General features: G+C 63.8%; 201 protein-coding genes, 1 tRNA gene, 16 pseudogenes and 1 riboswitch (2 of these 219 running past the window's edge). Of the genes and pseudogenes, 97 read left to right on the top strand and 121 right to left on the bottom strand.

Annotated elements, in window-relative coordinates; genetic code table 11:
* The 8 genes from HAP54_RS17540 to HAP54_RS17505 form a co-directional block, all read right to left on the bottom strand.
* Positions 1-130, bottom strand: partial view of a hypothetical protein gene (locus HAP54_RS17540; RefSeq protein WP_166302120.1) — the 5' portion only. Its footprint begins 68 nt before the window's first position; the window shows 130 of its 198 coding nt (coding positions 1-130); its start codon is at positions 128-130; the stop codon falls past the left edge of the window.
* An 80-nt stretch (positions 131-210) separates the two neighbouring features.
* Positions 211-1,137, bottom strand: a complete 927-nt coding sequence (locus tag HAP54_RS17535; RefSeq protein ID WP_166302117.1) for a DMT family transporter — start codon at positions 1,135-1,137, stop codon at positions 211-213.
* A 79-nt stretch (positions 1,138-1,216) separates the two neighbouring features.
* Positions 1,217-1,897 carry a transglutaminase-like domain-containing protein gene (locus tag HAP54_RS17530; RefSeq protein ID WP_166302115.1) on the bottom strand — a complete coding sequence of 227 codons (681 nt, stop codon included), beginning with the start codon at positions 1,895-1,897 and terminating at the stop codon, positions 1,217-1,219.
* A 30-nt stretch (positions 1,898-1,927) separates the two neighbouring features.
* On the bottom strand, positions 1,928-2,188 hold the full coding sequence (locus HAP54_RS17525; RefSeq protein WP_224741888.1) for a hypothetical protein: 261 nt from the start codon (positions 2,186-2,188) through the stop codon (positions 1,928-1,930).
* A 143-nt stretch (positions 2,189-2,331) separates the two neighbouring features.
* Entirely contained in the window at positions 2,332-2,718 is a 387-nt protein-coding gene (gene crcB / locus HAP54_RS17520; RefSeq protein ID WP_166302112.1) for a fluoride efflux transporter CrcB, read from the bottom strand.
* On the bottom strand, positions 2,715-2,888 hold the full coding sequence (locus HAP54_RS17515) for a hypothetical protein (protein WP_166293485.1): 174 nt from the start codon (positions 2,886-2,888) through the stop codon (positions 2,715-2,717). The genes crcB and HAP54_RS17515 overlap by 4 nt, the downstream gene beginning before the upstream one ends.
* Positions 2,889-2,960: 72 nt before the next feature.
* A riboswitch (Fluoride riboswitch) is annotated at positions 2,961-3,021 on the bottom strand.
* A gap of 60 nt (positions 3,022-3,081) precedes the next feature.
* Positions 3,082-3,273 carry a hypothetical protein gene (locus HAP54_RS17510; protein WP_166293483.1) on the bottom strand — a complete coding sequence of 64 codons (192 nt, stop codon included), beginning with the start codon at positions 3,271-3,273 and terminating at the stop codon, positions 3,082-3,084.
* A complete protein-coding gene (locus HAP54_RS17505) occupies positions 3,242-3,415 on the bottom strand; it encodes a hypothetical protein (protein ID WP_166302109.1) in 174 nt (57 codons plus the stop codon). The genes HAP54_RS17510 and HAP54_RS17505 overlap by 32 nt, the downstream gene beginning before the upstream one ends.
* A 178-nt stretch (positions 3,416-3,593) precedes the next feature.
* Between HAP54_RS17505 and HAP54_RS17500 the strand changes: the two genes are divergently transcribed.
* Positions 3,594-3,836, top strand: a complete 243-nt coding sequence (locus tag HAP54_RS17500) for a hypothetical protein (protein ID WP_166302106.1) — start codon at positions 3,594-3,596, stop codon at positions 3,834-3,836.
* Positions 3,837-3,866: 30 nt separating this feature from the next.
* Here the strand turns inward: HAP54_RS17500 and HAP54_RS17495 are convergent, their stop codons facing one another.
* The 3 genes and pseudogenes from HAP54_RS17495 to HAP54_RS17485 all read right to left on the bottom strand — a co-directional run bounded on the left by HAP54_RS17495 (position 3,867) and on the right by HAP54_RS17485 (position 5,796).
* Complete coding sequence (locus HAP54_RS17495; protein ID WP_156928304.1) at positions 3,867-4,007, bottom strand: hypothetical protein; 141 nt, start codon at positions 4,005-4,007, stop codon at positions 3,867-3,869.
* A gap of 60 nt (positions 4,008-4,067) precedes the next feature.
* Positions 4,068-4,948, bottom strand: a pseudogene (locus HAP54_RS17490) (DMT family transporter).
* A gap of 125 nt (positions 4,949-5,073) precedes the next feature.
* Positions 5,074-5,796, bottom strand: coding sequence for a TetR/AcrR family transcriptional regulator (locus tag HAP54_RS17485; protein WP_166302103.1), 723 nt, complete (start codon positions 5,794-5,796; stop codon positions 5,074-5,076).
* A gap of 112 nt (positions 5,797-5,908) precedes the next feature.
* On the opposite strand from HAP54_RS17485, the gene HAP54_RS17480 reads away from it, so the two are divergent.
* Entirely contained in the window at positions 5,909-7,123 is a 1,215-nt protein-coding gene (locus tag HAP54_RS17480; protein ID WP_166302100.1) for a cytochrome P450, read from the top strand.
* A gap of 71 nt (positions 7,124-7,194) precedes the next feature.
* Here the strand turns inward: HAP54_RS17480 and HAP54_RS17475 are convergent, their stop codons facing one another.
* Positions 7,195-8,007, bottom strand: coding sequence for a response regulator (locus HAP54_RS17475; RefSeq protein WP_016847263.1), 813 nt, complete (start codon positions 8,005-8,007; stop codon positions 7,195-7,197).
* A gap of 268 nt (positions 8,008-8,275) precedes the next feature.
* Between HAP54_RS17475 and HAP54_RS17470 the strand changes: the two genes are divergently transcribed.
* Both HAP54_RS17470 and HAP54_RS17465 read left to right on the top strand, forming a co-directional pair.
* Entirely contained in the window at positions 8,276-8,482 is a 207-nt protein-coding gene (locus HAP54_RS17470) for a NepR family anti-sigma factor (protein WP_166302097.1), read from the top strand.
* Positions 8,482-9,030 (top strand): sigma-70 family RNA polymerase sigma factor, encoded by a 549-nt coding sequence (locus HAP54_RS17465; RefSeq protein ID WP_029077729.1) that lies wholly within the window; start codon positions 8,482-8,484, stop codon positions 9,028-9,030. Before HAP54_RS17470 ends, HAP54_RS17465 begins: the two co-directional genes overlap by 1 nt.
* A gap of 109 nt (positions 9,031-9,139) precedes the next feature.
* Here the strand turns inward: HAP54_RS17465 and HAP54_RS17460 are convergent, their stop codons facing one another.
* Entirely contained in the window at positions 9,140-12,052 is a 2,913-nt protein-coding gene (locus tag HAP54_RS17460; RefSeq protein ID WP_166302094.1) for an EAL domain-containing protein, read from the bottom strand.
* Positions 12,053-12,271: 219 nt separating this feature from the next.
* On the opposite strand from HAP54_RS17460, the gene HAP54_RS17455 reads away from it, so the two are divergent.
* Positions 12,272-12,637, top strand: coding sequence for a methylamine utilization protein (locus tag HAP54_RS17455; protein ID WP_166302091.1), 366 nt, complete (start codon positions 12,272-12,274; stop codon positions 12,635-12,637).
* A 125-nt stretch (positions 12,638-12,762) separates the two neighbouring features.
* On the opposite strand, the gene HAP54_RS17450 is transcribed toward HAP54_RS17455, so the two are convergent.
* The gene (locus HAP54_RS17450; protein ID WP_166302088.1) at positions 12,763-13,746 is read right to left on the bottom strand and encodes a hypothetical protein; all 984 of its coding nucleotides are present in this window, start codon (positions 13,744-13,746) and stop codon (positions 12,763-12,765) included.
* A 312-nt stretch (positions 13,747-14,058) separates the two neighbouring features.
* On the opposite strand from HAP54_RS17450, the gene HAP54_RS17445 reads away from it, so the two are divergent.
* Positions 14,059-14,220 carry a hypothetical protein gene (locus HAP54_RS17445; RefSeq protein WP_166302085.1) on the top strand — a complete coding sequence of 54 codons (162 nt, stop codon included), beginning with the start codon at positions 14,059-14,061 and terminating at the stop codon, positions 14,218-14,220.
* 47 nt (positions 14,221-14,267) lie between these two features.
* On the opposite strand, the gene HAP54_RS17440 is transcribed toward HAP54_RS17445, so the two are convergent.
* From HAP54_RS17440 to urtA, 17 genes are all read right to left on the bottom strand, one after another.
* Complete coding sequence (locus HAP54_RS17440; RefSeq protein ID WP_166302082.1) at positions 14,268-15,296, bottom strand: cytochrome-c peroxidase; 1,029 nt, start codon at positions 15,294-15,296, stop codon at positions 14,268-14,270.
* 185 nt (positions 15,297-15,481) lie between these two features.
* The gene (locus tag HAP54_RS17435; protein ID WP_029077734.1) at positions 15,482-17,143 is read right to left on the bottom strand and encodes a CHASE domain-containing protein; all 1,662 of its coding nucleotides are present in this window, start codon (positions 17,141-17,143) and stop codon (positions 15,482-15,484) included.
* A 413-nt stretch (positions 17,144-17,556) separates the two neighbouring features.
* Complete coding sequence (ureG, locus tag HAP54_RS17430) at positions 17,557-18,216, bottom strand: urease accessory protein UreG (protein ID WP_166211009.1); 660 nt, start codon at positions 18,214-18,216, stop codon at positions 17,557-17,559.
* 183 nt (positions 18,217-18,399) lie between these two features.
* Positions 18,400-19,137: an urease accessory protein UreF gene (locus tag HAP54_RS17425; RefSeq protein ID WP_166302079.1), complete on the bottom strand. Its 738-nt coding sequence runs from the start codon at positions 19,135-19,137 to the stop codon at positions 18,400-18,402.
* Positions 19,118-19,762, bottom strand: a complete 645-nt coding sequence (locus tag HAP54_RS17420) for an urease accessory protein UreE (RefSeq protein ID WP_166302076.1) — start codon at positions 19,760-19,762, stop codon at positions 19,118-19,120. The genes HAP54_RS17425 and HAP54_RS17420 overlap by 20 nt, the downstream gene beginning before the upstream one ends.
* A 7-nt stretch (positions 19,763-19,769) precedes the next feature.
* A complete protein-coding gene (locus HAP54_RS17415) occupies positions 19,770-20,069 on the bottom strand; it encodes a putative quinol monooxygenase (protein ID WP_029077737.1) in 300 nt (99 codons plus the stop codon).
* Between the two features lie 27 nt (positions 20,070-20,096).
* Positions 20,097-20,396 (bottom strand): putative quinol monooxygenase, encoded by a 300-nt coding sequence (locus HAP54_RS17410; protein ID WP_166302073.1) that lies wholly within the window; start codon positions 20,394-20,396, stop codon positions 20,097-20,099.
* 50 nt (positions 20,397-20,446) lie between these two features.
* Positions 20,447-22,162, bottom strand: a complete 1,716-nt coding sequence (gene ureC / locus HAP54_RS17405) for an urease subunit alpha (protein ID WP_166302070.1) — start codon at positions 22,160-22,162, stop codon at positions 20,447-20,449.
* Position 22,163: 1 nt separating this feature from the next.
* Positions 22,164-22,718 carry an HD domain-containing protein gene (locus HAP54_RS17400; RefSeq protein WP_166302067.1) on the bottom strand — a complete coding sequence of 185 codons (555 nt, stop codon included), beginning with the start codon at positions 22,716-22,718 and terminating at the stop codon, positions 22,164-22,166.
* 5 nt (positions 22,719-22,723) lie between these two features.
* Positions 22,724-23,029 carry an urease subunit beta gene (locus HAP54_RS17395; RefSeq protein ID WP_028334688.1) on the bottom strand — a complete coding sequence of 102 codons (306 nt, stop codon included), beginning with the start codon at positions 23,027-23,029 and terminating at the stop codon, positions 22,724-22,726.
* 110 nt (positions 23,030-23,139) lie between these two features.
* A complete protein-coding gene (locus tag HAP54_RS17390; RefSeq protein ID WP_166302064.1) occupies positions 23,140-23,442 on the bottom strand; it encodes an urease subunit gamma in 303 nt (100 codons plus the stop codon).
* Positions 23,443-23,470: 28 nt separating this feature from the next.
* Positions 23,471-24,307, bottom strand: a complete 837-nt coding sequence (locus HAP54_RS17385; protein WP_166302061.1) for an urease accessory protein UreD — start codon at positions 24,305-24,307, stop codon at positions 23,471-23,473.
* A 50-nt stretch (positions 24,308-24,357) separates the two neighbouring features.
* Positions 24,358-25,053 carry an urea ABC transporter ATP-binding subunit UrtE gene (gene urtE, locus HAP54_RS17380; protein ID WP_029077744.1) on the bottom strand — a complete coding sequence of 232 codons (696 nt, stop codon included), beginning with the start codon at positions 25,051-25,053 and terminating at the stop codon, positions 24,358-24,360.
* Between the two features lie 4 nt (positions 25,054-25,057).
* Positions 25,058-25,819 carry an urea ABC transporter ATP-binding protein UrtD gene (urtD, locus tag HAP54_RS17375; RefSeq protein ID WP_166302058.1) on the bottom strand — a complete coding sequence of 254 codons (762 nt, stop codon included), beginning with the start codon at positions 25,817-25,819 and terminating at the stop codon, positions 25,058-25,060.
* Between the two features lie 4 nt (positions 25,820-25,823).
* Complete coding sequence (urtC, locus tag HAP54_RS17370) at positions 25,824-26,993, bottom strand: urea ABC transporter permease subunit UrtC (RefSeq protein ID WP_166302055.1); 1,170 nt, start codon at positions 26,991-26,993, stop codon at positions 25,824-25,826.
* Positions 26,990-28,585: an urea ABC transporter permease subunit UrtB gene (gene urtB, locus HAP54_RS17365; protein ID WP_166307974.1), complete on the bottom strand. Its 1,596-nt coding sequence runs from the start codon at positions 28,583-28,585 to the stop codon at positions 26,990-26,992. The genes urtC and urtB overlap by 4 nt, the downstream gene beginning before the upstream one ends.
* Before the next feature lie 195 nt (positions 28,586-28,780).
* Positions 28,781-30,076: an urea ABC transporter substrate-binding protein gene (gene urtA, locus HAP54_RS17360; RefSeq protein ID WP_414646201.1), complete on the bottom strand. Its 1,296-nt coding sequence runs from the start codon at positions 30,074-30,076 to the stop codon at positions 28,781-28,783.
* A 522-nt stretch (positions 30,077-30,598) separates the two neighbouring features.
* On the opposite strand from urtA, the gene HAP54_RS17355 reads away from it, so the two are divergent.
* The 3 genes from HAP54_RS17355 (at position 30,599) to HAP54_RS17345 (ending at position 32,859) form a co-directional block, all read left to right on the top strand.
* The gene (locus HAP54_RS17355) at positions 30,599-32,062 is read left to right on the top strand and encodes a DEAD/DEAH box helicase (protein ID WP_166302049.1); all 1,464 of its coding nucleotides are present in this window, start codon (positions 30,599-30,601) and stop codon (positions 32,060-32,062) included.
* Positions 32,063-32,086: 24 nt separating this feature from the next.
* Positions 32,087-32,380 carry a translation initiation factor IF-1 gene (gene infA / locus HAP54_RS17350; protein ID WP_016842649.1) on the top strand — a complete coding sequence of 98 codons (294 nt, stop codon included), beginning with the start codon at positions 32,087-32,089 and terminating at the stop codon, positions 32,378-32,380.
* 266 nt (positions 32,381-32,646) lie between these two features.
* On the top strand, positions 32,647-32,859 hold the full coding sequence (locus HAP54_RS17345; RefSeq protein ID WP_016842648.1) for a cold-shock protein: 213 nt from the start codon (positions 32,647-32,649) through the stop codon (positions 32,857-32,859).
* A 180-nt stretch (positions 32,860-33,039) separates the two neighbouring features.
* On the opposite strand, the pseudogene HAP54_RS17340 reads toward HAP54_RS17345, so the two are convergent.
* The 5 genes and pseudogenes from HAP54_RS17340 to HAP54_RS17320 all read right to left on the bottom strand — a co-directional run bounded on the left by HAP54_RS17340 (position 33,040) and on the right by HAP54_RS17320 (position 37,402).
* A pseudogene (locus HAP54_RS17340) lies at positions 33,040-33,674 on the bottom strand (TadE/TadG family type IV pilus assembly protein).
* Positions 33,665-34,225, bottom strand: coding sequence for a TadE/TadG family type IV pilus assembly protein (locus tag HAP54_RS17335; protein ID WP_166302046.1), 561 nt, complete (start codon positions 34,223-34,225; stop codon positions 33,665-33,667). Before HAP54_RS17335 ends, HAP54_RS17340 begins: the two are co-directional and overlap by 10 nt.
* Positions 34,226-34,397: 172 nt before the next feature.
* Positions 34,398-34,904, bottom strand: a complete 507-nt coding sequence (locus tag HAP54_RS17330) for a pilus assembly protein N-terminal domain-containing protein (RefSeq protein ID WP_166302043.1) — start codon at positions 34,902-34,904, stop codon at positions 34,398-34,400.
* 170 nt (positions 34,905-35,074) lie between these two features.
* Positions 35,075-36,547, bottom strand: a complete 1,473-nt coding sequence (locus tag HAP54_RS17325; RefSeq protein WP_166302040.1) for a hypothetical protein — start codon at positions 36,545-36,547, stop codon at positions 35,075-35,077.
* A 24-nt stretch (positions 36,548-36,571) separates the two neighbouring features.
* Entirely contained in the window at positions 36,572-37,402 is an 831-nt protein-coding gene (locus tag HAP54_RS17320; RefSeq protein WP_166302037.1) for a sterol desaturase family protein, read from the bottom strand.
* Between the two features lie 283 nt (positions 37,403-37,685).
* Here HAP54_RS17320 and HAP54_RS17315 point away from each other — a divergent pair, with 283 nt between their 5' ends.
* From HAP54_RS17315 to HAP54_RS17275, 9 genes are all read left to right on the top strand, one after another.
* Positions 37,686-37,850, top strand: a complete 165-nt coding sequence (locus tag HAP54_RS17315) for a Flp family type IVb pilin (protein ID WP_016842642.1) — start codon at positions 37,686-37,688, stop codon at positions 37,848-37,850.
* Between the two features lie 172 nt (positions 37,851-38,022).
* Positions 38,023-38,547 carry an A24 family peptidase gene (locus HAP54_RS17310; RefSeq protein WP_166302034.1) on the top strand — a complete coding sequence of 175 codons (525 nt, stop codon included), beginning with the start codon at positions 38,023-38,025 and terminating at the stop codon, positions 38,545-38,547.
* Positions 38,548-38,674: 127 nt separating this feature from the next.
* Positions 38,675-39,469: a Flp pilus assembly protein CpaB gene (gene cpaB, locus HAP54_RS17305; RefSeq protein ID WP_166302031.1), complete on the top strand. Its 795-nt coding sequence runs from the start codon at positions 38,675-38,677 to the stop codon at positions 39,467-39,469.
* Between the two features lie 2 nt (positions 39,470-39,471).
* On the top strand, positions 39,472-40,956 hold the full coding sequence (locus HAP54_RS17300) for a type II and III secretion system protein family protein (RefSeq protein WP_175619798.1): 1,485 nt from the start codon (positions 39,472-39,474) through the stop codon (positions 40,954-40,956).
* 8 nt (positions 40,957-40,964) lie between these two features.
* The gene (locus tag HAP54_RS17295) at positions 40,965-41,714 is read left to right on the top strand and encodes a CpaD family pilus assembly protein (protein ID WP_166302028.1); all 750 of its coding nucleotides are present in this window, start codon (positions 40,965-40,967) and stop codon (positions 41,712-41,714) included.
* Complete coding sequence (locus tag HAP54_RS17290; RefSeq protein WP_166302025.1) at positions 41,711-42,979, top strand: AAA family ATPase; 1,269 nt, start codon at positions 41,711-41,713, stop codon at positions 42,977-42,979. Before HAP54_RS17295 ends, HAP54_RS17290 begins: the two co-directional genes overlap by 4 nt.
* Positions 42,980-43,003: 24 nt before the next feature.
* Positions 43,004-44,467, top strand: coding sequence for a CpaF family protein (locus HAP54_RS17285; protein ID WP_029077760.1), 1,464 nt, complete (start codon positions 43,004-43,006; stop codon positions 44,465-44,467).
* A gap of 11 nt (positions 44,468-44,478) precedes the next feature.
* On the top strand, positions 44,479-45,456 hold the full coding sequence (locus HAP54_RS17280; RefSeq protein ID WP_166302022.1) for a type II secretion system F family protein: 978 nt from the start codon (positions 44,479-44,481) through the stop codon (positions 45,454-45,456).
* A gap of 9 nt (positions 45,457-45,465) precedes the next feature.
* Positions 45,466-46,440, top strand: coding sequence for a type II secretion system F family protein (locus HAP54_RS17275; RefSeq protein ID WP_166302019.1), 975 nt, complete (start codon positions 45,466-45,468; stop codon positions 46,438-46,440).
* A gap of 335 nt (positions 46,441-46,775) precedes the next feature.
* Here HAP54_RS17275 and HAP54_RS17270 read toward each other — a convergent pair whose 3' ends face one another.
* Positions 46,776-47,573, bottom strand: coding sequence for a tetratricopeptide repeat protein (locus tag HAP54_RS17270; RefSeq protein ID WP_166302016.1), 798 nt, complete (start codon positions 47,571-47,573; stop codon positions 46,776-46,778).
* A gap of 203 nt (positions 47,574-47,776) precedes the next feature.
* On the opposite strand from HAP54_RS17270, the gene HAP54_RS17265 reads away from it, so the two are divergent.
* On the top strand, positions 47,777-49,156 hold the full coding sequence (locus tag HAP54_RS17265; RefSeq protein WP_166302013.1) for a leucyl aminopeptidase family protein: 1,380 nt from the start codon (positions 47,777-47,779) through the stop codon (positions 49,154-49,156).
* On the top strand, positions 49,149-49,991 hold the full coding sequence (locus tag HAP54_RS17260; RefSeq protein ID WP_166302010.1) for an NlpC/P60 family protein: 843 nt from the start codon (positions 49,149-49,151) through the stop codon (positions 49,989-49,991). The genes HAP54_RS17265 and HAP54_RS17260 overlap by 8 nt, the downstream gene beginning before the upstream one ends.
* A 206-nt stretch (positions 49,992-50,197) precedes the next feature.
* On the opposite strand, the gene HAP54_RS17255 is transcribed toward HAP54_RS17260, so the two are convergent.
* The 6 genes from HAP54_RS17255 to HAP54_RS17230 form a co-directional block, all read right to left on the bottom strand.
* The gene (locus HAP54_RS17255) at positions 50,198-51,823 is read right to left on the bottom strand and encodes an ABC transporter ATP-binding protein (RefSeq protein WP_166302007.1); all 1,626 of its coding nucleotides are present in this window, start codon (positions 51,821-51,823) and stop codon (positions 50,198-50,200) included.
* A 3-nt stretch (positions 51,824-51,826) separates the two neighbouring features.
* Complete coding sequence (locus HAP54_RS17250) at positions 51,827-53,011, bottom strand: ABC transporter permease (RefSeq protein ID WP_166302004.1); 1,185 nt, start codon at positions 53,009-53,011, stop codon at positions 51,827-51,829.
* Positions 53,011-54,120: a microcin C ABC transporter permease YejB gene (locus HAP54_RS17245; RefSeq protein ID WP_166302001.1), complete on the bottom strand. Its 1,110-nt coding sequence runs from the start codon at positions 54,118-54,120 to the stop codon at positions 53,011-53,013. Before HAP54_RS17245 ends, HAP54_RS17250 begins: the two co-directional genes overlap by 1 nt.
* A 3-nt stretch (positions 54,121-54,123) precedes the next feature.
* Positions 54,124-55,998 carry an extracellular solute-binding protein gene (locus tag HAP54_RS17240; protein WP_166301998.1) on the bottom strand — a complete coding sequence of 625 codons (1,875 nt, stop codon included), beginning with the start codon at positions 55,996-55,998 and terminating at the stop codon, positions 54,124-54,126.
* A gap of 16 nt (positions 55,999-56,014) precedes the next feature.
* Positions 56,015-57,916: an extracellular solute-binding protein gene (locus tag HAP54_RS17235; protein ID WP_166301995.1), complete on the bottom strand. Its 1,902-nt coding sequence runs from the start codon at positions 57,914-57,916 to the stop codon at positions 56,015-56,017.
* 215 nt (positions 57,917-58,131) lie between these two features.
* Positions 58,132-58,680 (bottom strand): c-type cytochrome, encoded by a 549-nt coding sequence (locus tag HAP54_RS17230; RefSeq protein WP_166301992.1) that lies wholly within the window; start codon positions 58,678-58,680, stop codon positions 58,132-58,134.
* Positions 58,681-58,880: 200 nt separating this feature from the next.
* Here HAP54_RS17230 and HAP54_RS17225 point away from each other — a divergent pair, with 200 nt between their 5' ends.
* Positions 58,881-59,621 (top strand): 3-deoxy-manno-octulosonate cytidylyltransferase, encoded by a 741-nt coding sequence (locus HAP54_RS17225; RefSeq protein WP_166301989.1) that lies wholly within the window; start codon positions 58,881-58,883, stop codon positions 59,619-59,621.
* A gap of 33 nt (positions 59,622-59,654) precedes the next feature.
* Positions 59,655-60,515 carry a prephenate dehydratase gene (locus HAP54_RS17220; RefSeq protein WP_166301986.1) on the top strand — a complete coding sequence of 287 codons (861 nt, stop codon included), beginning with the start codon at positions 59,655-59,657 and terminating at the stop codon, positions 60,513-60,515.
* A gap of 143 nt (positions 60,516-60,658) precedes the next feature.
* Here the strand turns inward: HAP54_RS17220 and HAP54_RS17215 are convergent, their stop codons facing one another.
* A complete protein-coding gene (locus tag HAP54_RS17215; protein ID WP_166301983.1) occupies positions 60,659-61,681 on the bottom strand; it encodes an LLM class flavin-dependent oxidoreductase in 1,023 nt (340 codons plus the stop codon).
* Between the two features lie 390 nt (positions 61,682-62,071).
* Here HAP54_RS17215 and metF point away from each other — a divergent pair, with 390 nt between their 5' ends.
* The 4 genes from metF to HAP54_RS17195 all read left to right on the top strand — a co-directional run bounded on the left by metF (position 62,072) and on the right by HAP54_RS17195 (position 69,759).
* Positions 62,072-62,986, top strand: a complete 915-nt coding sequence (gene metF / locus HAP54_RS17210) for a methylenetetrahydrofolate reductase [NAD(P)H] (protein WP_166301980.1) — start codon at positions 62,072-62,074, stop codon at positions 62,984-62,986.
* A gap of 3 nt (positions 62,987-62,989) precedes the next feature.
* Positions 62,990-66,841, top strand: a complete 3,852-nt coding sequence (gene metH, locus HAP54_RS17205; protein WP_166301977.1) for a methionine synthase — start codon at positions 62,990-62,992, stop codon at positions 66,839-66,841.
* Between the two features lie 146 nt (positions 66,842-66,987).
* Positions 66,988-67,647 (top strand): maleylacetoacetate isomerase, encoded by a 660-nt coding sequence (maiA, locus tag HAP54_RS17200; RefSeq protein WP_166301973.1) that lies wholly within the window; start codon positions 66,988-66,990, stop codon positions 67,645-67,647.
* Positions 67,648-68,595: 948 nt separating this feature from the next.
* A complete protein-coding gene (locus HAP54_RS17195; RefSeq protein WP_166298459.1) occupies positions 68,596-69,759 on the top strand; it encodes an IS4 family transposase in 1,164 nt (387 codons plus the stop codon).
* 256 nt (positions 69,760-70,015) lie between these two features.
* Here the strand turns inward: HAP54_RS17195 and HAP54_RS17190 are convergent, their stop codons facing one another.
* A complete protein-coding gene (locus HAP54_RS17190) occupies positions 70,016-71,101 on the bottom strand; it encodes a Cj0069 family protein (RefSeq protein WP_166307968.1) in 1,086 nt (361 codons plus the stop codon).
* A 342-nt stretch (positions 71,102-71,443) separates the two neighbouring features.
* On the opposite strand from HAP54_RS17190, the gene HAP54_RS17185 reads away from it, so the two are divergent.
* The 5 genes and pseudogenes from HAP54_RS17185 (at position 71,444) to HAP54_RS17165 (ending at position 76,438) form a co-directional block, all read left to right on the top strand.
* Positions 71,444-72,262: a chromate resistance protein ChrB domain-containing protein gene (locus tag HAP54_RS17185; RefSeq protein WP_166301970.1), complete on the top strand. Its 819-nt coding sequence runs from the start codon at positions 71,444-71,446 to the stop codon at positions 72,260-72,262.
* Positions 72,259-73,649: pseudogene (gene chrA / locus HAP54_RS17180) on the top strand (chromate efflux transporter). The gene HAP54_RS17185 and the pseudogene chrA overlap by 4 nt, the downstream one beginning before the upstream one ends.
* 200 nt (positions 73,650-73,849) lie before the next feature.
* Positions 73,850-74,446, top strand: a complete 597-nt coding sequence (locus HAP54_RS17175; RefSeq protein WP_166307965.1) for a superoxide dismutase — start codon at positions 73,850-73,852, stop codon at positions 74,444-74,446.
* Between the two features lie 139 nt (positions 74,447-74,585).
* Positions 74,586-75,650 carry an IS630 family transposase gene (locus HAP54_RS17170; RefSeq protein ID WP_166204319.1) on the top strand — a complete coding sequence of 355 codons (1,065 nt, stop codon included), beginning with the start codon at positions 74,586-74,588 and terminating at the stop codon, positions 75,648-75,650.
* A 71-nt stretch (positions 75,651-75,721) separates the two neighbouring features.
* Entirely contained in the window at positions 75,722-76,438 is a 717-nt protein-coding gene (locus HAP54_RS17165) for a dihydrofolate reductase family protein (protein WP_166301967.1), read from the top strand.
* Between the two features lie 34 nt (positions 76,439-76,472).
* Here HAP54_RS17165 and HAP54_RS17160 read toward each other — a convergent pair whose 3' ends face one another.
* Complete coding sequence (locus tag HAP54_RS17160) at positions 76,473-76,970, bottom strand: LysR substrate-binding domain-containing protein (RefSeq protein ID WP_224741890.1); 498 nt, start codon at positions 76,968-76,970, stop codon at positions 76,473-76,475.
* A gap of 262 nt (positions 76,971-77,232) precedes the next feature.
* Positions 77,233-77,322, bottom strand: a pseudogene (locus HAP54_RS17155) (LysR family transcriptional regulator); the annotation flags it as partial.
* A gap of 131 nt (positions 77,323-77,453) precedes the next feature.
* On the opposite strand from HAP54_RS17155, the gene HAP54_RS17150 reads away from it, so the two are divergent.
* The 3 genes and pseudogenes from HAP54_RS17150 to HAP54_RS17140 all read left to right on the top strand — a co-directional run bounded on the left by HAP54_RS17150 (position 77,454) and on the right by HAP54_RS17140 (position 82,419).
* Positions 77,454-78,050 carry a hypothetical protein gene (locus HAP54_RS17150; RefSeq protein ID WP_224741891.1) on the top strand — a complete coding sequence of 199 codons (597 nt, stop codon included), beginning with the start codon at positions 77,454-77,456 and terminating at the stop codon, positions 78,048-78,050.
* Positions 78,047-79,246, top strand: a complete 1,200-nt coding sequence (locus HAP54_RS17145) for an efflux RND transporter periplasmic adaptor subunit (protein WP_224741892.1) — start codon at positions 78,047-78,049, stop codon at positions 79,244-79,246. Before HAP54_RS17150 ends, HAP54_RS17145 begins: the two co-directional genes overlap by 4 nt.
* Positions 79,243-82,419 (top strand): annotated as a pseudogene (locus HAP54_RS17140) (efflux RND transporter permease subunit). Before HAP54_RS17145 ends, HAP54_RS17140 begins: the two are co-directional and overlap by 4 nt.
* 68 nt (positions 82,420-82,487) lie before the next feature.
* On the opposite strand, the gene HAP54_RS17135 reads toward HAP54_RS17140, so the two are convergent.
* The 3 genes from HAP54_RS17135 to HAP54_RS17125 all read right to left on the bottom strand — a co-directional run bounded on the left by HAP54_RS17135 (position 82,488) and on the right by HAP54_RS17125 (position 84,465).
* Positions 82,488-82,931 carry an outer membrane protein gene (locus HAP54_RS17135; protein WP_166301964.1) on the bottom strand — a complete coding sequence of 148 codons (444 nt, stop codon included), beginning with the start codon at positions 82,929-82,931 and terminating at the stop codon, positions 82,488-82,490.
* Positions 82,882-83,307, bottom strand: coding sequence for an outer membrane protein (locus tag HAP54_RS17130; protein WP_166301961.1), 426 nt, complete (start codon positions 83,305-83,307; stop codon positions 82,882-82,884). The genes HAP54_RS17135 and HAP54_RS17130 overlap by 50 nt, the downstream gene beginning before the upstream one ends.
* 213 nt (positions 83,308-83,520) lie before the next feature.
* Positions 83,521-84,465 carry a TetR/AcrR family transcriptional regulator gene (locus tag HAP54_RS17125; protein ID WP_166301958.1) on the bottom strand — a complete coding sequence of 315 codons (945 nt, stop codon included), beginning with the start codon at positions 84,463-84,465 and terminating at the stop codon, positions 83,521-83,523.
* Here HAP54_RS17125 and HAP54_RS17120 point away from each other — a divergent pair.
* Together HAP54_RS17120 and HAP54_RS17115 are read left to right on the top strand one after the other, a co-directional pair.
* A complete protein-coding gene (locus HAP54_RS17120; protein WP_414646200.1) occupies positions 84,424-85,707 on the top strand; it encodes an HlyD family secretion protein in 1,284 nt (427 codons plus the stop codon). The two genes, HAP54_RS17125 and HAP54_RS17120, sit on opposite strands and share 42 nt — an antisense overlap.
* Complete coding sequence (locus tag HAP54_RS17115) at positions 85,707-87,299, top strand: DHA2 family efflux MFS transporter permease subunit (protein ID WP_166301955.1); 1,593 nt, start codon at positions 85,707-85,709, stop codon at positions 87,297-87,299. The genes HAP54_RS17120 and HAP54_RS17115 overlap by 1 nt, the downstream gene beginning before the upstream one ends.
* A gap of 72 nt (positions 87,300-87,371) precedes the next feature.
* Here the strand turns inward: HAP54_RS17115 and HAP54_RS17110 are convergent, their stop codons facing one another.
* The 8 genes from HAP54_RS17110 to coxB form a co-directional block, all read right to left on the bottom strand.
* On the bottom strand, positions 87,372-88,079 hold the full coding sequence (locus HAP54_RS17110; protein ID WP_175619439.1) for an SURF1 family protein: 708 nt from the start codon (positions 88,077-88,079) through the stop codon (positions 87,372-87,374).
* A 152-nt stretch (positions 88,080-88,231) separates the two neighbouring features.
* Entirely contained in the window at positions 88,232-88,618 is a 387-nt protein-coding gene (locus HAP54_RS17105) for a DUF983 domain-containing protein (protein ID WP_166301952.1), read from the bottom strand.
* 64 nt (positions 88,619-88,682) lie between these two features.
* A complete protein-coding gene (locus HAP54_RS17100) occupies positions 88,683-89,579 on the bottom strand; it encodes a cytochrome c oxidase subunit 3 (RefSeq protein WP_166211150.1) in 897 nt (298 codons plus the stop codon).
* Positions 89,580-89,635: 56 nt separating this feature from the next.
* A complete protein-coding gene (locus tag HAP54_RS17095; protein WP_166307950.1) occupies positions 89,636-90,274 on the bottom strand; it encodes a cytochrome c oxidase assembly protein in 639 nt (212 codons plus the stop codon).
* 5 nt (positions 90,275-90,279) lie between these two features.
* Positions 90,280-90,444, bottom strand: a complete 165-nt coding sequence (locus HAP54_RS17090) for a hypothetical protein (RefSeq protein ID WP_029077795.1) — start codon at positions 90,442-90,444, stop codon at positions 90,280-90,282.
* Positions 90,445-90,483: 39 nt separating this feature from the next.
* Positions 90,484-91,422 (bottom strand): heme o synthase, encoded by a 939-nt coding sequence (locus tag HAP54_RS17085; protein WP_029077796.1) that lies wholly within the window; start codon positions 91,420-91,422, stop codon positions 90,484-90,486.
* Positions 91,423-91,485: 63 nt separating this feature from the next.
* Positions 91,486-93,087, bottom strand: a complete 1,602-nt coding sequence (gene ctaD, locus HAP54_RS17080; RefSeq protein WP_166301949.1) for a cytochrome c oxidase subunit I — start codon at positions 93,085-93,087, stop codon at positions 91,486-91,488.
* Between the two features lie 82 nt (positions 93,088-93,169).
* Positions 93,170-94,009: a cytochrome c oxidase subunit II gene (coxB, locus tag HAP54_RS17075; RefSeq protein WP_166301946.1), complete on the bottom strand. Its 840-nt coding sequence runs from the start codon at positions 94,007-94,009 to the stop codon at positions 93,170-93,172.
* A gap of 484 nt (positions 94,010-94,493) precedes the next feature.
* Here coxB and HAP54_RS17070 point away from each other — a divergent pair, with 484 nt between their 5' ends.
* Positions 94,494-95,021 carry an invasion associated locus B family protein gene (locus tag HAP54_RS17070; protein WP_029077799.1) on the top strand — a complete coding sequence of 176 codons (528 nt, stop codon included), beginning with the start codon at positions 94,494-94,496 and terminating at the stop codon, positions 95,019-95,021.
* A 6-nt stretch (positions 95,022-95,027) separates the two neighbouring features.
* Here the strand turns inward: HAP54_RS17070 and HAP54_RS17065 are convergent, their stop codons facing one another.
* The 3 genes from HAP54_RS17065 to HAP54_RS17055 are packed head-to-tail and all read right to left on the bottom strand — an operon-like array spanning position 95,028 to position 96,581.
* Positions 95,028-95,633 carry a TlpA family protein disulfide reductase gene (locus tag HAP54_RS17065; protein WP_166301943.1) on the bottom strand — a complete coding sequence of 202 codons (606 nt, stop codon included), beginning with the start codon at positions 95,631-95,633 and terminating at the stop codon, positions 95,028-95,030.
* 35 nt (positions 95,634-95,668) lie between these two features.
* Positions 95,669-96,178: a DsrE family protein gene (locus tag HAP54_RS17060; RefSeq protein ID WP_166301940.1), complete on the bottom strand. Its 510-nt coding sequence runs from the start codon at positions 96,176-96,178 to the stop codon at positions 95,669-95,671.
* 10 nt (positions 96,179-96,188) lie between these two features.
* Complete coding sequence (locus tag HAP54_RS17055) at positions 96,189-96,581, bottom strand: DoxX family protein (RefSeq protein WP_166301937.1); 393 nt, start codon at positions 96,579-96,581, stop codon at positions 96,189-96,191.
* 137 nt (positions 96,582-96,718) lie between these two features.
* On the opposite strand from HAP54_RS17055, the gene HAP54_RS17050 reads away from it, so the two are divergent.
* The 5 genes and pseudogenes from HAP54_RS17050 to HAP54_RS17030 all read left to right on the top strand — a co-directional run bounded on the left by HAP54_RS17050 (position 96,719) and on the right by HAP54_RS17030 (position 100,957).
* Positions 96,719-97,189 (top strand): winged helix-turn-helix transcriptional regulator, encoded by a 471-nt coding sequence (locus tag HAP54_RS17050; RefSeq protein ID WP_166301934.1) that lies wholly within the window; start codon positions 96,719-96,721, stop codon positions 97,187-97,189.
* A gap of 362 nt (positions 97,190-97,551) precedes the next feature.
* Positions 97,552-98,976, top strand: coding sequence for a metalloprotease TldD (gene tldD / locus HAP54_RS17045; protein WP_166301931.1), 1,425 nt, complete (start codon positions 97,552-97,554; stop codon positions 98,974-98,976).
* A complete protein-coding gene (gene lepB, locus HAP54_RS17040; protein ID WP_166301928.1) occupies positions 98,976-99,746 on the top strand; it encodes a signal peptidase I in 771 nt (256 codons plus the stop codon). Before tldD ends, lepB begins: the two co-directional genes overlap by 1 nt.
* A gap of 150 nt (positions 99,747-99,896) precedes the next feature.
* Positions 99,897-100,242 (top strand): annotated as a pseudogene (locus HAP54_RS17035) (MmcQ/YjbR family DNA-binding protein).
* 145 nt (positions 100,243-100,387) lie between these two features.
* Positions 100,388-100,957 (top strand): nucleotidyltransferase family protein, encoded by a 570-nt coding sequence (locus tag HAP54_RS17030; protein ID WP_166301925.1) that lies wholly within the window; start codon positions 100,388-100,390, stop codon positions 100,955-100,957.
* 143 nt (positions 100,958-101,100) lie between these two features.
* Here HAP54_RS17030 and HAP54_RS17025 read toward each other — a convergent pair whose 3' ends face one another.
* From HAP54_RS17025 to HAP54_RS17015, 3 genes are all read right to left on the bottom strand, one after another.
* Positions 101,101-101,655, bottom strand: a complete 555-nt coding sequence (locus tag HAP54_RS17025) for a PAN domain-containing protein (RefSeq protein ID WP_166301922.1) — start codon at positions 101,653-101,655, stop codon at positions 101,101-101,103.
* A 143-nt stretch (positions 101,656-101,798) separates the two neighbouring features.
* Positions 101,799-103,169 (bottom strand): glutamate--cysteine ligase, encoded by a 1,371-nt coding sequence (locus HAP54_RS17020; RefSeq protein WP_166301919.1) that lies wholly within the window; start codon positions 103,167-103,169, stop codon positions 101,799-101,801.
* Positions 103,170-103,262: 93 nt separating this feature from the next.
* Positions 103,263-103,787 carry a MarR family winged helix-turn-helix transcriptional regulator gene (locus tag HAP54_RS17015; protein ID WP_029077809.1) on the bottom strand — a complete coding sequence of 175 codons (525 nt, stop codon included), beginning with the start codon at positions 103,785-103,787 and terminating at the stop codon, positions 103,263-103,265.
* Between the two features lie 129 nt (positions 103,788-103,916).
* On the opposite strand from HAP54_RS17015, the pseudogene gstA reads away from it, so the two are divergent.
* Together gstA and HAP54_RS17005 are read left to right on the top strand one after the other, a co-directional pair.
* Positions 103,917-104,533, top strand: a pseudogene (gstA, locus tag HAP54_RS17010) (glutathione transferase GstA).
* Between the two features lie 232 nt (positions 104,534-104,765).
* Complete coding sequence (locus tag HAP54_RS17005; RefSeq protein ID WP_224741895.1) at positions 104,766-105,074, top strand: hypothetical protein; 309 nt, start codon at positions 104,766-104,768, stop codon at positions 105,072-105,074.
* Positions 105,075-105,632: 558 nt separating this feature from the next.
* On the opposite strand, the gene HAP54_RS17000 is transcribed toward HAP54_RS17005, so the two are convergent.
* The 6 genes from HAP54_RS17000 to HAP54_RS16975 all read right to left on the bottom strand — a co-directional run bounded on the left by HAP54_RS17000 (position 105,633) and on the right by HAP54_RS16975 (position 113,948).
* Positions 105,633-106,697, bottom strand: coding sequence for an IS630 family transposase (locus tag HAP54_RS17000; protein WP_166204319.1), 1,065 nt, complete (start codon positions 106,695-106,697; stop codon positions 105,633-105,635).
* Between the two features lie 26 nt (positions 106,698-106,723).
* Entirely contained in the window at positions 106,724-107,851 is a 1,128-nt protein-coding gene (locus HAP54_RS16995) for an IS4 family transposase (protein ID WP_166301916.1), read from the bottom strand.
* 146 nt (positions 107,852-107,997) lie between these two features.
* Complete coding sequence (locus HAP54_RS16990) at positions 107,998-110,211, bottom strand: FAD-dependent oxidoreductase (protein WP_166301913.1); 2,214 nt, start codon at positions 110,209-110,211, stop codon at positions 107,998-108,000.
* 140 nt (positions 110,212-110,351) lie between these two features.
* Positions 110,352-111,560, bottom strand: a complete 1,209-nt coding sequence (locus HAP54_RS16985) for an acetyl-CoA C-acetyltransferase (protein WP_166301910.1) — start codon at positions 111,558-111,560, stop codon at positions 110,352-110,354.
* 75 nt (positions 111,561-111,635) lie between these two features.
* Positions 111,636-113,423 carry an acyl-CoA dehydrogenase C-terminal domain-containing protein gene (locus HAP54_RS16980; RefSeq protein ID WP_166301907.1) on the bottom strand — a complete coding sequence of 596 codons (1,788 nt, stop codon included), beginning with the start codon at positions 113,421-113,423 and terminating at the stop codon, positions 111,636-111,638.
* 108 nt (positions 113,424-113,531) lie between these two features.
* On the bottom strand, positions 113,532-113,948 hold the full coding sequence (locus HAP54_RS16975; protein WP_166301904.1) for a nuclear transport factor 2 family protein: 417 nt from the start codon (positions 113,946-113,948) through the stop codon (positions 113,532-113,534).
* A 162-nt stretch (positions 113,949-114,110) separates the two neighbouring features.
* Here HAP54_RS16975 and HAP54_RS16970 point away from each other — a divergent pair, with 162 nt between their 5' ends.
* Positions 114,111-114,698 (top strand): PadR family transcriptional regulator, encoded by a 588-nt coding sequence (locus tag HAP54_RS16970; protein ID WP_166301901.1) that lies wholly within the window; start codon positions 114,111-114,113, stop codon positions 114,696-114,698.
* Positions 114,699-115,067: 369 nt separating this feature from the next.
* Positions 115,068-118,667: a tetratricopeptide repeat protein gene (locus HAP54_RS16965; RefSeq protein ID WP_166301898.1), complete on the top strand. Its 3,600-nt coding sequence runs from the start codon at positions 115,068-115,070 to the stop codon at positions 118,665-118,667.
* A gap of 91 nt (positions 118,668-118,758) precedes the next feature.
* Here the strand turns inward: HAP54_RS16965 and HAP54_RS16960 are convergent, their stop codons facing one another.
* From HAP54_RS16960 to HAP54_RS16955, 3 genes are all read right to left on the bottom strand, one after another.
* The gene (locus HAP54_RS16960) at positions 118,759-120,090 is read right to left on the bottom strand and encodes an IS1182 family transposase (RefSeq protein ID WP_166297236.1); all 1,332 of its coding nucleotides are present in this window, start codon (positions 120,088-120,090) and stop codon (positions 118,759-118,761) included.
* Positions 119,987-120,517 carry an Arm DNA-binding domain-containing protein gene (locus HAP54_RS52505; RefSeq protein WP_166301895.1) on the bottom strand — a complete coding sequence of 177 codons (531 nt, stop codon included), beginning with the start codon at positions 120,515-120,517 and terminating at the stop codon, positions 119,987-119,989. The genes HAP54_RS16960 and HAP54_RS52505 overlap by 104 nt, the downstream gene beginning before the upstream one ends.
* 359 nt (positions 120,518-120,876) lie before the next feature.
* Positions 120,877-122,220: an IS1380-like element ISBdi2 family transposase gene (locus tag HAP54_RS16955; RefSeq protein WP_166204320.1), complete on the bottom strand. Its 1,344-nt coding sequence runs from the start codon at positions 122,218-122,220 to the stop codon at positions 120,877-120,879.
* A gap of 359 nt (positions 122,221-122,579) precedes the next feature.
* Between HAP54_RS16955 and HAP54_RS16950 the strand changes: the two genes are divergently transcribed.
* Genes HAP54_RS16950 through HAP54_RS16940 form a run of 3 tightly spaced genes read left to right on the top strand, consistent with a single transcriptional unit; the run spans position 122,580 to position 125,434 of the window.
* On the top strand, positions 122,580-122,897 hold the full coding sequence (locus HAP54_RS16950) for a DUF485 domain-containing protein (RefSeq protein WP_166301892.1): 318 nt from the start codon (positions 122,580-122,582) through the stop codon (positions 122,895-122,897).
* Positions 122,894-124,591: a cation/acetate symporter ActP gene (gene actP / locus HAP54_RS16945; RefSeq protein WP_166301889.1), complete on the top strand. Its 1,698-nt coding sequence runs from the start codon at positions 122,894-122,896 to the stop codon at positions 124,589-124,591. Before HAP54_RS16950 ends, actP begins: the two co-directional genes overlap by 4 nt.
* A 39-nt stretch (positions 124,592-124,630) precedes the next feature.
* Positions 124,631-125,434, top strand: coding sequence for a fumarylacetoacetate hydrolase family protein (locus HAP54_RS16940; RefSeq protein WP_166301886.1), 804 nt, complete (start codon positions 124,631-124,633; stop codon positions 125,432-125,434).
* On the opposite strand, the gene HAP54_RS16935 is transcribed toward HAP54_RS16940, so the two are convergent.
* The gene (locus HAP54_RS16935; RefSeq protein ID WP_166204319.1) at positions 125,421-126,485 is read right to left on the bottom strand and encodes an IS630 family transposase; all 1,065 of its coding nucleotides are present in this window, start codon (positions 126,483-126,485) and stop codon (positions 125,421-125,423) included. The genes HAP54_RS16940 and HAP54_RS16935 overlap by 14 nt on opposite strands.
* A 54-nt stretch (positions 126,486-126,539) precedes the next feature.
* Between HAP54_RS16935 and HAP54_RS16930 the strand changes: the two genes are divergently transcribed.
* Positions 126,540-127,100 carry a fumarylacetoacetate hydrolase family protein gene (locus HAP54_RS16930; RefSeq protein ID WP_166307947.1) on the top strand — a complete coding sequence of 187 codons (561 nt, stop codon included), beginning with the start codon at positions 126,540-126,542 and terminating at the stop codon, positions 127,098-127,100.
* A gap of 12 nt (positions 127,101-127,112) precedes the next feature.
* Positions 127,113-127,265, top strand: a complete 153-nt coding sequence (locus HAP54_RS16925) for a hypothetical protein (protein ID WP_166301883.1) — start codon at positions 127,113-127,115, stop codon at positions 127,263-127,265.
* A 90-nt stretch (positions 127,266-127,355) separates the two neighbouring features.
* Here HAP54_RS16925 and HAP54_RS16920 read toward each other — a convergent pair whose 3' ends face one another.
* Complete coding sequence (locus tag HAP54_RS16920; protein ID WP_166301880.1) at positions 127,356-128,441, bottom strand: AraC family transcriptional regulator; 1,086 nt, start codon at positions 128,439-128,441, stop codon at positions 127,356-127,358.
* 242 nt (positions 128,442-128,683) lie between these two features.
* On the opposite strand from HAP54_RS16920, the gene HAP54_RS16915 reads away from it, so the two are divergent.
* From HAP54_RS16915 to HAP54_RS16895, 5 genes are all read left to right on the top strand, one after another.
* Entirely contained in the window at positions 128,684-129,451 is a 768-nt protein-coding gene (locus HAP54_RS16915) for an enoyl-CoA hydratase/isomerase family protein (protein ID WP_166301877.1), read from the top strand.
* 2 nt (positions 129,452-129,453) lie between these two features.
* The gene (locus tag HAP54_RS16910) at positions 129,454-130,665 is read left to right on the top strand and encodes a CaiB/BaiF CoA transferase family protein (RefSeq protein WP_166301874.1); all 1,212 of its coding nucleotides are present in this window, start codon (positions 129,454-129,456) and stop codon (positions 130,663-130,665) included.
* A 159-nt stretch (positions 130,666-130,824) separates the two neighbouring features.
* The gene (locus HAP54_RS16905; protein WP_339156844.1) at positions 130,825-132,273 is read left to right on the top strand and encodes a UbiA family prenyltransferase; all 1,449 of its coding nucleotides are present in this window, start codon (positions 130,825-130,827) and stop codon (positions 132,271-132,273) included.
* A gap of 2 nt (positions 132,274-132,275) precedes the next feature.
* A complete protein-coding gene (locus HAP54_RS16900; protein ID WP_166301868.1) occupies positions 132,276-133,661 on the top strand; it encodes an FAD-binding oxidoreductase in 1,386 nt (461 codons plus the stop codon).
* On the top strand, positions 133,661-134,407 hold the full coding sequence (locus tag HAP54_RS16895) for an SDR family oxidoreductase (protein ID WP_166301865.1): 747 nt from the start codon (positions 133,661-133,663) through the stop codon (positions 134,405-134,407). The genes HAP54_RS16900 and HAP54_RS16895 overlap by 1 nt, the downstream gene beginning before the upstream one ends.
* Here HAP54_RS16895 and HAP54_RS16890 read toward each other — a convergent pair.
* A complete protein-coding gene (locus tag HAP54_RS16890; RefSeq protein ID WP_166301862.1) occupies positions 134,388-135,641 on the bottom strand; it encodes a glycosyltransferase family 87 protein in 1,254 nt (417 codons plus the stop codon). The two genes, HAP54_RS16895 and HAP54_RS16890, sit on opposite strands and share 20 nt — an antisense overlap.
* A 186-nt stretch (positions 135,642-135,827) precedes the next feature.
* On the opposite strand from HAP54_RS16890, the gene HAP54_RS16885 reads away from it, so the two are divergent.
* Both HAP54_RS16885 and HAP54_RS16880 read left to right on the top strand, forming a co-directional pair.
* Positions 135,828-136,667, top strand: coding sequence for a tetratricopeptide repeat protein (locus HAP54_RS16885; RefSeq protein ID WP_166301859.1), 840 nt, complete (start codon positions 135,828-135,830; stop codon positions 136,665-136,667).
* Between the two features lie 315 nt (positions 136,668-136,982).
* Positions 136,983-137,936, top strand: coding sequence for an IS110 family transposase (locus HAP54_RS16880; protein WP_166299224.1), 954 nt, complete (start codon positions 136,983-136,985; stop codon positions 137,934-137,936).
* A gap of 374 nt (positions 137,937-138,310) precedes the next feature.
* Here HAP54_RS16880 and HAP54_RS16875 read toward each other — a convergent pair whose 3' ends face one another.
* Positions 138,311-139,003 carry a hypothetical protein gene (locus HAP54_RS16875; protein ID WP_166216271.1) on the bottom strand — a complete coding sequence of 231 codons (693 nt, stop codon included), beginning with the start codon at positions 139,001-139,003 and terminating at the stop codon, positions 138,311-138,313.
* 340 nt (positions 139,004-139,343) lie between these two features.
* On the opposite strand from HAP54_RS16875, the gene HAP54_RS16870 reads away from it, so the two are divergent.
* Complete coding sequence (locus HAP54_RS16870) at positions 139,344-140,879, top strand: aspartate ammonia-lyase (protein WP_166301856.1); 1,536 nt, start codon at positions 139,344-139,346, stop codon at positions 140,877-140,879.
* Between the two features lie 190 nt (positions 140,880-141,069).
* Here HAP54_RS16870 and HAP54_RS16865 read toward each other — a convergent pair whose 3' ends face one another.
* Positions 141,070-142,905, bottom strand: coding sequence for a di-heme-cytochrome C peroxidase (locus HAP54_RS16865; protein WP_166301853.1), 1,836 nt, complete (start codon positions 142,903-142,905; stop codon positions 141,070-141,072).
* Positions 142,906-143,177: 272 nt separating this feature from the next.
* On the opposite strand from HAP54_RS16865, the gene HAP54_RS16860 reads away from it, so the two are divergent.
* Both HAP54_RS16860 and HAP54_RS16855 read left to right on the top strand, forming a co-directional pair.
* Positions 143,178-143,858 carry an alpha/beta family hydrolase gene (locus HAP54_RS16860; protein WP_166301851.1) on the top strand — a complete coding sequence of 227 codons (681 nt, stop codon included), beginning with the start codon at positions 143,178-143,180 and terminating at the stop codon, positions 143,856-143,858.
* A gap of 10 nt (positions 143,859-143,868) precedes the next feature.
* Positions 143,869-144,600 carry an aspartate/glutamate racemase family protein gene (locus HAP54_RS16855; RefSeq protein WP_166301848.1) on the top strand — a complete coding sequence of 244 codons (732 nt, stop codon included), beginning with the start codon at positions 143,869-143,871 and terminating at the stop codon, positions 144,598-144,600.
* On the opposite strand, the gene HAP54_RS16850 is transcribed toward HAP54_RS16855, so the two are convergent.
* Together HAP54_RS16850 and HAP54_RS16845 are read right to left on the bottom strand one after the other, a co-directional pair.
* Positions 144,592-145,374: an SDR family oxidoreductase gene (locus HAP54_RS16850; protein ID WP_166301845.1), complete on the bottom strand. Its 783-nt coding sequence runs from the start codon at positions 145,372-145,374 to the stop codon at positions 144,592-144,594. The genes HAP54_RS16855 and HAP54_RS16850 overlap by 9 nt on opposite strands.
* Positions 145,375-145,414: 40 nt before the next feature.
* A complete protein-coding gene (locus HAP54_RS16845) occupies positions 145,415-146,389 on the bottom strand; it encodes a 2-dehydropantoate 2-reductase (RefSeq protein WP_166301842.1) in 975 nt (324 codons plus the stop codon).
* 180 nt (positions 146,390-146,569) lie between these two features.
* Here HAP54_RS16845 and HAP54_RS16840 point away from each other — a divergent pair, with 180 nt between their 5' ends.
* Positions 146,570-147,367 carry an enoyl-CoA hydratase-related protein gene (locus HAP54_RS16840; RefSeq protein WP_166301839.1) on the top strand — a complete coding sequence of 266 codons (798 nt, stop codon included), beginning with the start codon at positions 146,570-146,572 and terminating at the stop codon, positions 147,365-147,367.
* Positions 147,368-147,382: 15 nt separating this feature from the next.
* Here HAP54_RS16840 and HAP54_RS16835 read toward each other — a convergent pair whose 3' ends face one another.
* Positions 147,383-147,646: a hypothetical protein gene (locus HAP54_RS16835; protein ID WP_166301836.1), complete on the bottom strand. Its 264-nt coding sequence runs from the start codon at positions 147,644-147,646 to the stop codon at positions 147,383-147,385.
* A 62-nt stretch (positions 147,647-147,708) separates the two neighbouring features.
* A complete protein-coding gene (locus HAP54_RS16830; protein WP_166301833.1) occupies positions 147,709-148,593 on the bottom strand; it encodes a LysR family transcriptional regulator in 885 nt (294 codons plus the stop codon).
* 126 nt (positions 148,594-148,719) lie between these two features.
* Between HAP54_RS16830 and HAP54_RS16825 the strand changes: the two genes are divergently transcribed.
* On the top strand, positions 148,720-148,911 hold the full coding sequence (locus HAP54_RS16825; protein ID WP_312022851.1) for an FAD-dependent oxidoreductase: 192 nt from the start codon (positions 148,720-148,722) through the stop codon (positions 148,909-148,911).
* A 67-nt stretch (positions 148,912-148,978) separates the two neighbouring features.
* A pseudogene (locus HAP54_RS16820) lies at positions 148,979-149,221 on the top strand (transposase); the annotation flags it as partial.
* Positions 149,222-149,223: 2 nt separating this feature from the next.
* Here the strand turns inward: HAP54_RS16820 and HAP54_RS16815 are convergent.
* Positions 149,224-150,606: an IS110 family transposase gene (locus tag HAP54_RS16815; protein WP_166298319.1), complete on the bottom strand. Its 1,383-nt coding sequence runs from the start codon at positions 150,604-150,606 to the stop codon at positions 149,224-149,226.
* 228 nt (positions 150,607-150,834) lie between these two features.
* Between HAP54_RS16815 and HAP54_RS16810 the strand changes: the two are divergent.
* Positions 150,835-151,710: pseudogene (locus HAP54_RS16810) on the top strand (IS3 family transposase); the annotation flags it as partial.
* A gap of 39 nt (positions 151,711-151,749) precedes the next feature.
* Here HAP54_RS16810 and HAP54_RS16805 read toward each other — a convergent pair.
* The 6 genes and pseudogenes from HAP54_RS16805 to HAP54_RS16780 form a co-directional block, all read right to left on the bottom strand.
* Positions 151,750-152,871 carry a hypothetical protein gene (locus HAP54_RS16805; protein WP_166301830.1) on the bottom strand — a complete coding sequence of 374 codons (1,122 nt, stop codon included), beginning with the start codon at positions 152,869-152,871 and terminating at the stop codon, positions 151,750-151,752.
* 1,529 nt (positions 152,872-154,400) lie between these two features.
* Entirely contained in the window at positions 154,401-155,690 is a 1,290-nt protein-coding gene (locus tag HAP54_RS16800; RefSeq protein WP_166301827.1) for a cytochrome P450, read from the bottom strand.
* A 91-nt stretch (positions 155,691-155,781) separates the two neighbouring features.
* The gene (locus tag HAP54_RS16795) at positions 155,782-156,135 is read right to left on the bottom strand and encodes a helix-turn-helix transcriptional regulator (protein WP_166301824.1); all 354 of its coding nucleotides are present in this window, start codon (positions 156,133-156,135) and stop codon (positions 155,782-155,784) included.
* A gap of 1,381 nt (positions 156,136-157,516) precedes the next feature.
* Positions 157,517-157,735 carry a transposase gene (locus tag HAP54_RS52500; protein WP_166301821.1) on the bottom strand — a complete coding sequence of 73 codons (219 nt, stop codon included), beginning with the start codon at positions 157,733-157,735 and terminating at the stop codon, positions 157,517-157,519.
* 223 nt (positions 157,736-157,958) lie between these two features.
* A pseudogene (locus tag HAP54_RS16785) lies at positions 157,959-158,213 on the bottom strand (transposase); the annotation flags it as partial.
* A 348-nt stretch (positions 158,214-158,561) separates the two neighbouring features.
* Complete coding sequence (locus HAP54_RS16780; RefSeq protein WP_166301818.1) at positions 158,562-159,656, bottom strand: hypothetical protein; 1,095 nt, start codon at positions 159,654-159,656, stop codon at positions 158,562-158,564.
* Between HAP54_RS16780 and HAP54_RS16775 the strand changes: the two are divergent.
* Positions 159,637-159,858: pseudogene (locus HAP54_RS16775) on the top strand (IS3 family transposase); the annotation flags it as partial. The gene HAP54_RS16780 and the pseudogene HAP54_RS16775 overlap by 20 nt on opposite strands.
* A 543-nt stretch (positions 159,859-160,401) precedes the next feature.
* Positions 160,402-160,968 (top strand): hypothetical protein, encoded by a 567-nt coding sequence (locus HAP54_RS16770; protein WP_166301812.1) that lies wholly within the window; start codon positions 160,402-160,404, stop codon positions 160,966-160,968.
* A gap of 337 nt (positions 160,969-161,305) precedes the next feature.
* Here HAP54_RS16770 and tnpC (HAP54_RS16765) read toward each other — a convergent pair whose 3' ends face one another.
* The 3 genes from tnpC (HAP54_RS16765) to tnpA (HAP54_RS16755) are packed head-to-tail and all read right to left on the bottom strand — an operon-like array spanning position 161,306 to position 163,758.
* A complete protein-coding gene (gene tnpC, locus HAP54_RS16765) occupies positions 161,306-162,970 on the bottom strand; it encodes an IS66 family transposase (protein WP_166294112.1) in 1,665 nt (554 codons plus the stop codon).
* 45 nt (positions 162,971-163,015) lie between these two features.
* A complete protein-coding gene (gene tnpB, locus HAP54_RS16760; protein WP_028182053.1) occupies positions 163,016-163,363 on the bottom strand; it encodes an IS66 family insertion sequence element accessory protein TnpB in 348 nt (115 codons plus the stop codon).
* Complete coding sequence (gene tnpA / locus HAP54_RS16755; RefSeq protein WP_166294114.1) at positions 163,360-163,758, bottom strand: IS66-like element accessory protein TnpA; 399 nt, start codon at positions 163,756-163,758, stop codon at positions 163,360-163,362. Before tnpA (HAP54_RS16755) ends, tnpB (HAP54_RS16760) begins: the two co-directional genes overlap by 4 nt.
* A gap of 184 nt (positions 163,759-163,942) precedes the next feature.
* On the opposite strand from tnpA (HAP54_RS16755), the pseudogene HAP54_RS16750 reads away from it, so the two are divergent.
* Positions 163,943-165,300 (top strand): annotated as a pseudogene (locus HAP54_RS16750) (IS3 family transposase).
* A 510-nt stretch (positions 165,301-165,810) separates the two neighbouring features.
* Here the strand turns inward: HAP54_RS16750 and HAP54_RS16745 are convergent.
* The 5 genes from HAP54_RS16745 to HAP54_RS16725 all read right to left on the bottom strand — a co-directional run bounded on the left by HAP54_RS16745 (position 165,811) and on the right by HAP54_RS16725 (position 169,176).
* Positions 165,811-166,281 carry a hypothetical protein gene (locus tag HAP54_RS16745; protein WP_166301809.1) on the bottom strand — a complete coding sequence of 157 codons (471 nt, stop codon included), beginning with the start codon at positions 166,279-166,281 and terminating at the stop codon, positions 165,811-165,813.
* Between the two features lie 51 nt (positions 166,282-166,332).
* Positions 166,333-166,695 (bottom strand): hypothetical protein, encoded by a 363-nt coding sequence (locus HAP54_RS16740; RefSeq protein WP_166301806.1) that lies wholly within the window; start codon positions 166,693-166,695, stop codon positions 166,333-166,335.
* Between the two features lie 158 nt (positions 166,696-166,853).
* Positions 166,854-167,618 carry a HesA/MoeB/ThiF family protein gene (locus tag HAP54_RS16735; protein WP_166301803.1) on the bottom strand — a complete coding sequence of 255 codons (765 nt, stop codon included), beginning with the start codon at positions 167,616-167,618 and terminating at the stop codon, positions 166,854-166,856.
* Positions 167,619-167,807: 189 nt separating this feature from the next.
* Positions 167,808-168,401: a hypothetical protein gene (locus HAP54_RS16730; protein ID WP_166301800.1), complete on the bottom strand. Its 594-nt coding sequence runs from the start codon at positions 168,399-168,401 to the stop codon at positions 167,808-167,810.
* 337 nt (positions 168,402-168,738) lie between these two features.
* Positions 168,739-169,176: a hypothetical protein gene (locus HAP54_RS16725; protein ID WP_166301797.1), complete on the bottom strand. Its 438-nt coding sequence runs from the start codon at positions 169,174-169,176 to the stop codon at positions 168,739-168,741.
* Between the two features lie 99 nt (positions 169,177-169,275).
* On the opposite strand from HAP54_RS16725, the gene istA (HAP54_RS16720) reads away from it, so the two are divergent.
* The gene (istA, locus tag HAP54_RS16720; RefSeq protein ID WP_166217180.1) at positions 169,276-170,817 is read left to right on the top strand and encodes an IS21 family transposase; all 1,542 of its coding nucleotides are present in this window, start codon (positions 169,276-169,278) and stop codon (positions 170,815-170,817) included.
* 16 nt (positions 170,818-170,833) lie between these two features.
* On the top strand, positions 170,834-171,595 hold the full coding sequence (gene istB, locus HAP54_RS16715) for an IS21-like element helper ATPase IstB (protein ID WP_029085260.1): 762 nt from the start codon (positions 170,834-170,836) through the stop codon (positions 171,593-171,595).
* An 83-nt stretch (positions 171,596-171,678) separates the two neighbouring features.
* On the opposite strand, the gene HAP54_RS16710 is transcribed toward istB (HAP54_RS16715), so the two are convergent.
* Both HAP54_RS16710 and HAP54_RS16705 read right to left on the bottom strand, forming a co-directional pair.
* Positions 171,679-172,620, bottom strand: a complete 942-nt coding sequence (locus tag HAP54_RS16710; RefSeq protein ID WP_166301794.1) for a hypothetical protein — start codon at positions 172,618-172,620, stop codon at positions 171,679-171,681.
* Positions 172,621-172,650: 30 nt separating this feature from the next.
* A complete protein-coding gene (locus HAP54_RS16705) occupies positions 172,651-174,432 on the bottom strand; it encodes a recombinase family protein (protein ID WP_166301791.1) in 1,782 nt (593 codons plus the stop codon).
* A 108-nt stretch (positions 174,433-174,540) separates the two neighbouring features.
* On the opposite strand from HAP54_RS16705, the gene tnpA (HAP54_RS16700) reads away from it, so the two are divergent.
* From tnpA (HAP54_RS16700) to HAP54_RS16685, 4 genes and pseudogenes are all read left to right on the top strand, one after another.
* Complete coding sequence (gene tnpA / locus HAP54_RS16700) at positions 174,541-174,936, top strand: IS66-like element accessory protein TnpA (RefSeq protein ID WP_166202956.1); 396 nt, start codon at positions 174,541-174,543, stop codon at positions 174,934-174,936.
* A complete protein-coding gene (gene tnpB / locus HAP54_RS16695; RefSeq protein ID WP_166301788.1) occupies positions 174,933-175,280 on the top strand; it encodes an IS66 family insertion sequence element accessory protein TnpB in 348 nt (115 codons plus the stop codon). The genes tnpA (HAP54_RS16700) and tnpB (HAP54_RS16695) overlap by 4 nt, the downstream gene beginning before the upstream one ends.
* 46 nt (positions 175,281-175,326) lie before the next feature.
* Positions 175,327-177,000, top strand: a complete 1,674-nt coding sequence (tnpC, locus tag HAP54_RS16690) for an IS66 family transposase (RefSeq protein ID WP_166205228.1) — start codon at positions 175,327-175,329, stop codon at positions 176,998-177,000.
* 1,308 nt (positions 177,001-178,308) lie between these two features.
* Positions 178,309-179,172, top strand: a pseudogene (locus HAP54_RS16685) (IS1380-like element ISBdi2 family transposase); the annotation flags it as partial.
* A gap of 260 nt (positions 179,173-179,432) precedes the next feature.
* Here HAP54_RS16685 and HAP54_RS16680 read toward each other — a convergent pair.
* A pseudogene (locus tag HAP54_RS16680) lies at positions 179,433-179,549 on the bottom strand (ATP-binding protein); the annotation flags it as partial.
* Between the two features lie 511 nt (positions 179,550-180,060).
* Here HAP54_RS16680 and HAP54_RS16675 point away from each other — a divergent pair.
* A complete protein-coding gene (locus tag HAP54_RS16675) occupies positions 180,061-182,163 on the top strand; it encodes a recombinase family protein (RefSeq protein WP_166298292.1) in 2,103 nt (700 codons plus the stop codon).
* Positions 182,164-182,169: 6 nt separating this feature from the next.
* Here the strand turns inward: HAP54_RS16675 and istB (HAP54_RS16670) are convergent.
* A pseudogene (istB, locus tag HAP54_RS16670) lies at positions 182,170-182,808 on the bottom strand (IS21-like element helper ATPase IstB); the annotation flags it as partial.
* Positions 182,809-182,819: 11 nt separating this feature from the next.
* The gene (gene istA / locus HAP54_RS16665) at positions 182,820-184,358 is read right to left on the bottom strand and encodes an IS21 family transposase (RefSeq protein WP_166307914.1); all 1,539 of its coding nucleotides are present in this window, start codon (positions 184,356-184,358) and stop codon (positions 182,820-182,822) included.
* A gap of 190 nt (positions 184,359-184,548) precedes the next feature.
* Here istA (HAP54_RS16665) and HAP54_RS16660 point away from each other — a divergent pair.
* A pseudogene (locus tag HAP54_RS16660) lies at positions 184,549-185,037 on the top strand (transposase); the annotation flags it as partial.
* 797 nt (positions 185,038-185,834) lie between these two features.
* Here the strand turns inward: HAP54_RS16660 and HAP54_RS16655 are convergent.
* Positions 185,835-186,641 (bottom strand): hypothetical protein, encoded by an 807-nt coding sequence (locus tag HAP54_RS16655; protein ID WP_166301785.1) that lies wholly within the window; start codon positions 186,639-186,641, stop codon positions 185,835-185,837.
* A 176-nt stretch (positions 186,642-186,817) separates the two neighbouring features.
* Here HAP54_RS16655 and HAP54_RS16650 point away from each other — a divergent pair.
* Positions 186,818-187,995, top strand: a protein-coding gene (locus HAP54_RS16650) for an IS3 family transposase (protein WP_414645828.1) whose coding sequence is annotated in 2 segments (ribosomal slippage) — positions 186,818-187,109 and positions 187,109-187,995 — 1,179 coding nt in all. Because the reading frame shifts where the segments join, the coding sequence is not laid out codon by codon here.
* A 933-nt stretch (positions 187,996-188,928) separates the two neighbouring features.
* Here HAP54_RS16650 and HAP54_RS16645 read toward each other — a convergent pair.
* From HAP54_RS16645 to HAP54_RS16635, 3 genes are all read right to left on the bottom strand, one after another.
* Positions 188,929-189,005 (bottom strand) — tRNA-Arg (locus tag HAP54_RS16645).
* Between the two features lie 96 nt (positions 189,006-189,101).
* Complete coding sequence (locus HAP54_RS16640; protein ID WP_166301782.1) at positions 189,102-190,100, bottom strand: alpha/beta hydrolase; 999 nt, start codon at positions 190,098-190,100, stop codon at positions 189,102-189,104.
* 33 nt (positions 190,101-190,133) lie between these two features.
* Complete coding sequence (locus HAP54_RS16635) at positions 190,134-191,003, bottom strand: MBL fold metallo-hydrolase (RefSeq protein WP_166301779.1); 870 nt, start codon at positions 191,001-191,003, stop codon at positions 190,134-190,136.
* A gap of 125 nt (positions 191,004-191,128) precedes the next feature.
* Between HAP54_RS16635 and HAP54_RS16630 the strand changes: the two genes are divergently transcribed.
* Positions 191,129-192,037 carry a LysR family transcriptional regulator gene (locus HAP54_RS16630; RefSeq protein WP_166301776.1) on the top strand — a complete coding sequence of 303 codons (909 nt, stop codon included), beginning with the start codon at positions 191,129-191,131 and terminating at the stop codon, positions 192,035-192,037.
* 24 nt (positions 192,038-192,061) lie between these two features.
* Here HAP54_RS16630 and HAP54_RS16625 read toward each other — a convergent pair whose 3' ends face one another.
* On the bottom strand, positions 192,062-193,567 hold the full coding sequence (locus tag HAP54_RS16625) for a flavin-containing monooxygenase (RefSeq protein ID WP_166301773.1): 1,506 nt from the start codon (positions 193,565-193,567) through the stop codon (positions 192,062-192,064).
* An 84-nt stretch (positions 193,568-193,651) separates the two neighbouring features.
* Here HAP54_RS16625 and HAP54_RS16620 point away from each other — a divergent pair, with 84 nt between their 5' ends.
* From HAP54_RS16620 to HAP54_RS16600, 5 genes are all read left to right on the top strand, one after another.
* Complete coding sequence (locus tag HAP54_RS16620) at positions 193,652-194,296, top strand: TetR/AcrR family transcriptional regulator (protein ID WP_166301770.1); 645 nt, start codon at positions 193,652-193,654, stop codon at positions 194,294-194,296.
* 10 nt (positions 194,297-194,306) lie between these two features.
* Complete coding sequence (locus tag HAP54_RS16615; RefSeq protein ID WP_224741899.1) at positions 194,307-194,801, top strand: alcohol dehydrogenase catalytic domain-containing protein; 495 nt, start codon at positions 194,307-194,309, stop codon at positions 194,799-194,801.
* A complete protein-coding gene (locus HAP54_RS16610; RefSeq protein WP_224741900.1) occupies positions 194,773-195,390 on the top strand; it encodes a zinc-binding dehydrogenase in 618 nt (205 codons plus the stop codon). Before HAP54_RS16615 ends, HAP54_RS16610 begins: the two co-directional genes overlap by 29 nt.
* A gap of 220 nt (positions 195,391-195,610) precedes the next feature.
* Positions 195,611-196,708 (top strand): helix-turn-helix transcriptional regulator, encoded by a 1,098-nt coding sequence (locus HAP54_RS16605; protein WP_166301767.1) that lies wholly within the window; start codon positions 195,611-195,613, stop codon positions 196,706-196,708.
* A 217-nt stretch (positions 196,709-196,925) separates the two neighbouring features.
* Positions 196,926-197,567 carry a hypothetical protein gene (locus HAP54_RS16600; RefSeq protein ID WP_414646199.1) on the top strand — a complete coding sequence of 214 codons (642 nt, stop codon included), beginning with the start codon at positions 196,926-196,928 and terminating at the stop codon, positions 197,565-197,567.
* 10 nt (positions 197,568-197,577) lie between these two features.
* On the opposite strand, the gene HAP54_RS16595 is transcribed toward HAP54_RS16600, so the two are convergent.
* Genes HAP54_RS16595 through HAP54_RS16585 form a run of 3 tightly spaced genes read right to left on the bottom strand, consistent with a single transcriptional unit; the run spans position 197,578 to position 199,278 of the window.
* Complete coding sequence (locus HAP54_RS16595) at positions 197,578-198,000, bottom strand: CAP domain-containing protein (RefSeq protein ID WP_166301761.1); 423 nt, start codon at positions 197,998-198,000, stop codon at positions 197,578-197,580.
* Between the two features lie 22 nt (positions 198,001-198,022).
* On the bottom strand, positions 198,023-198,217 hold the full coding sequence (locus tag HAP54_RS16590; RefSeq protein ID WP_166301758.1) for a hypothetical protein: 195 nt from the start codon (positions 198,215-198,217) through the stop codon (positions 198,023-198,025).
* Positions 198,218-198,267: 50 nt separating this feature from the next.
* Positions 198,268-199,278: a 2-dehydropantoate 2-reductase gene (locus tag HAP54_RS16585; protein WP_166301755.1), complete on the bottom strand. Its 1,011-nt coding sequence runs from the start codon at positions 199,276-199,278 to the stop codon at positions 198,268-198,270.
* Positions 199,279-199,428: 150 nt separating this feature from the next.
* Between HAP54_RS16585 and HAP54_RS16580 the strand changes: the two genes are divergently transcribed.
* Both HAP54_RS16580 and HAP54_RS16575 read left to right on the top strand, forming a co-directional pair.
* The gene (locus HAP54_RS16580; RefSeq protein WP_166301752.1) at positions 199,429-200,031 is read left to right on the top strand and encodes a YidB family protein; all 603 of its coding nucleotides are present in this window, start codon (positions 199,429-199,431) and stop codon (positions 200,029-200,031) included.
* A gap of 36 nt (positions 200,032-200,067) precedes the next feature.
* Positions 200,068-200,346: a GlsB/YeaQ/YmgE family stress response membrane protein gene (locus HAP54_RS16575; protein ID WP_166301749.1), complete on the top strand. Its 279-nt coding sequence runs from the start codon at positions 200,068-200,070 to the stop codon at positions 200,344-200,346.
* A gap of 194 nt (positions 200,347-200,540) precedes the next feature.
* Here the strand turns inward: HAP54_RS16575 and HAP54_RS16570 are convergent, their stop codons facing one another.
* Complete coding sequence (locus HAP54_RS16570; protein ID WP_166301746.1) at positions 200,541-201,323, bottom strand: SDR family NAD(P)-dependent oxidoreductase; 783 nt, start codon at positions 201,321-201,323, stop codon at positions 200,541-200,543.
* 119 nt (positions 201,324-201,442) lie between these two features.
* Complete coding sequence (locus tag HAP54_RS16565; protein ID WP_166301743.1) at positions 201,443-202,204, bottom strand: N-acyl homoserine lactonase family protein; 762 nt, start codon at positions 202,202-202,204, stop codon at positions 201,443-201,445.
* 194 nt (positions 202,205-202,398) lie between these two features.
* Between HAP54_RS16565 and HAP54_RS16560 the strand changes: the two genes are divergently transcribed.
* The 7 genes from HAP54_RS16560 to HAP54_RS16530 all read left to right on the top strand — a co-directional run bounded on the left by HAP54_RS16560 (position 202,399) and on the right by HAP54_RS16530 (position 210,582).
* The gene (locus HAP54_RS16560) at positions 202,399-204,027 is read left to right on the top strand and encodes an AMP-binding protein (RefSeq protein ID WP_224741901.1); all 1,629 of its coding nucleotides are present in this window, start codon (positions 202,399-202,401) and stop codon (positions 204,025-204,027) included.
* Between the two features lie 15 nt (positions 204,028-204,042).
* Positions 204,043-205,260 (top strand): ABC transporter substrate-binding protein, encoded by a 1,218-nt coding sequence (locus HAP54_RS16555; protein ID WP_166301740.1) that lies wholly within the window; start codon positions 204,043-204,045, stop codon positions 205,258-205,260.
* 44 nt (positions 205,261-205,304) lie between these two features.
* The gene (locus HAP54_RS16550) at positions 205,305-206,438 is read left to right on the top strand and encodes an NADH:flavin oxidoreductase/NADH oxidase (protein ID WP_166301737.1); all 1,134 of its coding nucleotides are present in this window, start codon (positions 205,305-205,307) and stop codon (positions 206,436-206,438) included.
* Between the two features lie 3 nt (positions 206,439-206,441).
* Positions 206,442-207,284: an IclR family transcriptional regulator gene (locus HAP54_RS16545; protein ID WP_166301734.1), complete on the top strand. Its 843-nt coding sequence runs from the start codon at positions 206,442-206,444 to the stop codon at positions 207,282-207,284.
* A gap of 231 nt (positions 207,285-207,515) precedes the next feature.
* The gene (locus HAP54_RS16540; protein ID WP_166307944.1) at positions 207,516-208,583 is read left to right on the top strand and encodes an acyl-CoA dehydrogenase family protein; all 1,068 of its coding nucleotides are present in this window, start codon (positions 207,516-207,518) and stop codon (positions 208,581-208,583) included.
* A gap of 18 nt (positions 208,584-208,601) precedes the next feature.
* Positions 208,602-209,762, top strand: a complete 1,161-nt coding sequence (locus tag HAP54_RS16535) for an acyl-CoA dehydrogenase family protein (RefSeq protein WP_018269158.1) — start codon at positions 208,602-208,604, stop codon at positions 209,760-209,762.
* Between the two features lie 19 nt (positions 209,763-209,781).
* The gene (locus HAP54_RS16530) at positions 209,782-210,582 is read left to right on the top strand and encodes an enoyl-CoA hydratase/isomerase family protein (RefSeq protein ID WP_166301731.1); all 801 of its coding nucleotides are present in this window, start codon (positions 209,782-209,784) and stop codon (positions 210,580-210,582) included.
* Positions 210,583-210,743: 161 nt separating this feature from the next.
* On the opposite strand, the gene HAP54_RS16525 is transcribed toward HAP54_RS16530, so the two are convergent.
* The 6 genes from HAP54_RS16525 to HAP54_RS16500 form a co-directional block, all read right to left on the bottom strand.
* On the bottom strand, positions 210,744-212,858 hold the full coding sequence (locus HAP54_RS16525) for an acetate--CoA ligase family protein (RefSeq protein ID WP_166301728.1): 2,115 nt from the start codon (positions 212,856-212,858) through the stop codon (positions 210,744-210,746).
* Between the two features lie 247 nt (positions 212,859-213,105).
* Complete coding sequence (locus HAP54_RS16520; protein WP_166307941.1) at positions 213,106-213,861, bottom strand: VOC family protein; 756 nt, start codon at positions 213,859-213,861, stop codon at positions 213,106-213,108.
* Between the two features lie 15 nt (positions 213,862-213,876).
* Positions 213,877-214,671, bottom strand: coding sequence for an enoyl-CoA hydratase (locus tag HAP54_RS16515; RefSeq protein WP_166301725.1), 795 nt, complete (start codon positions 214,669-214,671; stop codon positions 213,877-213,879).
* Between the two features lie 167 nt (positions 214,672-214,838).
* Positions 214,839-216,044, bottom strand: a complete 1,206-nt coding sequence (locus tag HAP54_RS16510) for an ABC transporter substrate-binding protein (RefSeq protein ID WP_029079637.1) — start codon at positions 216,042-216,044, stop codon at positions 214,839-214,841.
* Between the two features lie 181 nt (positions 216,045-216,225).
* Positions 216,226-221,757, bottom strand: coding sequence for a beta strand repeat-containing protein (locus HAP54_RS16505; RefSeq protein WP_166301722.1), 5,532 nt, complete (start codon positions 221,755-221,757; stop codon positions 216,226-216,228).
* Positions 221,754-223,493, bottom strand: a complete 1,740-nt coding sequence (locus HAP54_RS16500; RefSeq protein ID WP_210297538.1) for a hypothetical protein — start codon at positions 223,491-223,493, stop codon at positions 221,754-221,756. Before HAP54_RS16500 ends, HAP54_RS16505 begins: the two co-directional genes overlap by 4 nt.
* Positions 223,494-223,935: 442 nt before the next feature.
* On the opposite strand from HAP54_RS16500, the gene HAP54_RS16495 reads away from it, so the two are divergent.
* Both HAP54_RS16495 and HAP54_RS16490 read left to right on the top strand, forming a co-directional pair.
* Positions 223,936-224,727 carry a thermonuclease family protein gene (locus tag HAP54_RS16495; protein ID WP_175619795.1) on the top strand — a complete coding sequence of 264 codons (792 nt, stop codon included), beginning with the start codon at positions 223,936-223,938 and terminating at the stop codon, positions 224,725-224,727.
* A 54-nt stretch (positions 224,728-224,781) separates the two neighbouring features.
* A complete protein-coding gene (locus tag HAP54_RS16490) occupies positions 224,782-226,284 on the top strand; it encodes a M48 family metalloprotease (RefSeq protein WP_414646198.1) in 1,503 nt (500 codons plus the stop codon).
* Between the two features lie 166 nt (positions 226,285-226,450).
* Here the strand turns inward: HAP54_RS16490 and HAP54_RS16485 are convergent, their stop codons facing one another.
* Both HAP54_RS16485 and HAP54_RS16480 read right to left on the bottom strand, forming a co-directional pair.
* Positions 226,451-226,852, bottom strand: coding sequence for a c-type cytochrome (locus tag HAP54_RS16485; protein WP_166211919.1), 402 nt, complete (start codon positions 226,850-226,852; stop codon positions 226,451-226,453).
* Between the two features lie 86 nt (positions 226,853-226,938).
* Positions 226,939-227,502: a hypothetical protein gene (locus HAP54_RS16480; protein ID WP_166301713.1), complete on the bottom strand. Its 564-nt coding sequence runs from the start codon at positions 227,500-227,502 to the stop codon at positions 226,939-226,941.
* Positions 227,503-227,631: 129 nt separating this feature from the next.
* Here HAP54_RS16480 and HAP54_RS16475 point away from each other — a divergent pair, with 129 nt between their 5' ends.
* Positions 227,632-227,988 (top strand): hypothetical protein, encoded by a 357-nt coding sequence (locus HAP54_RS16475; RefSeq protein ID WP_224741906.1) that lies wholly within the window; start codon positions 227,632-227,634, stop codon positions 227,986-227,988.
* Positions 227,955-228,242, top strand: coding sequence for a transporter (locus HAP54_RS16470; protein ID WP_224741907.1), 288 nt, complete (start codon positions 227,955-227,957; stop codon positions 228,240-228,242). The genes HAP54_RS16475 and HAP54_RS16470 overlap by 34 nt, the downstream gene beginning before the upstream one ends.
* Positions 228,243-228,426: 184 nt before the next feature.
* On the opposite strand, the gene HAP54_RS16465 is transcribed toward HAP54_RS16470, so the two are convergent.
* Positions 228,427-229,719 carry an MFS transporter gene (locus tag HAP54_RS16465; protein ID WP_166301710.1) on the bottom strand — a complete coding sequence of 431 codons (1,293 nt, stop codon included), beginning with the start codon at positions 229,717-229,719 and terminating at the stop codon, positions 228,427-228,429.
* A gap of 199 nt (positions 229,720-229,918) precedes the next feature.
* Here HAP54_RS16465 and cyoA point away from each other — a divergent pair, with 199 nt between their 5' ends.
* Positions 229,919-230,686, top strand: partial view of a ubiquinol oxidase subunit II gene (gene cyoA, locus HAP54_RS16460; RefSeq protein WP_166301707.1) — the 5' portion only. It continues 399 nt past the right edge of the window; 768 of the gene's 1,167 nt are visible here — the first part of the coding sequence; the start codon lies at positions 229,919-229,921; its stop codon lies off the right edge, out of view.

Raw genomic sequence — 230,686 nt, 5'->3', positions numbered from 1 at the left:
GCTCGGCCTTGAGCCGCTTGAAATTCTCGTAGAAGGCCTTCTCGCTGGCGCGATGCTCCTTGATCGCCTCCGACGCCTCTTGCTGACGCAACTCGTTGCGGGCCTTCCGCTGCTGGGGAGTCAAATTCATATGGCCTCCAACTAAGCTCTTGAATCAACGCTGGATTCAACGCACGAGGCCGGAAAAGGTTGCACTGGAGGGAACTGGCTCTACTTGCGCAGGCTGGCCCAGACGCCGCCGAGGATCAAAAGGCCGCCGATCAGATGGATCAGCTTCGGCGGCTCGCCGAGGATGATCCAGGACAACAGCGCGCTGGCGATCGGCGCGACGTAGAGCACGAGCGACGTCCGCACCGAGCCGAACCTTGCGCCGAGCCAGGCAAAGCCGGCATAGGCGATCAGGCCGGGCACGAGGCCGGCGAAGACATAGGCCTCGAACGCCTTGGCGTTGAAAACCTCCGCCGGCATGGCCCACATCTCCCGGATCGCCGGCGGCAGCGAGCACAGCGCGCCGGCCGCCGAGAACAGGCTGACCCGCGCCAGCAGCGAGGCGCGCGGCGCGACGCGCGACTGCATCAGCGTGTAGCCGGACCAGCCCAGCATCGCGACCACCACCAGGAGGTCACCCCAGGCCGCACTCGACTGCGTCAGCGTTTCCAGATGACCCCCGGAAACGATCAACAGCGCGCCGGCCAGCGCGAGCGCGGTGCCGAGCCATTGCAGCGGCCCGATATGCTCGATGCCGAGCGCCGCCGAAATCAGGAGCACCATGATCGGCGACAGCGCGAAGATCAGCGCGATATGGATTGCGGTGGTCGTGATGCCCGCGATGTAGACCGGGCCGCCGCACAGGAACATGCCGAGGAAGCCCGCGGCGAGGATCGGCCAGAGGTTCTGTGCCAGCGGGATCTTGCCGTCCCTGACAGCCGCGATCGCAAACGGCGCCAGCCCAATCGCGATGATGCTCCAGCGGAAGAAGGCCAGCGAAAACGGCGGCACCGAGCCGGCAAGGCCGCGCGCCAGCACCTGGTTGGAGGCCTGCCCGACCGCGACCAGGATGAAGCCGGTCAGCGCGACCGCGTCCTCCCAGCCCGTCGCCGGACGGCCGACCGGAGCTTTCGGCAACTCCGCATCCATGACACCGCCCCCTCAGCCGGCACAATCGACGAAGACAAATCCCGTCAGCGCAGCCGCCCGCCGCGGCGCGCGCACAGCCTCACTGCTCGGCGGCTTCCCGCTCCATGTCGCGGCCGGACATGTCCTCGCCCTGCATGTTGGCGTAGTCGCGCGCCATCTCGCGCATCAGGAATTTGGCGGGGACGTCGTGATAGGTGCCGTGGTCGTTGACATACTGCATGTAGGCACGCCCGGCGCCGTCGAAGGGATGCAGCAGCGCATCGGAATGGCCGTCGAAATCGAGCGGCTTGACGCCGAGCTTGGCGCACAGCGTGTCGTTGAAGGTCGGGGTCGCCTTGCGCCAGGCGCCGTCGACGAACACTTCGGTGAAGCCGTGCCAGGTGAACAGGTCCGAGCCCATGCTCTGGCGCTGCTTCTCGGTGGTCAGATGGTTGCGGACGTCGGCGAAGCCGACCCGGGCCGGGATGCCGTGGACCCGGCAGGCCGCCGCATAGAGCGCCGCCTTGCCGACGCAATAGCCGTTGCCGGCGGCGAGCACGCTGGAGGCGCGGAAGCTCTCCGGCGAGCGCATGCTGACATAGGGATTGTAGCGGATGCCGTCGCGCACCGCGGTGTAGAGCCGGCTCGCTCGTTCGCGCGCGCTGGCGTCGGCCGGCACGGCGGCGCGGGCGAACGCCGCGACGGCGGGATGATCGCTGTCGACATATTCGCCTGCAACAGTGTAGAGGCGGCTGATCGTATCGGGAAGATGCTCGGTCATGGCGCGAGCTTAGCAAGCCATTTGCGCAGTTCAATGCGGCTCGTGCGGCCCTTCTTGCAGCCCTGCCCCGCTCAGGTCCTGAAGCGTCTGTCCCTGCGGCGGCGGGTAGTTGCGCCGCTTGGCCTTGAAATATTCGCGCGCGAAATGGATGCCGATCCCGATCAGGAACGGCGGGGCAAGCGCGGCAGCGATCATCAAGGCGGTGATCGACTTCGGCGTCAGGATGTCCAGCACCATCGACGCCAGCAGCCAAAGCGTGGCAGCAATCACCGCGACGTCGACATGCTTCATCCCCCGCTCTTTCCCTTGTCCGCTGACCATCATCCGGGTTCCATACTACCGGCTGGTCCCGGGCGCGCCAAGGATTCCGGGCGGCAGACGATACCTCCAGCCCTTCACTTTTCTGGAACGGCACGGATCGGCAGGACGGCTGGTTAGGCCGCGAGCGCCCTGACCAGCAGCAGGCCGCCGAACAGCGCGAGGATCGAGAGCGCGACGGAGGCCGCGATGTAGGCCCCGGCCGACCATAACTCGCCGCGCTGCATCAGCACGATGGCATCGAGCGAGAAGGTCGAGAAGGTGGTGAAGCCGCCGCAGATGCCGACGGTGAGAAACACCCGCGTCGCCTGGCTGATATTCCAGCTCAACGCGAAGGATTCCGCGAAGACGCCGATCAGGAACGAGCCCACGATGTTGATCGCCAGCATACCCCAGGGAAATTCCGTGCCGATCAGGCGTCCCGCGCCGATCGCCACCAGATAGCGCGCGACCGACCCCAGCGAACCGCCGATCGCGACCGCCGCCAACAATTGAACGTTCAATGCCTCACCTTTCCGCCCCGCCACTCGACGATGCCTGCCACAAGCCCAACAACGAAGGTCGCGGCGACCAGCTTGCCCGGCGCGCCGACCCACAGGGCGACGACGCCGACGAGCCAGATCGACCCGACCAGCGACAATGCGATTGAGAGTGACCCAGGAAGACCCGTCATGCTCTGCCCCTTCTCGTTCGCGGGGCGCGCGTAGCGGATCGGCGGTGGCGCATGCTCCTACCGACGCTCTCGCGCCCGGTAGGAGTCATCAGCCTTGCGGCGGTTATCGGGGGACTCCATCCCCATCAACACGGGAATGGTAGGCGAGCGGCGCGGCGGGAGCAAGTAGCCCTCCCGCCGCTTCGCTGTTGGTTCACTCGCCCATCGACAGCATCGCGTTCAGCTCGACGGCGGTCCGCAGCTGCTCGATGCGCGCAGCAACCTGCTCGCGTTCGGCGCCGCGCGGCAGCTGTGCGAGCCGGCTTTCCAGCCGCGCACGGTGCTCCTCGAGGCGCTGCTCAAATGTGTGGGGTTCAGATCGCTTCCGCTTCTGAATCGTCTTCATCACTCATCCTTGGCGGTTGCAGACCGGGACTGTTGGCCCAGCGGTCCAGTTGATCGATGACCTGTGCGTGGCTCGGACGCCGCGGTTCCGGGGCTTCCGGCTCCTCGGAAAGTTTGCGGGGCAACTTGACGTGGTTGGTCATGGCATCACTCCCGCGAGACAACGGAGAGGCATCCGGATCGTTCCTCAATCTTTTGTCTAAGTCATTGATATTACTTGATAAAAATGCTAAATTGATGTTTTTTTAGGAGCTTGAGGAACCCGCCGCAACTTGGTTCGTTTAGCAAATTACTCAACTAACTAATTCTGGGCGATTTGCGATGAATGAGCTTCGCGCTGAACGTCTTCAAGTCATGTTGTCACCCGAGGAATTGGCTGCCCTCGACGATTTCCGCTTCAAGCACCGCATGCCGACTCGTGCTGCGGCGGTTCGCGAGCTGCTCAAGCTCGGCCTGGCCGGCAACGGCATCGATGGGGGAGCCGGGGTGAAATCGAGCGAGTATGGGGTGTTTAATCGGGGGCCGGACGGGCACGTCCAAGGGGACGCGCCGCAAGAGGAATAGCGGCGCGTTGGCGCGCAGGACTGTCGCGGCTCAAGCCGCGACGAAGAGGTCCACGATCCCCTTCAGGATCGAGACCACGAGCGCCGACGAGAACATCGCCGTGCCGAGATCCGCGAGATAAAGCAGCTGCGCCTTCTGCTCCGCATCAAGCCGCGCGATTGCCTTTCGCATGGCCAAGCTCCCTTTTGAGGAGAACGCGCCTCGCGAACGTCGGTTCCGTCCGCCGTGCGCTCAGGCCCGCTGCAGCGCCAGCGTTACGCCGCCAAGCGTCAGCGCCATCGCGCCGATCTCGCGCAGGCCAAGCGGCTCGCCGAGGATGATCGCGGCCGAGACCACGCCGATGACAGGTACCAGCAGCATGCCGGTTGACGCCGATGTCGGCGGCAGGCGGCGCAGCGTTTCGAACCAGGTGAGGTAGCAGATGCCCATCGGCATCAGGGTCATGTAGGCGAAGCAGCCGAGGCCGAACGGCGTGATCGCGGCATAGTTCGGGTGCTCGAAGAGAATGCCGAGCAGCAGCATCACGAGACAGCCGATGCCGACCTGCCAGGCGACCACCGCGAGCGGCGGCATCGGCAGCGGCTTGCGGTTCAGCACATTGCCGAGCGCGAACAGGATGGCGCAGGCGAGCGCCAGCACAATTCCGGTGAGCTTGCCGGCGCTGAAGGCAAAGCCATTGCCGCCGAGCAGGAGCGCGACGCCGGCGACGCCGAGCACCAGCGCGGCAAGGTCCCGCAAGGTCGGGCGGCTGTGCAGCACCGGCCAGGCGAACAGCATCGCCCAGATCGGCATCGTGTAGGCCAACAGCGCGCCCTCGCCGACGGTAACGAATTCATCGCGATGGTGCCAAAGCCCATCCAGGCAAAGACATTGGTGAAGGAGGCGAACAACAGCCGCGGGATCGCCTCGCGCGGCACGGCCAGCGACTGGCCGCGGGCCAGCGCCAGCGTGCCCAGGATCACCGCCGCGCAGATGCCGGCAAGCCCGCGGGCGAACAGCGGCGGCCATTGCTGCAGCAACAGCTTCATCAGCGGCCAGTTCAGGGCCCAGCCGAACGCCGTGATGACCAGGCAGAGAAAACCGACTGTTCGATCGCGTTGAGTCGTATCCATCGGCCGCGCTTAGCAGGCGGACGGGCGTGATTCCACAGCGCATCGCGCATGCCGCATCGCATCGCGTATGCGGGCGGGCGTTGAACGCGCGAATAATCCGGCGTGTCCCTTCCGATCCCACTTGGTCAGGCGAAGGTGCCGATCATGATCCGCGGCCAGCCCTCGCTTTTCCGTGCGGCGGCAAGCTTGCTCGCCCAGGCGTCGATCAGGCTCGCGATCAGCAGGCGGCCGGTGCCGCGCATGTCGGGCAGTTTCATGGTGGGCGTACCGAGCGTGAGCGCGACCACGCCATGCACAGCCGCAAGCAGCGCAGTCGCCAGCCGCTGCGGCAGGCCGGACGCCGGTTCGGCGCCATGCGCCGCCAGGAATTCCCGCACCGACGTGACGAACAGCTCGTAGCTGCGGCGCGCGATCTCGGTCTCGCCGAAATAGACGCCGTCGGGAAAGCGGCGGTCCTCGACCGTGCCCGACATCGAGAACAGCGAACGGAAGTGATCGGGATTGTCGGCCCAATAGTCGAGATAGGCTTCCATCACGCGCCGCAGCCGCAAATCGCTGTCGGCGGTCTGCGCGCGGACCCGTTCGAGCTGTTCGGCCACCGCCTCGAGGTTCTGCTGCTTCACCGCGAGCAGCAACAGCAGCTTGGTCGGATAATATTTGAGGACGGTGCCCTTGGAGTAGCCGATCACGTCGGCGATCTTCTGGATCGAGACGGTCTCCAGCGTGCCGGCGGCGAACTCCTTGCGCGCGGTCTCCAGGATCAGCGCCTTCAACGCCTCCTTGTCGGCCTCCTGCCGTGCCCGGCGCTGAAAGCGCCGCCCGCCTTTGGATCGCTCCTCGATCGACATTGCCGTCTCCTAGAGCCTTTTCCGTGCCGATGGAATCGAAACGAGGCTCCCCTTGCCATACCCGAGTTAATTGACTATGGTCAATTAACTGATCATAAGACGGGAGGATGCAATGAGCGCCCTTGCGAGCCCCCTCGCCGGCGAAATTGTCCGCAGCGATTTCGATCCGTTCAGCCCTGCAACGCGGGCCGATCCCTACGGCACTTACGCGGAGCTGCGTGCCGCGGCGCCGGTCATTCGCCTGACCAAATACGACATCTGGGCGGTGCCGCGCTTTGGCGAGGTCAAGACGATCTTCGGAGACCACGCCAACTTCAGCAACGCCGGCGGCGCCGGGCTTGCCAACCACTTCAAGGAAGAGCCGTGGCGGCCGCCGAGCATCGTGCTGGAAGCCGATCCGCCGCTGCACACCCGGACCCGCGCGGTGCTCGCGCGCATCCTCTCGCCCGGCGCGATGCGACGGCTCGCGGACGACTTCAAGGCAAAGGCGGCACGGCTGGTCGACGAACTGGTCGCGCGCGGATCGTTCGACGCGATCACGGACATCGCCGAGGTGTTTCCGGTCAGCGTGTTTCCCGACGCGCTCGGCATCGACCAGGAGGGACGCGAGAATTTCCTGACCTATGGCGCGATGGTGTTCGCCGGCTTCGGACCCGAGAACGACTATTTTCGCAACCTGATGAAAGAGGCGCCGCGCGTGCTGCCCTGGGTCGCGGCGCGCTGTCAGCGCGAGGCGCTGCGGCCGGGCAGCTTTGGCGCGCAGGTCTACGAGGCGGCCGACACCGGCGAGATCAGCGCGGAGGAAGCGCCGTTGCTGGTGCGTTCGCTGCTCTCGGCCGGGCTCGACACCACGATCAGCGCGATCGGCATGGCACTGTGCACGCTCGCGCGCCATCCTGACCAATGGGCGCTGCTCGCGGCCGATCCGTCGTCGCTGTCGCGCGCGGCGTTCGACGAGACGCTGCGCTTCGATTCACCGGCGCCGTTCGTGTTCCGCACCACGCCGCATGACACCGAGATCGCGGGCGTTGGGATCGGCAAGCACGAGAAGGTGCTGCTGCTGGTCGCCTCCGCCAACCGCGACGAGACGCGCTGGGAGCATGCCGACCAGTTCGACATCAGACGGCGGCTGTCCGGGCACATGGGGTTCGGCATCGGCATCCACGGCTGCGTCGGGCAGATGGTGGCGCGGCTGGAGGCGGAGGCCGTGATCGCAGCGCTCGCGGCCCGCGTGAAGCAGTTCGACGTTGCGGGCCCCACAGCCTTCCGCGACAGCTCGGGCCTGCGGGCGCTCAGCACGATGCCGGTCCGCGTCACACCGAAATAGCAGGCCACCCTAGAAAAATCCGGCGCACCTTGCGATGCGCCGGATCAGTCGACCAGCTTACCTTCAGAACTTCATGCCGACGCCGCGCGCGGCGTGCGGTTGCGCGAGTTGCGCTGGAAGAACAGCGCCTGGCTCGCCACCGCCGACACCATGGCCGGCTGGAACGGCTTCGAGATCAGGAATGCCGGCTCCGGCCGCTCGCCGGTCAGGAAGCGTTCGGGATAGGCGGTGATGAACACCACCGGCACCTCGAAGGTCCGCAGCAGCTCGTTCACCGCATCGAGGCCCGACGAGCCGTCGGCGAGCTGGATGTCGGCGAGGATCAGGCCCGGCTTCTTGTTCTTGGCGAGCGCCACCGCATCGGAGTGCGTGCGCGCAACGCCGATCACGTTGTGACCGAGATTCTTCACCAGGCTCTCGAGGTCCATGGCGATGAAGGTCTCGTCCTCGATGATCAGAACGTCGGTGGCGATCTCGGCGGCCATCTCGCGGCCGGCGGCATCGGTCAGCTTGCGCGTCTCGGCGATGTCGGTGCCGAGAATGTAGCCGACCTCCTCCTCCGAAAAGCCCTCAAGCGACAGCAGCAGGAAGGCCTGGCGGGGCAGCGGCGTAATGTTGGAAAGCCGGCGCTCCGGCGGCAGCGACAGCGTCGCCACGTCGGCATTGTCATTGTTATTCACCGACACCGAATTCCAAATCTGGGTGAACAGCCGAAACAGCCCGGCGCGCGGGCCGTGCGTCTGGTCCAGCAACGATCCGTCCTGCAACAGGGCCTCGAGCATGGCCCCGACATAGGCGTCCCCCGACGCCTGGTTTCCGGTCAGTGCGCGGGCATAGCGGCGCAGCAGCGGAAGGTGTTCGGCAACGATCTGCGATCGGGACATTCCCACTCCATCCTTGTTCGTGAGGCCTGCCGGCCTGAAACCCGTTGTCCGGGGGCGGCGCATCCATTTCGAGGCCCCCCCGGTTCCCCTGCATCCCCGATTACGCGTGAACGACGAAAAAGTTCCACGAAATAGTTCCAGCCTTCCGGAACTTTCTGCGCAACTTTGCATTAGCTCGTGACCGACGAGGCAACGCGGCCAGCCTCTAATTTCGAGGAAACATCTTGGAAATCAGAGACTTAACTCCCGGGGAAGCGTGGATCACATCATGAAGGAAGTAAAGAAGCAGGGCGGTCTCAACGCCGAGATTCAATCGAGAATCGGCCACCAGCTTCGCGCCATGTACGACGACGTGGTGCGACAGGGGGTGCCCGACCGCTTTGCGGAGCTGATCCGCAAACTCGACGGACCCGAGGCTGCCGCGGCGGCCGCCGCCGGGGGTGGTGATACCGACAAGAACAATGGAGGGGACTAATGCCTCTCACGAATGAACTTCGCGACGACATTCTTGCGTCGGTCCCGAGCCTGCGCGCGTTCGCGATCTCGCTGTCCGGTAATGGTGACCGCGCCGACGATCTGGTGCAGGAGACCCTGCTGCGCGCGATCGCCAATATCGACTCGTTCCAGCCTGGCTCGAACCTGCCCGCGTGGCTGTTCACCATCCTTCGCAACCTGTTTCGCTCCGACTACCGGAAGCGGCGGCGCGAGGTGGAGGACGCCGAGGGCAACTATGCCAAGACGCTGAAGAGCCAGCCGTCGCAGACCGCTCATCTGGAGTTCGAGGAATTCCGCACCGCACTCGAAAAGCTGCCGCAGGACCAGCGCGAGGCACTGATCCTGGTCGGCGCCTCCGGCTTCTCCTACGAGGATGCCGCGGCGATCTGCGGCTGCGCGGTCGGCACCATCAAGAGCCGCGTCAACCGCGCGCGATCGAAGCTGAGTGCGCTGCTCTATGTCGATAGCGCCGAGGATTTCGGCCCCGACAACACCGTGCGCGCCGTGATCGGCGGCAATGGCGGCTGAGCGCGACCGATGTTGAATGCGAAAAGGCGGCCCCGATCGGGCCGCCTTTTTGATTGGGAAACAACGAGATCGCGTTCGCGCGACCGGCAGACGCCTCGTCTTCGCAGCGTTAGCTGGCCATCGCCTTCTCGACAGCGGCCGGCTTGAAGCCGTTTCTCAATTCGAGGATCTTGGCCGCGATTTCGGTCACCGGGACCGGATGGCTGAACAGGAAGCCCTGGGCCTCGTTGCAACCTTCCGCCCGCATGTGATTCAGCTGCTCGACGGTCTCGATGCCCTCGGCGATCGTGGTCATGCCGAGGCTTTTGCCGAGACTGATGACGGCGCGGACGATCGACTTCGATCCATGCGTCGCCGTCGCGTCGCGCACGAAGGATTTGTCGATCTTGAGCTTGTCAAAGGGAAAACTTCGCAGATAGCTCAGCGATGAATAGCCGGTGCCGAAATCGTCCAGCGCAATGCGCAGCCCCTGCGCCTTCAGCTTGTGCAGCGTGGCAAGGGTCTCGTTGCTGTTGGCGAGGAAGACTGATTCGGTGATTTCGAGCTCCAGCCGGCGCGGCGACAATTTTGACGCGGCGAGCGCGTTGACGACAACGTCGATAAAGTCGGGGTCGCGAAACTGGACCGCCGAGACGTTGACCGCGAGCTTCATCTCGCTGGGCCAGGTGACGGCCTGCTCGCAGGCACGATTGAGCACCCATTCTCCCAGCGGGCAGATCAGCCCGATCTCTTCCGCGATCGGGATGAACTGGTCCGGCGGCACCAGTCCGCGCTTCGGGTGATGCCAGCGCAGCAGCGCCTCGAAGCCGCAGATGCGGTCGAGATTGAGATCGTAAAGCGGCTGGTAGAACAGCGAGAACTCGTCCTTGACCATCGCCTCGCGAAGGTCGAGCTCGAGCGCCCGGCGCCGCTGCAGGCTGGCGTCCATCGCGGGTTCGAAAAATCGCCAAGTGCCCCGGCCTTCCATCTTGGCGCGGTACAGCGCGACGTCGGCGTTCTTCTGAAGCTTCTCGCCGGTGGTGCCGTCGCCCGGCGACATCGAGATGCCGACGCTACATCCGACGATGACGCGATGCCCGTTCAGTTCGTACGGGGCGCCGACGCATTCGACGATGCGGCGAGCGAGGCGCTCGGCCTCGTCTCCGCCCTGGACGCCGCATTGAATGACCGCGAACTCGTCGCCGCCCAAACGCGCGACGGTGTCGACCTCACGGACGCAGGCGTTGAGCCGGTCCGCGACCGCACAGAGCAGTTCGTCGCCTACCGGATGCCCGAGCGTGTCGTTGACCTGCTTGAAATTGTCGAGGTCGAGGCAGAACACCGCGAAGCCAAGTCCACGGCCGACCTGAGCAACCGCCAGCTCGATCCGTTCGGCGAGCAAAGTGCGGTTCGGCAGCTTGGTCAGGGCATCGTGCCGGGCCATGAACGCGATCTGCGACTCGGCGCGTTGTTGTTCGGTGACGTCCTCACAGGTGACGAGCCAGCCGCCGTCGGAGGTCGGCCGTTGCGCGATGGCGATGATCCGTCCATCGCTGAGATGCTGCAGATAGTTGCCGCCCTCCTGCTGGCCCATCGATCGCTCGCGCTCGGCCAGCAGGTCGGCGACGGTGCGATCGCCATGATTGCCCGCGGCGATGCTGAGGTCGAGCACGTCCTCCATGGTCATGCCGGGAACGACGAGCTCCGGCGAAATATCGAAGATCTCGCAGAACCGGCGATTAGCGACCTGCAGCCGCGCCTCGCTGTTGTAGAGGCACAAGCCTTGCGACATATGCGTGAGCGCCGCATCGAGCCGCAGATTGGTTTCATGCAGCTCTGCCTTCTGCTGCTTCAGCGCGGAGATGTCGCTGTAGACGAGGACGACGCCGCCCTCCTGCGTCTCGCTCCGGCTGACGCGCAGCCAGCGTCCGTCGGACAGCTGCGCTTCGCTCGCGAAACCGTCGATGTCACCTTCGGTCGGAGCGAGCTCGGGAGCCTCCAGTCGATCCGATTGCAGCAGCTGCGGCGAGAGACGAATGAATTCACTGGCGCGCGAGTTGGCCAGGGCAATCTGGCCGTCCGCATCGAGCAGCACGACGCCTTCACGCGACGTTTCGAGCGCATCCGAAAGCCGCGCCTGCGCGGAGCGGCGTTGCGACACCTCCTGATCGACCATCCGCCTGATATTGTCGCGCATCGTTTCCATGGCGGTCAGCAGGATGCCCAGTTCGTCGGTGCCGCCCTTGGGGACGGTCGCATCAAGGTCGCCGCCGGCGATGCTGCGCGCGGCGCGGGATGCAATGGCGACCGGTCCGATGATGCGGCGCGCCAGCAACCATGAAAACAGTGCCGACAGGAACAGCGCGACGGTCAGCCCGGCCACGTTGAGCTGCAGGTCACGCTTGATGGTCGAGAGCGCCTTCTGCCGGAACAGGAAGCCGTCGCCAGCCGTATAGTTGACCAGCAGCTCGACCTGCTGGCCGACGATCTTGGAGTAACGATCGACGTCGCCGACCGTCGTACTCGATGCGGGCGGATCCGACGCCGGGCTTCCCTCCAGGGGCGATCCGATCGCACGGCGATGCAGCGCCATCCAGGCGTCGGCGGCTTCCTGAACCTTGGCGGCGGCTTGCGCAGCCCGCGAGGACTGCGACCGGTCGGCAGCGATCGTCAGGTCTTCCGAGAGCGTCCTGGCGAGCTTTTCGATCTGGCTGTCGAGGCTGGCACGGATCTCGGGATCCGTGGTCAGCAGGCGCTGCGACGAAGCCACCCGCATCGTGGCGAAATCTGCGCCCGCCGCGCGGGCGTAGTTGATCGACATCAGGGATTCGTCGAACGTCTTGGCCACCAGATCGCCGGCGTGACGGATGCCGAGGATGGAGTATCCGCCGAGCGCGACGGCAATGGCGCTCATCGCAAGGCAGAAGATCAGAATCTGGGCGCGGATCGAGCCAGTCGTCAGCGCAAAGCGCGACAGGCGGCCGGTTGCGTACCGAAGCGCCGCACTGCTCTTCACCGTGAGATTGCCCAAGAGGCTATCCATGCCCGCGTTTCGCCGTAGTGCTCGGTACTCAAGCTACGCAGAAACGCGCAGCGCATGCGGAAAATGACTGTCTGCTCAAAATTGCCTTAGTAGTGACTGGAACTCATGCTGAAATCGTTAAGATCAGCTTGCGATAATCACCCTCACAGGTAATCCCTGAGGCGACTTTTGCAGCCTTGTGTAGCGGTATCCGGTGGTCGAGGTTCAGGCGGGGGTCTCATGCAGTCAGGCTTGTTGCGCGGCTTGCGCCTCGGCAAGTTCAGCCGTGTGCCATTTGCGGCCGCGATTGTCACGGGAGTGCTCACCGGAGCCGCTTTGGGTGCAGCCCCGTACGTCATTTCGCAGAAGGATCGTGAATTCAAACCCGCGGAAATCTCGATCAAGCGGGGCGAGGCTTTACGGTTCGTTAACGATGACGGCGAGCTGTTGCATCACGCTTATTTGAGCACCGAGACGTTCAGCTTCGACTCCGGCGACCAGCAGCCGGGCAGCAAATTCGACGTCACCTTTTCGGTACCCGGCGACTACACCGTGTTGTGCGGCATTCATCCGAAGATGAAGCTCGCCGTCCACGTCGCCAAATAGCCAGGCTCAACTAGAGCGTTTTCGAGCGAAGTGGACGCCGGTTCGCGTGAAGAAAACGCGCCAAAACAAGAATCTAGAGCTTCGGTTCTGATTCAATCAGAACCGAAAATGCTCTGGCGACGATCTTACAGGACCGAGGTCTTGAAGATCGCGGCATGGCCGAAATAGTAGACGAATAGCGTCAGAGACAGCGCGGCACAGAGCGCGACCGGGGCGAGCCACGCCGGGCGACGATCGCGTTGCAGGACCTTGTTGTCGGCCACGATCGCAAACAGGACGGCGATGATCGCCGAATGTCCGATCGTGTCGATCTTGCCAAATTCGAAGCACGCGCTGATGAACATCCCGGCGAGCACGGCGGCGGCGCAGCGCCGGATCAACGGCGTCCAGATCAAGGCAAAGGCGAGCGTGAATTCCACCATGCCCGCGGCGCGCATGTAGAACTCATTGTCAAAGCCGAGGGTCATCGAGGCATGCTCGATCAGGAGCGGGAAGCTCCTCTCCGGATAGGCCCATTTTTCGATCGAGGCCCACATCAACGTCACCGCCGCGGCGTACCGCATCACGTCGATCGGCCGGATTCCGAACAGATCCTTGTTCAGCCCGACCAGCGCGAAATAGGCGGCAACGCCGAGAAAGATCGGGTAATCGGCGAGATGGAAGACGCCGTAGCCTTGGACGCCGATTCCGAACAGGATCGCCATCCCGGCGGCCGACAGCGGCATCGTGCGTCGCGACAGCATGCCGGCGGCGATGCCGAGTTGCAGCGCGCCGACCAGCGGTGACGACGTCTTCAACTCGGGGGTCAGCAGGATGCCGCCGACGGCCCAGATCGAAATGAAGAAGAACGCGCAGACCGCGCGCATCATCAACTCGGTGTGCAGCCGCAATCCCGCGGTGACGCGGTCGAGCACCCGGATCGTCGCGTCCCCCAGCGACGTCGGCTCGATCACGCAGCCCGCAAACAGCCAGAAGACGGCGATGCCGAGCAGCAGTTCAAAGTCGAGGCAAAGGACATTCTCGAGTCCGCGCGGCTGGCCGGCGACGTCGTAGGCACAGAACCATTTGACATGCGCCTCGGCACTGCGCGCGGCTACGACACAAAACAAAACCGCTGCAAGGCACGTGGCAGAAAAGGAGCGCACAGCCGAGCCGGCATCTCGCGCCCATCCACTAAACATTTGAACCAACCGCCCACACACACGCTTAAGGACTTGTTTAACTTATATCAAATTTTAAGCTTTGCGCCTGCCCCAGACAGCCGCTGGTTGCATTGTGGTTAATTGCGACGGACCAGCCCAGCCCGTCCCTTTGTGCAGTCTTTACAGCCGGTTCCCTCAAATTTTAGCTAATTCCGGCACGGGAGCTCAATTCAACTGTCGTAGTGAAATCCGGACAAATCGGTTCGGGAGGCCGGTACAATGTTCGGAGCGTTGAGTGTCGTGAGTATCGGGGTGGGCTCGGCCCTCGCCTACGTGACCAAATCGCATCCTTCGCGCGTGGAGACGCTGGAGACCTGCGCGGGTGCCTTCCTGATCGTCGGACTTGGCCTGCTCGGGGCTGCGCTGCCGCACCTGGCCTGAGCGAGTCCTGTTCTCGACAGCCTTGTTCTCGACAGCCTGGGCCGCGGTCATCGCGGCAGCTTGGGCACCCCGGGCACCGGTGGATTGGTGGCGGTCAGCGTTTCAAGAAAGGCGATGAGATCCTTCTTCTCGGCTGCCGTCAGCGACAGCGGCTTGATGTCGGGCGACCGGCTCGGCCGTTCGATCCCGCCCTTGTTGTACAGCTCGATGACATCTTCCAGCGTCGCGACCGATCCGTCGTGCATGTAGGGCGCGCGGCGCGCGACGTCGCGCAAGGTCGGGGTCTTGAACGCATATTTCAGCTTCGCCGACGTCGGAAAGAAACGGCCGCGCCCGATGTCATGCCCCTTGGCGGTGCCGATATCCTGAAACGATCCGTCGGAGAAGGACGGGCCACTGTGGCAGGCCGAGCAACGCGCCTTGCCGTTGAACAGCTCAAAGCCGTGCTGGGCCGATGCGCCGATCGCGCTATTGTCGCCCTTGATCCAGCGGTCGAACGGCGCCTCGCCTGCAATGATCGAGCGCTCGAAGGTCGCCAGCGACTGCTCGATCCTCGGCCGCGTGATCGCGCCGTCGCCGAACGCGCGGCCGAACGCATCGACATAACCGGGGATCGCCGCAAGGCGCGCGATCAATTCCGGCTCCGTCATATTCAGGTTCATGGGAGACAGGATCGGGCCGAACGCCACGGATTCGAGATCCTTGAACTTGCCGTCCCATCCGAGGGGCTCGAAGAAGGCCACGTCGATCAGCGTCGGCGAGCGGATCGGCAGGCCTTTCGGGTCCTCACCGATCGCGCGCGGCAGGCCATCGCCCCAGGACAGGCTTGGCCTGTGGCAGCTCGCGCAAGAGTGCGTCTTCGACCGCGACAGCAGCGGATCGAAGAACAGCATCTGCCCAAGCGCGGATTTGGCCTCCGAGTAGGGATTGCTGCTCGGGAAGGGAACAACCTCCGGCCGGCGATAGCTGGCACGAATTGTCGCAGGGTCGCCGGGCGCCGTCGCCGGGGTTAGCGCAAGCGACAGCCCTACCGGCAAAACTGCCACGAGCAAGGTCAGGCTGACCCAAAGCCTCATCGGGGTCCTCAGACGGTATCCTGCCCGGTATATGCCGAAGCATGTTCAACGAAGTTTTAACAATCGGTTGCGGGTTAGTACGGATGGCCGGCGCCGGTCACGAATGATGCCGGCGCTTCGCGCGCGCTTGACTTCGATCAATCCGGGCAGCGGCAGAGTATCACAACCTGAGGCAGCTGCAGCTGCTACTTCTTCACGGGGCGCACCGGCGCGGAGATCTGCTCGGTGCGGTCGCGCTCGGTCATGTCGACCACGGTGTCCATCGGCGCGGTCAGCTCGTAGACATAGGAGACGTCGGTGAAGTAGCGCTTCGCGGTGCCGCCGAGCGCCTCCGGCGCGACACGGTCGAGCAGGATCAGGCCGAAATCGCTGTCGGCCCGCCGCGTCGCCTGGCTGGTGTTGAACTCCTCCCAGCGGAAATTGAAGACCGCGTCCTCGCCGTCGCCGACCACCTCCCAATTGGCGACGATGTGCGGATGCTTGCCGACCAGCGACAGCCCCTCGTCGGAGTGCGAGGCGAGCTCGAAGAACAACAGCGACAGCGATTGCGCGGCGCGCGCGCTCACCGTGATGTCGGGTCCGTTCACCGCGATCCGGTCGGCATGCGGGATCGAGCGCGATTCGAACAGGCCCTTCAGCTTGACGCCCTGCCACTGGCTCTCGCTGAGCAGCGTGACGACGTTCGACATCGCATGGATGCGCCCGATCAACAGCTCGCGCGCGACGTCGATATCGGCGCCGTGCCGCAGCGTGCGGGTCACGATCGACTGGATCACCGCAAGGATGTTCTTGACCCGATGGTTGAGCTCGTCGATGACCGCGGTCAGCCGGCGCTCGAAACCGATCCGGACCTCGATCTCGCGGCTGAGGCGCAGGTTGTTGTAGGCGACATAGCCGAACAGGCCGCAGACGATGCCGGTGAGCGCCAGGCCGATCGCCGCGACGATGGTCGCGGTCTGCTGCGCACGCACCGTGGCATTGCTCTTGGCGTAATAGTCGAGCGACCAGTCGCGGCCGCCGAATGTGACCGTGCGGACCATCGACGGCATCGGGCCGTCCTGGCGCACCGCGCGCGAGGTGACGATGCCCTGCTCGTTGGCGGTGAACTCGTCGTTGGAATCGCGCGGATCCTTCAGCGCCACCGCGAACAGCGAGGAATCGTCGTTGGTCAGCATCAGCGACGACAGCTCGTAGGAAAAGGTGATGAAGCCGGCCGGCTCGGATGCGCCCTCCTGGAACACCGGCGCGGCGAGCACGACGCCGACCGGGCCGTTCTGCCGCAGCAGCGGCACCGGGTCCGAGGCCACCGGCTTGGCGTCTGTCATCGCCCGCGCCAGCATCGGACCGACCACCGAATGACGGTCGAAAGCGCGGCCCGGGATGCTCAGGGTTTCGGGATTGCGCGGCTCGACGTCCATCAGCACATTGATCGGCTTGTCGAGCGCCTTGAGGTCGAGCGCCTGGTCGTCGAAGTCCCGGATGGTCGGGTTGGTGAAGCCGTTGGCCTTGAGCTCGGCCTCCGCCGCGGCCAGTTCGTCCGGCTTGAGCCGCGCGATCCAGGCGGCGAACACGAAATCGGTCTTGAAGGCGTAGATCGCCGAGCGCAGCGGCTGCAGCATATTGGCCTTCACCATCGACGGCGTCCGGAACAGCCCCGAGGCCACCCGCGCCAGCAGCTCGCGCTCGGTCAGCCGGTCCTGCACCAGGCTGGCATGGACGTCGATCGCCCGCGCCAGCGCGATACCGTCGATCGCGAGCTCCTGATCGTGCACTCGATAGGCGGCAAGACCGGAGAGCAGAACTCCGATCAGTGCAATCAAGGCAACGATGAAGCCCAGTCGAACCACACGCTTACTCGGCAATCAGGGGGTGGCGAAAGGGGACGGAAAGCATCTGGCTTCTGCGGGAGCGGCGATAACTCAGGGTGCGAAGACGGCCGGCCGCAAAGGAATATGGAATAGCGATCATCGGTACGCAACAGGAGCCGGTCGGCAACATTAACGACGACGCCACCCGGCGGTCTTTGGCGGCGCCAAAGGTTGCTAATCGTCAAAGTTGGAAATTGTTCCGGCGATTGCGCAGCTTTTTCGCGGCGGACGTGCGCCGGACTACTGCCTCACCGTCATCCTGAGGCGCGAGCGTAGCGAGCCTCGAAGGATGAACGGCCCGGCTGGTGGCCGTCGACCCTTCGAGGCTCGCTACGCGAGCGCCTCAGGGTGACGGTCAAAGGACACTGGTGATCTGCCACAATGATTAACGGCTAGCCCGCCTTCGTACGTGCCTTGGCCGCCTTGCCCGTGGCCTGCGACCGAAGGCCGCCCTTGGTCTCGATGAAGCTGATGATGCGGTCGAGGCCGTCGCTCTTCTTCAGATTGGTCATCACGAAGGGCCGCTCGCCGCGCATCCGCCGGGCGTCGGTGTCCATCTTCTCCAGCGACGCACCGACATGGGGCGCGAGGTCGATCTTGTTGATCACGAGGAGGTCGGATCGCGTGATGCCGGGGCCGCCCTTGGAGGGGATCTTGTCGCCGGCGGCAACGTCGATGACGTAGATCGTGAGATCGGCCAATTCCGGCGAGAAGGTCGCCGCCAGATTGTCGCCGCCGGATTCGATCAGCACCAGGTCGAGGTCGGGGAATTTGGCCCGCATGTCGGCGACCGCGGCGAGGTTCATCGAGGCGTCCTCGCGGATCGCGGTGTGCGGGCAGCCGCCGGTCTCGACGCCGGCGATGCGGTCCGGTGTCAGCGAGCCGGAGCGCACCAGGAACTCGGCGTCCCATTTGGTGTAGATGTCATTGGTGATCGCGGCGATGTCGTAGCGCTCGCGCATCGACTTGCAGAGCAGGTCCATCAGCGCGGTCTTGCCGGAGCCGACCGGACCACCGACGCCGACCCGCAACGGGCCATGAGAAGTGGGCATGTGAGAAGCTCTCTCTGTTATCGTCGTCCCGGCGCAGGCCGGGACCCATTACCACGAATTGAATTGTTGCGAGAAGCTGGAGCCCCAGCGTTGCACAAGCACAGAAGCCTGTGGTTATGGGTCCCGGCCTGCGCCGGGACGACGGTTGAGGACGCGGCGCTGGCATTGTCGCTCGATTGCGCATCATGACCGGAACAGCCTCGTATATTGCGTCTCGTGACGCAGGCTGGCGAGATCGGCCCGGAAGGTCGCGCTGCCGAGATCGTCGAGCGAGGCGGCGCCGGCTCGCGTCGCAGTCGCGGCAACGACCGGCTCGAGATCGGCCAGCACGCGCTGGCTGTCGGTCTGCCCCAGCGGGATCAGCCGGCTGCCTGCGGAAATCCAGTTGGAGACGACGGCGTGCAGGAAGGCGCGCAGCAACGGCGCAAGCGGAATGCCATGCACGGCGCTGACGATGCCGAGCGCGACGGGATAGACGATCGCGCCGTCGCAGGCCGCAATCATCGCGTCGAGGCCGGGTGAATTCCAAGCCGCGCGGGCGATCTCGATGAAGGCGCGTCCCTGCGTCGTGGTCTCGAGCTGCCGTTCGCGCGACGGCACGAAGGCCGCGGCGAGCTCGGCGATCTCCTTCAACCCGCTGTGGTCGTGCTCCGACGCCGCGCGATGGCTTTGCGCCAGGAACAGGGCGTCGCAAAATCCGCTGCCGTCAGCGAGCATCGCCGCGAGCCAGCCGCGCAGCGAGGCGGCGTCGGTGATGTCGCCGGCCTCGACCGCCCATTCGATGCCGCTGGAATAGGCGAACGCCCCGACCGGAAAGGACGGCGACAGCCACGTCATCAGCCGGTACAGCGCGGCTGCCTCATCCTCCGTGATTCCGCCGCGCACCGCGGCGGGATCAGGCTCATTTGCGGTCATGAGCATGGGAGTGGTCGTGGTGATGATGAGCATGATCGCAATGCTCATCATGATGGTGGTGGTCGTGGTCCTGCGCCTGATCATGGTGATGACCATCATCGTGATGGTGACCATCCCCGTGGTGGTGACCATGATCGTGCGCATGGCTATGAGCGTGATCGTGCCCGGTATGACCATGCGCGTGCTCATCGGCATGCGCATGCTCGGCATAGGCGCCGCCCTCGGGATCGAACGGCGCCTCGATCTCGATGACACGGGCGCCGAGCCCCTTGACCATCGCCTCGATCACGTGATCGCGGCGGATGCGCAGGCCTTTCGGCATGATCTGCGTCGGCAGATGGCGGTTGCCGAGATGCCAGGCGACCCGGATCAGATGATGCGGATCGCTGCCGCGGATTTCCGCGAGCGGCTCCGGAGCCGCGACCACCTCGACAAGGCGGCCGTCCTCCAGCACCAGCGCATCGCCGCCGCGCAATGCGACGGCGTTTTCGAGATCGAGCAGGAATTCGAGCCCGCGCGTGCCGGTCATCGCCATCCGCCGCCGGTGCCGGTCGTCGAAATCGAGCACGACGGTATCGGCCGCCGCTTCAGTCCAGCGATGCTGTCCCAGAACCTTGGTTGCGCGGATCATCGATGCCTCAGAGCTTCTCGACCTTGGCGTCGCTGATGATCTCGATCACCGTCGGGCCGGTCTTCATCTGCGCGGAATATTCGCGCCATACCTTCATGTGCGGCGCCCTGGCATGCGCGTTGAGATCCTCGCGGCTCTCCCAGCGCTCGACCACCACATAGAGGTTGGGATCGTTGACGCTGACATTGCCGTCATAGGAGATGCAACCTTTCTCCTTGCGGGTCTCGACCGTGCAGGCCTTGTGGCCCTTGATGAAGTCGTCGCGATTCTCCGGCTTCATCGGCGTGGTGGCGATCACATAGATCATGCTGCTTGTCCCGTTCTTGTTGTTATCTTAGCGGACGTCGACCTTCTCGGGCGTGATCACCTCGATCTTGGGCGGCGCGGCCATGCACTTCACGGCGACCCGGCCGAACGTCTTCATGTGCTCGGCGGTGCGATGCGGCACCAGCGCCTCGGCGTTCTCCCACTGCTCGACGAACACCATCTTGCTGTGGTCGGTGACGCTCTCGTGCAAATCATAGGCGATGTTGCCGGGCTCCTTGCGGGTTTCCTTGATGCAGGCGGTCGCCGCAGCGATGAATTCGGCGCGGGACTCGGGCTTGATGGTCAGCGTGGCTACGACGTAAATCACGGAAATTCCTCCCGATTTTTCTCTTTTGGCTTCGGATACCGGGAGCGGTTTTAGAACATAAAGTAACGCTGTGCCATGGGCAGCACCTCGGCCGGTGCGCAGGTCAGAAGCTCGCCGTCTGCGCGTACCTCATAGGTCTCCGGATCGACCTCGATCTTCGGGGTCGCATCGTTGTGGATCATGCTCTTCTTGGAGATCTTGCCGCGGGTGTTCTGCACCGCGTAGAGCTTCTTGCTGATCCCGAGCTTGCGGGCGAGGCCGCCGGTAACCGCGGCCTTCGAGGTGAACACCACCGAGGATGCGGTCAACGCCTTGCCGAAGGCGGCGAACATCGGCTGGTAGTGCACCGGCTGGGGCGTCGGGATCGAGGCGTTGGGATCGCCCATCGGCGCCGCCACGATCGAGCCGCCCTTGATGATGCAGTCCGGCTTGACGCCGAAGAACGCCGGCGACCACAGCACGAGGTCGGCCAGCTTGCCTTTCTCCACCGAACCGATCAGCTTCGACACGCCATGCGCGATTGCGGGGTTGATGGTGTATTTGGCGATGTAGCGCTTGACGCGGAAATTGTCGTTGTCGTTGCCCTTGTCCTGCGGCAGCGCTCCGCGCTGCTTCTTCATTTTGTCGGCGGTCTGCCAGGTGCGGATGATGACCTCGCCGAGCCGGCCCATCGCCTGGGAGTCCGACGACATCATCGAGAGCGCGCCGAGATCGTGCAGGATATCCTCGGCGGCGATGGTCTCCTTGCGGATCCGGCTTTCGGCGAAGGCGAGGTCCTCGGCGATCGACGGATCGAGGTGATGGCACACCATCAGCATGTCGAGATGCTCGTCGATTGTGTTGCGGGTGAACGGCCTTGTCGGATTGGTCGAGGACGGCAGCACGTTCTTCAGGCCTGCGATCTTGATGATGTCGGGCGCGTGGCCACCGCCGGCGCCCTCGGTGTGGAAGGCATGGATGGTGCGGCCCTTGAATGCCTTCACCGTGTCCTCGACGAAGCCGGATTCGTTCAGCGTGTCCGAGTGCAGCATCACCTGGACGTCGTAATCGTCGGCGACCGACAGGCAGGTGTCGATGGCCGATGGCGTGGTGCCCCAGTCCTCGTGCAGCTTCAGCGCGCAGGCGCCGCCCTTGATCATCTCGACCAGCGCCGCCGGGCGCGAGGCGTTGCCCTTGCCCGAGATGCCGAGATTGACCGGAAAGGCGTCGAACGACTGGATCATCCGCCCCATGTGCCACGGGCCGGGCGTGCAGGTGGTGGCGAAGGTGCCGTGCGAGGGGCCAGTGCCGCCGCCCAGCATCGAGGTGACGCCAGCCATCAGCGCGTGCTCGATCTGCTGCGGGCAGATGAAGTGGATGTGGCTGTCGAATCCACCGGCGGTGAGGATCTTGCCCTCACCCGCGATCACATCGGTGCCGGGCCCGATGATGATGGTCACATTGGGCTGGATGTCCGGATTGCCGGCCTTGCCGATCGCGGCGATCATGCCCTCCTTGATCGCGACGTCGGCCTTCACGATGCCCCAGTGATCGACGATCAGCGCGTTGGTGATGACGGTATCGGCCGCACCCTGCGCATTGGTCACCTGCGACTGCCCCATGCCGTCGCGGATCACCTTGCCGCCGCCGAACTTCACCTCCTCGCCATAGGTGGTGAGATCCTTCTCGACCTCGATGATCAAATCGGTGTCGGCGAGCCGCACCTTGTCGCCGGTGGTCGGCCCGAACATGTCGGCATAGACGGAACGTTTGATCTTCACGGACATATCAGCCCCCAGTTTCAGCCAGCGCAGCCTTGGCGCGCGCAATGGTGTCGTCGAAAATACGGTCGAGCCGCGAATTGATCCCCCGGCAACCGGCAACAACCTTGCCGGCCCAGGCCGCATAATCGGCCAGATCGTCGCGCTCGTCCTTGCTTGGATGCGGCACGATCCGGGCGTCGATATTGCTGACCTTGTCGGCAATCTTGATCAGCTTTGCATCGGGCGATTTATGCGGCGCGTCGTCGATCTGCCTTTGTCGGCGCACGGCCTTTGGAAGACTCATGTCGTCGGTGCATTCGACCACCAGCGAGGCAACACGCTCGCTGAGTTTTTGCGCGAGCTCCTCGCGCGTGGTCTCGGTATCCTCGATGGTGTCGTGCAGCCAGCCGGCCGCCACCAGCTCGGCATCGGCGCCATCGGTCACTTGCGCCAGCAGGTTCGCGACCTCGGCGAGATGATTGATGTAAGGCTCGCTCCCCCGCCCCTTGCGCGCCATCCCGTTATGACGGCGCGCGGCAAGCTCGGCAGCCTCGGAGACCATGCGGAGCGCGGGAAGCATTGGACCTAAAGCTTCCCCTTCACCTCGGCGCGGAAGCCGTAGATCACGCGCTTGCCGGCGAGTGCGACAAGCTGGACGTCGCGGGTCTGGCCGGGCTCGAAGCGGACGGCGGTGCCGGCGGCGATGTCGAGGCGCATGCCGCGGGCTTTCTTGCGGTCGAATTTCAGCGCCGGGTTGGTCTCGAAGAAATGGTAGTGCGAGCCGACCTGGATCGGACGGTCGCCGGTGTTGGCGACCGACAGCGTCACGGTCTTGCGGCCGGCATTGAGCTCGATCTCGCCGTCCTTGATGAAGAGTTCGCCGGGGATCATGTCCTTCTCCTCGTCATTCCGGGGCATGCGAAGCATGAACCCGGAATCTCCTTAAACAATCTCTGGATTCCGGGTTCGGCCTTCCGGCCGCCCCGGAATGACGCTCGTGACTATCGGATCGGCTCGTGCACGGTGACGAGCTTGGTGCCGTCGGGGAATGTCGCCTCGACCTGGATGTCGTGGATCATCTCGGGGATGCCGGCCATCACCTGATCGCGGGTCAGGACCTTGGCGCCGGCCTGCATCAAATCGGCGACGGTGCGGCCGTCGCGTGCGCCCTCCACGATGAAATCGGTGATCAGCGCGATCGCCTCGGGGTGGTTCAGCTTGACGCCGCGCTCCAGCCTGCGGCGCGCCACCATGGCCGCCATCGAAACCAAGAGCTTGTCCTTTTCGCGGGGAGACAAATTCATGCGAGCACTCTGATCGTTCTGATGAGGTCTAGTTGAGCCACAGCCGCGGCAGCGGGACCATGGAGGCGCGGCCGAGCACCGTCATCATATCGGCGCGCAGCCGGGCCGCATCTTGGGCACAGAAGCGCGCCATTGCAAAGCCATTCCAGGCGGAGATGCCGACTTCGCCGCCGAAGCTGTCCGACGCCTCGCGGATGCGCTCGATCAAGGTCTCGTCGCCCGGCACGATCAGCGCCGTGCCGATTGCGCAGCCGCCAGCCGCGATCGCGGGCCGTGCGAGCTTCTCGCCGATCTCGCCGTCGAGCCTGATGGTCTCGGCGAACACCAGCCGGCCGCCACGCCGCATCCGCCATCGGTCGACGAATTCGCCATGGCGCATGGTCTCGCCCATCGCAGCACGGCCGAACACGACGATCTCGGAGAGCAGGAGCGAAGCGCCTTCCGCGAGGTCGATGTCGAAGCTCCGGACGATACGGGCGCGGTCGAACAGGATGGTCTCCTGCGGCAGCCAGGAAAGATGCGCGCCGTTCGCGACCTTCAGCGCGATGGCGAGCCGAGCCGGCGCTGCCGGCGCGCGATAGACCTTTTCGGCTGCCGCCGTGGTCAACGTCAGGCGGGCGCCCTCGCCGGCTCCAATCGCAATGTCGAAGCGGTCGCCGCCGGCAATGCCGCCAGCGGTGTTGACGAGCATGGCCGAGAGGCCGTCGTCCTCCGGCGATGGAAAGCGGACGCGCAGCGAGCCTGACTCATGCAGGTCGCCGCGGCGGGTGGCGCCATCCTTGCGGTGCACGCCGAACCTGACAGCACCCTGGGCGCGGTTGGCCGCAAACGTCGCCGCTGCCGCGCCTGCGATCCCGGTCCGCATTCCCCCGACGCTCCCTCACGCACGCCGCGCGAGGCGGCGTCATAGCTGGTTCACAGCGCCATCTGGCGGCTGATCTCGGCGGGATCGAGGTTCGCGCGGTCGCAGGCATATTTCACCGCACCCCGGTCCATCACGGCAAAACTGTCGCCGAGTTCGCAGGCAAAGTCGAGATATTGTTCGACCAGCACGATTGCGATGTTGCCGAGGTTGCGCAGATAGGAAATGGCGCGGCCGATGTCCTTGATGATCGAGGGCTGGATGCCTTCGGTCGGCTCGTCGAGCAGCAGCAGCTTTGGCCGCATCACCAGCGCGCGGCCGATCGCGAGCTGCTGCTGCTGGCCGCCGGAGAGGTCGCCACCGCGGCGGCCCAGCATGGTCTGCAGCACCGGAAACAGCGAGAACACGTCATCGGGGATGTTGCGGTCTTCGCGCTTCAGCGGGCCGAAGCCGGTCTTGAGGTTTTCTTCCACCGTCAGCAACGGAAAGATCTCGCGGCCCTGCGGCACGAAGCCGATGCCGCGCCGCGCTCGCTCGTAGGGCTTCAGCGCGGTGATGTCCTTGCCGTCGAAATTGATCGCGCCGGAGGCGATCGGGTATTGCCCGACCATGGCGCGCAGCAGCGAGGTCTTGCCGACGCCGTTGCGGCCGAGCACACAGGTGACCTTGCCGGGCTCTGCGGTCAGCGACACGCCGCGCAAGGCCTGCGCCGCGCCGTAATAGAGGTTGATGTTGTCGATCTTCAGCATCGCGCTAGCGCCCCAGATACACTTCGACCACCCGCTCATTCGACGACACCTGGTCGATCGAACCTTCGGCGAGCACCGTGCCTTCGTGCAGGCAGGTCACCTTGACGCCGAGCTCGCGCACGAAGGTCATGTCGTGCTCGACCACCATGATGGTGTGGTTCTTGTTGATCTCCTTCAGAAGCTCCGCAGTCAGATGGGTCTCGACATCGGTCATGCCGGCGACCGGCTCGTCGACCAGCAGCACCTTGGGGTCCTGCGCCAAGAGCATGCCGATCTCGAGCCACTGCTTCTGGCCGTGCGACAGGCTGCCGGCGAGGCGGTTGCGCGCATCGGTCAGGCGAATGGTCTCGAGCACCTTGTCGATGCGCTCGGACTCGGCCTTGCTGCCGCGCCAGAACAGCGTGCCGCGCACGGAATGATCGACATTGAGCGCGAGCAGCAGATTGTCCTGCACGGTCTGGCTCTCGAACACCGTCGGTTTCTGGAACTTGCGGCCGATGCCGAGCTCGGCGATCCGGGTCTCGTCGAGCCGGGTCAGGTCGACGGTGCCGTCGAACAGCACCGCGCCCTCGTCCGGCTTGGTCTTGCCGGTGATGATGTCCATCATCGTGGTCTTGCCGGCGCCGTTCGGGCCGATGATGGCGCGCATCTCACCGGGCGCGAGCGTCAGCGACAGATTGTTGATGGCGTGAAAACCGTCGAACGAGACGTGCACGCCGTCGAGATAGAGCATGGCCGAAGTGGCGCGGGTATCCATGACGTTCATCTGCCTACTCCGCCGGGTTCGGTGCGCCGACGCCGTCTTCGCGCGCGGCGCTTTCCCGGTCGGCCGCAAGGGCCGCGCTACGCCGCGTCTCCCACCAGCTGTTGAAGGTGCCGACGATGCCCTTGGGCAATAGCAGCGTGACCAGGATGAACAGCGCGCCCAGCATGAACAGCCAGTACGGCGCGAGCGGCCCCGATGTGAAGACCGTCTTGGCGTAATTGACGACGACGGCGCCGAGCGCCGCTCCGATCAGCGTGCCGCGGCCGCCGACCGCGACCCAGATCACCGCCTCGATCGAATTGCCGGGGGCGAATTCGCTCGGATTGATGATGCCGACCTGCGGCACGTAGAGCGCGCCGGCGACGCCGGCCATGCAGGCCGACAGCGTGAACACGAACAGCTTGTAGGATTCGACGCGATAGCCGAGGAATCGGGTCCGGCTTTCGGCGTCGCGCACCGCGATCAGGACCTTGCCGAGCTTCGAGGTGACGATCGCGCGGCAGATCAGGAAAGCGATGATCAGCGCAAGGCAGCTCAGCAGGAACAGCGTGGCACGGGTCCCTTCGGCCTGCACGTTGAAGCCGAGGATGTCCTTGAAGTCGGTCAGGCCGTTGTTGCCGCCGAAGCCGAAATCATTGCGGAAGAATGCCAGAAGCAGCGCATAGGTCATCGCCTGCGTGATGATCGAGAGATAGACGCCGGTGACGCGCGAGCGGAAGGCGAGCCAGCCGAAGCAGAAGGCGAGCAGGCCCGGCACCAAAAGCACCATCAGCGCGGCAAATGCGAATTTGTCGAAGCCGTACCAGTACCAGGGCAGCTTGTCCCAGTTCAGGAACACCATGAAGTCGGGCAGAACAGGATTGCCGTAAACGCCGCGGCTGCCGATCTGGCGCATCAGATACATTCCCATGGCGTAGCCGCCGAGCGCGAAGAACGCACCGTGACCGAGCGAGAGGATGCCGCAATAGCCCCAGATCAGGTCGATCGAGAGCGCTAGGATGGCGTAGCAGACATATTTGCCCCACAGCGCCACCAGATAGGTCGGCACCTGGAACATCGAGCCCTGCGGCAAAAGCAGGTTCGACAGCGGGATCAGCACCCCGACCGCGGCAACGAGCAGGACGAACGCGGTCGCGGCGCGGTCGAGCGAACGGGTGAGGATGTGCGGCGTCATGCTTCCACCGCCCGACCCTTGAGCGCGAACAGGCCGCGCGGCCGCTTCTGGATGAACAGGATGATCAGCACCAGGATCGCGATCTTGCCGAGCACCGCACCCGCCACCGGCTCCAGGAACTTGTTGGCGATGCCGAGCGTGAAGGCGCCGACCAGCGTGCCCCAGAGATTGCCGACGCCGCCGAACACCACGACCATGAAACTGTCGATGATGTAGCTCTGGCCGAGATTCGGGCTGACATTGTCGATCTGCGAAAGCGCCACGCCGGCAATGCCGGCGATCCCCGAGCCAAGGCCGAAGGTCAATGCGTCGACGCGCGAGGTGGCGATTCCCATCGAGGCCGCCATGCGGCGGTTCTGCGTCACCGCGCGCATCTCGAGCCCGAGCGCGGTGTAGCGCAGCATCGCGAGCAGGATGGCGAACACCGCGAGCGTGAAGCAGAGGATCCAGAGCCGATTATAGGTGATGGTGATCTGACCGAGCTCGAAGGCGCCGCTCATCCAGGAGGGATTGCCGACCTCGCGGTTGGTCGGGCCGAACGCGGTGCGCACCGCCTGCTGCAGCACCAGCGACAGGCCCCAGGTCGCGAGCAACGTTTCCAGCGGACGGCCGTAGAGGAAGCGGATGATCGTGCGCTCGATCAAAACACCGATCATACCGGCGACCAGGAAGGCGAGCGGCACCGCGATCAGCAGCGAATAGTCGAACAGCGCGGGATAACGGGTCCGGATCACCTCCTGCACCACGAAGGTGGTGTAGGCCCCGAGCATCACCATCTCGCCATGCGCCATGTTGATGACGCCCATCACGCCGAAGGTGATGGCAAGCCCGATCGCGGCGAGCAGCAGCACCGAGCCGAGCGACAGGCCGTACCAGGCATTCTGCACCATCGACCACATCGCGAGATTGCTCTGGATCGAGGTGACCGCGGTTGCCGCCGCCTGGGCGACCAGCGGCGGCTGGTCGCCGAGTCCGGTGAGCAGCGCCAGCGCCTCCTGGTCGCCGCGCGCCTTGACCACGGCGACGGCGTCGAGCTTGTCGCTGTCGGACGCATCCGACTTGAACAGGATGATGGCGGCGCGCGCCTCGGCGAAAGCCTGCTTGATCGACTTGACGCTCTCCTTGGCGAGCGCGCCCTCCACCGTCGGCAGCAGGTTCTCCTCGTGGCTCTTGAACACCGACTGCGCAGCCGCGAGCCGCTTGGCCGGATCCGGCGACAACAGCGTCAGGCCGCCGAGCGCGGCCTCCACGGTGCGGCGCAGGCGGTTGTTGAGGCGAACGGCGGCGGCGTTGTCGGGCAGCTTGTCGACGGCAGCGCCGGTGGTGGCGTCGATGATCTTGCCGTCGGCCTGCGTGATGAAGACCTTCTTGCTGTCCGGATCGGCCGACAGCCGGCCGTCCTGCAGCGCGCTGATGATGGGCGAGGCCAGCGCATTGCCCGATGCGGCAACCCCGCCGATCGCCTCCTCGGTGTCGGAGAACTCGTCATTGGCGAATTTGGCGACGGAATCCTCGAACGGGCCGGCCAGCGCCGGAACGGCGAAACAGCTCAGCAGCAGGATCGAGAGAAGCAGCGCACGAAAGCGATCAATACAATTGGCGAACACGTCAGTACCCCGGCAGGAGTGTGAGGAGAAGGCGGCGAGCTGTGCCGCCTTCTCCAGGTTCTTGGATGGTTGTGTTGTGTCGTTGTTGAGGTCAGGACTTTTGTTTGAGCGTGATCTTTTCGGAAAACCGCTTCGCACTTTGCGCTAACGCGGCCCTCCGGGTCCGGATCAAGCTCTCCATCAGGAGCCCTGGCCGCCGCACTTGTTGGTCTTGGTGTTGTAGTTGCCGCACTTCTTGCCGACCCAATCGCCGATCAGGTCCTTGGAGCCCTCGAGCTCCTTCGACCAGGCATCGCCGGCCACCAGGCCCGGGGTCTTCCACACCACGTCGAACTGGCCGTTGGCCTTGATCTCGCCGATGAACACCGGCTTGGTGATGTGATGGTTCGGCAGCATCTTCGAGGTGCCGCCGGTCAGGTTCTTGGCTTCGATGCCGGGCAGCGCGTCGATCACCTTGTCGGGATCGGTCGACTTCACCTTCTCGACCGCCTTGACCCACATGTCGAAGCCGATCACGTGCGCTTCCATCGGATCGTTGGTCACGCGCTTCGGATTCTTGGTGTAGGCCTGCCACGCCTTGATGAACTTCTCGTTCTCGGGCGTCTTGATCGACTCGAAGTAGTTCCAGGCGGCGAGATGGCCGAGCAGCGGCTTGGTGTCGATGCCGGCGAGTTCTTCCTCGCCGACCGAGAACGCGACCACCGGAATGTCGGTCGCCTTGATGCCCTGGTTACCGAGCTCCTTGTAGAAGGGGACGTTGGCGTCGCCGTTGATGGTGGAGACCACGGCGGTCTTCTTGCCGGCCGAGCCGAACTTCTTGATGTCGGCCACGATCGTCTGCCAGTCGGAATGACCGAACGGCGTGTAGTTGATCATGATGTCTTCCGGGGCGACGCCCTTCGACTTCAGATACGCCTCCAGGATCTTGTTGGTGGTGCGCGGATAGACGTAGTCGGTGCCGGCCAGCACCCAGCGCTTCACCTTCTCGTCCTTCATCAGATAGTCGACGGCGGGGATCGCCTGCTGGTTCGGCGCGGCACCCGTGTAGAACACGTTGCGCTCGGATTCCTCGCCCTCATACTGCACCGGGTAGAACAGGATATTGTTCAGCTCCTTGAACACCGGGAGCACGGACTTGCGCGACACCGAGGTCCAGCAGCCGAACACGACCGCAACCTTGTCCTTGGTGATCAGCTCGCGCGCCTTCTCCGCAAACAGCGGCCAGTTCGATGCGGGATCGACCACGACGGCCTCGAGCTTCTTGCCAAGCACGCCGCCCTTCTTGTTCTGCTCGTCGATCAGGAAAAGGATGGTGTCCTTCAGCGTGGTTTCGCTGATGGCCATGGTGCCGGAAAGCGAATGGAGGACGCCAACCTTGATGGTGTCGTCGGCCGCTTGCGCGGGCGCGAACGGCGAGGACGCAGCCAGGCCCAAAACCAGGCCGGCCGTCGCCGCGAGCGCGCGGCGGCGGGTCATCGTCGTTATTTTGTGAGTACGCTGAGTAAGCATGAAATGTCGTCTCCCTGACGCAGGCGTGAACGCTTGCGAAACGGCCGCTTGGCCGCCTGCGGTGAAGGGAATCGCAAGAACTGTGCCACGGTGCGCGGGCACCTTAAGCCAATGAACCGGCTGGATAATTTTGCGAGTTCCGGGCAAATACGGAAATCGATTGCTCAATCATTGGGCCGTCATCTTGACTGCCGAAAGTGCAATCAGATTATTTTGTAGGCAAATTTGCCGTTTTGGCTAAAATTCCGGCACCGATTTGTGACAGTTTGCGCGAGCGATCGGCGAACTTCGGGCACCGATCCGGCAATCTCACCTTGAAACCGCCCTGTTCCTGGTCCATATCCTCGCCATGCCCGCGAAATCGCGGTGCCTTCGCGAGCTGCGTGTACAAGCCGCCCCAAGCGGCTTCTGGCTCGCCTTTCAGCTAACCCAGCTTGACGCCCCAGACACGCGGGTGTCCCGAACGCCTTCAAGCGATTCCGGCCGAAATTGGACCGGGACGACGACGGCTTTTATGGAAAGAACCACCTTTTGACCTCCTTTCAGGATTTCGGCCTCGCCGAACCCATCGCCCGCGCGCTTCGTGAAGAGAACTATCTCACACCGACCCCCATCCAGGCCCAGACCATCCCACTCGCACTTGCCGGCCGCGACGTCGTCGGCATCGCCCAGACCGGCACCGGCAAGACCGCATCCTTCGCGCTGCCGATCCTGCACCGGCTGCTCGAGAACCGCATCCGTCCGCAGCCCAAGAGCTGCCGCGTGCTGGTGCTCTCGCCCACCCGCGAGCTGTCCGGGCAGATCCTCGACAGCTTCAATGCCTATGGCCGCCACCTCCGGCTGTCCTCGGCGCTCGCCATCGGCGGCGTCCCGATGGGCCGCCAGGTCCGCAGCGTGATGCAGGGCGTCGAGGTGATGGTCGCCACCCCCGGCCGCCTGCTCGATCTCGTGCAGAGCAACGGACTGAAGCTCAACCAGGTCGAGTTCCTGGTGCTCGATGAAGCCGACCGCATGCTCGACATGGGCTTCATCAACGACATCCGGAAGATCGTCGCCAAGCTGCCGATCCGGCGGCAGACGCTGTTCTTCTCGGCCACCATGCCCAAGGACATCGCCGAACTCGCCGAAGCGATGCTGCGCGACCCCGCCCGCGTGGCGGTGACGCCGGTGGCCTCGACGGTCGACCGGATCGCCCAGCGCGTGATCCAGGTCGATTTCGCGGCCAAGCCGGCGATTCTCGCCCAGTTGCTGAAGCAGGAACCGGTCAATCGCGCCCTGATCTTCACCCGCACCAAGCATGGCGCGGACAAGGTGGTGAAAGGCCTGGAGCGAGCCGGCATCAGCGCCAATGCCATCCACGGTAACAAGTCGCAGAACCACCGCGAGCGTACGCTGGCGGCGTTCCGCACCGGCGAAATCCGTACACTGGTGGCGACCGATATCGCCGCCCGCGGCATCGACGTCGACGGCATCAGCCATGTCGTGAATTTCGACCTGCCCAACATCCCGGAGACCTATGTCCACCGCATCGGCCGCACCGCGCGCGCCGGGGCCGACGGGGTCGCGATCTCGCTGATCGCGGGTGCCGAAGAGATGGGCTATTTGCGTGACATCGAACGGCTGATCCGCGTCACGCTGCCGCGGGAAGACCGTCGCACGCCGGGCAGCAACCACGAAACCGCACCGGCTCAGGCGCCCCACCCGCACCGGGGTGGCCGTTCTGCGCCACGCGCGCATAATGTCCGTGGGAAGAATGAGACGGCTCCAAGTGGAAAAGGGCCTCGCCGCCGCCGCCGTCCAGGTGGTAATAATGGCGCGCCGCAGACGAGCCGGGGCGAGTCGCCGCGTCCGTCGCAGGCCGGCAACAGCGAAGGCATCCAGGGCGTCGCCTTCTTGCATCGCGAGAGCCGGCCGAATCCGCAACCCAACCGCAACAACCGACCGAAGCACTAGCCGTCGCTCGATCTGGAGAACCATATGGCTAAGGAAGAGCTGATCCAGTTCGAAGGACTGGTGACCGAAATCCTCCCCGACGCTCGTTACCGGGTACAACTCGATGCCGGACACGAGATCGTCGCCTACACCGCCGGCAAGATGAAGAAAAACCGCATCAAGACGCTGGCCGGCGACCGCGTTACGATCGAAATGTCGCCCTACGATCTCGAAAAGGGCCGCCTGATTTTCCGCCACAAGGACGAGCGTCCGAGCGGCGCGCCCGGCGGCCCGCCGCGGGGCGGAGCGCAGCGCGGCGGCCAGTTCCGCCGCCGATAAACAAGGTTTGCAACTGCTGCGCGCATGACATCCTGATGTCCTGCGCAGCAATGGCCGGCGCCTGCGCCGGCCAAAAAATCGCGCACGTCAGGATTGTTTTGAAGCCTTCTATCGAATAATATCCTACCCATCGATTTTCGGCCGGACGACATTAGCCAATACCGGTACAGCCGGTTCAGACGCTGACGACCCTTCCAAAAATTCGATCTCACCACCCCGCCGATCAGCGGGTCTTGAACTTGTATATCTGAGAAGGGACTACCCACGTGAGCATGGGAACCGTGAAGTGGTTTAACGCGACCAAGGGCTACGGCTTCATCCAGCCGGATGAAGGCGGGAACGACGTGTTCGTGCACATCAGTGCAGTCGAGCGCGCCGGCCTTGGCACTCTGCGTGAAGGCCAGAAGATCTCCTACGAGATCGTGGCTGACCGCCGTTCCGGCAAATCCTCGGCCGACAATCTGCGCGCCGCCGGATAAGCCGATTTCCCGGAAGCGCGAAGCTCCAGGAAATTGTCGTCAAAGCATCAAGGGCCGCACCTCCGGGTACGGCCCTTTTTGTATGGATCGCGGGCCCGCAGCCCACTTCGCTCGAAAACGCTTCTAGATTTTGACGCGTTTTCTTCACGCGAACCGGTGCCCACTTCGCTCGAAAACGCTCTAGTAAGTCGTGCAGGCGTTCGACGCGGTGGCCGACGTCGAGGAATAGTTCACGCACAGCGACTGCCGCGGCCTGGTATACGCGACGTCGCTGAGATTGATGCCGCTCTTGGCCATCACATAGCCGATCGTCGGAACGTATTTGTAGCTGACTTCACTGAAGATCAGATAGGTGCCCGCAATGAGCAGCGACGCCGGGACCAGGCTCGTCACCACATCACCCTGACTGCGCGCGGAGGCCGTCACCGTGGCTTGCGTGGCACCGCTGGCGATCGTTCCCGCATCCGCGCGATATTGGAGTTGTCGACGTAGATTTCCGACAATGTGATTTTGGTCGGCGACGGATCGTACGGCGTCATGATGCCGACGGCGGCGCTGAAGAAGTTCTGCAGGTCGGTGTCGACCACCGCCGTTGCCTGTGAGGTCAGATCCGACGCGGCGCGCGCCATCAGCGTGACCTTGCGGTCGACCGCGACGCCGGATGAGAACTCGACGGTGCCGAAGAACATCACCAGCATCAGCGGCACGATGAAGGCGAACTCGACGGCGGCGAGGCCACGGCGGTCATGGCCGAGGGCGGCGACGGAACGCAGCAATGCCGCAGCTAAGGTTTTCACGACTTTGCTCATGAGCATGTGGCTCCGGAGGTGCCGGAGGGCTCGTTCTTGAACGTCGCGGTCGCGGTCAACAGCCGCTTGCCGTTGGAGAGGTTGGCGACGTTGAAGCCGAGCTTGGTGACGAACAGCGGCCACTGATAGTACAGCCGGACAACCACGACGTCGCCGTCCTTGCCGGGACACCATTTCGTGGCCGGAATGAACGCATTGCTGGAGTCGATCGGCGGCGTGATGTTGACGCTGCTGAACGAGGAATAACTGCGCACGTCGACAAATATGCCGTTGGTGCAATCGAACAGCGCGCTGACCCGGCCGCAGACGTAGTCCTTGAACTGCTGCTGGGTGTAGCTCAGGCCCTGGGCCTGACCGGTCATGACGAAGCGGGCCGAATCCTGCGTCACCGTCTCGAGCACCTGGCTGGCAAGGAAGATCATTGCCACTTCGATGATCGCGAACAGCAATCCGAAAAACAGCGGTGCGACCATCGCGAATTCGACCGCGGTCACGCCACGGCGATTTCGGCGAAAGCGGCGGAGCAGGCCTGCGAAGGAACGAGCGGGCAGCGGCATCAACGACCCCGGATCAACATGGCAGCAACAACTACCCCAAGACTCATTGTCGAAGTGTTTCGCCGGATCGAGACAGAGTGCCCCGATCCGTTAGGTCTTGCTTAACCATGTCGAACGAACGGCACCCGATCGGCCACGGCCCCGGCGTGAGTGGCGCCGGAGCGGACACGTGCTAGTTCTGCGGTTTCGCTCCCGCGCCCGGGCCGGAGGCCTGGGTGTTGAGCGTACCGGCCTGGTCCATGGTCGACTTGAAATAGACGTCGCCGTCGCCGAGCGTGATGCGGCGCTGACAGACCGGCATGCAGCTGTAGGTCTCGCGATCGACGCCGCGATAGACGGTGACGAGCTGATCGGTCGGGCCTTCGACCTGGATCTGGCGATCCACCAGCACCTGACCGGTGCGGTCGAGCGCGATGAAATTGGTTGCGCCGTAGCCCTTGCCGGTCACGACGACAACACCGCCATTCTGCAGGGTGACATCGGCAATCAGGGGATTGCCGACCACGATCGTGGCAATGCCTCCGGGCAGCTTGACGAGCTTGGCCTGATCGACATTGACCGCGATCCGGTCGGGATCGGGCGCAGCCGTTGCGAACGCGGGCGACAGCAGCACGGCTGCGGCCAGCGAGATGAATCCAATGCGCGTGACGGCGCGAATACGATGGGACTGAAACGACATATTGTACCCCGGGACGTTAACAGGCCGGCAAAAGCGATACGCAGCGGACCGGCGCCCGACGCAGGCGAATCTGACGGCAATTCATTTAAGAAGCGCAAATATCGAGCGCCGAATTGCGCGGATGTCACGACTTCCGGAGCGGATCGGCCAGCGGCCTTGGAATCTCGCGCCTATCCCGCAGGGCGCGCGGCCGCCGCCTCGCCGCCCGTACGCACATGGATCACCACGCAATCGTCGGCGTAGAGGCGCTGCCATCCATCGATATGATCGAGAAATCTGGAGGCAGGCGTCGCCGGGTCGAGCATCACCGCATCGATGTCGTAGGTCTTGAGCAGATCGAAGAAGCCGTCGACGTCCTTGAGCTGGAGCGCGCGGTAATAGGCCATCTCGAACGTCTCGCCGTAAAGCTCGGCACGCCCGTCGACGAACACCGGCACCTGACGCCAGATCAGATATCCGCCGAACTGCAGATCGTTGAGCACGCGCCGGGCATTGTGCGCCTTCAGCGCGTCAACGGCAGCAGCGGGCGAATGGATCGGCGGCGGCGCGATGTTGCCCCGTGCCGCAACGAACCAGGTCGAGGCGCACAGCGCGACGATGAATATCGTAGTCGGCGCAGCCTTCAGCCGGACAATGCTCGCGGCACGCAGATCGAACTGGGTCGCCACCGGCATCAACGCAGCCAGCGGCAGCAGCAGGGCGAACAGCTCGAGATTCCTGACATGGGACAGCGCCATGTGCAGCAGGCCCAGCACCAGGGCGATCCGCGGCAGCGGCAGCCTCACTCCGCAATAGAGCGCCCCGCCGATCAGGCCGAGAATGGATAGCTCGAATGCATCGATGTGGCTGAAGTTCGCCGGCATCCACTCCGCAATCAGATGCAGCAATTCGCCGAGGCTGAGAATCTTCAAGGAGGCAAGGAGCGAACCCCATCCGTAGGGGGTCGCGCAGCACGCGGCCAGCGCGCCGATACCGAATGCCGTCCAGCACAGTGCCAGCGGCAATCTTTGCGCGGGCGCGGCATTCCACATCGCGTCGAGCGCAAAGGCGCCGAGAAGCACCAGGCCGAACAGAAAGCCGCCATGCAAATTGGCCCAGAGCGCGATCAGCGGCAGCAGCCAGAACGAGGGGGCCTCGCGGCGTTCACTGGCGACCATCAGGCCGTTCGCCCAGACCATCATGATCGGCAGCACCAGCACATGCGGACGGGCCAGCAGATGCCCGCATGTCAGCACCAGCGCCGTCAGCGCGACCAGGCTCGCATAGATCGCCGGCACCGCGCGGCTGAGAATGGCGGTAAGCAGCGCGAAGGTGGCGGCACCACAGGCCGCGGTCAGCGCCGCGGGACCGGTCCACCCGGCAAGATCATAGGCCTTCGCGAACAGGACCTGCGCCAGCCAGGACGACGACATCCATGGCTGACCTGCCTTGGTGAACGAATAGATATCGACCGACGGCAGCGCGCGATGGTCGAGGATCCAGCGGCCGACCGCGATCTGCCAGTAGGTGTCGGAATCGGCGAGCAGCCTGTCGCCGACGATCAGCAGCAGCGCATAGACGCCGCACGCCATCCAGAACCAGGCCGGGACCTCGGCGAATGCAGAGGTCCTCGCATGCGGGATGGTTGCGGTCTCAGCACTCATGCGGGCACGGGCCGGACAACGACGTCAATGCCGGAACGGATAGGCCAGCTGTCCGCCGATCTCGGCCGGCACGCCCTGCTCGGCGTCGACGCCGTAATCCTCCGGAAGCTTGCCTTCGGGCATGCGGAACGTCCCGAACAGGATGTCCCAGAGCGGAAACGTGCCCGCGAAATTGGTGTCGCCGCCTTCCTCGAGCGCGGTGTGATGCCAGCGATGAAACACCGGCGTCGCGATCACATATTTGAACGGGCCGAGTGTCCAGTTCAGGTTGGCGTGGACGAAGGCCGAATGGAATGTGGTGAACGGGCCGACCCACAGCATGATGTTCGGTGAGATGCCGGCCATCAGCAGAATCACGTCGACCGTGATCGTGCCGATCAGGAGATTGACGGGATGGAAGCGCGCCGCCGAAATCCATTCGAGGTCTTCGGAGGAGTGATGAATGGCGTGGTACTTCCAGAAGCCGCCGCCGTGAAACATCCGGTGCAGCCAATACAGCATGAAGTCCGAGGCGACCAGGAAGCCGATCGACTGCAGCCAGAGCGGAAGCTGCGACAGCGGGCCGTGCCCGTTCTCGTAGAACGCGATGAGATCGTCGGCGCTGTGCACGTTGAAGACCGCGGCCGCGCCGACCACCAGGAGTCCGATGCGCAGCACGCGGGCGAACACCGGCACGAAGAACCAGTAGCAGATGTCCATGACCAGCTCACGCTTCTGCCACCATGGCTTGCCGGGATTGCAGGCCCAGAAATGGGTCAGCACGCTGAAGAACAATGCGAGGCCGATCGTGATCGGCACCACCCTCATCATCGTCTGGCCGAGCATCTCGATGACTTCAAGCGGAAGGGTGGACATGACAGCCTCATTCTACGGAAGCCTCATGGGTATAGATGTGCGCTTAAGGAGCCGTGAATAGACCCCGGCCGCGGCCGGCCTCGGCAACAATCTGCAATTTTGGCGAGCCGCTTAATTCCAAATTTACTTTGCGCAACAACAGCGGGTTCCCCCGGAGTTTATGCGATCAAATTAACTGCACCGAAATCGTCGAACCGTAGGGTGCCGCCATGGTCACGGTGCTGAGAACGCCGGCCAGACCAAACCTAGTTCGACCAGCCACGTGTACACAGGAGTGAATTCTATGAAGAACCTCGTTTCGCGCTTCGTGAAGGATGAGTCGGGCGCGACCGCCATCGAATACGGCCTGATTGCGACCGGCATCGCCATCGCGATCATCGCTGCGGTCAACGGCGTCGGCACGAAACTCTCGGGTACCTTCAACTCGATCTCGGGCTCGCTGAAGTAAGCCGGTTCCGACGAGTTCGCATCAAAGGTCCCGGCAACCCCGGGACCTTTGCTATTTGTCGAGCTCCAATAGCCGGCCGCCTTCGAAGCAGCCGGCAGTCCTTTCCCGATTGTTCACCAATGGCCGCTAGCGTCGGGTCTCGACCGCAGCTCCAGCTTGACGGCATGAATCCATGATCCTCGACATCGCACGCTTGATGCTGTTTCCGGCCCTGATGGCTTTCGCGGCGGCGAGCGATCTCCTGACCATGACGATCCCGAACCGGATCTCGCTGGCACTGGCGGCCAGCTTCTTCGTGATGGCGCCGCTGACCGGGATGGGCGTCCACGACATCCTCACCCATGCCGGCGCAGGCGCGCTGGTGCTGGTGGTGGCGTTCGGCATGTTCGCGATGGGCTGGGTCGGCGGCGGCGACGCCAAGGTCGCGGCCGCGGCCAGCCTGTGGTTCGGGTTCGAGCATCTGCTGCCTTATCTGGTGTTCGCGTCGCTGTTCGGCGGTGCACTGACCGTGCTGCTGTTGCAGCTCCGGCAATGGCCCCTGCCCTACCCGCTGGCGTCCCAGGCCTGGCTCAGCCGGCTGCACGACAAGCAGACCGGAATTCCCTACGGCATCGCACTCGCCCTCGGCGCCCTGCTGATCTATCCCGAGACGGACTGGATCAAGACGATTGATCTCGCGCACTTAGCGATGCGCTGAGAAAGCAGCGGTAACCGCCCGTTAAGGCGATTTAGATACGCCTCATTAACCATGCTTTGACGAATAGCTGGTCAACTCCCATCACGGCGGCGGCAGCGTCGCGGCGTCATGTGGAAAGTGAAGCGTAATGGATAAGGCCCGCATTCTGGTCCTGGCAATTGCAGGCTGCGCCGGCCTTGCGGCGCTCTATTTGGCAAGCGGAGGCGACGACAAGCCGGCGGCGCCTCCCCCGGTCGCGCAGCTGCCCACCGTCGACATCCTGGTCGCGAAAGCCGACATCGGCCTCGGCCAGGCGGTGAAGCCCGAGGATCTGCAGTGGCAGACCTGGCCGGCGGCGACCGCCAGCGCCAGCTTCATGCGCAGGGACAGCAACGCTGAAGCCATCAAGGACGTCACCGGCTCGATCGCGCGTGCCCCCTTCATCCAGGGCGAGCCGATTCGCGAGCAGAAGCTCGTCAAGGCGGAGGGCAGCGGCTTCATGGCTGCGATCCTGCCAACCGGCATGCGGGCAGTATCGACCGAGATCTCGCCGGAGACGGGCGCCGGCGGCTTCATCCTGCCGAATGACCGGGTCGACGTCCTGCTGTCCAAGCGGGACAAGAATCCCGACCGCAACGGCGCCGACATCGTCAATTCCGAGGTCATCCTGACCAATATCCGGGTGCTCGCGATCGATCAGGCACCGAAGGAGAAGGACGGCACCAACGCGCTGATCGGCAAAACGGTGACGCTGGAGCTGAAGCCCGAGCAGACCGAGACGCTGGCGCGCGCGCGCCAGAGCGGCATCCTGTCGCTGGCGCTGCGCAGCATCGTCGACGTCAACGCGACCGACGTCAGGACCGACGACAACCCCCAAAAGCGCGGTGAGACGATCAACGTCATCCGCTTTGGCGTTGCCAACCAGGCAACGATGCAGAAGTGATCATGAGGACAGACGTGATGAAGGGCGGGGCAACTCAACGGACGATGCGGGCCTACATGGTCCGCGCATTGTCGTTCTCGGCGGTCGCAGCGCTCACGCTCAACCCGGCGCTGACGCCGGTGGTGGCGAGCGACTACCGCGCCGCCGCGCCCCCTGCCGCGGCCGATGGTCAAATGAACGCCCGTTTCCTTGCGCTCGGCGTCGGCAAATCGGTGGTGATCGATCTGCCCAGGGACATCAAGGACGTTCTGGTCGCCGATCCGAAGATCGCCAACGCCGTGGTCCGCTCGGCGCAACGCGCCTACATCATCGGCGCGACGGTCGGCCAGACCAACATCGTGTTCTTCGATGCCGCCGGCCAGCAGATCGCGGCCTATGACATCGCGGTCAAGCGCGACCTCAACGGTGTCCGTGCGGCGCTTCGTCAGGCGATGCCGAATTCCGACATCCAGATCGAGGGCGTCGGCGAGGGCGTCGTGCTGACCGGCAGTGCGGCGAGCCCGGTCGAGGCGCAGCAGGCCGGCGAGATGGCCGCCCGGCTGGTCGGCAGCACCGACAAGGTCGTGAATTCCATCACGGTTCGCGGCCGTGACCAGGTGATGTTGAAAGTCACGGTTGCCGAAGTCTCGCGCAGCCTGATCAAGCAGCTCGGCATCGACCTCACCGCAAATCTCAACTACGGCACAGCGGTGGTGAAATTCGCCAACGCCAACCCGTTTACGGCGAACAACGCAGCGCTGGTGCCCAACAACGCCATCACCACCTCGTTCGGGTCGGCGCCCTCGGTCTCCGCAACGATCCGCGCCATGGAAAGCGCCGGCGTCGTCCGCACGCTCGCCGAGCCGAACCTGACCGCGATCTCAGGCGAATCAGCCACCTTCATCTCCGGCGGCGAATTTCCAATTCCAACCGGCGTGACCTGTCAGACCACGACGAGCGGCGCGATCGGACAGTGCGTTCAGACCGTCAGCTTCAAGAAATTCGGCATTTCGCTCAACTTCACGCCGGTGGTGCTGACCGAAGGTCGGATCAGCCTGCGCGTGATGACGGAAGTGTCGGAAGTCTCGACCGAGAACTCGCTGACCGGCGGTGCGAACGGAACGACGATCCCTTCGATCAAGACCCGCCGCGCAGAGACCACGCTGGAAATTCCCTCGGGCGGCTCGATGGCGATGGCCGGCCTGATCCAGGACCAGACCAAGCAGGCGATCAACGGCCTTCCCGGGCTGTCGACGCTGCCGGTGCTCGGCACGCTGTTCCGCAGCCGCGACTTCGTCAACAACCAGACCGAAATGATGGTGCTGGTGACGCCCTATATCGTTCGCGCGGTGGCGCAGAAGGACCTGTCGCGTCCGGATGACGGTTTCGCCAATGCGTCGGATCCGCAGGCCGACCTGCTGGGCAGCATCAATCGCGTCTACGGCGTGCCGGGCCGCACCGAGCCGGCGCGGAATTACCGCGGCACCTACGGCTTTATCACGGACTGAGGCGGACGATGACACAGACCACATCCAGGACACCCGCCGGTACCAAGCGCCCGATCGCTATCGCAGCGGCGCTCGTCGGCCTTGCCGTGACGCTCGGCGCCTGCCAGCACGCCGCCGACAACAGTTTCGCGATGGACGCCCCCGCCGACTATCGCCAGCGTCATCCGATCTCGGTGACCGAGGCTGATCGCTCGATCGTGGTGTTCGTCGGCCGCAGCCGCGGCGGCCTGACCGCGGATCAGCGCGCCTCGGTGATGGAGATGGCAGGGGACTGGATGCGCGAGGGAACCGGCGCCGTGACGATCGACGTGCCGGTCGACACGCCGAACGCCCGGCCCGCCCAGGAATCCCTGCGCGAGATCCAGGCCACCTTCGCCGCCGCCGGCGTGCCGCCCCGCGGGATGCTGGTTCGCAAATATCACCCCGACGATCCGCGGATGATGCCGGCGATCCGGGTGAACTATCCAAAGATGAAGGCCACCGCGGGGCCGTGCGGCCTCTGGCCGGACGACCTCGGCCCGTCGATCCACAACAGGGCCTACATCGAGAACCAGCAGTACTACAATTTCGGCTGCGCCAATCAGCGCAACCTCGCCGCCATGGTCGAAAACCCGTCTGACCTCGTGCAGCCGCGCGCGGAGACCCCTGCCTACACGTCGCGTCGCAATATCGCCTTCGACAAGTATCGCAAGGGCACCACCACCGCCACGACGTATCCCGAGTCCGACAGGGCCAAGCTAAGCGATACAGGAAAATGATCACCTACGCGCAGCAAAACTCCGAAGAGCAGCCGGACGCCACGTCGCAGGCCGTGGACGACCATATTGCTCCGGCGCCACGGGTTTCGGTTCAGGCGTTCTGCGAAACGGTCGAGACCGCCGCCGCCGTACAGTCGGCCGGCGAGGATCGCCGGCTGGCCAAGGCTCACCTCAAAATCCAGATGGGCGGCATGGCCGCCGCCGTCGAGGCCTATCGCTCGGCGCCAACGCCCAACGTCATCATCCTCGAGACCGAGGGCCGCGGCGACATCCTGACCGGCCTCGATCAGCTCGCCACGGTCTGCGATGCCGGCACCCGCGTGGTCGTGATCGGGCGCGTCAACGACGTCACGCTGTATCGCGAGCTGGTGCGCCGCGGCGTCAGCGACTATGTGATCGCGCCGGCCCATGCAATCGACGTGGTGCGCGCGGTCTGCAACCTGTTCTCGGCGCCGGAAGCCAAGGCGGTCGGCCGCATCGTCGCCGTCGTCGGCGCCAAGGGCGGCGTCGGCGCCTCGACGATCGCCCACAATGTGGCCTGGGCGATCGCCCGCGATCTGGCGCTGGATTCCGTGGTCGCCGACCTCGACCTCGCGTTCGGCACCGCCGGCCTCAACTACAACCAGGATCCGGCGCAAGGCATCGCGGACGCCGTGTTCTCGCCGGACCGCGTCGATACCGCCTTCGTCGACCGCCTGCTGTCGAAATGCACCGACCATCTGAGCCTGCTGGCGGCGCCGGCCACGCTCGACAAGGTCTACGATTTCGGCGCCGAAGCGTTCGATGCGATCTTCGATACGCTGCGCACCACGATGCCCTGCATCGTGCTCGACGTGCCGCACCAATGGTCCGGCTGGACCAAGCGCGCATTGATCGCGGCCGACGACATCCTGATCGTGGCGGCGCCGGATCTCGCCAATCTGCGCAACGCCAAGAACATGTTCGACCTCCTGAAGGCGTCCCGGCCCAACGACCGCGCGCCGCTGTACTGCCTCAACCAGGTCGGCGTGCCGAAACGACCGGAGATCGCCGCGGGCGAATTCGCCAAGGCGATCGAGAGCCAGCCGATCGCCATAATCCCGTTCGATCCGCAGATCTTCGGTTCGGCCGCCAACAACGGCCAGATGATCGCGGAAATTTCCGCCAATCACCGCGCGGTCGAGATGTTCCTGCAGATGGCGCAGCGGCTGACAGGCCGCGGCGAGACCAAGAAGCCGAGGGGGTCCTTCCTGTCGCCCCTGCTCGAAAAGCTGCGGTCCAAATAGTGGCCCGCGTGGAGTCAAGACGTCGTGTTTGGTAAGCGTAGCGGAAACGATGGGGACGTGCGGGCACCCAAGCCCGCCTTTCAGGCGCCGGAGCCCGCCGGCGCGCCGCCGATGGCGCGCGAGTCCGTCGCGCCCACGATCTCGTCGCCGCCGCTGGCCCCGGCCAAGCCACCGCCGGCCCCAATCGTCGAAGCCCGCCGCTCGGACAACTATTATCAGGTCAAGGCGACGATCTTCGGCGCCCTGATCGAGGCGATCGACCTTGCCCAGCTCGCCAAGCTGGACAGCGAGTCGGCGCGCGAGGAAATCCGCGACATCGTCAACGAGATCATCGCGATCAAGAACATCGTGATGTCGATCGCCGAACAGGAAGAGCTACTCGACGACATCTGCAACGATGTGCTCGGCTACGGACCGCTGGAGCCCTTGCTGTCGCGCGACGACATCGCCGACATCATGGTCAACGGCGCCGGCACCGTGTTCATCGAAGTAGCCGGCAAGATCCAGCGCACCGGCATCCGCTTTCGCGACAACCAGCAGCTGCTCAACATCTGTCAGCGCATCGTCAGCCAGGTCGGCCGGCGCGTCGACGAATCCTCGCCGATCTGCGATGCCCGCCTCGCCGACGGCTCGCGCGTCAATGCCATCGTACCGCCGCTGGCGATCGACGGGCCTGCGCTGACCATCCGCAAATTCAAGAAGGACAAGCTGACGCTGGACCAGCTCGTCAAGTTCGGCGCGATCACGCCGGAAGGGGCGACCATCCTGCAGATCATCGGCCGGGTCCGCTGCAACGTGATCATCTCAGGCGGTACCGGCTCCGGTAAGACCACGCTGCTGAACTGCCTGACCAACTATATCGAGCACGACGAGCGCATCATCACCTGCGAAGACGCCGCCGAACTCCAGCTGCAGCAGCCGCATGTGGTGCGGCTGGAAACCCGGCCGCCGAACATCGAGGGCGAGGGCCAGGTGACGATGCGCGAACTGGTGCGCAACTGCCTGCGTATGCGCCCGGAGCGGATCATCGTCGGCGAAGTCCGCGGACCCGAGGCGTTCGACCTGTTGCAGGCGATGAACACCGGCCACGACGGCTCGATGGGCACGCTGCACGCCAACAATCCGCGCGAAGCGCTGTCGCGCTGCGAATCCATGATCACGATGGGCGGCTTCTCGCTTCCGTCGCGCACCATCCGCGAGATGATCTGCGCCTCGGTCGACATCATCGTGCAGGCTGCGCGCCTGCGCGACGGCTCGCGCCGCATCACGCACATCACCGAGGTGATGGGCATGGAAGGTGACACCATCATCACCCAGGATGTCTTCCTCTACGACGTGGTCGGGGAAGACGCCAACGGCAAGATCATCGGCAAGCACCGCTCGACCGGCATCGGCCGGCCGCGCTTCTGGGAGCGTGCGCGCTACTACAATGAAGAGAAGCGGCTCGCGGCGGCGCTCGACGCCTCCGACGCGCCGGCGCCGGTCTAGGAGAACGCAGGATGCAGACGCAAACCCTTGCCCTGGCCTTCCTCGCCGCCACGACCGTGGGCGGCATCGCCTGGGTCTTCCTTTATCCCTACCTGTCGGGAGAGAAGAAGGCCGAGTCGCGCCGCGCATCGGTGGCGCGCAGCGAGCCTGCAGCAGCACGAAATGTCGACCGCACGCAACGCTCGCGCCGCGAGCAGGTCGAGGGATCGTTGAAGGAGCTCGAGGCGCGGCGGCAGAAGGACAGGAAAGTCCCGCTTGGCATGCGCATCTCGCAGGCCGGACTGGAATGGTCCGAGCAGAAATTCTGGATCATCTCCGGTGCCCTCGGTCTGTTCGGATTCGGCGCGGCATTTCTGGCCGGCGGAGGCATGCTCGGCGCGGCCGGCATCGGGTTTGCCATGGGTCTCGGCGTACCGCGCTGGCTGCTCGGCTGGCTGAAGAAGCGGCGGGAGAAGGCCTTCCTGAAGGCGCTGCCCGACGCCGTCGACGTCATCGTGCGCGGCATCAAGGCCGGCCTGCCGCTGTTCGAGTCGCTCAAGGCGGTCGTCAACGACGCGTCGGAGCCGTTGCGCAGCGAGTTCCTCGCGATCATCGAGACCCAAGCGATCGGCATGCCCCTCGGCGAGGCCTGTTCCCGGCTCTATGAGCGCATGCCGCTGCCGGAAGCAAACTTCTTCGGCATCGTGATCGCGATCCAGCAGAAGTCCGGCGGCAACCTGTCGGAAGCGCTCGGCAATTTGTCCAAGGTACTGCGCGACCGCAAGAAGATGGCCGAGAAGATCCAGGCGATGTCGATGGAAGCCAAGGCCTCCGCCGCCATCATCGGCTCGCTGCCGCCGATCGTGATGATCCTCGTGTTCCTCACGACGCCGGACTACATCGCGCTGCTGTGGACCAACTCGATGGGCCAGCTGATGCTGGTCGCCTGCGCCGTCTGGATGTCGATGGGCGTGCTGGTGATGAAGAAGATGATCAACTTCGATTTCTGACGGTGCAGCATGATTGATTTCCTTATCGCCAAGCTCCACGACGTCAGGTTCATGACCATGCTGCTTGCCTTCTTCGCGGCAAGCGCGACGGTCTACACACTGGTGATGCCGCTGCTCGCCGGCGGCGATCTCGACAAGCGCATGAAGGCGGTCGCCAGCGAGCGCGAACGTCTCCGGCAGCGCGAACGCGATAGGCTCTCCAAGTCGGAGAAGGTGACGCTGCGGCAGACGCCGAAGCAGGCCGTCTCCAGGATGGTCGATGACCTCAACCTCACCAAATGGCTAGCCCAGGAAGCGGCGCTCGACAAGCTGGTAATGGCCGGCTATCGCGGCCACGCCCCGTACGTCTATTTCCTGGCAGCCCGCGCGGCGACGCCGGTCGTGATGCTGCTCGCCGCGATCATCTATACGTTCTTCATCGCCGGCGCGACCTGGTCGCTCACGCTGAAGATCGGCATTTGCGTCGGCGCGGCCTATGCCGGCCTCCAGGCCCCGATGCTGTTCCTGAAGAACGCGATCTCCAAGCGCCAGCTCCAGATCAAGCGCGCTTTCCCTGATTCGCTCGACCTGCTGCTGATCTGCACCGAGTCGGGCATGTCGGTCGAGGTCGCGTTCCGCAAGGTCGCCAACGAGATCGTCGGACAGTCGGTCGCGCTGTCGGAGGAATTCGCGCTGACGACCGCGGAATTGTCCTACCTGCAGGACCGCAGGACTGCCTACGAGAATTTGGCGCGCCGCACCGGGCTCGAGGGCGTGAAGTCGGTGTGCATGGCCCTGCAGCAATCCGAACGCTACGGCACGCCGCTCGGCCAGAGCCTGCGCGTGATGGCGCAGGAAAACCGCGACATGCGCATGAACGAGGCCGAGAAGAAGGCCGCCTCACTGCCGCCCAAGCTGACCGTGCCGATGATCCTGTTCTTCCTGCCTTGCCTGTTCATCGTGATTCTCGGGCCGTCCTACATCAAGATCGCCACGATGCATTGAGCGGCTCCGCCGCGCCGACCGCCTTCTCCTTCCCCCTGAAAAGGGGGAAGGCCGGGATGGGGGTCTGCCGCAGACGACGCTGCATGCGGAGAGAGCAGATTCCCACCCGCTTTGCTCTGGCGAGCAAAGCGACCTCCCCTTTTCAAGGGGAGGTTTGCAGTACGCATAGCCCGAATAAAGGTCTGCCTTCCCCTTCCCCCTGAAAGGTGGAAGGCCGGGATGGGGGTCAGCCACAGGCGACGCTGCCCGTGGAGAGAGATGATCCTCACCCGCTTTGCTCTGCGAGCAAAGCGACCTCCCCTTTTCAAGGGGAGGTATGGAAGTTGCCGTGTTGGTTAGTCATCCTTGGCGACGACAGGGGCGGCGCGCGATGCGGTTCGCGGCCCGTCCTTGCGGTTCAGCATGTCGCGGAGATAGGCGACGTTGGCCGCCGCCTCGTCTGCCGGCAGGTCGGCCTTGACGATGGTTTCGGCCTCCGCGAAGCGGCCCTGAAGGCCGACTACGAGCGCAAGGTTCTGCCTGATACGGGTGTCGGCGCGGGCGCTGGCATAGGCCTGGCGCAACGTCTCTTCCGCTTTCGGCAATTCCTTTGTCAGCATGTAGGACAGGCCGAGATTGGACAGCACCGACGGCTCGTCCGGAGCCAGCCGCAGCGCGCTTGCGTAATAGCGCCGCGCCTCCTCGTGCCGGTTCATCTTGTCGAGCGTGGTTCCCTGCACCGACAGTATCCGCCAGTCCGGATTATCCGGGCTGTGGGCGCGGCTCAGCACGTCGAACGCGGCCTGCGAATTGCCGTTGTCGGCCAGCGCGCGGCCATAGGCGGCGAGCAGCGTCTTGTTGCCGGGATTGGCGATCGTGGCCTGCTCCAGCATGGCGCAGGCCTGCGAGCGCTGCCCGCTCATGCGCAACGCCTGTCCGTAGGCGATCGCGGCGTCGACATCCTTGGGATTCTTGCGATAACGCTCGCCGTAGACTTCGGCGGAACGGCGCGGATCATCGGGCATCGGATCCGACTTGGACGCAATCGATCCCGTCACATCGGACATGGTCTGGCAGCCGCCAAGGCCAGCGGCGAAGACCGCCACGAGGGCTGCGGAAGCAAGATGCCGGGTCAAGTTGGACTGTCGACGCATGGCACTGTGACTCACGAAATCAGGCGAATGGATCCAGCCGAGCGTGCCAGCAATAGACTGTTAACCCTAACGTCTGGTTAACTGGGCACTCAACCAGCGGGCCCGGTTCCGTTTCCGCACGTCGCGTGAACCGCTCGTGCGCTACCATCCACCGCGAAAGGCGTGTAGTAGCCACCCACGACGCCAGAACAGCCGAGAGCCGCATGCCATCCGTGTTCGAGACCGCAACCGCCACCGCCGTCACACCGATCACCTTCGTCACCAAGTCGACATGGGATGCGGTCCGGAGCGAACTGCCGGCGGCGGCGCGCCAGTTCGCGGAGGCGAATGGCTTTGAGGCCAAGCCCGGCAAGTCCCTCGCCTTGCCGGCCGCCGACGGCAGCATCGCGCAGGTGCTGTTCGGCCTCGAGGACGCCAGTGGCCGATCGCCCGATCCATTCAGGGCCGGCGCCCTGCCCGGCCTGCTGCCGCCGGGCGTCTACCGCTTCGCCAACGCGCCGCATGACACGCGGCTCGCCGCGCTCGCCTTCGCGCTCGGCTGCTATCGCTTCGCTCGCTATGGCACCAACAAGACGCCGGAGGTTCGCCTGGTGCCGCCCGACGGCATCGATGCCGCCGAGATCACGCGGATGGCGGATGCGGCGGCGCTGGCGCGCGACCTCATCAACACGCCGTCCAACGACATGGGGCCGGCCGAACTCGCCGAGGTGGCGCGCGATCTGGCAACACGGTTCGACGCCGACTTCACTTGCATCAGCGGCGACGAGCTGGCGCAGAATTTTCCGCTGATCCACGTCGTCGGCATGGCATCGACCCGCGCGCCGCGGCTGATCGACCTGAGCTGGGGGGATCCGGCCCATCCGAAGGTGACGCTGGTCGGCAAGGGCGTCTGCTTCGACACCGGCGGGCTCGATCTCAAGCCGTCCAGCGGCATGCTGTTGATGAAGAAGGACATGGGCGGCGCCGCCAATGTGCTGGCGCTGGCGCAGATGGTGATGGACGCAAAGCTGAAGGTGCGGCTGCGCGTGCTGATCCCGGCGGTCGAGAACGCGGTTGCCGGCAATGCGTTCCGCCCGCTCGACATCTTCAGGTCGCGCAAGGGCATCACCGTCGAGATCGGCAACACCGACGCCGAAGGACGGCTGGTGCTCGCTGACGCGCTGGCGCTTGCCGACGAGGAGCAGCCCGATCTGCTGGTCGATCTGGGCACTCTGACCGGTGCGGCGCGCGTGGCGCTGGGCCCGGATTTGCCGCCGTTCTACACCAATGACGAGACGCTGGCCGGCGACGTCGCAGCCCATGCGAAGCGCGAGAACGATCCGCTGTGGCGCATGCCGCTGTGGCCGGCCTACGATGCATGGCTCGACTCCAAAACCGCCGACATCACCAATGCACCGTCAGGCGGTTTCGCCGGCTCGATCACCTGCGCGCTGTTCCTGCAGCGCTTTGTCGAGCAGGCGAGAAGCTGGCTGCATGTCGACATCTACGGCTGGACGCCGTCCGCAAAGCCCGGCCGCCCCGAAGGCGGCGAGTGCCAGGCCGCGCGCGCAATCTATAAACTGTTGAGCCAGCGCTATGCATGATGTCAGACTGACGCCGGCCCGCGACGAGGTCGCCGCAAAATATCTGGAGGGCAAGGTCAAGGCGGCGCGCTTCGTCGACGGCGAGATATTCGAGGTCAGCGACGCCATTGCCCCGTTGCGTCATGCGCCAGCGGCCGATGCCGAACAGATGACGCAGGCGCTCAAGGGCGAGCGCGTCACGGTGTACGATCGCAATGGCGAAGGTTGGGCCTGGGGTCAGCTCGCCGATGACGGCTATGTCGGATGGATCCCCGAGGCCGCGCTGACCAAGCCGGGCGCCGCGCCGACACACAAGGTGGCGGCGCTGCGCACGCTGGCGTTTCCGGGGCCGTCGATCAAGCTGCCGCCGGTCGAGGCGCTGGCGATGGGCACGAAGCTTGCGATCGTCCGCGAGGACGGTCCGTTCGCGGTGAGCCGCGAAGGCTGGCACCTGCCACGCCGGCATGTTGCGCCGCTCGATGCAATGGCAGGTGACTTCGTCGCAATCGCCGAGCAATTCGTCGGCACGCCCTATCTCTGGGGCGGCAAATCGAGCCTTGGCATCGACTGCTCCGGCCTGGTGCAGATCGCACTGACCGCCGCCGGCACCGGCTGCCCGCGCGACAGCGACATGCAGCAGGAAGGGCTCGGCCGCGAATTGACCGCGGCGGAATCAAAGCATCTGCAACGCGGCGACCTGATCTTCTGGAAGGGCCATGTCGCGATCGTGCGCGACGCGACCACGATCGTGCACGCCAACGCGCATCACATGGCAACGGCAGTGGAGAACACGCACGCCGCCATCGCGCGGATCAAGGCCGCCGGCAGCGAGGTGGCGGCGATCAAGCGGCTATAAGCAAATCCATCCCCGTCATCCTGAGGAGCGCGAAGCGCGTCTCGAAGGATCGACGGCCCCACTCGGGCCACGCATCCTTCGAGGCTCGCTCCGCTCGCACCTCAGGACGACGTGGAGCTACGTCGCCACCGCCCCTTACCGTCGGCTTCCAGCCGTAGGATGGGTAGAGCGCAGCGAAACCCATCCTACAATGGCTACAGGGTTCGCTACGTCGCCACCGTCCCCTCGTCGGCCGCTTCGATGCGGAAGGCGGCGGCGAACAGCGCGCGGGTGTAGTCGCTCTTCGGGTTCTTGAAGAGCTCGGAGGCCGGCCCCTCCTCCTCGACCTTGCCGGATTTCATCACGATCAGATGGCTCGCGAGCGAGGCCACCACGCGCAGATCGTGCGAGATGAACATGTAGGTGAGGTCACGCTTGCGCTGCAGGTCGCGCAGCAGGTCGACCATCTGGGCCTGGAGCAGCATGTCGAGCGCACTGGTCGGCTCGTCCAGCACGACGAAGTTCGGCTCCAGCACCACCGCGCGCGCGATCGAGATGCGCTGGCGCTGCCCGCCGGAGAATTCGTGCGGATAGCGGAAGCGCCACTCGGGATCGAGGCCGACATCCTTGAGCGCCTTGATCACCCGCACCGCGCGCTCCTCGCGCGACAGCTGCTTCTGGTGCACTTCAAGTCCCTCGGCGATGATGTCGGCCACCGACATGCGCGGGCTGAGCGAGCCGAACGGATCCTGGAACACGATCTGCATGTCGAGGCGGAACGGCAGCATCTGCTTGAAGCGCAGGCCCTGGATATCCTTGCCGAGGAACACGATCGGACCATCAGAGGAGATCAGCCTGAGCAGCGCGAGCCCAAGTGTGGTCTTGCCGGAGCCGGATTCGCCGACCACGCCGAGCGTCTCGCCCTTGCGCACAGCGAGACTGACGCCATCGACCGCCTTGATGTGGCCGACGGTCGAGCGCAACAGCCCGCGCTTGATCGGAAACCAGACCTTGAGATTGTCCGTCGATATCACGACCGGCGCATCGGGCTGCGGCGGCGCCGGGTCGGGCTTCGGCTCGGCCGCCAGCAGCGCCTTGGTATAGGCGTGCTTCGGCGCGGTGAAGACCTGCTCGACCGGGCCCTGCTCGACGATCTTGCCGCTGTTCATGACGCAGACCGTGTCGGCGATACGGCGGACGATGCCGAGGTCGTGGGTGATGAACAACAGGCTCATGCCGAGCCGCGCGCGTATCTCCGCCAGCAAGGCCAGGATCTGCGCCTGCACGGTGACGTCGAGCGCGGTGGTCGGTTCGTCCGCGATCAACAGATCGGGTTCGTTGGCGAGCGCCATCGCGATCATCACGCGCTGGCGCTGGCCGCCGGACAATTGGTGCGGATAGCTCTTGAGCCGTGTCTCCGGCTCGGGGATGCCGACCTGGCCCAACAGCTCCAGCGTCCGCTCCCGTGCCGCCGCACCGCTAATGCCGCTGTGCAGCGACAGGATCTCGCCGATCTGCGATTCGATGGTGTGGAGCGGATTGAGCGAGGTCATCGGTTCCTGGAAGATGATCGAGATGTCGTTGCCACGAATCCCGCGCATCTCGCGTTCCGACGATCCCAGGAGATCGCGGCCCTTGAAACGGATCGCCCCGGAGGGATGTGACGCCGCCGGATAGGGCAGCAGCCTCAATACCGACAGCGCGCTGACCGATTTTCCCGAGCCGGACTCGCCGACCAGCGCCGTGCATTCGCCGCGCTTGATCGAGAAGGAGACGCGATCGACCGCTAGCGAGCGGCCGAAGGCGACGGAGAGGTCGCTGACATCGAGCAGAGGCTGGTTGGTCGCGTCCATGCGTCAGCCCTTCGAGAATGTCTTGCGCGGATCGAAGGCGTCGCGCGCAGCTTCGCCGATGAAGATCAGGAGCGACAGCATGATCGCAACCGAGAAGAAGCCGGTGAGGCCGAGCCACGGCGCCTGCACATTGGCCTTGCCCTGCGACAGCAATTCACCGAGCGAGGGCGAGCCGGGCGGCAGGCCGAAGCCGAGGAAATCCAGCGCCGTCAGCGTCATCACCGAGGACGAGACGATGAAGGGCAGGAACGTCATGGTCGCGACCATGGCGTTCGGCAGCAAATGGCGGAACATGATCACGCGGTTGGAGACGCCGAGGGCGCGCGCCGCCTGGATGTATTCGAAGTTGCGGCCGCGCAGGAACTCGGCGCGCACCAGGCCGACCAGCGAGACCCATGAGAACAGCAGCAGGATGCCGAGCAGGATGAAGAAGCCCGGCGGCAGCACCGCCGAGATGATCAGCAGCAGATAAAGCGAGGGGATCGCGGTCCAGATTTCGATGAATCGCTGGAAGCCGAGATCGATCCAGCCGCCGAAATAGCCCTGCACGCCGCCCGCGGCGATGCCGATGATCGAGGACAGGATGGTCAGCGTCAGGCCGAACAGCACCGAGATGCGGAAGCCGTAGATCAGCCGCGCGACGACGTCGCGGCCCTGGTCGTCGGTGCCGAGCCAGTTATACTCGAGGTCGCGGCAGCCGGTCAGGCCCTTGCGCTTCACCACGTCCTTGCACTGCGCTTCGGTCAGGAGCCAGGTCGGCTTCGACGGCACCGCGGTCGGCGGGTCGAGGTTGCGGCTGTCGTAGGAGTAGCGGATCGGCGGCCAGATCATGCTGCCGCCCTTGGCGGCGATCTGCTTCTGCAAGTACGGATCGCGATAGTCGGCCGCGGTCTCGAAGTCGCCGCCGAAGGTGGTCTCGGCGTAGGTGAACACCACCGGCCAGTAGAGACGGCCGTCATATTTGACGACGAGCGGCTTGTCGTTGGCAATGAAATTGGCGAACAACGACAGCACGAACAGCACGAGGAAGATCCAGAACGACCAGTAGCCGCGGCGGTTGGCCTTGAAGTTCTGCCAGCGGCGCTTGTTCAGCGGCGACGGCGCAAAGCCGTGACGCGTCGCGGGCACCGCCTCGCCGAGCGGCGATTCCGTCGTGGTTTCGACGGGCTGGGGCGCGAGCATCGTCATCAGACCTCCCGCGCCTCAAAGTCGATCCGTGGATCGATCCACATATAGGCGAGGTCGGACAGCAGATTGACCACCAGTCCGACCAGCGAGAAGATGAACAGCGTTCCGAACACCACCGGATAGTCGCGGTTCAAGACGCTCTCGAAGCCGAGCAGGCCGAGCCCGTCGAGCGAGAAGATGGTCTCGATCAGGAGCGAGCCGGAGAAGAACGCGTGGATGAACGCGCTCGGGAAGCCCGCGATCACGATCAGCATGGCGTTGCGGAAGATATGGCCGTACAGCACCTGACCCTCGCTGCAGCCCTTGGCGCGCGCGGTCATCACATATTGCTTGCGGATCTCGTCGAGGAACGAGTTCTTGGTGAGCAAGGTCATGGTGGCGAAGGCGCCAAGCGCCATCGACACCAGCGGCAGCGTCAGATGCCAGAAATAATCGATGATCTTCCAGTACCAGGGGAACTGCGCCCAGCCGTCCGAAGTCAGACCGCGCAGCGGGAAGATATTGAGGAACGAGCCGCCGGCGAACAGCACGATCAGCAGGATCGCGAACAGGAAGCCCGGTATTGCAAAGCCGACGATGATCACGGCCGAGGTCCAGGTGTCGAACCGCGAGCCATCCTTCACCGCCTTGCGGATGCCGAGCGGGATCGAGATCAGATAGGTCAGCAGCGTCATCCAGATGCCGAGCGACATCGAGACCGGCAGCTTTTCCTTGATCAGCTGCAGCACGCTCACGCTGCGGAAATAGCTGCTGCCGAAGTCGAAGCGCGCAAAATTCCACACCATCAGCGCGAACCGCTCCGGCGCCGGCTTGTCGAAGCCGAACTGCACCTCGAGCTTCTTGATGAAATCCGGATCGAGTCCCTGCGCGCCGCGATATTTCGAGTTGGTGGCACCGGCTGCGCCCGCGCCCTGGCCGCGCTGCGCGCCGAAATCGCCGCCGCCACCCGACACGCGCGAAGTGCCGCCGGTGTCGGCGCCGTTGATCTGCGCGATGACGCGCTCGACCGGCCCGCCTGGCGCGAATTGCACGACCACGAAGGAGACGAACAGGATGCCGAGCAGCGTCGGCAGCATCAGGAAGATACGTCGGGCGATATAGGCGCTCATCGGCTATTTCTTCGCCTGTTCGAGCTTTGCGGCCTTGGCCGCATCATACCACCAGTTCTCTGGCGCCCCGACGCCCTGGGTATATTTCGCCAGCTTCTCGGTATGACCGAACTGGTCCCAATAGGCGACCGGATGCGTGTTGCGGTACCATTGCGGCACCCAGTAACGGCCGGCGCGGAACACGCGGTCGAACGCACGGCAGGCAATCGTCAGCTCCTGGCGATTATTGGCGCCGATGATCTTCTCGATCAGGGCATCGATTGCGGGATTGGCGATACCTGCGAGATTGTAGGAGCCCTTGGTCTTCGCCGCCTGCGAGGAGAAGAACGGCCGCATGCTGTCGCCAGGCGTCGCCGAAAAGTTGAAGCGCTCCATGGTCATGTCGAAGTCAAAATCTTCCACCCGCGCGCGGCGCTGCACGGCGTCGACGAGGCGGAATGTAGCCTCGATGCCGAGCGTGCCGAGGTTCTTGATATAGGGCCCATGGTGCGGCTGCAGCGAGGGCTCATCGTTGAGGAATTCGATGGTGAGGGGCTCGCCGTTCGGCAGCACGCGCTTGCCGTCCTTGATGACGCAGCCGGCCTCGTTGAGCAGTTGTACCGCCTTGCGCAGCAGCGCGCGGTCCTGGCCGGAGCCGTCGGACATCGGCGGCACGAAGGGCAGGCCGAACACCTCGTCGGGCACCTGGCCGCGGAACGGCTCGAGCAGCGCAAGCTCTTCGGGCGGCGGCGGTCCCTCGGCTACCATGTCCGAATTCTGGAACGGCGAGACGGTGCGCGCGTAGGCATCGTACATGATGGTCTTGTTGGTCCACTCGAAGTCGAAGGCGTAGATCAGAGCCTCACGCACGCGTGGATCCTTGAACTTGTCACGGCGGGTGTTGATGAACCAGCCTTGCGCGCCGGACGGCGTGTCGTCGGGCAACGTCTCGCGCTTGACGCGGCCATCCTTCACGGCGGGGAAATCGTAGCGCGTCGCCCAGACGCGTGCGGTGAACTCCTCGCGGAACAAATAGCTCTTCGAGGTGAAGCCCTCGAACGCCACATCGCGGTCGCGGTAGAATTCATAGCGCACGGTGTCGAAATTGTAGCTACCGCGATTGACCGGAAGGTCGGCGCCCCACCAGTCCTTGAGGCGGTCGAATTCGACGTAGCGGTTGACCTCGAACCTGCCGACCTTGTACGGCCCCGAACCGAGCGGCGTATCGAGCGTCGATTCCTCGAACGATCGTGCCGCGTAATAGGCCTTGGAGAAGATCGGCAGGCCCGCGACATAGAGCGGCACGTCGCGGGCGCGGCCCGCCGCGAAGGTCACCACCACGGTCGCGTCATCGGGCGCCTCGGCCTTGACGAAGTCGCGCAGCTGCACCTGGATCAGCGGGTGACCTTTTTCCTTCAGCGTGTTGAGCGAGAAGGCGGCGTCCTGCGCCGTCAGCTTGGTGCCGTCATGGAAGCGCGCCTCGGGACGCATGGTGAAGCGATAGGTCAGCTTGTCCGGCGAGATCTGCACCGACTTCGCGGCATAGCCGTACATCGCGTCGGGCTCGTCATTGGCGCGCGACATCAATGTCGCGAACGTCATGTCCATGCCCTGCGCGCCTTCGCCCTTCAGGACATAGGCGTTCAGCGAATTGAAGGTGTAGTAGGACTGGTTGTAACCGCGCACCCACGGAATCACCGAGAACGCGCCGCCCTTCGGCGCCTTCACATTGATGTAGTCGAACTGCTGAAAATCTGCCGGATATTTCAGGTCGCCGAACACCGACATGCCGTGCATCTCGGTTCCGTTATCGGCTGCCGTCGGCGCAGCACGAAATCCTGCAGCACTCAACGCACCGATGCCGAGACCGAGTGCGTGCCGACGGGAGAATAGCGCCATGCGCGAATCCTTAATCTTATGAACGCTTGAGCTTGGCCGCCCTGTCGGAGTCGTACCACCAGATCGCCGGGAATCCCGATTGGCCATACTTAGGCAATTCTGCCGGACGGCCGAAGCGATCCCAGCGCGCTGTACGCACCTTCGGATAATTCCACTGCGGAACGACGTAATGGTTCCACAATAACACGCGATCGAGCGCCTTCGTCGCGGCAACGAGATCTTCGCGATCCGTCGCAAAAATCACCCGCTCGATCAGCTTGTCGGTCACCGGGCTCTTGATGCCGGCAATGTTGCGCGATCCGGCGTTGTCTGCGGCCTTCGATCCCCAGTATTCCCGCTGCTCGTTCCCGGGTGACAGGGATTCTCCCCAAGACGCGACGACGACGTCGAAATCCCAACTGCGAAGCCGATTCTCGTATTGGATCGGGTCGATCGTGCGCACGGTGATCGAAAACCCGAGCCGCTCGAGTGCCGGCTTATATGCCAGCATGATCCTTTCGAAATTCGGATCCTCACTCAGAAGTTCGATGGAGAACGGCTCTCCGCTCTTGGAATCCACGAGCTTCCGGTCTCGTACTTCATAGCCGGCCTCCTTGAGCAAGCGTGATGCTTCGCGGAGATTTTCGCGGACGGCCTCGGGATTGCCACCGACCGGGTTCGTATAGATCGTTGTGAATACTTCGGCTGGCAGCTGATCACGCATGGATTCAAGGATGGCAAGTTCCTTGCCTTGCGGCAGCCCGGTCGCCATCAACTCCTCGGCGCCATCAAAGTAGCTGGTGATGCGCTTGTATTGGCCGAAGAACAGCAGCTTGTTGACCTCCTCGAAGTCGAACGCGAAATTCAGAGCGCGGCGAACACGCGGATCGCTGAATTTGGCGCGACGCTGATTCGGGACAAAGGCCTGCATGATGCCCGAACTGCGGTTCGGAAACTCTTCTAGCACCACACGCTTGTCGGTGACTGCCGGAAAATTATAGGCGGTCGCCCATGCCTTCGCGCTGTTCTCCAAACGCCAATCGATCTGATCGCCCTTGAATGCCTCGATCGCAACCGTCGGATCCCTGAAGTATTCGTAGCGCAGTTCGTCGAAGTTGTTGCGCCCCACATTGATTGGGAGGTCGAGCGCCCAATGATCCTTGACGCGTTCGAGAACCACTGTCCGACCTGCGACGAACTCCTTGATGCGATAGGCTCCCGATCCGAGCGGCTTCTCCAGCGTCGTCGCGGAAACATCGCGCTTGCGACCCTCGCTGTCGGTGCCTTCCCACCAGTGCTTGGGTAGAACCGTCAGTTCGCCCACGATCTGCGGCAGCTCTCGATTGCCCGGCATGTCGAACGTGAACTTCACGTCGCGATCACCGATCTTCTCGGCCCGAACCACATGGCTGTAATAGGCCGAGTACATCGGATGATGCTTCTTGAACGCATCGAGCGAGAAGATGACGTCATCCGCGGTGACAGGCGTGCCGTCATGCCATTTGGCTTGTGGACGAAGACGGTAGATGACGTACGAAAAATCGTCGGGATAAGTTGCAGACTCCGCGAGCGCGCCATACTGGGTCGAAACTTCGTCGAGCGACTGCATCATCAGGGGTTCGTAGACCAGCGCGACCGCACCTGCGATCGCGCCCTTCACGCCCGAAACCACCACGTTGAAATTATCGAAAGTGCCGATCGCAATCTGGCGAACGGCGCCGCCCTTGGGCGCAACCGGATTGACATAGTCAAACCGCTTGAAGTCGGCCGGGTATTTGACATTACCGAACAGCGACAGGGCGTGCCGCCATTTTAGTCCATTCGAGGCATCGTCAGCGAGCGCCGGTGTGACCGCGCCAGTGCCGGAACCGAAACCGAGCGCCGGAGCCATTGCCGCCAGTGCGCTGCCTTGAAGGAGGTGTCGTCGGGTGATCGCCAAATTCGCTCTTCCTGCTTGCGGCCCCGCTTACATGGGACCCAATATAAGGCAACGGTTCGACAAATTACGTTGCTTTTTCCTCATGATAGTCGCCCGGGAACAATATCGGTGCGGCGAAACGTCCCGATAACAACCCCGCGACAACGGATTCCCCATGCGAAAACGGCCAGGCATTGCCTGGCCGTTTCATCCACATGCTTGCGCGAAGCAAATCGTTACTTCGAAGCGGTCGGGATCGGAGCCGGATGCTCCGAGTTCGAATTGAGATAGGCGATGATGTCGGCGCGCTCGCTGTCCTTCGGAACGCCGGCGAAGCCCATCGCGGTGCCCGGAACGAAGCCCTTCGGGTTGGTCAGGAACTTGTTGAGGTCGTCGAAGCTCCAGGTACCGCCCTTGCCCTTCATCGCCGCCGAGAAGTTGAAGCCGCGGCCCTCGCCCTTGGCCTCGTTGACGACGCCGAACAGGTTCGGACCGACACGGTTGGGACCGCCCTTCTCGAAGGTATGGCAGGCCTGGCACTTCTTGGCGGCCGCCGCGCCCTTCTCGACCGAGGCGGTCTGCAGCAGCTTCTCGATCGGCTCGGATGCGGCCGCAGCCGCCTCGCCGCCACCGCCATGGGACTCTTCCTTCACCGCGATCTCAAAGCCCGGCTTTTCCGGCAGCTTCGCGGAAAACACCGATCCGGCGGCAAAGCTCATCACCAGGACGACGATGCAGGTGCCGAGAAGCGCACCGAGAATTTTGTTGAGTTCGAAGGAGTCCATTTCGGGTCAGGCTCCGGGCCTTGAATGTCGACTTCAGGCCGGGAATACGGCCGCGGGGAAAGACCTGGGAATCGGCCTTATCGCACCGCCCCAAGCAGGGTTGAGATATCGGTTTGCCCGCGCTCTGGCAACCCGTATAAACGCGCCGAATTCAACCTCCTCCCCGCCAATTTCCGCAGGCCGGACGGGCCCCGACACGAATGACCCAACCCCGCACCCTGGTGCTGATTCCGGCCCGCATGGCCGCCACCCGACTGCCCGGCAAGCCGCTGCTCGATATCGCGGGCGCGCCGATGATCGTCCACGTGCTGCGGCGGGCCGAGGAGGCCGGGATCGGCCGGGTCGCGGTCGCCACCGACACGGCCGAGATCGCTGAAGCGGTGAAGGCAGCCGGCGGCGAGGTCGTGATGACCCGCACTGAGCATCCCTCCGGCTCGGACCGGATTCATGAAGCGATGACAATCCTCGACCCGGACGGCCGTGCCGAGATCGTGGTCAATCTGCAGGGCGATTTCCCGACCATCACCCCTGAGACCATCCGCAGCGTGATGCCGGCGCTCGACGATCCCGCGGTCGACATCTCGACCCTGGCCTCGCGCATCCATACCGAGGAGGAGGATCGGGCCCCCAGCGTCGTCAAGGCGGTGGGCTCGCCGATCGGGGCAAATCGTTTGCGCGCGCTGTATTTTACCCGCGCCACCGCGCCCCATGGCGACGGACCGCGCTACCATCATATCGGCCTCTACGCCTACCGCCGGGCCGCGCTGGCGCGCTTCGTGGCGCTGCCGCCCTCGCCGCTGGAGCAGCAGGAGAAGCTCGAGCAGTTGCGCGCGCTGGAGGCCGGGATGCGGATCGACATCACCATCGTCGACACCGTCCCGCGCGGCGTCGACACCCCGGCGGATCTCGAAACCGCCCGCAGAATACTTTCCAAAGCCTGACCGGGTGCTAAAAGGCGCCGCAGGAAAGAACCCATGACCAAGAAGCTGAAAATCGCGTTCCAGGGCGAACCTGGCGCCAATTCCCATATCGCGATCGTCGAGGCCTATCCCGACGCCGAACCGATGCCTTGCGCGACCTTCGAGGACGCGCTGGCTGCGATCACCTCGGGCGAGGCCGATCTCGGCATGATCCCGATCGAGAATTCGGTCGCCGGCCGCGTCGCCGACATCCACCATCTGCTGCCGGATTCCGGCCTGTTCATCGTCGGCGAATGGTTTTTGCCGGTCCGCCACCAGCTGATGGCGGTCAAGGGCACCAAGCTCGCCGACATCAAGAGCGTGGAGAGCCACGTCCACGCGCTCGGCCAGTGCCGGCGCATCATCCGCAAGCTCGGCATCAGGCCGATCGTCGCCGGCGACACCGCCGGAAGCGCCCGCGATATCTCCGAGCGCGGCGACAAGAGCGTGGCGGCGATCGCCTCCCGCCTGGCCGCCGATATCTATGGCCTCGACATTCTCGCCGAGGACATCGAGGACGAGGCCCACAACACCACCCGCTTCGTGGTGCTGGCACGCGAGGCCAAGTGGGCGGCTCAGGGCTCGGGGCCGCTGGTCACCACTTTTGTGTTCCGGGTGCGCAATTTGCCCGCCGCGCTCTACAAGGCGATGGGCGGCTTTGCCACCAACGGCGTCAACATGACCAAGCTCGAAAGCTACATGGTCGACGGCAATTTCTTCGCCACACAATTCTATGCCGACGTCGACGGCCATCCTGACGACCGCGGGCTCGCCTTTGCGCTGGAGGAATTGAAATTCTTCTCGCGCGAATTCCGCATCGTCGGCGTCTATCCCGGCCATCCGTTCCGCGCGACGTTTAGCGAGAAGGCGGATTGAATCGCACGCGCTGTCCTCCATACGTCGTCCCGGCGAAGGCCGGGACCCATAACCACCGGCCTTCGTAAGCGGCACGGCGACAACCAGTTTGCTCAATAACTAAAGCCGCGGCGTATGGGTCCCGGCCTGCGCCGGGACGACGATCATGATGCGGCTGCCTTCTTCTGCAGCCCGAACGCCTCGGCCAGCAGGTCATACGACTTCTTCCGCGCGTCGTGATCGTAGACCGCTGATATCACCATCAGCTCGTCCGCCTGGCTTGCCGCGATCAGCGGCTGCAGCTTGGTCATCACGGTCGCGGGACTGCCGACGAATAATCGGGCGCGGTTGCGCGCGATCGAGGCACGCTCGGCGTCGGTGTAGGGATAGGCTTGCGCCTCCTCGACGCTCGGCAACGGCAGATATTGACCGCGGTCGCGGCGCAGCCGGTTGAGGTCCATCGACATCGCGAGCTGCTCGGCCTCCGCATCGGTCTCCGCCGTGACGGCGGCGACTGCGAGAATCGCCTGCGGCGTCGCGCGCCAGCCCGACGGCTTGAAATGTGCGCGATAATTCGTCATCGCCGCGACAGCGTCATGGGTCGCGAAATGGTGCGCGAACGCAAAGCCCATCCCGACCTGCGCGGCGAGCTCGGCAGAATAATCGCTCGAGCCGAGCAGCCAGATCGGCGGCAACGGCGAATCATCCGGCATTGCCACCACATTGTTGTAGGGATGGCCGGCCGGAAAATCGCGCGTCTCCCACAAGGTCAGCTCATGCAGCCGCTCGAGGAAATCGTCGCCCTCGCGGCGATCGAGCCGGCTGCGCAGCGCGTAAGCCGTGGCGCCGTCGGTGCCGGGCGCGCGGCCAAGCCCAAGATCGATGCGGCCGGGAAACAGCGCCTCCAGCATCTTAAAGCGCTCGGCGATCACGAGCGGAGCATGGTTGGGCAGCATCACCCCGCCGGAGCCGACGCGGATATGCTGCGTCACCGCCGCGATCTGCCCGATCATCAGATCGGGCGCCGGGCTCGCGACGGAAGCGAGGTTGTGGTGCTCGGCCAGCCAATAGCGTGTGTAACCGAGAGCATCGACATGGCGCGCCAGATCGATGCTGTTGCGGAGCGCAGCGGCCGGCTTGGTACCGGTGGTGACGACGGACAGATCGAGGACGGAGAGCGGAATCATGGCAGTCAACCTAGTGTGACGCCACGAGGCGACAAAGGCCCCGGCCGCGCAGGGCAGTCCCGCACCGGAAGGTCGGCGCCAGCCGCCACGGTTTTTGGGACGAAATGCAACGATTCATTGACACAGCCAGCTGCCCATAGCTGTTTTTGACCTCCAACCAATCGCAGAACATAGTTTTATCTATATATTTCAATTAATTAATTGCATCATCATCAAAGAGAACACATTGCCCACTATTGGCTATTGATGGTCAATTTTTGCCACCCCAACGCATCCAATGGGCAATTTCCCATATCCGATGGGCTGTTTGATCCAACCCGTTTGGCCTATCTTACGCAGATCATATCCAGGCCAGACGTCTGCCCTCCAGTTGCGGAGCCCTTGCGTATCATGACCGAGACGATTTCCTCCGTGCCGAACGGGTATCGTGCGCCAAAGACGCCGAAAATCTCCTTCGAGTTCTTCCCGCCGAAGACCGAGGAGATGGAGCGCAATCTCTGGGAGACCATCAACCGGCTGGCGCCGCTGACGCCGAACTTCGTCTCGGTCACCTATGGCGCCGGCGGCTCGACCCGCGAGCGCACCCATTCCACCATCACGCGCATCCTGCGCGAGACCGATCTGCTGCCGGCCGCGCATCTGACCTGCGTCAGCGCCTCGCGCGGCGAGATCGACGACATCGTCGACCGCTACCATGAGGTCGGCGTCCGCCACATCGTGGCGCTGCGCGGCGATCCGCCCGGCGGCATCGGCACGCCCTACTTCACCCATCCCGACGGCTACCAGAGCTCGGCCGAGCTCGTCGCCGCCATCAAGCGGCGCCACGCCGACATCGAGATCTCGGTGTCCGCCTATCCCGAGAAGCATCCGGAAGCCGCTGACTTCGACGCCGACATCGACACGTTGAAGGCCAAGGTCGACGCCGGAGCTGCGCGCGCGATTACCCAGGTGTTCTTCGACAACGACCTCTACCACCGCTATGTCGACAGGGTGCGGGCGCGCGGCATCGAGATTCCGATCGTGCCGGGCATCATGCCGATGCACAATTTCAAGCAGGCCCGCAATTTCGTGACCCGCGCCGGCACCAGCGTGCCGGACTGGCTCGCCGAGAAGTTCGAGGGCCTCGACAACGACGCCGAGACCCGCAAGCTGGTCGCGGCCACCGTCGCCGCCGGTCAGGTGCAGAAGCTGTTCAAGCACGGCGTCGACACCTTCCACTTCTACACCATGAACCGCGCGGACCTCGTGTTCGCGATCAGCCATTTGCTCGGCATCCGGCCGAACGGTGCCCAGAAAGCTGCCTGACACATGTCCGTTCCCGTTTCTCTCAAACGTAACGCTTTGCTCGCGGCTGCCCGCGAGCGCATCCTGGTGCTCGACGGCGCCATGGGCACGATGATCCAGGGCCTGCAATTCGACGAAGCCGCCTTCCGCGGCGCGCGCTTTGCCGACTTCCACCGCGACATCAAGGGCAACAACGATCTCCTGATCCTGACCCAGCCTGACGCGATCACGGACATCCACGCCGCCTATCTGCGCGCCGGTGCCGACATCGTCGCGACCAATACCTTCTCCTCGACCTCGATCGCGCAAGCCGACTACGACATGTCGGACCTCGCCTATGAGCTGAACCTGCAGGGCGCGCGGCTCGCCCGCACCGCGGCAGAACGGGTGAGCGCCGAGGACGGCAAGCCGCGCTTCGTCGCCGGCGCACTCGGCCCGACCAACCGCACCGCCTCGATCTCGCCCGACGTCTCCAATCCAGGCTATCGCGCAGTGACCTTCGACGACCTGCGCAAGGCCTACGGCGAACAGGCCAAGGGCCTGCTCGACGGCGGCGCCGACCTGCTGCTGGTCGAGACCATCTTCGATACGCTGAACGCCAAGGCGGCGCTGTATGCGATCTCCGAGATCATCGAGGAGCGCGGCATCGACGTGCCCGTGATGATTTCCGGCACCATCACCGACAAGTCCGGCCGCCTGCTCTCCGGCCAATTGCCGGAGGCGTTCTGGCATTCGGTACGGCACGCCAGGCCCATCACGATCGGCTTCAACTGCGCGCTCGGCGCCGAAGATCTGCGCGCGCACATCGCCGACATCGGCCGCGTCGCCGACACGCTGGTCTGCGCCTATCCGAACGCCGGCCTGCCCAACGAGTTCGGCCAGTATGACGAGACGCCGGACTACATGGCGCGGCTGATCGGCGAGTTCGCCGCCGCCGGCCTCGTCAACATCGTCGGCGGCTGCTGCGGCACCACGCCCGACCATATCGCCGCGATCGCCAGGGCCGTCGCCCCGCACAAGCCGCGCGTGGTGCCTGACATCGAGCCGCTGCTCAAGCTCTCCGGCCTCGAGCCGTTCACGCTGACCGACGCGATCCCGTTCGTGAACGTCGGCGAGCGCACCAACGTCACCGGCTCGGCGCGCTTCCGCAAGCTGATCACCGCGGGCGACTACACCGCGGCGCTGCAGGTGGCGCGCGACCAGGTCGAGAACGGCGCCCAGGTCATCGACGTCAACATGGACGAGGGCCTGCTCGATTCCGAAGCGGCGATGGTGACGTTCCTCAACCTCGTCGCCGCCGAGCCCGACATCGCCCGCGTGCCGGTGATGGTCGACTCCTCGAAATTCCATGTCATCGAGGCCGGCCTGAAGTGCATCCAGGGCAAGCCGATCGTGAACTCGATCTCGATGAAGGAGGGCGAGGAGAAGTTCCTGCACGAGGCGACGATTGCAAAACGCCACGGCGCCGCCGTGGTGGTGATGGCGTTCGACGAGACCGGCCAGGCCGACACGTTCGCGCGCAAGACCGAGATCTGCAAGCGCGCCTACGACATCCTGGTCAACCGGCTCGACTTCCCGCCCGAGGACATCATCTTCGATCCGAACATCTTCGCGATCGCGACCGGCCTTGAGGAACACAACAATTACGGCGTCGATTTCATCGAGGCGACGCGCTGGATCCGCCAGAACCTGCCCGGCGCCCACATTTCCGGCGGCGTCTCCAATTTGTCGTTCTCGTTCCGCGGCAATGAGCCGGTGCGCGAGGCGATGCACTCGGTGTTCCTGTATCACGCGATCCATGCCGGTATGGACATGGGCATCGTCAATGCCGGGCAGATGATCGTCTATGACGACATCGACCCCGAATTGCGTCAGACCTGCGAGGACGTCATCCTCAACCGCGATCCGGGTGCTTCCGAACGGCTGCTGGCGCTCGCCGAGAAATTCCGCGGCAAGGAGAAGCAGACCAAGGAGCAAGATCTCGCCTGGCGCGAATGGCCGGTCGAGAAGCGGCTGTCGCACGCCCTGGTGCATGGCATCACCGAGTTCATCGAGGCGGATACCGAGGCCGCCCGCCAGAACACCACCCGCCCGCTCGACGTGATCGAAGGTCCGCTGATGGCCGGCATGAACGTGGTCGGCGACCTGTTCGGCGACGGCAAGATGTTTTTGCCCCAGGTCGTGAAATCGGCGCGCGTGATGAAGCAGGCGGTCGCCTATCTGATGCCGTTCATGGAGGAGGAGAAGGCGCGCAACCTCGCCAACGGCATCACCGGCGGCCGCAACGCCGCGGGCAAGATCGTGCTCGCGACCGTGAAGGGCGACGTCCACGACATCGGCAAGAACATTGTCGGCATCGTACTCCAGTGCAACAATTTCGAGGTCATCGACCTCGGCGTCATGGTGCCGGCCAACAAGATCATCGAGACCGCGAAGGCCGAGGGCGCCGACATCATCGGCCTGTCCGGGCTGATCACGCCCTCGCTCGACGAGATGAGCTTCCTCGCCGGCGAGCTGGAACGGCAGGGCATGAACCTGCCGCTCCTGATCGGCGGCGCCACCACGAGCCGGGTGCATACCGCTGTCAAGATCGACCCGAACTATCCGGGCGGCCCGGTGGTGCATGTCAACGACGCGAGCCGCGCCGTCGGCGTTGCCTCCTCGCTGCTGTCGGCCGAGAAGAAGCAGGCCTATGCCGCCGAGGTGCGCGCCGAATACGCCAAGATCTCGACGGCGCATTTCCGCGCCCAGGCCGACAAGAAGCGGCTGAAGCTTCCTGCTGCCCGCGCCAACAAGGTCGCGATCGATTTCGCCGCGGCGCCGCCGAGGAAGCCGACGTTCTTCGGGCTGAGGAGTTTTGACGCCTACGACCTCGCGGAGCTCGCCCAGTACATCGACTGGACGCCGTTCTTCCAGACCTGGGAATTGACCGGCCGCTTCCCGGCGATCCTCGACGATCCCAAGGTCGGTGAGGTCGCCCGCTCGCTCTATGATGATGCGCGCACGATGCTCGATCGCATCATTGCGGAGAAGTGGTTCACCGCGCGCGCCACCATCGGCTTCTGGCCCGCGAATGCCGTCGGCGACGATATCGAGGTCTATGCCGACGAGAGCCGAGCCCAGAAGATCGCGACCTTCCATACGCTGCGCCAGCAGCTCGAGAAGCGCGAGGGCCGCTTCAACGCCGCGCTGTCGGACTTCGTTGCGCCTATCGACAGCGGCGTCCCCGACTATATCGGTGGCTTCGTCGTCACCGCCGGCATCGGCGAGGACGCGGTCGCCGACCGCTTCAAGAACGCCAATGACGACTACTCCTCGATCCTGTGCAAGGCGCTGGCCGATCGGCTCGCCGAAGCCTTCGCCGAGCGCATGCACCAGCGCGTGCGCAAAGAGTTCTGGGGCTATGCGCCGGACGAGAGCTCGTCGCCGGACGAACTGATCCTCGAGAAGTACGACGGCATCCGCCCCGCGCCGGGCTATCCGGCGCAGCCCGACCATACAGAGAAGCGGACGTTGTTCGCGCTGCTCGATGCCGAGACCACCGCCGGCGTGAAGCTGACCGAGAGCTTTGCGATGTGGCCGGGCTCGTCGGTCTCGGGCCTGTATTTCTCGCATCCCGACAGCTTCTATTTCGGCGTCGGCAAGATCGAGCGCGACCAGGTCGAGGATTATGCCGCGCGCAAGAGCATGACGGTTGCCGAGGTCGAGCGCTGGCTCGCGCCGGTGCTCAACTACATCCCGTCGCAGGACGCGAAGGGACAGGCGATCGCGCCCGCCGCCACGCCCGCCAACGACGAGGAACTGGCCTCGCATCCGCAGGGCTGCACCTGCGCAGTGCACCTCGCCTGGCGGAAGAAGAAGGTCGGCGCGGGGTAGGCCTCGCCAAGACGTGTCATCGCCGGGCTTGACCCGGCGATCCATCTTCCAACAATCTTCTTGCGAAGATCGATGGATACCCGGGTCATCTGCGCGAAGACGCGCTTCGCGCTTTTGCCCGCGCATGACGAGCGGAGTGAATTCCCATGCAATTCTTCTCCTTCTGGCGGTCGCTGGCGAGCTTTCGGGTCCGGATCGCGCTCAATCTGAAGGGCGTGCCGGCCGAGGTCGTGTTCGTCGACATCGATGCGGACGCGCATCGCGCCGATGCCTATCGCAAGATCAATCCGCAGATGGCGCTGCCGGCACTGGTGACGGACGATGGCGCGGTGCTGTTCCAGTCGCTCGCGATCATCGATTATCTCGACGAGACCTACCCAACCCCGCCGCTGCTGCCACCCGATCCGCTTGGCCGCGCCCGGGTGCGCGGTCTGGCGCTGATCGTCGCCTGCGAGGGCCATCCGCTGCTGACGCCGCGGGTGCGCCGCTATCTCGATCGCGAGCTCGATTTGCGCGACAGCCAGCAGAATGCCTGGCGGCGGCACTGGACGGTCGAGACGCTGGCGGCGCTCGAGGGGCACCTCGCCGGCCACAAGGCCACCGGCCAGTTCTGCCACGGCGACACGCCGGGCCTCGCCGACATCTGCCTGGTCGGCCACGTCACCGCGGCGATCAACCAGCAAATCAGCCTGTCGCCCTGGCCGACCGTGAAGCGCATCCACGAGACCGCAATGGCGCTGCCGGCGTTCGCCAGGGCGCATCCGTCCGCGCAGCCGGACACGCCCGAGGCGATGCGGGCGAAGTAGTGGGCGTGCTCTCAATACCGTCATCCTGAGGAGCGCGCTCTTGCGCGCGTCTCGAAGGATCGACGGCCCCGCTGGTGGCCGATTCATCCTTCGAGGCTCGCTCCGCTCGCACCTCCAGCGACAAAGGCGAAGCCTTTGCGCGGGGATGACGGCGTTGGGTTCGGATTCGAATGTCAAACAGCTTGTTCGGTGTCATCGCCCGGCTTGACCGGGCGATCCAGTATTCCAGAGACGCTGCTGCTTGAGCCGAGAGGCCGCGGCGTACTGGATCGCCCGGTCGAGCCGGGCGATGACAGATGAGGATGAGGATACAGCTTCGCATTCTCGCGACATGAATTGTCCGAGCTTTGCTCTTCGTCTCGCCCTCTCTTGAAGAGGGCGCAGGGAAAGCCGGGTGCCGATCGCACCCATGGGCCCCGAGCAAAAGGTAGAAAGCTCGGGGGTAGGACCACAGGTGTAACCGGAGACTCCGGCTTTCCCTGCGCGATGGTTGTGCGGCTTACTTCGCGCTCTCCCCGGCGAGACTGGGCTTGCTTGTCACCGCCTTCGTAAGAACGCTTGCGCGTTCTACAAGGGGACACCGGCCACTAGGGCGTCAGGACCACACGACTTCGCCGTCCGCCTCATGCGCACTCGTCGATTGCGCAATCGTCGTCCACTCGCATCCCACACCGCGTTCGTGACGACCGCGAAGCGCCCCTCGATCGGGTGAGACGGGCGAACCATACATCAAATTATGATTCCGATAAACCGAAATATTTTTGCCGCGGGGTCTTGCGCCGTCGGGCAACTCAGTGGCACGCGCGCGTGAGGGAGCCATCGGCGGCAGGGTTCCCTCCCCCCTTGCGGCAGGGCTGTCCGGGGAATGATTCACTGTGTCGCGGTGCATGCTCGGCAAAACCGAGGCAAATCGGTCTTTTCTGGTTGTCGAGACACAGAAGGCCGAGCATGCGATTTCGCGATAGCATTTTTAGTAGGCTGCTTGAACCGATCAATCGGCGGCAGTTTCAGACGGCTGTGGATCGTCTGGACGGGGATGCCTACGACAAGTCGTTCAAGAGCTGGGATCACCTGGTAGCGCTGATCTATGCGCAGTTGAGCGGGAACAACAGCCTGCGCGCCGTGGTGACCGGCTTCAACGCCAATCCTCAGCATCACTATCATCTGGGCACCGGCAGGTTGTCCCGCTCGACGCTGTCGGATGCCAATACCCGCCGCCCGTCCAGCATTTTTGCGCAAACCTTTGCACGATTGTCGGCGATGGCAAGCCGGCAGTTGCGGGGCGAAGGCAAGGAGATGGTGCGCCTGATCGACGCCAGTCCGATCCCGCTTGGCAAAGTTTGCACCTGGGCGGTGTGGAACGGCCGCATCCGCGGCATGAAGCTGCACGTGGTCTACGATCCCAAGGGCGATATCCCGAAGTGCGTCGAGGTGACGGCTGCCAACGTCAACGATATCGAGATCGGTCGCCAGACTCCGATCCAGGCCGGCACAACCTACGTGTTCGACAAGGGATATTGCCGTTTCGACTGGTGGCAGAAGATCAATGATAGCAAGGCTTTCTTCGTGACCCGGCCGAAGACGAGCATCCGGCTACGCGCGGTCAGGCATCGCACCATCCGCAACAGCAAGGGGGACGGCTTCAGGATCATCGTCGACGACGAGGTGAAGCTCACCAGTAAGGGCGACTCGCGTTTGCCGATACCGCTGCGGCGCATCAAGGTCAGGCGGGAGAACGGCGGCGTGATCACGCTTCTCACCAACGATACGACCCGAACGGCCGTCGAGATCGCCGCCCTCTACAAGAGCCGGTGGCAGATCGAACTGCTGTTCCGCTGGATCAAGCAGCACCTCGACATCCGCAAGTTCCTCGGCACCAACGACAATGCAATCCGCCTGCAAGTGCTTGCTGCGATGATTGCCTACCTACTGTTGCGCATTGCCGCGCGGACCAACTGCATCAAAATGCTGCCGCTCAGGCTCGCCGAACTCGTCAGCCAGTTCCTGTTCACCCGGCGAGCCTTCGCCAGCATCGACAAGCCTCCGCCAATCAACCCTAGCCGCCGCAAATGCAGAACGCCCCTCAACCAGATGGAACTCTGCTATGGTTGAATTTCCCCGGACAGCCCTGCCCTTGCGGGGGAGGGTTGGGGAGAGGGGTGCCAAACGGCAAGCTCTCTCCGAATTCTTCACGGCAATAGGCTAGCGCAATTGCGCGGTTAGTGCCCTCATCGATCATCTCGCCCGGAGCCACCCCTCTCCCCAACCCTCCCCCATCGCAAGCCGGGCCTGCCCGACTTGCGCAAATCATTGATGCGCAACCGGGGTAGACCCCGGTTGCGCGGGGGAGGGAGCCTGAAGGGCGTGCTCACTTCACGCTCTCCACGCTCCGATCAATGCGCTCGTTGACCGTCTGCGCGATCGCGGCCGGTGCCTCATCGGGGATCGCGAAGCACGAGCTCGCGTTGATCTCGCAGAGCACGTAGGTGTCGGCGCCGTCGGCATCGCGCGGACCGTAGAGGAAGTCCGCATCCCAGATCACGGGCAGCGACGCCTCATCGATCACAAGCGTCGCCATCAACTGCGGGATCCATTCGTTCTCCATCAGCCGTCGCAACGTCCTAAATTGCGGCGCATCGGGACCGTGCATGATGCGCGGTCCGGGTTGGGCCTCGGGTGCGTCGGGGCCTTCCGGAGGCGGCGGGATCAAGGCCTTGATCAGCTGGTGCCCGAAGCCCGCGACCTTCGATCCGCTGACATAGCAACGGATCATGCCCTCGGGCAGCCGCGGCTGGAAAGCCTGATCGATGATGCAGCCGCCCCATCCGAAATAAGGCTCGCAACGCGCCATCAACGCGTCCAGCGGCGTCTCCTCGGGCTGGCTGCCGCGCAGCGCGTGGAGCACGCGAACGGTCGCGTCCGCGTTCGGCAACGCTTCCACCTTCCAGACGCCCTGCCCGCCATTGCCGCGGTTCTGCTTGAGCACGCGTGGACCAGCGGTGCGCAGGCGCGACGGGAATTCGGCGCGGAAAGCGTCGGCGGTGGCGTAGCGATGCGTGTCGGCGCCCCAGCCGAGATGACGGGTGCGGTAGAGCACCTCCTTGACACCCATCTTGAGGATGACGTCCGGATGGGCGCTGACCCATAGACCTCTCATCGGATGTTTCGCCGCGACCTCGCACAGCAGGGGATCGAGCGCCGCGCGCGTCTTGCCTTGATGGATCGGATCGACCCAGACGAGAACGCCGTCCATCGTCAGCAACTGGTCGCGGACGGCATCGGCGAAACTCTCGTCGTAGACGACGGGACACGCCTCGATGCCGGAGGCTTCGAGCGCTTCGAAGACGCGGACGAAACGGTTGTTGTGTGGGGTCGCCTCCTGCCGCGCCGCGGCATCGCCACGCCACAGGATCGCTATTCTGGAACGACGGGGTGTGTGCTGTTCGGTGTCCATATCAAAGCTCCACGACGGGTTGGGTGTCGCGCAGAGCTTGGACCGAGGTCTCACGGGGAGTCTGCCTTTTCCCCGTAGCGAGGAATCTAGACGACCGCGCGCAGGTTTCAAGATGGAAGTGGAACCAATCCCGCCGAGCGGTTGAGAGCGAGGTTCAGCACCGACACCGTCCCTGTCATAGACAGTGAACTTTTGGTGATCCGCTTCAATCGCTGATGAATCCGCTTCGGCAAGACCGTTGACAGCAACGGACATTCGTCTTTTATTGCAGCCACGGGGATGTGCGATCTCCCCGCGAGGCGACATGCCCAAGAATCGCGTCCTGTTCACCAAGGGCGCACCATGTCGTCATACACATCGATCTCATCCGAAAAATTGTCTCGTCTGATCGGCACCGCCAAGGCGCCGACGCTGGTCGACGTTCGCCTCGATGAGGATTTCGCCGCAGATCCGCAGCTGATCCCGGGCGCGATCAGACACTCCCATCGCGACGTCCAGGACTGGGCTTCCCGCTTCTCCGGCCAGTCCGTGGTCGTCATCTGCCAAAAGGGGCAGAAGCTCGCCGAAGGCACCGCAGCCTGGCTGCGATGCGGCAACATTGCTGCCGAGGTTCTCGAGGGCGGCCATCTCGGCTGGAAAACGGCGGAGCTTCCCACCGTTCCCGCCGACAGGATTCCGAAACGCGACGGGCGCGGCCGTACCGTCTGGGTCACGCGATCACGGCCGAAGATCGACCGCATCGCCTGTCCGTGGCTGATCCGCCGCTTTGTCGATCCCGCGGCCGTGTTCCTGTTCGTCGCGTCAGCGGAGGTCGAGGCCGTCGCCGAGCGGTTCGGGGCGACGCCGTTCGACATCGAGAACGTGTTCTGGAGCCATCGCGGCGAACTCTGCACCTTCGACATCATGGTCAAGGAGTTCGGTCTGGCGACGCCGGCGCTGGAGCGGCTCGCGACCATGGTGCGGGCCGCGGATACCGCACGGCTCGATCTATCCCCTGAGGCACCCGGATTGCTTGCCGCCTCGCTCGGCCTGTCGCGCATGTTCGACGACGACCTCGAACAATTGAACGCCGGCCTGCTACTCTACGACGCCTTCTATCGCTGGTGCCGCGACGCGACCCGGGAGACGCACAATTGGCCGACCAGCAAGGTGAAGCCATGACCGACGTCGCGGCGAACCCAAGGACGCGCGGACAGGAACACTCCCACGGCATCTCGTTCAACGAGGCACTGCTGGTGTGGATGCGCGTCGCCATCCTGAGCTTTGGCGGACCGGCCGGCCAGATCGCGGTGATGCATCGCATCCTGGTCGAGGAGAAGAACTGGATATCGGAGGGGCGTTTCCTGCACGCCCTCAACTACTGCATGCTGCTGCCGGGGCCGGAGGCGCAGCAGCTCGCGACCTATATCGGCTGGCTGCTGCACCGGACGCTCGGCGGCATCGTGGCAGGCGGATTGTTCATCCTACCCGGTATCTTCGCCGTCATGGGACTCAGCTACATCTATCCGCCTACGGCAATGTCGGATTTGTCGAGGTGCTGTTCTTCGGCCTGAAGGCAGCGGTGCTTGCCATCGTCATCCAGGCCGTGGTGCGGGTCGGCAAGCGCGCGCTGCGCAACCGGGTGATGATCGCGCTCGCGGCGACAGCCTTTGTCGCAATCTTCTTCTTCGCGGTGCCGTTTCCGCTGATCATCCTGGCCGCTGCCGGCGTCGGGCTGATCGGGGCATACCTGGGCCGCAGCGAATTTGCGGCCATCGAACATGGCGGCAAGAATTCCGCCGTGATCGACAGCATGCTTGGCGAGGCGGTGCCGGATCACGTCCGTCCCAACGCGTCGCGCGCGCTGCGGGTCGGCGCGGTCTGGCTCGCGCTCTGGCTGGTGCCGGTGTTCGCCCTGCTCATCGCGCTCGGGCCCGGTGACGTGTTCAGCCAGATCGCGATCTTCTTCAGCAAGATGGCGATGGTGACATTCGGCGGGGCCTATGCCGTGCTCGCCTATGTCGCGCAGCAAGCCGCGGAATATTACCACTGGGTCAGCCCGCGCGAGATGCTGGACGGGCTCGGCATGGCCGAGACCACGCCCGGACCGCTGATCATGGTGGTGCAGTTCGTGGGGTTCATGGCGGCGTTCCGCGAGGCCAGCGGCCTGCCGCCGATGCTTGCCGCCACGCTCGGCGGCCTGCTCGCGACATGGGTGACCTTCACGCCGTGCTTCCTGTGGATCTTCGTCGGCGCGCCCTACATCGAAGCACTGCGCGGCAACAAGGCGCTCGCCGGCGCGCTGTCGGCGATCACCGCCGCCGTGGTCGGCGTGATCCTCAACCTCTCGATCTGGTTCGCGCTGCACACGCTGTTCCGGCAGACCTTCCCGGTGCACCGGCTTGGCCTGTCGTTCGACGCGCCGGTGCCAGGCAGTATCGACTGGCCGGCGCTGGCGCTGTCGGTGGCCGCAGCGATTGCGATCTTCCGCTTCAATGTGGGGATGCTCGCCGTCCTCGCCGCGTCCTGCATCGTGGGCGTGCTGCTGCGCCTCGTGGGCATGATCTGAGCGGAGCGGCTGACGCATCGAACTTTCGCACCCTTTGATCCAAGCGTACCGGCATTGCTCAACATCAGGAGGAGCCGATGACCATCGACACAGAGCGCCGCAACTTCATCACCGCGGCCGGCGTAGCCACCGCATCGGCAGTCGTGCTGGGTAGCAACCGCGCCGCTGCCGAAACCAACCAGCAGACAGGAGCCAGGGCCATGTCCTATCAGGCAAAACCGATGTCGTTCGATCCAAAGTCGATCAGCGGCATCTCCGAGAAGATCCTCGTCAGCCACTACGAGAACAATTACGTCGGCGCGGTGAAGCGGCTCAACGCCATCGGCACGCAGCTTGCCGAACTCGACTTCGCCAAGGCGCCGAACTTTATGATCAACGGCCTGAAGCGCGAGGAGTTGATCGCGGCGAACTCGATGATCCTGCATGAAGTCTATTTCGATGGGCTCGGCGGCGCGGGCAAACCGGGCGGAGCGCTCGCCGAGGCGATCACGCGCGACTTCGGCAGCATGGAGCGCTGGCGCACCGAATTCGCCGCGATGGGCAAGGCGGAAGGTGGCGGTTCGGGTTGGGTGATCCTCGCCTACTCGCCCCGCGACAAGCGGCTGGTCAATCAATGGGCCGCGGATCATACGACGACGCTTGCCGGCGGTCGTCCGGTCCTGGTGCTCGATATGTATGAGCACGCCTATCACATGGACTTCGGTGCCGCCGCGGCGCGTTATGTGGACATCTACATGGAGGCCATTCGCTGGGACAATGCAGCCAGGCTTTACGAGCAATACGCGAAGGAGACGTGAGGAGAGACGCGGAGCGGCGCGGCCGGTTCCATTCGGCGGGCATGTTACCAAACACTGCCGCGTTATCGGCATTGAGAATGTGCTTCGGCCACTCTAGTACCTACTGTTCTTAAAGCGTGAGTCGTGATTCAAGGTCGGGATGATACCCGAAGCAAGAGAAGTCCACCTTTCGAGGAAAGATCGCAAGGTGCTTGAGGCGTGTTGCCGCTCCCCGGTGACGTTGCAGCGCGATTTGAAGCGGGCGCGGATAGTTCTGTTGGCGGCGGATGGACGCAGCACTCGGTCGATCGCCAAGGAAGTTGGGGTCCAGCCGCGGATTGTCAGCCTTTGGCGGCATCGCTATGCCGACCAAGGCCTTGAAGGGCTGCAAGACAAGCCGCGACCGGGCAAGCAGCCAATCTATACGAAGGCCACCGACAAGCGGATTCTGAAGCTGCTGGACAAGCCGCCGCCGGACGGGTTCGCACGCTGGACCGGGCCCCTGCTGGCCGGGGCGCTGGGCGATGTTGACGTCCAATATGTCTGGCGGTTCCTGCGCAGCCACAAGATTGACCTCGCGGCTCGTAAGTCCTGGTGTGAGAGCAACGACCCGAACTTTACGGCCAAAGCCGCCGATGTTGTCGGCCTCTATGTCGCCCCGCCCGCGAAGGCCATTGTGCTGTGCGTGGACGAGAAGCCCTCGATCCAGGCTTTGGAGCGAGCGCAGGGTTATCTGAAGTTGCCCAATGGCCGCGCCTTGACCGGCCAGAGCCACGATTACAAGCGGCATGGCACCACAACATTGTTTGCGGCGCTCGAAGTCGCCACCGGAAAGATCATCGCGGCGCATTCAAAACGCCGACGCCGCGTCGAGTTTCTCGACTTCATGAACAGCGTCACCGCGGCTTTTCCGAACCGGAAGCTTCACGTCATCCTCGACAACCTCAACACCCACAAGAAGAACGAGCATTGGCTCAAGGCCCACCCCAACGTGCAATTTCATTTCACGCCGACAAGTGCGTCTTGGCTCAATCAGGTCGAGGTATGGTTTTCGATCTTGCAGGGGCAGTCGCTCAGCGGCACCTCCTTCACAAGCCTCACGCAGCTTCAGGAGCACATCGATGCCTACGTCAACGCATACAACGACAGAGCCGAGCCCTTCGTCTGGACCAAGAAAAAGGTCCGTCAACGCCGTTTCAAAGGCCGCCGTATCACTCAGCTCTGATTCTGGGTACTAGATCAGAGGTTGCCCCTCCCCGGCGCAGTCACCGCGCCGCTCCACCGAAGAGTTAGCCTATGCGACCCCACATCATCTGCCACATGGGCACATCGATCGACGGCCGGCTACATCCCAGCCGCTTCACCAAACCCGCCGCCGGCATCCCGGCCGACGTGCTGCGCTCCCATTACGAACGGATCCATGACGAGTTCAACGCCGACGGATGGATCATCGGCCGCGTCACCATGAACGAGATGGCCAAGGGATCGGAGCGGCACATCGCCAATGCACCGAAACTGCCGCGCGAGCCGCATCTCGGCAACCGCAACGGCCGCAAGCTCGCGATCGGCATCGATCCCTCGGGCCGCGTGCATTTCGGCAAGGACAATGTCGGCGGCGATCACGCCGTCGCGGTGCTCGGCGAACAGGTCTCCGATGCCCACCTCGCCGAATTGCGCGGGGACGGCGCGTCCTACCTGTTTGCCGGCGCAAAGGGCGATGATCTGGCGAGCGCGATGGCGCAGCTTGCGTCGCTGTTCGGCGCCAAAACGCTGCTGCTCGAAGGCGGCGGCGGGATCAACGGCGCCTTCCTCAAGCACGGGCTGATCGACGAGTTCAGCACGCTGATCCATCCGGCGGTCGACGGCGTCGCCGGATCGCAAGGCATCGTCGACTATCACGGCGAGGCGGGCGACCGCCCCGGCGCCGGGCAATCGCTGCGGCTCACCCACTGCGAGACGCTGGAGGGCGGCATGGTCTGGCTGCGGCATGCCGTGGAGCGCGCGCCGGGCTGAACACAGCCGCAAGCGCGACGATCCCGTGCGGATGTCAGATGCCGGCCGTGGCAGCAACGATCGTGTCTCGCAGCCAGCGGTGCGCCGGCAGATCGTCGAAGCGGCGGTGCCAGCTCATGACACTCTGCAGCTTCGGTGCGTCGAACGGCAATTCGCGCATCTCGATCGGATAGGCGCGGCGGAATTCGAGCGCGAGCTTCCGCCCCAAGATCGCAACCATGTTGGATTGCACCAGGACCGCGCCTGCGGACAGATAGGGGACGTCGGCGGCAATGGTCCGCTCGGCCTTGCGGGCCTGCAGCCAGGCGTCGACGAAGTCCAGATTCTCGCCGCTAGAGGTGATCGCAAGATGAGGCAGTCCGGCCAGCAGCTCGGCGGTCAGCTTCTTGCGCAGGGACGGGTGCCCCGCCCTCAGCACCGCGACGAAGCGGTCCTCGATCAAGAGCTGCGAGGCAAAGCGCTCGCCCTCGAGGGCGCGCGCGGAGATCGCGAGATCGAGCTCGCCGCGGTCGAGCCGGTCGGCAAGATTCAAGGTGCCGCTCGGCAGCAGCGTTCAGCCGCACCATCGGCGCCTGCGCCCGCGCCGCCGCGAGGATCAGGCCAACCGCGACCACCGCGGCATAATTGTTCACCGCAATGTTGAAGCGCCGGTTGGCCTGCGCCGGATCGAACTGATCGCCCTCGACCGCGAGCTGCAGCTCGTTGAGCGCCTTGCGGATCGGCAGCGCCAGCGCCTCCGCCCGCGGCGTCGGCAACATGCCGGATGGCGTGCGGACGAACAGTCCGTCCTTGAGCGCGTGGCGCAGCCGGTTCAGCGCGTGGCTGACCGCCGGCTGGCTGATGGCAAGCGCGTTGGCTGCGCGTATCACGCTGCGTTCGCGCATCACCGCGTCGAACACCAGCAGCAGATTGAGGTCGAGATTGCGCAGCCGCATGCGCTCATTATGCATGATGTGAATTGGTGGATAAAGACAATTCATTTGTATAATATCGCGGCGAGGCCCAGCTTCCGGGCATGTCCGCGAGCCTGCACAGCACAGTTCCAGCAAGACCGGTTCGCACCGCCGCGAACGTGCTGGTCGGTGTGCTGGTCACACCGGATGCACCGGCCATCGCCATGCCATCGACCTTCGCGCGCTGGCGGGCGCTGACGCCGCTTGCGACATGGCTGCCGATCGCGCTGGGCGAACCGGGCTACGCCGACATCCTGAGCGGCGTCGCGGCCGCGCTCGAGCGCGCCGGCATGACGCCGCGGCAGCTGATCCTGCTCGGCGAAGGGCCGGTCGCGCGCAGCATGCTGGAACTGGCGCTGCGGGGCGAATTGCCGTGCGGCGGCATCGTCGCGATCGACGTCCCCTGCGGCGCGCTGCCGTTTCCCATCGTGCCCACGGTCACGGCGATGCGGCTTGTCATCCGCCGCGACGGCGATGAGGCGCTGCGCGGCGATCTCATCGGCGCGCTGCGCTCCGCCGATCTCGACGCACGCATCATCACGCTCGACCTGACGGCCGGCCGCGCTGCCGGCGCGGCAGCGAGCGTCACTGAAACCTTCGTCCTCGAGCTGGTCGCAACGATCGGCCGCCGGACAATTGATGGAGTTGGCGACCCATGACACCGAAGGCCCTCATGATCACCAGCGCTTGTCTGGCGATCACCGCCGCAATCGGCGCCGGCGCGTATCTCGTGCACCTGCGCGACGGCCGCACAGATCACGTGCCCGCGGCGGCCCTGGCCAAGGCCGCCACGCCAGCCGTTCCGGTGACCGCAGCCAAGGCCCAGCAGCACGACGTGCCGATCGTGCTCGAAGGGCTCGGCACGGTGACGCCGATCAACACCGCGACCATCCGCACCCAGGTGCAGGGCACGCTCGACAGCGTCGACTTCGTCGAGGGCAAGCAGGTGAAGCGCGGCAACGTGCTCGCCAAGATCGACCCGCGGGTCTATGAGGCCCAGGTCGATCAGGCCGAGGCCGCGCTGGCCCGCGACGAGGCCAGCCTGAAGAACGCCAGGACCAACCTTTCGCGGACCCAGCCGCTCGCCAACCGCGGCTTTGCCACCCAGCAGCTGCTCGATACCCAGAATTCGCTGGTCTCGCAGGGTGAGGGCACGGTCGCGCTCGACAAGGCGGCGCTGGAAGCCGCGCAAACACAGCTGAGCTTCACCACCATCACCGCGCCGTTCGACGGCGTCACCGGAATCCGCCGCATCGATCCCGGCAACATCGTGCAGCCGTCCGATCTCAACGGACTCGTGGTCCTGACCCAGCTGCAGCCGATCGCGGTGATCTTCACGCTGCCGTCCGCCGACATCCCGCGCGTGCAGCAGGCGCTCGTATCCGGGATCGTGTCGGTCGATGTCTATGATGCCAAGGACCAGCAGAAGCTCGACCACGGCAGCCTGATGCTGATTGACAACCAGGTCGACAGTTCGACCGGTACGGTGCGGCTGAAGGCGTCCTTCCCCAACGCCGGCCGCATGCTGTGGCCCGGCAACTTCGTCAACGTCCATCTGACCATTGCCGTCAGCCACAACGCGCTCACTGTGCCGCTGACGGCGGTGCTGCAGGGGCCAAGCGGGGCCTTCGCCTATGTGGTCGGCCCCAACAACGTCGTCAGCGTACGCAATGTCACAGCCGGCCAATCGCGTGAGGGACAGGTCCTGATCGAGCAAGGCCTCGCGGCGGACGAGACCGTCGTCACCGCCGGCCAGTACCGGCTCAATCCGGGGACCACGGTCGACATCGTGCCCGATAACGAGAAGGACCTGGTCCAGAACGCGACCACTGCAAGCGCAGGCATGCTGCCATGAACATCTCCGCAGGCTTTATCCGCAGGCCGGTCGCGACCGCTTTCCTGGCCATCGCCATCACGCTGGTCGGTATGGTCGCCTTTGTGCGGCTGCCGGTCTCGGCGCTGCCGACGGTGGACACCCCGACCATCCAGGTGACGGCGCAGCTGCCCGGCGCCGACCCGCAGACCATGGCCTCCTCGGTCGCAACGCCGCTGGAGCGGCAGTTCGGACAGATCGCGGGCCTGACCGGCATGAGCTCGAGCAGCGGGCTCGGCAACACCCAGATCACGCTGCAATTCGCGCTGAACCGCAGCGTCGATTCGGCCGCGCAGGACGTGCAGACCGCGATCAATGCCGCAGCGGGACAACTGCCCAAGACCATGCCGTCGCCGCCGACCTTCCACAAGGTCAACCCGGCCGACGTGCCGGTGCTGCTGATCGCGCTGACGTCGGACACCGAGCCGCTGACCAAGGTCGACGATTACGCCGACAGCATTTTGGCGCAGAAATTGTCGCAGGTGCCGGGCGTCGCGCTGGTCACGATCGGCGGCATGCAGAAGCCGTCGATCCGGGTGCAGGTCAATCCGGCCAAGCTCGCCGCCGCAGGCCTCGACCTCGAGCAATTGCGCACGACGCTCGGCAACATCACCGTGAACCAGCCCAAGGGCGTGCTCTACGGCAATCAGCAGGCCTACACGCTTGCCACCAACGACCAGGTGCTGGTCGCGAGCAGGTATGACGATCTGATCATCGCCTATCGCAACGGCGCGCCGGTGCGCCTGCGCGACGTCGGCCAGGCCATCGTCGCCGCGGAAGACGTCACGCTGCACGGCTGGTACAACGACAAGCCGGCCGTCATCCTCGCAATCCAGCGCCAGCCCGGCGCCAACGTGATCAGCACGGTGGACGGCATCAAGAAGCTGCTGCCGCAGCTGGTCTCGGGCCTGCCGTCCGACATCAAGGTCCAGATCGCGTCCGACCGCACGCAGACGATCCGCGCCAGCGTCGCCGACGTGCAGTTCACCCTGCTGTTGACCATCGCGCTGGTGGTCGGCGTGATCTTCCTGTTTCTGCGCAATCTGTGGGCGACCATCATTCCCGCCGTCTCGGTGCCGATCTCGCTGGTCGGCACGTTCGGCGTGATGTATCTGCTCAACTACAGCCTCGACAATCTCTCGCTGATGGGCCTGTCGATCGCGGTCGGCTTCGTGGTCGACGACGCCATCGTGATGATCGAGAACATCTCGCGGCACATCGAGGAGGGTCTCTCGCCGATGCAGGCGACGCTGAAGGGCGCAAAAGAGATCGCCTTCACTATCATCTCGATCTCGGTCTCGCTGGTCGCGGTGTTCATTCCGCTCCTGCTGATGGGCGGCGTGATCGGCCGCATGTTCCAAGAATTCGCGGTGACGGTGTGCGTCGCCATCCTGGTGTCGGTCGTCGTCTCGGTGACCCTGACGCCGATGATGTGCGCCTGTCTGCTGTCGCCGAACCAAGGCGCCGACGCCGGGCGGATGTCGCGCGCGCTCGAGCGCGGCTTCGTCGCGATCGAGGCCGGCTATGAGCGGCTGCTCGCGGTGGCGTTGCGCTTCAAGGCCACGACATTGTCGATCATGCTGGCCAGCATCGTTGTGACCGGCCTGCTCTTTGTTGCGATCCCCAAGGGCTTCTTTCCCCAGCAGGACACCGGCATGATCACCGGCATCACGGAGGCATCGGCGGACGTCTCGCCGGCGCAGATGGCGGCCCTGCAGCGCAGCGCCATCGACATCATTGCCAAAAACCCTGCGGTGGCCAATGCGACCGGTTATATCGGCCCGGGCGGCCCGACCGTCACCGCGAACAATGGCCGCCTGTTCGTGCTGCTGAAGCCCAAAGCGGAGCGCTCTGCTTCCGCGGATCAGGTGATCAGGTGATCAGGTGATCAGGTGATCAGGTGATCAGGTGATCAGGTGATCAGGCAGCTCGACAGCGCGCTGCAGAAGATCAAGGGAATGTCGGTGTTCCTGCAGGCGACGCAGGACATCAATCTCGCCAGCCGCCTGTCCAAGACGCAATATCAGTACACGCTCACCGATGTGAACCAGGACGAGCTCAATCTGTGGGCCGGCAAGCTGTATCAGACGCTGAAGACGCTGCCGGAGCTCGCCGACGTCGCCACCGACCAGGCCAACGCGGCGCGCCAGCTCAAGCTCGAAATCGACCGCGACGCCGCCGCGCGCCTCGGCATCGATCCGGCCGCAGTCGACAACACGCTCTATGATTCATTTGGCCAGCGCCATGTCGCGCAGCTGTTCACGGCGCTCAACACCTATTACGTGATCCTCGAGGTCGATCCGTCGTTCCAGCTCGGCCCCTATGCGCTGAACCGCATCTATATCCGCTCGTCCACCGGATCTATGGTGCCGCTCAGCCAGATCGCGAGCATCGATTACGGCACCGCGCCGCTTGCGGTGAACCATCAAAGCCAGTTCCCGTCGGTGACGCTGAGCTTCAACCTCGCGCCAGGCGCGGCGGTGGGGACGGCAGTCGCCGCCATCCAGAAGGCGACCGCCGATATGCAGATGCCCTCGACGGTTGCCACCAGCTTCCAGGGCAATGCGCAGGCGTTCCAGGCGGCGCTTGCCAGCACGCCGATGCTGATCGTCGCGGCGATCGTTGCGGTCTATCTGATCCTCGGCATGCTCTATGAAAGCACCATCCATCCGGTCACGATCCTCTCGACCCTGCCCTCCGCCGGCCTCGGCGCGCTGCTTGCGCTATGGGCGTTCGGCTTCGGCCTCGACGTGATCGGGCTGATCGGCATCATCCTGCTGATCGGCATCGTCAAGAAGAACGGCATCATGCTGATCGACTTCGCGCTGGAAGCCGAACGCCACCAGCACCTCTCCGCCGAGCGGTCGGTCTATCTGGCCTGCAAGGCCCGCTTCCGCCCGATCCTGATGACGACGATGTGCGCGATGCTCGGCGGCGTGCCGCTGATGATCGGCACCGGAACCGGCTCCGAGCTGCGCCAACCGCTCGGCTTTGCGATCGTCGGCGGGTTGATCGTCTCGCAGCTGATGACGTTGTTCACGACGCCGGTCGTCTACATCTATCTCGACGACATCAGGCGATGGCTGGGCGGCGTGCGCAAAGGCGCGCAACAAGCTGCCTCGCGCCCATCGGAGGCTGTCCCGCCGTTGGCATGAATGGATCGATCCGGCGGTACCTCTCCCGCTTGCGGGAGAGAGAACGCAACGCCTTGCTCAAGCCGGTGTCAGAACTTGTAGCTCAACGCGGCGCGAGCAATGCTGAACCTGTTCTCGCGGCTGGCATTGTAACGGATCTGGCTCTGCACCGGATCCGTGCCCTGGAAGGTCGCTGTCGTGCCGCTTCCGCCGAGATCGACATAGAGATATTCGCCGCGCAGCGTCCAGTTGCCGGGAAAGGCATATTCGAGGCCGCCGCCGGCGGTCCAACCGACGCGGATGTCGGAATTGTTGCCAAGCCAGAGCCGCGAGAGACCCGTGGAAAAGACTTCCGAGTTGGTGATGTTGGTCTTCACCTCGCCATAGGCCAGACCGCCTGTCGCGTAGATCAGCAGGCGCTCGGCCGGCACAAAGCCGATGCGGCTCCGCACAGTGCCGAACCAATCGATCTTGCTGGTGTATTCAATATCGTAGCTTCCCGTCCCGAAGGAAAGCGACGGTGGTGCTTCCACCCCGGGAAGACTTCAGGTCGACATAGTTGAAATCGGCTTCCACACCGAGGACGACCCTGTCGATCTGATAGTTGTATCCGAGCAATCCGCCAGCGGTGATGCCCGCCTGGTTGCTGTCCGAAACGGGGACACGAACAACGTTGCCGGCGCCGACGATCGAAACGACATTGCTGCTGGTCGTGATATTCCCACCATCATACCAGCCGCCGCCCACATTCACGCCGGCATAGAATCCGGACCAGTTGAACGCGGGAGCCACCAATGGCGGAGCCTTGGTCCAGCTGCGCTCCGGCAGGTCAGCGGCTGACGCCGCGCTCGCAAATCCCGTGATGAAAAGCAGGCCAGCCCCAACGATTCCAAAACGACGCACTTCCATTCCCCTTTGCCCTTGCCGCTAGCAAGTCACCCCAAAAAGCGAGCGACCAAATCTCTGCCATGGAAGGAAGGAAGGAGTGCGACAGCATGCCTCACTCGAATTGCATTCTTTCCCGCAAGCTGTGTCAAAGTTGCAACGACTAGCGCTCACAACCGCGTGAGCGAACCTGTCTCGGATAATCTCTTGATCAACCGGAGACCAGTCTGTTTCGAGTCAGAAACCATTTCTGCACGCAGCAACGAAAAACGCGACGCCGCCTGCAACATGATCATTGATCTCGGGGTCGAGCACTTTCAGGTCCACCTCGAACAGCGCACGCAGCAGCATCGGCACCGCGATGATGTCGAGAAACAAGCGCGCCGTTGTCGGCAGATGCTCCGGGGCGAAGGCCGGCAGCTTGCCGAGTTCGTCGGATTGCGTCAGGTCACGCAGCAGGTGAACGCCGAGCTCGGTGGCGAGCGCGCGCGCCCTGCGGTTGACGGTGGCGGCGAGATCCGGAAAGCGATGCGCTTCCGCGATCGCGAGCCGCATCAGTCCGATCCGGTCGGCGTCAAGGCCCCAATGCAGCAGGGTCGAGGCAACGCTGGTGAGACGCTCCTCGACCGTCGCGCCGACCGGCGCATCCGCCTTGAACTCGGCGATGCGTGACAGGATGTCCCGCGTCACCACCTCGGTGAACAGCGCCCGCTTGTCGCGGAAGCGCGCATAGATCGTACGCTTGCCGGAGCGCGCGGCCTCGGCGATCTCGTCGATGCTCGCGCCCTCGAACCCGCGCTGCAGAAAAACCTTGCGCGCCGCATCCAGGATGCGCCCGTCGACCTCGCCGGCGAGCTCCTTCGGCGGCCGACCGGCACGCACCTCGACCGGCCTCGCCTTGGCGGCCCGCGGCTTCCTCAAGGTGCTGGTGGTCATCGCCTTTACCCGGGTGCCATTGGCCGGTCGCGCCGGCAATGCCCCGCAATATACCCCTATCACATCTGGTTGTAAATAGAACGGTACAGTTTCGTTTCTATTGACGCTGCGCTGCCGCGGGACTATTTGCGGCGTAGAAACGAAACTGTTTCGTTCCTTTATGCGAGCCCGCACGGACCTCGCCGGACAGCAGGAGCCGCCATCATGTTCGAAGACACTGTTTTGGAGCGCGACCAGGAGGGGCATCCGAGCATCGAGGGCGCGCCCCCGGTGCCGGCCCCGCACGAAGCCGATGCCAAACCCGACCGGCCGGAGATCACTGCGAAGGTCCCTGCGCCGGAGCGCCCCGTGGGCAAGCAGCCCGCGCCGCCGGAAACTGTCCCACCGGAGGTTACCGGCAAGGCGCCGCGGCGCGGTTTCCTGCGCCGCCGTCCGGTCGTCTCCGCGATCGGCGCCGTGCTGCTCACTGCCGCGATCGGCGGTGGCACCCTCTACATGGACTACGCCGGGCATTTCGAATCCACCGACGACGCCTTCATCGCGGCGCGGCAGTCCGCGCTCGCACCAAAAGTCTCCGGCTACATCACCGCCGTTCCGGTCACCGACAACCAGCATGTCACAGCCGGCGATGTGATCGCCCGCCTCGACGACCGCGACTATCGCGTCGCGCTGGCGCAGGCCGAGGCCCAGGTCGCGGCGGCGCGCGCCAGCATCGAGAATGTCGATGCGCAGCTCGATGTGCAGCAGGCGCAGATCGCCGCCAACCAGGCCCAGGTGGACCAGGCGCAGGCGGCGCTGGTGTTCGCCCAGCAGCAGGCAACGCGCTTCCAGCATCTGGAGCAGACCGGCTACGGCACGGTGCAGAACTCCGAGCAATACACCTCGCAGCTGCATCAGCAGCAGGCCGCACTGCTGAGCGCGCAGGCGACGCTCAACCTTGCACAGCGCCAGGTCGAATCGCTGAAGGCACAGCGCAAGAGCGCGGTCGCCAATCTCGCCCAGGCCGAGGCGCAGCGCGACCAGGCGCAACTCAATCTGTCCTACACGACGGTGACCGCCGCGCAGCCGGGCCGCGTCGTCAACCTCTCGGCTGCCGTCGGCCAGTTCGCGCAGGCCGGCACCAACCTGACCATGTTCGTGCCCGACCAGACCTGGGTCACCGCGAACTTCAAGGAGATCCAGCTCGACAAGATGCGGCCGGGCGAGCAAGTGACGCTGAAGATCGACGCCTATCCCGGACGCACGATCAAGGGCCATGTCGAGAGCGTGCAGCCCGGCTCCGGCACCGCGTTCTCGTTGCTGCCGGCGCAGAACGCCACCGGCAACTACGTCAAGATCGTGCAGCGCGTGCCGGTGAAGATCGTGATGGACAATCCGCCGACCGACGTCGCGCTCGGGCCGGGCATGTCGGTGGTACCGACGGTGCGGATCGACGCCGCGCCGTCGCTGCTCGAGCGTCTTGAGAAGCTGAATCTTGGGAGGCTGTGATGAGTGCCGCAGCGATCGACGCCAAAGCCATGCCGGCTCCAGCCGCCAACGTCAATCCCTGGCTGATCGCCATCGTGGTTGCGCTCGCGAGCTTCATGGAGGTGCTCGACACCACGATCGCCAACGTCGCGCTGCCCTATATCGCCGGCGGCATGGGGGTGAGCGAGGACGAAGCCTCCTGGGTGGTCACCTCCTATCTGGTTTCCAACGCCATCATCCTGACCGCGTCCAGCTTTCTCGCCCGAATGCTGGGGCGCAAGCGGTTCTTCCTGATCTGCCTCGGCATCTTCACGGTCAGCTCGATCCTGTGCGGCTTCGCCTCGAGCCTCAACGCGCTGCTGCTGTTCCGCATCCTGCAAGGCCTCGGCGGTGGCGGCATGGTGCCGGTGGCGCAGTCGATCCTCGCGGATGCGTTTCCGCCGGCCAAGCGCGGACAAGCGTTTGCGGTGTTCGGCATCGCCGTGGTGGTGGCGCCGGTCGTCGGGCCGACGCTCGGGGGCTGGCTGTCCGACAATCTGTCCTGGCACTGGTGTTTTCTGATCAACGCCCCGGTCGGCGCGTTTGCGACCATCCTGATCGCGGCAGTGCTGCAGGAGCCTGCAAAGAAGGCCAAGCCGCAACGGCAGGAGGCCGGTTTCGATGTCATCGGCTTCGCGCTGGTCGCGACCTTCCTCGGCGCGCTCGAGGTGATGCTCGACCGCGGCCTCGAGGACGACTGGTTCGCCTCGTCCTTCATCGTCACATCAGCGGTGATCTGCGGCACGGCATTCGTGCTGATGATCCCGTGGGAGATGACCCGGCGCAATCCGATGATTGACCTGCGCATGGTGGCGACCCGACAGTTCGGCGCCTGCTTCCTGGTGATGCTGGCGACCGGCGCCATCCTGCTTGCGACCACGCAATTTTTGCCGCAGCTGGTGCAGCAGGATTTCGGCTACACCGCAACCTGGGCCGGCCTGGTGCTCTCGCCCGGCGGCCTCGTCACCATGGCGATGATGTTCGCGGTCGGCCGGCTCGCCGCCAAGGTGCAGCCGAAATATCTGATCGTGCTCGGCGCGCTGGTGATTGCGGCCTCGATGTACAGCATGACCAACGTCTATGGCGATCTCGGCTTCTGGTTCATGGCGCGCTCGCGCATGCTGATCGGCGTCGGCCTGCCGCTGATCTTCGTGCCGATCATGGCGGCGTCCTATGACGGCATCCCGCCCGACAAGACCGACCAGGCCTCCGCGCTGATCAATGCGGCGCGCAACACCGGCGGCTCGATCGGCGTCTCGATCGTGTCCAACGTGCTGACGCATCGCCAGCAGTTCCACCAGAGCCGGCTGGTCGAGCAGGTGACGCCGTCGAGCCCGCAATATCAGGACACGCTGCACCAGGTCACCGACTTCTTCGTCGCCCAGGGCAATTCGCTGGCGCAGGCGCACCAACAGGCGATCCAGTGGATCGGCCAGCAGGTGCAGACCCAGGCCTCGTTCCTGTCCTACATGGATGCGTTCTGGATGCTGATGCTGATCTCGCTCTCGGCGATCCCGCTGGCGCTGACCTTGCGCAAGGTCAAGCTCGGCGGCCCCGCCCCTGTCGGCCATTGAGCATCGCCGCGAAAGGTAATTTTCGAAAGCACGTCGCCCGTCCGGCGGCGCGCTCTCAGTTGGCGCCTTCCCTCAACCCGCCCGGCGCCGCTGGCCGCGCCACCACAGGCCGAAGGCGATCGTGACCGCGGCGGCAAGCGAGAACCAGGTGATGGCGTACTGCATGTGGTCGTCCTTGAGACGCACCTTGAGCGGCCCGGGCTTCGGCGTGCCGCTCTCCGGCACCGGCGCTTCGAGGTCGATGTAGAACGGCGCGACCTCGCCCCAGCCAAGCGTCTGCGCCATCGCGCGATGATCGCGCACGAACCATAGCCGCTTCGACGGATCTTCCTTGGGCGTCAGCCGGCCCGGCGGCTCCGGAAAGCGGATGTAGCCGGTGAGTTCGACCGGCGCGCCGGTGACGAGGCGACCGGTGACGCGATCCTCGAAGGCGCGGTCCTGCATCGTGTTCTGGACGAAGCCGGTGTTGACCACGACGGTCTCGCCGCTGGCGAGTTTTGCGGGCAGGAACGCCCAGATGCCGGGCCCGCTGATGTCGTCGCGCACCGCGGAGCCGGAGCTGAACACCATCGCGTCCGGCTGTTTCGCGTAGGTCGCGGTCAGGGTGACGCGGCGGAATTCATCCCTGCCCGAAGTCAGCGTGGACCAAGCCGACGGCGGCGGCATCGCCTCGGTCGGGGCGGCGAGCCGCGTGTCGAGCGCTGCGATCAGCGCGTGCTTCTCGACCCTGCGCTGCAATTGCCAGACGCCAAGCGCGATGCACACCGCGATCAGGATCAATGTGAAAATGCCGAAGCCGGCCGCGCTCGGCCGATCAGAGCCCTTTCCGTTCCGATCGAATCGGAACGGGGCTCTCGTTTCTTGTTTTGACGCGTTTTCTTGGCGCGAATCGGTGTCCAGTTCGCTGGAAAACGCTTTGTTCGTCGTGTCATTCATTGCGGGTCGCGCTCGATCAATTGGCCTTCGGCGGCCTTGTGGTGGAATTGCAGCGCTATCAGCAGCGCCTTCATGGAACGCAGCGGCAGGATCGTGGTCACCACGATCAACGGCAGCCACAGCGCGGCATGGACCCAGAACGGCGGCTGGTACTTCACCTCGACGATCAGCGCCGCCGCGACCACGATGGCGCCGGCCAGCATGATGACGAAGATCGCCGGCCCGTCACCGGCATCGATGAAGGCGAAGTCGAGGCCGCAGGCCTGGCAGCGCGGCGCCAGCGTCAGGAAGCCGGAATAGAGCTTGCCCTTGCCGCAGCGCGGACAGCGGCATGCGATGCCGCGTAGCGCGCTCTCGGTCAGAGTGGGCGGGGTATCCATCATCGGGTCTCTTCAAAAGCAAAGGGGCGGCCATCCGGCCGCCCCCTCTTAGCACGTCAGCCCGTGATTAGTGCGCGCCGTGGGCCATCGCCTCGGCGCCGCGGCCCCAGACGTAGATGCAGATGAACAGGAACAGCCAGACCACGTCGACGAAGTGCCAGTACCAGGCGGCGAACTCGAAGCCGAGGTGCTGCTTCGGCGTGAAGTGACCGGCATAGGCGCGGATCAGGCAGACCAGCAGGAAGATGGTGCCGACCAGCACGTGGAAGCCGTGGAACCCGGTCGCCATGAAGAAGGTCGAGCCATAGACGTTGCCGCCGAACGAGAACGTCGCGTGGGCGTATTCATAGGCCTGCACGCAGGTGAAAAGGGCGCCGAGGATCACGGTGAGGATCAGGCCCTGCTTGAGGCCCTGGCGGTCGTTCTCCAGCAGCGCATGGTGCGCCCAGGTGACCGTGGTGCCCGAGGTCAGCAGCAGCAGCGTGTTGAGCAGCGGCAGATGCCAGGGATCGAAGGTCTCGATGCCGTGCGGCGGCCAGGTGCCGGGAACGGAGCAGGCGCCCATCGCCGTGCCGGCGCCGCAGCCGAACACCGCGTCGCGGGTGGCGTGCACCGCATCGGCCGGGAACAGCGCCGAATTGAAGAAGGCCCAGAACCAGGCGACGAAGAACATCACCTCGGAGGCGATGAACAGGATCATGCCGTAGCGGTGGCTGATCTGCACCACGCGGGTGTGGTCGCCCTTGTACTGGGCTTCCTTTATCACATCGCCCCACCAGCTCGCCATGGTGTAGAGCACGCCGATGGTGCCGACGCCGAACACGATCGGGGCGGCCGAATACATGTGGTGCATCCAGCCAATCGCGCCGACCGCCATGATGAAGGCCGAGATCGAGCCGACCACCGGCCACGGGCTCGGGTCGACGAGATGATAGTCGTGATGCTTGACTTGCGCCTCAGCCATTGCCGTCTCTCCATTCGCGTGCCGCGAGGCACGTCTTAAGTCTTTCAATTCCAAAACTAGCCGCCCTTGCGCTGCTCCGCCTCGCCCGCCGCCACGGGCTTCGGCGCGGCGTCGCGCACGGGGAAGAAGGTGTAGGACAGGGTGATCGTCTTCAGCGTGTCGTTCTCGCTGTCCTTGGCCAGCGCCGGATCGACATAGAATACGACGGCCATCTCGCGCTTTTCGCCGGGCGCCATGGTCTGTTCGGTGAAGCAGAAGCAGTTGATCTTCTGGAAATAGGCGCCAACCGTCAGCGGCGCGACGTTGTAGGACGCCTGAGCCGTGGTGGTGCGGGCCGACTGGTTGGTCACGGTGTAATAGACGGTGACGACCTGGCCGATCTTGACGTCGATATTGTTCTGCTCCGGCTCGAACTTCCAGGGCAGGCCCGGCGCGACGTTGGAATCGAAGCTGACGGTGATGGTGCGCTCGAGCGGCGCATCCGAAGGCAGCGTGGTCGCAACCTGGGTGGTGCCGTTGAAGCCGGTGGTGCGGCAGAACCAGTTGTAGAACGGCACCGCCGCGTAGGACGCGCCGAGCATCAGCACCACGACGAAACCGCAGATCGACGCCACCATCGCGTCGCGCGACAGCGTGCGGCGCGTGACCTTGGCGCGCTCGCCCTGCGGGTCATCCGGTGCCGGCTGGTTTGCCATCTCACTCACAGCGGCCGCACCAGCACGGCCGGCCCCTTGACGATGGTGACCGCGAAGAACAGCAGGACCATGACGCCGAGCGCGAGCGCAATGGCGATCGAGCGCTGGCGCCGGCTCCTGAGCTGCGCCTCGGTGAGGACGATTCCGTCTGGTTCGCGTTTCTCGTCCATTGATGTCCCATGCGTCCCCATCTCGCCCCCCGGCGTTCCCTATCCGATCAAGACAGGCGCAATCGCGCGGACCACGACCTCGGCGAGGAGGACGGCAAACAGCGCGAACAGATAAAGGATCGAGAACGCGAACAGCCGGCGGGTGGCGCGGTTGGCCGCAACACCCTCGCGGCGGCGATAGACCTCGATGGCAAGCCACAGCATGCCGGCACCGAGCACCAGCGAGGTGACGCCGTAGATCGCGTCGAAATAGCCGAGCGGCCACGGCGCCAGCGCCACCGCGACCAGCACGATGGTGTAGAGCAGGATCTGCAGGCGGGTCGCGTCGGGACCGGCGACCACCGGCAGCATCGGAATGCCGGCGCGCGCGTAATCGTCGCTGCGGAACAGCGCCAGCGCCCAGAAGTGCGGCGGCGTCCAGAAGAAGATGATCAGGAACAGCAGGATCGGCTCGACCGAGAGCGAGCCGGTCGCGGCCGCCCAGGCCACCACCGGCGGCAGCGCACCGGCGGCGCCGCCGATCACGATGTTCTGCGCGGTCCAGCGCTTCAGCCACATCGTGTAGACCACGGCATAGAAGAAGATGGTGAAGGCAAGCAGCGCGCCCGCCACCCAGTTGACCAGGATGCCGAGTGTCATCACCGAGAAGAAGGCGAGCGTGATGCCGAACGCAGCCGCCTCGGTCGGGGTGATGCGGCCGCGCGGGATCGGCCGGTTGGCGGTGCGCGTCATCAACGCGTCGACGTCGTTCTCATAGGCCATGTTGAGCGCGCCGGAAGCGCCGGCGCCGACCGCGATGCACAGGATCGAGGTGAAGGCCAGCACCGGATGCACATGCACCGGCGCGATCATCAGCCCGACCAGCGCGGTGAAGATCACCAGCGACATCACGCGCGGCTTCAACAGCGCGATGTAATCGCCCACTTCGGCCTCGGAGATCCGGGGCAACTCGATGGCATTGTGATCGACAACCGACAAGATCAGGTCCCGCTTCTATAAAGAGCACGGCGCACTCTTAAGTGCGCCGCGCCGTCTTTGGACTTACTGCACGCGCGGCAGCACTTCGAATTGGTGGAACGGCGGCGGCGAGGTCAACGTCCACTCCAGCGTGGTCGCACCCGCGCCCCACGGATTGTTCGCGGCCTGCTCCTTGCGGACGAAGGCATCGATCACGCCGTAGATGAAGATCAGCACGCCGATGCCGGAGATGTAGGAGCCCCAGGAGGAGATCAGGTTCCAGCCGGCGAACGCATCCGGATAGTCGACATAGCGGCGCGGCATGCCCGACAGGCCGAGGAAGTGCTGCGGGAAGAACACCAGGTTGACGCCGATGAAGGTGAACCAGAAGTGCGCCTTGGCGATGGTCTCCGAGTACATGTAGCCGAACATCTTCGGGAACCAGTAGTACCAGCCGGCGAAGATGCCGAACACGGCGCCGAGCGACAGCACGTAGTGGAAGTGCGCCACCACGTAGTAGGTGTCCTGCAGCACACGGTCGACGCCGGCGTTGGCCAGCACGACGCCGGTGACGCCGCCGACGGTGAACAGGAAGATGAAGCCGATCGCCCAGATCATCGGCGCCTTGAACTCGATCGAGCCGCCCCACATCGTGGCGATCCAGGAGAAGATCTTCACGCCGGTCGGCACCGCGATCACCATCGTGGCGGCGACGAAATAGGCCTGCGTCGCCGACGACATGCCGACGGTGTACATGTGGTGCGCCCACACCACGAAGCCGATGCCGCCGATCGCGACCATGGCGTAGGCCATGCCGAGATAACCGAACACCGGCTTGCGCGAGAAGGTGGAGACGATCTGGCTGACCATGCCGAAAGCCGGCAGGATCAGGATGTACACTTCGGGGTGGCCGAAGAACCAGAACAGATGCTGGAACAGCACCGGGTCGCCGCCGCCGTCGGCGGCAAAGAAGGCGGTGCCGAAATTGCGGTCGGTCAGCAGCATGGTGATCGCACCGGCGAGCACCGGCAGCGACAGCAGCAGCAGGAACACCGTCACCAGGATCGACCACACGAACAGCGGCATCTTGTGCAGGGTCATGCCCGGCGCGCGCATGTTGAAGATCGTGGTGATGAAGTTGATGGCACCGAGGATCGACGACGCACCGGCGAGATGCAGCGACAGGATCGCGAAATCGACCGCCGGGCCCGGATGGCCCGAGGTCGACAGCGGCGCGTAGATGGTCCAGCCGGCGCCGACGCCGTTGGCGCCCGGCTCACCCTCGACGAAGGTCGACATCAGCAGCAGCGCGAACGACGCCGGCAGCAGCCAGAACGAGATGTTGTTCATGCGCGGGAACGCCATGTCAGGCGCGCCGATCATCAGCGGCACCATCCAGTTGCCGAACCCGCCGATCATCGCCGGCATGACCATGAAGAAGATCATGATCAGACCGTGCGAGGTCACGAACACGTTATAGGTGTGCGTCTCGTGGAATATCTGGACGCCCGGATACATCAACTCGGCACGGATCGCGATCGACATCGCGGCGCCGATGATGCCCGCGATCACCGCAAAGACCAGGTACATCGTACCGATGTCCTTGTGGTTCGTGGAGTAGAGATAGCGCCGCCATCCGGTCGGATGGTGGGCGTGATCGTCGTGTGTCGCTGCGCCTGTCGCCATGTTCAAAATCCTGCCTTGCAGTCCCTCTTGGACCTTGCGGTCCCATCGCCCTTATTCCATCCCGCGCCGCAAGCCCTCAGGCTTACTGCGCCGCCTGACCAGCCGAGGCGTAGGAATTCGCCGGGTTGGTCGCAAACTTCTTCTTCGCCCCCTCCACCCAGGTCGCGAATTCCTGGTCGCTGACGACCCGCACCGCGATCGGCATGAAGGCATGGTCCTTGCCGCACAGTTCCGAGCACTGGCCGTAGAACACGCCGGTCTTGGTGGCCTTGAACCAGCTCTCGTTGAGGCGGCCGGGGACCGAGTCGATCTTCACGCCGAAGGCCGGCACCGCGAAGGAGTGGATGACGTCGGCACCGGTGGTCTGGATCCGCACCACCTTGTTGACCGGGACCACCATCTCGTTGTCGACACCGAGCAGACGGGGCTGCTTGTCCTTGTCGAGCAGCGAGTCGAACTCGAACTTGCCGTTATCCGGGTAGGCGTAGGACCAGTACCACTGCTTGCCGGTGACCTTCACCGTGAGGTCCGGCTTCGGCACGTCGAGCTCCAGGAACAGCAGACGGAACGACGGCACCGCGATGCCGACCAGGATCAGGACCGGGATCAGCGTCCAGGCCACTTCGATCAGGGTGTTGTGGGTGGTCCGGGAGGGGACCGGGTTGGCCTTGGCGTTGAACTTGACCACCACGATGACGAGCAGCGCCAGCACGAACAGGGTGATGACGGTGATCAGCACCAGCAGGAAATTGTGGAACCAGATGATGTTCTCCATCACCGGGGTCGCGGCTTCCTGCAGCGTGTGCTCCCACGGCGCCGGCTGTCCCAGCTCGGCGAAGGCCGACCCCGCGGCGACTGACGCCACACCCGCCACCGCCAACCCCAGCAATTGCCTGCCCAACCGGCCAATCGACATCTTCATGCCGTTCGCGCTCCCTTGATAATTCCCCAAAACACCTCCGGCAGTTGACCGGAAGTGCAGCACGATCCGCCCTGACAAATGGCCTTCCGGACATACCCGTCTCTGAGTCAAGGTGGGTACGGGAGCCAGATCGCTAGAACGCGTCGAAATCCAACCTCTCAAACCATAATTCGCAGGCGCTCGCAATGCAGTAGTGGGGCCGAAAGCCATGCGCCTGCGATGAAGCTGCCGCTTGCGATTTTTCCCGCAGAATCAAGCGAAAGTCGCCGAAACACGGCCGCGCACAGTTGACAGGGGGATTACCGGATGTACGCACAGGCGGGGCAGCCCACAGGAACCTGATTCGCTGCGGGCCGCTCCAATCCGGCGCGGGAATGGTTTCAAGATCGCCTTCAAGGCGCCCTATTGCGGTATCAGTCGACTGATGCGTGCTACCGGCGGCCTCGACGGCTGGACCGACCGAACAATCAAAGGATCGACCCGGATGGGCGCTTCGAACATTCAGGTAAGACCAAAGGCCGGTTGGCTCAGCGGGCTGCTGTTTCTGGCCCTCAGTTTCGGCCTGACCCAGGCGGCGAACGCGCAAGGCGCGGTGCGCTCGGTCCATGGCGACTGGCAAATCCGCTGCGACACCCCGCCCGGCGCCCAGGCCGAACAATGTGCGCTGATCCAGAGCGTGGTAGCGGAAGACCGCTCCAACGCCGGCCTGACCGTGATCGTGCTCAAGACCGCCGACCAGAAGAGCCGCCTGATGCGCGTGGTCGCCCCGCTCGGCGTGCTGCTACCCTCCGGCCTCGGCCTCAAGCTCGACAACCAGGACGTCGGCCGCGCCGGTTTTGTCCGCTGCCTGCCCAATGGCTGCGTCGCCGAGGTCGTGATGGACGACAAGCTGCTCGGCCAACTCAAGAACGCGAAGACCGCGACGTTCATTATCTTCGAGACGCCGGAAGAGGGGATCGGGTTTCCGCTCAGCCTGAATGGGCTGGGCGAAGGGTATGACAAGCTGCCGTAGCCGAGCCTACCGCGCACCACCCGCATAATAATCAAACAACCGCCCCGCCTCCGCTGACAGCCAGTCAGCCTCTCCCGTCATATAGCCCTCGACCTGTCCGGTCACGCCGATCAGGAACGAGATCGGCATGCCGTAGAGCGCGAACGGCGTGTCGAGCTCGGCGGCGTCGACGCGCGAAACGAGGCCGCCGGGATCGAAGCCGATCGCGAGGCGGCGCAGCTTGAACTGCTTGACGTAGGGCGGCACCAGCGCGCGGTTGCGATCGGTGCTGATCGCGACGACTGCAAGATCATTGCGGCCGCTCGCGGCGAGCCGGTCCAGCATCGGCAGCTCGGTCCGGCACGCCGCGCACCAGGTGGCCCAGAAGTTCACCAGCACCATCTTGCCCTTGAACGAGGTGAGATCGAGCGCGCCGCCGGCGAGCGCCGGTATAGCAACCTGCGGCACCGGGCGGGCGCCTTGCACTAGCGTGAATTGATGGCGGATGGTGCCGAATAGCGGCGGCCCGCCGGACGCTGCGCGCACCGGTGGTGCCGGCATTGCGAGCGAGGCGCCCGCGCCAATCATGCCGGCGACGATGGCACGGCGGGTTGGCGCGCGAACTGACGTCATGATGAATTCTCCGCTTGGCTTGATGGCCGCATCGCTCACGACCGGATGTAGGACCAGCCGGCATCCTGCAATTCGATGATGCGTCCGGGGCCGTTCGGCACCACATCGACATTGTCGAGCAGGACGACCGGATGGCCCTCGGCCCGCTCCATGCCCAGCTTGGTGGCTTCGCAGACCACGAAGCGGATGCCGGGCGTGAGTCCCCGCACCACCCGCAGCAGATCCTTCACCGGCGAGGTATCGGCGCGCAGCATATGGACGCCGGCATTGTAGGCGACGACTTCGATCTCGAACGGCTCGTTGCGCTCCTGATAATATTTCGGGAGGTTGAGCGCGGTCGAGATCAGCGCCCGCATCGTGGTCGGATCGTCGGAGTTGATCGGCAGCACCAGGCGATGCATCCGCGGCTGCGCGGCCTGCTTGGCGGGCTCGGGCTTCGACACTGCCGCGACCGATCCGGTGAGCAGCAATGTCGCAGCGAACGGCACCACGAGTGCCAGCACCAGCCCGGCCGCGACCGTCAGTGTGCTGCGAGAGAGGCGCATCGCGTCCACCTCACGGCGCGATCGCGAACAGGGCGAACTGGCTGCGCTTGGTGTAGGCGACGATCGCGCTCAACGTCAGCAGCACCAGCGCAGGCACCGGCGAGCCGCCGATCACGAACAGATGGGTGACGGTCGCGCCGACCATGATGCAGCTCAGCAGCAGGCCGCCGAAGGCTGCGAGCGACGGCACCAGGATCAGGAGGGCGCCGAACAGCTCCAGCGATCCGGTGAGATAGCGGAACCACTGGCCGAGCCCGATATGCTGGAATTCCTCGACCAGCATCGGCACGCCGTAGAGCTTTGCGCCGCCGGCGGCGGCAAAGGCCAGGGCGAGCAATCCCCTGACCACCCACAGCGTGGCGGATTTCCAGCGCGACGGCGCCGAGGCAACAGCAACTGACATTGATCTCTCCCCGAGATGTTCGAACCGATCCCACCGCGCGGCCACCTGTCCGATTGGCGGCAGGCCCCGTCGCTTCCGGTGCACTAAATTCGGGAGTAAGATGAAAAGAACAAGTAGGATGCTTTTTGTGAGGTAGTATGAAAAAACTGACTATTGAGCCCGCCGAGCCTCCGGCGGCATCCGAGCCGTGCAACGGCGACCTGTCGGCGCAATTTCATCGGGCGCTTTCGGTGCTGGCCGGGAAATGGAAGGGCGACATCCTCTGGCAATTGGTCGACCGCAAGCGGCGGTTCGGCGAATTGCGACAGTCGATCCCCGGCGTGACCCAGCACATGCTGACCACCCAGCTCCGCGACCTCGAGGCCAATGGCCTCGTCAAGCGCACCGTCTATCCCGAAGTGCCGCCGCGGGTTGAGTACGAGATGACGCCGTCCGCCAGGGCGCTCAAACCGGTGTTCGATGAGCTGTACCGCTGGGCCCAGGAGCATGGTTTTCCGACCTCGGTGCAGGGCGCGGCCGGCAAAGGCGGGCAGCCGAAGCCGCAATCCAGCGAAGGCGAGCCGGAAGACCAGCCGCTCAAGGCGGATCGGCGCTCTCAAGCGCGATGAGTTCAGGTTGAACCGTCATCGCGCTTTAGCTCTTTGTTTAAGCATGATCTTTTCGGAAAACCGCTTCGCACTTTTCCGGAGCATGCTCTGATGACGACAAGGTGAGGATCGCGGGAGGCTGCCGTGATCGGCCGCATGGCTGCAGGCTCTCCCGGTTTACGCCCCGAAACACTATCTCTGACAGTCGTCATCCGGGTCTGAACCGGGACCGGCGCAGGTTTCCGGGTTGTGAGATGAGTTTTGCGCTCGTTTCTGCTTCATTTGCCCGAAATCCCTGCTGCTTGTTCCGCACTGGCAATCAGCCGCGCTTCAGGCAAGGATGACGAGGAATCGCCAAGGAATCGCACTGCGTCGGAGTGACCATGACCAATCCTGCCACGACCTCCCTGATCGATCGCGCCAATCTGGACCGCGATGCCGTCCGCCGCGAGGTGGCGCGCGGGCTTGAAGGCGCCGACGACGGCGAGTTGTTCCTGGAGTACGGGCAGACCGAGGCGCTGGTGTTCGACAACGGCCGGCTGAAGCAGGCGACCTACGACACCTCGCAGGGCTTTGGCCTGCGCGCGGTCAAGGACGACGCGGTCGGCTATGCGCATTCCTCCGACGTCTCGATCCCGGCGCTGATCCGCGCCGCGGATGCGGTGGCGGCGGTGCGCGGCGGCTATGCCGGCACGTTCGCCGCGGCGCCGGCGCATACGAACATAAAACTCTATGGCGACGAGAACCCGCTGGACGGCCCGGCCTTCGAGGCAAAAGTAAAACTGCTCGGCGAGATCGACGCCTATGTCAGGGACAAGGACCCGCGGGTGCGGCAGGTCTCGGCCAGCCTCACTGCGACCTGGCAGGTGGTCGAAATCCTGCGGCCCGATGGCGAGAGCTATCGCGACATCCGCCCGCTGGTGCGCGTCAATATTTCCGTCGTCGCCGGCCAGGGCGACCGCCAGGAGAGCGGCAGCAAGGGCTATGGCGGCCGCGAGGGCTATGCGCGCTTCATCGAGACCAAGGCCTGGCGCGACGCCGCCGACGGCGCGCTGCGCGAGGCGCTGGTCAATCTAGAATCGGTGCCGGCACCCGCCGGCGAAATGGACGTGGTGCTCGGGGCCGGCTGGCCCGGCGTGATGCTGCATGAGGCCGTCGGCCATGGGCTCGAGGGCGATTTCAACCGCAAGCAGACCTCGGCCTTCGCCGGCCTGATGGGCAAGCAGGTTGCGGCCAAGGGGGTCACCGTGGTCGACGACGGCACCATGGCGTCACGCCGCGGTTCTCTGTCCATCGACGACGAGGGCACGCCGACCAACCGCACCGTGCTGATCGAGGACGGCGTCCTGGTCGGCTACATGCAGGACCGCCAGAATGCCCGGCTGATGGGCATGAAGCCGACCGGCAACGGCCGGCGGCAGAGCTATGCCCATGTGCCGATGCCGCGCATGACCAACACCTACATGCTGTCGGGCGACCGCGACCCGGCCGAGATCCTCGCCTCGGTGAAGAACGGCATGTATGCCGCCAATTTCGGCGGCGGCCAGGTCGACATCACCTCGGGCAAATACGTGTTCCAGTGCACCGAGGCCTACAAGATCGAGAACGGCAAGCTCGGCGCGCCGCTCAAGGGCGCCATGCTGATCGGCAATGGACCGACCGATCTCCACAGGATCACCATGATCGGCAACGATCTTGCGCTCGATACGGGAATCGGCACCTGCGGCAAGAACGGCCAGAGCGTGCCGGTCGGCGTCGGCCAGCCGACGTTGCGGATGGAACGGATTACGGTCGGAGGAACGGGCTAGTGAGCAGCGGAAACGAAGTCGTGACGGCCAAGCCGACCAGCTGGCGCGGGCAGGCCGTGCAGCTGGCCGCGATCGTGGCCGTCGTGTTCCTCGCCAAGGGCGCGATCGCCGAGCCGTTTTACGTGCCGTCGGGATCGATGGAACCGACGCTGTTGATCGGCGACGCGCTGGTCGCCTCGAAATTTCCCTATGGCTACGGCGCGGCGTCGCTGCCGATCCAGATCACGCTGCCGGAAACCGGCCGGGTGTTCGGCGAGACGCCGAAGCGCGGCGACGTCGTCGTGTTCCGCTGGCCCGGCGACCGCTCGCAGGCCTGGGTCAAGCGCGTGGTCGGACTGCCCGGCGATCGGATCCAGATGCGGCAGGGCCAGCTCTTCATCAACGATCATCCGGCGGCGCTGAAACCCGACGGCACCGGCTTTGCCGAAGACGATCGCGGCGGCGGCGAGGAGGCCTATCGCTATGTCGAGACGCTGCCGAACGGCGTCAGCCACGCGATCTTCAAGATCCGCGATAACGGCCGGCTCGACAACACGCAAGAGGTCACGGTGCCGCCCGGCAATCTGTTCGTGCTCGGCGACAACAGGGACAATTCCGCCGACAGCCGCGTGCCGGTGCGCGACGGCGGCGTCGGCCTGTTGCCGATCGACAATCTGATCGGCCGCGCCGACGCGGTGGTCGGCTCCTGGGACATGGGCATCCGCAGCCAGCCGGTCTGGACCTGGCTGTCCGGCTTCCGCCTCGCCCGCTTCTTCACCTCGGTGCAGTGAGTTCTCTCACCTTCCGTCATGGCCGGGCTTGTCCCGGCCATGCACGACTTTCCTGGCCCATCTCAAGACGTGGATGCCCGGGACAAGCCCGGGCATGACGAGCGGATAAGATACGTCCGACTCTATGTAGTCCGTCTTGCTGAGGGTACGATGACCTTCGACGACATCAGGCACACTGCACTGGCTTGGCCGGAGGTCGAGGACGGCTCTTCCTACGGCACGCCGGCGCTGAAGGTGCGCAAGAAGATGCTGGCGCGACTCAAGGAGGACGGCGACAGCCTCGTGATGCCGGGCGTGCCGCCGGGATGAGCGCGGCATGCTGGTCGAGAGCCAGCCCAAGATCTTCTATTTCACCGACCATTACCGCGACTACCCGATGGTGCTGATCCGGCTGTCGAACGCGAAGCGCGCCACAGTTGAGCCGCTGTTGCGCCGGCACTGGCGGACGCTGGCGTCGAAGAAGGCGGTGAAGGAGTATGACGCCACGCTGGCATGACTTTCATTCGTCATTGCGAGCGCAGCGAAGCAATCCATGTCACAGCATAACCGACCGATGGATTGCTTCGTCGCGGAGCCTGTCATCGGGCGCGCGTTCGCGCGACCCGTTGGCTCCTCGCAATGACGGGGAGAGACATAGAAGCATGACCCGGGATGAATTCCTGACCGCTGCGCTTCGCAACCCGGCCAATCAAGCCATCGCCGACGAGCTGCACCGCCGCGGTTTGCCTGACGCCTGGCTGGTGGCCGGCTGCCTGATGCAGACCGTGTGGAACGTGCTGACCAACCGGCCGCTCGATCACGGCATCAACGACTACGACATCTTTTATTTCGATCCGGATACGTCGTGGGAGGCCGAGGACGCAGTGATCCGCGAGCTCAAGGCGCGGCTCGGCCATCTCGGTGTCGCGATCGAGGCGCGCAACCAGGCCCGCGTCCATCTCTGGTATCCCGGCAAGCACGGCCTGCCCTACCCCGCGCTGGCGCGTTCAAGCGACGGCATCGATCGCTTCCTCACCGAGAGCACGCGGATCGGTATCCGTCGCAACACGCGCGGCTACGACGTCTATGCGCCGAGCGGTTTCGACGATGTCGCAGGCATGATCGTACGGCCGAACCGGACCTCGAATTTTTCCGCGGCGAACTATGCGGCGAAGACAGCGCGGTGGAAGGCACTGTGGCCGGAGATCACCGTGCTGGCGGCTCAGTGTTAGCCTGTCGTCCCTGCGAAAGCAGGGACCCATAACGACCGCAGGAAATTTCGGGCGGGATCGAGGCCCCAGCGTCGCGAAACACCGGCATTTGTGGTTATGGGTCCCGGCTCAAGGCCGGGACGACGTGTGGAGAGAACCGGGCGTCACCGCACCACGCCCGAGGTGAACCCCGCCTTGCGGCGCGGCGGCTTGATCTCTTTCTTCAGGAAGCAATGCGCGTCGCGACCGGCATAGCCGGGCCGGGCGTAGGTCCAGGCGCGGCACTTGTTGTCGGCGGTGCAGGCGGCCTGGCAGGCCTCGTCGCCGTCGCTGCTCTTCAATTCGAAATTCTTGTAGTCGCCGCCGAGGCGGTCGATCGAGGTTTCGATGGCACCGTTGCGCGGTTCGACCACGCCCGCGCCGCGCACTCCGGACACGCAGCAATTGTCCTGCACCCGTGGCGGCACGCTGTTCTTCAGCCAGCACACCGCGCCGTTGTTGACGTCGTTCGGATAGCTGAAGCTCCAGGCACGGCAGCGGCGATCGCGCTCGCAGGTGAGCGCGCAATCGGCGGGATCGCCCGACGTCACTGGCGCGTTCAGATAGTCGCCTCCGGGACGGTCGAAATTGGTCTGCGCCAATGCCGGGCGCGCGACGAAAGCGGCCATAAAGACCGCGAACATCACCACAGACGCCCTAAAGAGGCGGCCTATCCCCATGAGATTGCTTTCAAATTCGCGCAGCCCCGCGCATCCCGCGGGCCGTCATTTGAACGCCATGAACCTGTACGGCTGATGAACGGCGGGTGCGACACCACCGCCGTCCGCGCGCGTTTCGAGCCCGGATTGGGGTTAGCCAGGGATTAGAAGGCGTATTCCCGATAGGCCGGCTCCACCGAGCCCTTCCAGGGACCGTTGAACTTCTCCAGCATCTCCTCGGCCGGCGAGCGGCCGGTCTCGATGATGCGCTCGAGCGGTTCGAGGAAGCGGCTCTCGTCGCGCCCGAGATGATCGATCCGGCCGCGGCGCCGCAATCCGGCATGCGACAGGATCAGGCACTCCTTGGCGATCTCGAACAGATAGCGGTCCTTGATCCGCGCCTTGAAGCCGAAACGCGGCACGTCGTCGCGCAGCGCCTGGCGCTCCGGCGCGGTCCAGTGCCGGACGATGTCCCAGGCGGCATCGAGGCTGTCATTGTCGTAGAGCAGCCCGACCCAGAACGCCGGCAGCGCCGGCAGCCGGCCCCACGGCACGCCGTCGGCGCCGCGCATTTCGAGATAACGCTTCAGCCGCACCTCGGGGAAGATCGTCGAGAGATGATTGGCCCAGTCCGACAAGGTCGGACGCTCGCCGGGGAAGGCGGCATTCTTGCCGGCGAAGAAATCCCGGAACGAGGAACCGGCGACGTCGATATATTCCTCGCCGCGCTTGACGAAATACATCGGAACGTCGAGCGCGTAATCGACATAGCGCTCGAAGCCCATGCCGTCCTCGAACGCGAACGGCACCATGCCGGAGCGCGCATTGTCGGTGTCGCGCCAGATCTCGGAGCGGAACGACAGGAAGCCGTTGGGCTTGCCCTCGGTGAACGGCGAGTTCGCGAACAGCGCGGTCGCGATCGGCTGCAGCGCCAGCGACACGCGCAGCTTCTTCACCATGTCGGCTTCGGAGGAGAAGTCGAGATTGGTCTGAACCGTGCAGGTCCGGAACATCATGTCGAGGCCGTATTTGCCGACCTTCGGCATGTAGTTTCTCATGATCTTGTAGCGCCCCTTCGGCATCACGGGGATCTGCGCCCGCGACCAGGACGGCGTCATGCCGAGACCGAGGAAGCCGATGCCGAGCGGGGTCGCGATCTCCCGCACCTGTGCCAGATGCGCCATCAGCTCCGACTGCGTCTGATGCACGGTCTCGACCGGCGCGCCCGACAATTCGAACTGGCCGCCCGGCTCGAGCGAAATCGCGCCGCCGCCGGTGACGTCATAGAGCCCGATGATGTTGCCGCGCTCCATGATCGGCTCCCAGCCGAGCAGGAGCTTCATGCCTTCGAGCAGCGCGCCGATGCCCTTCGCGCCTTCATAGGGCACGGGCTGGCGGCCCTCGAGCGTGAACGGTGTCTTCTCATGCTCGGTGCCGATCCGGAACTCGGATTCGGGTTTCACGCCGGCTTCAAGCCACGCCACGAGTTCGTCGCGCGACTGCAGCGGCGTCATGTCGATCTGGTCACGCGCCATACGAAATCCAACTCAAGGGCGCTTCGATCGAACGCGCGCGGTGGCAGGGACATCCGCGAGCCACAACGGCTGCGGATGATGGGGTCAGGACTATCATCGGGCAGGCGCGCCGTCTCGGGCAGGCGCAGCCTTGCTATCGTTCTTGGTCTCATTCTTGGCGTCGCTTTTGGCGTCGCCGCAGGAGCAGCCGAGCCGGTCGAGCAGACCGCACAGCCTGGCCGCGTCGGCATCGGATAATTTCGAGCCGACATGCTTGTCGATCGCGGCCGAATAGGCGCTCCACATCTTCTTCTGGAGCTCGCGTCCAGCCTCGGTGATCTCGACGAACTGGCCACGCTTGTCGATCTTGCATTCACGCCGCGCCGCAAGCCCCTCGTCGACCAGCTTGTCGATCAGCCGCGACGTCGAATATTGCGGAATCAGCATCTGCCGCTCGAGCTCGACCGGGCGCAGCTCGCCGGACGGCGCGCGCGACAGCTCGAGCAAGGCGTCATACCAGGCGAGCGGCGGAAAGCCGGCCTTCTTCAGATCCTGCTCGACGCAGTCCAGCACCCGGCTCGGCACCCTCATCAGGCGGATCCAGGCGGCCGTCGCCTCGCTCGATAGCTTGCGTTTCATGGTCTAGCTCATAAGGTCCCGGAACCAGTGTACCGCACTGAATGCATCTGCATCAATCTTGACTATTTCATGCAGGTGCATGTAGGCAATCCCTCTCCGGACGCCAAGAACAAGGGAAGGAATACCCCCATGAAGCTTTATTACTCCCCCGGTGCCTGCTCCCTCTCCCCCACATCGCCCTGCTCGAGGCCGGCCTGCCCTACGACCTGGTCAAGGTCGATCTGCGCGCCAAAAAGCTCGAAAACGGCGACGATTTCCTGCAAGTGAACCCCAAGGGCCAGGTGCCCGCGCTGGCGCTGGATAGCGGCGAGATGGTCACCGAGGGGCCGATCATCATCCAGATGATCGCCGACAGGGTCGCCGACCGGAAGCTGGCGCCCGCCCGCGACTCCAACGAACGCTACAAGCTGCTCGAATGGCTGAACTACATCACGACCGAGCTGCACAAGAATCTCGGCCCGATGTTCGCGCCGGCGCTCGCCGACGACGCCAAGGCCTTCTTCAAGGACCGCGCCATGGGCAAGTTCAAATATGTCGAGAGCCAGCTCGCCGGACGCGAATACCTGATGGGCAACCAGTTCACGGTCGCCGACGGCTACCTCTTCACGATGATGATGTGGGCGAACGACCGGCTCGGCTTGGACTTCTCCGGCCTGCCGAACGTGACGGCCTACAAGGCCCGCATCGCGGCGCGCCCGAAGGTGCAGGAAGCGCTGAAGAAGGAAGGCCTGCTGAAGGCGGCCTGAGCCTGGCACACCACAGTCGACAAAGAGCCGGATCGCCGATCCGGCTCTTTTTTGTGTGGCCACCAGGCTACTTTCGGCAACCGAAGATAGAACGTCTCAATTTGACCCGCATTGTACCGATTAATACTAAGTCGGTGTACTTGCGGCTGAGGGCGTTGCTGTCCTTGTTCGCGCGATCCAACTGACCGACTATGAGCTGCGGCGCGCCTTCCGCTCCAACTGGTCTAAAAATGTGACGATCGCCTTTACCCTTTTGTTGACCAGCACCCTCGTTGGGTTGGCGACCAGTTTGTATTTTCGGGTTTGGACGTTGATGCTGGTGTCACCGCTGATCGCGGTGCTAGCGGCGGTCATGCTCCAATCCGACGGCTTTTCGTTTGCCACCGGCGCTCCGCTCGTCGTCGCCTGCCTCGCGTTCAGCCAACTCGCCTATCTCGCCGGCGCCTTGCTGTCGCCGGAGGCTGACGGCTCAGTTGCGGAAGAAATCGACGGCGTGCCAGGCGGCCACCGCGAGCATCAGATCCGCCGCCAGAAAAAGTAGCATCAGGCCGGTCCACAGCGGGCCTTTGCCACGCAGCCGAAGGGAGATCCGGCGCGGCCGCGGCAGCAACGCGTGTCTATCCGCGGTCCCGGCGGCACCTTCCTTGAACGCAGAACTCATTGCACGCCCACCCTTGATGCTGATCGTCGTCCCGGCGATCGGCTTGACGATCGACCCCGGCGATCGACTTGACGATCGCCCAGCAAGAGTGATGCCAGCAGCGTGGTGTCAGTGCGGAGCAAGCGTGGCGGGAGTTTGACCGGCGTGACCGTCACGCAACAGGATCAAGTCGGATCGATGACCCGGCCTGATCCTACTTTGAATCGAGCACTCCGCTTCACCTCGCCCCGCGTGCGGGGAGAGGTCGGAACGCATCGTTAGATGCGTTCCGGGTGAGGGGGAGTCTCCGCAAATCTAACTATTTCCGAGTACGCGGAGAGGGCCCCTCACCCCAACCCTCTCCCCGTAAGAACGCAGGGCTGTCCGGGGAAATTCAACCATAGCAGAGTTCCATCTGGTTGAGGGGCGTTCTGCATTTGCGGCGGCTAGTACCCAGAATCAGAGCTGAGTGATACGGCGGCCTTTGAAACGGCGTTGACGGACCTTTTTCTTGGTCCAGACGAAGGGCTCGGCTCTGTCGTTGTATGCGTTGACGTAGGCATCGATGTGCTCCTGAAGCTGCGTGAGGCTTGTGAAGGAGGTGCCGCTGAGCGACTGCCCCTGCAAGATCGAAAACCATACCTCGACCTGATTGAGCCAAGACGCACTTGTCGGCGTGAAATGAAATTGCACGTTGGGGTGGGCCTTGAGCCAATGCTCGTTCTTCTTGTGGGTGTTGAGGTTGTCGAGGATGACGTGAAGCTTCCGGTTCGGAAAAGCCGCGGTGACGCTGTTCATGAAGTCGAGAAACTCGACGCGGCGTCGGCGTTTTGAATGCGCCGCGATGATCTTTCCGGTGGCGACTTCGAGCGCCGCAAACAATGTTGTGGTGCCATGCCGCTTGTAATCGTGGCTCTGGCCGGTCAAGGCGCGGCCATTGGGCAACTTCAGATAACCCTGCGCTCGCTCCAAAGCCTGGATCGAGGGCTTCTCGTCCACGCACAGCACAATGGCCTTCGCGGGCGGGGCGACATAGAGGCCGACAACATCGGCGGCTTTGGCCGTAAAGTTCGGGTCGTTGCTCTCACACCAGGACTTACGAGCCGCGAGGTCAATCTTGTGGCTGCGCAGGAACCGCCAGACATATTGGACGTCAACATCGCCCAGCGCCCCGGCCAGCAGGGGCCCGGTCCAGCGTGCGAACCCGTCCGGCGGCGGCTTGTCCAGCAGCTTCAGAATCCGCTTGTCGGTGGCCTTCGTATAGATTGGCTGCTTGCCCGGTCGCGGCTTGTCTTGCAGCCCTTCAAGGCCTTGGTCGGCATAGCGATGCCGCCAAAGGCTGACAATCCGCGGCTGGACCCCAACTTCCTTGGCGATCGACCGAGTGCTGCGTCCATCCGCCGCCAACAGAACTATCCGCGCCCGCTTCAAATCGCGCTGCAACGTCACCGGGGAGCGGCAACACGCCTCAAGCACCTTGCGATCTTTCCTCGAAAGGTGGACTTCTCTTGCTTCGGGTATCATCCCGACCTTGAATCACGACTCACGCTTTAAGAACAGTAGGTACTAGGGTTGATTGGCGGAGGCTTGTCGATGCTGGCGAAGGCTCGCCGGGTGAACAGGAACTGGCTGACGAGTTCGGCGAGCCTGAGCGGCAGCATTTTGATGCAGTTGGTCCGCGCGGCAATGCGCAACAGTAGGTAGGCAATCATCGCAGCAAGCACTTGCAGGCGGATTGCATTGTCGTTGGTGCCGAGGAACTTGCGGATGTCGAGGTGCTGCTTGATCCAGCGGAACAGCAGTTCGATCTGCCACCGGCTCTTGTAGAGGGCGGCGATCTCGACGGCCGTTCGGGTCGTATCGTTGGTGAGAAGCGTGATCACGCCGCCGTTCTCCCGCCTGACCTTGATGCGCCGCAGCGGTATCGGCAAACGCGAGTCGCCCTTACTGGTGAGCTTCACCTCGTCGTCGACGATGATCCTGAAGCCGTCCCCCTTGCTGTTGCGGATGGTGCGATGCCTGACCGCGCGTAGCCGGATGCTCGTCTTCGGCCGGGTCACGAAGAAAGCCTTGCTATCATTGATCTTCTGCCACCAGTCGAAACGGCAATATCCCTTGTCGAACACGTAGGTTGTGCCGGCCTGGATCGGAGTCTGGCGACCGATCTCGATATCGTTGACGTTGGCAGCCGTCACCTCGACGCACTTCGGGATATCGCCCTTGGGATCGTAGACCACGTGCAGCTTCATGCCGCGGATGCGGCCGTTCCACACCGCCCAGGTGCAAACTTTGCCAAGCGGGATCGGACTGGCGTCGATCAGGCGCACCATCTCCTTGCCTTCGCCCCGCAACTGCCGGCTTGCCATCGCCGACAATCGTGCAAAGGTTTGCGCAAAAATGCTGGACGGGCGGCGGGTATTGGCATCCGACAGCGTCGAGCGGGACAACCTGCCGGTGCCCAGATGATAGTGATGCTGAGGATTGGCGTTGAAGCCGGTCACCACGGCGCGCAGGCTGTTGTTCCCGCTCAACTGCGCATAGATCAGCGCTACCAGGTGATCCCAGCTCTTGAACGACTTGTCGTAGGCATCCCCGTCCAGACGATCCACAGCCGTCTGAAACTGCCGCCGATTGATCGGTTCAAGCAGCCTACTAAAAATGCTATCGCGAAATCGCATGCTCGGCCTTCTGTGTCTCGACAACCAGAAAAGACCGATTTGCCTCGGTTTTGCCGAGCATGCACCGCGACACAGTGAATCATTCCCCGGACAGCCCTGCGTAAGAACGGGGAGAGGGAGCGCAATCGCTATTCGACCTAATTTCGTTACGCCGCCTGCTTCTTCGGCGGGAAACGGCCGTAGAAGGTTTCGCCCTTGGCCGCCATCTCCTCGAGCAGTTTCGGCGGCGTGAAGCGCGAACCGTACTTCTTCTCGAAGGCGTGGCAGAGCGCGACGAAGTTCTTGGTGCCCATGAAGTCGATATAGGACAGCGCACCACCGGTGAACGGCGCGAAGCCGAAGCCCAGGATCGAGCCGACATCGGCCTCGCGCACGTCGGTGATGACGTGATCCTCGACGGTGCGCGCGGCTTCCACCGCCTGCACCACCAGGAAGCGCTGCTTCAATTCCTCGACGCTGAGCGTGTCGGGATCGAGCTGCTTTGGCTGCAGGCTGGCGAGCCCCGGCCACAGGCTCTTCTGGCCCTTGCCCTTCTCGGGATAGTCGTAGAAGCCCTTGCCGTTCTTGCGGCCGAAGCGGCCCTGCTTCTCGACCATCTCGACCATCAGCTTCTTCTGCGCCTGGTCGATCGCGTTGGGGCCGAGATCGGCCTCCGTCGCCTTGGTGATCTTCAGCCCGAGATCGAGCGCGACCTCGTCCTGCAGCGACAGCGGACCGACCGGCATGCCGGCCATCTTGGCCGTGTTCTCGATCATCGCCGGCGGCACGCCTTCGAGCAGCATCTCGTTGCCTTCGGAGATGTAGCGCATCACGCAGCGGTTGGCGAAGAAGCCCCTGCTATCGTTGACAACAATGGGCGTCTTGCCGATCGCACGCACGTAGTCGAGCGCGGTCGCCAGCGCGACGTCGCCGGTGTTCTTGCCGAGGATGATCTCGACCAGCATCATCTTCTCGACCGGCGAGAAGAAGTGGATGCCGATGAACTTGCCCTGGTCCTTGAATTCCTCGGCCAGCGAATTGATCGGCAGGGTCGAGGTGTTGGAGGCGAAGATCGCGTCCGCCTTCAAGAGCGGCTGCGCCTTGGCATAGGTGTCGGCCTTGACCTTGCGGTCCTCGAACACCGCCTCGATGACGAGGTCGCAGTCCGAGATCGCGTTGTAATCCGAAGTTGCCGAGATGCGCGCCAGGATGGCGTCGCCGGCCTCCTGCTTCATGCGGCCCTTGGCAATCTGCCCGTCGACCACACTCTTGGCGTGGCCCTTGCCCTTGTCGGCGCTGTCCTGGTCGCGATCGACCAGCACGACGTCGATGCCGGCCTGCGCCGACACATAACCGACGCTGGCGCCCATGAAGCCGGCGCCGATCACCGCGAGCTTCTTGACCTTGGTCGGCGGCACATTGGCCGGACGGCGCGCGCCCTTGTTCAATTCCTGCATCGACAGGAACAGCGAGCGGATCATCGCCGCCGCCTCCTTCGAGCGCAGCACCTTGGTGAAGTAGCGCGACTCGACGCGCAGCGCGGCGTCGATCGGCAGCTGCAGGCCCTCATAGACGCAGCTCATGATGGCGCGCGCGGCCGGATAATTGTCGTAGGTCTCGCGGCGATAGATCGCGTTGCCGGCCGGGAACATCTGCATGCCGGCCTTGGAGAACACCAGACCGCCGGGCAGCTTGAAGCCCTTCTCGTCCCACGGCGCGACGGCCTTGCCACCGCCCTTGATCCAGTCCTTGGCAGCCTTGATCAGGTCGGCCGCGGGCACGACGGCGTGAATCAGATTGAGCGCCTTGGCCCGATCGACCTTGATCGCCTCGCCCTTGAGCAGCAGCGTCATCGCATCCTGCGGCTGCACCAGGCGCGGCACGCGCTGGGTGCCGCCGGCGCCGGGGAACAGGCCGACCTTGATCTCGGGCAGGCCGAGCCGGGTCTTCGGATTCTCCGCCGCGACGCGGTAGTGGCAGGCCAGCGTGATCTCGAAGCCGCCGCCGAGCGCGAGGCCGTTGATCGCGGCGACCCACGGCTTGCCCGAGGTCTCGATCGCGCGGAACGCCTGCGACATCTGGCGGCTCTGCTCGAACAGCATCTGGTTGGCGGCTTCCTCGCCCTTCTCCTTGAGAAGCTGCGCATAGCTGCGGTTCATGCCCTCGAGCATCGAGAGATCGGCACCGGCGCAGAACGCCTCCTTGGCCGAGGTGATCACGACGCCCTTGATCGCTGCGTCGCTGGTCGTCTGCTTGATGATCTCGCCGATCTCCTGGGTCGAGAGATCGTCGAACACGTTCATCGAGCGGCCCGGGATGTCCCAGGTGACCAGCGCAATGCCGTCGGCGTCGACTTCGAACTTGAAATTCTTGTAGGTCATGTAAGTCGCTCCCAGTCTCTCCGTCATCCTGAGGTGGCCTCGCTCTTGCGAGGCCCTCGAAGGATGACTCGGTGAATTTTATCCATCCTTCGAGGCTCGGGCTGTCGCCCTCGCACCTCAGGATGACGCTGCCTGCTCGGCTACATCCGCTCGATGATGGTGGCGGTGCCCATGCCGCCGCCGATGCACAGCGTCACCAGCGCCGTTTCCTTGTTGGTGCGTTCGAGCTCGTCGAGCACAGTGCCGAGGATCATCGCGCCGGTCGCGCCGAGCGGATGGCCGAGCGCAATCGCGCCGCCATTGACGTTGATCTTGGCGTTGTCGATGTCGAAGGCCTGGATGTAGCGCAGCACCACCGAGGCGAAGGCCTCGTTAAGCTCGAACAGGTCGATGTCCGACTTCTTCATGCCGGAGCGCTCGAACAGCTTTTCGGTGACGTCGACCGGACCGGTCAGCATCAACGCGGGCTCCGAGCCGATATTGGCGAAGGCGCGGATTCTTGCCCGCGGCTTCAGGCAGTGCTTCGCGCCCGCCTCCTTGCTGCCGAGCAGCACCGCGCCGGCGCCGTCGACGATGCCGGAGGAGTTGCCGGCGTGATGCACGTAATTGACCTTCTCGACCTCGGGGTGCGACTGGATCGCCACCGCGTCGAAGCCGGCCATCGCCGCCAGCGCCGCGAAGGACGGCTGCAGCTGCGCCAGCGACTGCATCGTCGTGGTCGGGCGCATGTGCTCGTCCCTGGCGAGGATGGTCAGGCCGTTGACGTCCTTGACCGGGACGACAGAGTTCTTGAAGCGGCCCTCGTCCCAGGCCTTGGCCGCGCGCTGCTGGCTCTGCACCGCATAGGCGTCGACGTCATCGCGCGAAAAGCCGTATTTGGTCGCGATCAGGTCGGCCGAGATGCCCTGCGGCATGAAATAGGCCGGCACCGCCATCGAGGGATCCATCGGCCAGGCGCCGCCGGAGGCGCCGATGCCGACGCGGCTCATCGATTCCGCGCCGCCGCCGATCACGAGTTCATGCTGGCCGCTCATGATCTGGGCCGCGGCGAAGTTCACGGCGTCGAGGCCGGAGGCGCAGAACCGGCTGATCTGCACGCCCGGCACCTTCTCGCCGAGGCCGGCCTTCAGCGCCGCGAAGCGCGCGATGTCGGAACCGGCCTCGCCGACCGGATCGACCACGCCGAGCACGACGTCGTCGACGGAGTTTTCGGGAAGATTGTTGCGCTCTTTGAGCGCCGTCAGCGGCGCCGTGGCGAGCGCCAGCGCGGTGACCTCGTGGAGCGCGCCATCGGCCTTGCCGCGGCCGCGTGGGGTACGAACGTGATCGTAGATGTATGCCTCAGGCATGACGCCCTCCTTGATATGAGGATCATAATATATAACGGAAGGAAGCGCCGCCGCACCGGGTGCGGCGGCAATTTTTCAGAACGCTTCCGCGGCCAGTTCCATCGTGGTGGCGCTGCCGCTCTGGATCCGGGCCAGATGCACGGCGGTCTCCGGCAGCAGCCGCTCCATGAAGAAGCGGCCGGTGACGAGCTTGGTGTTGAGGTAGGGCGTCGTGCCGGCGGCGATCTTGTCCTGCGCCACCTTGGCCATCTTCGCCCACATATAGCCGAGCGCGACCAGGCCGAACAATTTCATGTAGTCGGTCGCGGCGGCGCCGGCATTGTCGGGCTTGGCAAGCGCGTTCTGCATCAGCCAGCCGGTGGCCTGCTGCAGATGGCCGAGTGCCGACGATAGCGGGGCGACGAACGGCTTCATCGCCTCATCGGCGCCGTGCTCCTTGGCGAAGGCCGTGACCTCGCCGAAGAACGCCATCACGGCGCGGCCGCCGTCGCGCGGCAGCTTGCGGCCGACCAGGTCGAGCGCCTGGATGCCGTTGGCGCCCTCATAGATCATCGCGATCCGCGCATCACGCACGAACTGCTCCATGCCATGCTCGGCGATATAGCCGTGGCCGCCGAACATCTGCTGCGCCGAGACCGTGTTGGCGAACCCGGCGTCGGTCAGCACGCCCTTCAGCACCGGCGTCATCAGGCCCATGTGATCGTCCGCGGCCTGGCGATCCTTGGGGTCCTGGGAACGATGCGCGACGTCGCTCTTCAGCGCGGTCCACACCACCATGGCACGCGCCGCCTCGTTGAAGGCGCGGATGGTGAGCAGGGTGCGGCGGACGTCGGGATGCACGATGATCGGGTCGGCCGGCTTGTCGGCCGCCTTGACGCCGGTCAGCGAGCGGCCCTGCAGGCGCTCGCGTGCATAGGCAACCGCGTTCTGATAGGCGACTTCGGACTGCGCGAGGCCCTGCACCGCGACGCCGAGGCGGGCCTCGTTCATCATCACGAACATGCCCTGCATGCCCTTGTTCTCTTCGCCGATCAGCCATCCGGTGGCGTTGTCGTAGTTCATCACACAGGTGGAATTGCCGTGGATGCCCATCTTGTGCTCGATCGAGCCGCAGCTGACGCCGTTGCGCTGTCCCAGCGAGCCGTCGGCATTGACCAGCACCTTCGGCACCACGAACAGCGACACACCCTTGATGCCGGCCGGCGCGCCCTCGACGCGAGCAAGCACCAGATGGATGATGTTCTCGGTGAGGTCGTGCTCGCCGGCGGAGATGAAGATCTTGGTGCCCGTGATCTTGAAGCTGCCATCGGCCTGGCGCACCGCCTTGGTGCGGAGCAGGCCGAGATCGGTGCCGCACTGCGGCTCGGTCAGGTTCATGGTGCCGGTCCATTCGCCGGCGACCATCTTCGGCACATAGGTCTTCTTCTGCTCGGGGGTGCCGTGCATCAGCAGCGCCGCGGTCGCGCCCATGGTGAGGCCGCCATACATCGAGAACGCCATGTTGGCGGAGATCTGGAATTCGCCGACCACCTGCGAGAGCGTCACCGGCAGGCCCTGGCCACCATACTCAGTCGGCGCCGCCAGGCCGAGCCAGCCGCCTTCGGCGACCTGCTTGAAGGCGTCCTTGAACCCCTTCGGCGTGGTGACGCTGCCGTCATCACTGCGCTTGCAGCCTTCGAGATCGCCGACCCGGTTGAGCGGCTGCAGCACTTCCTCGCTGAGCTTGGCGGCCTCGCCGAGGATCGCCTCGCGCACATCGGCCGACGCGTCGGTGAAGCCGGGAAGATTGCCGTAGCGATCGATCTGGAAAACGTCGTTCAGCAGAAAGCTGACGTCTTCAACAGGGGCTTTGTAGGTTGGCATGCTGGTCTCCCGGCTGGCCGTGGTCGCATCTGCGACTGACGCTTGCGCAGCTTTGTCGTTGGTTTGTTGGAGCGGACCTTATCCGGTTCCGGAGGTCCGCGGCAGGTCCTATCGAGACTGTGATTGCGACGTTGCGCCGCTTTCCTGCATCAACTGCTCGCCCATCAGCCGATGCAGCAGGTTGATCGCCTTGAGCGGACGCACCATCACCTTGAAATGCGTGATCCGGCCGTCAGCATCGAACGTGATGATGTCGACGCCGTTGAGCTTGATGCCATCGATCTCGTTCTCGAATTCGAGCACCGCGCCGGTGTCGTTGCGCCATTCGCCGAGATATCTGAAGGTCGGGCCGCCGAGCACCTTGGCGGCGCTGGTGAGATATTTGAAGGTGATGTCGCGACCGCGCTGCGGCGTGTGCACGACCGGGCTTTCGAACACCGCCTCGGGATGCAGCAGATCCCACAGAGCGGCGGTGTCGTGGGACTTCATGTAGGCGTACCACTTGTCGAGGCCCGGCTTGCTCATTCGGACGTCTCCTGCGGCGGGTTTGAAAGAAGCCTGAACACCGGCGCGCGCGACAAGGCGGCACGCCGATCACCATATGCATATTGACGCATATGCACAGTAACGCATAAAGTCAAGCGAACTTCAGAATGGTCTTGTCGGGAACTCAGATGGAGGTGGGCGTTGGCACTCGGTGACGCAATCCTCGCATGCCTCACGGAACGTCCGATGACGGGCTATGAGCTCGCCAAGACGTTCGATGCCTCGATCGGCTTTTTCTGGAAGGCCGACCATCAGCAGATCTACCGGGAGCTCTCGCGGCTGCGCGACAAGGGCCACGTCCAGGGCCGCGAGGTGGTGCAATCGGGCAAGCCCAACAAGCTGGTCTACACCCTGACGGCCGAGGGCCGCGCGGCGCTGAAGCACTGGGCGGCGCGGCCGAGCGTTCCGCCCTCGATCAAGGACGACCTTTTGGTCCGGCTCTATGCGCTCGACTGCGTCGACATCGAGCCGCTGCGCACCGACCTGATGGCGCGGCTGGAGCATCACCGCGACCGCTATGAGCGCTACGAGCGCCTGCTCAACAAGCGGTTTCCCGACGGCACCGCGCCACCGGCCGATGTCGGCAAGATGCTGGGCTTGCGCATCGGGATGCGCCACGAACGCGTCGTGATCGAGTGGTGCGAGGAGGCGCTCGACGCGCTGTCGGCGATCTCCGGTCGCGGCAATGTGCTGCCGCTCGATGACGGCAAACGCGAGAGCAACGGCTAGAAACAAGTCTCCGACCTCCCCTTGAAAAGGGGAGGTCGCTTTGCTCGAAGAGCAAAGCGGGTGGGGATCATCTCTCTCCACACGCCGCAGTGTGTGTGGCTGCCCCCCTTCCCGACCTTCCCCCTTTCAGGGGGAAGGAGAGGTTGGAGCGGCACCGCAGATCACTGTCCTGATCCGGCGCAACAGGTTCCCGGATTCCCTAACTTTAAGGCCCGCCGGCCGCATTCCTTAACCCGTTATTTACCGTGACGGGAAAAAGTCAGCAGCTGAAGCAGACGACCAGCGCAGAATTCGATTGTCTCTTAACGGGAATGCGCGGGGAGGCTGCGGGCGCAGGGTGTAGCGCCGGAGTCGGGACCGGACGGAATCATGAATTCGCGCGTATCGTGGAGTGTTGACGGCATCGATCCCTCCGTCCGCGAAAGGGCCGAGGCGGCGGCGCGCCGCGCCGGCATGTCGCTGAACGATTGGCTCAATTCCACCGTCGGCGAACCGAGCCCGCCGGATTGGCGCATGGAGCAACGGCAGGAGCCGATGCCGAGCCGGGAAAGCCGCGAGGTCGCCGATATCCATCAGCGGCTCGACGCCATCACCCACCAGATCGAACAGATCGCAAAACCATTGTCGCGCGGCGAAGCCGTGCGCGCCGAAATACCGCGCGGCCAGCCTGCCGTCGCGCGGCAGCTGAACGACGCGATCTCGCGCCTCGATGCGCGGCTGTCGCAGATCTCGCGGCCGCAGCCGGCGCGCGAGCCGCAGCCCCAGCCGGTGCGTGAACCGCAGATGCAGCGCGAGCCGCAGATGCCGGACCGCCAGGTCCAGGACCGCCAGTTGCAGGACCGCCAGTTGCAGGAGCGGCAATTGCAGGAGCGGCTGCGCCAGACCGAGGCGGTCGAGCGCGCCGCAGCCCAGGTCTACCGCCCCTCGCCGCCGCTGAGCCCGGCGTCGTTCGATTCCGCGATCGCGGAAATCGCCGCACGCCAGAACGAGCTCGACGGATCAGCATCACGGCAGATGCCGCCGCGCAGCGCGCCGCCGGTGCCGCCATCGGCCCCGCCGATGGCCGCCTACGCGCCGCCGCCGGCTGCGCCCGCCGGCCCCGACTTTTCCTCGCTCGAGCGTCATCTGCTCAAGATCACGAGCCAGATCGAGGCACTGCAGCGGCCCGACCACATCGAGCAGTCGATCGCGGCCTTCCGCGGCGAGCTGGCGGAGATCCGCCAGGCCATTACCGAGGCGATGCCGCGCCGGGCAATCGAATCGATCGAGAACGAAATCCGCTCGCTGCATCACCGGATCGACGAGATCCGCCAGGACAACAGCAACGGCCAGGCCCCGGCGATCGCCGGCATCGAACGCGCGCTGTCTGAGATCCGCGAGGCGCTGCGCACGCTAACCCCGGCCGAGCAGCTCACCGGCTACGACGAGGCGATCCGCAATCTCGGCGCCAAGCTCGACATGATCCTGCGCGCCAACGACGATCCGTCGACGGTGCATCAGCTCGAGAGCGCGATCGCGGCGCTGCGCGCCATCGTCTCCAATGTCGCCTCCAACGACGCGCTGCTGCAGCTTTCCTCCGACGTGCATGCGCTGTCGGCGAAGGTCGACCAGCTGTCGCAGATGTCCCGCAGCGAATCCCACGGCGATGCTTTCGCCGGGATCGAGCAGCGCATTGCCGCGCTGGCCTCGACGCTGGAAAGCCGCGAGCGGCCGGCCGGCTATGACAATGGCGATGCCATCGAAGGCGCGGTCCGCGCTTTGTCGGAGCGGATCGACCGCCTGCAGGTCGGCAATGACAGCTCATCGGCATTCACGCATCTCGAGCAGCGCGTCTCGTATCTGCTCGAGCGGCTCGAATCCGCCGACCAGCGCTCCGGCAATCTCGGCCGGGTCGAGGAAGGGCTGCATGACATCATGCGGCACCTCGAGGCGCAGCACGCCCACATCGCCTCGCTCGCCGACGCCACCCGCAACTTCAATGGCGCCGCGCCGCAGCCGATGATGGACACCGGCATCGTCGACCTGGTGAAGCGCGAACTGTCCGACATCCGCTTCAGCCAGTCGGAGACCGATCGCCGCACCCAGGATTCGCTGGAGACCGTTCACAACACGCTCGGCCATGTCGTCGATCGCCTGGCGATGATCGAGAACGACCTGCGCACGGTCCGCACCGCGCCGCCGCCGGCTCCGCCCGCCCCCGAAGCGCGGATGGAAGCACCGCGGATGGAGATGCCGCGCGCGGCGATGCCGCAGCCCAGATCGGAAACGTACAAGCCTGAAACCTACCAGCCTGAAGCATACAGGCCCGAATTGCCGAATCCTGCGCAGGCGCAGGAGCACTTCATGTCCGCGCCGCGCGAATTCCATGCCGCGCAGCCGGTCGAGACTGCGCCGCCGCCGCTGCCGCCGCGCGCGATCAGCGAAATCCTCGAACCGCATGCGGCGTCCGCGCGCGCCGCGATCGCACCGGAACTGCCGCCTGATCATCCGCTCGAGCCCGGCACGCGCCCCTCGGGCCGCATGTCGTCGCCGTCGGAGCGTATCGCGGATTCCGAGCGCGCGATCTCTGATCTTCCCGCCGGCAAGAAGGAGCCGGTCTCGACATCGAGCTTCATCGCCGCCGCGCGCCGCGCCGCGCAGGCCGCCGCCGTGCAACCCGTCAACGAGAAGGCGGCGCGCGCCGCGAGCAAGGCCGCAGCCAAGGCCAAGGAAAAGGCCGACAAGGCCGCGAAGGCCGCTGCCGGAAAGGCCGGTGCACCGGCGACCGGCGCGCCGGAGGCCCAGCCGTCGACCATCACCTCGAAGATCCGCTCGCTGCTGGTTGGCGCGAGCGTGGTCGTGATCCTGCTCTCTACCGCCAAGATGGCGATGAACCTGCTCGACACCAGCTCCGCGCCGCAGATGCCGGCGATCGAGCACAGCGAGCCGGCCGCGCCCCCCGTGCCGCTGCAGCCGCCGGCCGAGAATTCCACGGCTCCTGCACCGGCCGCGCCGTCCGGCGTGCCCGGGCCGTCGATGACCTCGCCGACCCCGCTCGGCCGCCAGTCCAACAACACGCCGGCGCCGAGTACGCTCGACAGCGCGCAGGTCACGATCCCGCAGGCCGCAGCGCCCGCCGCTGCTCCAGTGCCGTCAGCGGCTCCGGCCGCAGCGGCACCGGCTGGCACCAACGACATCACCGGCACAATTCCGACCGCGCCGCCGCTCGGCGGCAAGCTCGGCACGATCCAGATTCCCGCAGGCGAGAAGCTGCCCGACGCGATCGGCGGGCCGGCGCTGCGCACGGCCGCGATCAAGGGCGATGCGGCCGCGGCCTACGAGGTCGGCATCCGCTTCGCCGAGGGCAAGGGCGTGACCGCCAATCTCGACGAGGCCGCCAAATGGTATGGCCGCGCGGCACAGGCCGGCGTGGTGCCCGCGATGTTCCGGCTCGGCACCTTCTACGAGAAGGGCCTCAGCGTGAAGCGCGACTTCGATATGGCGCGGCGCTACTACGTGCAGGCCGCCGAGCGCGGCAGCGCCAAGGCGATGCATAACCTCGCCGTGCTCGACGCCGATGGCGGCGGCAAGGGCGCCGACTACAAGAGCGCGGCGCAGTGGTTCCGCAAGGCGGCCGATCGCGGCGTCGCCGACAGCCAGGTCAATCTCGGCATCCTCTATGCCCGCGGCATCGGCGTCGAACAGAACCTCGCCGAGTCCTTCAAGTGGTTCAGCCTCGCGGCCGCGCAGGGCGACGCCGACGCCGGTCACAAGCGCGACGACATCGCCAAGCGGCTCGACCCGCAATCGCTCGCCGCAGCGAAGCTTGCGATCCAGACCTTCACCGCCGAGCCGCAACCGAGCGACGCGGTCAACGTGCCGGCCCCGGCCGGTGGCTGGGACACGGCCCCGGTGCAGCCCGCGGCGGCGAAGCCCGCCGCCAAGCAACCATCGAAGCGGACCGCGGCGCTGGCCGCTCCAGCTCACTAGAGCATTTTGGTTCTGATTGAATCAGAACCGAAGCTCTAGGAGCCCGTCCAGATATGTTTTCGTGACGGGCATTTGTTGTAGAGTAGCAGGCTCAGGCTGCGTTTGCGAGGTTGAACAGCTTGAGGAGGTTATGGACGGTGCAGATCATTGTCCACTCGGCGCGCACTTTCTCGATGCCCCGCAACAGGAACTGGCGGAAGCCTCTTGCCTGTTTGATCTGCCCGAACACCGGCTCCACCACTTGCTTTCGCAATCGGTAGGGTGTTTCGAAGCCGCCATCGTCGATCTTCTTTCGCATGGCCTGTGTCAGCGGGCCGCCGACTTTTCCGTTCGCTACTGTCGGGTGCTTGGCGCGTCCGGGCGCGACATAGCCATCGATGCTGCGTGTGTCGAGCGCTTCGAGATTGGCTTCGCTGCAGTAGCCGGAATCCGCTGAGGCCTGCCGCGGCTTGCGGCCAAGATTGCTCTCGATGGCCTCGATCAGGGGCACCAACTGGCCCTGATCGCTGCCGTGCTGGGTCAGTTCTTGCGCGACAATGATCTGGGCATGTGCATCGACGGCCGCCTGGGCATTATAGGCCTGAACGAAGCCATCCTTCGACTTCATGATGCGGCTTTCCGGATCGGTGAAGTTGCGTTGCGCCTTGGGATTGGGTTCCTCCGATGGCAGCGCCGCCGGTTTGCCCGGCTTCTTGCGGCCTTCGGCCTGGCGCTGCTGTTCCTTTTCGGCCTCGATGCGGCGCTCTTCCTCCGCCGCCAGTTTGGCGTCCGCTTCCAGCGCCGCCATCGCTTGCTGGATCTTCGCCAGCCGTTTCTGCTTGTCGACGGTCCAGTCCGGCAGTTCGTCGCTGTTGCCGAAAGTCTCATCCTCCGAGGCATCCGCCGCCTCGGCGGCCGCCAGCATGCGAGCGACCTCGGCCTTCAATTCCGCCTCGCGCTTCTTCATGCGCTCATAACTCATCGCCTTGTGTTTCGACGCGTTCGCCTTGATCTTCGTACCATCCAGCGCGACATGACCGAGCTTGACCAGCCCGGCCGTCTCGCACAACTTCAGAACCTGCACGAATAGCGCGCCGAGCGCCTTCAAATGTCGCTTGCGAAAGTCGCTGATCGTCCGAAAATCCGGCGCATCCAGCGCCACGATCATCACAAAATCGTTCCGCTCCCGGCAGGCCTTGGCAATCCGACGCGACGAATACAGCCCACTCGCATAGCTATGCAGCAGCGCCACCATCATCCGCGGATCAAACGGCGGCTGCCCAAGCCCGCTCACATAGCTGCCCATGATCTCCCTGAGATCGAGGCTCTCCCGCACCAGATCAACCATAAACCGCGAGACATGGCCTTTCGGCACGAAGTCCTGCACATTCGGCGGCAGAAGCAGCGTCTGATCGATGTTCCAAGGCCGAAAATACTTGCTCATCGCCCAATGTTGAATCAGACCCGACCAGATTTGAACAGCGACTATCCAGACAAGCTCCTAGAATATCGAAGTGACGTTCGAGGCGATCCTTAAGGTCCTGAACGGTGCGTGCACGTCGCGCCTTCTCTTTCTCTTTCAAGAAGAGCTCACGCGCCTTTTCGACGGTTATGGACTGGGGTTGAATTCTGCCAAGCGTCTTCTCCGCGAGTAGCCGTTTTGCCTCGCGGCGAGCCTCTGCAAGGCTAATGAGAGGCCATCTGCCGATTGCCCTGCGGGAGTTATGGGTTTTGAGGATGAAGGTTTTCGCGCCTCCTCGAGACACACGGCAGGCGAATGAGGGAAGTGTCAGATCCCAATAGTCGACCGCGCCTTGCGCAGGGGCTGGCAAAGACCGTAGGCCGACATCAGAGAGCTTAATCCGTGGCACTTGCTTGGCACCAGAACAGGCGGATTGGAGCGATCATCAGTGTTGTACCTAGGAGGAAAAAACGCAAGAAGAACGGATAGCTTACGGTAGCTATGACGAACGGCGGTGAACCTGGGAAAAGAGCTGTTTTCGTTTTCCTAAACCGTAGGTCGGAAGTTCGAGTCTTCCCGGGATCGCCAAACAACGCGCTAGCCCGTCCTATTCGTGAGAGTGCTTTTTTTAGTCCGATTGATGTGGCCGCACATCTGCTCTGACGAGGCGCGCGGGATTGCCTTCGGCTTTTCACCGCCTGACCGACCCGTACTTTGCAACGCGCTTGAGGTGTAGGTTGGGCGAACGGGGGGCGGACGCCCCGCCGGTCAAGGACCGAGAGGCAGCAGCGCGCCTGGCAAGCCGCGGATCAGGTCGGCTTCGGGACATGCCGCGGCAAACGCAAGGCGAATGCGGCTCGTGGTCTCGACGACACGGGCAGCGAGTTTCAAGAGACGAAGACGCAGCGTCGCGAACTCGGCTGTGGCCAATTCCCGGGCTTTGGGAATCGCGTCGCGCACGGTCAGCATCAGCCAATAAGCGGCGGTGTGGAGAACGAGGCGGACTTGATTGGCGAGCGCCGAACGGCAGCTGGTGCGATCGGAGGCGAGCTGTGTCTTATGCAGCTTGATCAGATTCTCGGCTTGGCCGCGCGCGCAATACAGGCTGTCGTAGATCCACTCGGCCGAGCCGACATCGAGGCTGGTGACGACGAAACGGATGTCGAGGCCGAGCATCGTCGCCTCAATACGGGCGACGGTACGCCGTTCGCGATCCCAGGACTTGGCCTTGTGGCGCGTCTCGGTATAGCCACGCAGAACCGGCAGGTTCTCGATGGCGCGTCGCGTGCGGATGTCGTCGGCGGCCTCGTCGAGTTTTCTGGCGAGCGGCTTGGTGCCGGACAGACCGAAGATGTAGTCGATGCCGTTGGTCTCGCACCACGCCATTGCCTCCGGCCGGGCATAGTGCCCGTCGCCACGGAACGTAATTCGCGTGTTGTGCCACCGCGTCCGGATATGCCGTATCAGGCGGCGCAGATGGGCACGCACCTCGACGCCGCCCGGCGTCTTGCCGGGCCGCAACACGACCGCCACGGGCCGGCTCTTCTCCGTGTCGTAGACGTGGATCGGCAGGAAGCAGCGTTCGTCATAATGAGCGTTGAACAGCGAGAGCTGCTGATGGCCGTGGACGACATCGCAGGTATCATCGATGTCGAGCGTGACGGATGCCGGCTCGCGCGGGTAGCTATCCATCCATGCGTCGACCAAAGTGTAGGTCAGTCGGATCACGTCGCGCAGGCGCGGAGCATTCTCCAGCCGCGACAGCGTCGGTTGGGAACACAGATCGCGACCCGTGTCCGGCAGCCGTCCGCAGGCCAGCTTGAATGCGGGATCGGACCGCAGATGATCGAGGTCGTCGGCGTCCTCGTAGCCGCAGCAGATCGCGAACATGCGCGCGCGGAACATATCGACAAGGCTGTGCACGACCCGCGTCGGATCGCGCCGATCCGGGAACACCCGGGCCAAATTGTCGGCCAAGCCGAGACGCCGCTCGGCCATCGCCAGAAGCATCACGCCCCCGTTCGAGGTCAGCCGACCGCCATCGAAGGCAGCTGTGACTTTCTTGGCGTGAACGGCTGGAAACGAGAAGGGCAGAATCGTATCATCGGTCATGGCGGGCCTGGCGTTCGCGGTTGAGGTGATAGGGTTGGCTTTGCAACCGAATCCTACGCCGCATCAGCGCTTTACACCACGCTCGCAGCCTCTCAGGCGCACTCTGACGAATAAGACGGGCTAGCGCCGAGAGCTGGCGCGTCGGCAAGCCGTTCCATCGAATCATCCTGGCAACGCCCAAGATAGCGGCGTGGCATGAAATCACGCGGAGTTTGGCAGGATATCACCTTGCCCGATGCGGCCCGGATTCCGATGCTCGGAACATAACGAGGGAGACGCCTCCGGAGCCTTGATCTTCTGCTGCGCACCGCGCGCAGGCGGGGAGCGGCAGTCCGCAATGTCTCCGAGGGAGGAGCCGGATGTCGCAACTGACCCGTGAGCGGACGCAGCAGATTCTTGCCGATGCGGCGTTCAAGGAGCTTGTCTCGGGACGCGCCAGGCTGCGATGGAGCCTGTCCATCCTGACGCTGGTGATGTTCTTCGGCTTCATCGCGCTGATTTCGACGGTGAGAGCCGCGCTTGGCGCGAGCATCGCGGGAAGTGCCATGCCGCTGGGCTTCGCGCTCGCGCTCGCTATGGTCGCGGCGGTCGTGATTTTCACGGGCATCTATGTGCAGCGGTCGAATGCGCGGTTCGACGAGTTCACTCGCATTGTCAACCGGGAGCTTGGCCGATGATCTTCAGATGTTTGCTGGCCGCAGCGTTGATCGCGGCCGTTCCGTTCGCGGCGATGGCACAAAGCGCCTCTGTGACGGGCGGGCGTGGAACCGACTGGATCGCGATCGGGATGTTCGCCCTGATCGTCGCTATCACGCTCGTCATCACCTACCGTTCGGCAGGCAGCACGCGCTCGAAGGCCGGCTTCTATACCGCCGGACATTCGATCACGCCGCTGCAGAACGGGCTGGCGACCGCCGGCGATTTTCTGTCGGCGGCCGCATTTCTCGGCATCTCGGCGCTGGTCTACGCCAACGGATTCGATGGCTTCATCTATGCGCTCGGATTTCTCACGGGTTGGCCGATCGTGCTGTTCCTGATGTCGGAGCGCATGCGCAACCTGGGAAGCTACACGTTCGCGGATGCGGCGGCGTTTCGTCTCGACCGCACGTCCGTCCGGCTCGTCGCCGCGACCGGAAGCCTCGTCGTCGTCCTGTTCTATCTGATCGCGCAACTGATCGGAGCGGGCAAGGTGATCCAGCTCCTGTTCGGCATCAACTACATCCTGGCGGTCGTCGGCGTCGGTGTTCTGATGATGCTCTACGTCATCGTCGGCGGCATGCAGGCGACCACGTGGGTTCAGATCACGAAGGCGGTGCTCTTGATCTGCGGCGGAACGCTGCTCGCGCTTGCCGCGTTGTGGCATTTCGATTTCAGCCTCGGGCGGCTGCTCGAGGCTGCAAGCCGGATCCATCCCAAGGGGGCTGCGATCCTTGCGCCTGGCGGATTGTTTGCCGAACCGGTCTCGGCGATCTCTCTCGGACTGGCGCTGGTGTTCGGCACGGCCGGCCTGCCGCACATCCTGATGCGGTTCTTTACCGTGAAGGATGCTGCGGCTGCCCGCAAATCCGTGTTCTATGCGACGACCTGTGTGGCGTATTTCTGCTGGGTGATTCCTGTGCTGGGATTTGCCGCCGCGGCGATCCTGATGGCGGATCCCAGTTATTTCAACGTCGCGGCATCCGGCCAGTTCAACAAGATCGTCGATCTGATTGGCGGACCGAACATGGCGTCGATCCACCTCGCCCATGCGATGGGTGGCCCGGTCCTGCTCGGCTTCATTTCCGCGGTCGCCTTTGCAACCATTCTTGCGGTCGTCGCCGGACTGACGCTCGCCGGTGCCTCGGCCGTCAGTCACGACATCTATGGCCAGGTGATGTGCGGTGGAAAAGCGCCGGAGGCGCGCGAGGTTCTGATCTCGAAGATCGCCGCGATGGCAATCGGCGTCGCTGCGGTTCTTCTGGCCTATGTCTTCGAGAACCAGAACGTTGCGCTCATGGCGGGACTCGCGCTGTCGGTTGCCGCAAGCTGCAATTTCCCGGTGCTTGTCATGGCAATGTTCTGGCGCGGCACGACGACGCGCGGCGCCGTCGCCGGCGGTCTCGCCGGGCTGGCCGCATCGGTCGTCCTCGTCGTGCTGAGCAAGACGGTCTGGGTTGCCGTGCTGGGCTTTCCATCGGCGCTGTTCCCTTACGATAATCCCGCGCTGTTCTCGATGCCGCTCGCCTTCCTGTTCGTGTGGCTGTTCTCGGTGACGGATCGCAGCGCACGTGCGTCGCGCGAACACGAGGCGTTCGCAGCGCAATTCATCCAGTCCGAGATCGGAACGGCTCTGGCCGTTGAACGCCCCGGCCTTGCGGCGGCAGCCTCATGAAATCCGGCGCAGACTGCACTGATCGCGGAGCCTGACAGCATGACCAATCTGCTCGACGAGACGCACGATCCGGCACGGCGAAGCTTTGTCGAGATTGCAAACGGCAACGAGACCGATTTCCCGATTCAGAATCTGCCGCTCGGCATTTTCTCTACCGCGGCCGAGCCGCAGCCGAGGGTAGGGACGGCGATCGGGGATAGCGTGTTCGACCTGAAGCGGGCGCTCGGTTCGGACGAGCATCTTGGGCAGCCGATCCGGCAGGCTTTGCAGGACAGCACGCTCAATGCATTGTTCTCGCTCGGACCGGCCGCGACGCGGGCGGTGCGCCGCCGCGCGGCGGAACTGCTCGGCCAGGGCAGCGCGGCCAACGAGATCAGGCGTCGTGCCTCGGATGTGCTGACGCCGAAGGCGGACGTGATCCTCCATCTACCGACGCGGGTGTCGAACTACACGGATTTCTATGCCGGCATCTATCACGCGCAAGCGGCCGGTGCGCTGCTGACGCCGGAAAATCCGCTTCCCGCGAACTACAAATGGGTCCCGATCGCCTATCACGGCCGGGCATCGTCCGTGCAGGTCGGGCGGGGCGCGGTACGACGGCCGCTCGGACAGCGTCCGCCCGCCACGGCCGGCGGAGCGCCGACGTTCGGGCCCTGCGAGCGACTGGATTTCGAGCTCGAGATGGGCTTCTACCTCGCCGCCGGAAACCAGCTCGGCCGGCCGGTCCCGATCTCCGAGGCATCGCAGCAGATCATCGGTTATTCGCTCCTCAATGACTGGTCCGCACGCGATATCCAGCGCTGGGAGATGTTTCCGCTAGTACCCAGAATCAGAGCTGAGTGATACGGCGGCCTTTGAAACGGCGTTGACGGACCTTTTTCTTGGTCCAGACGAAGGGCTCGGCTCTGTCGTTGTATGCGTTGACGTAGGCATCGATGTGCTCCTGAAGCTGCGTGAGGCTTGTGAAGGAGGTGCCGCTGAGCGACTGCCCCTGCAAGATCGAAAACCATACCTCGACCTGATTGAGCCAAGACGCACTTGTCGGCGTGAAATGAAATTGCACGTTGGGGTGGGCCTTGAGCCAATGCTCGTTCTTCTTGTGGGTGTTGAGGTTGTCGAGGATGACGTGAAGCTTCCGGTTCGGAAAAGCCGCGGTGACGCTGTTCATGAAGTCGAGAAACTCGACGCGGCGTCGGCGTTTTGAATGCGCCGCGATGATCTTTCCGGTGGCGACTTCGAGCGCCGCAAACAATGTTGTGGTGCCATGCCGCTTGTAATCGTGGCTCTGGCCGGTCAAGGCGCGGCCATTGGGCAACTTCAGATAACCCTGCGCTCGCTCCAAAGCCTGGATCGAGGGCTTCTCGTCCACGCACAGCACAATGGCCTTCGCGGGCGGGGCGACATAGAGGCCGACAACATCGGCGGCTTTGGCCGTAAAGTTCGGGTCGTTGCTCTCACACCAGGACTTACGAGCCGCGAGGTCAATCTTGTGGCTGCGCAGGAACCGCCAGACATATTGGACGTCAACATCGCCCAGCGCCCCGGCCAGCAGGGGCCCGGTCCAGCGTGCGAACCCGTCCGGCGGCGGCTTGTCCAGCAGCTTCAGAATCCGCTTGTCGGTGGCCTTCGTATAGATTGGCTGCTTGCCCGGTCGCGGCTTGTCTTGCAGCCCTTCAAGGCCTTGGTCGGCATAGCGATGCCGCCAAAGGCTGACAATCCGCGGCTGGACCCCAACTTCCTTGGCGATCGACCGAGTGCTGCGTCCATCCGCCGCCAACAGAACTATCCGCGCCCGCTTCAAATCGCGCTGCAACGTCACCGGGGAGCGGCAACACGCCTCAAGCACCTTGCGATCTTTCCTCGAAAGGTGGACTTCTCTTGCTTCGGGTATCATCCCGACCTTGAATCACGACTCACGCTTTAAGAACAGTCGGTACTAGGACCGTTCCTGAGCAAGAGCTTTGCCACGTCGGTCTCACCCTGGGTCGTCACCGCAGATGCGCTGGCTCCGTTCCGCCTCCCGGCGCTGGCGCGCCCGCAGACCGATCCGCGTCCGCTCGATTACCTGTTCGATATGCCCGACCAGTCCCATGGCGGGCTCGATGTTCATCTTGAGGTGCTGCTCTCGACCGCGCAGATGCGCGCCGCGAACCAGCCCGCCGCAGCGATCCTCACGTCGAATGCCAAATACCTGTACTGGACGCCGGCGCAGATGGTGGCGCACCACTCGATCAACGGCTGCAACCTGCAGTCGGGCGATTTGATCGGCACCGGCACCATCTCGGGACCAAGTCCGGCGCAGCTTTCCAGCATGCTCGAACTGACTGCCGCAGGGGCAAGGCCGGCGATGCTTCGGAATGGCGAGAGCCGCGGCTTCCTGCAGGATGGCGACGAGATAATCCTGCGCGGCAAATGCATGAGGGACGGCTATGCCAGCATCGGGTTCGGATCGTGCGCCGGCAGGATCGAGCCGGCTGAGGCCGTCATCGCCGCAAGCGAGCAAGCTTGATGGAGGGCTGTCATGGAATGTCAATCTTTGCTCTTTGGCGCCTACCTGTCGGCTTCTCTACTCGATCCGGACGAGGTCCGCTTCGGACAGCTTCTGGCGCTGGTGGTCGGACTGTCCCTGTTGCTGATCGTGCGCTTGGCATTAATGCTGGTCGGGGCGTTCTAAAGTGCGATGAGATAAGGTTGAATCGTCATCGCACTTTAGCTCTTTGTTTGAGCATGATCTTTTCGGAAAACCGCTTCGCACTTTTTCGGATCATGCTCTAGCGCGACCACCAGCATTAGGTTTGCTCCCGCGGCTCCGGATGGCGAAATCCGAGGGCGAGCGGTTGGTCCATTTCTTGAAGGCCTTTCGAAAACTGGTCGCGTCGGCAAAGCCCACGCGCTCGGCGACCTGATCGATTGCCAGATGGGTGTTCTCGAGCAGCTCGGTCGCCACCGACCGCCGCATCCCATCGACGATCGCTTGGTAGGACTGGCCGTCCTCCGCCAACCTGCGGTGAAAGGTCCGCAACGAGAGCCCGAGCTGGGCAGCAATCTCCGGTGCGGCCGGAAACCGGTTGGGACTGTTAAGGCACGCGGCACGAATCCGCCTGGCAAGCTCGGATTCGCCGGGACGCTCGGTCATCACGACGTCGCAGAGCTGCTGGCAGATCTTGGCCGTGATCGGATTTGCGTTCGGGCACGGCAGATCGAGGACCTTTGCGTCGAAGTGCCACTCCATGCGATCGGCAGCAAAGTCGATCGGGCAGTTGAACATCCGTTCGTAGTTGCGCCAATGCACGGGCGGCGCGAACGGAAAGATCATCCGCTTGCTCGGGAAGGGTGCTTCAAGCACGCGGCTGAACACGGCCGTCATCGAGCTGCGCCAGAATTCCGCGGCAAATGGCAAGAGCTCGCCGAGCGGATCGAGCCCATGGCTGCGCAGGATGGCGGTGGTGCCGTGCTCGATCCGGAAGCTGATCTGTCGCACGGCAGGCCCGGCCATGGTGATGTGATCGAGCGAGAACAACAGCGCCTCGCCAAATGTCCGGCTCGACACCAGCGCATAGCCGTAGATGCCGTAATCGCTGATGCGCTGCCGCGCGCCGGCGAGCAGTCCGATGTCGGATCGTTTCGCCAGCCTGATGGCGTTGCGATAGATCGCCAGCCGTTGGCGATGCGAGATGCGCGCGTGCGGATCTTCCAACTGCGTGGCATCGAGACCGGTGCGCGCGAACAGTTCGCGAACCGAGACACCCTGCGCCGCGAGCTCAGCGGCCAACGCACCGAGGCCGAGCAGGCTCTGCGTCGGTGCATCGGGATCGCTCGAGATCGGCATCACGATCTTGATCGGCTTCATGGCTTCCTCCGGGTCCACCTGGCACAGTTTGACAGGCGGATGAATCGGCTCTTCCGGCCGCTTGGCAATTTTCGACATCATAATTGGCAGAGCTTGACGTTGTCACGCTTGTTATGACGAGCGACATTCAAACCGTTGAGAACGGCGGGAACTGTGCAAAGCAGCCCGCGATGAGGAAACGCCAGTCGGCCGCGTTCTGCGGCGGAAGCCGGCTGTTGGCCCAGGATCGAGCGAGGAACGGCATGACGATTGTAACTCACGAGATCGACGGCAAGGTCGGCGTGGTGACGCTGGCCAAACCGCCGCATAATCTGCTCGACGATCAACTCATCAATGCAGTGGTCGGCGCCTACCACGCGGTGGTCGCGGCCGGCTGCCGCGCCATCCTGCTGCGCAGCGCGATGCGGCATTTCTGCGCCGGTGCGGAGATGGCGTCCTGGGGAACGGGCACCAAGCTGCATACCGATCAGGCCGGGCTCGAAAAGGTCTGGCGCAGCCTCGAGGATGTGCCGGTGCCCACGGTCGCCGCCGTCAACGGCGGCGCGCTCGGCGGTGGCCTCGAACTCGCGTTGACGTGCGACATGATCGTCGCTGCCGACACCGCCTTCTTCGGCCAGGTCGAGGTGGCGGTCGGCTTGCTGCCGCTGCTCGGCGGTACCCAGCGGATTGCGCAGCGCGCCGGGATCGCGCGCGCCAAGGAGATCTCGATGCTCGGCCGGCGGCACACGCCCCAGACATTCGAGCGCTGGAACATCATCAATCTCGTCGTCCCGGAAGCGGAGCTTGCCGCGTCGTCGATGATCCTGGCCCGGCAACTCGCCGCGGGCCCGACCAAGGTCATCAACGGCATCAAGATGCAGGCGAACCTCGAGGCGCGCGGCGGCATCGCCGCCGCCGATGCGCGGCAGGTCGAGATCAACGACATGATCTGGCAGGCCAGGGATCGGCAGCGCGGTGCCGATGCCTTCTTTGCATCCGGTCCCGCAACTGCCGTCTTCGAGGGAGACTGACGATGTCCGCTGCACCGCTGCAGGACCTGCGGGTGGTTGATTTCACCCGCGTGCTGGCCGGCCCGCATTGCACCAAGGCGCTGCGCGACCTCGGCGCCGAGGTCACCAAGATCGAGCCGCCATCCGGCGATATCGGCCGCGCCGGGCTGCCTTTTGTGAACGGCATGGGTCTGTATTTCGTGCAACAGAATGCCGGGAAGCGAAATCTCAGCATCGACTTGAACTACGCCGAGGCGCGCGAGATCGTCGCCAGTCTGTGCCGCGACGCCGACGTCATCGTCGAGAATTTTCGGCCCGGCACCCTGGCGCGGTTCGGCTTCGGCTATGACGACGTCCGCGCGTTCAACCCCGGCATCATCTACGTGTCGCTCAGCGGCTACGGGCAGTCCACCTCCTGGCGAAACAGGCCGGCCTTCGCGCCGACGGTGCAGGCCGAGACCGGTCTCACCTCGATCGTGCAGGATCATTTCGGTGCGGCATTGTCCGAACCGCGCGGCGATTCCTGCAGTCATGCCGATGTCTATACCGGACTGCAGGGTGTGATTGCCGTGCTCGCCGCGCTCCAGCATCGCAACCGGACCGGCGAAGGCCAGCATGTCGACGTGTCGATGGCCGCGACCATGCTGTCGGTCAACGAGCGCGCCGGCGCGATGCTGTCGGAGGTCGACACCGACGGTGAGCCGATCGCGCTCTCGGCCAACGAATCCCACATCTTTGAAATGTCCGACGGCACGCGGTTGACGATAGCCGCCAGCCCGATCTATTCGCCGATGTTCACGCGCTACTGCGCGATGATGCGGCGAAGCGATCTGCTGGCCGATCCGCGCTACGCCACCGCCAGGTTGCGCAGGGAAAACCTCGCAAGTCTGCTCGCCGAAATTCGTGCCTGGCTCACGACATTCGAAAACCTCGAGCAATTGCAGGCGCAGGTGAGCGAGGCGGGGCTTGCGGTCGGGCAGGTGAGAACCGTCAACGAATTCGCAAGCTCCGACTGGGTCAAGGAGTGGAATGCGGTGGTCGAGGTCGACGACCGCGCCGGCGGTCTGGTGCGCATGCCGGGCAACCCCTGGATCTTCAGCGGCTCGGAGCTGCCGTCCCCCGGCGTGCCCGCCTATCAGGGCGAGCATAATGAAGCCATCCTCGATGAGCTCGACGTCCCGTCCGAAACCGTCCGGGATCTGCAGCAGCGTGGCATCCTGCTCAGCCGCCGATAAGCGTTTCGGGCTGTCGTCCCGAAGCCGTCCGCGGGCCGCCGGCCGGCCGCCGTTTCGTCGCGGCCGGGAATTGGCCGCGAAGCCGCCCTGGCCGCGCCTGCCATTCCGCGCCCAAGTTCACCCGACAAGTTCACCCGGCGTTAGGGAAAGCCCGGGACAATGGGGAGGGGGCACCGGAACACCGCGCGCATGCGAGCTAGTTTTCCAGAACGGGTTGAGCAGGGCGATCGCGACGCCCTCCGCGATTCGTTGCCGTCAAGGAGCCGGCCGCTCGTCGTCGATGTCGACGAGGTCATGATCGGGGAAAGCTCTTTCCCGGCGGATTTCCCGTCCGGGATCGCCGGCCGCTTTCGCGCCATCGCTGCGGCGATTGCCACCGCCTTCGAACCGGAAGCGCGATCGGCGCATGCCGCTGGCGTCTCTCGCTTCGATCCATCCCGCGCGCAATTCGACCGCGACACCGTGACGTTCCTGTTGCAGGTCTTGGGCGAAGGCCGCCCGGTCTATCTTTGCTCGGAAACCTATCCCGAGCCGTTCGTCAGCGCGGTTGCCGAGCATCTCGGCGTCTTCACCGCCTGGGCTGCCGGACCGGGAAGCCAGTCGCCGGCCGCACAGAGCAACGACTTTCCTTCCGCGCTCCGTCAAGGTTTCGACTACATCGGCAGCGCGACGGCCGCACTGCCCGATTTCGCGTCGCCCGTGGCGCGCCCCGCCGCATCCGAGCCGGCCGCGCCTCCGCGCGCCGATGTGCGCAGCTGGCTGAAGCTGTTCAGGGTGCATCAATACGCCAAGAACGCCCTGGTGCTGGTGCCGCTGTTGACCGCACACAAATTCGCGCTGGGGTCGGCCGCGACGTCGCTGCTCGCCGTGATCGCATTCTCGCTCTGTGCATCGAGCGCCTACATCCTGAACGACCTTCTCGACATCACGGCCGATCGTGCGCATCCGAGCAAGCGCAACCGTCCGATCGCAAGCGGCGCCATCACGGCGTCGCAGGCCGTCCGCGCGATGGCCCTGGCGCTAACAGCCGCATTCGCGATCGCCATGCCGATATCGATCGAGTTCGGTGGCGTCCTGCTGGGCTATTTCGCGCTGACCACGTCCTATTCGCTCTGGCTCAAGCGCATCGCGACCGTCGATGTCGTCGTGCTTGCCACGCTTTACACCGTGCGAGTAATCGGCGGCGCGGTCGCGATCGACGTGCCGATGTCGGAATGGCTGCTGGCGTTCTCGCTGTTCATCTTCATGTCGCTGGCGCTGGTGAAACGCTATACCGAGCTCGCCAGCCAGCCGGACGGCGCCGTGCTGGCGGCGCGCAGCTACCAGATCGAAGACAAGGCGATGGTCGCGATCCTTGCGGCTGCGTCGGGCTTCAACGCCGTCGTGATCTTCACGCTCTACATCTCGTCCGATACGGTTCGCGCGATGTACAGCCATCCGCAACTGCTTTGGGTCGGCTGCCCGATCCTGATGTACTGGATCGGCCGCGTGATGTTGTTCGCGCAGCGCGGCCTGATCGACGACGATCCGGTGATGTTCGCGCTGAGGGATCGCGCCAGCTGGGTCGCCCTCGGCGCGATCGGCGTCATCATGCTCGCCGCCATCTAGCAATGTCGGCGCTTGCCTTGCCAGGACGTGTGAGTGCGGCCTCTGATCCCAGCGGGATCCGTCTCTCAGGTTGGGGCAACTATCCCAAAGTATCGACCGAGCTGCTCGCGCCGCAGACGCGAGCCGGCGCGCGCGACTATCTGCTGGCGCGCTCCGGCGTCGTCGCGCGCGGGGCAGGGCGGGCCTATGGCGACGCTGCGATCGGCGCGCAATCAACGATCTCGTCACGCGGCCTGAACCGGATGCGCAGCTTCGACGCGGCCACCGCCCGATTGACGGTCGAAGCCGGCGTGACCATCGCCGACATCCTCGCCGCCTTCGAGCCGCGCGGCTTCTTCTTAAAGGTCGTGCCCGGCACGAAATTCGTGACGGTGGGAGGCGCGATCGCCGCCGACGTGCACGGCAAGAACCACCATCGCGACGGCGGCTTCGGTTCTATCGTCGATTCCTTCCGCCTCGCGTTGCCGGGCGGCGAGATCGTCAGCTGCTCACGGTCGGAGAACGCTGCGCTGTTCGCGGCGACGCTGGGCGGCATGGGCCTGACCGGCGTGATCCTCGATGCGACGCTGCGGCTGCTCCCGATCGAGACGGCCTGGCTGCGGCAGGACACCCGCGTCGCCGGCCATCTCGATGCGGCGATCGATCAGTTGGAAAGCAGCGCATCGGCCACCTATTCGGTGGCCTGGATCGACTGCCTTGCGCGCGGCGCGGCGCTCGGACGCTCGCTGGTCTATCTTGCCGAGCACGCCACGCGCCGCGACAAGGACATGCTCCGGCCCGATCTCGCGCCGTTCCCCAGCCCGCGCACTCAGCGGCTGTCGGTGCCGGAGCTGTTTCCCGGATGGCTGCTCAATCGCGCATCGATGCGGGCGTTCAACGAGCTGTACTTCCGCCGCGGCGCGGCGCGGCAGGGCGAGCCGCGGCTGGTCCATTGGGATCCCTATTTCTTTCCGCTCGATGCGATCGCCGACTGGAACAGGATCTACGGCCGGCGCGGCTTCGTGCAGTATCAATGCGTGATCCCGCTCGACCGCGCGCGCCGTGTCCTTGCCGAAATCCTGGACCGCGTATCGCGGCGCGGCGATGCGTCGTTCCTGGCCGTGCTCAAGCCGTTGGGCGATGGCGGCGGGCCGATGTCGTTTCCGCTTCGCGGCTATACGCTAACGATGGACTTTCCTGTCACCGACACGCTGTTCGCGTTTCTTGACCAGCTCGACGCACTGGTGGTCGATGCCGGCGGCCGGCTGTACCTCGCCAAGGACGCGCGGCAATCGCGCGCGACATTCGAATCCGGATATCCCGGCCTCGCGGCCCTGCGGGACATCCGCCGGCAGACTGGGGCAAATACGCGCCTCGTGTCGCATCTCTCAGCACGGCTTGGAATTTGATGACCGACACAAGATCAGTTCTGGTGATTGGCGGCAGCTCGGACATCGGGCACGCGACCGCGCTGCGCTATGCCAAGGAGGGATGGCGCGTGATGCTGGCGGCTCGCGATGTCGAGGCTGCCGAGCGCAACGCGGACGACATCAGGACGCGAAGCGGCGTCGAAACGTTGGTTCAGGCGCTGGACGTCTTGCAGACCGGGCAGCTTGCCGGCTTTGTCGCCGGCCTTCCTGTGCTGCCGGATACGGTGGTGTGTGTCGTTGGCGAGCTCGGCGACCAGCTGCGCGCCCAGGCCGATCCGGAGCTTGCGACGACGATCATGCGCACGAATTTCGAGGCGCCCAGCCTGCTGCTCGAACGGTTCGCGCAAGCGTTCGAGACGCGCGGCTCGGGCACCATCGTCGGGGTCAGCTCGGTCGCGGGCGATCGCGGGCGGGCGTCGAACTACTATTACGGCGCGGCCAAGGCCGGCTTCTCGCAATTCCTGTCCGGCCTGCGCAATCGTGTGACGCTCGCCGGCAAGGTCCGCGTCGTCACCGTCAAGCCCGGATTCGTGCGCACCAGGATGACGGCGCATATGAAATTGCCCGCTCCCCTGACCGTGCAATCGGATCGGGTTGCCGAGGATATCTTCCGGGCGGACGTGACGAAGCCGCGTGACGTGATCTATGTGGCGAGGCGGTTCTGGCTGGTGATGACGATCATCTGCGCGCTGCCGGAGTCGACTTTCAAACGGATGCGCATCTGACACCGGCCTCGGTGATCGCTTCCGTTCTTGAACTGCGCAGCAGCACAATTCCGACAATCAGCACAATCAGCGGAACGATCGCGAAGCCGCCGATCGAGAGCACGTCGAGCCAGTCTGCGCCTTGGTGGGACGACGCCATCTGCGTCGCCTGCAGGTAGCCGGCCGCCCCGATCGGAATTGGCAGCGCGTAAATGATCCCCCGTTCCCACTCCCGCGCGTTCGCCAGCAGCGCCGGCAGCAACAGCGCCAGGCCGACGCTGAAGACCAGGAAATCGTAGTCGTAGGCATAAGGGCTGATGCAGACCGAGACGATCGCGGTGAGGCCAAGGCTCTCGCGTGCGGGCATCGTGCGGTAGACCGCAATGAGGACGACGGCGAGCGCCAGCACGGCGACGATGCCCTGGGCGACAAACGATCCCGACGCGGACACCCCCGCCGTTCGCAACGCCGCATAGATCGAGATCATGCGATGCATCGGATAGTTGCCTTGCTCCAGGAACACCGACGAATCGCGTACGCTCTGCAGGAACGCGCTCCAGATCTCGACGCCGAACACCGCCGTAGAGATCGCTGAACTGATCAGCACGACGGCGGCGGCCGTCATCACAACCATCCAGGAGCGCCGCAGGATCGCGTAGACCGCGAACGCGATGGCGAGATGCGGCTTGATGATCATGAGACCAAGCGCCGCTCCGGCGACGACTGGTCGCTCTTCGAAGAACAGGCAAACCATTCCGATCAGCGCGGCCGTCAGCAAGCCGTTCTGTCCGCATGCCAGCGTGATCCCGATGGTCGGGAAGAAGACGATCAGCACGAGCACGAACTGGCTTCCGGCAAGGCGGCGCAGCACGGCGAGGTAAAGCGCCAATGTCGAGCCCGCGAACAGCAAATAGGCGATCCCGATCGGGATCAGCGCAAACGGCGCCAGCAGCAGGCCAAATTGCGGCGGATAGGTCCACGACATGAAGCCGTTGTGCCCGCCCGAGGCCTCTCGCTGGATGACGATGAGCTTCGCGAACCGATAGGCCTGGTCCATGTCGCCGAGCCACACCAGCTTTGCGGTGATGTAGAAGGCGGCAAAGTCGACAAGTTCGCGGCCATGCCCCAGCCCCACCTGCCACAACCACACCGCTTTCAGAACGATGGCGATGGCCAGCAGCGCGAGGATTCCACGTGTGTAGGCGGTGCGCTTCGAGGCGGTCGACTGAATTGTTTCGAGGGTTGTTGCGAGCATCAAGCCGGGCCCTGTTACGGCAATTCAGGCTAGATCGAATAGGTTAAGCAGTCGAAAAACCGGGCGGAACCGGGTAGTGCCAAGGTGCCCGGTTCGACCGGCGCCGGTACCCTTCATGCGACTTTCGCTGGACGCTCCGTCGGCGCCAATGGTAACGGCTGAGATGACCATTTGATCGAGAGCCGCATGCCGAAACCTCCGCCTCCTTCCGCCAATCGCGGGCCCGGCCCATCCCCGGTCCTGCAACGTGCCGTGGTCGCGTTGCAGATGGGGCAGGTCGTCGAAGCCGAGCGGCTGGCGGCGGAGGTGTTGAAGGCAAACCGGACCGATGTCGGCGCGGCTTCGATCCTGGCGCGGGCGCTGATGGCGCAGAACCGCAACGAGGAGGCGATTGCGCCGCTCGAGCGAGCCGCCCGCCGCGTCGAGGATGCCGGTATCGAGACGCTGCTCGGCGCGGCGCTCGGCGCCGTCGGCCGCCGCAGCGAGGCGATCGATGTGTTGCGGCGAACCACCGCGCGGCGGCCACCTTTCCTTCCCGCATTTCAGGAGCTGGCAGGGCAATTGGCCGCGGCCGGTCGCGTCGACCAGGCGGTTGCCGTCATCGAGAGCGCGATCGCTCTCGCGCCTGGGACCCTCGAGTTGCAGATCTTGCTCGCGCAGCTGCTGCCCGATTGCAATCAGCGCAACCGAGCGCGCGAGATTCTGGAGAAGCTGCGCACCGTGGCGCCGGGACATCCCGCAATTCTGCCCGCGCTCGCGCGCGTGCTGCTGCTCGATGGGGAATACGCTGGTGCGGCGGAGCTCTATCGTCAGGTGCTGGCGCAGCGCCCTGACGACCCCCTGACGCGTCTTAGCTACTCCGCCTGTCTTCTGGAAATGGGCGACCGCGCCGCCGGCGAAGCCAATCTACGTTTGGCGTTGCGCGGCCGGCCGCAAATGATCGGCCGCACGACGGCCGCGCTGACCATGTCATCGCATGGCCGCTTCTTCTTCCGTCCCAGCGGGTTTGCAAAATTCCTGAGCTAGGCGGTTCAGCCGCTGGTGCACGGAATTGTAGGATGGGTAGAGCGAAGCGAAACCCATCGATTTATGCCCGCGGCGCAGATGATGGGTATCGCTTCGCTCCACCCATCCTTGTAATAACGCGATCGGTTATCGTCGGCATATTCCGAGAGGAATGGCCTGTCGCGGTTAGCGACCGCGACAGGCCGCTGCCGATCGGATCGCACCCATCCTGAGCAGTTCGTGGCTGCCCCGTAGCAGGATCGCGCCAGCACCTTCATCGGACCCGGATGGTTGCCGGAACGGTTAGGTTCGCTTCACAAGGCGGGGTCGACGAGGATGACACAGACTAGCACAAGGACGGCTGGAATCGATACGTCCAAGAGCAAGCTCGATGTTGCGGTTCACGGCCGGACCGAACATTGGCAGGTCGCCAACTCACTGGCGGGATGGCGTATTCTGACGACCAAACTGGCCGAGGCTGACGTGAGCCGAATCGGTATCGAAGCGACCGGGGGCTATGAGCGCGGCGCGGTCGAACACCTGCGTGCGGCAGGCTTCACGGTGCTGGTGCTGCAGCCGATCCAGGTCAAGGCGTTCGGCCGGGTGCATCTGCGACGCGCCAAGAACGATGTGCTGGATGCGGTGTTGATCGCCGCCTGCGCGGCAGCGATCGAGCAGGTCAGAGATGCGCCCGATCCGCGCCTGGCGGAGCTGGCCGAACATCTGACCTTCCTCGAGCAGATCGAGGACGACATCAAGCGCTGCAAGACCCGGCTGGAGCATATCGATCAGCCCGCGCTGAGACGCCTGGTGCTGGGTGACATTGCCCGGCTGAAGGCACGGCGGCTCGCCCAGATCCGTTACCTTGCCAGGCAACTACGCGCTCACCGCGATCTCGCTGCCCGCCTTGACCTCGTGCTCAGCATTCCCGGGATCGGCGAACGCACCGCACTCGCGCTCTTGATCCGCATGCCCGAACTCGGCCGTGTCAGCCGCGAGGAGGCTGCGGCCCTCGCGGGGCTCGCGCCCTTCGACAACGACAGTGGGCAACATAAAGGCCAACGGCGCATCACCGGCGGTCGGGCTCGGCTGCGACGTTCGCTGTTTGCTGCGGCGCTTCCGGCGGCATTCCGCTGGAACAAGGCCCTCATTGTGCTCTACACACGCCTAACCGCAGCCGGAAAGGCCCACAACGCAGCTCTCATCGCTTGCGCGCGAAAGCTGCTGATCTATGCCAACACTGTCATCCAGCGCGGAACGCCTTGGCGCGAACAGGCGTCCGCGACTTAATGGTTGCTACGAGACTGGCGGTCTGTCATCGACTGGTTTGCGTTGATGGGAGCGGAGTTGGTCGCGCCCTGCGCCCTCTGCGAGAGGAGAGCGCGGAAAGAAGAGCAAAGCTCGGAAAGATCATGTCGCGAGAATACAAAGCTGCGTCCCCATTAAAGCTGTCATCGCCCGGCTCGACCGGGCGATCCAGTACGCCGCAGCCTCTCGGTTCAAGCACCGGCGTCTCTGGAATACTGGATCACCCGCATGCGCGGGTGATGACACCGAGTACTTGGCTGTTTGACATTGAATCAGCTGTGAATCCCCCCACCCCCGAGCAAAGCCTTCGCCTTTGTCGCTGGAGGAGGCAGCGACAAAGGCCGTGCACGCCCGGTCTACGTCCGAAACTGCCGACGATACAGCCCAGACTCGCGGGCGATCCTCTTGGACAGTTCCTGTGCGCGCGATGTTTCATCCGGCGTCATCGCCGCGGTCTGCGGGACCCAGTTTTCGCGTTTCACCGGGAAGCATTGCGCAATCGGCGTGCCCTTGGGCAACACGCCGTTGAAATTGGTGTCGTGCCAGCGTGCCGGGAAATGAATCCAGCTGTCGTGAAACAGATCGCAATCGACCAGGCCGGTCAGTGTGGTGAAGGGCAGGTCGAACCGATTGACCGGATGCGTGAAGAACAGCGAGTAGCCCGCCGGCGCCTCGATGGTCCACAGATTGACAAACTTGATGACGAAGCGGTCGGCCTCGAACAGCGGCGAGCCGACCACCTGGCTTTCGTCGTGGAATCCGACCGGCGAGCGCGGGAATTCGAGCTCGCCCCCGGCCGGAAGATCGTTGTCCCATGTGATCGCGCCATTCTCGACCTTGAGATCGCACACCAGCGGCAACAGGAAACCTGATGTCATCGCATCGACGAATGGCGGGCAGCGCTTGACGGTATCCTCCTCGCGATTGCTCATCGCGTTGAAGGACTGCGTCGGCATCGCCTTGAGCCATCCTGGAAGACCCAATGACGCGGGCACCGGCGGCGGAATCTTGCCCTCGAGCTCCGCCGGACAGCGGAATTTGATGGTCATCGCTTCGTTGTTGTTGGACACGGCTTTGGCCTTGGTTCGTTCAATGTCGGCAGCGCCCTTGCGCCAGTCGCTGCTGATCTAGCACGCGATGACGCCGCGGAGAAAGCAGCCGCATCTGCCGCGGCGCGAACCGCGGTATGGAGCTATAAGCTGTTGTTATCGTGACGGATAAGGCAAGTCCTCTGTTCCCGGTTCGACGCACGCCAATGCTGCTTTGTCGCGTCGTTCCGTTCGCCGGTGTGCAAGACTCAACCGACAGGCATTGGCTTTCGATGCCTGTCGGGCGCATCATGGCGGGTGTCGCTGACGACGGGATTTGCAAGAGGTAACGGAGGGACCGATGGCCGAATCGAAGGTTGAGACCGCCAACACCGCGGGCGCCGCGCCACCCTCCGGCGAGAGCGGCGGCGTGAGCGAGCTTGCGATCGCAACCGTCCGCACCGTGCCGATCGAGCAGGCGCAGTCTCGCACCGAGCACGATCTGCTCGGCGAGGACGATGTGCCGGCCAACGCGCTGTGGGGCATCCATACCAAGCGCGCGGTGGTGAACTTTCCGATCACCGGCGTGCCGGTCGGCCATTTCCCGGAATTCGTCCGCGCACTGGCGCTGGTGAAGCAGGCGGCCGCCCGCGCCAACAAGCGGCTCGGCTATCTCTCGCCCGAAAAGGCCGATGCGATCGACAAGGCCTGCACCCTGATCGCGACCGACAAGGTCTATGCCGAGTCTTTTGTCGTCGATGCGATCCAGGGCGGCGCCGGCACCTCGACCAACATGAATGCCAACGAGGTGATCGCCAACGTCGCGCTGCGATTGATGGGCAAGAAGCCTGGCGACTATCACACGCTGCATCCGAACGACGACGTCAACATGGCGCAATCGACCAATGACGCCTATCCGACCGCGCTGCGGCTCGCGGTGATTTTTGCCACCCAGCCGCTGGTGCGCGCGCTGGATGACCTCGCATATGCCTTCAAGGGCAAGGCGGTAGAATTTGCCGACGTTTTGAAGATGGGTCGCACCCAGCTCCAGGACGCGGTGCCGATGACGCTCGGTCAGGAGTTCGACGCCTTCCATGCCACCGTGAAGGAAGACGTCGCACGGCTGAACGAGATCTCCTCGCTGTTCCGCGAGGTCAATCTCGGTGCCACCGCGATCGGCACCGGGATCAATGCCGACCCGCGCTACGCCGCACTTGCGGTCGAGGAATTGTCGCGGCTGTCCGGCCAGCCGATGGTGCTGGCCTCGAACCTGATCGAGGCGACGTCCGACCTCGGCGCCTTCGTGCTGTTCTCGGGCGTGCTGAAACGCGTTGCGGTGAAAGTGTCGAAGATCTGCAACGACCTTCGCCTGCTGTCGTCGGGGCCGCGCACCGGCATCGGCGAGATTCGGCTGCCCGCCGTGCAGGCCGGCTCATCGATCATGCCCGGCAAGGTCAACCCGGTGATCCCCGAGGTGGTCAACCAGGTCGCTTTCCTCGTGATCGGGCACGATCTCACGGTGACGATGTGCGCCGAAGGTGGCCAGCTCCAGCTCAATGCGTTCGAGCCGACCATCGGCTACTGCGTGCTGAGCTCGCTGCGCATGCTGACCGCGGCGACCGACACGCTGACCAAGCGCTGCGTCGACGGCATCGAGGCCGATCGCGAGCGCTGCCGTAGCCTGGTGCAGGGCTCGATCGGCCTGATCACGGCGCTGGCGCCGGCGCTCGGTTATGAGGCCTCATCGCGCGTGGCGCGCCGCGCGCTGAAGGAGAACCGCTCGGTCGCCGATATCGTGCTGGAGGAAAAGCTCCTGACCGAGGCGCAGCTCAACGAGTTGCTCGAGCTCGAAGCCATGACCCGCCCGGCGCGCCGGCAGCCGGTGCCGAAGGGGTGAGGAATTCACGAAAAGGGCAAGCCAGACTGCCAAGCATCAACTCGTCATGCCCGGGCTTGTCCCGGGCATCCACCTCTTTGGCGTGCGCCAGCAGGAAAGACGTGGATGGCCGGGACATAGGCGAGCGGAAGCGACGCCGTCCTTCAGACGGCTATGCCCGGCCATGACGGAGAACGTTGATTCGCGAGCGCTACAGCGTCTTGATGAACTCGATCAAAGCGCGGCGCTCGTTTTCCGTCAGCTCCGGCCCGATCACGCCGGTGCGCTTCTCGTTCGAGAATTCGTGTCCGGAGTTGCTGTTGCCGCGCTTGGTGGTGTCGAGCACGAAGCCGTTCTTGACCTTGTCCTTCCAGGCATAGCCGAGATCCTTGGGATCATACTCGCGGCTGCCGAGATAGAAGGTCGAGGGACGCTCCTTCACCGGCGACAGCAGTGCGTAGATGGTCGGGACCGATCCGTTGTGCAAATAGGGCGGCGTCGCCCAGATGCCGTTGAGCGGCCGGACCTTGTAGGCGAGCGGCGCCTGGATCTCGTTCGGCCTGTAGCCGTTGATGCGCTTGCGATCCTCCGGCGGGGTCTTGTTCTGGTCGTACCAATAGTCGACGGCCTTCTCGACGAGGTCGCCGAGCGCCGGTCCGAAACTGCCGTCCTTGATCTTCAGATTGGCCGGCGTTTCGACCGTACGGTGTGCAAGGCTCTCGGCCTGCGCGCCGTCGGTGCCGATAAGGCTGATCGGAATCATCTCGACGTCGAGCAGCGGCTGGCCGGCGTCGTTCTTGATCCAGCGCTTCTTGTCCTTGAACAGCGCAAAGGCCTCGCTCGCGGGCAGCGCCTTGCTGTCGATCGCCGGGCCATGGCAGCCCTGGCAGCGCGTCTTGTAGAGCCCGCCGCCTGTCTTCGCGAGATCCATGTTGATCGGCGGCAGGATGTTCTCCGGCCATTTCGGCGACGCCAGGCCGCCAAAGCCCTTGTCCTCGCTAGGCGGCTCGCCGGCGATCATCCGCTCCATCTCGTGCAGCACGTCGACCCGCGCGCTCGACTTGAACAGGCCCCTGGATTCGTCGAGCAGATTGAGCTCCGCGCTGACGCCGAGCGCCTCGCCGGCATTGCGCACCATCGGCTGCATGATCGAGCCGTCATATTGCACCCAGCTGAACCATGGCGCGTTCCAGATCCGCGGGAAATGCACCGGCGCCGAATGCGAGGCGTAGTTGTCCGGATTGTTCAAGTCGATCGAAAACACCTGGTTGCCGATCCGGTTCAGCGCGTCGAGCCGCGCATAGCCTTCCTCGACGCTGTTGGCGGCGACCTTGGTCTCCAACGAGTTGATGTTGGCGTATTGCTTCAACACCAGGTCGAGTTGGCCGCGCAGCGCCATGCGCTCGTCGAGGCTCGCATCCTTGCCGAGGATCTCGTCGGCAAAGCGCGAGAAGCGGCCCGGCCAGAACCGGGTCAAGAGCAGCGAGACGCCGACGCTCTTCTGGAATTCGAACAGATTGGTGTTGGCCGACCCGCCGTCGATCACGATCTCGGTGCCGCGATAGGTGAAGCTTCCGGTGTGACAGGCCGCGCAGGTCAGCCCGACCCCGGTCATGTCGGCCTTGCTGTGCGGGTTGCGCCAGGGCGTGCCATTGGCATCCGCCATCGGACTGCCCTGCGCGAAGCCGATCGGCAGCGCATCGGGCTTGCCCGGGATCACAGTGTCGGGAATAAAGCCGAAGCGGCCGAGATAACTAGTCTCGCTGAGCCGCGGCGCCGCCGTGAACAGCGGCCAGACCGTCGGCTGCTCCAGCGCCATGAACCATTCATGGGGAATGCCGAAGGTCCGGGTGCCCTGGTCGGCGTGGTAGAACCAGCGCAGCCGCTCGGCGCTGACATTCTGATCCAGCCACACGCTCTTTGCCGGCGGCTGGTAGTCGACGACCTTGACGCGGAAGCCGCTTACCACCGTCTCGATATCGTCCTTGAAGTAGAGGACGCCGGCGACAATCAGCAGTCCGATGAAGAAGATCGTCTTGCGAGGCATGCCCCGTCCCCCGATTCGTGGTACCCGCGCGTCATATGGACGAGATGTTAAAAATCGCCGAAAACAAGTTCGCGTTCTGCGTGTGTCATGCTGCACACCATCCTACAGTGGCGGCTCTTGGTCTAACAGCGGAAATGTTGCAAAGGCAATGTTGCAAAGGAAACATTGATCGGCTGTGAGCCATCTCACTGGCGGCGTCGTCGCGGCGGCATTTGCGCGCATCGAGGCGTGCGGCTAGAACTATCGGCACAACAATTCTTCGAGATGTCATCTTGAACGCGTCAGGCGCGCAACCGCTCACGATCACGATCTCGGACGACAGCACGGTGTCCGCGCTGCTGCTGCGCCCGGCGCAGGCGCGTGCGGCCTATGTGTTTGCGCATGGCGCCGGCGCTGGCATGGCCCATGCCTCGATGGAGTCGATTGCGGCGGGCCTCGCCGAGCGCGGCATCGCGACGCTGCGCTATCAGTTTCCCTACATGGAGAAGGGCAGCAAGCGGCCCGATCCGCCCGCCGTCGCGCAGGCAACGGTGCGCGCCGCGGTGGCGGAGACCGCGCGGCGTTGCGGCGAACTGCCGCTGTTCGCCGGCGGCAAGTCGTTCGGTGGACGCATAACCTCGCAGGCGCAGGCGAAAGCGCCGCTCGCCGGCGTGCGCGGGCTGGTGTTCCTCGGCTTCCCCCTGCATCCCGCCGGCAAGCCGTCGAACGAGCGGGCCAAACATCTCGCCGAGGTCAAGGTCCCGATGCTGTTCCTGCAGGGCACCCGCGATGCGCTGGCCGAGCTCGACCTGCTCGAGCCTGTGGTGAAGGCGTTGGGTAGCCGTGCGACGCTGCATCTGGTGCAGGAGGCCGACCACTCCTTCCATGTCCTCAAGCGCTCCGGCCGCAACGACCGCGAGGTGATGGCCGAGCTGCTCGATGCGTTCGCGGCGTGGGTCGCCAAGCATTCGTGAGTCGTAACCCATGACCAAGATCCTGATCGTCAATCCCAACACCACCGCGTCGATGACCGCGACCATCTCCACCGCCGCGCAGGCGGTTGCCGCATCCGGCACCGAGATCGTGGCGGTCACCTCGTCGATGGGGCCGGCCTCGATCGAGGGCTTCTACGACGAGGCGTTTGCCGTTCCCGGCCTGATCGAGGCGCTGTTGAAGACGCCCGATGCGGACGTCGGCATCATCGCCTGCTTCGACGACACCGGGTTGGATGCCGCGCGGTCGGCAGCGCGCTACCCCGTGGTCGGCATCTGCGAAGCGGCGCTGGTCACGGCCGGACAGATCGCCAAGCGCATCGGCATCGTCACCACGCTGCCGCGCTCGATCGTGCCGCTGGAGGAACTGGTCCGCCGCTACGGCTTTGCCGATCGCGCCGTGGTCACCGCCTGCGATGTCGCAGTGCTCGATCTGGAGAAGCCGGGCTCGGGCGCCAAGCCAAAGCTGCAGGCGGAGATCGCCCGCGCGCTGGAGAAGGGCGCCGACGCCATCGTGCTCGGCTGTGCCGGCATGGCCGATCTTGCACATGAGCTGTCGGTGCAATTCGGTGTGCCGGTGGTCGACGGCGTCGCCGCCGCGGTGAAGCAGGCGGAGGCGCTCGCCGGTCTCAAGCTCACGACGTCACGCCGCGGCGCCTACGCCTCGCCCGCGGCGAAGGTCTATTCCGGGCCGTTGGGGAAGTTCGCGCCGCCGTCAGCCTGACGTCGCACCGCCATAGATCCGGTCGCGCAGCCGGCGCATGCCGGAGAGCCAGCGCTCGCGGTTGGTGACTTTGCGCTGCATGTATTCCTGCACCTGCGGATGCGAGAGAATCAGGAAGCGCTCCTCGGCCATCGCCTCGATCACCATGCGCGCGACCTCGCCCGGCTGCAGCACGCCGTCGACGCGCGCTGCGCTCGGGCCCGGCGTCGTCATGCCGGTCTGCACCGATTGCGGACAGAGCACGGAGATGCGGATGCCGCGATCGCCATACTGGATGGCGAGATGCTCGGCGAGCGCGACCGCGGCGCTCTTGGTCACGCCGTAAGGCATCGAGTTCAGCGAGGCCAATAGCCCCGCGGCCGATGCGGTGTTGATGAGATAGCCGGAGCCGCGCGCCAGCATGCCGGGCACCAGCACACGCGCCGCGAACACGTGACTCATCACATGCACCCGCCAGCTCACGTCCCAATCGGCATCGGTCGCGGCTTCCTGTCCCTTGCGCGACAATCCGGCATTGGAGAAGAACACGTCGACCGGACCATATTTGTCCTCGGCCGCGGCGATCAGCGCCTTGATGTCCTCTTCGAGCCCGACATCAGCGGTGACCGCAAGCCCGTCGATATCGCCGGCGACATTGGCGAGCCGGTCGCGCGAGGTCTTGAGATCGGCGACCACGACGCCGCGGGCGCCCGCCTCCGCATAGGCCCGCGCCACCGCTTCGCCGATCCCGCTCGCGCCGCCGGTGACGACGCAGACCTTGTCCTTGACGTGCATGGTTCGATGTCCCTGCTTGTTATCGTGGTGGGGCGGATTGTCAGCCCTGATACAGGTCCTTGTCACGCGCCTTCTGGATCGCGAGCGCGGCCATCAGGTCGAGCATCGGGGTCGAGAGGTCAGCGGCGCGGGCAAACGCCGCCGGTGCGCGCACCAGCACGTCGATCTCCATGGCGCGGCCGAGCTCGTAATCCTGCAGGATCGACGGCTTGTGGTCGGGCGCTGGCCCGCTGCGGGTGACGCGCTTGACCGCAGGGATATAGCGCGTCGCGACCGCATTGGCCTCGTCGAGCAGGCGCGGGATCACGTCCTGCATGACAGGATCGTCGCGGACGGCACGCGCGGTCAGTCCGGTCAACAGGCAGAGCACCGACATCGACATGTTGGTGAGCAGTTTCGACCAGATCGTCTCGCGGATTTCCGTGACCTCGGGCGATTCGATCGAGGCTTCATTGAGCGCCGCACGCAGAGTGGCGATGCGCTCGCTCTGCCGGTCGTCACACTCGCCGATCAAGAGGCGATTGCGGTCCGGCGACAGGTTCGCCACCACTCCGGGCGCGATCACCTCGTTAGAGGAGAAGATCACGCCACCGATGATCCGCTCCTTCGGGATAGCGCCGCGCAGCCGCCCGCCGGGATCGAGGAAGCCGAGATCGGGGATGGCGGGATGCTGCGGCGGCAGGCCGAGATCGTACCACCAGGGAATGCCGTTCTGCGCGAACACGATGGCGGTGTCGCGCTGAAGCAGCGGCAACAGCCCGGTCGCGAGCGCGCCGATGCCGGTGGCCTTCAACGTGCTGATGACGACGTCCTGCGGCCCCAGCTCTGCGGGATCGGCCGACGCCTTTACCTTTGCAGTAATCCTGGTGCCGCCGACCTCGAGCGTCAATCCGTTGGCCCTGACCGCGTCGAGATGCGGCCCGCGCAACACGCAGGACACGTCGTGACCGGCGCGTGCCAGCTGGACCGCGAAATGGCTGCCGACGGCGCCCGCGCCGAAAATGCAAATACGCATGAGTGGAACAATTCCTTGCAAACGTGCCGCGTCAGTTTCCACAAGCGCGGGGCATCGCGCAACCCGTCATGCGCGTGGCGCGGTCGCGCGCGCTTGAAAGTGATGGATCAAGGCATCTCCGCTCGCCATAGTGCAAGGCTAGTACAAGGCAAGAGCAATGCCGAACGAGGGAGAAAAATCATGTCGGCCAGCCCAGTCCTGTGGAGCCTCGATGCGCGCGGGGGCGCGACCGTCACGCTGAATCGCCCCGAGGTCAACAATGCGTATGACGGCGCGCTGATTGCGGGCGTGCTGGCTGCGATCGACGACCTCTCGACCAAGCCGGTGCGCGTCGTGGTGCTCAAAGGCAATGGCAAGCATTTCCAGGCCGGCGCCGACCTGAAATGGATCAACGGCGTGCGGCCGAAATCATCAGAGGAGAACGAGGTGGCGTCGCGCGCCACCTTCGAGGCGGTGCAGCGCCTCAACACGCTGCCGGTCCCGACGGTCGCACTGGTGCAGGGCGGCTGCTTCGGCGGTGGCACCGGCGTGATCTCGGCCTGCGATGTGGTGATCGCGGCGGATAACGCGCTGTTCTCGATCACCGAGGTGCGCTGGGGTCTGACCGCGGCGATCATCATCCCGCAGCTCTGCGACGCCATCGGCGTCCGCCAGGTGCGGCGTTACGCGCTGACCGGCGAACGCTTCGGCGCCGAGGATGCCCGCCGCATCGGCCTCGTGCATGAGGTGGTGCCGCTCGCCGATCTCGAAAGCGCCGGCGCCAAGGTCGTCGAGCAGCTGCTCGGCAACGCACCGGATGCGATGGCCGAGACCAAGAAGCTCGCGATGGAGAGCTCGTTCGGCGGCATGGGCGTGGACGACGACGCCTACAAGCGCCTTGTCCATCTGCATTCGGCCAAGCGGCAGACCGCCGAGGCGGCCGAAGGGCTCGCGTCCTTTGCCGAGAAGCGTGCGGGCCGGTGGGGTGGCAAGGCGTAAGTCTCTCTGTTTCGCTCAGCAGCCGTTGCAGATGCCGCGGATGCTGCGGTAGACCTCCGCGTCGTCGCGGCGCATCTGTTGCAGCTGATCGAACGTCTTCGATTCGCTCGACGGCGTCGCAGGCGCGTCGGGCTTGCGGCGCGCCGCCAGCTCCTGCTCCTGGCGGTGGTAGCAGGCCTCGCGTTCCGCCTTGGCCTCAATGAAGCGGCAGGTCTCGATCGCCGCCGCTGGCCCAGCGAGGATGATGAGGCCGAGCGAAACTGAGATCAGGAGCTTCAAGCGGGCGATCCTTTCGTGGTCTTGTCTCAGGTCGGCGTGCGAGGGGCAAGACCGCCACTGTATCACAACGATTGCGACAGCGATTTCTTCAATGTCTTCAGCAGCGCCTGCACCGCGGCGGCATTGATGCGGCGTTCCGGAACGGCGGCCTTCACCCACAGTTCCGGGATCGGAAACTCAGTGAGCACCGGCTGCAAGGTGCCGTCGCGCAGCGCGTCCGCGACCAGATAATGCGAGAGCAGGGCGATGCCGTTGCCGGCGATCGCGCTTTGCGTCATCACGCGGCCCTCGTTCGAAGAGAGAATCGGGCGCACCTGGATATTGATGCGGCCGCGCGGCCCCTCGAACGGCCATTCCGGTCCGGTCGGCAGGAAGCTGAGGCAGCGATGATCGACCAGGTCGCGCGGATGCTTCGGTGCGACGTGCTTCTTCAGATACGCTGGCGAGGCGCACAACAGCCGCGGCAGCCGGCACAGCGGCTCGTCGACGACGCCGCCGAAGGAATGCGGGAAGGCGCCGATCGCGATGTCAAAACCCTCGGTCACCGGATCGACCGGGCGGTCGATCATCACGATCTCGAGCTTCACGCTTCGGTTTTGCTTCTGGAAGATCGTGAAGGCATCGGCGAGCCGCGCCACCGTCAGCGAGGTCGGTGCCTTGACGCGGAGGTGATCGGTGAGGTCGCGCTGCTTCTCGCCCATCCGCGACAGCAAATCGCCGACATCGGCAACCACGCCGCGGGCGCGATGGACATATTGCTGCCCGGCCTCGGTCAGCCGCAACTGGCGGGTCGAGCGGTGGAACAGCGCGGTGCCAATCCGTTCCTCGAGCTGGGTGACGCGCTTGGCGACGACTGACGTTGCGACGTTGAGCTTGCGCGCAGCGGCGGAGAAGCCGCCAGCGTCGGCGGTGGCGAGGAAGGCCTCGAGGTTAACAAGCGTATCCATCTGCTCTTCCCGTTCTCTTCCTTGCCTTTCTCGATTCGCGAAAGCTGATTACATAATTTGGTGGCTTGTACCGCACTCCGCATCAATTCATAGTTGGCCCAATCAACTTTGTTCAGGGCGGAAATGATGCGAGCGAGCACGATCGAAGAACCTGCGCGGCAGGTCCCCCTCTATGGCGAATATGACGTGGTGGTGCTCGGCGGCGGACCGGCCGGCATCGCGGCCGCCGTCGGCGCGGCACGTGCCGGACGGCGGACGCTGCTGATCAGAGCCGGCCCCGGAATTCTGCACAGGGCGATAAGTGGAGTTTCTGGCTGACAGCGGGCACGCTGTGCCTGCGAATCAGGAGCGACAATGAGCAGAAGAACACGCCGGAACCACACACCGGAACCACACACCGGCCTTCAAGGCGAAGGTGGCGCTCGCCGCCGTGAAGGGCGATCGAACGCTGGCTCAGCTTGCCGAGCAGTTCGACGTCCACCCCAATCAGATCACGGCGTGGAAGGCTCAGCTTGAAAGCAAGGCCGCCGATGCGTTCGGTCCCGGCGGCGGCTCCGGAGCGGAGCAAGCAGCCATCGACGTGAAGTCGCTGCACGCCAAGATCGGCGAACTGACGCTGGAGAACGATTCCTAAGAAACGGCAGCATCTACTTTCGGCTCCAAGGGATGGAGAACAAAGCCGAATGCCTTGGCACGCCGATGCAAATTGTTGACCACTCGCGTCCGGTAACGCGTCTCGTAGGACGAGGCCCCGGGATCGACATAGTCCATTCCGTATCGCACAGCATTGTAGAACAGAACTGCGATCTTCCGGGCCGTGGCGGTCACGGCCTTGGCCTTGCCGATGCGCGCTGAGAGCCGTCTATAAAAGGCGCCGAGCGCAGTGTCTGTACGACCCACGGTCACGGCAGCAAGGCGCAGAAGTGCCGCCGCTCGGCCGCCGGATCGGCGCGTTCGGGACGAGAGCATTTTGCCGCCGGAGACCTTGTTGCTCGGCGCCAGTCCCAGCCAGGAGGTAAAATGCTTTGCACTTGGCCACGAGGAGAGGTCGTCGCCGCATTCAGCGATCAGCTTCAGCGAGAGGTAAGGACCGAGGCCGTCGATCGCGGTGAGGTCCTTTCCGAGCAACGCGAACAGCGCCTCGCGGACATCGAAAGCTGGAGCGTTCGCCTGATCGGTTCGATTCCGACGCCGCGAGACCCGCGGCGCTGATCCGTGGCCATGCCCCCGATGGAAGCTCAGTTCCTTCAACACGGCTTCAATTCGGGCGTCGCAGGCAGATGCCTTCTCGTGGTAGGCGTCGTAAAGCGCAAGTGCCTGCTCGAGCGCAAACAGATGCTCGGCGCGGTAGCTTCCGGTGAGCGCCTTCGCGATCGTCTCGGCGCTGGAGCGGCAACTATAATGGCGCAAGCACGCCAGCGCCTCAGGATCGCGCTCGCCGGCAAGGATCGCCCGTATGATACGCAGGCCGGTCACGCCGGTGATGTCGGTGACGACGTGGTGCAGCTGAAGATTCATCTCCGTCAAGGCCTTCTGCATATGCTGGATGTGTGAGGCCGCGTACTCCAGCAGACGCTCGCGCTGACGCACGTAGGCTCGCAGCTCGGCAATCTGCCCTTTGGGCCGAAAGCTGGCCCGCAGCAACCCGAATGAATGGAGCCGCTGCAGCCATTGCGCATCGCTGACATCGGTCTTGCGCCCCGGCACGTGCTTGGCATCGCGCGCGTTGACAAGAAACACGTTAAATCCCCGGGCATCGAGAAGCTCGAAGATCGGAATCCAGTAGACGCTGGTCGATTCCATGACGACAGTCTCGACGCCGCATTCAGTAAACCAGTCGACTAGCCGATGCAGATCAGCCGTGAAGGTACCGAAGCTGCGGACTGGCTCCGGTGCGCGATCTGCCCTCACGGCAGCCATGTGCATAGTCGCTCCGACGTCGATGGCAGCCGCGTCCGGGTGCACCATCTGCATCTTACCTCCGTTCCTCGACTTCGATCTTTTGGGGTTCATCTCTAATCCTCCTGCTGACGGCGGCGGAAGGGCTGGGCTGCGCTATACGTCAGATTCCTAAACGGGATCGCCGGATGGCGTCACCACTCTCAAGTGCGCGACAACCCATGGACCAGGTTTTTTAACGGGGTCACGTGCCACCAAAATCGTATCGGCCGCTCCCTCCCGGTCGGCAATCTAGCGCCGGTCCGTTTCTATCCCACAGGGGGAGCGCATCGCCGCGCATAGTTTTTTAGAAGGAGCGCTCACCAAGGCGGGATTGCTGAGCGCAAAGCGATGATCGACCGTGAGCACGAGCTGTCGATCACCAGGCAGGCGGAGGCTTTGAACATCAGCCGCGGCAGCGTGTACTACCTGCCGCGGCCGGTGCCGGACGCCGACCTTGCGATCATGCAGCGCCTCGACCGGCTGCATCTGGAGTTCCCTTTTGCCGGCTCTCGCATGTTGCGAGGGCTGCTGGCTGCCGATGGGTGCAAGATCGGCCGTCGGCATGTGAAGACGTTGATGCGGCGGATGGGGATAGAAGCGCTCTATCGCCGTCCACGCACGACAAAGCCCGAGCCGGGCCACAAGATCTACCCGTACCTGCTGCGCGGGATGGAGATCACGCGGCCGAACCAGGTGTGGGCGATGGACATCACCTACATCCCGATGGCGCGAGGCTTCGTCTATCTGGCGGTTGTGCTCGACTGGTTCAGCCGCCGCGTGCTGTCGTGGCGCGTATCGATCACCATGGAGGCGGCGTTCTGTGTCGCGACGCTTCAGGATGCCCTGGCTCGTCACGGCAAGCCGGACGTCTTCAATACGGATCAGGGCTCGCAGTTCACCGGACAGGCTTTTAACGGCGTGCTCGCCGACAACGGCATTGCGATCAGCATGGACGGCAAGGGAGCCTGGCGGGACAACGTGTTTGTCGAACGGCTATGGCGCAGCGTCAAATACGAGGAGGTGTATCTGCGGGCCTATGACAGCGTCAGCGAGGCCCTCGCGTCGATCGGCCGATACCTCGACTTCTACAACGGTCGGCGCCCGCATTCGAGCCTTGACGGCGTCACCCCCGATCAAGCCTACTTCAACCCGCTGCCACTCCGCTTGGCAGCCTAACCATGGCAGAGGCTCCACTTATCGACGCGGAAAATCTGTTCAGACAACCGGAGCCAGCTCAACCCATAGTCCGTAGTCTCTGCTCGGATTGAAAAACACCTGGCCATTGAAGCTCGCAAAATTTGCACCGTTAAGGGTTGGCCACAGCCCGCTAAATGTCAGTTGGTGGGTGCCGGCCGCGGTGCCGTCGGTAACCCACAAGTCAAACTGCCCGTTCGCGTCGCCGCCAATGAACACGACCTTGCTATCGACGATGGTCATGTTGCGAGGACTGAGGCCGTTGGCGCCGCTGATCCCGGTGATCTCGTGCGTACCGGCCGCTGTCCCGTCCGTGACCCACAGGCCGAAGGCCCCGCTCGCATTGGCGCCATTGAACAGAACTTTGCCGTTAAAGACGGTAAAGTCGGGATCGGGGTTGCCAACATTCGAAAAGAGGCCGCCCGAATTAGCGCCGCTGATGCTGGTAAGCTCGTGCGTACCGGCCGCCGTACCGTCCGTTACCCAAAGATTTAAGTTGCCGTTCGCATCTTTGCCCTCAAACAGCGCCAGGTGATTGAAAACGGCCAGGTGACCGCCACCGACACCAGTGACTTCGTGCGTACCAAGCGCCGTCCCATCAGTGACCCAGAGGCCCTGACTGCCACTCTCATTCGAGCCGAAGAAGAGCACTTCGTCGCCGAAGACCTCCATTGACTGAGGATTAATGCCCGGCGGATTCACAAGATTAAGACCTACGAGGTTCGCGCCGCTGATATCGGCAATTTCGTGCGTACCAGCGGCGGTCCCGTCGGTCGTCCATAAGCCTTTGACACCACTCGAATTGAGACCATTGAACAGAACCTGGCCATTAAAGGCAGTAAAATCCGGGTTCTCAACATTTGAAAAAAGACCGTCCGAATTCGCGCCGCTGATGCCGGTAAGTTCGTGCGTGCCGGCCGCGGTGCTGTCGGTTACCCATAAGCCAGAGGCCCCGTTTGAATTGAAACCGTCAAACAGAACCGTCCCGTCAAATACTGTGAAGTATCTGGGCAACAGCCCGCCCGAATTCGCGCCACTGATTCCGGTGAGTACGTGCGTGCCGGCCGCCGTACCATCAGTGACCCACAGACCTGCAGTGTCATTGGCGTCGATGCCCTCAAACAGAAGAAATTGATTTTGCATGACGCTCCCTCGACTTCCGCCAGGCTCACACGATCATGGAGCCCTCGGCGTCGCCTTCGAAACAAATCGCTACGCGCAACGACAACGACACGCATTGCGACGAGCACAGTCTGCCGCTCTTAGAGAACGGCGTGCGAATATCCAATTCAATCTTGGTTTCAGCCGCAGGGGTCACGATCCGACCCAGTCCCTGCGTGCCTGCCGATGGCATTGATGCTGCCAGTTGGAGTAACGGAGACCTCGGTGTGTCGCCGTCTTGTGTGGGCAGCTGTCAGGCGCTCAATTGCGCCCCGTCTCAATCTGACGCTCCTTTCGTTCGGGTGGCAAGCAGCAAGAAGCGAAGCGAAAAGTGACGGCGCATTACCAAGCGAAACGCGGCACCGGCGTACTCGTAGGCTTCGTCAAGCGCTTCCGGGTTAAGGCCGGGATTCATTCGGAGGTACTCCAACAGGAGGCGCGGCACGTTCGACGAACAGCAGGATGGGCGGTGTTGGCGCGCACGACGTTTCTACGGTGCGCATGTTCGCACCGGGGGTCCCCGACAGCTTTCGCGATCTCTTGAGCCTGCACTCGCTGGCGACAAAGTTCGCCACCGGAAAGTAGAAGGCGGTTTATATCCTCCTTTCCCCCGGTCGAGGCGGGCTAGCGAGACCCGGGCAACGACGTTCGTCACCGTTTCGAGTCATCGTTGTTTCCTCTTGATTTCCTGTTCTTGAAGTCGCCCGCATGAATCATTTTGCGCGTTGCATATGTCTCCAACGCAGGCAGCCTTTCCGCCCGGTTTTGTCTCGCAGCTAGTCGGGCCGACGAAACAATCCTGCGCCCCCGGGCGATATCTGGCACACCAAGCGGCGCAGGTTATTTTCCCCGCCGGACATGCTGCCATCGCGCTATCTGCTGTCCCGAGCGTAAGCACGAGCAATGCCATCACAGCGATCCAAACGTCTTTGTGCATTCTACCCTCCCATAGAACGCTGCAGACAAGCAGCCGTGTCACGGTAGCCTGAACGGGAATTTTGGGAAAGTCATGCAACAGGACCAATTCGTCTCTGTGCGGCTCGACTACCCGACCCAGCGCCGCTGCATCGAATAGACCCATTCGGCGGTCCTCGCTCATCCAAGGTTTGCGAGGCGGCGGGACATATCGCTCGAGCGCGGGAATATGCTTCGCGATCAGCTCAGCCAGGCTACGCTTGTTCGGGCATTCGTAGCGCTCAAATGTGCTTCGGACCTGATCGCGCGAATATGCAAAAACGGAACGTCGCGGTCTTTCGCGAGCACACGGATCGAGGCATTGAGAGTGGTGATCCACCGCGCTCGTTGCGTGCCTTGCGCGGTCGTGTCCTGGATAACGAGTACCGCGTATCTCGCGTATTTCCCAATCGAACGGCGATGCGTGGCCTTCGAAAACGACGAATGCGAAACCGCGCGTGTTTATGTAACGTAGCGCCGCAACTGCAGCTTTAGTCCTTCAGGATGACGAGCATTCTCGATTCGCCATTCCTTGTCTGAACCTACAACCATAATCGTCAATTCACCTCGAACCGGATCGGAAGCTTCTTCGGGCCGTTGACAAAATAGGCCTGGGTCATCTTCACCTCGCCGTCGAGCGACAGCGATTTCAGATGCGGCAGCAGTTCCTCGAACAGGATGCGCATCTCGAGCTTGGCGAGATACTGGCCGAGACAGAGATGCGCGCCGTAGCCGAACGCGACATGGCGGTTGGGCTTGCGGTCGCTGCGGAAGCGATAGGGTTCCTCGAACACCTCCTCGTCGCGATTGCCCGAGGCGTAGCACAGCATCAGCCAGTCGCCCTTTGCGATCTTGCGGCCGCCGAGCTCGGTGTCGGCGGTGGCCGAGCGCATGAAATGCTTGACCGGGGTCATCCAGCGGATCGCCTCGTCGACCAGGCCCGGGATCAGTTCCGGATTGGCCTTCACCCTGGCGAATTCCGCGGGGTCGTTCGCCAGCGCCCAGATCGCGCCCGCGGTCGAGGATGACGTGGTGTCGTGGCCCGCGGTCGCCACGATCATGTAATAGCTGGTCTGATCGTGCTCGGGCATATAGTCGCCGCCGATCTTCGCGTTGGCGATGACGGTGGCGAGATCCTCGCGCGGATTCTGGCGGCGATTTTCGGTGATCTTGCGGAAGTAAGCCGAGAAGTCGGCGATGATCGCCTGCAACATCACTGAGACTTGTTCCGCGCTCAGCGCGTCGCGGACGCGCGCGGTGTCGGGATCCTGCGGGCCGAACAGCTCCTGCGTCAGCTTGAGCATGCGCGGCTCGTCCGCCTCCGGCACGCCGAGAATCTCCATGATGACGTGCAGCGGATAGCCGAGCGCGACGTCCTCGACGAAATCGCAGGCGCCGCCGCGGTCGAGCATGCGCTGCACCGTGGCCCGCGCGATCTCGCGGACGCGGCCTTCGAACTTGCCGAGATTGGCCGGCATGAACCAGCCCTGCGTCAGCGCGCGGTATTTCGGATGGTCGGGCGCATCCATCTGCACCAGCGAGCGCACCAGATTGGGTCCGCCGGTGATCTTGCGAACGCGTTCCTCGAGCGCCTGGTTGGTCAGCGTGGTCGGCCGGTCGGCATTGTGGAACAGGTCGTTCTGGCGGCTGATCGCCTGGATATGCGCGTGCTTGGTCACCACCCAGAACGGATCAAATTTCTCCGGCCGGGCGATGCCGAGCGGGTTGTTGGCGCGCAGCCAGCGATAAGCGTCGTGAATGCGATCGTCGGCATAGGCGACCGGATCGACGAGGGTTGCCGCGATGTCTGCGGGGATGTCGAGATTCCCGGTCGTTACCGTGTCCATGATCGTCCTCACCCGCCAAAGCATCGGTCGCGCCGATGATCACCGGAATCTATGTAGATTGAAAGAGCGAGCGCATGTCGATCGGCTCGCCTCATACGGCACGAAACATGTGCCTTTCAGCTCGTTCTAGTAATCTCTCCAGAAAGTCTAGCTTGAATTGCGTCGTGTTAGACGGATTTCCTTGAAGCTCCTCATAGAGACCATTTGCGCGGCGAACTGTGACCTCATGGAGCTCGGACAACAGCCCGGGAAATAGTTCCGAAAGAGTTGTATCAAACAGCAGCGCGAATATGAACGCAGCCTCAAGGCTCGGTTTGCGCTTCGCGCCCTCAAGGCGCGAAATCGCAGTTCGGCACTTGACCCCGATGAGAAAAGCGATCTCTTTTTGCGTAAATCCAAAACGGCGGCGAAGAGGTCGAATGCATGATTTGAGGTCGTAATTCATAGCGTGGTGGCCTTATGACAGGCACACACGCAATTATTCACCTGAGAACGCCTCAGTTCGAGACACGAAAAAGTGCCGACTTGTCACCGAAATAGAACGCCGTACCCCATTTTGGCTTTGACAATAGTGCCAGCGTTTCGATGAAAGGAGTGTGGAGCGGGACAAGGGGACGTGGGGAGTTCGCGCAGGCGTGCCGAGAGTCGCTAATGGTCGATCATGCCGTAATCACCGCCATCCTATGGCGTACCTGCTTCGTCCCCAAAGACATTCACGCCGTAACGTTCGCACAGAAGCGTCACTTTCTCCTTCTCGCTCAGCGGAACGAACGTGCAATCGCTACGCTCTCGCCACGACATCTCGGCGTACAGTGGCGTATCGCGGCAACTCGACGGTCCGTAGTTTCCCACGGGTCGCCAAGAGGTTAGCTGCTGACACTCATTTGGACTACTACCAAAACCGGGAGGCATTCATTCGCCCCTACCGGCGGATTTCACAACGGTTGATCAGCAACTTGGTGCGGTTCGGCGCATTGGGCCGGAACGGAAGCGATTGCTGGTATCGAAAGCCATAGCCTACACGGTAGAGTACGCTTCCTACAGACAAATAATAACGAGCCGATCTGTGTCTCGAAGGGGACGCCAATTGTTCACGTCGATAACATGATCGCGCTGTTGGCCTCGATGAGCACTAAAGAACTGAGTTGCGTTTGCAAGTTATGCCGACCTCCTCAGCGCCTCCAAACAGCCGGAGCCCGGATCGGCTGGTGGAAAAGCCGTGAACGACTCGATTGCCTTATTAGCTGGGGTTGAGCTGACCCCGCACAAATGTCGCTCATATGTGGCATTTCTGATTCTTGGAGTGTTATACTTGCGCAAATGATGGGAGCTTGCCGCGGGCGCTCGGCCTTCAACTGACTCAGCGTGACACGTCTGGTCAGTTCGGACAGGTTGATCGCGCTGTCCGGCCGCCGACGCACCGACAGACGATGACGCAAATAGAGCGTCAGGTTCAGCGGCGTGTCCGGCGCCAGATAGTCTGCATCACCAAACGCCGGCCGCCAGAGCGCGGTTGCGTCGCATCACTTTTCCGCCACAGCGATCAAGGACCGATGGCGTGCCGCGGGATCGACCAGATGAAGTCCGTCTGCAACGCCAGCAACGATTGGTTCGACCCGCCGGGATTGTTCCAGAACCACTCCGTTAGCGGCGCACCGTTCGGGCTGCAGGGCCGATCCTGGCCGCCGGGTCACACTGCCGGACTCGGCGGTGAGAGGAAGCCAGCCCTGGTCGTTCCGCGGCCGTTCGCATCGGCCCGTTGGAATGACACCAGAGGGGATCATGCCGAACGGACCGCCCGGATCACCCGCTGCAAGTGCGCCTCGTCAACATCCACGCCGGCGCGCACGACCACCTCGCCAATCGGCAATTTCGATCACTGCGCCTGCCACAGAAGCCACCACACCCTCGCAACTCGAGGGCTGCGAGCGATAATGCCGCTCGGCCCGAGCATCACGGCGCCAGGCGAACAGCTGCGACGGGTGAATGCCGATCCGGCGGGCGATCGCCGATACGCTCGCGCCAGGCTCCAGCGCCTCTGTCACAACTTGCGCCTTGAACTCGTCCGACCAACGTCGGCGAAGCTGACGCGGCGCTCCCTCCAAGACAGTCGGCGACCGCTTCGATCATATGGAAGGTTCTAGCCCGTCCTATTCGTGAGAGTGCTTTTTTTAGTCCGATTTGACGAGGCGCGCGGGATTGCCTTCGGCTTTTCACCGCCTGACGACCGTTACTTTGCAACGCGCTTGAGGTGTAGGTTGGGCGAACGGCGTCCTCGTAGCCGCAGCAGATCGCGAACATGCGCGCGCGGAACATATCGACAAGGCTGTGCACGACCCGCGTCGGATCGCGCCGATCCGGGAACACCCGGGCCAAATTGTCGGCCAAGCCGAGACGCCGCTCGGCCATCGCCAGAAGCATCACGCCCCCGTTCGAGGTCAGCCGACCGCCATCGAAGGCAGCTGTGACTTTCCTGGCGTGAACGGCTGGAAACGAGAAGGGCAGAATCGTATCATCGGTCATGGCGGGCCTGGTGTTCGCGGCTGAAGGTGATGGGGTTGGCTTTATAACCGAATCCTACGCCGCATCAGCGCTTTACACCACGCTCGCCAGCCTCTCAGGCGCCCTCTCGCGAATAAGACGGGCTAGTTCCAGAACTAGGCGCAGACATAGAAGCTCACATCGGCTCACAAACTCAGCAGCCGATAGCCGATCGCTCACCCACTCCGCCAGACGGGGTCTCTTTGCCGCTTACCATGCGGTTCGAGACGGCATCCGTTAATGACCTATCCGACGGAGTCGGGCTCTAGGATGCTTTGGGGCCCTGGCCCGGCAGCTCGAAGAGAACGCCGACCACTTCCAGTAAATCGCTCACACAGATAAGCCTTGCGATCTGTCCAAACTAAGCAACTGGGCTGGAGTGGTACCGTCAGGATTGAGGCTTTCCAAGACGACCATCTTGTTGTGGACGCGCAGACGCTTGAAGTAGCTTTCGCCCGAGTCGTCTACCGCCACGACAAGCCGCCCTTCGAGCCGCATTAATGTGTCTGGACCAAATGTCGTAGGATGAGTGACAAGAAATTGCCCGTCAAGCGCGATAGGCTCGGCACTTCGACCTTGTACTTCGAACAGACGCGCATTCGCTAAAGCTTTTTCGACCAAATGAAAGTCGCTTACCGCCCTTGCCTCCTGGTTGACGTTATCAGGCGGTGGGGATGCAATGTGGGAGACGAACAATGTCCCCACGATCTTCTTTTGCTGCACCATTTCTTTTGGTGCGATCACTGGCTGAGGGAGTTGATGAGGTTCGAGCGTTTGCCCTGTTAAGACCGCCATCGTCGGGTGAAGATCTGTTTCGCTGTGTCGGCGGGCCAACAGCTGTTCGCCAAAAGTTGCGACGACCAAGCTGTGCTTGGTCACGGGTGCAAAATTCGAAACGATCAGAAAGTCTCCTATTCCTGCGACCGGATCGAGTGTACTGGCCGTTAGCTGGTAGATATCGTGATTGAAGAGTTTTACAGGTTGGGCTGAATCCCATTCCTTGAGGGTGACGATTCCATCGCCCGCCTTTCCATCCGTCTTCGCCGCAGCAGCCACGCCGGTCTTCATCAGCGTAAGTGCCTTTAGCGTGTCCCTATGACCGTTCGGGAACGCAACAACATTGTCTCGCCACGCAAACATTCGCGGCTCGCCAGCAAATGCCTCGAATTGCGCGCATACATGGAACGCTTGATGCAACTTGGGCCGAAGTTGGTTATCCCAGAACTTCCTTATATCGGCTGCCTGCGCCACTCCGAGAGTTTCGTTATCTTTGTGGTGAGGATCATTGATGATGTTCATTTCTTTGCCGCCGCCACCCATGAGCATGTCAACGAGCTCTTTAAAGGTCTGGCGGTTGAACGGAGCCACGTGCGCCTCGCGCAAGGTCGTGCAATCTGCCGGCTTGAGGGCATCGATGAGCCGCAAGGCCGACTGCTATGACAATGCTCCAATGGAGAGCTTCTTTCACACGCTCAAAATCGAGCTCGTCTACCACACTCACTATGCAACACGCGCAGAGGCCACACGTGATATCTTTGCTTACATTGAAGGCTTCTACAATCGAACTCGTCGTCACTCCGCCATCGGCTATGTCAGTCCGATCGAGATGGAGCTAAAAGCAGCTTAACCTTGTCCATTTTTTCGGGGGAAGATCATCGACCAACTTGGAGATACCGCCGATGGCGCAGCGAAGCTGGGAAACAAAGCCCAACGCTTTTACAAATATGCTAAGGATCAAGGCATTGACGCAATTGTAGGCTCGTTCACAACGAACATAGGCAAGGCAGAGATCCACGCCAAAGCCTTAGCGATCGACCTTTCCGGCCTCCGAACACTCGGCGAGAAAGACCATCATAAATCACTTCTTGACGCTGCGAAGTCGGCTTCCGCTCAAGCTACCGAACACATCGCAACGCTCAAGACCGAGATTGCAGACACCCTGGACACAAGCGTTGCGGCCGCTCGAACCCGGGTAAAGCAAGCAGTAGAGAGCACTCGCGCTATTACGAAGCTGGGCGTGAATGGAATTATACAGTTCGAAGCCTGGGTAGCTCTGAAAACCGCTTCTAAGGATGACGATTTTAGGTCCCTTCCCAACGCTATAGAGGCATCAAAGGAGCAACTCAAAGAAGCGGTGCACTGGCACGAGCGCCAGAGGGGAGACGCAAGATTGAGACTCAAGGCGCTAGCGGCGCAATACTTCGTTGAGCCTGAAGGCGACCCTTTCGCGATATGTCCGCTCTGCGAAGGACAGCTTACAAATGAACAGCAAAAGAGCCTTGCAGCCCAACTTTTGGAATTGCGGGCGCACGCGTCCGCGGCAGAACGGAAGATTGACGACGCTTGCGGCGCCATAGATCGGGAATTAAGGGCACTATTGACGTCGGACGTTCGAAAGCACTTCGACCTTCTTCGCACGATGGTTCCGAAGAACGCATATTCAGAGGCTGCGCGTTCTCGCTTTGCGACCAATGAAGCCTTCAGCGACGTACTCACCGGTATCGCCAAACTCACTAACGAGATTGTCGATGAACAGGCGGCTGCCCTCCCGGATTTTACGAGACCGACCATGGAGACCTTGTCGCCAGATGCTCCTCAGTCCGTGATCGACCTCTGCCAAACCATGCATTCACTCCAGGTCGTATCTGACCTCGCGCTGTGGTGGGAAGAGTGCCTCGCTCGCCTCAGCGACCTTGGAAGGGTTTTGTTCGACAAGAAATCTGAACAGTCGTCTTAGGCCGGGCGTATTGAGCGTTATCGAACCCGCCTTGTGGTTGTCGAACTTCGTCCAAGAAAGAGGCGTGCCCTTGAGCAACTGGGCCTTTACTTCGCTTGGCGATATCTGCATTTCGGCCCCAGCTTTGTTTGCGCCCCAGCAGCTTCCGTAAGTCCGACTAAGCACGCGGGGCCAATCAAATCAGTTGTGCACACAGCATATATATCCTTTTGCGAGCATCTAAGCCAGTTGGGTCAAGGGCAAACCACAACTCATTCGTAGTACGCATACGACGAAGGCCGCCTGATTGACGCATGCGCGTGGGCGTGGCGATCTGTAAGATAGCGTTGGGTGAAGGTCAGGCGGCCTGCTGATCGGTGGGGTTGTTGGCTTGCCGCAGGAGCTTCCATTCCCAGGGCAGCAGTTCGCGCAGACGCGAAGTGGGAAGATCGGCGATCCGGGCGAGGACGTCGGCGAGCCAGGCTTTGGGATCGACGTTGTTCAGGCGGCAGGTCGTGATCATCGTCAGCATGATGGCAGCGCGGTCGGCGCCGCGCAGGCTGCCGGCGAAGGTCCAGTTGCGCCTGCCCAACGCGATGCCGCGCAACGCTCTTTCAGCGGCATTATTGCTGAGGCAGATCCTGCCATCATCGAGGAAGCGGGAGAAGTCGTCCCAGCGCCTGAGCATGTAGTTCATGGGCTTCAGGACCTCGGAGGAGCGCGACAGGGCTTCTCGCTCGCGGAGCAGCCAGTCGTGCAAGTCATCGAGAAGCGGCTTGCTCCTCTCCTGGCGTACGGCACGCCGCTCGTCGGCATTGCGGCCGTTGATGGCGCGCTCGATCTCGAACAGAGCGTCAAGACGCCTGACCGCCTCCAGCGCGATCGGGGAGACCGGTTTGCCCTTGCGGCCTTCCCTGGCCGTTTTCTCGATGTCGGCCAGCTCGAAGAATCCCCGCCGCGCATGGGCCAGGCAAAATGCGGGCGTGATCGGCATCGCTTTTCTTTTCGGATCGAACAACGGCTCGAAGCCGCTATAGCAATCCGCCTGCAAGATACCGGCGAAGGCGGCCAGATGCTTCTGGGGATGTTCGCCCCGTCGGTCGCTCGAGGCGTAATAGACCGCCGCCGGCGGCGCAGGCCCGGCGAACGGCTGGTCATCCCGCACATACGTCCAGATCCGCCCAGTCGTGCACTTGCCCTTCGCCAGGATGCGGATGGTGGTGTCGTCGCCATGTAGGCGCTCGGCCGCGAGCACATGGTGCTCGATCAGCTGGAACAGCGGCATAACGGCGAAGGTTCCGTGGCCGACCTGGTCGGCCAGCGTCGACAGCGGCAGATCGATCCTCTCGGCCTTAAAGCGCACGCTCTGACGGTTGAGCGGGATATGCATGCCGAACTTGTCGAACAGGATTGTCGCCAGCAGTTGCGGACCGATGAAGCCACGCGGTGTGGCATGGAACGGCGCGGGCGGCTGGCTGATCTTCTCACAATCGCGGCAGGTGAACTTTTCCCGCACCGTCTCGATCAGCTTGAACCGGCGCGGGATCTCCTCCAACGTCTCGGTCACATCCTCGCCCAGCTTCGCCAGGCGCGATCCGCCGCAGCAGGCGCAGCTCGTTGGCGCCTCAATGACGACCCGCTCGCGTTCGATGTCGTCCGGCCAAGGCTTGCGCACCGGCCGCTTGCGCGTGAAGGCCCGAACGTTCTGTACCTTTGCAGCCGCGGCACGCGCGGCGAGCTCATCCTCACTCGCCATGGTGATGAGTTCTTCGAGCTCCAATTCCAATTGCTCGATCAGCCGCGCCGTGCGCTCGGACCGCGGCCCGTACAGTTCGCGTTTGAGCTTCTCGATCCGCAGTTCGAGATGTGCGATCAACGCTTCGTTGTCCGACAGCTCCGCCCGCGCGCTGGCGGCATCCGCGACTGCGATATCGCGCTCAACTTGCAACGCCTTGCGCTCGGCCAGCAGCGCCATGTAGGCGCTCGCAAGATCCGCAGGAAGATCGTCTGGCTTCGAGCTCATGAAGCCATTGAATCAGATCGAGCAGCAGATTCAAACCCAAAACGGTTATCCGACCCGCGTCGGACGCTGGGTTTCTTGCGGGGTGCGCCAATCGATTCCGGACAACAGATAACTCAACTGCGCCGGCGAGATCGTTACCGTTTCACCGCCAACCGATGGCCAGATGAACCTTCCTCGCTCGAGTCTTTTGGTAAAAAGGCATGCTCCTTGGCCGTCGTGCCAGATCAGCTTCACAAGATCGCTGCGGCGACCGCGGAAGACAAACAAATGACCGCTGAGCGGGTCTTTGTGCAGCACCTCCTGCACTTGGAGCGCCAACGACGGAAAGCCTCGGCGCATGTCCGTGTAGCCTGTCGCGAGCCACACTCGCGCGCCCGTCGGAACCGGGATCATCGGCGGACCAAAGCATCGAGAACGCGACGTAGCGCATCTCCATCAACGTCGCCATCGACCCGGATGCGGTGCCCGCTACCAAGATCAATCTCGATGATGCCCTGGCTCTTGCGTCGACGCGCCGTTGGCGTCAACGCCGCTTCGGCCACCTCCCGCGGTAGCGCAGACGGCCCAATCTCGACCGGAACAAACGGCGCTATGCTCGCTTCGCCGTGCCTGCAAAGCTCCTTACGCCACCTGAACAGCTGGCTCACATGAAGCCCGGCCACGCGAGCCACCTCGGAAACATTGGCGCCGGGCTCGAGCGACGCTGCGACGAGCCGTTCCTTCTCATCCTGCGACCACCGGCGCCGCCGCTCGACCGTTGTGATCACCTCCGCCCTCGAAATCGTCATAGCGCTTCTCCTAGGATTACCCCTAGGACCTGCAGCGCTCGCGCCCATCAAACAAGGCGGCCCTTAGCGGAGGAATACCATTCGTAAGCGCGAAGCCGATTGTTCGCCGTCAGGGCGTGTGAGACAAATTGAGGGATTTTGCGGAGGGAGGATTTTTGGTTCATCGTAGCCACCAGGAGCGAAGATGAAGCAGACATCCGGACCGGGCAAAGCACCGGCAGAACAAGTCCTAAAGGACATTAGGCGACAGACCCGCCGGCATTATGCGGCGGAAGAGAAGATTCCGCATCGTGCTGGAAGGATTGCGCGGCGAGGAGAATCTCTCCGAGCTGTGCCGCCGCGAGGGCATTGCCGCCTCGATGTACAAGGAGTTCCTCGAAGCTGGTAAGCGCCGCTTGGCGGGCGACACGGCGCGAGCTGCGACCTCCGGCGAGGTGAAGGATCTCCGCCGGGAGGCCGCCGCTCTGAGGGAGGCTGTAGCCGATCTGCCCCTGGAGAACCGTCTGCTCAAAAAAAGCATGAACGGGCCCTATCGGTGAATGCTTCGCATTCACCTGTCGGGTGAGAGATGGGGAGGATGAGGCATGAGGTATCCCGCCTCCGAGAAGGCCGAGATCATCCAGCTGGTCGAGCAATCGCATCTTCCGGTCAAGCGCGCGATCCCACGCGCCACGTTCTATCGCTGGTATGATCGCTACCGCGAGGGGGGCGTTGAAGCGCTGGCCGATCACCGGTCTCGACCAGGCCGGTCGCATCCCCGACGATGTGCGGGGCCAGATCATCGACCTGGCGCTGGAGTTACCTGAGCTGTCGCCCCGCGAGCTGGCCGTGCGGTTCACCGACGAACGAAAGTACTTTGTGTCCGAAGCGTCGGTCTATCGGCTGCTGAAGGCGCATGACCTCATCACCAGCCCTGCCTATGTGGTGATCAAGGCCGCGAACGAGTTCAAGGACAAGACGACGGCCGTCAACCAGCTCTGGCAGACCGACTTCACCTAGCTCAAGATCACCGGATGGGGGTGGTACTATCTCTCGACCGAGCTTGACGACTTCTCGCGCTACGTCGTGGCCTGGAGGCTTGATCCCACCATGTGCGCTTCCGACGTCACGTCCACCCTCGACCAGGCATTCGCTGTATCCGGCCTTGACCACAGCGCCGTCGCGCACCGGCCAAGGCCTCTCAGCGACAATGGTTCGAGTTACGTGGCGGACGATCTGGCCAAGTGGCTCGACCAGAACGGCATGCAGCATGTGCGCGGTGCTCCGTACCATCCCCAGACCCAGGGAAAGATCGAGCCCTGGCATCAGACGCTGAAGAACCGCATTCTGCTTGACAACTACTACCTGCCTGGCGATCTCGAACGGCAGATATCGGCCTTCGTCGAACACTACAATCAAGTTCGCTATCATGAGAGCATCGACAACCTTACACCAGCCGATGTCTACTTCGGCGGAGCCAAGGCGATCCTCGCAGAGCGAAAACGCATCCAGCGCGACACCATCGCAAACCGCCGCTTGCAGCATCAACTGCAGGCAGCTTAAACTCTAACCCCTGATGAGCCAGAGCCTCCCTTCTCGAACGGCCTGATCAGTCTCAAATTATCTGACAACGGACAAGCAGACTGCTAGCGTACATGCATAGCGCTACCGTTTGCGGATTGTGTACGTCTTTGTGAGCGTTTCTTTGAATATGAACCACCCAAGCCAAACTAGGAAAAATCCGAATGCCAGCATTAAGAGCCATTCGAGGTTTAAGTTCGCTAACCCGTAGGCGTCAACGAAATAGCAAGCGTCTCGAATGGTTACCAACCCCAGCAGGCCAATTGAGATCGCAACTACGTAGGGCATCGATGCACCCGATGTTTCTTGACCTTGGCGTCGAGGTCAGCGCGCATGCATTGATAGATCTTCTTGATCATCCAGCGCTTATGGCCCGCGGAGGACCACCGATCTGTGCGCACTCGTTTGACGATCGCAAAATATGGAGCCATCCACTCCTCAATCGGGATGTGCTTTGCCGCCAAATCGGGACTCGCCTCCTCGAAGACAATCTCAGCAGGAATAGGGGCTGGCTGGCCCAGCCGGACAATCCAGCCCGTAAATGTTGGCGCTCCGCGCGTCCGCGTCCATCGTGATGATTGGCGCTAAAAAGTCTTTCCAGTTCTTCTGGGCCTCCGCAGCCCGCTGCAACGCCGCGCGAATAGAAGGCATGTCTCCCTGACCGCTACCAGCTACGCCGCCAGTTAGGTTCTTCAGGTTTGATGGGTGCGTGTGGATCACGCCGAGGACGTATTTGTTTGCGGGAAGCAATTCCATGTTGAGGTAGTATTCAATAAATGGTGCGTTGAGCTGAACGTGACCCCGGCCTCTGTTTAAGCGGCCGTCGGGCCCAACCATTGGCGGCATCGGTCTGCAATCGGTCACACGGTGCGGATCACTGAGGCTCCCCGCGAGAATTGCGTAGAGCTCGGGCGGATGTCGGCAAATCGAATTCAATAGAATCTGCCGGACGCCATGATCCATTCTAATTATCGGATGATCTCCACCACTGAGAGCTCCCCTCATGATCTCCTTTTAGCTCCATGGTTTGCCATCGCGGATATAACGAGACGTGCGTTCAGCCCACAACATCGCGAGAAAAATGGCTGCCGGTAGATCACGAGGCTCTTTGCCGGGCCAGATGCAGATGCGGGGTCGTCCCATGCAGAGGCCCAACCGATGGGTGGCACTCGCATCGCTGGCACGGCCACCATAGTCTCGCTGTTGCTCGATGAAAATGTTGTAGCTTTCCGCGGTGCGCTCGAACCGGAACACGGAGAAATCGCCAAGTACACTTTGGTGGCTCAGTCGCCCGTTGCTCTGGTCGGGAACCTGTTGACGGATTGAAGCCAGGTTCGGGTTGCCGCCGCAGTATACATTCTTTAACTGCACAGGCATCGATCCCTCCGTCCCCGGTCTCACTGCGATGGGCAGTCGCCTGCCCATCGCGTCGCTCTGGTCGAGTTCGGCTCCCCAATCAATGGAAAGTGTCAGGACCAATCGGTGATGGTTCCCAGACCGAAAGACGTTGAGCTGTCGTTCCCATATTCTTCTCCTCATTGCCTATCGCGCTCCTGGTTAGGGTCTTCCGGGCGCTGCACCGGAGGCTTCGCGCACGCGCTCGTGCCACACACCGGGCACCGCCAGCCGACGGGAAGCGGCTCGCGGTAGGCCCGGATCGGAAAAATCTCTCCACTTGCGGCATGAATTCCATTCAACCCGATCCAGCATGGCAGCTGGGTGAAATGCTCCCCAATGGATGCGATGGATAACGTCGAGCCAACCCGGTAGTGGAGAAGTCCGAGCGCGACCCACGCCGCCTTGACATTCAAGGTCTCCGGAACGATGCGGTGACTATTGTAAAACGGCGGCGATTGATGTCCGGCCTCATGAAGATCGCACGCGCTCTTGAGAAAGCACCGCACGCAGCCGAGCCCCGCAGGATTCCGCAAAGTGCCCGCGATAACGTATTGCCGATTGTCGCCTTCCGTCCTGATATGCAACGCATCGATGCCGAGCTGAACGGCGGCTCGGCTCAGTCGAATTGCCGCAGACAGACTATCTGTTCCGTCGATGACGAGATCGGCACCTCCAAGGACGGCGTCGAGATCTTCAAGCTCATTGTCGCGGCAGGGGAACGTCTCGACGCGCGCATCTGGATTAATGCGCTTGACACGGTTGGCAGCAACATCCCCCTTTAGTTCTCCGATGTCATCGCACGCGAAGCCCGACTGACCAATATTTTCGCGCTCGACGATGCCACCGTCGACGAGGATAAAATGACCGATTCCAGTTGAGGCAAGAACTTCGATGTTGCTCAAGCTCCTACCGGTGCCGAGGAACGCGATCGTTGTCCCGGACAGGAGCCCGGTGCAGAGCTGTCCCCGTTGTCGATCCGCTATTTCACCCATCACAGTCTTACTCCTGGATGTGGTGAGGATTGAATCACGGCCAGTCGCCGCTGAGAACTGATCGTGAATGTGACATTTTGACTCACGAACGGCGAGCGGCTATGTCGCCTGCCGGTCCTTCCTATTAATTGAGTAAACCAATCTCAGCCCCAAAGCCGCCGCGTCAAAGATCCCCATACGCGCGTTCTCGCTCATCCAAGGCTTCCGCGGCGGAACGTACCGCTCGAGCGCCGGGATGTGCTTTGCAATCACCTCAGCCAGAGCATGTTTATTGACGCAACCGAGGTAGTCGAAAGCCGCTCGAACCTGATCGCGAGAATATAGGTAGACCGGAATTCCACGGCTCTTCGCCAGCTCGGCAATCGCCGCATTGAAGTCGGCGATCCGCCGTGCGCGCTGTGCCCCCTCCGGCGAGGTGCCTTGAAGAACGACAACGTCTGGCAGGTAGCGATCGAACTTCTTGATGATACGCGTGACGCAACGCCCATGCTTTCGAGGACCGCGGATTTCGCGCATACCCCAATCAAACGGAGACATATGGCCTTCAAACAAAACGAACCCGCAGCCGCGCGTGTTCAAATAGATGGCAAGCACGAGCGCGTACCGACGAAGTTCAACAGTCGAATCGACGGGCTTTGTTTCCGATCCCTGACTCCGTTGTTCAAGAAAGTCCACCTTGACGATTGCTGTCATGGACGGATCGCCCTGAAGCTCTTCATAGAGTTCATTGGCACTCTGCGAGGGTGGTGCATATAGTGATACGGCCAGCCAGTAAGATGACAGGCACGCTCACTATAATCGCCTACGGTAACGATCCCTTTCGAGACGCGAAAAAGTACCCGCGTGGAACGAATGAGACGCAGAACACGCGGCGCGCCATTTCCTCTCGTGGCTGTAGGAATCATGCACAACGTCACATGAAGAGGAGGTGGACGTGGGGATATGGGGCGTGAAGGGCGCCGCCGCGCCTTGGAGCTGTAAGTACTCGTACTAGAACATTTCGTCGCCCTGTTTCGTTGTGGAAGGTGCGCTACAACGTCCCCGTAGTCCCCACGTCCCCCTTTGCCGCCGGGACGTCGGTGATGATATTCACACCGTATCGGCCGCACAGCAGCTCTACTTTCTGCCTCTCATTCATGGGAACTACATACACGCCGTGGCTCTTGTAGGTTTGCAGGTTGAGCTTCTTTCTCAAAATGCTGCCAATCCACCGATTCGTGATCGATCGCTCGTACTCGGCGCCGTACCGCTCAATGAGCCCCATGGTGACGTCGGCGACGGGAACGATCGGGCGGTCTGTCGTAATCATTAACTCCGCGAGAATTTCGAGCACCTGGGCTTCCATGAGGAGGCCACGTTCCGCAACGATCGAGGCCTGAGCCTTATGGGCCGCGTTCCGAAGTTCGGCACGCAGTCCTGGGTCCCCTATGACGCTGAGTAGGGGCAACATGATCTGGTTGAGGTGCATGTTTCGCGGGATCGTGAGCAGCTTTTCAGCGGCTCAGCCCGCTTCGGCCGACAACTCAACCGGCTTAGGAACTGCCTCGTCAGTGAACGAGGAAGGCCGATGCCCACCCAGAGATTGTCGATGCGCCGGATCAAAGAGGTTCTCCGCTTAAAACATGTTCAAGGCTTGCCGGAGCGAGCCATCGCGCGCACCCTGGGCATCAGCAACGGAGCCGTGCACAGCTATCTGCGCCGAGCCGGGGCTGCCGGACTGAACTGGCCGTTGCCGGTCGGAATGACCGACGAAGACCTGGAGCTGCTGCTTTTCCCTGCGCCGAGGCCTGCGTCACAGAGCCCACAGCGGCCCGTTCCCGACTGGGGCTATGTCGACAAGGAGCTGCGCCGGCGCAACGTGACCCGCCGGCTGCTGTGGGACGAGTATCGCGCCAGCCATCCCGATGGATTCGGCTACACATGGTTCTGCACGACCTACGAGGCCTGGAAGGGGCGAGCCCGGCCTTCGATGCGGCAGACCCATCTGGGCGGCGAGAAGGTTTTCGTGGATTTCGCCGGCGACACCATCGACGTCATCGCCCCCTCAAGTGGGGAAGTGCAGTCGATGAAGCTGTTCGTCGCAGCGATGGGCGCCTCCAACTATACCTACGCCGAGGCCTGCCCAAGCGAGGGGCTCGCCGACTGGATCCGGGTCCACATCAACCTTTTCGCCTTCCTCGGCGGCGCGCCGACATTCGTGGTCTGCGACAATCTCAAGGCCGCCGTCACCAATCCCGACCGCCACGATCCTGGCCTCAACCGAACCTATGCCGAGATGGCGAGCCATTACGGCACGGCCATTCTCGCAGCCCGGCCGCGGCGCCCAAAAGATAAGGCAAAGGTCGAAGTTGCGGTGCAAGTCGCCCAGAGATGGATTTTGGCGCGGCTGCGCAACCAACGCTTCTTTTCGTTGGCGGAGCTGAACGCAGCCATCAAAATACTCGTCGTCGAACTCAATGCCCGGCAGATGCGCGACTTTGGCGCCAGCCGCGCCGAACTGTTCTCCGAACTCGACAAGCCCAAGCTCACAAAGCTGCCGGATCAGGCTTACGCTTTCGCGCGCTGGAAGCGATGCCGGGTCGGCCCCGACTATCATATCGAGATCGATGGACACTGGTATTCCACGCCATATCGGCTCATCCGTGAGCTTGTCGATGCCCGCATCGACGACAGGACGGTCGAGATCTTCCACAACGGCCGCAGGATCGCCAGCCACGCCCGCGCGCCCAACCGGCGGGGCCACACCACCACCGCCGACCACATGCCCAGCGCCCATCGGCGCTACGGCCAATGGACGCCCGCCGGAGTGATCGCCGCCGGCGAGCGGATCGGTCCGTCGACCGCCGCCTTCTTCCAGGCCGTGATCGCGGCCCGGCCGCATCCCGAGCAAGGCTTTCGCACCTGCCTCGGCATTCTGTCGCTGGCCAAAAGCTACAGCGCCGAGCGCGTCGACGCGGCCTGCCGGCGCGGCATTCTGATCAAGGCGCGATCCGTCGCCTCGATCCGCTCCATCCTCCAGAACGGCCTGGATCGCACCTTTCTCGACGAGCCCTCCGAACCCCAACCCCTGCGCCACGGCAACATCCGCGGCCGGGATTATTTCCACTGAAGCCAAGGAGACCTGTATGCTCACCCATCCCACCCACGAACGCCTGATCGAGCTCGGCTTGAGCGGCATGGCCAAGGCCTTCGAGGAGCAGCGACGATCACCTGATCTCGAAGCCTTGCCGTTCGAAGATCGCATCGGCCTGCTGGTCGACCGGGAAGCCGCGGAACGCGACACCAGGCGGCTCACTACGCGCCTCAAGCTGGCCGCGCTCCGCCAGAATGCTTGCTTGGAGGACGTCGATTTGCGCACGCCGCGGGGTATCGACCGGGCCGTCTTCGCCAAGCTGGTCAGCGGCGACTGGATCGATCGCCACGAGAATTTGCTCATAACCGGAGCGACCGGATTGGGCAAAAGTTGGTTAGCCTGTGCCCTCGGCCACAAGGCCTGCCGCGACAATCGCTCGGTTCTCTATCATCGCGTCCCAAGATTGTTCGAAGCGTTGGCACTCGCGCGGGGGGATGGACGTTATGCCCGCTTGCTCAAAACCCTTGGCCGCGCCCAGCTTCTGATTTTGGACGATTGGGGATTGTCAGTGCTCACCGCTGCCGAACGGCGCGATCTACTGGAAGTCCTTGAGGACCGCCATGGCCGCGCCTCCACCATCGTAACCAGCCAACTCCCTGTGGACACATGGCACGAAGTTATCGGAGACCCAACCTACGCCGACGCTGTCCTCGATCGCCTCGTCCATAACGCTCACCGCCTCCAGCTTGCCGGCGAAAGCATGCGAAAACGCAACGCCAGAACCATCACCCTTGACGAGCAGCCAGAACGCTGACTCTATCACCGCCTCGGCCGGAGCGGGCTGCTCACGATCGTCTGAATTCGCCGCTCATGATCGCGCGAAATCGCTGCTCACCATCACTGAAATATGCAGTTGAGGCGTGGTTCGAGCTTTGGATCAGCCAAAGTCGGGTCGAGCTTGACATCATGCCTTCTATGAAAGCGATACAGTAGCAGCTTGTTGCGTAGCTCGCGCGCTTCTTCCTTGAACGTTTCCGGAAGGTTGATCGGAACATCATCCCGAAGCAGCCGTGCGCCCGTTTCCTCTGTGATAAACCGGCTCTCTAATCCTCGATCTTCATAAAGGCCGCGCGTGGCCACGATCTTGGGACCAAACACATGGAATGCCTGCGGGTTGAACTCCCGCTGTTGGTTCATCATGGTGCGCAGCACCGGCATGCCACGCACATTGCCATTGTTGAGAATTTTGACAATTTCTGATCGCTCGTCGCTAAAGCGAACATCGGCCTCATCGAAAATTAGCGTTCCGCGGAAAGCATCGAGCGTATGGAATATTGGCGAGACGGTCGAAGCGCCGCTCGCGAAGAACGGTTTGTAGCAAAGCGAACCAATAGTGAGGAGCATACGCGTCTTGCCCGTGCCGAAGTCGCCGCGAAGCCGCAGGTACGGCAGGTCATTGAATGCATCGTAGAGCCACGTCAGCAAGACGTAATAACAGGCGACCTTCTCGAAGGACGGACTGAGGTCCGCGTACCGATGTATGAACTCCGCGATTTCCGAAACAAGCTGTTGCTCACTGCCGTAGATGCGAGGCTCTGATGGCAGAAGCACAACCTCGTTCTTGATAAGATTGTTGTTCGGAGAGAATGGGACGAGCCGGTGCCGCTCCGACACGTCTACGTGGCTTTGCAGCGTCCAGCGTCCGGCATTGAACATGGCAAGAGACGTGTTCCGATTGTCCGGCCGGTATACGAGTTCAACAATCGTCCCGTCTTCGAGCACCTCTGAAACCGTGGGGATGATCTTCCTTTTCTGTTCGCCCTGCGCTGGTCCCGGCATAGAAGTGAGCGTACAGACCTGATGAGCAACTCAAAGACTGGGTTCTGTTCCTTCGGGGCACGAACGATGCTCTGTGGGTGGTACGGATCGAAGTATCCTCCCTTTCTGATCACGGCTCACGATATTTCGTTCATAGCGAGGAGCTGGAAGCGCGATGCAAAACTCAAAGGGAATGTGGCGCGTTTTCGGATGTCGAGTTGCGCTCACACCATGCCTATGGCTAGTTTTGAACTCGACATGATCTTTTACCGGAATATAGCCGTGGACCTGTAATTGCTGGGGTGTTCCCACGACTTGCTCTACCGTGCTCAGTAGTATCGCCCGTCTCGCTTGAAAACTCAAGTTGTGGAGCATTGTCTGAGCCGCATCAGAGAATTCTCTGATCTCGGAGGCACTCGGCATTTCGGTGACATCAATAGCGCTCGATTCTTGTTGCGCGCTCGCAATTTCGTTTTTTAACAACGCGAGTTTCTCCCGCAGCGGGATCGTGTACTCCCTCAACTGTTCGACCGTGAACAGGCCAGCGCCATACGCCTTGTTGTAGCGATGCTCCTGTGCCTTCAATGCAGTAACTTCCTTTTCCGCCGCGGCAACGTCGCCACCAGATGACTGCAATTTCGCCCGGCGCGTCCCCAACCAGCGACTGACCTGTTCAGAGAGCAGTTCTTCCGAGCCCATCAAATTGGCGATTTTCTCCCAAACAAGCCTGTCGGCGACGCGTGCATTTATTCCCCGTTCTTTGCACGTTGCGGACAGAGGAAAGCTGAGCACTCTATCGCTGCAACGATAATACAGGTGCTTGCCCTGCATCGGTCCTTCGCCGGTTCTAGTCCTCCCGCACACGCATCGAATCTTGCCAGCAAGGAGATATTCGTTCTTTTTGTTCCGTTGAGACAGCGCGAAGTTAGCGTCGAGTTGTGCGCGAGCGCGTTCGAAGAGCTCCTTATCTATGATCGCTGGTACCGGAATAATGAACCACTCGTCTCCTGGTCTCATTCGACAACTCGTCTTTTTTACTTTTCGATACGCGTCTTGCTTGATTGGATGCTGAGGCGCTACGGCGTATGATGCGCCCCAGTGGGCTTCGCCGATGTACCCCTTGTGCCTCAGCAATGTGCTGAGCGTACTCGTGTTCCATACCCCCCGCTTGCTTCTGCGGGGTTTTATGCCGAGTCCCTGCAGTCTGCGCACGACTTTCCGCAAGGTGCAGCCGTCGTCGGCGACCCAGCTGAAAATCAACTTCACAATCCGCGCTTCCTCTGGATTAACTTCGTAATATCCGTGCTTGCCGTCGAGCTTGGGAATATAGTTATAGCCATAGAGTGCCTCACTTACGAGGATGTGGCCCTCTTTTACTTTGCGAAGTTTACCGAGCCGAAAGCGTTCTGCGATTTTCGCCCGCTCATACTCCGCAAACAGACCTCGCACACCATGCAAAATTTTCTCTTCGCTATTCTTCGGGGCAGACACAGTAACAAATATGATCTCAATTTCGGCCTCGCGCAGCTCGTCCATCACCAGTTCTTGGTAAGAATATCGTCGAGCTAGCCGATCCGGGTCATAGACCAAAACGGCCTGCCATGTTTTTCCTCGCGCTTCCTGGCGCAGCTGATCCAGTGACGGTCTGGCAAGAATGTCTCCACTCCAACCGTCGTCAATATACTCTTTGACGATGCTATAACCGTGCTGATGAGCGAAATCGCGAAGCGCTATTAGTTGGGTCTCGACGGTTCCTTCCTCTTCCTGTCGAGCAGTCGAGACTCTCGCGTATATCGCAATCAGCTTTGCGTCCGCTAGCTCAGGACGAGTCATAGACTACAGTTTACTGCCGCCTCCGGAACGAGTCGAATCCGATGCGGGGCGTATCCGTCCGAGGGCGGCCGTCTTGCGAGTTTTTCCGATCTGTAGCTGACTGTCCTTATGGACGGACATAAGGACAGTGCGGTGCTGAGCCGCATGGATTTGGTGGAGACCGGTCGGCGGCGACGCTGGACGCGTGCGGAGAAGCTCAGAATCGTAGAGGAGAGCTTCTCGGGGCCACGACTGGTGTCGGCGACGGCTCGCCGGTATGGGATATCACGTCAGCTTCTGCTGAGCTGGCGCAAGGCTTGGACCTGTCATGATCCGGCCGAAGAGGATTCGATCGGCCCGACATTCGTCCCTGCGATAGTTGCGGCAAGTACGCCGCCAACGACGGAAGCTGTCGAGACAGGTCAGATCGAAATCGTGAGCCCTCAGGGGCTGCGCGTGGTCTTCGGCCCCGGTGCGGATATCGAGGCGGTCGTTCGAATTGCTCGGGGCCTGGCGCGCCGATGATCCCGATCCCGACGGGCGTGCGGGTGTGGCTGGCGACGGGCCATACCGACATGCGGTGCGGCTTTCCGAGCCTGGCTCTGCGCGTGCAGGAAGTGCTCAAGCGCGACGCCATGGGCGGCGGTCTTTTCTGCTTCCGGGGCAAACGCGGTGATCTATTGAAGGTCATTTGGCACGATGGCCAGGGCGCCTGCTTGTTCACCAAAAGACTCGAGAGAGGCAGGTTCATCTGGCCATCGGTTGCTGGTGAATCGGTAACGATCTCTCCGGCGCAGTTGAGCTATCTGTTGTCCGGGATCGATTGGCGCAACCCTCAAGAAACCCAGTGTCCGACGCGGGTCGGATAGTCGTTTTACGGTTTGAATCTGCTGCTCGATCTGATTCAATGGCTCCATGATATCGAAGCCGGATGATCTTCCATCGGACCTTGTCAGTGCCCTGGCGGCGCTGCAGGCCGAGCGTGAGGCGCGACAGAAAGCCGAGGCGAAGGCCGCCAACTGGCAGGCGCAAGCCGCGAATGCGCAGGCGAAACTGTCGGATACCGAGGCGCTGATCGCTCATCTCGAGTTGCGCATCGAGAAGCTGAAACGCGAACTGCACGGGCAGCGATCCGAGCGCTCGGCACGGCTGCTCGAGCAGTTGGAGTTGGAGCTCGAAGAACTCGTCACCACGGCGAGCGAGGATGAGCTTGCCGCACAGGCCGCAGCGGCGAAGACGCAGAACGTCCGCCCCTTCATGCGCAAGCGGCCGGTGCGCAAGCCATGGCCTGACGATATCGAACGCGAGCGCGTCGTCATTGAGACTCCAACGACCTGCGCCTGCTGCGGTGGATCGCGGCTGGCGAAGATCGGTGAGGATGTGACCAAGACGCTGGAGGAGATCCCGCGCCGCTTCAAGCTGATCGAGACGGTACGCGAGAAGTTCACCTGCCGCGATTGCGAGAAGATCAGCCAGCCGCCCGCGCCGTTCCATGCCACGCCGCGCGGCTTCATCGGCCCACAATTGCTGGCGACGATCCTGTTCGACAAGTTCGGCATGCATATCCCGCTCAACCGCCAGAGTGCGCGCTTTAAGGCCGAGGGGATCGACCTGCCGTTGTCGACGCTGGCCGACCAGGTCGGCCACGGGACCTTCGCCGTCATGCCGCTCTTCCACTTGATCGAACGCCACGTGCTCGCTGCCGAGCGCCTTCATGGCGACGACACCACCATCCGTATTCTGGCGAAGGGCAAGTGCACGACCGGGCGGATCTGGACTTATGTGCGGGATGACCGGCCGTTCGCCGGGCCTGCGCCGCCGGCAGCGGTCTATTACGCCTCGAGCGACCGACGAGGCGAGCATCCACAGAGACATCTGGCCGCCTTCGCCGGCATCTTGCAGGCGGATTGCTACAGCGGCTTCGAGCCGCTGTTCGACCCGCAGAAGAAGGCGCTGCCGATTACGCCGGCGTTTTGCGTGGCCCATGCGCGGCGGGGCTTCTTCGAGCTGGCTGATATCGAGAAAAATGCTCGGGAAGGCAAGAAAGGCAAACCGGTCTCCCCGATCGCGCTGGAGGCTGTCAGACGCCTCGATACGTTGTTCGAGATCGAGCGCGCCATCAACGGCCGCGGTGCCGGCGAGCGGCGTGCCGCTCGCCAGGAACAGAGTAAGTCACTTCTCGAGGACATGCATGCCTGGCTGCTCCGCGAGCGCGAAACCCTCTCGCGTTCCTCCGAGGTCCTGAAGCCGATTAACTACATGCTCAGGCGCTGGGACGGCTTCGCCCGCTTCCTCGACGACGGCAGGATCTGCTTGACCAACAATTGCGCTGAGCGCGCATTGAGAGGCATCGCCTTGGGAAGGCGCAACTGGACCTTCGCCGGCAGCCAGCGCGGCGCCGACCGTGCCGCCATCATGCTGACGATGATCACGACCTGTCGCCTCAACGACGTCGATCCCAAGGCCTGGCTCGCCGACGTCCTGGCCCGTATCGCCGATCATCCCGCATCGCGTCTGCACGAGCTCTTGCCCTGGGAATGGAAGCTCCTGCGCCAGGCCGACAAGCCAGCCAATCAGCAGGCCGCCTGACCTTCACCCTTCACCCAATGCCATCATAGACCTCGCCGTGCCCGCGCGCATGCGTCAATCAGGCGGCCTCCGTCGTATGCGTACTGCGGGGCGGCGAGCCGCTTTCAATACTTCGTCGAAGAGAATGTTAAAAGCGCTGTCGAGCCGACGTTGCCGCTCAACCGACTGTTCATCTGTTGATCGATAACAAACGTTAAGTGCCGTCGACTTCCGCATCCGGATATCATGCACTGTCAAGCAGATAGGATGCTAGGCGGTCGAAATTGCTAAAGACGCACAAACACCCTCCGCTGAGACCGACAGCACGCCAACTCGGCAACTCTGCCGGGAGTCGATGAGTACGTTAAAACTTTGCATGGGAAACGTGACGAGTGGGCACAAGGAGACTCGCGCGACCTACAATCCGAAGACGGTCAGCGCATCTTGCACAATATCAAGCCTCTTCGGGAGCGCTTTGAGCCGGAGGTTGTGGCGAAGGAGAAGGCTTTCTCGGCCTCGCCCAGCAAAGGGTACGAAAAGAGCTTATAGAGCGCTGGCAACCGATGCGTCATGGCAGACGCCTCTGCAATAGTGATCTCTTCTCCGTACGCTTCTTTGGCTATGCAACGAAACTCTTCGAACCGCTCGTCTGATACCCGATCGCGAGCGGGCATGCCGGAATCATATGGTCTCGCCTTTCGATTGTCAGGGTGTTTTTTTCAATCATCTGCAATACGCAATTTGGACCGCCTGTTGTCCAGTACACAAAGAAGAACCTTCGTGTACACTGACGCCAGTCCGTTACATCATTTTCAGTAGGTGGCTGATAATCTATTTTAGTATTGAGCGGTAGTTGTCGTCCACCTCCTGAAAATGATGGAGGTAAGAATGTCGTTCTTTTCATGCTTCGCAATATATCTCGGCATCGGCGTGTTAATGTTGACGATCTATCTTGCCGGCAAATCTTCTGGTCGTAGCCTTCGCGACAATTTGTTGTACCCAGGGGACCAACTCAAGAAACACACGTCGGAACCAATCCAATCGGACAGGAAGTGAATCATCCCGAGCACCGCAGACAGCGGTGCCCGGGTTTTCTTTTTTACTGAGAGCTACCTGCTTTGTTCACGCAAGCAGCAAGAGCCATACTCCGAGCAATAGTCGAAACGCCGCCGCGAGGAGCAGGAATAGAGTAACCACCATCAATCTAGCCCGTCTTATTCGTCAGAGTGCGCCTGAGAGGCTGGCGAGCGTGGTGTAAAGCGCTGATGCGGCGTAGGATTCGGTTGCAAAGCCAACCCCATCACCTCAACCGCGAACGCCAGGCCCGCCATGACCGATGATACGATTCTGCCCTTCTCGTTTCCAGCCGTTCACGCCAAGAAAGTCACAGCTGCCTTCGATGGCGGTCGGCTGACCTCGAACGGGGGCGTGATGCTTCTGGCGATGGCCGAGCGGCGTCTCGGCTTGGCCGACAATTTGGCCCGGGTGTTCCCGGATCGGCGCGATCCGACGCGGGTCGTGCACAGCCTTGTCGATATGTTCCGCGCGCGCATGTTCGCGATCTGCTGCGGCTACGAGGACGCCGACGACCTCGATCATCTGCGGTCCGATCCCGCATTCAAGCTGGCCTGCGGACGGCTGCCGGACACGGGTCGCGATCTGTGTTCCCAACCGACGCTGTCGCGGCTGGAGAATGCTCCGCGCCTGCGCGACGTGATCCGACTGACCTACACTTTGGTCGACGCATGGATGGATAGCTACCCGCGCGAGCCGGCATCCGTCACGCTCGACATCGATGATACCTGCGATGTCGTCCACGGCCATCAGCAGCTCTCGCTGTTCAACGCTCATTATGACGAACGCTGCTTCCTGCCGATCCACGTCTACGACACGGAGAAGAGCCGGCCCGTGGCGGTCGTGTTGCGGCCCGGCAAGACGCCGGGCGGCGTCGAGGTGCGTGCCCATCTGCGCCGCCTGGTACGGCATATCCGGACGCGGTGGCACAACACGCGAATTACGTTCCGTGGCGACGGGCACTATGCCCGGCCGGAGGCAATGGCGTGGTGCGAGACCAACGGCATCGACTACATCTTCGGTCTGTCCGGCACCAAGCCGCTCGCCAGAAAAGTCGACGAGGCCGCCGACGACATCCGCACGCGACGCGCCATCGAGAACCTGCCGGTTCTGCGTGGCTGCGGATTCCGATGATCTCGCCCGGGTGTACCGATTTGATCTCGCCCAGGATTCCGAGATGATCTCGCCCACCATTCCGATTTGATGTCGCCCGGGGCGCGAGGCGTTCTGGCTGTCTGGTTTCTGGCATCGGCGAAGCCGCGTGGTCAATCTTGAATCGCGGTTCGACGGGTTGGTTTTTTCTGTTGCTCCTCCTGTGGGCATGTGGGCAACGCTCTTGCGTTGTCCAAGCGTAGCGGCATGTCCACAGCGCCACAGGCTCAGGCCTTTCGGTCGGGTTTGCGGGTTCGCCGCATGCTTTCGCCGTTCAGATCGATCCGGTGGGCGTTATGGACCAGGCGGTCGAGGACGGCGTCGGCGTAGGTGGGATCACCGAACACGTCGAAGTACCCCTATTCTCGAGCGGGTCGTGTCTCACGTTACGATCACTGACCCGCATCATTTTCTTTTTGGGCACCGGGTTGAGGTGCTGAAGGAGCGGTCGGGGCGCGGTCCCGCCTATGTCGTTGTCGCGCTGCCGGACGGCCGGCCGCGGGCGGTTCGCATCGCGTCGACCGATCTTGCCGAGACAATAACTTCTGGTCCGAACGCCGCCGATCTGCCGCGCATCAGCGCACGTACGCTGATCCCATTGATGCAACATTTGAGCGCGAGTCTGAGCCTTCTTGACGAGAAGGTGATTCGCGATGACCCACCGACCGCTTCCAGGTCGCGTTGCGTATCGACCCATGCCGACGTTGGCAAATCCACCCGGCCGTCCGACGGACGACATTCCGCGCCTGTGGCCGAATCTGTCGACCGCGACGCAAACCCAGATCGCTCAAATCCTCGCCACGCTGCTCCGGCGGATGCAAGCGGTTCCCGGCACGCCCGGAAGGGGACTGGGTCGTGCTGATCAGCTTGAACGTCGCTGACGAGCGGCTCACGACTGCGCACCGAGCCAAGTTGGCCTATGTCTACGTACGGCAGTCATCCGTGAACCAGGTGCGCCAGCATCAGGAGAGCACGGAGCTGCAGTACCGCCTCGTCGATCGCGCCATCGGTCTGGGCTGGCCGCCGGAGCGCGTCCAGGTCATTGACGAGGATCTGGGCAAATCCGGTGCTGGCGGTGTGGATCGTCATGGCTTCCAGAAGCTCATTGCCGAGATCGGCCTTGGCAACGCCGGTCTTGTGGTGAGCCTCGACGCTTCGCGCTTGGCCCGCAACAACCGGGACTGGCATCAGTTGCTCGAACTGTGCTCGGTGTTCGGTGTGCTCATTGCGGATGGCGAGCGGCTTTACGATCCGCGCGCCTACCACGACCGCCTGCTGTTGGGCTTGTCCGGCATCATGAGCGAGGCGGAGTTGCATCAGCTTCGGATGCGCCTTCACCAAGGGGAACGCCAGAAGGCGGCGCGGGGCGAACTGCGGCTGCCCCTGCCAGCCGGGCTCGCCTATGATCGCGCCGGCACAATTATTCTCAATCCTGATGAGGAGGTGCAGGCCCGTCTTCATCTCGTTTTTGCCAAATTCCAGGAATTGCAAAGCGCCCGCCGTGTGATGCGTTACTTGGACAGGAACGGACTGTCCTTGCCGGTTCGACCGCTGCTTGGACCATCTCCACATGAGATCGTCTGGCGGGCGCCAGATAGTGCACGCGTCCTTAGCGTCCTTCAAAATCCGGCCTATGCTGGGGCGTACGTTTATGGCCGACGGCAAAAGGATCCGAGCCGATGCCGGCCGGGATCGCTGACGGGAACGGTCAAGGTGGCGATCGCCGACTGGGCGGTTTGCCTCCGCTCTGCTCACCCGGGTTATATCAGCTGGGAGGAGTTCATGGCCAACCAGCGGCGACTGGCAGATAACGTCGCCCACTTTGAGGCAGGACACGCTGGCGTGCCACGCAAGGGGGCAGCCCTGTTACAAGGAATTGCGGTCTGCGGTCGTTGTGGACGGCGCATGAGCATGCGCTACACGGGCCCGAATGCCGACTATCCGGTCTATTGCTGCCGGTCGGATCGGGATCAGGAAGGCAGTGCACTGTGCCAGGAAGTCCGGGCCTTAGCGGTTGATGCCTTGGTCCAACGGGTAGTCCTCGACGCCCTGGTGCCGGATCAGATTGAGATCGCACTCGCAGCCGCGGGCCAACTGGAGCAGGAGAGCCGTCAGCTCGAGCGCCAGTGGGCGCTTCGCGTGGAGCGCGCCCGCTACGAGGCCGAGCGCGCTCGGCGCCAGTATGACGCCGTAGAGCCCGAGAACCGTCTTGTGGCGCGCTCACTTGAGCGGGCTTGGGAAGAGAGGCTGCGTGTCGCAGAGGCGGTCGAGCAGGAGCATGCGCGTTGGCGCGGGCAAGAGCCGCTTCTGATTGGCCCGGCGGAATGCGCAGGGCTACAAGCGCTCGGCGAGAACCTGCCGCGGATTTGGAACGCGGCCACCACGTCGGCAGCCGATCGCAAGCGCATTCTGCGATTTGTGATCCGCGAAGTCGTTCTTGATCAGAAGCGGACCCGAGGTCAGGTGTGGCTCAAGATCGTCTGGCAGACCGGTGCAACCAGCGAGCATCACGTGCAACGGCGCGTTCACACCTACCGCAATTACATCGACATTGATCGGTTGCGGCAACGGATCGTCGAGCTGAATGCTGAACAAAAAATGGATGCCGAGATCGCGGCAATACTCAATCAAGAAGGCTTCGTCGCGGCCCGAGGCTGCGCCTTCAAAGGCGAGAATGTCTGGCTGTTGCGCACCCGCTGGGGCATTCCCACCGTCAAGATCAACGGCGTGGACAAGAATCCCAGGCGCTGGCCCGACGGCAGCTTCTCGATTCAGGGGGCAGCGGCTGAGCTTGGATTAACCCCGCAAACAGTTTTCGATTATCTTGCGCGCGGATTGCTGGCAGGTCGTCAGTTAGCCAAAGGTCAGCCATGGCAGATCGAGCTCTCAGACGAACAAATCAGTCAGCTGCGCAATCGGGTACGACGCACCAAGCATTCGAAGAAGGAGGCATCATGAAGTCATCGGCTCGCCGATCAGCGCGTGCCATTGATCGACCGGGAGCTGGCTGGTGACGATGGTGGAGCGGCGGCCGTAGCGGTCCTCGAGGATCTCCAGGAGGTCGTGGCGGGCCGCGGCGTCAAGCGGCTCGAGGCCCCAGTCGTCGAAGATGAGGAGATCGACGCGGCCAAGCGCGCGCAGCAGGCGGGAGTGGCGGCCGTCGCCGCGCGCCAAAGCGAGATCGGTGAACAGCCGCGGGACGCGCTGGTAGAGCACGGAGCGATTGTCGCGGCAGGCCTTGTTGCCGAGCGCTGAGGCGAGCCAGCTTTTGCCGACGCCGGAGGGCCCGCAGATCAGCAGGTTGGCGTGGTCATCGATCCAGCGGCCTTCGACCAGCATCGTCAGCAGGCTGCGGTCGAGGCCGCGTGGGGTGCGGTAGTCGATGTCTTCGACGCAGGCCTCCTGGCGCAGCTTGGCGTATTGCAGCCGCTTCGACAGCCGCTTGTCGCGTCGCAATGACGCTTCGCGTTCGAGCCGCAGCGCAAGCCATTCGGCGTGGCCGAGGCTTGCGGCCTCGCCGCCGGCTTCGATGTCGGCGAAGGCCTTGGCCATGCCGTGAAGGCCGAGCGCGTAGAGTTGATCGAGGGTCGGATGCGTGAGCAAGACGTGATCTCCTAATTGTAGTAGCGCGGCCCGCGGATGTTGGGATGAAGGATCGGCGCGTCGTCCGCGGAGCGCTTGGGTGAAGGACGCCGATCGAGATTGTTGGCGAGAATCGACTTGACCGAGCCGTAGGTGCGCGCGCCGATATCGATCGCCCGCATGGCGGCGGCATCGAGCCGCTCGTGCCCGTAGGATCGGGCGAGCCGGATGATGCCGAGACAGGCGCGGAAGCCCTGTTCTGGATGCGCGCGCTCGTCGAGGATCAGGTCACACAGCGCCGCGGTGGCCGGCCCGATCGAGGCTGCGTCCTTACGGATGCGCTCGATGGTCCAGCCAGCGTAGCGCCGATGACTGGACGCCATGTGCTCCGGCACGGTCGTGTGCTTGTGGTTGCCGCTCATGCGCTGATGCGCGGCGATCCGCTCACCCTTGTGGAAGATCTCGACGGTGCGAGCCGTGAAGCGCACCTCCACCTCGGCGCGGACGAAGCGATGCGGAACGCTGTAATAATGCGCCTCGACCTCGACGTGATAATCGATGCTGACCCGGCAGATCCGCCACTCGGCGAACACGTAAGGGTTCTCCGGCAAGGCCTTGAGCGCCGGCCGGTCGATCTCCTCCAATAGCTTGCGGCGGGTGACGCCGAGCCGCCGGATCGGCCGCTCCTCGTTGAGCCGGGTGAGCAACTCGGCGATCGCCGCATTGACCTCGGCGAGGCTGTGGAAGGTGCGGTGGCGCAGCCGCCCGAGCAGCCAGCGCTCGACCATGAGGACCGCCTGCTCGACCTTTGCCTTGTCTCGTGGTCGTCGCGGCCTGGCCGGCAGAATGGCCGAGCCGTAATGCGCCGCCATGTCGGCGTAGCTGCGGTTGATCTGTGGATCGTAGAGGCAGGCCTTGATCACCGCGACTTTGGTGTTGTCCGGCACCAGCAGCGCCGGCACGCCGTTGATCGCCTCGAAGGCGCCGACGTGGCCGTTGATCCAATCGGCGACCCCCTGCGTCCAGGTCGCCTGCGCGTAGGTGAAGCTGGAAGCGCCGAGCACCGCGACGAAGATCTGCGCGGCGCGCCGCTCGCCGCTGAGCCGGTCGATCACGACCGGCACGCCGTCACCGGCATAATCGACGAACAGCTTGTCGCCGGCCGCATGCGACTGGCGCATCGTCACCGACAGCCGGCCTTCCCAGGCGCGGTAGAGCTCGCAGAAACGCGAATAGCGATACCCGCCGGGCTCGCTTGCGATGTACTCCTCCCACAGGATCGACAGCGTCACATGCTTGCGCCGGAGTTCGCGGTGCACCGCCGCCCAGTCCGGCTCCGCCTGCCGGCGATGGCCCCGCCGCGTGCCGGAACCCGCACCGGCGCTGGCGAACAGCCGGGCCTCCAGATCAGTGTCGGTGATGTCGTCAGACAACGGCCAGCTCAGCCCCGCCGCCTCAAAACGGCGGATCGTCAACCGCACCGTCGAAGGCGCCGTCCCCAACCGCCGCGCAATCTCGCGGGTCGGCATCCCAGCCGACTTCAATCTGATCACTTCGCGCACATGGCGCATCGCAAGCCTCTCCGTCGGCATCCAGGTCCCCCTTCGCAAAGCCGAAAGGCGGGACCGTATCGGAGCCAGAAGAGGCCTCGTCACCCCGGGCGACATCATCCGAGATCATCTCGGAATGGGTGGGCGACATCAAATCGGAACGGTGGGCGAGATCATTCCGGAACGGTGGGCGACATCGAGCGGAATCAGCATGCGTGGCTATACCGAGACGCGCCACAAGGCCAAGTCCTGGGATCGCGAACGGCGTACCGTCGCCCGTATTGAGGCGACGATGCTCGGCCTCGACATCCGTTTCGTCGTCACCAGCCTCGATGTCGGCTCGGCCGAGTGGATCTACGACAGCCTGTATTGCGCACGCGGCCAAGCCGAGAATCTGATCAAGCTGCATAAGACACAGCTCGCCTCCGATCGCACCAGCTGCCGTTCGGCGCTCGCCAATCAAGTCCGCCTCGTTCTCCACACCGCCGCTTATTGGCTGATGCTGACCGTGCGCGACGCGATTCCCAAAGCCCGGGAATTGGCCACAGCCGAGTTCGCGACGCTGCGTCTTCGTCTCTTGAAACTCGCTGCCCGTGTGGTCGAGACCACGAGCCGCATTCGCCTTGCGTTTGCCGCGGCCTGTCCCGAAGCCGACCTGATCCGCGGCTTGCCAGGCGCGCTGCTGCCGCTCGGTCCTTGAGCGGCGGGGCGTCCGCCCCCCGTTCGCCCAACCCATCCCTCAAGCGCGTTGCAAAGTACCGGTCGGTCAGGCGGTGAAAAGCCGAAGGCAATCCCGCGCGCCTCGTCAGAGCAGATGTGCGGCCACATCAATCGGACTAAAAAAAAACGCACTCTCACGAATAGGACGGGCTAGTTCATGAAATCGAAACGCTGAACTGGCGCGCTACCTACGATTTTCTTTGCCGACTTTATGAGGCTCATAACAATCGCTTTAAATTTAACTTCGTACTAGCCCCGCTTGGTAGCAAAATGCAGACAATAGGAGCATGGCTATTTGCAAAAGAACGCCCAGAAGTGAAGGTAGTGAGCTCAACGCCCAAAACACTTTTTCATGAAAAGTATTCTGCAGGACACGGCGACACATTTGTCTTCGACGATTTACCCTTGCCGCGCTAGCAGTCGAGTCAACAGCATCTACAGCTTTTGCACAGTCCTCAGAACTACGTCGATTTGAATACTCAGCCGGATGTATCTCCGCTGGGACGGAGCGCGCTCAAGCCGCTAAGCTCTTGCCTGTCAAAGCACTGTGAGCGAGCAAGCTGCTGTCGACTCTGACTACGATGAAGCTACCGTATGAAAATGATCATCACGATGATCTAGGGGGACCACGCCCGAGAACCTGCGTGTTATGTCGGACGAGCCGTACTTCGACCCGGGTTAGATGAGCGTCCAGGGCTACAATCTCGATCGTGCATTCCGCAGACACCAAGAAACTGAGCAGTAGTATGGACTCCCTTCCATCCCCATGGACAAGCGCTAGTGCATTTGCGCAACGATCTTGAGCCAAGAAATGACAACGTCGATCGCCTTGTGGATTTGATCGTTATAGGTCGCGGCAACCACGGCGCCGACAGCCGGAATGCCGGCCTTGATGGAGGTATCAATCGCGAGATCGATCTTCTTGCCGCCCCACTTAATGGAAGCAAGAGCGGCTTTGCCGAGCGCTGCGCCGGCCTCCTTGATAAATGGAACGGATGGAGTTTGCTTGCTGAACTCGGCATGCAATGCAGCCACTGGCTCACGCAAACCTTCGATGATCTCTGTCTCGTCGATCGCTTCCGGCGGATTATTGTGGCCCATGCCGATAGGTTTCGGCAGGTCCAGCATGTCGAGTAGTTCTTTGAGGACGTTGCGTGCTCGCTCACGGGCTTCAAGATCTTGCTGCGAACCGTACCGCTCGTTGTGGTCGTCACTGAAGTCCTCGAACGACGGGCGCAGGTCTTCCTGCGGCTCGTCGTCATCCTGATAGTCGTCGTGAACCGGCGCCCAATCCGTGATGCCATCTGCCTCCACCTCTTCGGCGACTTCCTCGATCAACTTTTCCGACACCATCGTGCCGAACATATCGAAGAGCTGTTCTCTGGCATCGTATGGCCCTCCGTGGTTCCAGAGATAGCCGCCTTCGGCGCTAACGTACGAGGTCCGCTCGGCCGGGTCCTCGAAGTTTTGGCGAAACCACTGCGCCATCAAATCGCGCTTCTCAGCTTTCTTCGCGCGTCGGAAAGCCGTGCGCGAGATGCCAAACTGCGAGCCATCTTCAATGAATGGGCGCTTTTCGACCATTGAACCAAAACGAATATGAACGGTGCCCTAAAGTAAGATGAGCCAAACAAAAGCACAACGCGATTAGCGGTCCCCCCCCCCCCCAAGATCAGTGCAAGATAGGTAGAATGAGCGGTGAACCTCCTCCGAATTGATGGACACCTGTAGTAGGCTCGAAGAGCCAGGAGAGGTGTTGGATGGAAGGACGTCAGCGTAGGTCGTTTACGGACGACTATAAGCGGCAAGCGGTCGATCTGGTCGCTTCGAGTGGCCGCTCGATCGGATCGGTGGCCAAGGAACTTGGCCTGCGCGATTCAGTTTTGCGGCGCTGGGTGGAACTACGTGGAACTGGGCGAGAGCCGACGGCTGCGGCGCGGCGCCCCACAACGCAAGCGACGCTGCCGTCGGCGGACCACGCGGCGGAGATCGCTCGTCTGCAGCGAGAGAACGAGCGGCTGCGCATGGAGCGCGACATTTTAAAAAAGTCGATCGCGATCTTTGCTGGGGGGCCGAAATGAGATTCCGCTTCATCGAAGATCGCCGCGCCGACTATCCTGTGACGATCCTGTGCGACGTGCTCGGTGTCTCGCCGGCCGGCTATTATGCTTGGCGCTCCCGGCCGGAGAGCCAGCGATCGGTCGCCAACCGTGAGCTTGTCGACGACATCAAGCGCGTCCATCGCGAGACAAACGGACGCTACGGCAGCCCGCGTATCCATGTCGAATTGAAGGCCCAGGGCCGCGGGGCGAGCCGTGGCCGCATCGAGCGGCTGATGCGCCATCACGGTATCAGGGCCATCATGGCACGGCCTCGCCGGGTGCGGACGACCGATAGCCGTCACGACCTCCCGATCGCGGCGAACCTGCTCGAGCGCAACTTCACCGCCACTGCGCCGAACCGGATCTGGCTCGCCGATATCACCTACATCGAGACCGATCAGGGTTGGCTCTATCTGGCCACCGTCATGGATTTGTACAGCCGCAGGATCGTCGGCTGGGCGATGGCGGATCATTTGCGTGCCGAGCTGCCGCTGGCAGCCTTGCGGATGGCCGTCTCAGCGCAGCGGCCTGGCGCCGGTCTGATCCATCATTCCGATCGCGGCGTCCAATACGCATCGGCGGAATACCGCAAGGTCGTGCAATCTGCCGGCTTGAGGGCATCGATGAGCCGCAAGGCCGACTGCTATGACAATGCTCCAATGGAGAGCTTCTTTCACACGCTCAAAATCGAGCTCGTCTACCACACTCACTATGCAACACGCGCAGAGGCCACACGTGATATCTTTGCTTACATTGAAGGCTTCTACAATCGAACTCGTCGTCACTCCGCCATCGGCTATGTCAGTCCGATCGAGATGGAGCTAAAAGCAGCTTAACCTTGTCCATTTTTTCGGGGGAAGATCACGGTCAGTTCGTTTTCTCGAAAGGAGGGCAGCGAGCACCCCCGTAGCAAGCGGCACGGACGCTCTACTTGCGGATTTACCAAGAAGATCGAACCGGCGAAGTCGGGTCTTTTCATAACTCGCCCGAAATCCCCCTGGCCAAGGTATGCGATCCCGCGAAGCACTCCTTTAATCCACTCCGCGGGCTGAATCATAAGCGGTCGCGCCGCAAGGTGAGAACACATTGACGGTTCGCAATGGTAAGCGGGCGCTGCTGAAAACCAACGATTCGATCAGATCAAAGGCGACCATGAGATGAGCGAGATGGTGAATGACTTGCTTGCTTCGCCAGGTCTCCTTCACATGTATAGGTAGTCTTGGCCGAGGTTGCCGTGTTCCTCGATCATCCAAGCCGACTCGCAGCCGAGCAGATACGGGAAGTCATCAAGCCTGACCCAGAGCAGGAGCTCTTACGGCAAGTTGAGCGGGCGCATTGTTGAAGCCCCACGGCGCACCTAAAAAGCCACAAACGAAAAGCCGGGCGCACTGCCCGGCCTCTTTCATTCCAGCGGCGGCCCAATCGTTATTCCTCGTCCTCCTGATTGCGGTCAACGAAGGCGATCCCGAGGTTGACATTATTGCCGAAGCTGAGATTCACGCCCTTCTTCATCAAGGCGCTGCGCACCGCCTTGCGGGTCGTCGCCGCTGAGTTCCGACCATTCTCAATGTTCGAGATTGTCGAGCCCGACACCCCCGCAGCGGGCGCATTACTACGCCCTGTGGGGGCGGCGCGATCGATGACCGCATCGCAAACCCTGCCGTGCGTCTATCAACAAGAGCACCCTTGTGCGTTACCCCAGACGTTACCCCGAGAACCTACCAAAGGCACGTAGTTAGCACAAAGCCTGCCTAAGCCATTGTATTCGTTGGCGATCCCGGCATGACTCGAACATGCGACCTACGGTTTAGGAAACCGTCGCTCTATCCGGCTGAGCTACGGGACCGCGAACCCGCGGCGAAGCACGCGGGCGTGGCCATCCCATAGCAGAGGCGGAGGCGCATCGGAAGCCTCCGAAGCAAGCGTCTGATGCAGTCTTCGATCAAAAGAACTGATTTCGCTCATGTGACAGCCGATCCGGCGGGCTTTGCTCGAGGAACTGGTCGACCGCGCCAAACACCTGCCAGCGATTGCTTTCCAGGAACAGGGAATGGGTGGCCTCGCCGATCTCGACCCAGCGCCGGTAGGGCGCGGCGGTCAATTGGCCGAACACGGCGCGCGACATCTCGAGCGGACAGTCGCGATCCCATTCGCCATGGACGATCAGGACCGGCACGGTGAGCCGCGCAGGATCGTAGAGCGGCTTGCCCGCGGCCCAAAACTCCCGGCTGTCGATCACCGTGCCGTTCGGCGCCATCAATTGCGACGGGCCCGGTCCGGCCTGGCCGCAGGCAAACGTCGCATCGGCCCAGGCGTCGAACCAGTGATCCGGCAGCAGCGCCTGCCTCTTGTCCGCAGGCACGCCGTTCAGCCAACGGTCCTTTGCGGCGGACCGATCGACGATGCGGAAGGCCCCGAGCGGGCCGCCGGCGTCGGCGAGACTCGGCGTGTCACGCAGCCATTGGGGCGCGATCAGGACCAGCCTGGCGACCGCATCGGGGTTCTCATTGGTGTAGCGCGACATCAATGTCGTGCCCCATGACCAGCCGATCAGATTGATCTTCGCCAGATTCCGCCGTGCGCGGATGAAGGCGACCACGCTGCCGATGTCGCGAACGGCCACCGGCGTCCGTACAATCGGCGCATTGACGCTCGCAGGCAGCGCCATCTCCGGCGGACGCGTCGAACTGCCGTAGCCCCTGACGTCGACGAGGTAGACGTCGTGCCCCCGCGCGGCGAGGTGATCCATCCAGGACACACCATCGAGCCTCAGGTCGAACGAGGTCGAGGCCGGATAGGTCGAGCCCGCCACGAACAGGATGGTGTTGCCGGGCGTGAACCGGGCCAGGTCGGCGCGGCGCTTGTTGCGCACAAACAGGCTGATGCCGTCGGTATCGCTCGGCACCATCATCTCTTCGGTCGCGATGTCAGGCAAACTCATGTCGCGGACGTCCTTCTTCTGGTCTCGCCGGCGTCACGCGAAGCGCCAGTCGAACCGGTCGCCGCGGCGCGTGACGCGGCCGGCCGACGAGGCGGCAAAATGCGCGGTGAACACCGTGGCGCCGCTCTCCGCCGCCTGCTCCAGCAGCCAGCGGCGGGATTGGCGCGCACGCGCCGGATCCTCGCAGAAGGCGCTGTTCCAGTCGGGCCGAAACACCTGCAGCGGCTGATGCATGATATCGCCACGAAACAATCCGGACTGGCCGGCATTGGCAAGCCTGATCGCCACATGACCGACGCTGTGGCCCGGCGTCGGGTGAAAGGTGAGGCCATCGCCGACCTCGCTTTCGCCATCGACGATCTCGGCCTGCCCGCTCGCGACCACCGGCAGCACGCTATCCTCATAGACACCGGCATTGAACCCCTCACGTCCGGCCGGACCGCGCCAATGATCGTATTCGGCCTTCGAGAACAAATATCGCGCATTGGGAAAGGTCGGCACCCACCGGCCATCCACCAGCCGGGTATTCCAGCCGCAATGATCGACATGAAGATGCGTGCACATGACGTAATCGACGGCGTCAGGCGAGACGCCGGCTTCGACCAGCCGCTGCAGGAACGGCAAGTCCAGTTGGTGGAAACGCGGCAGGCCGGGCCGGTTCTTGTGATTGCCGGCGCAGCAATCGATCAGGATGGTGTGATGCCGGGTTTGCAGCACCCAGCTGTGCACGCTGGCAATGAAGCGCCCTTCCGTCACGTCGAAGCAGTCGGGAATCATCAGCGCTTTGTGCTCGTCGAGCACGCGCGGGTCCCAGTCCGGAAACAGGAAACCCGGTGCAAATCCGGCGCCGCATTGTTCGGTCACCCGCCGGACCGTCACGTCGCCGATCGAATGGCAGCTCATGGCCTGCATCCCTTCCTGCATCGCAGTTCGCTGCCTGAGATCGCCGGGCGCCGAACCTTATTGCCTCAATGCCTCGCAGCATGGGATAATTGAAATTGATAGATCGGATAACAGGCATAATCGCCATGGATATGAACGCCCACACGCTGCCATTGCTGGTTTCGCTCAGCGTGATGCTCGACGAGCGCAACGTGACCCGCGCCGCGGCGCGGCTTGGCCTCAGCCAGCCCGCGCTCTCCGCGCAACTGGCGCGGCTCCGCGACGTGTTTGGCGATCAGCTGCTGACACCGGCGGCATCGGGCAAGGGCATGGTGCTGACGCCCTGCGCCATCAAGCTGCGGGAGCCGCTGCGCGACGCGCTGCGGCGGCTCGACGACGTGGTGCGCACCCCGCCGGTGTTCGAGCCGAAGAGTTCGCAGCGGACCTTTGCGATCGGCGCCAACGACAATGCCAGCGCCATGCTGGGCGGACGGCTGGTGCAGCGGATGCGCCGCAGCGGCGCCGCGACAACCCGACTGGCATTCCGCGCCGTCGACCCGGCACGGCTTGCGGGCCAGCTCGAAGCAGGCGAGATCGACATCGCGCTGGTCTCGAAGAACGCGCTGCCAAACGGGATGCCGCACAAGCCGCTGCTGGAAGAGCGCTTCATGATGGCGCAGCGCAAGGCGCATCCGCGGGGCTCACGTCGACCGTCGCTGAAGGAATATGCATCGCTCGAACACGTCATCGTCTCCGGAGACGGAGGCGGCTTTCGCGGCTTCGTCGACGATATCCTCGCGGCACGAGGCCTGACCCGGCGCGTCGGGGTCTCCGTGCAGTACTACAGCGTCGTGCCCGTCATCCTGCAGTCGACCGATTTCGTCTGCACGTTGCCGGCGCGGTTCCTCGCGCGCTATTCCAATGTGCTCACCGCCACCGCGCTGCCATTCGACGCCGGACATTTCTCGCTTTACGCAACCTGGCACGCACGCTTCGACAACGATCCCGGCCATGTCTGGCTGCGGAATCTGCTTACAGACTGTGCGGAGGATTAGCGCGCGACGTCGGTGATCCGCGTCCTACGCCACCTGTCTCGCCGGGCTCGCGGCCTGATCCGCCGCACCGGTCCGGCGCGCCGGCAGAAACTCGATCGCCTCATCCTTCAGCGAACCGAAGCGCAGCGTCACGATGTCGAGCGCATAGTTCTGGTAGAGCCGCCACGGCCGGCGCGAGCCCTGCTTGGGGAATCTGGCGGCGGCGCGCTGGATATAGCCGGAGGAAAAATCCACCCAGGGCAGCTCGGTGACATCAGGGTCGTTCCGCCGCGGCGTCACTTGTGCGTAGCCGTGCGCCTTCATGTGGTTGAGCATGCGGCAGACATATTCGCAGGTCAGGTCGCATTTCAGCGTCCAGGACGCGTTGGTGTAGCCGAAGGCGGCGGCGAGGTTCGGCACGCCCGAGTACATCAGCCCCTTGTAGTTCATGGTCTTCGACAGATCGACGGGCGCGCCGTCGACATTGATCTCGAGCCCGCCGAGCACCTGCAGATCGAGGCCGGTCGCGGTCACCACGACGTCGGCGTCGAGCATATTGCCGCTCTTGAGCTTGATGCCGCCAGGCGTGAAGGTCTCGATCTGGTCGGTGACAACGGACGATCCGCCGCTGCGCAGCGACTGGAAGAGATCGCCGTTCGGCACCAGGCAGAGCCGCTGGTCCCACGGATTGTAGCTCGGCGTGAAATGCGTGGCGACGTCGTAGTCGGGGCCGAGCGCGTGGCGCACGCCGCCGAGGATCAGCTTCTTCACGCGCTCCGGATCGCGCTTGCAGAGCCGGTAGAAATACATGCCGAACAGCACGTTCTTCCAGCGCGTGAGGCCGTAGGCGAGCTTGGCCGGCAGCCGCGCCCGCAGCCAGTTGGCGACCTTGTCCTCGTCCGGCCGCGCCACGACATAGGTCGGCGAACGCTGCAGCATCGTGACATGGGCGGCGGTCTTGGCCATTTCCGGCACCAGCGTCACCGCGGTCGCGCCGCTGCCGATCACCACCACCTTCTTGCCGGCATAGTCGATGTCGTCAGTCCACTTTTGCGGATGGACGAGGCGGCCGGCGAAATCGCCGATACCGGGGAAATCAGGCGTGTAGCCGTGTTCATATTTGTAGTAGCCGCTGCACATGAACAGGAAGTTGCAGGTGAGGCGCTCGATCGTCTTCTCCGGCCCGCGCTCGACCTCCACCGTCCATTGCGAGTCGGCAGACGACCAGTCGGCACTGATGACGCGGTGGTTGAAGCGGATCTTCTTGTCGATGCCATAGACGCGCGCGGTCTCGCGCACGTAGCTCAGGATCGACGGGCCATCGGCGATCGCCTTCGGCTCGGTCCACGGCCGGAACGAATAGCCGAGCGTGTACATGTCGGAGTCGGAGCGGATGCCGGGATAGCGGAACAGGTCCCAGGTGCCGCCGATGCAATCGCGGCCTTCGAGAATGGCGTAGCTGCGGTCCGGGCAGTTGGTCTGCAAATGGTAGCCGGCGCCGATGCCCGAGAGCCCCGCGCCCACAATCAACACGTCGAAATGCGCGGACATGCCCTGACCCTCCCGTGGCAGTATTGACAATCCGTATTGTCAGATACCTTGACATCTGACAATGGCTCATGTCAATAGACTTTCATGGCAAGCAGCCGAAAAGCCCGCCTCTACGGCGGTATGGACGCCGAGGAACGCCGCGCCGAGCGGCGGCTCAGGCTGATCGACGCGGCGATCGAAGTGTATGGCGAGGTCGGCTACCGCGTCGCAACCGTGAAGGCGATCTGCGAGGCAGCCGAGCTGACCGAGCGCTATTTCTACGAATCCTTCGCCAACAGCGAAGCGCTGCTGATCGCAGCCTACAATCATGTCGTCGGCCATTTGCACGAGGAGATGATTGCTGCCGCCGCAGCCGCCGGCGACGATCCCGAGGCAAGATTGCGCGCCGCGCTGACACTGTATTTCACGCGGCTGAAGCAACATCCGAAACCGGCGCGGGTCTTCCTGCTGGAGATTTCCGGCATCAGTCCGGCGGTCGATGCCGTCAAGCTCGACGCCTTGCGGGTCTTCAGCGACATCCTGGTGCCGCCGACGTCCGATCAGAAGCGCGGCGACAAGGCCGGGGCGGCGACGCTGCTCTCGAACGGCATGGTCGGCGCGGTCATCTCGATCGCGCTGCGCTGGGTGTCGAAGCAATATCCGCAGGCGGTCGAGGACGTCGTCGCGATCGCGGCCAGCTTCTGCCGGGTGGCGCTGACCGAGGCCAACAGGCGCACACTTTCATCGTAGGAGACGAGCCGTGCGCGCAGCCGTGTTCAGGAACGGAAACATCGTCACCGACAATATCCCCGATCCTGTGCCGGCCGCCGGCCAGGTGCTGGTCAAGACGCTGGCCTGCGGCATCTGCGGCTCCGATCTGCACGCGCGCAAGCATGCCGGACACACCGCGAAACTGATGAAGCACTTTCCCGGCCGCCAGCCGATGGACCTGTCGCGCGATATCGTGTTCGGCCACGAATTCTGCTGTGAAGTGCTCGACTACGGTCCGGCGACCCAGAGGCGGTTCAAGCCTGGCGCGCGGGTCTGCTCGGTGCCGGTTCTGCTCGGCGCGAGCGGGCCGCAGGGCATCGGCTATTCCAACGATATCGCCGGCGGCTATGCCGAGCGGATGCTGCTGACCGAGCCGTTGATGATCGAGGTGCCGAACGGCCTCGCCGCCGAGCACGCCGCGCTGACCGAGCCGCTTGCGGTCGGGCATCCACGCGGTGGCCAAGGCAGGTATCCGCGGCGATGAAGTGCCGCTCGTGATCGGCTGCGGGCCGGTTGGGCTGGCGGTGATCGCCGCCCTGAAGCTGCGCGGCCTGCATCCGATCGTCGCTTCGGACTATTCGCCGGCGCGGCGCGCGCTCGCGGAGAAGATGGGCGCCGACGTCGTGGTCAACCCGGCCGAGACCCAGCCGTTCACGGCCTGGGCGCAGCACGCCGAGATGACGCCGGAGCAGAAGGCGGCGCGGCCGCCGTTCCAGGCCTTCCTGCCGCCGCTCAAGCCCGGCCTGATCTTCGAATGCGTCGGCATTCCGGGCTTGCTGCAGCAGGTGTTCGAGGGCGCGCCGCGCGATGGGCGCATCGTCGTGGTCGGCGTCTGCATGGAGAGCGACACCTCCGAGCCGCTGCTCGGGGTCCTCAAGGAATTGTCGCTGCAATATGTCTACGCCTACACGCCAGAGGAATACGCGCTGGCGCTGCACCTGATCGCCGAGGGCAAGGTCGACGCTTCAGCGATGGTTACCGCCACGATCGGCCTCGACGGGGTGGCGCAGGCATTCAGCGATCTCGCCAATCCCGAGCGTCATACCAAGATCATCATCCAGCCCAATCGCTGAGCCGGGGCTTCGCGCGTTATCGAGCCGGAACGCCCAAACCCGCCGGATTCGCCGATTTTCGATGATGTTTCGCCAAGGTTTCCGGGCCCGGCCCGCGGCCGGGTCGCTGATTTAGCTTGCATATTCGGCAGCCTGGGCTTTCTTATGCATGGTACCGGGCGCAAGCAGGTCCGACCTGTTTCGTCCTGTGAAACAACGAAAATCGGGCGGAGCTGAGCCTTTGGTCGACGTGCACCGGCTGGACGACGTGACCGCGCGCCTCGGCGACGTGGTGCTCGATCCCGCGACCTGGCCGTCCTTCATGGACGAGGTCTGCGCCGCCGTCGGCGCGACCGGGGCTGCGATGCTACAGAGCGATATCCGCACCGAAGACATTCCGCGCACGCAATCGATCACCGATTATTTCACCAAGACCTACTTCCCGCAGAATTTTCATCTCACCGACATCCGCGCGGCGCGCGGCGTGCCGCTGATGCTCGCCGGTGCCGACGTCATCACCGATGCGGACCTGTTTGCGTCCGAGACCGAGATGCTGCGCGATCCGCTCTACACCACGCTCGGCGAGTTCGGCCTGAAATGGTTTGCGGCCGTCAGCTTCCGCTCCGGCCCGGCATTGTGGGGACTGACCATCCAGCGCTCGCCGAAAGAAGGCATGTTCGAAGCCGACGAGGTCAAGGCGCTGTCGAGAATGTCGGCGCGGCTCACGGAAGCCGCGACGCTCTCCGCCGTCGTCGGCCGCTCCGCGTTGTCGGGCATCACCAGCGCGCTCGACCTGATCCAGGTCGCCGCGATTGCCGTCGGTCGCTACGGCGCCATCATCGGCATGAACGGCCAGGCGGAAGCCTGCCTCGGCCACGACCTCGCGATTCGTAACAATCGCCTCACTCTGCTCGACCGGCAGGCCAATGCCGATCTGACCCGGCTGATCGATCAACTGGCGCACAGCTCGGACCTGCAGCCATTGCCGTCATCGCCGATCGTGGTGCGCAGGATCGACAAGCGGCCGCTCGTGATCCAGATGCAGCCGGTGCCTCCCGCCGCGCGCTCGCCGTTCCTGGGAGCGCGCGCGCTCCTGTTGATCCGCTATCTCGAAGGCAACCCGGCGTTCGACCAGGCGCTGCTGGCGGCGACTTTCGAGCTGACACCGGCACAGGCGCGGCTCGCCGCGCGGCTTGCGCGCGGGGATTCGGTCGAAACTGCCGCGCAGGAGGCCGGTGTTGCCGTGGCCACTGCACGTAATCAGATCAAGACGATCTTCCAGAAGACCGGCACGCATCGGCAGGCGGAACTCGTCGCATTGCTGCACCGGGTGAAGTGAACGATTCAAGTCGAATTGTTCCAATCTTCCACGCGCTGCGAGACCAGAAATTGTTCAAATATTCCAATCGTATGCGGCACATATTCCACTGAACCAAGCGACTGGACTGCAGCTTAAAAGGGCAGGGAAATCGTCGGGTTCCGGGGTGACAAGCATCGTTAAAATGACGACAATCCGTTCACCCTGTCTGGTTCGGGTTTTGCTTGCAATGTCCGTGATGCCGTCACGATCATCGACGTTGGCTGTCGCCATTCTGGTCGCCGCTTCCATGCTGGCGCCGATGAGCGCGCACGCGCAATGGTGGCGCGGCGCACCGAAGGACTTCGAGGATTGCGCCGACCTCGCCGAGAAGGCGAAGACCAAGGAAGACAGGACCGCGCAACTCGCCGATTGCAACGCCAAGTTTGCCGGACGGCGCAAGGTAGGCGGTGGCTACACCTACTACGACTTCATGCAGGACCGCAGCTTCGATATCGCCGGTCCCAATCCGACGCCCGACGAGCAGAAGAAGATCGACCAGGAATATACCGGCTATCTCGAGAAGCAGCGACGCTCCCGCATCGTCGCCGCGTTCAACGCCAAGCAGCTCGAGCGGCAGGAAAGGCCACAGGAGCAGCCGCCGCAAATTGAGCAGGCATCACTGCACAGCGAGCCGGCGAAGGCGCCTGTCCCGGTCGCGCGACCGGTCAAGCCGCGCGTTACTGTCGTCCCGCTTCCCAAGGTGCGGCCGCAGGCGGGGAGTTGCGTCAAGGGCACGTTCTCCTGCGAATGGCCAAAGCTTTCCGAGGGACTGGACGGCTTGAAGAAGCTGTTCGCGCCGCCACCGCCGCAGCCGACCAAGCTCGCGAAGCGGAACTGATTTCCTCATATCAGTCGGTAATCACCATCGCCCAGAACCGGCGGTACGGCGACTTCGGATTGTCGACGAAGGCGACGCCCACGCGCTTGGCGCCCGGCATCAACAGGTTCTCGCGATGCCCCGCCGAATTCTCCCACTGCTTCAGCATCTCTGCGAAGGCAATGAAACCCGCGCCGATATTTTCGGCGGCGCGCTGCTTCTTCAACGGCGCGATGCGCGTGAAGAAGCTGCCGCCCGCGGAGTGGCTGACCGATCCGCTCGCTGACATCGCCTGCGCCTGCTTCAACGCCATCGCATTCAGCTTCGCGTCAAGCTTCACTGCGGACATGCGGTTGGCGCGCCTATAGGCACTGATCGAACCGGCATAGTCGGCGGCGCTTGCGGCCGTGGTCAAGCCGAGCACGAGGGTGAGCGCGAGGAGCAGCAGCTTCATCTGAGATCATCTCTGCAAGGGATCAGCGCGCGCGACTGCGCTTGTGGTGCCGGGGCGCGACCGGCTTGTGCGCAGGCATCGCCGATCGGCTCGCGGCGCGCTGCTCCTGCAAGCGCGCATCATAGCCTGGCGAAGGCACCACGGTCGGCGGCGCCGCGCGGGCTGCGCCGACACTGAGCGCAACAAGCGTGAGCAGCATGATGCAAGATCGTTTCATGATGTCACCTCCTCGGACGTTTGATCGATGTGGCGGATGATCGCCGGCCTTCACGACGATGCCGCGCGAATCTGCTCGGGCGTCAGCCCCGGCGATCCCTTGCCGGCGGCCTCCGCCTTCCGGATCAGCGTGATGACGCGGCGCGACAGCGGCGCATCGAGCCCGCGGCGATCCGCAATCGCGGTGATCACGCCCTGCAGATAATCGATCTCGGTGCGGCGGCCGCGCTGCAGATCCTCCCACATCGAGGAGCGCGCCTCGGGATCGATCTTCATGGTGCGGCCGAGCAGCATGTCGAACAGCGTGTCCGGCAGCCGCAGCAAAGGCGGCATCCAGCTCGAAGGCAGCGGCGTCGGCGATACCGGCGCAATGCCTTCGGCGCGCACCGCGGCCAAGCCCTCGGCCATCTGGTCGGCCAGCAATTGCCGCCAGCCGCGCTGCGCGAGCTGCTGCCGCAGCGGAATGTTGGACAGCGCATTGAGCGCATTGCCGAGATTGACGATCAGCTTGCCCCACTGCACGCCGTCAATATTGCCGGTGCTGCTGATCGCAAGGCCCGGCACCGAGAGCTGCGCCGCCGTGCCGGCGTCATCCTGCGCGATCACGATGTCGCCCGAGGTTGAGCGATGGAAGCGGCCGTCGCCCAGCGCGACCACGTTGAACGGCACCATGCCGCCGAGCACCTTGCGGCCCGGCAGACGGTCGCGCAGCAGCGGCACATTGCCGATGCCATTCTGCAGGCTGATCACTGCGGCGTCAGCGGGTGCGTGGCGCGCGATCAATTCGGCCATTTCAGCGGTATCGGCGCTCTTCACCGTGACCAGCACCGTCTGAACGTCGCGCAAGATCGACGGATCGTCTGACAGCATGAGCTGGTCCGCGGATACCGTCCGCTGCGAGCCGTCGAAACTGCTGACCCGCAAGCTGCCCGCGGAAATCTCCTGGATCAGCCGCGGGCGCGCCAGCAGCGCGACGCGACGGCCCGCCGCCGCCAGCATGCCGCCGACGAAGCAGCCGATGCTGCCGGCGCCCGCAATACCGATCGGCCGGTCCGTGTTCATCTGGCTAAACGTCCATTCATCGGGGATCGATAGCAGACCTTGGGTTGCCTGCCTATTTCGACGCACGGCCGGGCCGGCGTCTCGCCTTGTAACCGTCATGGGCCGAAGCTATGTTTCCCGCACGGGGCACGGTTGCGGCAGGAGACGATCATGGGTTTACTCGACGTACTCAACGGCATGCAGAACGGCCCTCGCGGTCCGAGCGCGCCAAGCACACAATCCGACAGCTCGAGCGGCGGCGGAATGTCGCCAATGACGATGGCCATCCTGGCGCTGCTCGCCTGGAAGGCCGTCAAGCATTTCACCGGCGACCAGCCGGGCACCGCCTCCCCTGAGCCGAAACCGGCGCAGGCGCCGCCGCTCCCCGGCAACGTCACCGCGGGCCTGCCGGGCGGTGCCGGCGGCGGCGGGCTCTCCGATCTGCTCCAGGGCGGCCTCGGTGGTCTTCTCGCCGGCGGTGCTGCCGGCACTGTGCTCAGCGGTGGCCTCGGCGATCTGCTCAACCAGCTGCAGCAGAAGGGCCATGGCGAGGCGGCCAATTCCTGGGTCAGCAACGGCCCCAACAAGCAGATCGCGCCCGGCGATCTCGCCAACGCGCTCGGCGCCGACCAGATCGACTCGCTGGCGTCGCAGAGCGGCATGTCGCGGGACCAGCTACTGCAGGGCCTGAGCCAGTATCTGCCCGATGCGATCAATCATCTGACGCCGGACGGGCGGCTGCCGAGCAGCGACGAACTACGCGGCAGGCTTTAGCAGCAGCGTTGATTCCATCTGAGGAGGACGACAGTCATGGGCGGCATCATCTGGGTCATCATCGTCGGCTTTATCGCGGGGATCATTGCGCGGCTCGTGTCGCCGGGACCCAACAATCCCAGCGGCTTCATTCTCACCACCGTGCTCGGCATCGCCGGCGCGTTTCTCGCGACCTTCATCGGCCAGGCCATCGGCCATTACGGTCCCGAACAGGGCGCCGGCTTCATCACCGCCACGATCGGCGCGCTGGTGGTGCTGTTCATCTGGAACAGGCTGGTCGCGGCGCGCGTGATCCCGGATTTGGGAAACAGGTGACGCCGTAGGCGTCATCCCGGGGCGATGCCTAGCATCGAACTCGGGATCTCGAAATTCCCCGATGCGCAATTGCGCATCTGAGGTCTGGTGCTAACGCACCATCCCGGAATGACGAGACAACGAACAGAAAGCTACTTCAAAATCAAAATGCCCGGGCTTGGCCCGGGCATTGTCATTTCCGCAACGGCGCCTCGTCACTGGATCAGATGCATGCCCGCGTCCATGCGAACGAACTCGCCGGTCATGTTGCTCGACGCCGGGCTCGCCAGGAAGCAGACCAGGTTGGCGATATCTTCCGCTGATGACGCGACCTTCAGCGGCACGCGCGCCACCACGGTGTCGCGCACCTGCTTGGCGCCCGCCTCGCCGCGGCCCTTGGTGAACCAGGGCGTGTCGATATAGCCCGGGCACACCGTGTTGACGCGGATCAGCGGCGCCAGCGCGCGCGCCAGCGACTGCGTCATGGTGTTGAGCGCGCCCTTGCTTGCGGCATAGGCCACCGACGAACCGCCACCGGAAATACCGGCGACCGAGGAGATGTTGACCACCGCCGAGGGACGGCTAGATGCCTTGGCACCGGCTTCGAGCAGCGCGCGCGCGGCACGGACCATCTGGAACGGGCCGATGGTGTTGACGGCATAGATGCGCTGGAAGTCCTCCGCCGTCAGTCCGTCGAGATCGTGATGCGGCACATGCTTGGTGGTGCCGGCATTGTTGACGAGCACGTCGAGGCGGCCCCAGCCCTGGGCTGCGGCGGCAATCTTCTTGCAATCCTCATCGCGCGAGACGTCGCCCTGCACCACCAGCACCTCGGCGCCCTGCTTGCGGCAGAGTTCGGCAGTTGCCTCGGCTTCCGCCTTGCTGTTGGAATAATTGATGATGATGCGCGCGCCCGCCGTGGCGAGGATTTGCGCGGTCGCGGCACCAAGTCCTGACGCGGACCCAGTCACGATCGCGCACAAGCCATCCTTCGACATCTGCATTTCCCCTGTTGTTGTGAGCCAGATGAATTCCGGCGGTGGCATACCATATCGCGCGGAAAGATACCTGCAAACCGCGCAAGGCTCCTATGTGCAAGGCCTTATGTGCAAGGCTCTTATGTATAGGCGTTCGGACCCTTTTGCAGGCTGGCCCATTGCGCATCGTCATGGCCGCAGATGATCTTGACGCCTGACGCTTCGATCCTGGCGATCTCGTCGAGCGAATTCAGGAACTGCTCGACGTCGAGGCTGTTCCGAGGCGAAGTCCGCTGATCGAGATTGGCGCGCACGCTGAGCGCGTCGGAGGCGAGCAGGAATTCGCCGCTCTGGTCGAGCTTGACCAGCGCCCCGGTCGTGCCCTTGGAATGCCCGGGCAGCGGGATCAGCGTCAGCCTGCCGTCGCCGAACACGTCCATCTGCCGGTCGAAGATTTCCATCTTCAACGGATGATCCCAATCCGCTCTGATGTATCCGCGATCCGGCGCATTGGCCGCGTTGGCGGCCTCGATCTCGAGCGCGTGGACGAAGATCGTCGCCTTCTTGAAGAAGGCGTTGCAGCCGCAATGATCGGTGTGCAGGTGAGAGCAGATCACCACGTCGATATCGTCGGGTCCAAGGCCTGTCGCCTTCAGGCTTGTCAGCACGTGATCATCCGCCGACATGATCGGCGTCATGTATTTGGCGAGCGTGCCGAGCCGCCCTTCGGGATCGGTCGCGACATCGGGATGGCATCCGGTGTCGAACAACACATTGCCTTGCGTGTGCCGCAACAGCACGCAGGACACCGGCAGGTCGATCATCTCGCCGCGCGCCGCATCCGGCAGATAGGTCCGCTTGGACATCCGCAGACGTCCGCCCGACAACATATGCATCTTCATCACGCCATCTCCCATTTTGGCTTCAAACTACATATGAGTTTTATAAAAACTCATAATAGATTTGACAGCACATTACTCACCCCTATAGCTTCCGCGCAACGCCGCGATCGCGGCAACGCGCTCAACGAAGCAGCTCTCGCAGACCGGCATCGTTGACGTCGACCTGCGGCCATCTGGGGGAAGCATACGCGACGATGTACACCGTGTTCAGCGTGTTCGCTGCGACCGCAGATGCGGCGGCGTTCAAACCCTTTCTCTGCATTCCCGCGCGTCCTGGCCGCGGCTATTTTCCCGATGGCAGCGAGTTGTCCTATGGCGACATCGTACGGCAGGTCTGCGCATTGCGCGATCAGTACCGCGCATCCGGCTTCGGCCATGGGCACCGCGCGTGCCTGCTGCTGGAGAACCGGCCTGATTTCATCGTGCATTGGTTGGCGCTCAACGGCCTCGGCGTCTCGATCGTTCCGATCAACCCGGCCTATCGCGCGGCGGAAATCGAATATCTCATTGCGCATGCTGAGCCCGACCTGATCGTCACGCTGCACGATCAGAAGGAATTGCGGAAGGCGCTGACCGGCGCCGTGCCCGTGCTTGACGTATCGGGCGACGATCTCGCCGCGAGCGTGGCGAAAATCCCGCTTGCCCGACGGCCGCCGCCCCGCACCGACAATCCCGCAAGCCAGACCGAGGCCGCGCTGCTCTACACGTCGGGCACCACGGCGCGTCCGAAGGGATGCATCCTGACCAACGAATACGTGGTAGCGACCGGCCGCTGCTACGCAAGCCACGGCGGCGAGGCGACCTATCATATCGGAACGGAGCGCCTCTACAGCCCGCTGCCGCTGTTCCACATGGCCGGCCTCACGCTCACGACGATAGCAATGATGCTGACCGGCGGCTGCCTGATCCTGCCGGAACGCTTCAACGCGAAATACGCCTGGCGCGACATCGTGTCCTGCCGCGCCAGCGTGCTGCACTATCTCGGCGTGATCGTCGCGGCCCTGCTCGCCCAGCCGGAGACGCCGGACGAGAAAGCCCATGCGCTGCGCTTTTCGATGGGCGTCGGCGCCAATCCCGAGCAGCGCGCGCGAGCCCGTGAACGCTTCGGCATCCCCTTCGTCGAAGGCTGGGGCATGACGGAGACCGGACGCAGTCCGTTCAACACGGTCGAGCCGCGCCATCTGGAAACCAACACCATCGGCCGCAGCGTGCCCGGACTCGAGATGATCGTTCTGGACCCCGACGGCAATGCGCTGCCGCCAGGCGCGGTCGGCGAACTCTGCGTGCGCCATTCCGAATCGACGCCGCGGCGCGGCTTATTCTCCGGCTACCTGAAAGACCCCGAAGCCACCGAGCAGGCCTGGCGCGGCGGCTGGTTTCACACCGGCGACAGCGCCTGGCAGCACGAGGACGGCGCCTTCGTGTTCGTCGACCGGCTGAAGCACCTGGTCCGTCGCGCCGGCGAGAACATTTCGGCCGCCGAGGTCGAGGCCGTGCTGACGACGTCGCCGCTGGTCAAACAGGCTGCAGTCGTCGCCGCGCGCGATCCCATCCGCGATGAGGAAGTTGCGGCCTTCATCGTGATCAACGATGGCGCCGACGTATTGCGCGACGTCGCGCAGGACATCTTTCGGTTCTGCCGCGAGCGCCTGGCGCCGTTCAAGTTGCCGGCCTGGATCGCCTTCGTCGCCGAGCTGCCGCTGACCTCGACCAACAAGATCCAGAAGCACGCGCTGCTCGGCGCGGACAAGGACCCGCAGTCGCATCCTGGGATGATCGACCTGCGGCAAGAGAAAACCAACGCCATAAGGCAATCGAACTAGAGGAAACCTGGGACAATGACATCGACTTACGGGTGGATCGCCGCGGGCGCTGCAATCCTGTCGGCCGCCTTCGCTGCCACGCCATCCCACGCGCAGATCTCCGACGACATGGTGAAGATCGGCGTGCTGACCGATCAAGCCGGGCTCTATGCCGACGCGGCCGGCCCGGGAGCGGTCGAAGCGGTGCGGATGGCGATCTCAGATTTCGGCGGCAAGGTGTTGGGCAAGCCGATCGCGATGGTCGATGCCGACCATCAGAACAAGGCCGACATCGGCGCCGGCATCGCGCGGCGCTGGTATGAGCAGGAGAATGTCGACGTCATCGTCGATTTCGCCAACTCCGCCGTCGCCTTCGCCGTGCTCGAGCTCACCAAGCAGAAGAACAAGGCGATGCTGGTGTCGTCGGCCGGCTCCTCCGATCTGACCGGAAAGGGCTGCTCGGCGAATTCGGTGCAATGGACCTACAACACTTATGCGCTCGCCAACAGCACGGTTCGGGCGCTGGCCAAGGAAGGCGCCAAGAGCTGGTACTTCGTCACGGTCGACTACGCCTTCGGCCACGCCTTGCGCAACGACGCCGCCAAGACGGTGGAGAAGGTCGGCGGCAGCATCACCGGCGAGGTGCGGCATCCGCTCAACAGCATGGATTTCTCGTCTTATCTGTTGCAGGCCCAGAGCTCGAAGGCAGACGTGATCGCCTTCGCCAACACCGGCGGCGATCTCGCCAATTCGATCCGGCAGGCGCAGGAATTCGGGCTGGCACAGAAGCAGAAGCTCGCCGCCTTCCTGATGCAGACCAGCGACATCCACGCGATCCGTTTGCAGCCGGCGCAGGGGCTGCAGCTTGCGACCGCGTTCTATTGGGATCTCGACGACAAGACCCGCGATTTCGCCGCGCGCTTCATGGCCAGGACCAAAAAGCGGCCGACCATGGTCCAGGCCGGTCTCTACTCCGCCGTCATGAATTATCTCAAGGCGGTCGAGAAGTCCGGCACCGACGACGGCCCCAAGGTAATCGCGCAGATGAAGGACATGCCGATCGACGACTTCTTCGCCCGCAATGCTTTCCTGCGCGAGGACGGCCAGCTGATCCACGACATGTATCTCGTACAGGTGAAATCGCCCGCGGAATCCAGGGGCGCCTGGGATTACGAGAAGCTGGTGCAGGTGATTCCGGGCAAGGAAGCGTTCGCAACGCCCGAGGAGAGCGCATGCCCGCTGCTCAAGAAATGATTGCTCGCATGGATCCGCAAACCACAAGCAAGGCTGGACATCGCATGACCGAACTGCCGCTACTCTTCACCCCGCTGCAACTGCGCGACCTCGAACTGAAGAACCGGATCATGGTCTCGCCGATGGCGACCTATTCGGCGCAGGAGGGCCGCGCGACCGATTGGCACACCGCCCATATCGGCAAGCTCGCCGCCGGCGGCGCCGGTCTCGTATTCGTCGAGCAGAGCTCGGTGAACACCCAGGGACGCATCACCCATGGATGCCTCGGCATCTGGGACGATACGCACATCGCAGGCCACGCCAGCCTCGCCGCGCTGATCCACCGCTTCGATGCCAAGGCCGCGATCCAGATCGCACATGGCGGCCGGAAGGGCTCATCGCAGCGGCCGTGGGAAGGCGGCAACCCGCTGGGTGAGGCCGACATCAAGGCGCGTGGCGAAGGCCCGTGGCAGATCGCGGCCTCGAGCAGCATTCCCTTCGACGACGGCTGGCCAGCGCCGCACATGCTGACTTCAGAGGAGATCGATACCCTGGTGAACGACTATCGCCAGGCGTTCCGCCGCGCCGGGACCGCAGGTTACGACGTCATCGAGCTGCACTGCGCGCACGGCTATCTGATGCACTCGTTCCTGTCGCCGCTGGCAAACAACCGCAACGACGATTATGGCGGCTCGCGCGAGAACCGGATGCGGCTGCCGCTGCGAATCGCCTCCATCATGCGCGAGGAATGGCCCGACCATCTGCCGGCCTTGGTCCGCATCTCGTCGGTCGACGGCGTCGATATCGGCTGGTCGATCGAAGATTCGATCGCCTTCGCAACCGAGCTGAAGGCGATCGGCATCGATATGGTCGACTGCTCGTCCGGCGGCATGAAGCTGCCGCGCGGCAACTCGCTGGTGTCGCGCACGCCGGGCTTCCAGGTGCCCTTCGCCGAACGCATCCAGAAGGAAGCCGGTATGCCGACGGTCGCGGTCGGGCTGATCCGCGAGCCAGACTACGCGGAAGCCATCTTGCGGGACGGCAAGGCGACGCTTATTGCACTCGGCCGCGAACTGCTGTGGAATCCGAACTGGCCCGCCCAGACGGCACTCGCGCTCGGATGCGATCCCGAGTGGACGAACTGGCCGGAGCAATATGGCTGGTGGCTGAAGCGGCGGGTGGCGCAGCAAGGACGATAAGCGATGCCGGTGGCGAAGAAAGATGTGGCGGCTACCGGTCCTGCGACCGGCGCGCGGTCTTTCGACAGCCCCGGCGACACCTCGCGCGACCTGCCGAAGATGGACAATGCGGTCAAGTCGGCGCGGCGCGTGTTCGACGTGCTCGAATTCTTCGAGGAGCACCAGCGCGCCGCTTCCGCCATCGAGGTGGCTGCCGCCCTGAAATTTCCGCAGTCCAGCACCTCGGCGCTGATGCGCACGATGACGGCGTTCGGCTATCTGCACTACGACACCAGCCGCCGCACCTATATCCCGACGCCGCGGATCTCGATGCTGGGGCACTGGCTCAGCCCGGCGCTGTTCACGCGGGGGCGCCTGATCAATTTGATGGACGAGCTCTCCGAGAAGACCGGGGAGACCATCATGCTCGCGGTGCGCAACGGGCTCAGCGCGCAATATATCCATATCATCCAGGCCAAACTGCCGATGCGGCTGCATGTCAAAGCCGGCACGCTGCGGCCTCTGGCGCACTCGGGATCAGGCTACGCGCTGTTGTCGGCTTATCCGGACAAGGAAGTCAGACGCCTGGTCCGCCTGATCAACGACAACGAGCCGCGGCCGGATCGGCAGATCGACATCAAGGCCTTGCTGCTGGAGCTGAAGAAGGTTCGCGCCAAGGGGCATGCCTTCTCGCTCGGCATGGTCACGCCGGGCGCCGGCGTCGTCGCCATGAACCTGCCGCCGATCGCGGAATCCAACGAGCCGCTGGTGCTGTGCGTCGCCGGGCTGAACGACGCGCTGATGGTCCAGGAGGCCGAACTCGCCGACCTCATGCGGAAGGCGATCCAGTTTCACCTGGCGGACTGAACCGATGGCGCCGGCCGATTTTCCTCCGCGCCTGGCACACAAAACCAAGGCGATCCAAAGTCCACTATGCGGAATTCGTGCACCCGGTCCAGCTTCATGCCATCCGCGCAAGTGGCCCTGCGGGCAACGCTTGTCACGGCTATGGCTTTTCCGCATCATTGAGCGCAAGACAACACCGCAAGCAGGGCCTGCCTGATGGCAGGACCCAAGCCAATCAACACGAGGAACGCTGTGGCGGAGAGTGAGAACATCGTCGCCGAGACCGCGGGAAAGATTTTCGCCGACCTCGCGGATGCCCAGACCATCAATCACGACAAGCAGGGCGCATGGAAGGCGCCGCTGTGGCAGGCGCTGACCGAAGCCGGTCTGCCGCTGTCCTGGGTGCCCGACGATCTCGGCGGTTCCGGCGCCAGCCTCGCCGAAGGTTTCAGCGTCCTCAACGTCGCCGGGCGGCATGCGATCGCTGTTCCGCTGGCCGAAACAATGCTGGCCGGCTGGCTGCTGACGCAAGCCAGGATCGCCTCCCCGGAAGGCGAGATGACCGTGCTGCCGGCAAGCCCGAAGGACCGCGTTACGCTCAACGCCGACGGCTCTCTCTCCGGCCGCGCCCGCGGCGTGCCGTTCGCGAAAGACGCGAAACATTTCGCGGTGCTGGCTGATAGCAATGGCGGCATCTCGATCGCGCTGGTCGATGCCGCCAAATGCCGGATCGAATCCGGCATCGGACTTGGCGGCGATCACAACGACACCGTCACGCTCGACAAGGTGCAGCCGGTCACGACCAAGCCCGCGCCAAAGGGCTTTGACCAAACCACGCTGATGCTGATGGGCGGCGTGGTGCGCAGCCTGCAGATTGCAGGCGCACTGGAATCGATGCTCGACATCTCCGTGCGCTATTCCAACGAGCGCGTCGCCTTCGAGAAGAAGATCTCGAAATTCCAGGCGGTGCAGCACAACCTCGCCCGCCTCGCCGGCGAGTCGGCCGCGGCGCTGGCCGCCGCGACCTCAGCGGCCGATACCATTGCAAGCGCGAACTCGCTGAACAATGACGCGGTGTTCCTCGAAGCCGCCTCCGCAAAAATCCGCTGCTCGGAAGCAGCCGAGAAGGGCGGCGGTATTGCGCATCAGGTGCACGGCGCGATCGGCTTCACCAACGAGCACATCTTGCACCGCTACTCGCTACGGGCGCTGGCCTGGCGTGACGATTTCGGCTCGGAGAGCTATTGGGCGGTCGAGCTCGGCAAGCTCGTCGCCGAGCGTGGCGCCGACGAACTGTGGCCGCTGGTGGCTTCGCGCTGAGATCAGGACAGAGACATCATGACCGCAGCCCTTCGTTTCGATCCGATCCGCCTGCCGGAGAAATGCGAGCAGCTCCGCAAGGAGGTGCGTGCCTTCCTCGCCGAGGAGATCGCCGCCGGCACCTTCGATCCGCACGCGCCGAACCGCGAGGACAATGACGCGCCGGAATTCTCCCGCCGCGTCGGCGCCAAGGGCTGGCTCGGCATGACCTGGCCGAAGAAATATGGCGGCCAGGAGCGCTCGTTCCTCGAACGTTATGTGGTGACCGAGGAGATGCGGGTGGCGAATGCGCCGACCCGGCGCTTCTTCGTCGCCGACCGCCAGAGCGGGCCGGTGCTTTTGAAATACGCGCCCGAGCACATCAAGATGGACATCCTGCCGCGAATCTGCCGCGGCGAGGTCTGTTTTGCGATCGGCATGAGCGAGCCGAACTCCGGCTCCGATCTGTTCGCGGCGAAGACGCGCGCGACCAAGACCGACGGCGGCTATCTGATCAACGGCACCAAGATCTGGACCTCGTCGGCGCATATCGCCGATTACATGATCGCGATTTTCCGGACGTCACCGCCCACGAAAGAGAACCGCCGTCACGGCCTGACCCAGTTCCTGGTCAAGATGAAGCAGCCGGGCATTCAGGTGAACCCGATCGGCCAGATCACCGGCCAGTTCGAGTTCAACGAGGTGGTGTTCACCGATTACTTCGTGCCGGACGATCATGTGCTGGGCGAGGTCGACGGCGCCTGGAAGCAGGCAACATCCGAGCTCGCTTATGAACGCTCCGGCCCCGAGCGCTTCCTCGAGACCTATTACGTGCTCACCGAACTGGTGCGCGCGGTCGGCAAGAACCCGGACACCCGCAGCGCCGAGGGCATCGGCCGCCTGGTGGCGCAGGTCCACACCATGCGCCGCATGTCGGTGTCGGTCGCCGGCATGCTGCAGGCCGGCAAGGAGCCGGTGGTGGAGGCCTCCATCGTCAAGGACATCGGCACGGTGTGGGAGCAGCAGCTGCCGCATCGCGTCCGCGATCTCGCGGCCTTCGTCGAGGAAACCGCGACCAACCGCGAGACGCTGGAAAAGCAGCTCGATTTCGCCATCAAGACCGCGCCCAAGCTGACGATCCAGGGCGGCACCACCGAGGTGCTGCGCGGCATCATCGCCCGCGGCTTGGGCCTGCGCTAAATTCAACGAGGACAGATCAATGACCAAATACACGGATATCGGCGTCGAGACCCACGGGCATGTCGGCCTGATCGAAATCCGCAAGCCGCCGCTGAACTTCTTCGATGTCGCGCTGATCAACCAGATCGCTGACGCGCTGGAGGAAATCGACAATAATATCGAGATCCGCGCCTCGGTGCTGGCCGCGCAAGGCAAGGCGTTCTGCGCCGGCGCCAATTTTGGAGACCCGGCCCGCCAGGAGCAGGAGGAACGCGCCAAGAGCGATCCGGCCTCCAACCTGCCGATCAACCATCTCTATGTTCAGGCGGTGCGCATCTTCCGCAACAAGAAGCCGATCGTCGCGGCGATCCATGGTGCTGCGATCGGCGGCGGCCTCGGCCTCGCCGTGTCGGCCGATTTCCGCGTCGCCTGCCCTGAAGCGCGCTTCTCGGCCAATTTCACCAAGCTCGGCTTCCATCCGGGCTTCGGCCTGACCACGACGCTGCCGGAGCTGATCGGCAAGAACAATGCGGAGCTGATGTTCTACACCAGCCGCCGCGTCACCGGCGAAGAGGCCTATCGCTGGGGCCTCGCCAACGTGCTGGTGCCGCAGGATCAGGTGCGCGCTGAAGCGATGAAGCTCGCGCAGGAGATCGCCGAATGCTCGCCGCTCGGCCTGGTCTCGACCCGCGCCACCATGCGCGCCGGCCTCGCCGACCGCGTGCTCGCCGCAACCAACCACGAGTTGGAAGAGCAGACCAAGCTGCGCGCGACCGAGGACTTCAAGGAAGGCGTCAAGGCCACCGCCGAACGCCGCGTCGCCAACTTCAGGGGGCGGTGAGGCCCTCGCGCAGCTCCATCCACGTGTCGTCCCGGGCTTGACCCGGGACCATAACCACCGATGCGAGTGGCAGGACAAGCCGTCTCCCCTTGTGCCCTTTCCGCGGGCCGCGGCGTATGGGTCCCGGGTCAAGCCCGGGACGACGCTGGGGAGATGGCTCGCTAGCCTTTCGGCACCACCAGCGCATCGACGATCGTCACGCCCTGCCCCTCCGGGTGCACCAGCACCGGATTGACCTCGATCTCGGCAATCTCGCTTGCATGCTGCGCTGCCAGCACCGAAATCTGCGAAATCAAGCGCGCAAGGGCAGCGACATCCGCCTTCGGCGCGCCGCGGAAGCCGTGCAGCAGCGGTGCGGCCTTTAGCGTCTCCAGCATCGTGGTTGCTTCCGCCGGGCTCACCGACGCCGGGCGGTACACCACGTCCTTGAACAATTCGGTGGTGATGCCGCCGAGGCCCACCATCACCATCGGCCCGAAGGTCGCATCCGTCATGGTGCCGACGATGATCTCGATGCCCTTCCTGGCCATCGGCCCGATCTGCACGCCCTGGATCGCGGCATCCGGCCGCTGCTTCTGCACACTCTCCAGCATGTCGCGATAGGCGGTGAACGCCGCGCCCTTGGCGGCGATGTTGACGCGGACGCCGCCGACCTCGCTCTTGTGCGCGATCGCGGGCGACTGGATTTTCATGACAAGCGGAAATCCCGCGCGCTCGATCGCGGCATCGAGCCCGTCTCGGTCGGTCACCAGCACCTCATCCGGCAGCGCGACGCCGGCGGTTCGCAGCAGCGATTTGCTGTCATATTCGGACAGCGTCTTTGACTTCAGATGCGCGGAAAGATCGTGCGCCGGCGACGCAGATGCCGCCATCTCCGGTGCGGGCTTGAAGGCGGCATAGTCGGCCAGCCGCCGCATCGCGACGCCGACATGCGTCAGCCCCGAGAGCACCACCACGCCAGATTTCGCCAGCTCCTGCCGCGCGAAGTGCGACGGCAGCGTGTAGGAATAGAACACCACCGGCTTGTTCTGCGCCGCGATCAGCGGCTTGAGCTCGGCCTCCTTGAACGGCATCCGCGTCTCGCTCGACAGCGACAGCACGACCAGGGTCGCATCGACCTCGTCGGAGGCATCGAACAGCTCGATGCTCTTCTGCAGGCCGCCGGAGGAGACGCCCTGCGCGGTGACGTCGACCGGATTGCCCGCCGCGCCATAGGACGGCATCCACTGCTTGATCCGGCTCTGGATATCAGCCGAAAGCTCCGGCACACGCAGGCCCTGCATCGACACGGTGTCGGCGCCCCAGATGCCGGCGCCGCCTGATACCGTCAGCACCGCGACGCGATCGCCCTTCGGCAACGGATTGGTGGTCAGAACCGCGGCGATGGTCACGGCCTCGTCGAGATCGTTGGAGACGATGAAGCCGTATTTCGCGAACACCGCGTCATAGGCTGCCGACCAGCCCGCCATGCTCGCGGTATGCGAGGCCGCCGCGCGCTCGCCGGCGCCGGAGCGGCCGACCTTGGTGACGATGACAGGCTTCCTGAGCTCTGCCGCGCGCTTCGCCGCAGCCAGGAACTTGTCGACGTCACGGATGCCCTCGATGAACAGCAGGATGACGTCGGTCGACGGATCCTGCACCATGTAGTCGAGGAACTCGCCGGCGCCGAGATCGCTCTCATTGCCGGCGCTGACGACGTAGCTGAGCGCGACACCGAGCGCCTTGGCGCGATGATAGATCGCAAAGCCGATGCCGCCGCTCTGCGCGACGATGCCGATCCGCCGCTGGCTGGCGACCAGATCAGGCGCATCCGGCTTGACGTCGACGGTCGGGCTGAAGGTCGCGGCGACCTTCTGCGCCTGGCTGTAAAAGCCTTCCGCGTTGGGGCCACTGATCCGCATGCCCGTCCGCTTCGCCAGCGCCACGATCGCATCCTGCATGTCAGCGCTGTCGCCGCCCTCCTCGGCGAAGCCGGACGAGATGATGACGGCGTTCTTGACGCCGGCGGAAGCGCACTGCTCCAGCGCCGGCAACACCGCACGGGCCGGAATGACGATGACGGCGAGATCGATCGGCGCGCCGATCTCGGCGACCGACTTGAAGCACCTCAAGCCGTCGATCTCGTCATAATTCGGATTGATCGGATAGAGCGGGCCCGGATAGAGGTTCTTGCGCAGCATCGCGAGCAGCCGCCCGGGAATCTTCTCGTGATCGCGCGAGGCGCCGATCAGCGCGATGCTCTTTGGGGCGAAGAAGGTATCGAGCGGATGCGGCATGGGGCGTTCCAATTGTTGTTATTGTCGGCCACGATATTGGATCGTTGCCGCCGGCTCAATCTCTCTCCCCGTCATCCTGAGGAGCGCGGAACGCGCGTCTCAGGATGACGGAAAAATGATCTGTAGCCGTCATTGCGAGCGAAGCGAAGCAATCCATCCCTCCACTTGCCGAAACAATGGATTGCTTCGTCGCTTCAGCGCAAAATTGCTTTGCAATTTTGTCGCGAGCTCCTCGCAATGATGGTGACTACACCGTCAACTTGAACGTCACGCCGCAGAGCAGGAATTCATCCCCCGCCACCGCACAGCCCCTGGCTTTCGCGGCGTCCAGCACCTTGGCCTTGTCGGCGACCTTGAACGTCAACCCGCTCATGATCTCGCTGTCACCTTTGACGAAGCGGAAGGTGCTGTTCGGCAGCTTCACCACGGTGCCGCCGGCGGGAAAGCCGACGATCTTGCCCCAATGCTCCGCCAGCGCTTGCGGCTCGGGGCTCTGCATCTCGACCTCGGTCAACGCCAGGGTCGTGTCCTTGCGGATCGACTTCTGCCAGTCCGGGCCGGCCGGTGGATACGGCCCCAGGATGTCGTCGCTGCCGTCGGTGTGGTTGAACTCGATGAAGGCAGCGCGGCAGTCGCGCGGGTGCAGCTGCACGCCGTGATAGGGCGCGTGCGTGATCACGTTCGCGGTGCGCACGCCGATCGCATTGGCCTTTGCGCCGCGCGCATCGGGATCCTCGCAGCAGAAGATCGCCATGTAGCCGCCGCGGCCGCCGGTCTTCTCGATGAAGCGGCCGGCCGCGGTGCCGGGGCCCGGCTGGAAGGGCGCGACCACTTCCAGCAGGATGGTATCGACCGGCAGCAGCGCATTCTCGAGCCCGTATTTGGCGACGTTGCCGTCGCGGTAGCAGACATCGAGGCCCATGATCGCGGAGATGTCCGCGATCACGGGCGCGAGCTGCGGGGCCACCAGGCAGATCTGCCGCAGCCGCATGTACTCGGCCAAGGAATTGGTCACGGCTTATTGACCCTGGAAGGTGGGCTTGCGCTTCTCGACGAACGCCTTGGCCGCTTCCTTGTGATCAGTGGTCTCGCCGGCACGGGTGTGGTGGATCGCCTCGCCGTCGAAGCAGGCTTCGAGCGTCATGGTCTCGGCGTTGTTGATGTTGCGCTTGATATAGCCGAGCGTCACCGACGGTCCCTGCGCCAGCGATCGCGCGAGTTCCAGCGCCTCGGCTTCGACATCGGCATCGGGCACCACCTTGGAGACCATGCCGAGGTTATAGGCCTCCTGCGCCGACAGCACCGGCGACATCAGATAGAGCTCGCGCGCCTTGGCGCTGCCGAGCATCTTGGTCAGGAAATAGGTGCCGCCGTAGTCGCCGGAGAAGCCGACCTTGGCAAAGGCGGTGGTGATCTTGCAGGAGGCGCTGGCGACGCGCAGGTCGCAGGACAGCGCGATCGAGAGCCCGGCGCCGGCCGCCGCGCCGTCGAGCTGCGCCACCACGGGCTTCGGCATCTGGTGCAGGATGCGCGAGACCTCCATGCCGCGGCGCAGATTCGCCATCTTGGCCTCGAACGGCAGCGGCGCGCGGCCTTCCGCCATCGACTTGACGTCGCCGCCGACGCAGAAGGTGCCGCCGGCGCCCCGGATCAGCACCGCACGTACGTCGGTATCGTCCTGCGCGCGCCGCGCCGCCTCGACAAGGCCGCGCGTCATGTCCGGATTGAGCGCATTGCGCCGCTCGGGACGGTTCATGGTGATGGTGAGCAGGCCCTGGTCGAGGGATTGGAGAACCATCTGATTGTCGCTCATGGCGTTTTGCCTTTCGTTGTTGTTGATTATCTCAGCGTCATTCCGGGATGGTCCGAAGGACCAGACCACAGATGCGCAATTGCGCATCGGGGAATCTCGAGATCCTCAGATGCGCAATTGCGCATCATAGTTCGATGCGTTGCATCGCCCCGGGATGACGCTTCGCGTCACTTCTTCACCAGCGGGCAGCGCGAGTCGGCGAGCGGCTGGAACGCCTGGTCACCCGGCACCGTCGCGAGCAGCTTGTAATCGTCCCAGCGGCCCTTCGACTCCGAGGGCTTCTTGACCTCGAACAGGTACATGTCGTGCACCATGCGGCCGTCCTCGCGAATCCGGCCGTTCTTGGCGAACATGTCGTTGATCGGGGTCTCCTTCATCACCTTCATGACGGCGGCCGCATCGGTGGTGCCGGCGGCCTTCACCGCCTTCAGGTAATGCGTCACCGAGGAATAGACGCCGGCCTGCGCCGAGGTCGGCACCCGCTTGACGCGCTCCATGAAGCGTTTCGAGAACGCGCGGGTGTCGTCATTGAGGTCCCAATAGAACGCTTCCGCCAGCAGCAGCCCCTGCGCGGTGTCGAGCCCGACGCTGTCGATGTCGGTCACGAACGCGAGCAGCGGTGACAGCTTCTGCCCGGTCTTGGTGAGGCCGAACTCCGCCGCCTGCTTGATCGCGTTGATGGTGTCGCCGCCGGCATTCGCAAGCCCGATCACCTTGGCCTTCGAGGCCTGCGCCTGCAGCAGGAAGGACGAGAAGTCCGAGGTGTTGATCGGATGCCGCACATTGCCGAGCACCTTGCCGCCCGACTTCACCACGACATTGCTGGTGTCCTTTTCGAGGTCCTGGCCGAACGCATAGTCCGCGGTCAGGAAGAACCAGGTGTCGAGGCCGGATTTCACCGCGGCAAGGCCGGTCACATTGGCCTGCGCGAAGGTGTCGAACACATAGTGCACGGTATAGGGGCCGCAGGCCTCGTTGGAGAGGCGGATCGAGCCCGGGCCGTTGAACATGATGATCTTGCCGCGCGCCTTGGCGATCTCACCGGCGGCGAGCGCGGTCGCCGACGCCGCAACGTCGAAGATCATCTCGACGCCCTGGTTGTCGATCATGTCGCGGGCGATGTTGGCGGCAAGGTCGGCCTTGTTGAGGTGGTCGCCGACCACGATCTCGACCTTGCGTCCGAGCACCGTGCCGCCGAAATCCTCCACCGCCATCTTGGCCGCGGTTTCGCTGCCCGAGCCGGTGATGTCGGCATAGAGGCTCGACATATCGAGGATGCCGCCGAGCTTCAGCGGAGGCTTGTCCTGCGCCAGCGACGCATTCGCCGAGATCGCAAACACACAGGCCAACACGCCGGCCAAAACTCGTCTCATTCAAACCCTCCCTTGAGATGCGGACCTCATTCCTTCAGGTCCGTTTCGAGGGCTGGATCATGCCGCATGGCCCGCACTGCAGCAAGCCGCAGCGGCAGCAATATGTTTTCCGCTAAGCGGAATGAGGCGCCGCGCCGGAGCTGCCGGCGCGGCGTCGATATCTTCCAGCCGCGATGCGAGATCAGAGATGAAAGTCGGGAACGGTGGAAAAGGGCGTTCCCGCCGGCAGGCCGAGGAACAAATACTGCGTGCCGTATTGTCCGGCGAACGCCGATGCCGCGGCATCCATGATGACATGGCCGCCCAGATCGAGATGCAGTTCCGGCCGGGTGATCGCCCCGAGCGTGTAGGCCGGTGCGATGGTCTCGTTGATGTGCAGCGCATCGAAGGCGGCTGATACCGCCGACAGCGAGGCCGCGTTGCCGGCCAGGTCGACGACACTGGCGCCGTTGGCCGCGAAGCCGGTCAAGGCCAGCGAGGCGGCGCGGTCCGTCGACGACACGACGTGATCGAACACCAACTTGGAGGGATCGCCGAGCAGCGCCGTCGCCGCGGCATCGTAGATCGCGCTGCCGCCATCGTTCAGCGTCAGGGTCGGCGTGCCGCTGATGACATGAACCGCTTCGTTGAAGCCGACGGTCAATTGCACCAGCGAACCCGTCGCCGCAACGCCGCCGGACGGCGTCGCGGTGATTCCGGTGAGATGCGGCGCTGCCGTGTCGAGGGTGAAGATCAGGCTCGACGATGCACTGACATTGCCGGCGGCATCGACCTCCTGCACCGTCACCGAATGCACGCCGTCGGTCGTGAACACCGGCGCTGATGTCGAGAAGCTCGAGGCGCCGTCGGCCTTGAAGCGGAGCGTGTCGGCCGCATCGGCCTTGTAATAGTCGATCAGCGGATTGCTGGTGATGTGATCGGCACCCGAGACGCCGGTGTCCTGATGCAGCATCAGCATCGGCGTCATTGGAGCCTTGGTGTCGCCGCTGAAATTGACGGAGTTGCTTGCCGCACCGGCATTGCCGGCGATGTCGGTGTAACTTGACCCGGTGACGGACAGATTGGCCGACAGATGGTCGGTCACGTTGGCCGTGAAGACCGCGGTGTAGATATCGTGGCCAGCGCCGTTGATGCCGACATGGACCAGACTGCCGAGCAGACCGCCATGGACGGCGATATCGCCGAGACTGAAGCCGGCGACCGCCTCGGAGAAGGTGAAGGTCATCAGCGCCGCATCGCCCGCGTGCAGCACGGTGTGATCGGCCGCCACCGATATCGTCGGCGAATGCGTATCGCCGCCGATGTTGGCGGTGTTGCTCGCCGCGCCCGAGTTGCCGGCGTCGTCGGTATAGCTCGCGGCCGTGACCCGGATCGAACCCGCCACGACGTCGTTGATATCAGGCGCGAAGATCGCGGTGTAGACGTCCTGGCCCGAGCCGTTGAGCCCGACATGGACTAGATTGCTCAGCGCACCACCGGCGACGACGGTATCGCCGAGCGCGAAACCGGCGACCTCTTCAGAGAAGGTGAAGGTGACGACCGAAGTCTGGCCGGCAAGCACCGTGCTCGGGCTCGCCGCGACCGACACCGTCAGGGCCTTGGTATCGCCGGTAAAATTGATCGTGCTGCTGGCCGCACCGGCGTTGCCGGCAATGTCGGTATAACCGGATGCCGTGACCTGTACCGAGCCCGCCTCGGCATTGCTCACATCAGGCGTGAAGATTGCGGTGTAGACGTCCTGACCTGACGCGTTGACGCCGACATGGACCAGATTGCCCAGCGCGCCGCCGTGCACCGCGACGTCACCGAGCGCGAAGCCCGCGACTTCTTCGGAGAAAGTGAACGTCACCAGCGCGGTCTGGCCCGCCAGCAGCGCGTTGCGATCCGCCGCGATCGAGACGGTCGGCGCCAGCGTGTCGCCGCCAATGGTCGCCGTGTTGCTTGCCGCACCGGCGTTGCCGGCGGTATCGCCATAACCAGCCGCGTTGACTTTCACCGAACCGGTCTCGGTGTCGCTGACATCGGGCGTGAAGATCGCGGTGTAGACGTCCTGGCCTGACGCGTTGAGCCCGACATGCACGAGATTGCTCAGCGACCCGCCATGGACAGCCGTGTCGGCAAGCGTGAAGCCGGACACGGCCTCGGAGAAGGTGAAGGTCGCAACCGAGAGGTCGCCGGCCAGCACCGTGTCCGGATTGAGCGTGACCGATACCGTCGGCGCCAGCGTGTCGCCCGTGAAGTTGACGGTGTTGCCGACCGCGCCGGTATTGCCAGCCGTGTCGGCATAACTGGATGCGTTGACCTGGACCGAGCCCGACTCGGCGTTGGTGACGTCGGGCGTGAAGGTCGCGTCCTGGCCGGCGCCGTTGACGCCGACATGGATGAGGCCGCCCAGCGCGCCGCCGCTGACACTGACATCGCCGAGCCCGAAGCCCGCGACCGCCTCGGAGAAGGTGAAGTTCACGACCGCGGTCTGACCGGCGAGCAGGGCGGTGTGATCGGCTGATACCGACACCGTCGGCGCCTTGGTATCGCCGGTGAAGTTGATCGTGTTGCTCGACGTGCCGGAATTCCCCGCGACATCGGTATAACCAGACGCGTTGACCTGCACCGAACCCGCCTCGGTGTTGGTGACATCGGGCGTGAAGGTCGCGGTGTAGACGTCACGGCCGGAGCCATCGACGCCGGCATGGGCGAGGTTACCCAGCGTGCCGCCATGGACCGTGACATCGCCGAGCCCAAAGCCTGTGATGGCCTCGGAGAAGGTGAAGGTGACGACGGCGGTATCGCCCGCGGTCAGCGCGGTGTGATCGGCGGTCACCGCTACCGCCGGCACCTTGGTGTCGCCGCTGACGGTGATCGCGTTGCTCGCCGCACCGGCATTGCCGGCAACGTCGGTATAACTCGACGCATTGACCTGCACCGAGCCTGCCTCGGAATCGGCTACACCAGGCGTGAAGGTCGCCGTGTAGATGTCCTGGTGCGCGCCGTTGAGGCCGACATGGACGAGGTTGCTCAGCGTGCCGCCGCTCACCGTCGCATCCGACAGCGCGAAGCACGTGACCGCCTCGGAGAAGGTGAAGGTGACGGTCGAGGTCTGTCCGGCCAGCAGCGAGCTCGGGGTCGCGGCCACCGACACGGTCGGTGCGATCGCGTCGATCACGAGATGCAGGTCGGTCGCCGCATGGGTCACGTCGGCGTCTTGCCCGCCGGGATCCTTGATCGTGCCGCCGTTGAGCGAGAGGCTCTGCACCTGCAGATCGGACGTGCTGTCGCCGTCCTGCACGGTGTAGCTGAACACCAGCGCCTGCGAACCGCTGCCGCTGACATAGGTCGCGGCCTTGCCGTCGTTGAGCAGCAGCTCCGGCGTACCGGTCACGCTCACCGTGTTGCTGAAATTGACGGTGATGGTCACGACCTTGCCGGTGTTCAGCGTCGTGAGGTGAGCGGTGGTATCTGATGTGACCGAGGCGATGCTTGCCTGTGACCGGATTTCGAGATGCGGCGTCGCCGAGCCGTCGGAGCCAAGGAGCAGCGAGCCGGCCGAGGCGCCGGCGCCAAAGCTCAGATTCAGCGAGGCGAGCGTCGTGCCGCCGCTGCTCTTCACGACAAGCACGCCGTTCGCATAGGACAGCGTCGCCGTTGCGTCATAGGCGATGTTGCCGAAGTCGATGGTGTCGCCACCGGCGAAGCCGGTGATCGAGCTGCCGAACGCCGTGCCGGAGAACGCCACGGCATCGAGCACGAGCTTGTCGGTCGTTCCATCCGTGAAGGCGATCGCGCCGGTACCCGCCGCGCCATTCGCCGCCAGCTCGAGCGTGGCGCCCCTGATGACGGTGCCGCCCGAATAGGTGTTGTGCGCCGACAGCACGAGCCGGCCGCCGCCGGCCACCTCGACATCACCCGGCGTCGCGCCGTCGGAGATGACGCCGCTCTGGGTGACGGTCTCGCCGGGCGCGACATTGAAGATCGGATCGCCCGCGACCGTGATGTTGTGGGTCTGCGTAAATCCGTCGGTGAAGCTGATGCCGGTGCCGTCGCCGAGCTTCAGGATGCTGGTGACCGCGCCGAGATTGACGTTGGCCGAGATCGATATCACCGTCCCGCTGCCGCTGACGGCGGTGTAACCGGTGTAAGTGTTGTTGCCGCCGAGGATGACGGTGCCGCCGCCACTGATGGTGAGGCCGCCTGTGCCCGCATTGGCGGCGGTGCCTCCACTGCCGCTCTGGTCGGCGATGTCGTTCGCAATGGTCAGCGTCTGGCCGCTGCCAGGTGCGAAGCTGAGATTGTTGTTGCCCTGGATGAAGATGCCAGAGCCGTACGCCGAGCCGCTGGCCTGGCCGATGCCATTGGTGCCGCCGGCGACGGCGTTAAAGTCCGAATCGTTCGACAGCGAACCGCTCTTGATGGTCAGCGAGCCACCTTGCTGAACGAAGACCGTGCCGCCGGCGCCGAGGCCACCGCCGCCGCCCGGCGCGCCGTTGCCATTGGTGCCGCCATTGCCGCCGCCAAAGCCTCCGACACCGCCAATGCCGCCGCCGCCACCGAAGCCGCCATCGCCGTTGTAGCCGCCGCCACCGCCGAAGCCGCCGTTGCCGCCATCGCCGCCTCCACCACCGAAGCCGCCATTGCCGCCATCAGCTCCGTTGCCGCCGCCGATACCGCCCCCCGGCCCGTACGATGCGCGAACGCCGCTGCCGATCCACCCCGCCGCGCCGCCGCCACCGCCATTGGCGCCGCCTGATCCGCCATACCAGTAAAGCATAGTCCCGCCACCGAACGGGATCAGGTAACCGTCGCTCCCTTTGCCGCCCCCGGCAGTGTTGGGGACAATGCCGGGCGAACCGTTGGCAAAGAGATCCGAGTCCGAGCCTTGAGCGCCGAGGCCGATCCCGCCGCCACCGCCGAAGCCGTAGCCGGACGTGATACTGCCCGTGCCGCCGCCACCGCCGTTGCCGCCGCCGCGGACGACGCCGCCGCCTGCGGCCACCGTGTTCTGGATGGTCAGGTTCTCGAGATTGACGTTGCCGGCATAAACGAAGAAGCCACGCTGGGCGTTGAGGCCGTCGATCGTGTGCGTGCCGCCGTGGCCGTCGCTGCCGTTGATCGTGACGCTCGACCCGCTCAGCAAATTGAGCGCGTACAGCTCCGACGTGAGGCTGAAGTTGGCGGTGATGTTGATCGTGTAGTTGGCATTCTGCGCGGCGTTTACCCCGCCGGAATCCATCTGCAGGATGGCCGCGTTGAGCTCGGCGACGTTGGAGACATTGAAGACGCGGGTCGAGACGACCTGCACGATCGTTCCACCGTTGGCATCCTGCGAGAGCTGGAAACTGGTACCGGCGCCGACCCCGGCGAGGGTCAGCGTATCGGTCGTGGTGCCGTTCGAGATCGATAGCGTGTTGCCGGACAGGCTGACTGTGTTGAGCGACGGATTCTGGGTGTTGTACTGCAGCCCGGTCAGGTCGATGAACTGGCCGGGATTGAAGTTCGCGATCGTGTTGGTGAACGCATTGCCGCTCAGCGCAGCGTTGTCGATCTTCAGCGTGCCGGCAATGCCTGTCGTGAACGAGATATTGCCGGCTCCGGCGGCGCCGGCCGCGGTGAGCCACACCGTACCCGAATAGATCGTCGTGCTGCCGTAGGTGTTGGCGGCGTGGCCAAGCACGAGCGTACCGCCGCCGTCGATGCCGAGACTGCCGCTGCCGGTCACGACGGCGGTGTCGGTGACGGTCGTACCGTTCGCGATCGACAGGATCGATTGCCGCTGACCGAGAGCGCGTCGTCGAAAGTGCCGCTCGATGTCAGTGACAGATGCGCGCTGCTCAGTCCGAACGTCCCGGTCAGCCCGGCGAGCTGACCCATCCCGAGTTGCAACGTGCCGGCGCCGGACAGCATGAACGAACCGGAGCCGCTGATCGAGCCGGTATCCACGATGGTGCCGGACGATATGTCGAAGGTGCCGCCGTTGAGGATCAGCGCGCCGGTCGAGCCGACGATATTGTTGTCGGCGGTGATCGACAGGACGTTGCCGCCATCGATCTGGGTGCCGCCGACGTAAGTGTTGGCAGCCGTCAGCGTCAGCGTGCCGCCGCCGGAGACGACCAGCTTTCCGCTCGTGCCGCTGCCGCTGATGCCTTTTTCGTCGGCGATGGTGTCGCCGATCGTCAGCGTCGTGACGGTTTGCAGGCCCTGGGAAAACGTGGGCACGGTGTGCGTCGGCGTGACGACCATGGTGCCCTGGATAAAGATGTCGCCATAGGCCGAGCCATTGCCCGCGCCGTTGGCGCCGGTGCCGCCGGTCTCGGTGGCATCCATCAAGGTGCCGCCGATGACGGTGAGTTTGCCGCCCTGCTGGACGAAGATGTCGCCGCCAGCGCCTAATCCGCCGCCCCCGCCGCCGGCGAGCGAGCCACTGCCTGCACCAAACCCGCCGGTGCCGGGCGTGCCGTTCGAACCGCCGCCGCCGCCGCCAAAGCCGCCATCGCCGCCGGTGTGCGTGTATCCGCTGCCGTTGCCGGAGCCACCGCCTCCGCCAGCGAAACCACCATCGCCGCCGCCATAAATGCCACCGCCGCCTCCGCCACCAACACCGCCAGCGCCGCCGAAGCCGCCAGCGCCGCCGAAGCCGATCAGGGTGCCCGAGGGGCTGCCGCCCACCGAGTTGCCGCCACCGATACCACCACCCCCGCCGCCGACGCCGCCGGCGCCGCCGCCACCATTCGCGCCGCCGGAGGCATGCGCGCCGAAGCCAATGCCGCCGTAATTGTCGGCGCTCTGTCCACCGCCCGGACCAACAACGGTCGCCGGCGTGCCACTCGAGGTCTGCGCGCCGGTTGAAGGATGCTGGCTGTCAGAGCCCGCCTCGCTGTAGCCATTGGCACCGTTGCCATGGTCGCCGTAATAGTCTTGGCCGCCGAAGCCGCCGCCACCACCGCCGGCCGGATCGACCGCGCCGCCATTGCCACCTTTGGCGGTGTTGCTGCCGAAATTGACGTTGTTCAGCGTGACGTCGGCATTCTGCCCGACGAACAGGCCGCCGCCGAGGCCTGCGCCGCCACCACCGCCACCGGTGCCGCCACCACCGCCGCTTGCGACGGCGTTGACGATGGTGAGATTCTTGAACGTCACCTTGCCGGCGACGACGACGAAGCCTTGATAGCCGCGGGCGTCGATGACGTCGCTATTGTCCTGGCCGCCGAGCTGATTGTTGTAGTCGGAGCTGCCGTCGAAGGTCAGCGTCGAGCCGCTCATCAAATTGATGGCCGGCAGATCGTCCAGCAGTTGCAGCGTGCGCGCGGCGCCAGAGGTCGAGAAGTTGATGATGTAGTCGGTATTGGCCGCAGCCAGGCCGCCGCCGACGCTGATCGCCGAGATCGCGTTGTAGAGCTGGGTGTAATCGTGGACCGGATCGCTGGTCGTCAGCGTGAGAACAACAGGATTCGACACCAGGGACCTCGGCAATATGCGAGAGCGACTGCGATCCGTCGCTGTTTCAAAAAAATTGCCGATTAGCTACATCGTGTCGCAAGCCATTGGCAACAATAACGAATTCTCATTCCGCGCACGGACTTGAGATGGTGAAGCGGTAAGGTTGATGCGCGCGAGGACCGCGCTGCGCAGGCGCGGACGGCAATCTGCGTCACCGGACGCGGCAGATGCGACGACGTCGTCCCTTGGCGGGCCCGCGCCATTGTGAAACTCGCAACACGACTTTGCGCGCAATGAGAAGTGCCGCAAAGAATTGATCCGCAATGCGTTGCCGAATCAAGGATGGCTCCATCGATGCCGTCTCGCTTCGCTTGTGGCTCCGATGCGATCTTTCCGTCAGACTGAGCTTATTTGCGACTGCGCTCCGAACGGAGCGCGCCGGAACGCCGAGTGCAGCATGATGCTTCCACGCGATACAGCATGGCGTCGCAGCCCGCGGGTGGTGACGATGACAGTCTGCGCCCTCGCGATCGGCGCCTGCATCGGACGCGCCGAGGCGGCCGGATGCAGTTTCGAGATTCAGGGCGAGGGCCGTGTTGCGGGGGTAATCGATGCGCGCAACTTTCGGCTGGATGACGGCCGTGAGGTCAAGCTTGCCGGCATCGAGGTCGCGGACCGGGCGAAGGCCGCCGCCGCGCTGTCGGCGCTGCTGCTCGGCCGCGACGTCACGCTGCGCGGACAGGATGACACGCCGGACCGCTATGGCCGGCAGCCGGCCTATGCGTTCCTCGACGGCCAAGAGACGTCCGTGCAGGGTGAATTGCTGCGCCGTGGCCTCGCTCTGGTGTCTGCAGAGATCGCCGACAAGGACTGCGCCGCGGCCCTGATGGCGGCGGAGGCCGAGGCGAGGACCGCCCGATCGGGAACTTGGGCCGAGTCCAGCGTCATAAAAAACGCCGAAAGTTCCGACGATATTTTGGCCGGGATCGGGCGTTTTACAGTGGTCGAGGGCAGGGTTTTGTCCGTGCGTCAGGCTGGCGCGACGACCTATCTGAATTTCGGCCGAAACTGGACTCGGGACTTTGCTGCGACTATTTCAAGGCGCATAGTCCCTGCGTTCGAGGCGGCCGAGCTTGCGCCCAAGTCTCTGGAAAATCGTAGGATTCGTGTGCGAGGCTGGGTGGAAGCACGGCGTGGGCCGCGAATCGAATTGCTCCGGGTGGGGCAGCTTGAAGTGCTCGGCGGGAACTAGGGGCCAGTAGGCCATGCCCCGGCCGGTTCATGGGACAATTTGTGGGTATTTGACGTGATTGAGCACGCAGGACGGCATGAAGGGGGGACTGGCCGCCGTCTTTCGGCTGCGCTGGCGCTCGTCTGCGCGGCCCTGACGCTCTCGGCCTGCGGCAATATCGGCAATGTCGGCCGTTTCGAGCAGGCTCCCCCGACCGCAGCGGCGGCTCCGGTGAAGCCGAATCGCGTGGTGCAGCAGACGCCCAACAGCGAGCGCGAGCATGAGCGCATCCTGTCGTCCTATGGCGGCGCCTATGACGATCCGAAGCTCGAGGCCCTGATCAGCAAGACCGTCGATCAGTTGGTCGCCGCGTCAGAACGGCCCGACCAGGCCTACAAGGTCACGATCCTCAATTCCGGCGCAGTCAACGCCTTCGCGCTGCCGACCGGTCAGCTCTACGTCACGCGCGGCCTGATCGCGCTCGCCAGCGACACTTCCGAGCTCTCCTCGGTGCTGAGCCACGAGATGGCGCATGTACTGGCCAAGCACGCCGCGATGCGCGAGGACCAGGCGCGCCAGGCCGCGGTGGTGACGCGCGTCGTCACCGACATGAGCAGCGACCCCGATCTCACGGCGCTGGCGCTCGCCAAGACCAAGCTGACGATGGCGAGCTTCTCGCGGCAGCAGGAGTTCGAGGCCGACGGCATCGGCGTCGGAATCGCCGCGCGCGCACATTTCGATCCCTACGGCGCGGCGCGCTTCCTGACCGCGATGGAGCGCAATGCCGCGCTCAAGGTCGGCAAGACCGCGCTCGATCCGCGCGCGCAGGACTTCACCTCGTCGCATCCGGCGACGCCTGAGCGCATCGCCAATGCGCAGACCACCGCGCGGCAATACTCGTCGCCCGAAAACAACGAGCGCGACCGCGAGACCTATCTCGCCGCGATCGACAACATCGTCTATGGCGAGGACCCCAGCGAGGGGTTTGTGCGCGGCCGCCGCTTCCTGCATCCCAAGCTCGGCTTCACCTTCACCGCGCCCGACAATTTCACGCTCGACAATACCGCGCAGGCGGTGATCGGCGTGCGCGAGGGCGGCAGCCAGGCGATGCGCTTCGATGTGGTGCGGGTACCGGCCGAGCAATCGCTCGGCGACTATCTGAACTCCGGTTGGATGGAAGGCGTCGAGAAATCCTCGACCGAGGACCTCAACATCAACGGCTTTCCAGCGGCATCGGCCACCGCGCATGGCGACCAGTGGCAGTTCAAGGTCTACGCGCTGCGCTTCGGCAGCGACGTCTATCGCTTCATCTTCGCCGCCAAGCAAAAATCCACCGAGAGCGAGCGCAACGCGCGCGAGACCGTCAACTCGTTCCGCCGCCTGACGCTCGACGAGATCCAGGCCGCGCGGCCGCTGCGCATCAAGGTCATCAACGTGCAGCCCGGCGATACTGTGGAATCGCTGTCGCACCGCATGGCCGGCGTCGATCATCCGGCCGAGCGCTTCCGCGTGCTCAACGGACTCGATTCCCATGCCCAGGTGAAGCCGCGCGACCGCGTCAAGATCGTGGTGGATTGAGGCCGTGCACGCACCCTCGCCACCGTCGTCCCGGCGAACGCCGGGACCCATAACCACCGTTATCGATTGATGGAAAAAGTTGGGGCCACAGCGCGCCCTAGCAACATATTCCTGTGGTTATGGGTCCCTGCTTCCGCAGGGACGACGTAGAGAGAAAGAGAACGCTCTATTTCGCCTTCTCCTTCAAGAAGGCGATGATGTCGGCGCGGTCCTTCGGATCCTGAACCTCGTAGAACATCTTGGTGCCCGGAACCATGGCGTCCGGACCGGTCAGCCATTTGTCGAGATTGGCCTCGGTCCACACGATCTTCGAGTCCTTCAGCGCTGGCGAGTAATTGTAGCCCGCGACGGTGCCGGCGAGGCGGCCGACGACACCCTTGTGCATCGGGCCGACGTCGTTCTTCTCGATCGAATGGCAATCGCCGCAGCCCTGGTACAGCGTGGCGCCGCGCGCCGGATCTCCCGCCGCCCGGGCGCTGTTGAGGGCGAGTAGAAGCGCAATCGCCGCCATCGCGGCGAGTTTGGCGTGCCGCGGCGCGATAGCGCCTGCGATCGAACGAATGGTCATTGCATGGGGCTCCTGTTTGCCACCACAACAGGAGCAGCCACCCTGCCATTCTATTCCCTGAAATTTTGCCTGCGGGCGCGGTTCCTTCAATCCTCGCAGCGGCCGACGTAATTGCGGATCAGATGATAATGCGCGCCCGTCCGGGCGTAGTCCTGATGCAGGCAGCCATCGGCGCGGTGGTGCAACTGCTGCGCGCCCTCGCAATTGAAGTGCTCGAAGTGCAGCCGGACCACGCGGGCGTTGTCGAGATAGGTCGCGAAATAGTGCCCGGCATTGGGCCGCGACCCGCACATATGCAGGACCGCATTGCGGATATCGGGCGGCAGATTGTCGATGCGCTCCGCGTTCCACGGGTCATCGCGCGGAAAGCTGCCCCCGCGGGCAAGGGCCCCCGATGGGTCCAGCAGACCCAGCAGCAGGGTGCCAATGGCAATCGGTGCGCGATATCCGCGTGGCGTTCGAGCGGTCATGCCGTGCCGCCTCGATCGGCAGCCCAAGCTTGCCGCACAAAGACGCTGGACGCCAGCCGCATTGATCGCTGACATCAGCACGTCTTGTTGAAGTTTTTTCCCGTCTGCGAGGAATATCCGCGTCACCGGCCGATCTATTCCAAGCTGCCACCTCCGCAGCGCGCCGCGCGACAGGAGCATCCCCAGTGTTTCTCAACCGGTGCGGCGCCGTCGCTCGACTTGCCCAACTCGGGTGCGCGCTTGCTGCGCTCACACTCGCAGCAGCCACCGCTGCGCGCGCGGACGGCTGTCCCAAGGCGAGCGACGAAATTGCGACCGACCGGCCGCAACAGTGGCCGCAGCATCGACGGCAGCAACAGCCGCTGGCGGCTCGGCATCGCGCCCTGCCTCGAAGTGCTGATCGACCTGCCGAGCTACACCGGCACGCTGAAGTCGCCCGGCGCCTCGGGCTTTTCCGACGTGGCGCCCGGCATCAAATGGCAGATCAGCCCGGTGCCGGGGAAGATCGACCTCTCGCTCACCGCCGGCGTCGCGCTGCCGACGGGTGCGGCCGAAATCGCCGGGCGCGGCGCGCAGCCCTACATCCAGCTGCCATGGTCCTGGAGCTGCATGAAGGCTGGGGCGTCAGCGGCATGTTCACGGAATTCTTCCGTCCCGCCGAGCTGACGGGACGGCACATGTCGGAAGCGACCTTCGTGATCGAGAAGAAGCTAACCGAGCGGATCAGCGTGTTCACTGAATATGTCGGCGACTATCCTGACGGCGCGCGGCCGACCCAGCTGATCAATTCCGGCGGTCTCTACCGGATCACGCCGACCCAGCAGGTCGACCTCCATGTCGCGTTCGGGCTCAACCGCAACTCGCCGAACTATATCGTCGGTGTGGGGTATTCATTCCGCGTCGACGGGCTGTTTCGATGACGATGGTGATGGGCCCATCTCCATCCGCGCGGCGCTTCCACCTCCCCTTGAAAAGGGGAGGTCGCTTCGCTCGCCAGAGCAAAGCGGGTGGGAATCCTGTCTCTCCACACGCGCCGGTGCCTGTGGCTAACCCCCATCCCGACCTTCCCCCTTTCAGGGGGAAGGAGAAGACAGGGCTGCGTGACTAGTTAACTTCGGCTTCGCGCAGGCCGCTCAGCCACAGCGCAAGCAGCGTCCACACCGCGCCCGACAGGAGATACGCACCGGCCGAGATCAGGCCGAAATGGGTGGCCAGCAGCAGCGCCGCGAGTGGGGCAAAGCCGGCGCCAAACAGCCAGGCAAAATCCGAGGTCAGCGCCGAGGCCGTGTAGCGATAGGTTCGCGCGAAGCTCGAGGCGATCGCGCCCGACGACTGGCCGAACGACAGGCCGAGCAGCACGAAGCCGAGCACCATATAGACGGTCTCGCCGACCGCGCCGGCATCGAGCAGCTGCGGGGCAAAGCCGCTATAGACTGCGATCGCGACCGCCGATCCCAGCAGCAGCGGCTTGCGGCCGACGCGGTCGGCGATCATGCCGGAGGCGATGATCGCGAAGACGCCGACCGCGGCGCCGATCATCTCGATGATCAGGAAGCGCACCGGGCTTTCCTTGGTGAACAGGAACACCCAGGACAGCGGAAACACCGTGACCATGTGGAACAGGGCAAAGCTCGCCAGCGGCGCAAACGCGCCGAGCAGAATGTGGCGGCCCTCCTGCTTGATGGTCTCGCCGACGCGCGCCGGCTCCAGATCGCGGCTTTCGAACAGCTCGGAATATTCATCCGTCGCCACCATGCGCAGCCGCGCGAACAGTGCCACCACGTTGATGGCGAAGGCGACGAAGAACGGATAGCGCCAGCCCCAATCGAAGAAATCATCCGCCGAGAGGTTGCCGGCGAAGAACGCGAACAGCGCGCTCGCCACGATCAGCCCGAGCGGCGCGCCGAGCTGCGGCACCATCGCGTACCAGCCGCGGCGATTCGGCGGCGAATTCATCGCGAGCAGAGAGGCGAGACCGTCCCACGCGCCGCCCCAGGCGATGCCCTGCGCGAGCCGCGCGGCAGCCAATAGCCAGATCGCCGCGACGCCGATCGTGTCGTAGCCGGGCAGGAAGGCGATCGCGACCGTGGAGGTGCCGAGCAGGAACAGCGCGATGACGAGCTTGGCGCCCTTGCCGTGGCGGCGGTCGACCGCCATGAAGATCACGGTGCCGAGCGGCCGCGCGGCGAAGGCCAACGCGAAGATCGCGAACGAATAGAGCGTGCCGGTCAGTTCATTGACGAACGGGAACACCAGCTTCGGGAACACGATCACCGAGGCGATCGCATAAACGAAGAAGTCGAAGAATTCCGAGGTGCGTCCGATGATGACGCCGATGGCGATTTCGCCGGGTTTCGCCTGCCCGCGACCTGATGCCGTCGGGGTGCCGTGAGCCATTGCTGGGGCCTGTGCCATCGCCGGAGACCGTCCTTCAAGATGAGGCCACGGGCAGAATTTGCCACGCGGTCCACTTCACCTTCTGACCTCCTATCCCGCAGTGCAACATTGGACAAATTGTCCAATGTCAACTTTGCTGCATCGCAGCTACCCGTTGGCGGAACTCATAAAATTCCAGCCGATCCCTTGGGGGTGAGCCGTGCGCGCCTTGAAATTATTGGCCTTATTGCCGTTCGCGGCGTTCCTTGGCGGGTGCGATTTCGTCGTCCTGGCGCCCGCCGGCGACATCGCCGCCCAGCAGCGCGACCTCGTCGTGATCTCCACCATCCTGATGCTCGTGATCGTGCTTCCGGTGATGGCGCTGACCATCTTCTTCGCCTGGCGCTACCGGCATTCCAATACCGAAGCACCCTACGAGCCGGAGTGGGATCACTCGACCCAGCTCGAGCTCGTGATCTGGTCGGCGCCGCTGCTGATCATCATCTGCCTCGGTGCGCTGACCTGGATGGGCACACATCTGCTCGATCCTTACCGCTCGCTCGGCCGCATCGCCGCCGACAAGCCGATCGAGAGCAAGGATGCCCCGCTCAATGTCGAGGTGGTCGCGCTCGACTGGAAGTGGCTGTTCATCTACCCGGATTACGGCGTCGCCGCCGTCAACGAGCTCGCAGCTCCCATCGACCGCCCGATCCGCTTCCGCATCACGGCCTCCTCCGTGATGAACTCGTTCTACATCCCCGCCCTCGCCGGCCAAATCTATGCCATGCCGGGCATGGAAACCAAGCTGCACGCGGTCGCCAACCAGGAAGGCACCTTCCGCGGCTTCTCCGCCAATTACAGCGGCGCCGGCTTCTCCGGCATGCATTTCGACTTCAAGAGCCTGTCGTCCCAAGGCTTCGACAAGTGGGTCGCCAACGCCAAGGCCAGCACCAACATGCTCGGCCGCACCGACTATCTGCAGCTCGAG

The sequence above is a fragment of the Bradyrhizobium sp. 2S1 genome (genome assembly GCF_011516625.5).
Taxonomy (GTDB): domain Bacteria; phylum Pseudomonadota; class Alphaproteobacteria; order Rhizobiales; family Xanthobacteraceae; genus Bradyrhizobium; species Bradyrhizobium septentrionale.
The sequence above is the reverse complement of the archived record's forward strand: the minus strand, read 5'-3'. Positions and strand labels throughout refer to the sequence as shown.

Coding starts and splice junctions, on each gene's coding strand:
- HAP54_RS17000 (WP_166204319.1), bottom strand. CDS start 106,697: ATGATACCCGAAGCAAGAGAAGTCCACCTTTCGAGGAAAGATCGCAAG.
- HAP54_RS17465 (WP_029077729.1), top strand. CDS start 8,482: ATGCCTCTCACGAATGAACTTCGCGACGACATTCTTGCGTCGGTCCCG.
- HAP54_RS16515 (WP_166301725.1), bottom strand. CDS start 214,671: ATGAGCGACAATCAGATGGTTCTCCAATCCCTCGACCAGGGCCTGCTC.
- HAP54_RS16815 (WP_166298319.1), bottom strand. CDS start 150,606: ATGAACCCCAAAAGATCGAAGTCGAGGAACGGAGGTAAGATGCAGATG.
- HAP54_RS17295 (WP_166302028.1), top strand. CDS start 40,965: ATGACACAGACCACATCCAGGACACCCGCCGGTACCAAGCGCCCGATC.
- HAP54_RS16960 (WP_166297236.1), bottom strand. CDS start 120,090: ATGAGCAAGTATTTTCGGCCTTGGAACATCGATCAGACGCTGCTTCTG.
- HAP54_RS16905 (WP_339156844.1), top strand. CDS start 130,825: ATGGGGAGGGGGCACCGGAACACCGCGCGCATGCGAGCTAGTTTTCCA.
- HAP54_RS16975 (WP_166301904.1), bottom strand. CDS start 113,948: ATGAGCAAGCCGGGCCTCGACAAGTGGTACGCCTACATGAAGTCCCAC.
- HAP54_RS17480 (WP_166302100.1), top strand. CDS start 5,909: ATGAGCGCCCTTGCGAGCCCCCTCGCCGGCGAAATTGTCCGCAGCGAT.
- HAP54_RS16845 (WP_166301842.1), bottom strand. CDS start 146,389: ATGCGTATTTGCATTTTCGGCGCGGGCGCCGTCGGCAGCCATTTCGCG.
- HAP54_RS16745 (WP_166301809.1), bottom strand. CDS start 166,281: ATGGATCATGGCGTCCGGCAGATTCTATTGAATTCGATTTGCCGACAT.
- HAP54_RS17190 (WP_166307968.1), bottom strand. CDS start 71,101: ATGGACACCGAACAGCACACACCCCGTCGTTCCAGAATAGCGATCCTG.
- HAP54_RS16705 (WP_166301791.1), bottom strand. CDS start 174,432: ATGACTCGTCCTGAGCTAGCGGACGCAAAGCTGATTGCGATATACGCG.
- HAP54_RS17330 (WP_166302043.1), bottom strand. CDS start 34,904: ATGTCGTTTCAGTCCCATCGTATTCGCGCCGTCACGCGCATTGGATTC.
- tnpA (WP_166294114.1), bottom strand. CDS start 163,758: ATGACGATTTCGAGGGCGGAGGTGATCACAACGGTCGAGCGGCGGCGC.
- HAP54_RS17250 (WP_166302004.1), bottom strand. CDS start 53,011: ATGACGATGCTCGCGCCCCAGCCCGTCGAAACCACGACGGAATCGCCG.
- tnpA (WP_166202956.1), top strand. CDS start 174,541: ATGGACGGACATAAGGACAGTGCGGTGCTGAGCCGCATGGATTTGGTG.
- HAP54_RS16565 (WP_166301743.1), bottom strand. CDS start 202,204: ATGAAGATGCATATGTTGTCGGGCGGACGTCTGCGGATGTCCAAGCGG.
- HAP54_RS16575 (WP_166301749.1), top strand. CDS start 200,068: ATGGGCGGCATCATCTGGGTCATCATCGTCGGCTTTATCGCGGGGATC.
- HAP54_RS17415 (WP_029077737.1), bottom strand. CDS start 20,069: ATGATCTATGTGATCGCCACCACGCCGATGAAGCCGGAGAATCGCGAC.
- HAP54_RS16625 (WP_166301773.1), bottom strand. CDS start 193,567: ATGTCCGCGCATTTCGACGTGTTGATTGTGGGCGCGGGGCTCTCGGGC.
- HAP54_RS17300 (WP_175619798.1), top strand. CDS start 39,472: ATGAGGACAGACGTGATGAAGGGCGGGGCAACTCAACGGACGATGCGG.
- HAP54_RS16890 (WP_166301862.1), bottom strand. CDS start 135,641: ATGCTCGCAACAACCCTCGAAACAATTCAGTCGACCGCCTCGAAGCGC.
- HAP54_RS17120 (WP_414646200.1), top strand. CDS start 84,424: ATGTTCGAAGACACTGTTTTGGAGCGCGACCAGGAGGGGCATCCGAGC.
- HAP54_RS16480 (WP_166301713.1), bottom strand. CDS start 227,502: ATGCTCCTGTCGCGCGGCGCGCTGCGGAGGTGGCAGCTTGGAATAGAT.
- HAP54_RS17060 (WP_166301940.1), bottom strand. CDS start 96,178: ATGCGCCTCTCTCGCAGCACACTGACGGTCGCGGCCGGGCTGGTGCTG.
- HAP54_RS17535 (WP_166302117.1), bottom strand. CDS start 1,137: ATGGATGCGGAGTTGCCGAAAGCTCCGGTCGGCCGTCCGGCGACGGGC.
- metH (WP_166301977.1), top strand. CDS start 62,990: ATGTCCGTTCCCGTTTCTCTCAAACGTAACGCTTTGCTCGCGGCTGCC.
- tnpB (WP_166301788.1), top strand. CDS start 174,933: ATGATCCCGATCCCGACGGGCGTGCGGGTGTGGCTGGCGACGGGCCAT.
- HAP54_RS16635 (WP_166301779.1), bottom strand. CDS start 191,003: ATGAGCTGCCATTCGATCGGCGACGTGACGGTCCGGCGGGTGACCGAA.
- HAP54_RS17515 (WP_166293485.1), bottom strand. CDS start 2,888: ATGACGGGTCTTCCTGGGTCACTCTCAATCGCATTGTCGCTGGTCGGG.
- HAP54_RS16795 (WP_166301824.1), bottom strand. CDS start 156,135: ATGAATTACGACCTCAAATCATGCATTCGACCTCTTCGCCGCCGTTTT.
- HAP54_RS16830 (WP_166301833.1), bottom strand. CDS start 148,593: ATGGATACGCTTGTTAACCTCGAGGCCTTCCTCGCCACCGCCGACGCT.
- HAP54_RS16980 (WP_166301907.1), bottom strand. CDS start 113,423: ATGCCAACCTACAAAGCCCCTGTTGAAGACGTCAGCTTTCTGCTGAAC.
- HAP54_RS17065 (WP_166301943.1), bottom strand. CDS start 95,633: ATGACGTCAGTTCGCGCGCCAACCCGCCGTGCCATCGTCGCCGGCATG.
- HAP54_RS16865 (WP_166301853.1), bottom strand. CDS start 142,905: ATGCCTCGCAAGACGATCTTCTTCATCGGACTGCTGATTGTCGCCGGC.
- HAP54_RS16885 (WP_166301859.1), top strand. CDS start 135,828: ATGCCGAAACCTCCGCCTCCTTCCGCCAATCGCGGGCCCGGCCCATCC.
- HAP54_RS17470 (WP_166302097.1), top strand. CDS start 8,276: ATGAAGGAAGTAAAGAAGCAGGGCGGTCTCAACGCCGAGATTCAATCG.
- HAP54_RS16545 (WP_166301734.1), top strand. CDS start 206,442: ATGCCGGTGGCGAAGAAAGATGTGGCGGCTACCGGTCCTGCGACCGGC.
- HAP54_RS16470 (WP_224741907.1), top strand. CDS start 227,955: ATGTTCACGGAATTCTTCCGTCCCGCCGAGCTGACGGGACGGCACATG.
- HAP54_RS16730 (WP_166301800.1), bottom strand. CDS start 168,401: ATGACAGCAATCGTCAAGGTGGACTTTCTTGAACAACGGAGTCAGGGA.
- HAP54_RS17230 (WP_166301992.1), bottom strand. CDS start 58,680: ATGGACTCCTTCGAACTCAACAAAATTCTCGGTGCGCTTCTCGGCACC.
- HAP54_RS17390 (WP_166302064.1), bottom strand. CDS start 23,442: ATGAATTTGTCTCCCCGCGAAAAGGACAAGCTCTTGGTTTCGATGGCG.
- HAP54_RS16555 (WP_166301740.1), top strand. CDS start 204,043: ATGACATCGACTTACGGGTGGATCGCCGCGGGCGCTGCAATCCTGTCG.
- HAP54_RS16560 (WP_224741901.1), top strand. CDS start 202,399: ATGTACACCGTGTTCAGCGTGTTCGCTGCGACCGCAGATGCGGCGGCG.
- istB (WP_029085260.1), top strand. CDS start 170,834: ATGCTCACCCATCCCACCCACGAACGCCTGATCGAGCTCGGCTTGAGC.
- HAP54_RS16725 (WP_166301797.1), bottom strand. CDS start 169,176: ATGCACCTCAACCAGATCATGTTGCCCCTACTCAGCGTCATAGGGGAC.
- HAP54_RS16585 (WP_166301755.1), bottom strand. CDS start 199,278: ATGAACACGGACCGGCCGATCGGTATTGCGGGCGCCGGCAGCATCGGC.
- HAP54_RS16900 (WP_166301868.1), top strand. CDS start 132,276: ATGTCGGCGCTTGCCTTGCCAGGACGTGTGAGTGCGGCCTCTGATCCC.
- HAP54_RS16920 (WP_166301880.1), bottom strand. CDS start 128,441: ATGAAGCCGATCAAGATCGTGATGCCGATCTCGAGCGATCCCGATGCA.
- HAP54_RS17280 (WP_166302022.1), top strand. CDS start 44,479: ATGCAGACGCAAACCCTTGCCCTGGCCTTCCTCGCCGCCACGACCGTG.
- urtC (WP_166302055.1), bottom strand. CDS start 26,993: ATGACGCCGCACATCCTCACCCGTTCGCTCGACCGCGCCGCGACCGCG.
- HAP54_RS17105 (WP_166301952.1), bottom strand. CDS start 88,618: ATGATGGATACCCCGCCCACTCTGACCGAGAGCGCGCTACGCGGCATC.
- HAP54_RS16855 (WP_166301848.1), top strand. CDS start 143,869: ATGACCAAGATCCTGATCGTCAATCCCAACACCACCGCGTCGATGACC.
- HAP54_RS17495 (WP_156928304.1), bottom strand. CDS start 4,007: ATGCGAAAGGCAATCGCGCGGCTTGATGCGGAGCAGAAGGCGCAGCTG.
- tldD (WP_166301931.1), top strand. CDS start 97,552: ATGACCAATCCTGCCACGACCTCCCTGATCGATCGCGCCAATCTGGAC.
- urtD (WP_166302058.1), bottom strand. CDS start 25,819: ATGAACGTCATGGATACCCGCGCCACTTCGGCCATGCTCTATCTCGAC.
- HAP54_RS16630 (WP_166301776.1), top strand. CDS start 191,129: ATGGATATGAACGCCCACACGCTGCCATTGCTGGTTTCGCTCAGCGTG.
- HAP54_RS17195 (WP_166298459.1), top strand. CDS start 68,596: ATGCGATTTCGCGATAGCATTTTTAGTAGGCTGCTTGAACCGATCAAT.
- tnpC (WP_166205228.1), top strand. CDS start 175,327: ATGATATCGAAGCCGGATGATCTTCCATCGGACCTTGTCAGTGCCCTG.
- HAP54_RS16655 (WP_166301785.1), bottom strand. CDS start 186,641: ATGGTCGAAAAGCGCCCATTCATTGAAGATGGCTCGCAGTTTGGCATC.
- HAP54_RS17175 (WP_166307965.1), top strand. CDS start 73,850: ATGTCCTATCAGGCAAAACCGATGTCGTTCGATCCAAAGTCGATCAGC.
- HAP54_RS16590 (WP_166301758.1), bottom strand. CDS start 198,217: ATGAAACGATCTTGCATCATGCTGCTCACGCTTGTTGCGCTCAGTGTC.
- HAP54_RS17095 (WP_166307950.1), bottom strand. CDS start 90,274: ATGGCAAACCAGCCGGCACCGGATGACCCGCAGGGCGAGCGCGCCAAG.
- HAP54_RS17275 (WP_166302019.1), top strand. CDS start 45,466: ATGATTGATTTCCTTATCGCCAAGCTCCACGACGTCAGGTTCATGACC.
- HAP54_RS17090 (WP_029077795.1), bottom strand. CDS start 90,444: ATGGACGAGAAACGCGAACCAGACGGAATCGTCCTCACCGAGGCGCAG.
- HAP54_RS17145 (WP_224741892.1), top strand. CDS start 78,047: ATGACACCGAAGGCCCTCATGATCACCAGCGCTTGTCTGGCGATCACC.
- cpaB (WP_166302031.1), top strand. CDS start 38,675: ATGGATAAGGCCCGCATTCTGGTCCTGGCAATTGCAGGCTGCGCCGGC.
- HAP54_RS17215 (WP_166301983.1), bottom strand. CDS start 61,681: ATGATTCCGCTCTCCGTCCTCGATCTGTCCGTCGTCACCACCGGTACC.
- HAP54_RS16640 (WP_166301782.1), bottom strand. CDS start 190,100: ATGAGTTTGCCTGACATCGCGACCGAAGAGATGATGGTGCCGAGCGAT.
- HAP54_RS17530 (WP_166302115.1), bottom strand. CDS start 1,897: ATGACCGAGCATCTTCCCGATACGATCAGCCGCCTCTACACTGTTGCA.
- HAP54_RS17325 (WP_166302040.1), bottom strand. CDS start 36,547: ATGAGTGCTGAGACCGCAACCATCCCGCATGCGAGGACCTCTGCATTC.
- HAP54_RS17165 (WP_166301967.1), top strand. CDS start 75,722: ATGCGACCCCACATCATCTGCCACATGGGCACATCGATCGACGGCCGG.
- HAP54_RS17385 (WP_166302061.1), bottom strand. CDS start 24,307: ATGCGGACCGGGATCGCAGGCGCGGCAGCGGCGACGTTTGCGGCCAAC.
- HAP54_RS16995 (WP_166301916.1), bottom strand. CDS start 107,851: ATGCGATTTCGCGATAGCATTTTTAGTAGGCTGCTTGAACCGATCAAT.
- HAP54_RS16510 (WP_029079637.1), bottom strand. CDS start 216,044: ATGAGACGAGTTTTGGCCGGCGTGTTGGCCTGTGTGTTTGCGATCTCG.
- HAP54_RS17265 (WP_166302013.1), top strand. CDS start 47,777: ATGCCATCCGTGTTCGAGACCGCAACCGCCACCGCCGTCACACCGATC.
- HAP54_RS17510 (WP_166293483.1), bottom strand. CDS start 3,273: ATGAAGACGATTCAGAAGCGGAAGCGATCTGAACCCCACACATTTGAG.
- HAP54_RS17070 (WP_029077799.1), top strand. CDS start 94,494: ATGGGCGCTTCGAACATTCAGGTAAGACCAAAGGCCGGTTGGCTCAGC.
- HAP54_RS17310 (WP_166302034.1), top strand. CDS start 38,023: ATGATCCTCGACATCGCACGCTTGATGCTGTTTCCGGCCCTGATGGCT.
- HAP54_RS16465 (WP_166301710.1), bottom strand. CDS start 229,719: ATGGCTCACGGCACCCCGACGGCATCAGGTCGCGGGCAGGCGAAACCC.
- HAP54_RS17455 (WP_166302091.1), top strand. CDS start 12,272: ATGCAGTCAGGCTTGTTGCGCGGCTTGCGCCTCGGCAAGTTCAGCCGT.
- HAP54_RS16935 (WP_166204319.1), bottom strand. CDS start 126,485: ATGATACCCGAAGCAAGAGAAGTCCACCTTTCGAGGAAAGATCGCAAG.
- HAP54_RS16870 (WP_166301856.1), top strand. CDS start 139,344: ATGGCCGAATCGAAGGTTGAGACCGCCAACACCGCGGGCGCCGCGCCA.
- HAP54_RS17475 (WP_016847263.1), bottom strand. CDS start 8,007: ATGTCCCGATCGCAGATCGTTGCCGAACACCTTCCGCTGCTGCGCCGC.
- HAP54_RS16825 (WP_312022851.1), top strand. CDS start 148,720: ATGCGAGCGAGCACGATCGAAGAACCTGCGCGGCAGGTCCCCCTCTAT.
- HAP54_RS17335 (WP_166302046.1), bottom strand. CDS start 34,225: ATGCCGCTGCCCGCTCGTTCCTTCGCAGGCCTGCTCCGCCGCTTTCGC.
- maiA (WP_166301973.1), top strand. CDS start 66,988: ATGCAATTCTTCTCCTTCTGGCGGTCGCTGGCGAGCTTTCGGGTCCGG.
- coxB (WP_166301946.1), bottom strand. CDS start 94,009: ATGAAGATGTCGATTGGCCGGTTGGGCAGGCAATTGCTGGGGTTGGCG.
- HAP54_RS16740 (WP_166301806.1), bottom strand. CDS start 166,695: ATGCCTGTGCAGTTAAAGAATGTATACTGCGGCGGCAACCCGAACCTG.
- HAP54_RS17440 (WP_166302082.1), bottom strand. CDS start 15,296: ATGAGGCTTTGGGTCAGCCTGACCTTGCTCGTGGCAGTTTTGCCGGTA.
- HAP54_RS16925 (WP_166301883.1), top strand. CDS start 127,113: ATGGAATGTCAATCTTTGCTCTTTGGCGCCTACCTGTCGGCTTCTCTA.
- HAP54_RS16595 (WP_166301761.1), bottom strand. CDS start 198,000: ATGAAGCTGCTGCTCCTCGCGCTCACCCTCGTGCTCGGCTTGACCACG.
- HAP54_RS16955 (WP_166204320.1), bottom strand. CDS start 122,220: ATGACCGATGATACGATTCTGCCCTTCTCGTTTCCAGCCGTTCACGCC.
- HAP54_RS17270 (WP_166302016.1), bottom strand. CDS start 47,573: ATGCGTCGACAGTCCAACTTGACCCGGCATCTTGCTTCCGCAGCCCTC.
- HAP54_RS16990 (WP_166301913.1), bottom strand. CDS start 110,211: ATGACCTACAAGAATTTCAAGTTCGAAGTCGACGCCGACGGCATTGCG.
- HAP54_RS16530 (WP_166301731.1), top strand. CDS start 209,782: ATGACCAAATACACGGATATCGGCGTCGAGACCCACGGGCATGTCGGC.
- HAP54_RS17170 (WP_166204319.1), top strand. CDS start 74,586: ATGATACCCGAAGCAAGAGAAGTCCACCTTTCGAGGAAAGATCGCAAG.
- HAP54_RS17150 (WP_224741891.1), top strand. CDS start 77,454: ATGTCCGCGAGCCTGCACAGCACAGTTCCAGCAAGACCGGTTCGCACC.
- HAP54_RS16620 (WP_166301770.1), top strand. CDS start 193,652: ATGGCAAGCAGCCGAAAAGCCCGCCTCTACGGCGGTATGGACGCCGAG.
- HAP54_RS17225 (WP_166301989.1), top strand. CDS start 58,881: ATGACCCAACCCCGCACCCTGGTGCTGATTCCGGCCCGCATGGCCGCC.
- HAP54_RS17255 (WP_166302007.1), bottom strand. CDS start 51,823: ATGGACGCGACCAACCAGCCTCTGCTCGATGTCAGCGACCTCTCCGTC.
- tnpB (WP_028182053.1), bottom strand. CDS start 163,363: ATGATCCCGGTTCCGACGGGCGCGCGAGTGTGGCTCGCGACAGGCTAC.
- HAP54_RS17100 (WP_166211150.1), bottom strand. CDS start 89,579: ATGGCTGAGGCGCAAGTCAAGCATCACGACTATCATCTCGTCGACCCG.
- HAP54_RS17015 (WP_029077809.1), bottom strand. CDS start 103,787: ATGAAACGCAAGCTATCGAGCGAGGCGACGGCCGCCTGGATCCGCCTG.
- HAP54_RS16535 (WP_018269158.1), top strand. CDS start 208,602: ATGACCGCAGCCCTTCGTTTCGATCCGATCCGCCTGCCGGAGAAATGC.
- ureC (WP_166302070.1), bottom strand. CDS start 22,162: ATGTCCGTGAAGATCAAACGTTCCGTCTATGCCGACATGTTCGGGCCG.
- HAP54_RS17025 (WP_166301922.1), bottom strand. CDS start 101,655: ATGGGGATAGGCCGCCTCTTTAGGGCGTCTGTGGTGATGTTCGCGGTC.
- HAP54_RS16805 (WP_166301830.1), bottom strand. CDS start 152,871: ATGCAAAATCAATTTCTTCTGTTTGAGGGCATCGACGCCAATGACACT.
- HAP54_RS16915 (WP_166301877.1), top strand. CDS start 128,684: ATGACGATTGTAACTCACGAGATCGACGGCAAGGTCGGCGTGGTGACG.
- ureG (WP_166211009.1), bottom strand. CDS start 18,216: ATGCCCACTTCTCATGGCCCGTTGCGGGTCGGCGTCGGTGGTCCGGTC.
- HAP54_RS17400 (WP_166302067.1), bottom strand. CDS start 22,718: ATGCTTCCCGCGCTCCGCATGGTCTCCGAGGCTGCCGAGCTTGCCGCG.
- HAP54_RS16895 (WP_166301865.1), top strand. CDS start 133,661: ATGACCGACACAAGATCAGTTCTGGTGATTGGCGGCAGCTCGGACATC.
- HAP54_RS17500 (WP_166302106.1), top strand. CDS start 3,594: ATGAATGAGCTTCGCGCTGAACGTCTTCAAGTCATGTTGTCACCCGAG.
- HAP54_RS16985 (WP_166301910.1), bottom strand. CDS start 111,560: ATGCCTGAGGCATACATCTACGATCACGTTCGTACCCCACGCGGCCGC.
- urtE (WP_029077744.1), bottom strand. CDS start 25,053: ATGCTGAAGATCGACAACATCAACCTCTATTACGGCGCGGCGCAGGCC.
- HAP54_RS16485 (WP_166211919.1), bottom strand. CDS start 226,852: ATGACCATTCGTTCGATCGCAGGCGCTATCGCGCCGCGGCACGCCAAA.
- urtA (WP_414646201.1), bottom strand. CDS start 30,076: ATGACCCGCCGCCGCGCGCTCGCGGCGACGGCCGGCCTGGTTTTGGGC.
- HAP54_RS17020 (WP_166301919.1), bottom strand. CDS start 103,169: ATGGCGCGTGACCAGATCGACATGACGCCGCTGCAGTCGCGCGACGAA.
- HAP54_RS17485 (WP_166302103.1), bottom strand. CDS start 5,796: ATGTCGATCGAGGAGCGATCCAAAGGCGGGCGGCGCTTTCAGCGCCGG.
- HAP54_RS17260 (WP_166302010.1), top strand. CDS start 49,149: ATGCATGATGTCAGACTGACGCCGGCCCGCGACGAGGTCGCCGCAAAA.
- HAP54_RS17315 (WP_016842642.1), top strand. CDS start 37,686: ATGAAGAACCTCGTTTCGCGCTTCGTGAAGGATGAGTCGGGCGCGACC.
- tnpC (WP_166294112.1), bottom strand. CDS start 162,970: ATGAGCTCGAAGCCAGACGATCTTCCTGCGGATCTTGCGAGCGCCTAC.
- HAP54_RS17115 (WP_166301955.1), top strand. CDS start 85,707: ATGAGTGCCGCAGCGATCGACGCCAAAGCCATGCCGGCTCCAGCCGCC.
- HAP54_RS16880 (WP_166299224.1), top strand. CDS start 136,983: ATGACACAGACTAGCACAAGGACGGCTGGAATCGATACGTCCAAGAGC.
- HAP54_RS16600 (WP_414646199.1), top strand. CDS start 196,926: ATGCCGTCACGATCATCGACGTTGGCTGTCGCCATTCTGGTCGCCGCT.
- HAP54_RS17125 (WP_166301958.1), bottom strand. CDS start 84,465: ATGCCCCTCCTGGTCGCGCTCCAAAACAGTGTCTTCGAACATGATGGC.
- HAP54_RS16495 (WP_175619795.1), top strand. CDS start 223,936: ATGCTTCCACGCGATACAGCATGGCGTCGCAGCCCGCGGGTGGTGACG.
- HAP54_RS17050 (WP_166301934.1), top strand. CDS start 96,719: ATGAAAAAACTGACTATTGAGCCCGCCGAGCCTCCGGCGGCATCCGAG.
- HAP54_RS16580 (WP_166301752.1), top strand. CDS start 199,429: ATGGGTTTACTCGACGTACTCAACGGCATGCAGAACGGCCCTCGCGGT.
- HAP54_RS17320 (WP_166302037.1), bottom strand. CDS start 37,402: ATGTCCACCCTTCCGCTTGAAGTCATCGAGATGCTCGGCCAGACGATG.
- HAP54_RS16840 (WP_166301839.1), top strand. CDS start 146,570: ATGTCGGCCAGCCCAGTCCTGTGGAGCCTCGATGCGCGCGGGGGCGCG.
- HAP54_RS17220 (WP_166301986.1), top strand. CDS start 59,655: ATGACCAAGAAGCTGAAAATCGCGTTCCAGGGCGAACCTGGCGCCAAT.
- ctaD (WP_166301949.1), bottom strand. CDS start 93,087: ATGGCGACAGGCGCAGCGACACACGACGATCACGCCCACCATCCGACC.
- HAP54_RS16550 (WP_166301737.1), top strand. CDS start 205,305: ATGACCGAACTGCCGCTACTCTTCACCCCGCTGCAACTGCGCGACCTC.
- HAP54_RS17240 (WP_166301998.1), bottom strand. CDS start 55,998: ATGGCGCTATTCTCCCGTCGGCACGCACTCGGTCTCGGCATCGGTGCG.
- HAP54_RS17425 (WP_166302079.1), bottom strand. CDS start 19,137: ATGCTCATGACCGCAAATGAGCCTGATCCCGCCGCGGTGCGCGGCGGA.
- HAP54_RS16850 (WP_166301845.1), bottom strand. CDS start 145,374: ATGCACGTCAAGGACAAGGTCTGCGTCGTCACCGGCGGCGCGAGCGGG.
- HAP54_RS17030 (WP_166301925.1), top strand. CDS start 100,388: ATGACCCGGGATGAATTCCTGACCGCTGCGCTTCGCAACCCGGCCAAT.
- HAP54_RS16950 (WP_166301892.1), top strand. CDS start 122,580: ATGTCGCAACTGACCCGTGAGCGGACGCAGCAGATTCTTGCCGATGCG.
- HAP54_RS16965 (WP_166301898.1), top strand. CDS start 115,068: ATGAATTCGCGCGTATCGTGGAGTGTTGACGGCATCGATCCCTCCGTC.
- HAP54_RS17245 (WP_166302001.1), bottom strand. CDS start 54,120: ATGAGCGCCTATATCGCCCGACGTATCTTCCTGATGCTGCCGACGCTG.
- HAP54_RS16910 (WP_166301874.1), top strand. CDS start 129,454: ATGTCCGCTGCACCGCTGCAGGACCTGCGGGTGGTTGATTTCACCCGC.
- HAP54_RS16525 (WP_166301728.1), bottom strand. CDS start 212,858: ATGCCGCATCCGCTCGATACCTTCTTCGCCCCAAAGAGCATCGCGCTG.
- HAP54_RS17185 (WP_166301970.1), top strand. CDS start 71,444: ATGTCGTCATACACATCGATCTCATCCGAAAAATTGTCTCGTCTGATC.
- HAP54_RS16710 (WP_166301794.1), bottom strand. CDS start 172,620: ATGCCGGGACCAGCGCAGGGCGAACAGAAAAGGAAGATCATCCCCACG.
- HAP54_RS17055 (WP_166301937.1), bottom strand. CDS start 96,581: ATGTCAGTTGCTGTTGCCTCGGCGCCGTCGCGCTGGAAATCCGCCACG.
- HAP54_RS17420 (WP_166302076.1), bottom strand. CDS start 19,762: ATGATCCGCGCAACCAAGGTTCTGGGACAGCATCGCTGGACTGAAGCG.
- HAP54_RS16875 (WP_166216271.1), bottom strand. CDS start 139,003: ATGACCATCAAATTCCGCTGTCCGGCGGAGCTCGAGGGCAAGATTCCG.
- HAP54_RS17505 (WP_166302109.1), bottom strand. CDS start 3,415: ATGACCAACCACGTCAAGTTGCCCCGCAAACTTTCCGAGGAGCCGGAA.
- infA (WP_016842649.1), top strand. CDS start 32,087: ATGGCTAAGGAAGAGCTGATCCAGTTCGAAGGACTGGTGACCGAAATC.
- HAP54_RS17290 (WP_166302025.1), top strand. CDS start 41,711: ATGATCACCTACGCGCAGCAAAACTCCGAAGAGCAGCCGGACGCCACG.
- HAP54_RS17525 (WP_224741888.1), bottom strand. CDS start 2,188: ATGAAGCATGTCGACGTCGCGGTGATTGCTGCCACGCTTTGGCTGCTG.
- actP (WP_166301889.1), top strand. CDS start 122,894: ATGATCTTCAGATGTTTGCTGGCCGCAGCGTTGATCGCGGCCGTTCCG.
- HAP54_RS16940 (WP_166301886.1), top strand. CDS start 124,631: ATGACCAATCTGCTCGACGAGACGCACGATCCGGCACGGCGAAGCTTT.
- HAP54_RS17395 (WP_028334688.1), bottom strand. CDS start 23,029: ATGATCCCCGGCGAACTCTTCATCAAGGACGGCGAGATCGAGCTCAAT.
- HAP54_RS17445 (WP_166302085.1), top strand. CDS start 14,059: ATGTTCGGAGCGTTGAGTGTCGTGAGTATCGGGGTGGGCTCGGCCCTC.
- HAP54_RS17130 (WP_166301961.1), bottom strand. CDS start 83,307: ATGGAAGTGCGTCGTTTTGGAATCGTTGGGGCTGGCCTGCTTTTCATC.
- HAP54_RS17460 (WP_166302094.1), bottom strand. CDS start 12,052: ATGGATAGCCTCTTGGGCAATCTCACGGTGAAGAGCAGTGCGGCGCTT.
- HAP54_RS16570 (WP_166301746.1), bottom strand. CDS start 201,323: ATGTCGAAGGATGGCTTGTGCGCGATCGTGACTGGGTCCGCGTCAGGA.
- HAP54_RS16800 (WP_166301827.1), bottom strand. CDS start 155,690: ATGGACACGGTAACGACCGGGAATCTCGACATCCCCGCAGACATCGCG.
- istA (WP_166307914.1), bottom strand. CDS start 184,358: ATGCGCCATGTGCGCGAAGTGATCAGATTGAAGTCGGCTGGGATGCCG.
- istA (WP_166217180.1), top strand. CDS start 169,276: ATGCCCACCCAGAGATTGTCGATGCGCCGGATCAAAGAGGTTCTCCGC.
- metF (WP_166301980.1), top strand. CDS start 62,072: ATGACCGAGACGATTTCCTCCGTGCCGAACGGGTATCGTGCGCCAAAG.